The organism is Streptomyces sp. NPDC021020 (assembly GCF_044333285.1).
In the GTDB taxonomy this organism is placed as follows: domain Bacteria; phylum Actinomycetota; class Actinomycetes; order Streptomycetales; family Streptomycetaceae; genus Actinacidiphila.
This window is the reverse complement of sequence record NZ_JBIRQQ010000002.1, coordinates 341415-568400: the sequence shown is the minus strand read 5'-3', so window position 1 is coordinate 568400 and position 226986 is coordinate 341415. Positions and strand designations below refer to the sequence as shown.

The window sequence follows — 226986 nt, the reverse complement described above, 5'->3', positions numbered from 1 at the left end:
CGTGGGCACGGCGGTCGTCGTGAAGGGCCGCACCACCGCCGCGGACCTGCCCGTCGGCTGGCGGCTCGCGGTCACCGTGCTGATCGGCGGCGGCCTCGCGCTGGCCGTTGCCGGGCTCTGGCACGCCCTGGCCGCCCAGGCCGGCTCCCGCTCGCTGTCGGTCACCCTGGCCGACATCCACCGCGACTACGGCTCGCTGGACGCCTTCCACCTCGCCACGGCGATCCGGGCCGCCCGGCGGCTCACCCGCGCGCGGCAGACCGTGGCCCTCGCCCTGGCCTGCCTGTTCGCGGGCACCGCCCTCACCTGGTGGGCGCCCGGAGAGACGTCGGGGCAGGACCCGGGCGGCCTGCGCGTCACCTACGGCACCGGCACCGTCTGCGGCACCTTCGTCTCCACCGGTCACGGCGTGCTGAGTCTGGCCGTCGCGGGGCAGTCCGCACCGGCCGCCGTTCCGCTGGCCGCCGTCACGTCGATCACGCCCGTCGCCGCCTGCGGCTGACCCGGCGGACCGCGCGGCCGCGCTCCACCGGGGCGCCATGCCGCAACTCCCGCCCCGCCGCCGGCTGATCACCGAGGAGCCGGGCCGGTTCCCACCGGCAGGAAGGTTCGGGGCTGTCAGTCGGAATGGGTAGCTTGGCACCGCAGAGAACTCTTGGGGGGCGGGGCTGATGGGCTTCAACGGATATCTGGTGCTCGGGCGCACGCAGGAGGCGGTGACGGAGTTGTTCGACTTTCCGCCGTCGGCCGAGATGAACGTGTACGAGCCGGCCGACTACCCCGACGGCTGGCGGGTGATGGGACTGCGGCCGTATCCGAACGAGAACCTGATCGGCGACGACCAGGTGAGGCACGTCGCCGACATCACCGGCGCGCCGGCGCTGGTGTGCCATGTCTTCCTGAGCGACTACGCGATCGTCCGCGGCTGCGCACCGGGCGGCGAGGTGTGGAGCGCGGAGCTCAACGTCCGCCTGGCGGTCGAGGCCGGCGTGCTCGAGGAGTTCGGTGTCACGCAGGACGACGACGGGCTCACCGCCGCCGAGTGGCAGGAGTGCGTCGACGCTGTCACCGCCCGCTGGGAGGCGGACCGCGCCCGGATGCTGGACCACGCGCTGTCCTGGGCAGCAGCGGCAGGGCACGAGGTCGACCCGGCGGGCGTCATGGAGGTCGTCTCCGGCACCGACACGTATGCCGAGGTGGCCGTGCACAACCTCTTCCGCAGCCTCGGCGTCCGCATCCCTCCCGCCTGACGCGGTCCGGGGCGTACAGACGCGCTGTCGGGCGGCCGCAGTGGTTGCTCGGGCGGAGTCCGCAGCGCGCCTGGTGCAGGGGCGTGGCCGGCGCCGTCTCGGCGGAGAAGCAGGTGCGCGCGTCGGCGCGCTCGGCGGTCAGGGAGCGCCGCTCCACGGATCGACGCGTGGCGGCGGCTCCCCGGGCCGCGTGGCGCCGAGGCCGTCCTCCGAGACCCGGTGCACCAGGTCGATCTTCGTGTAGGCGGGTCTTCCTGCCAGCCGGTACTTGGACTTGACGCGGTTGAGGTAGTCCTTGGCCGTGTTCGGGGTGACACCGGCGCGGCGGGCCGCGGACTTGAGGGTCATTCCGGAGGCGTAGTCCAGCAGGATCTGCAGCTCCTTGGGGGCCAGCCGCGGTCTGGTGGGGGCGCCGCCCTCCGGAGCGCGCCCGTCGCCGGCGCCGGTGATCCGGCCGAGCCACCAGGGCAGTACGGCGGCGGAGAAGTCGTTGCTGTAGACGCTCGGACGGCGGCCGCAGTGGTAGACGTCGTCCCGGACGGCGCCGTGGACCCGGAAGCCGAGGCTGCGCACCAAACCCTGGTATTCGGCGTTCGCGGTGGAGATGACCAGTTGCCCGTCGGCGAGGGCGGCCTGCCGGAGGATGTGGCGCAGCAGCTGGGCGCGGACGGCCTGGTCGGGGCAGTGCGCGGCGCCGAGGAAGAGACCGCCGCCGGCCATGGCCGCGCTGTGCTGCTGGAGCAGCGGCTCGATGCCGTCCGCCGTCCGCTCGTCGATCGGCATGAGGTTGGCGAGGCCTATCGCCCGCTCGTGCCGGTCGTAGGCGATGTGGAAGGCGGAGATGTCGTCGCCGGCCCAGCGCTCGGTCAGATGGTCGCAGCGACGCGCGTCGAAACCGCCGTCCAGAGCCCACTGGCGCATCAACCGTCCGATGTCGCCGGCGTCCGCGTCAGCGGCGGTGCGGAAGCGCACCGTGCTGGGCGCGGCAGGGAAGAGGTTCCGCCGGACCAGCGGGGCGGCCCCGAGGAAGAGCCCCTGCTCGGTGAGGACGGCGCGTTCCGCGCGGTCAGCGGCGCGGGCCAGCAGGGTGAGGCGGTAGTCGCGGGCGCGGACCCGTACGCTCTCGTGCGCTTCCGGCCGCCGCCACTGGTAGGCCAGTTCGAACACGGTCCGGTAGGGCTCGGTGATCTGGAGTCCGAGCGCGCCCCGGCCGACGACGCTGAGCGAGGCGAGCGAGGCGAAGTGGTCGGGGCCGCCGGGCAGGAGCCGCTCGTCGCCGGACCCCACGGTGGCGAGCAGCCGCAGGGCGTGGCGCCACTGCCTGCCGGGCAGTTCCCGGCCGAGCCGCTCCAGGATCTCCTCGGCCACCTGGTCGGCGATCGCGCCGGCTGCGTCCGGCGGCACACCGGCGTCCAGGGCGCGGCAGGCCACGTCGGCGATCAGCGGGATGCCGCCGGCGAGCCGGAGCACCAGGGCGCGACCGTCCGGGTCCGCTACGGCGGCGGCCCGCGCGGCGATCCGCTCCTCCGGCGCGGGCGCCAAGGTCACGGTGGCGGCATGCGTCCACTGCGGATCGGACAGGAGCGGCTTGCGGCTGACCACGACCACGGTCGGCCGCCTGTCACCGCAGCGGTCGAGTTCGCGGCGCAGGGCGTCCCGCCGCTGCCGTCCGTCGGCGCTGTCCACCACCACCGGCCGCCCGGCGGGTGCGGCCAGCGCCTGGCGCAGTACGGCCGGCCCGTCGGACCGGTCGAGGTCCACCCGCACCGAACCTTCGAGACCGGCCACGAGCGTGGACTTTCCGACCCCGAGCGGACCGGCCAGATTGACCAGCGGATATTCGGCCGCCGCGACGCGTAACTCCTCCAGAGCCGCCGATCCGGATTCCTCCGAACTCCTCACGGACACCGCCCTCCAGGCTCTCCGACCGCCGTCGCAGGACGATACCCAGCTCGGCCCACGCTGCCCAGACCGGGAACGCCACCGCGTGCCGGCGGCGCCGTCCGACGGCCGGTGGAGGTGGCCGGACGGGGTCAGACGTGGGTGGTGCCGGGGGCCGCGCGGGTGGCGATCCAGGCGTCGACGCGGGTCCACTGGGTGAGCAGCCACTCGCTGCGGGCTTCCCGTGTACGGGGTACGTCACCGGACCTGACGCGCCACCAGTGGGCCCGCACCGGCTGACGCAGGGGAATGCCCGTCCAGGCCGAGCGGACGCAGTCGATGACGTCGAGGCCGGAGTGCGCCACGAAGATCGCGTCGGCGGTCGGCGCCGCCTCCAGAGCCGCGAGCACGCCCGCGTCACGTGGTGGCAGGACGTAGTGCAGCCGCGCGGCACGTGCGGCCTTCCGCAGGCGCCCGTGACGGCGGAGGGAGGCGACCGCTCTGCGGTGGCGGCGCGGGGTGAAGTTGCCGCCTTCCGGGAAGAGGACCAGCGCGTCTCCCGGGCCGAGACCCGCGGCCAGCGCGCCGACCGCCTCCTGGTCCCTGCCGTCCTGCGCGGGCAGGAAGCAGTGCGGGACCTCGCTGACCAGTACGTCCAGGCACGGGTCCGCGCGCAGCGAGCCCTTGAGCACCGTGCAGGGGCGCACACCCGCCTCGCTGAGAAGCACATGGAGGACGAGGAAGGAGTCGCCCGGGCCTGCGTGCCGGGCGAAGACCAGCAGCGGCGGGCCGGGCTGCTCCGCCGGGGCCGGTATCCGAGGGGTGACGCACAGGTCGAGGCCGAACAGGGGGCGTGCCGCGGCACGTAGGTGTGCCAGCAGCCGGTTGAGCACCGCGTACGCGCCCGCGACACGTGCCTCACGCGCACCACGGCGGCCCGGAGGGTGGCGTACGTAGAGCGCCGCCGCCATGACGAGACCCGCACAGTCCGCCAGCAGGTAGAGGAGCAGGAAGCCGAGGACGCGGGCGGGCCGGGCCGGTCTGCGGGCGGCGAGGGACACCGCGCCGGCGAGGGCGGCGACGGCGAACAGCGCGGCCACGACCGGGACGAGCGCGAGCAGCAGCGGCACGGTGGTGGCGCGTCGCGCCACCGCGAGGGCCGCGGCGCCCGCCCGCCGGCGCGGACCGGCCGCCGCGGCGGCGGTGGCCGGTGGCGTGCTGCCCGGGCCGGCCGCCGGGCGCCGGGCCGTGGAAGGCGCCCCCTGCGGGCACCCCGTTCCGGGAAGCGCACCCGCGTCGGCCACCGGCTGCCGAGCGCCCGGCACGGCTTGCGGATCGCCCACGACCGGAGTTCCCTCGGCGGCAGGCCTCGCCGGAGCGCCCTCCCACGGGGGCGTCACCGCGACGCCTTTCCGCCGCCGGGGCCCGCGAGCGCTGCGTCCAGGTAGCGGGAGGACGCCGCGTACGCCGCCTCGATGCGCTGAGCCGTGCGACCGAACGTACGGTGGCGCAACTGGCCGAGAGAGCTGGGGCTCTCCTGCGCGGAGCCGCTGGGCAGTACGTGGACGGTCACGCCGCCCGGCAGTTCCGCCATGTCACGGGCGAAACGGTGGCGGCGGGCGATCTCGAAGGCGACGAGGGCGACCTCCCACGGCAACCGCGGTGGCCGCAGGGCGCGTTCCACCCGGCCCACCTGGAGGACGTACACCTCCTGTGCTCCCAGGGACACCGCCCGCGCGACGGGGATGCTGTTGACGAGTCCGCCGTCCACGAAGTGCTCGCCGTTCAGTTCGACGGGCGGCAGCAGGCCCGGTACGGCGCACGAGGCGAGGACCGCCTCGATGAGCGGGCCGTCCTCGAACCAGTGCTCGGCGGCCTTCTCGATGCCGGCGGCCACGCACTGGAAGGGTACGGCCAGGTCCTCGACCCGGCTGACGGGCAGGTGCGAACGGAGCAGGTCGTCCAGCGGACCGGGTGCGTACAGGTGGGTGCCGCTGCGTACGGCGGTGGTGAGCCGGCCGAGGAGCGAGCCGGTGAACACCCCGGCCCGGCCGAGCCCGGTCCACAGGTCGGCGAGGCGGTCGATGGCGGCGGGCGACGGCTCGGCGGCCACGGCCGCGCCGTTGATCGCGCCCACGGAGGTGCCGACGACCGCGTCCGGCCGGATGCCGACGGCGAAGAGCGCCTTCAGCATGCCCACCTCGTGGGCGCCCAGCGCCCCGCCGCCCCCCAGTACGAAGGCCCTTCGCGCGCTGTCGGCCGCTGCATCGTCCATAGCCCTCCCCTTGCCCCGGCCGGCCGCGTTCACGCCCGGACGACCCCGCACCCCGCCCGCCGGCGACCTGCGCCCTCTTGACACCCGGCCTTCGGGGGACTGGTCCGTCCGGGACGTCCGGGACGTCAGGGTGCCGGGACGGGCGGGGCGGGGTGTCGGAGGGGGCGGGCGAGGGCGGCCGCGGCGCGCAGGGGGGCCGAGCGGCCGCGGTCCGGGACGGTGTGCAGGGTGTGGCAGCGCGCGCCCCAGCGGTGCAGGAGGGCGTTGGCCGCGAGGAAGCCGGTGGTGGCGGCCCGCTCCATGAGGGCCACGGGGAGGTCGGTGCGGACGAGGTCGCCCGCGAGGACGAGGCCCGGGTCGGGGGTGGTGACGGTGGGGCGGTCGTGGTGGGAGCCGACGGGGAAGAGGGGGCAGTCGGCCTGCCACTCGTGGCGGGCGTCCACGACGCGGGCGTCGCGGGTCTCGGGGTAGAGGCGGTGGAGCTGGCGCAGCAGGAGGTCCTGCTGCGCCTCCCGCGCGGTGTCGTCGCGCAGTGCGTAGGCGTGCAGTTCGACCACGGAGCCGCCGGTCCGCGCGGCCCAGTCCGCGGCCTGGCTCTCCCACCGTTCCAGGACGCTGGCGTTGTCGAGCGGGCCGTAGCCGCTGGTGCCGAGGAAGCCGGGGCGGTCGCGGGCCACCGGGCGGTCGAGCCACAGCCGGGAGACCAGGAAGGGCGGAGCGGTGCGCAGGCGGGCGACGCGTTCGCGCCAGGGCCGGTCGCCGAGTCGCGGTGAGGCGCCCACCAGGGTGCGCAGGCCGGCGGCGTCCAGTGCGAGGACGACCGTGTCGTGACGGTCCGCGGTGTCGTCGGTCTCGACGACGTACCCGCCGCCGGGGACGGGGGTGACGCCGTGGACGGCCGTCCCGGTGCGTACGTCCGCGCCCAGCCCGTCCAGGTGGCCCCGCAGCGGTTCCCAGAGGGCCTGCGGGTAGGGGGCGTCGGGGACGTCGAAGAGCAGGCCCTCGCTGGAACCGAGGAAGTAGATGTGGAACATCAGCGCCATCTCGGCCGCGGACAGCTCGGCGGGGTCGGCGAAGAAGCTGCGGGAGAAGACGGAGAAGGCCAGGCTGTTCGCGGCCTGGGGGAATCCGATGGCGTCCAGGTACTCCGCGGCGCTGAGGTGGTCCAGGCGGCGGTAGACGTCCGGCACCCGCACGTCCAGCAGCGGCAGGGCGGCCACCGGGTGCATGCGCATCAGGTCGCGGACGGTGAAGGCGGGGCTCAGGGCGACGAAGCCGAGGGCGCTCAGCGGCGGGGTGCGCGGAACGTGCCGGAAGCTGTCGCGCAGGCCGCTGCTGTGCTGGAGCGGGTAGTCGGGCAGGCCGGTCAGCCCGGCGAGTCGCGGGTCGGTACGGCGCAGCAGCGCGCGCAGGTTGTAGTACTGGCGGAAGAAGGCGTGGAAGCCGCGGCTCATGGTGGCGTCGCTGCCGTCCGCGAGCCGCACGGGCCAGCCCGCCACCCGCCCGCCGAGGAAGGGCCGGCGTTCGTACACCGTGACCTCGACGCCGCGTTCGGCCAGCGCGGTGGCCGCGGTGAGTCCGGCGATGCCGCCGCCGACGACGGCCGCGGAGCGCGTACGCCCGGCGGGCCGCGGTGCGCCGGGGTGGGCGGGCAGCACACGGATCCGCCTGTCGCGTCCGGCGCGGCCGCCGCCGGGCCGCAGGAGTGCGCCGGTCACCGCGCCTCCCCCGCACCGGCGAGGGGCCGCGCGGTGTCCTGGACGCCGCCGGGCCGGCGGGCGAGCACGGTGTGCACGATGCCGGCCTGCCACCCGGCGACGGGCAGGACCCGCGGCGCGCTGAAACCGGCCCGGGCAAGACGTGCGGCGAAGGCGGCGGCGGTGTCGAATCCGGTCACGCTGCGCCAGAGGTGTCCGTAGAGCGCGCGGTTGCCGGTCAGGGCGCCGGCCGGCTGGACGATGCCCTTGCACACCGCCGTCCACACCGCGCGGTCCACCGGACGTCCGCTCAGCGCGTACTCGTGGACGGCGAGCCTGCCGCCGGGGACGAGGAGCGCGTGCACGCGGGCCAGGACGGCGTCGGGGTCGGTGAGGTTGCGGAAGAGGTAGGCGGCGAACACCGCGTCGAACGGGCGGCCCGACACCTCGTCGGGCAGCGCCTCGGCGGTGGCGTGCACGAAGGTGACGCGGTCCGGCCACCGTTTGGCCGCGGCGCGGCGCAGCATTCCCGCGGACGCGTCGACGGCGACGACGTCGGCGGCGGAAGCGGCGTGCAGCAGCGCGGCGGTGGACGCGCCGGTGCCGCAGCCGAGGTCGAGCACCCGCAGGCCCGCGCCGCCGTTCGGCAGGTCCAGCCGGCGGGCCGAGCGGCGCAGTTGACGGTGGTATCCGGGGTTGGCGGCGACGAGCGTGTCGTAGCTGCGGGCGCCGCGGTCGAAGGCGGCGGCCAGGTCGGTGTCGCGCAGGAGCACCATCACATCTCTCCTCGGATCCCGGGCCGGCCGGGAGGGGCCCCGGCGGGCGGCGGGGGTGGCGGGGGCGCCGGGGGGTCCACGAAGTGGCGGCGCGGAAGGGCGGGCAGCGCCGCGGCCGACCGGAGCATGCGCAGGACGGGCGTGTGCAGGCCGATCGCGAGGTCCTCGTGCAGGCGCGTGGCCCCGTCGAGGAAGCGCAGCAGCCGTACGGCGGGCACCTCGCGGAAGAGCCGGGGGAAGAAGTCGGCGCCGTCGATGACACCGCTGTCCAGCCCGTGCAGCAGGACCGCGTCCATGGCCGCCGACCGGGAGCGGTGCGGGCGCGGCGGGACGGGGACGCGGCCCGCCCGGTAGGCCCGCGCGATGGCCCGGCTCTGCCGCTGGATGGTGGCGAAGGTGTAGCCGGTGGCGGGGCGGGTGGCGCCCCCGGCGGTGCCGATGCGGAAGACCGCGGGGCCGCTGCTGCGGGCGAAGCGGCCGTCGGTCATGGGGATCGCGCCGGTCTCGGTGCTCGTGACGTCGAACTCCCCCAGCCGCAGCACCCGCCCGGTGTAGTCGAGCAGCGCGGCCCGGTAGGCGTCGGGGGTCAGTGCCCGGGCGGAGAACTGCGTGTATTCCACCAGCGCCTCGTGGGGCCCGGTGGGGAGGACGTAGGCGAAGGCCATGCCGTGCCGTGGCTGCGGGACGCGGAAGTCCATCCAGTCGGCCACGCGCGGGTCGAAGACCGGCCGGCGGGTGCGGACGAACCAGCCGTGGAAGTGCTGGAGCAGCAGGGTGCGCGCGGCGGGCGGCAGGGGGCGGGGCCGGGAATCGAACAGCCAGCGGGCGCGTATCGTCAGCCGGTTCCCCCCGGCGGTGGTGAGCAGCGCCTCGGCGCCCCCGCCGACCGCCCGTACCCGCTCCACCGTGCCCTCCGCGCGCCGCACCCCCGGAAGGCCGTCGAGGTGCGCGCCGACCAGCGCCTCGAAGTCGGACGAGCGGATCATCTTGTAGCGCAGCGGGGAGATGTCGCGGACGACCGCGCGGCCACGCCGGTCGTACACGCGCAGCCACCGCCACGACGCGCCCACCGCCCGCTCGTACGGCCCGGCCCCCGACTCCCAGAAGCACCAGGTGCGCGGCGGCGGACGCAGCCCGGACGACGAGGGCTCGACCACGACGAGCGACGGGACCCGGCCCGCGCCGGGAGGCGAGGTGAGCGCGTGGGCCAGCGACAGCCCTGCCGCGCCGGCTCCGACGATCGCGACGTCCGCGTCCTGCACGCCGTGCGCTCCTTCCCTCCGCAGCGGTGTCCCGTTCCCGCGCCAGCATTCCGTGACGGGAGGCGTATCGGATGCAGGCGCGGCACCGACTCACCCCAGGGGCCTCTTCCGGACCCCCGCGGGAGTCTTCGGGGGCGCCCCGAGGAGCCCGCACCGTCAGTGCGTCGGTTCCGGACGGCGCAGGCCGCCGAGCGCGGCACCGGCGGGCGCGGTGCGCAGGTGCAGCAGGCCGCGCCGGACATGGCTCTTGACCGTCCCCAGCGGCCAGCCGGTCCGCTCGGCGATCTGCGGCTGCGTCAGGTCCTCCCAGAACGCGAGGCGCAGGACGGTGGCCTGCGGCCCGCTGAGTGCCGCCATCGCCTGCGCGACGACGATGACGTCCAGCATCCGCTCGGGCTGCGTCTGCGGCTGCTCCGCCACGGCCGGTCCCGAACCGGCGGCGTTGATCAGCTCGGTCCTGCGGGTGCGCGCCGCGAGGGCGTCCGCCACCTTGCGGCGGGTGATGCCGACGAGCCACCCGGCGAGCGGTCCGCGGTCCGGGCGGAAGCGGCCGCGGCCGTGCCAGGCGGCGAGGAAGACCTGCTGCTGCACGTCCTCGGCCTCCCTGGCGTCGCCGAGCGAACGGCTGGCGAGCGTGTGGACCAGCGTGCCGAAGCGGCGGTAGGCGGCCACCACGCAGGCCTCGTCGCCCGCGGCGAAACCCGCTCCGATCTGCTCGTCGCTCAGGCCGTCCGCCGGCCACGACGGATCCTCACAGGTCTGTGGCCCGACGGTCATGACGCGTCTCCTTCGACAGTGCCCGGACCTGGCCGTGCCGCTCGTGACTCCCGGCCGGTCGGAGCAGCGTCGGCGGAGTGCGCCCCGTGCGACAACTCGCATCGAAAGTGCGTCGTATCCTGACGGGGTGTCACGCACCGCACGCCGCACGCCTCCCGACCCCCCGTCCGGCGAGGCCGGCGCCGGTATCACGACCGGCGCGCTGGCCCGGCGGCTCGGGGTGTCGCCCACCACGCTGAGGTCGTGGGACCGGCGCTACGGACTGGGCCCGGCGGTACGGCCCGGCGGCCGCCACCGGCGGTGGACTCCGTACGACGTGGCCGTGGTGGAGGAGATGTGCCGGCTGACGGCGACGGGGCTGCCGCCCGCCGAGGCGGCACGGCTGGCCCTGCGCGCACCCGCCCTCCCGCAGCCCCGAGGGGACGGGGCCCCTCCGGCCGGCGAGGCCGCACGCCCGGCCCCGCCCGCGCCCGCACTCGCACCCGCACCCGCACCCGCACCGGCGGCGCCCGGCCTCCCGCGGACGGAGCCGTCCGACGAGGAGGCACGCCTGGCGTGCCGAGGGCTGGTGCGGGCCGCGGTGCGGCTCGACGCCGCCGCCGTACAGTCGGGGCTCGCCGCTGCCGTGCGCCGGTACGGGCTGGTCGGGGCGTGGCAGGAGGTGATGGTGCCGGCGCTGCGCGCTGCGGGCCGCCGGTGGGAGTCCTCCGGCGACCGGTACGTGGAGGTGGAGCACCTCCTGTCCTGGCACGTCTCCAGCGTTCTGCGAGCCGAGGCGCTCGCCGCCGCGCCGCCGGACGCGGCCCGGGACACCGCCGTCCTGGCGTGCGTCCCCGACGAGCAGCACTCACTGCCGCTGGAGGCGCTCAACGCCGCCGCGGTCCAGGCGTCGGTGGCCACCCGCATGCTCGGCGCCGCCGTCCCCGTGGAGGCGCTCGTCCCCGCGGTACGCAGGACCGGCCCGCGGGCCCTGGTGCTGTGGTCGCAATCCCGGTCGACGAGCAACGTGCCCCTGGCCCAGCACCTGGCGGCCGCGCGGTGGGGGCTCCGGGGTGCCCGCACCCGGCCGCTCGTCATCGCCGCGGGGCCGGGCTGGCCGCCGGAGGTGGCGGGAACCGCGCGTCCCCGCACGCTGCCCGAGGCGCTCGGCCTGCTGCTGGACGCGTGCGGCGGAAGCTCCCGCTCCCTTCCGGAGGACCCCCGCCGGTGACGCCCGCCCGGTCGTGAGCCGGGGCCCGATCCGCCCGCACCGCGCGCGGGGCCGGGCGGATCGGGCGACGCGCCCCCCCTGGGGGACGGCCCGTACCGGGCGCTTCGCGGTCACGGCACCCGCGCGCCGAGCCGCTCCGGGACGGGCCCTCCTCGTCGCGGCGCCGCGCACGGTGCGTACGCCGCCGGTCGGGCGGTACGCGGCCGGCCACGTGCGGCGGAAGCTCCCGCTCCCTTCCGGAGGACCCCCGCCGGTGACGCCCGCCCGCTCGCGGGCCGGGGCCCGATCCGCCCGCACCGCGCGCGGGGGCGGGCGGCTCAGGCGACGCGCCCCCCTGGGGGACGGCCCGTACCGGGCGGTCCGCGGTCACAGCGCCCGCGCACTGAGCGCGCTCCGGGACGGGCCCTCCCCGTCGCGGCGCCCCGCACCGTGCGTACGCCGCCGGTCGGGCGGGACGCGGCCGGCCGCCCTCCCTGCACGCGCATGGCCGCACGCACGGCGGCTGATCGGGCGACTGCCGGGGGTGGCGGACGCCCGCGCGGGCGCGTCAGGTGCTCCGCTGGCCAGGAAAGCCGACGGTCGCCCGCGGCCGCCGCCGGGGCGCGACCGCTTCCGCCGTGCCCTCTGCCGGGCGACGGCCGCGCGGGTGCATCCGCCGGGCCGCTCGGCGGGGAAGTACCGGTGCCACGCACGAGGCCCGTCCGTGAGAGAGGAAGCGTGATGCCCCGGACGCAGGTCACCCCGCCCGGCCACCGGCCCACCACGCCGACGGGGAGCGGCACCGCCGCAGCACCGGGCACGGGCGCGAGCGCGAACTCCGCCCTCGGCACGGGCGCGGGCACGAACTCGGGCCCCACCACGGGCAGGGGCGCGGGCGCGGGTCTGCCCGCGAACTCCGACGCCAGGACAGGCACGAGCGCGAGCGCAGGCACCGACCTGGGCACGAACAGGAACACCAGCACGAGCGCAAACACGCCCCCCGGCCCGAACACAGGCCCCAGCCCCGGCACAGGCCCGAGCAGGGGCACAGGCACTGGCGCGAGCGCGGACACCAGCGCCAGCGCAGACACAGACGCCAACCACCGCACGGCCACAGGCCCAAGCGCCAGTGCCCGCAGGGACACGAACGCGGACACCAGCACGAGCCCCGGCCCCGGCTCGCACCCTTCGGCGGATGCCGAAACGCGCCGGACCCGCAGCAACGGCACCCATGCCGGTCCCGGCGGAGCCGGAGCGGAGGGGGTCGGCGTCGACGCGATCGACGTCTCCGCCGTCGACGCGGACGTATCCGGCGCCGTCGGTGCGGCGGCGCGACTGCTGCTGCGGGCCCGCGTCGCGCAGGCCGCGGCCGTCGACGCGGCGTTCGGCAGGGACGTGGCCGGGCCGGTCGCCCGGTTCGTCCTCGACGGCGGCAGGCGGATGCGCCCGCAGCTCCTGTGGTGGGCGATGCGCGCCTGCGCGCCCGGCGTGGCGGCAGCCGGGGACGTGGCCGGGGCGGCGTTGCAGGTGGCGGTCGGCCTGGAGCTGCTGCAGACGTGCGCCCTCCTGCACGACGACGTCATGGACGGGGGCCGGGTGCGGCGCGGCCGTCCGGCCTTCCACGCGGCCTGGGACGCGGCGCACGGCGGGACCCGCCGCGGGCCGCTGCGGCCGACCGGCGGTGAGTCGGCGGCCGTGCTCGCCGGGGATCTCGCGCTGACGTGGGCGGACGACGCGGTCGCCGCCGCGCCTGTCCCGCCGGACCGGGCGGGCGCGCTGCGCACCCAGTGGCAGCTGCTGCGTACCGAACTGGCGGCCGGCCAGTACCTCGACGTCCACGGGCAGGCGACGGCCTGCCGGGTGCCGCGGACCGCGGTGCGTACCGCACTGCTCAAGAGCGGGATGTACTCCGTGCAGCGGCCCCTCGTGCTGGGCGCCGTCCTGGCGGGCGCCCCCGCGGCCACCGCACGGGCCCTGTCCGCCGCGGGGCACTGCGCCGGGCTGGCCTTCCAGTTGCGGGACGACCTCAACGACGCCTTCGGTGATCCGGCGCGGACGGGCAGGCCGCCGGGGGCGGACATCCGGGCGGGCAAGCCGACCTACCTGGTGGCGGTGGCGTTCCGGCGGGCCGGGCACGCGGGCGACCGGCAGGCCCTGCGGGTGCTGGACGCGTGCGTGGGCGACCCCGGGCTGTCCGACAGCGCACAGGACGAGGTGCGGCGGGTGCTGGAGGCCACCGGGGCCCGCCGGGTGGTCGAGTCGGACATCGCCGGACTGACCGTACGGGCCCTGCTCCACCTGCGCGGCCCGGGAGCCGGTCTCGGTGCGGATGCCCGGCGCCGTATCGAAGACCTGGTCACGACCGTCGCGGGGGTGCCGTCGCCGGAGGGGACGGCGGGCCGCGGGGCCGACGTGGACCCCGCGATCGCCGCGGAACTGGCCGCCGCCGAGGAGGCCGCGGACGAGGAGGGCACGTGGTGATGCGTACCGTGGCGGGCCGTACCGACCACGTCGTCGTGGTGGGCGCCGGGCTCGCGGGCCTGTCGGCCGCGCTGCACCTGCTCGGCGCGGGACGGCGGGTCACGGTCGTCGAACGGGACGCGCAGCCCGGCGGCCGGGCGGGGCGGCTGACGCTCGGCGGGTTCAGCCTCGATACCGGCCCCACCGTGCTGACCATGCCGGACATCGCCGACGAGGCCTTCGCTGCCGTCGGCGAGCGCCTGCACGACCGGGTCGGCCTGATCCCCCTTCACCCGGCCTACCGCGCGCGGTTCGCCGACGGCAGCGCGCTGGACGTCCACACCGACGCCGAGGCGATGGAGGCCGAGGTGCTCCGCTTCGCGGGGGCCCGCGAGGCGGCGGGCTACCGGAGTCTGCGCGGCTGGCTGGAGCGGCTGTACCGGGCGCAGATGCGTCGCTTCATCGACGCCAACATGGACTCCCCCTTCGGGTTGCTGAACGCGGACCTCGCGCGGCTGGCCGCGCTCGGCGGCTTCGGCCGCTGGCAGCCGCGTGTCGAGCGGCATCTGCGCGACGAGCGGCTGCGCCGGGTCTTCACCTTCCAGGCGCTGTACGCCGGGCTCCCTCCGTCCCGGGCACTCGCCGCCTACGCCGTCATCGCCTACATGGACACGGTGGGCGGGGTGTATTTCCCCCGCGGCGGCATGCACGCCCTTCCCCGGGCCATGGCGGACGCGGCGGGCGACGCCGGGGCCGACATCCGCTACGCCCACGAGGCCGTGGCGCTGGAACGGCGCGGCTCGCGCGTGACCGCCGTCGTCACCCCGCACGGCCGGATCCCCTGCGACGCGGTCGTCCTGACCCCCGATCTGCCGGTCGCCTACCGGCTGCTGGGACGCGAGCCCCGCCGCCCGCTGGCCCTGCGGCACTCCCCGTCGGCGGTCGTGCTGCACGCCGGGACCGATCGCACCTGGCCCGAACTGGCCCACCACACGCTGTCGTTCGGGGCCGCCTGGCGCACCGTCTTCGACGAGCTGACCCGCACCGGGCGGCTGATGAGCGACCCGTCGCTGCTCATCAGCCGGCCCACCACCCACGACCCGTCGCTCGCGCCGCCCGGCCGCCATCTGCACTACGTCCTCGCGCCGTGCCCCAACACGGTGACCGGCCCCGGCTCCGGCGACTGGGCCGCCCTGGCGCCCCGCTACCGCGACAGCATCCTGCGCGAGCTGGACCGCCGGGGGCTCACCGGGATCGCCGACTCCGTCGAGTGCGAGCACCTGGTGACACCCGCGGACTGGCAGGCGCTCGGCCACGGCGCCGGCACGCCGTTCTCCGTGGCGCACACCTTCGCCCAGACCGGGCCGTTCCGCCCGCGCAACCTGCCGCGCGGCACCGAGAACGCCGTACTCGCGGGCTGCGGCACCACCCCGGGGGTCGGCATCCCCACCGTCCTGATCTCCGGCAAGCTCGCCGCCGCGCGTGTCACGGGGCTGCCCTCCCTCGTCGCGGTGCGGCCGCGGGCGCCGCGGTCCCCGGCGACCGGCGGGGTGCCGCGGTGACCGCCCGCGCGGTGCGGCGCTCGCTGGACCGCGCCGGTGTCACCGATCCGCGCCTGCGCGCCGCCTACCTGCGCTGCCGCGACCTGCACGCCCGGCACGGCAGGACGTACTACCTGGCCACCGGCCTGCTGCCGCCCGCCAGAAGGCCGGCCGTCCACGCCCTGTACGGCTTCGCCCGCTGGGCCGACGACATCGTCGACAGCCTCTCCCCCGGGACGTCCCCGCAGCAGCGGGCCGACGCCCTCGACCGGTTCGAACAGCGCCTGCACGCGGGCCTGCTGGCCGGCGACAGCCCCGAACCCGTCGTCCACGCCCTGGCCGACACGGCGGCCCGCTACCGCATCGACCACCGGCACTTCACCGACTTCCTGGCCTCCATGCGCGCCGACCTCGTCGTCACCGACTACGCCGCCTACACGGACCTGCAGGCGTACATGCACGGCTCGGCCGCCGTGATCGGCCTGCAGATGCTGCCCGTCCTCGGCACCGTCGTGCCGCGCGAGCAGGCGGCCCCCTACGCCGCCGCGCTCGGGGTGGCCTTCCAGCTCACCAACTTCCTGCGGGACGTCGGCGAGGACCTCGACCGCGGCCGTGTCTACCTCCCGCAGGATCTGCTCGGCGCCCACGGCGTCGACCGCGAACTGCTGCTGTGGAGCCGCCGCACCGGCAGGTCCGATCCCCGCGTCACCGCCGCCCTCCAGGCCGCCGAGGACCTGACCCGCGGCGTCTACCGCGAGGCCGAACCCGGCATCGCGCTGCTCGACCCGGTCTCCGGACCCTGCATCCGCACGGCCTTCACCCTCTACCGCGGCATCCTGGACGCCATCGCCCGCGACGGCTACACCGTGCTGCACCGCCGCTCCGCGGTGGGCCGAAGGCGCCGCGCCGCCGTCGCCGGGGCGGGTCTGGCGCGTATCGCCGCCGCGCGGCTGCGGGCCCGGTACGCCGACCGGCCGCCGTCCTCCCCCGGCGGCGCCCGGCGGACGCTGCCCGCACCCGCCCCGGAGGACGCGCCGTGACGCGGCGGGCGGCCCGGAACCGCTACCCGCTGCGGCTGCGCCGCCACCCCGTCCCGTGGGCGCGGCAGCCCCCCACCTGGCGCGACGCCCGCCCCTCGCTCATCGCGGACGCGCTGCGCGCCGCGCAGGCACGCCCCACCGGCAACTGGTACGTCGTCGGGGCCTCCCGGGAGACCGCCGGGGACCGCCCGCTCGCCCGCACCGTCGCGGGCGAGGAGGTCGTCGTCTGGCGCGGCCGCGCCGGAGCGCCGGTCGCCGGGCCCGGCATCTGCCCGCACCTGGGGGCGCCGCTGCGCGACAGCCCGGTGTGCGGCGGCGTCCTGCGCTGCCACTGGCACGGACTGGCCCTGGACGGCTCCCCGTACGCGGGCTGGCAGCCGTACCCGGTGCACGACGACGGAGTCCTGGTCTGGGTCCGCCTGGACCACGTCGGCGGCGAACCGCCGCTGCCCGCCCCGCTCGTACCCGGCCGCCCCGTCCTGGCGCGGTCGGTGGACGCGGTCTACACCGGCGTCGGCCGCTGCGAGCCCGAGGACGTCGTCGCCAACCGCCTCGACCCCTGGCACGGGGCCTGGCTCCACCCCTACTCCTTCGCCGACCTCACCGTGCTGCCCGACGCGGACGGCGGGATCGCCGTCGACGTGTCCTTCACGCTCACCCCGCGTCTGGTGGTCCCCGTCCGCGCGGTCTTCACCGCCCCCGGTCCGCGCACCGTCGTCATGCGCATCACCGACGGCGAGGGCACCGGCTCGGTCGTCGAGACCCACGCCACGCCGCTGCGCCCGCCCGGCCACGCCCAGCCGCACACCGCCGTGGTCGAAGCGGTCCTCGCCACGAGCGACCGCCCCGGCTTCGCCGCCGCCCGAGCCGCCGCCGCCCTCCTGCGCCCACTGATGCGCGGTACCGCCCGCCGCCTCTGGCGCGACGACCTCGCCTACGCCGAACGGCGCTACCACCTCCGCAGCCTCACCCGCTTCCCGGGCTGACACCCCGGCAAGCGGCACTCCCCCGCCCCCGGCGGGCCACCCGGAGCCCGCGTTGACGCCGATCCGGCCGAGGCGGGCACCATCGCTCCCCCGGCTGTGTCCCGGCCGCAGCGAACCGCGCTCCGGCTACTCCACGACGAGGCTGTCGATGTTCGCGCCGATGGCCTTCGTGAGGGTCACACGGACGGTGACGCCCGTCCCCTGCGGGAGGGTGGCGGTGCAGGAGGCGGTCTTCCAGGCGTCCCAGCCGCCGGTCGGCGGCATGGCGAGGGAGGTGATCTTCGTGCCGTTGACGTCGATGTCCGCGGGCCGGTCCGTGTCACCGCCGTTGGCGTAGCGGACGAGGAGCTGCTTCTTCCCGGCGGACGGCACGTCGACGGTCCAGGAGATGGTCGATCCGGCCGACGTCCCGTTGAAGTCGGCGTAGCCCGTGCCGGTGTAGCCGGGGTGGAGGGTGTCCACGACGAAGGTGCTGTCGAGCCGTGCGTCCTCGGCCTCATGAACCGTGCCGCCGCCGACAGCGGGGAAGGCGGCGCCGCTGGGTTCCACGGTCGCGACGGTTCCGCCGTTCGTGCTGACGGGGATCTCCGCCGTGACAACGCCCGGGACCTTCGTCCGAGCGTTCCACACGCTGCCGGATCCGCCGCCGCTGAGGATCGCCGCCGCCTCGCTGGTGAAGGCCGGCAGGGTGGCGCGCCTGCGGTACCAGCCGACACCCCGGTAGTAGTCACCTCCGCCGTCCGCGCCGTCCTGGGCGTTCCAGGTGTGCGGGACGCTGAGGGCGGTCCATGCGCTGTCGTTGAAGGCGGGCGCCTGCGCGCCTGTGACGTCACCCTTGTGGAAGCGCCACCCGGAGCACGTGCGCAGGGCGGGCGGGGCGTAGGTCCGCGGGGTGACCGGCGCGGCGCCGGCCGTGCCCGCCGCTCCGAAGGTGACGAGCGCGCCGCCCGCCATTGCGCCGAGCAGCTGGCGGCGGCTGGTCGTTCGGGCCGGTGGTGGCCAGGGGCGAATCCCAGTTGCTTGACCTGCACGGATGCCATGTTCTGCAGGCGCACGGTCAGGGTGTGTGGCCCAGTTCCTCGGACATGGCCCGGGCAGAGCGCAGGAGTTCGGACGACAGCCCGGCGAGTGCCTCCTCGGACACTCCGCGCGCCGGCATCACCAGGGTGACGACGAGCGGAAGGGACTCGCCCGCGGTGAACACCGGCGCCGCCACCGAGGTGACGCCGGGGATGACCCCGCCGGCGGTGGCGGCCACACCGTCCGCGCCCAGCACCTCCGCGGTGATCCGCCGGACCTCCTCACGGGTGGCGGTGTCCAGCGTGTCGCACTCCAGTTGCGCGCACAGGACGGGGCCGGTGAGCTGTCGGGGCAGATGGGCGAGGAAGACGCGCCCCAGAGCCGAGTTCAGCAACGGCATGGTGGCGCCGACCCGGACGGTGACGGGCAGAGCGTGGGCGCCGTACTCCCAGCGGACGACGACGGGACCGTTGTCGCCCCACACCGCCAGGTTGACCGCGTGCGAGGTGCGGTTCCGCAGGTCCGGCAGGTGCTGGCTGACCAGGGCGACCTCGTCCATCCTGCGCAGCGACTCGACGCCCAGCCGTCGCAGGGCCGGGCCCATGTCGTACAGCCCGGTGGCGGGCGACCGCGCCACGAGTCCGACCCGGGACAGGCTCACCAGGTAGCGGTGGGCCTTGCTCGGCTGCATCCCGCTGGCGGCGGCGAGCTGCGTGAGACCCATCGGGCCGCGCCCCTCCTCCAGGGCGCGCAGCACCGTCATCGCCAGTTCGACGGACTGGATGCCCTGGCGTGCCGGCGCGGCGTCGTCGCTCTCGCCGCCGGGGGGAAGCTGCGCTGTCACAGGCGTGATCATAGTGACGTCAGCCCGCCGGTACGGGACCGGTCATCGCGCCCAGCAGCTCGCCGGCCAGCCGCGCGGTCGCCTCGGGGCCGCGGGCGGTGCCGAAGACGTAGAAGTCGGGCCGGACGGCGACGGCCGAGCAGCCGAGTTCGGCGAACCACCGGCGATAGGTGCCGTCGACGTCGTGGACGTGGCGCACGCCCGCGGCACGGCCGGACCGTTCGCCCGGGGCGACGACGGACGCGCCTGCCCGGGTCAGGGCGCCCAGCACGGGAAGGCGCTCCGGCTCCGGTCCGAGGCCGGGCGCCAGGAGCAGGTGGAAGCCGCCGCCCACGACCTGGTCGAGGAGGTCACGGCGCAGGCCGTCGTCCACCACGCCCTGCGTCGACAACTGCCCGCGCCCCGGCCCCGACGTGCGGGCGAACATCCCTTCGGCCAGATCCGGGAGGCGTACGGGTTCGTGTGCCGCGCCCACCGCGCGCCGGGCGAGCAGGGCGCGGTCGCGCTCCGCGGCGCGTTCGGGGTCGCGGAGGGTCTGGAGATGCCCGAGCTCGATACCCCGCTCGGTCACCGCCCGTACGTGCGGCTCGCGTTCTTGCTGGTAGGTGTCCAGGAGCTGGTCGTCGGCGGCGGCGCACAGGACGAGGTCCAGCTTGAAGGCGAGGTTCTGGGCGTCGCGGAATCCCGAGCACATGCCCTGCCCGAGGAAGGGCGGCATCTGGTGGGCCGAGTCGCCGGCGAGCAGGACGCGGCCGTGCCGCCACCGGTCGGCCACCAGGGAACGGAAGGTGTACGTCGCCACCCGGATCAGCTCGGCGTCACCCGGAGCGAGGAAGCCGCCGACACGTTCCCAGACGCGGGCGGGGGCACGCTCGGTGGTGAAGGCGTCCGCGGAGTCGAGCATGAAGCTGAACCTGTGGTGCGCGGGCCCGAGCGAGATGATCGAGGTCGGGCCCGCGGGGTCGCCGAGCTGGAGCGCGGGCGGGACCGCCGTCGGGCGGCGGAAGCGGAAGTCGCACACCATCCAGGGCTCGGCGAAGCCGTAGTCGTGCAGGCCGGTGCCCAGCGCGGAGCGGACGAAGCTGTTGCCCCCGTCGCAGCCGACCACGTAGCGCGCGGCCAGCCGGCGCCGCCCGCCGGGGCCGTCGACGGTGAGCCGGACGCCGGACGGGTCCTGCTCCAGGGCGACGACCCGGTGCGCGTGCCGTACGTCCACCCGGGGCGCCGAGCGGCAGACCCGGTCGAGGGCGTCCTCCAGGTCGGGCTGGTACATCATGTACCACTCCGCCCAGCCGCTGCGGCCCACCTCGGCGAAGCGCTGCTCGATGAGGAGGTCGCGGCGGGCGTTGCGCCATTCGTACGTGGGCTGGACGCGCAGCTTCGGCAGCAGTTCGCCGGCGACCCCGAGCCGGGCCAGGGTGCGCATGGTCTCGTCGTCGAAGCTGGCGGCGCGCGGCAGGTTGTACAGGCCCGGATAGCGTTCGAGCACCAGCACGCTGTGGCCCGCGCGGCCCAGCAGTCCCGCGAGCGCCATGCCCACCGGGCCGTAGCCGACGACCGCGACGTCCACGGTGTCCTCCGTGCCGTCGCGGGCCGGGACGGCCGGCCCGTCCGCGCCCGGGCCGCCCGCGGCCGGATCCGCCGATCCCATCAGGACACCTCCGTCTGACTGCGTGCTCCGGATGCGCGACCGCGTCCTGCCCGGGACGGTGCGCGAGGGTTGACACCGACGGAAGCTACGTTTCACTATCCAGGAAGTCAATGCATATAAGTGAAATCCGGAAGGCGGCGTCAGTGCGGACCATCGGCCTTGAGGAGCACTTCGTCACGCCCGACCTGGTGGATTACGGCGCCGGGTCGGCGTCCATCGCCCAGCCGGCGCGGTGGAAGGAGGCCTCGCAGCGGCTGCTCGACCTCACCGGCGAGCGGCTGGCGGAGATGGACGCGGCCGGTCTGGACATGCAGGTGCTGTCGCTGAACTCCCCCGGCATCCAGGCCGAACCGGACGCCCGGACCGCCGTCGCCCGCGCGGCCGCGGTCAACGACCTGCTCGCCGGGGTCGTCGCCGACCGTCCCACCCGCTTCGCGGGCTTCGCGGCCCTGCCGCTCCAGGACCCGGCGGCGGCCGCCGCGGAGCTGGAGCGCGCGGTGACCGGGCTCGGCCTGCGCGGCGCGCTGGTCAACGCGCACACGCAGGGCCGCTACCTCGACGACCCTGCGCTGCGCGTGGTCTGGGAGCGGGCCGAGGGCCTTGACGTGCCGCTCTACCTCCATCCCGCCAACGGTGTGGACACCCCGCACGTGCTGGGCGGCCACCCCGAGCTGATCGGCCCGATGTGGAGCTGGGGCACGGACACCGCCTCGCACGTCCTGCGGCTGGTCTTCGGCGGTGTCTTCGACGACTTCCCGGAGGCGAAGCTGCTGCTCGGGCACATGGGCGAGGGCCTGCCGTACGTGCTGTGGCGGCTGGACTCGCGCTGGGGCTTCCACCACCACCACGAGGTGGAGCTCGCCCGGGAGCGGCCCTCGGACTACCTGCGCCACAACCTGTACATCACCACCAGCGGCGTCTGCTCGGCGCCACCCCTGCTGTGCGCGCTGCTCGCCCTCGGCCCCGAGCACATCCTCTTCGGCACCGACCACCCGTTCGAGGACATGGCCGAGGCCACCGCCTTCCTCCGTACCGCCCCCGTCAGCGAGGCCGACCGGGCGAAGATCGCCCACGGCAACGCGGAGCGCCTGCTCCGCCTCTGAGAACGAGTCCCGCGCACCGTCACCGCCTTCCTGCCCGAGGAGCAGCCCGCCATGACCGAGGACACCCGCACACGCCACTGGATCGACGGCACATGGGCCGGCTCGCCCCGCAGCGGGACCAGTGTGAACCCCGCCACCGGCGAGGAGATCGGCACGTACGCCGACGCCGACGCCGCCACCGGGCAGGCCGCGATCGACGCCGCCGACCGGGCCTTCGCGCAGGGCACCTGGCGGCTGGACCCGATGCGGCGGGCCGCCGCCCTGAGCCACCTCGCCGACGCGTACGTCGCGCGCGCCGAGGAGGTCGTGGAGACCCTGACCTTGGAGAACGGCAAGCTCCGTCCCGAAGCCGGCTTCGAGGCGCACTTCGTCCCGCGCGCGCTGCGCTTCGCCGCCGGCCTGGCGGTGCACCCGCACGGCCGGGTCACCGACACCCGGCCGGGCCGCCAGGCGCTGTCGATCCGGCAGCCGGCCGGGGTCGCGGGCATCGTGGTGCCCTGGAACTCCCCGGCGTATCTGTGCGTCCGCGCGCTGGCCCCGGCCCTCGCGGCGGGTTGCACCGCGGTGGTGAAGATGCCGGCGCAGGCCGCCCGGACCGCGGCACTGATGAGCCAGATCCTCGCCTCCGTGCCCGAGATCCCGGCGGGGGCGGTCAACGTCGTCGTCGAGTCCGGCTCCGACGTCGCACGGCTGCTGGTCGACTCGCCGCAGGTGCCCGTGATCAGCTTCACCGGCAGTACGGCCACCGGCCGCGTCATCGCGGCGCAGGCGGCGGCCCGCTTCAAGCGGGTGGGGCTCGAACTGGGCGGCAAGACACCCCATCTGGTCTTCGCCGACGCAGATCTGGACGCGGCGCTCGCGACAGCGGTGCAGTCCTGCACGGTCTTCGCCGGGCAGTTCTGCATGACCGGCAGCAGGGTGCTGCTCCAGCGGGAGATCGCCGACGACTTCACCACCGCCCTGGCCCGGCGCCTGGAGGCCGTACGGCCCGGTCCCGCCTCGGACCCGGCGAGCGAGATCGGCCCGCTCATCGACACGGCGTCCGTCGCCCGGGTCGACGCGGCGGTGGAGGCGGCGATCGCGGCGGGCGCGAAGCCGCTCGTGCGGGGCGGCCCCAGTACCCGGCCCGAACTGGCGGGCGGCGCCTTCTACCACCCGACGCTGCTCGCGGTGTCCGACACCTCGCTGCCGATCGTGCAGGAGGAGACCTTCGGCCCTGTGCAGACCGTCCAGGTCTTCGACTCCGAGGACGAGGCGGTCGCGCTCGCCAACGCCACCGAGTACGGCCTGAGCGCCTGCGTGTGGACGCGGGACGCCGACCGGCCACTGCGCGTGGCGCGACGGCTCGACGCGGGACTGATCTCCGTCAACAGCTGGGCCAACCTCACCGTCGAGTTCGAGGAGGGCGGCTACAAGTCCAGCGGTGTGGGGCGGCTCGGCGGCCTGGCGTCCGTGGAGGACTTCCTGGAGCACAAGCAGATCACCCAGGATTTCGCGCCCTTCGGCGGCTGACAGCCGCCCGGCCGCGGGCCGTCTGCCCGGGCCCTGCCCGACTCTTGCCTGTTATCACATATAGCGCCTAGTCTCGCGCACACGCCGCACCTGCGCCGGCGCCCCTTCCCGCACCCCCTTCTGTCAGGAGGCCGCAGATGGCCGAGCAGCGCGACGCCGCGACGTTCCGGGTCGGCGAGCACACGATCACCGCACTCACCGCCCACCCCGCCGCGCCGGGCGGGAGGCCCCTCGTCGCGGCCCTGCCGGGCGGCACGTACAACGCGCGGTACTTCGACGTCGCCGGCTCGTCCGCGGGATCGTTCATGGACGTCGCGACGAGGAACGGCTACCGGGTGGTGGCCTTCGACCGCCCCGGCTACGGCGGCAGCACGCCGCTGGAGCCGCACGCCAACACCTTCGCCCGGCACGCGGAGCTGCTGTCCGAGGCCGTCGCCCAGGCGGCCGCGCGCTACGGGGCGGACCAGGTGGTGCTGGTCGGGCACTCCATCGGCGGGATGATCGCGCTGACGATCGCCGCCGGGGACCCCGGCTTCCCGCTGATCGGCGTGTCGGCGACCGGGATGGGCGCCGTCATCCCGCCCGGTGGGGCGGCCGAGGCGCTCGCCACGCTGCCCGCGGACGCGACGGTGGACCTGCCGTACGAGGAGCGGGACCGGGTGATGTTCGGGCCGCCGTCCACCTACCGCGCCGAGGGGCTGGCGCAGGCGCGCGGCTCGTACGCGCCCGTCCCCGTACAGGAGCTGATCCAGGCGCCGCGGTGGCCCGCGGAGCACCTGCCCGCGCTCGCCCCGAGGGTCCGCGTGCCCGTGCACAACGCCCTCGCCGAGTTCGACGCCCTGTGGGACAGCGCGCCGGGCAACGTGGCGCGCTTCGCGGCGATGTTCACCGCGGCGCCCTTCGTCGAGGCGGCCGTCGCGCGCGGTACGGGCCACTGCATCGATCACCACGCCCTCGGCTTCGCGCTGCACCTGCGGCAGCTGGCGTTCGCCGAGGAGTGCGCCGCCTGGGCGGCGGGCCGGCCGTGAGCGGGGAGCACGGCCCCGGGCGCCTTCCGCGCAGCGTCCCGGTGCTGATCGCCGGCGGCGGGCCGGTCGGTTTGGCCGCGGCGGTGGAGCTGGGGCGCCGCGGCGTGCGCTGCCTGGTCGTGGAGCCGCGTCCGGCGGTGTCCCGGGCCCGGCCCCGCTGCAAGACCCTCAACGTCCGCACCATGGAGCACCTGCGCCGCTGGGGCCTGGCCGGACGGCTGCGCGAGCGCGCACCGCTGCCCGCCTCCTGGTCGCAGGACGTGGTTTTCTGCACCTCGCTGGCCGGCCGCGAGCTGCACCGCTTCTCCGGCGTGCTGGGGCTGGTGCCGGAGGGCGAGCGCTTCGCGGAGACCGGGCAGCAGGCGCCGCAGTACGTCCTGGAGGAGGTGCTGCGGGAGGCCGTCGGCGAGCTGGCGGCGTGCGAGCTGGTGCTGGGGTCGCGGGTCGCCGCCCTCAGCCAGGACGGCGACGCGGTGACCGTCACGATCGAGGACGCCCACGGCGGGCGCGCCACCGTCACGGCTGACTACGTCATCGGCTGCGACGGCCCACGCAGCACCGTACGCGAGCAGATCGGCGCCTCCTACCGCGGCGGTTCGGCGCTGCGCCCCAACTTCGGCCTGGTCTTCCGCAGTCCCGGCCTGTGGGACCACGTACGGCACGGGCCCGCTGTGCAGTTCTGGCCCGTCAACCCCGCAGCGCCCGCGCTGCTCGGGCCGCTCGACCGGCGGGACACCTGGTGGGCGATCGCCTTCGGGGTCGACCGGGAGACCGGGGAGCGGGAGGCGCACCGCCTGATCGACGCCGCCGCCGGGCGCCCGGTCCAGGCCGAGGTGCTGTCGACCGACCCGTGGACGGCCCGGATGCAGATCGCCGACCGGATGCGCCTCGGCCGGGTCTTCCTCGCCGGCGACGCGGCGCACCTGAACCCGCCGTTCGGCGGCCACGGGCTCAACACCGGGATCGGGGACGCCGTCGACCTGGGCTGGAAGCTCGCGGCGGTGCTCGGCGGCTGGGGCGGCCCCGCGCTGCTGGCCAGCTACGAGGCCGAGCGGCGGCCGGTGCAGGAGCGGGTCGTCGCGGAGGCGACCGCGAACATGCGGGTGCTGTCCACCGAGCTGCTGGCCGGCAACCTGGACGATCCCGACGACGCCGGGGCTACCGCCCGCCGGGCGGCGGGGGAACGCATCCGGCAGACCAAGACCGCCGAATTCCACTCCCTGGACCTGGTCCTGGACCTGCAGATCGGCCCGTCCCCACTCCTCCCGGAGGGCGCGGGCGGGACGGTCGGGAGGCGGCTGCCGCATCTGTTCCTGGACGACGGCCGCTCGCTGTACGACCTGCTCGGTCCGGGCCTCACCCTGCTGACCGCCGGGCGCGGCGCGGTCGAGGACGCGATCGAGGAGGCCGCCCGGGCGCGCGGTGTGCCGCTGGCGGTCGTGGACCTCTCGGCCCTGACCGCCCGCGACGTCGCCGCGCACCTGGGCGCCCGCCGCGTGCTGGTGCGGCCCGACCAGGTGGTCGGCTGGCTGGGTGACGGTGCGCTCCCCGACGCCCGCGGCCTCGTTGACACGCTGAGCGGCGGCCCGCCCGCCCCTGCCCGCCCCCGCTCCGGCCCCGACAGAAGGTGAACCGATGTCCCACGACCGCATCGACGTCCACGCGCACTACCTGGGCGGCACCGTCGCCGAGCTGTTCGCGTCCGGATTCACGCTGCCCGGCGGCTACCGGATCCCCGCGGGCTGGACCCCGCAGGCCGCGCTCGACTTCATGGACCGCAACGGGATCCGCACCCAGATCCTCTCCGCCCCCTGGCCCTTCGCCGGCACACCGGAGGACCCCGGCTTCGCCACCCGCTTCTGCCGTGCCGTCAACAACGAGTGCGCCGAGCTGATCGCCGCGTACCCCGACCGCTTCGGCGGCTTCGCCGCGGTGCCGTACGACAGCCCGGACGCGATGCTGGCCGAGATCTCCTACGCGCTGGACGTCCTGGGCCTGGACGGCGTGCTGCTGACGTCCAACGGCCAGGGCCATTACCCCGGCCGGCCCTTCCACGAGCCGGTCCTGGCCGAACTCGGCCGGCGCGGGGTGCCGGTGCTGCTGCACCCGACCGACTGCCCGCACGTGGACGTGCTCGGCTTCGGCCGGCCCAGCTCGGTGTGCGAATACCCCTTCGACACCGCCCGCGCCGTCGTCAACGCCCTCTACACCGGGGTCTTCCGGCGGCATCCCGGCCTGCGGCTGATCCTCGCGCACTGCGGCGGCGCGCTGCCCACCCTGGGCTGGCGGATCGCCGAGCACACCACCATGGGGACCGGCCCCGACGACGCCGACATCGACCCCGACCATGTCGCGCAGGTGCTGCGCGGCCTCTACTACGACACCGCGCTCGCGGGCGCCGCCCACTCGCTGCTGCCCACGCTCCAGGTCACCACCGCCGGCCACGTCCTCTTCGGCTCCGACTGGCCCGCCGCCCCGGAGGCCACCGTACGGCGCAACACCGACAACCTGCTCGCCTTCCCGGGCCTGAGTGCCGCCGAGCTGGCCGGTGTGGAGCGCGGCAACGCCCTCGCGCTCTTCCCCCGCCTTGGCTCCGCCGGGCCCGGGGACAAGGAGGACCCTTCCGCATGAGCACCGCCCCGGCCGCCCCCGGCCGTACCGCCGTCGGCATCTCCCCCGGCGTGCTGCGCCAGATCGAGGACCGCGTGCTGTGGCTGTCCACCGCGATCGTCCATCACGCAAACCGGGTACGCCCCAACGCCTCCGGCCTGAAGGTCGGAGGCCACCAGGCCTCCAGCGCCTCCATGGTGTCGATCATGACCGCGCTGTGGTTCCGCCACCTACGGCCGCAGGACCGGGTCTCGGTCAAGCCGCACGCCTCGCCCGTCCTGCACGCCGTCAACTACCTCCAAGGCAGGCTCGACGCGGCCTATCTGCCGACGCTGCGCGCCTTCGGCGGCCTCCAGAGCTACCCGAGCCGGACCAAGGACCCCGACCCCGCGGACTACTCGACCGGCTCCGTAGGCATCGGCGCCACCGCGACCGTCTGGGGCGCCCTGGCCCGCCGTTACGTCCACCCGGAAGCGGGCGGCGCGGCCGGGCGGCAGTACGCGCTGCTCGGCGACGCCGAACTGGACGAGGGCGCGATCTGGGAGGCGGTGCTCGACCCGCAGGTCGCGGGCCTCGGGGAGATCGTGTGGATCGTCGACCTGAACCGGCAGTCCCTGGACCGCGTGGTGCCCGATCCCGGCGCGACACGCCTGGAGGGCATGTTCGCCGCAGCGGGCTGGCAGGTGGTCACCGTCAAGTACGGGACGCTGCTGCGGGAGCTGTTCACCCGCCCCGGCGGGGAGGAGCTGCGCGAGCGCCTCGACACGATGCCCAACCCGGAGTACCAGCGGCTGCTGCGCTGCCCCGCCGCCGAGCTGCGCGAACGGCTGCCCGGCAAGGGCCCCGGCGCCGGGCGGGTCGCCGCGCTGCTGGACGGGCTGGACGACGCGGAGCTGCTGCGGGCGCTGCGCAATCTCGGCGGACACGACCTGGCCGCGCTGGACGGCGCCCTGGAGTCGGTGGAGGACCACCGGCCCACCGTCATCCTCGCCTACACCGTCAAAGGCTACGGTCTGCCGGTCGAGGGCCACCCGCAGAACCACTCCTCGCTGCTGACGGACGCCCAGGTGCGCGAGCTCGCCACCCGTACCGGGGCCGACGCCGACCGGCCCTGGGAGCCCTTCCCCGCCGGCTCCGCGGCCGCCCGGGTGTGCGCGGAGGCGGGTGCGCGGCTGCGGCGGGAGCCCGTGGTGCCCACGGCCCCTCCCCCGGTGCCCGCGGACCTCGGGCGCACCCCCGCCGGCAGCGCGACGACGCAGGCGGCGCTGGGCCGCCTCCTGCTGGACCTGACGCGCGCGGCGCCGGAGGCCGCCCGCGGCGTCGTCACCGTCAGCCCGGACGTCAGCTCGTCGACCAACCTCGGCGGCTGGGTCAACAAGGTCGGCGTGTGGGCGCCCGCCGAGCGCGTCGACTGGTTCCACGACGACGGCGAGACGCTGCTGCACTGGCGCGAGCAGCCGGCCGGCCGGCACATCGAGCTGGGCATCGCCGAGACCAACCTCGTCGGGCTGCTCGGCGAGCTGGGGGCGACCTGGAGCCGCTGGGGCCGGCCACTGCTGCCGATCGGCGTGCTCTACGACCCCTTCGTGCAACGCGCCCTGGAGCCGTGGTCGTTCGGCATCTACGCGGGCGGCCAGTCGATCCTGGTGGGCACGCCTTCGGGAGTCACCCTCGCCCCCGAGGGCGGCGCACACCAGTCCGTGACGACGCCCTCCCTCGGTATCGAGCAGCCGGGCTGCACGACGTGGGAGCCGGCGTTCGCCCTCGACACCGAGTGGACGCTGCTGCACGCGCTGGGCCGTCTGGGCCGGCCGGACGGCGGCTCGGCCTACCTGCGGCTGTCCACCCGGCCGGTCGACCAGTCGCTGGCCGCCGTGCCCGCCGACCCCGCCGCCCGCGAGCGGCGCCGCCGCCAGGTGGTGGCGGGCGCGTACCCGCTGCGGCGGGTCGCGGACCCACGCGTCACCGTCGCCGCGATGGGCGCGGTGGTCACCGAGGCGCTGGAGGCGGCCGATCGGCTCCAGCACCTCGGCATCGCCGCAGACGTCGTGTGTGTCACCAGCCCCGGCCTGCTCTTCCGGGCCCTGGACGCCCGCTCCGGCCACGGCGACGGCGACAGCTGGGTGCTCGACCAGGCCTTCCCGGCCTCACGGGCCACTCCGCTGGTGACCGTCCTGGACGGCCATCCGCACACCCTGGCCTTCCTCGCGGGCGTCCACCGGGTGCCGCTGAGCACGCTGGGCGTGACGCGATTCGGCCAGTCCGGCTCGCTGGAGGAGGTCTACCGCGCCCACGGCATCGACGCCGACAGCGTCGTGGCCGCCGCGCTGGACCTGGTCGAATGACCGGGTGGGGCCGGGGTTCGTAGCACCGTCCACGGCCCCACCCGGTTGCGCACGGCGGTTCAGACCGCCGGGGCGCCCGCGAGCCGCTCGTAGGCCGTACGGACCGCGGGCAGCAGCCCGGCCGCGGCCGCCGGGTCGAGGCGCTCGGCGCGCAGCTTGAGGAGGTCACCGGCACGCCGCTCCACGGGAACGTCGGCGCCGCGGGCGGCGACCAGGGCGTGGAAGTGCCGGTAGTTCTCGCCGAACACCAGCAGATACGTGGCGGGGGCGCCCGTGGCCTCGGTGACGGCAGCGACCAGGTCCCGCGCGCGTCGGCCGAAAGCGGCCAGTTCGGCGTCGTCGAGGCCGGTGATCAGCTCCGCGTGGCGGCGGGCCCGCAGGAAGAACCAGCCGGGCACCTCGTAGCCGGGCGCGATCTCGGCGGCCCACAGGGAGTCGCGGAAGACCCGCGCGGACGCTTCGGCCTCCTCCATCGCGCACAAGAGGCAGCCGGTGCCGTTGGCGTCGTCGCTCACGCTTCGTCCTTTCGCCGTCGCCGGGTCCGGCGCCGTACACCTGCCCTGGTCGAGCGGGTGTTATCACATATAGCGTACCGCCGGACGCGGAGGCGTCGCTATAGTTGATATCGACACGTCAAGCGGCGAGGCGAGGACGACATCGTGGCGACACCCCGGGACGCCGTACAGCCCATCACGTCCCGGTCGGTGGTCGAGCAGGCCACCGACGAGCTGCGCAGGGCCATCCTCGCGGGGGTGCTGGCGCCGGGCGAGCAGTATTCGCTGCGGGAGCTCGCGGGCATGCTCGGCATCAGCTTCATCCCGATCCGCGAGGCGCTGCGGAGCCTGGAGAGCGAGGGCCTGGTCATCACCCGGCCGGGGCGCAGCGCCGTGGTCACCCCGCTCAACCTGGACGACCTGCACGGCATCTACCGGCTGCGGCGCAGCCTCGAGCCGGAGATCGCCGGCCGCTCCTGCGTCCTTCTCTCCGACGAGGAGCTGGACCGGCTGGACGCCGTCGCCACCGGGTTCGGCCACCGGGAGCGCGGCATGGCCGACATCTACGACGGCCACGACGCCTTCCACCTGGCCCTGCTGGCGCCCGCCGCCACCGCCTGGGACATCCGGGTCCTCACCACGCTGTGGCGGGCGGGCGAGCGCTACATCCGTATCGGTTTCGGCCGGCTGGACCCGGATCCCGGTGAGCACGAGCGGCGCCGGCAGGCCCACCGGGACATGGTCGCGGCCTTCCGCAGCCGCGACCCCGGCACGGCCGCGGCCGCCACGGAGGCGCACCTCGCCCGCAACGAGAGGATCGCGATCGCGGCCCTGTCCGGGCAGCCGTCCGGGCAGTGACCGGGAGGCCCGCCCGGGTCAGGCGGGCGGGTACTCGACGCCGCCGACCCAGATCCGCCGGATCGCGCGTGTCGCGGTGATGTCGGCGAGCGGGTCGCCGTCGACCAGCACCAGGTCCGCACGGTAGCGGGGGCGGATCACCCCGCGGTCGCTCAGGCCGAAGGACCGCGCGGGCCCGGACGTCGCGGCCGTCAGCGCCTCGGCGGTGGACAGCCCGGCCGCGACCAGCAGCTCCAGTTCGTGGTGCAGGCCGAGGCCGTAGGCGGGCTGCACGGGGATGCCGGGCGTGAGGTTGGCGTCCGTACCGGCGAGGATCCGCACACCGGCGCGGTGCAGCGCGGCGACGCTGCTCTCCGCAGCGGCGTAGCTCAGGCCGGGGATGCCCAGAACGCCGAAGCCCTCCATCATCGTCAGGGTCGGCACCGCGACCGTGCCCCTGGCGGCGTAGCGCGCGGCGGCGGCCTGGTCGAGGGCGGTGTCGAGCGGCACGTGGTGGACCATGTCCACGCCGGCGTCGAGCGCCTCGGCCACGGTGGCGGCGTAGGCCGCGTGGGCCATGACGGCCTTGCCGAACGCGTGCGCCGCCACCGTCAGCGCCTTCGCCGTGTCGGTGCTCAGCCCGGGCACATCGAGGATGATCTTGACGTAGTCCGATCCCTCGGCGACCCGCTGCCCGACGAACCGCAGCGCCTCGTCCGGGCCGTCCACGACACCGGAGGGCGGAAAGGCCGGCAACTGACTCTGCAGACTCCCCGGCGCGACGGCCGGAGTGCCCGCGCTGCGGATGTCGGTCAGGCCTCGGCGGTTCCGCAGCGAGCTGACGAGGGAGGGCGGGAAGCACGCCATGTCCAGGCCGGTGGTCACGCCGTGACCGGCCAGGGCGGCCAGCGTGTCCAGGTCGGTCAGGTGGACGTGCGCGTCGACGAAGCCGGGCAGCAGGGCCGCGCCCCGGCCGTCGATCGTTCGGGCCCCGAGCGCGCTGACGCCGATCACCCCGTTGTCGACGACGACGGTGCGCGGGGCGCTCAGCGTCCGGCCGTCCAAGACCCGGACGTTGGTCAGGGCCACCTTCCCGCCGGGGCCGGCGGCCACCGCCGCCGCCTCCCGGGCGTGGGCGGTGCCGGGCGCCACCAGCGCCTGCGCCCCGGCGAGGGCGGCCCCGGCCGCCGCGGCGGATCATAAGAAGTCGCGCCTGGTCCTGTCGCTGATGCACATGCGGTGAGCCCTTCTGCGGGGGTGGAGCCCGCCGGCCGGTCAGGAGGAGGCGGCCGGGGGCGGGGCCGTGAACGTCTGGCGCAGTTCCCCGATGCCCTCGACACGGCTGACGAGCACGTCGCCGGGGGCCAGCCAGCGCTGCGGGTCGCGGCCCATGCCGACACCGCCGGGGGTGCCGGTGAACAGCACGTCACCGGCCAGCAGCGGCAGCACGGCCGACAGCTCCGCGACCAGGCGGGGCACCGAGAAGATCAGCTGGGCCGTCCGGCTCTTCTGCACCTGCTCGCCGTTGACCGAGCAGCTGACTTCGACGTCGTCGGGGTCGGCGAACTCGTCCGGCGTCACCAGCCAGGGGCCCATCGGCGTGAAGCCGGGCAGCGACTTGCCGAGGCTGAACTGCGCGCTGACACCCTGCAACTGGGTGATCCGCTCGGACAGGTCCTGCCCCCCGGTGAGCCCGGCGACGTGGCTCCACGCCTCGCTCTCGGGCACGTTCCGGGCGTCGGCCCCGATGACGGCGACGAGTTCGACCTCCCAGTCGGTGTGGCCGCCCTCGGGGACCACCACCTCGCTGACCGGTCCGGTGATGCTGGAGGCGAACTTGGTGAAGACCGGCGGCAGGGTGTCGGGGACGCCGAACCCCGACTCGGCCGCGTGGTCACGGTAGTTGAGCCCGACCGCCAGCACCTGGCGCGGCTGCGGCACCGGGGAGCCGAGGTCCCGGGGGTCGAACGGCTCACCGGCGGGCAGCTCGGTGGCCGACGCCCAGGCACGGAAGTCCGCCCACCGCGTGAACACCGCCTGCGGCTCGGCGGCGAAGCGCCCGCCACTCGCCCCCTCCACGTCCACCGCGTGACCGCGGGCGTCGATCAGGACGAGCCGTCCGGCAAGGTTGGCAACACGCATCGAGCACTCCAGCACTAGGGGTTTTCGGGAAGGGCGCCTCCCCGGGTCCTCGGGACCTGGCCGTCAGGACGCGCCGAGCAACACGCCCATCGGATCGGGCAGTTCGGCCCGCAGCGACCAGGACCGCGCGGTCAGTTCCGCCACCGGCGCGCCGTCCCGCCGCTCGCGCAGCATCTGCTCGGGGTCGAAGGCGGGGCCGACCGAGTCACCGGCGTACTCCTGGCCGTTCATGTACGCGGTGGCCTGGTCCGGTTCGGGGAAGTTGTCGATCTGCATCTCGACGAAGTTGCCGTCCGGGTCCTGGTAGTACATCGATGTCGTGACGCCGTGGGCGATGCACACGGCCGGGGTGATGCCCTTGTCCCGCAGCAGCACGTACCGGTCGAGCAGCGCGTCGAGGCCGTCGAAGGTGTAGGCGACGTGGTGCATGGCGGCCGTCGTCGGCTTCTTGGGCTCCAGTTCACCGGGGCGGTTGATCAGGGCGATCCGGTGGTGCTCCTCGTCGAAGGTGACGAAGGTCAGCGCCGCGTCACCGTAGACGACATGGCCGTCGAGCACCGTGCAGTACCAGTCCCGCATCTCGGCCGGCCGGCCGGTCTGGAAGACGACGTGGGCGAACTTCGGAGTGGCCATCGGAGGGCTCCTTGGGTGACTGCGGTTGTCACTGCCGATCTTGTTCCGACCTTCTCCTCACGGTAGTAGATATATGTGATAACAGCAACACCCCGGGCGGCCCGGCACAGGGGCGTCACGGGTCCGGGCCGCGCCGGGCGGGGTCAGGACTGGACGAGGTTCGTGGGGAAGGGGTCGTGGTTCTTGTACGCGTTCACGTAGATCTTCATCCACTGGTAGTAGATGTCCGCGTGGGTGTTGGTCTGGTTCGGGTCCATGGGCTCGATGTCACGGCTGTACGGCTCGTCGTAGTTGTCGACGAAGCGGGTGTTGCCCGACTCGTCCTCGAACCGCTGGGCCATCCACTCGTTCCACCAGGTCAGCATCGCCACCTTCGGGCGCACGTCGAACGCCCGGCTCCACTGGTCGCGCCAGGTCCGGCCGCCCTGGCGGCCGACCGCGTCGGGGGCCGTCATGTAGCTGTGCTGCAGGGCCGTGCAGACGGCCACCTGCTCGGGCGCGCCGCCCGACACGCCGACGTTCTGCGGGTAGTCCTGGAGGAAGCTCCACTCCTGCTCGGCGAGGGCGCCCTGCAGGCCCCACATCTTGCGCAGGGTGAAGTGGGCCCGCAGCTCGTCGGGCAGCTGGTCGGTGGTGAGCAGCAGCGGTTTGCCCTGGTAGGTGACGAAGAGGTCGTCGTACGCACCGGAGGCGTAGAAGGCGTTCCACGTCTCGCGGCCGGGGCCCGCGGGGTCGGGGCCGGACGCGGCGGTGCCGACCCAGGGGACCACGTAGGGGGTGGTGCCGCCCGCGGCCCTGATGTCGCGCCAGGTGTCGAGGAGGACCTGCATCGGGCTGTAGTAGAGGTCGTCGCTGCCGGAGTCGCGGGCACCCTGGACGTTGGTGGCGTCCACCGCGATGAAGTCGACACGGGCGGCGCTGAGCTGACTCGCGTGGGCGCGCAGCACGGCGGTGTCGTCCGAGCGGTAGTAGCCGGTGGCCGGGCGGCCCCAGTAGTGGAAGGCGTTGAGCGGGCCCCAGGCGGGGGGATTGCCGGTCGCCTGCGCGGTGCTCAGGATGTCGGTGTTGTCGTACACCGTCCGGCCGGGGCCCGCGGCGAGGTTGTGCCAGATGCTGTAGCAGATGCCGACCGCGTCCGCGGTGCTGTCCAGCACCAGCGGGCCGGCGGCGAGGGCCGGGGACGCGGACGCGCGGCCCGCGCCGAGGGCCAGCGCCGCCGCGGCGCCCGCGGCGGCTCCGAGCACCGCCCTGCGGCCCGGGCGCGTCACGGAAGGGGCCGGGCCGGGCGCTGACGAGTGGTCGGGGAGGTCCGGTGTCGCCATGGATCGTCCTTTCACCTTGGGAAGGTCCTGCCGCATCGGCCGCCGGTCACCGGCGGGGCGGCTCGGGGGCTCCGCGCGCGGGTCACGGAGGCGGGGAACGTGGGGGCAGACAGCCGCAAGGAGGCATGAAAGGTTTCACCCCCCGCCTCCGGTACTGTGGCCCAGCCCGTCACCGGGGTCAACCCTCCGGACCGGAACCTCCTCGCGCACCACCGGTGACACGGCTCCCACCCAGGTACCGGGCACCCGGGCGCCGACCCGGAGGTTCTCCGCGCCGGGCTCGAATCCGGACCTTCCGGCCGCTAGGGTGGTTGAACCCATTCAACCTCCGCCCGCCACTCGGCCTCCCAGGAAGGGCAGCAACCCGTGCCACCCGAAGACAGCGTTTCCGCATGGCGCCTGCTCGACGAGCGCATCCGCACCTGGTGGGACGAGGACCTGGTCACCGCGCACGAGGAGGAGATCCGCGCCGACGCCAACGTGCTCTTCCTGCCCGAGTCCTACGCCTCGGGGGGCGGTCGCGTCGGCCCGCCCTGGTATCGCTCGATGTTCGCCTGGGACACCTGGTTCAGCAATCTCGCGCTGCTCGTCCACGGCCGCGACGACCTGGTGCGCGCCCATGTCGTCAACTACGTGGCGATGATCGAGCGCTACGGCTTCATGCCCAACGCCAACCAGGAGGCCCTGCGGACCCGCTCGCAGGTTCCCGTCTTCCCGGACAGCGTGCTGCGCCTGCTGCGGCGCACCGGGGAGCGGGCTCTGCTGGAGCGGGCGTACCCGGCGCTGGTCGCGGAGTACACCGGCTACTGGAACGCCGATCACCACCGCACCGCCTGCGGCCTGGCCACCAACGCCGACCTCGGGGACCCCGCCCTGGACCCACGGCTCGCGGCGGAGGCGGAGACCGGGCTGGACTGGACGCCGATCTACGACGGCGACGTGCGCCGGGTGGCCCCGTTGCTCACCAACTGCGCCCTGGTCCGCTACGCCGAGGTGCTGGCCGCGCTGGCCGACCTGCTGGACCTGCCCGCGCAGGCGCGGCGCTGGCGGGCCGAGGGGGCGGAGCGGGCCGAGCTGATCCGGACGCTGTGCTGGGACGACGAGCAGGGCTTCTTCTTCGACTACGACCATGTGCGGGGGCGGCGCCTGGCGCACTGGAGCCTTTGCGGCTACTGGCCGCTGTGGGCGGGGGTGGCGACGCCGGAGCAGGCCCGCCGCAGCGCGGAGGCGCTGGAGCGGTTCCGGCACCCGTACGGGCTGACCGTCACCGACCGGGCCCTGCCGAGCCCGCACGAGGGGATGGGCGAGGGGGACGTCCAGTGGATGTACCCGGCGGGCTGGGCGCCGCTGGTGATCGTGGCGTCCTGGGGGCTGGACCGGTACGGCCTGCACGACGCCGGACGGCAGGCCGCCGAGGGCTTCACCGGCTGCCTGGTCGGGCACTTCACGGCCACCGGCGAGCTGTACGAGAAGTACAACGTGGTCACCGGCGGACTCGACCTGCCCAACGAGCGGTACGGCACCATCAAGCTGCACGGCTGGACGTCCGCGGCCGCCGTACTGCTGGGGCGCCGGGTGTACGAGGCGACGCCGGTGGAGGAGCTCCTGGAACGGGCCGGCGCGCGCCCATGAGGCCCCGGCGGCGCGCCCGGCGCCCGGCGCCCGGCGTGATCTTCCTACCTGAGGGTGAATTGTTTCAACTTTCATCCCTCCACGGGCCGACAACCACCCTACGATGCTGATCCTCGTCATTGACAGGAGCCTTGCGACCTGCATATCGTGTCGATGAATCGATTCATAAAAGAAGGGTGACCCCCTTCGCTGTCCGGCCGCGGCCGGACAGCGCCGAGCGATTCCGCCCACCGCGCCCGTATACCGCTCCAGGAGTGCCCATGACTGACCTGCCGGCCGTGAAGGCGGCGCTCAAGTCCCAGCAGATCGAGACGCCGTCGTGGGGGTACGGGAACTCCGGCACCCGCTTCAAGGTCTTCGCCCAGCCCGGTGTCCCGCGCGACCCGTTCGAGAAGCTGGACGACGCAGCGCAGGTGCACGCCGCGACCGGCGTCACCCCGACCGTCTCACTGCACATCCCCTGGGACCGCGTGGACGACTACACGGCGCTCGCCGCGTACGCGAAGGAACGCGGCATCGGCCTCGGTGCGATCAACGCCAACGTCTTCCAGGACGACGACTTCAAGCTCGGCTCGGTCACCCATCCCGACCCGGCGGTGCGGCGCAAGGCACTGGCCCACCTCATGGAGTGCGTCGACATCATGGACGCCACCGGCTCGCGCGACCTGAAGCTGTGGTTCTCCGACGGCACCAACTACCCGGGTCAGGACGACGTCACCGCCCGGCAGGACCGGCTGGCCGAGGCGCTGGCGGCGGTGTACGAGCGGCTCGGCGAGGACCAGCGGATGCTGCTGGAGTACAAGCTGTTCGAGCCGGCCTTCTACACCACCGACGTCCCGGACTGGGGCACCGCCTACCTGCACTGCCTGAAGCTGGGCGCGAGGGCGCAGGTCGTGGTGGACACCGGGCACCACGCCCCGGGCACCAACATCGAGTTCATCGTGGCCCAGCTGCTGCGCGAGGGGAAGCTCGGCGGCTTCGACTTCAACTCCCGCTTCTACGCCGACGACGACCTGATGGTGGGCGCGGCCGACCCGTTCCAGCTGTTCCGCATCCTGCACGAGGTCGCCCAGAACGACGGCTTCGCGCCGGAGACGGGCGTGGCCTTCCTGCTGGACCAGTGCCACAACATCGAGGCGAAGATCCCCGCGGTCATCCGCTCGGTGATGAACGTGCAGGAGGCCACCGCCAAGGCGCTGCTGGTCGACCTCGACGCGCTGCGCGCGGCGCAGCGCAGCGGCGACGTGCTGGAGGCCAACGCGGTGCTGATGGACGCCTACAACACCGACGTCCGGCCGCTGCTGCGGGAGGTGCGCGAGGAGATGGGGCTGCACCCGGACCCGCTGGCCGCCTACCGCGCCTCCGGCTGGCAGGAGCGGATCGTCGCCGAGCGCGTCGGCGGCACCCAGGCCGGCTGGGGCGCCTGACCCCGCCGCGCCCCACGTCCTCCCGCCCGTTCCGGAACCCGTCCCGAGCATCCGAAGGAAATTCCCGTCATGAAGTCCTCCCCCGAGGTCAGCGCCCTGCTGGCGCGCTCCAACCGGCTGGGCGCCGACCCGCGCAACACCAACTACGCCGGCGGCAACACGTCCGCCAAGGGCACCGCGACCGACCCGGCGACCGGCGCCGAGACCGAGCTGCTGTGGGTCAAGGGCTCCGGCGGCGACCTCGGCACCCTCACCGAGGGCGGCCTCGCGGTGCTGCGGCTGGACAGGCTGCGCGCGCTCACCGAGATCTACCCGGGCGTCGGGCGCGAGGACGAGATGGTCGCCGCGTTCGACTACTGCCTGCACGGCAGGGGCGGCGCGGCCCCGTCCATCGACACCGCGATGCACGGCCTGGTCGACGCCGCGCACGTCGACCACCTGCACCCCGACTCCGGCATCGCGCTCGCCTGCGCCGCGGACGGCGAGGAGCTGACGAAGGAGTGCTTCGGCGACGCGGTGGTGTGGGTGCCGTGGCGGCGCCCGGGCTTCCAGCTCGGCCTTGACATCGCCGCCGTCAAACAGGCCAACCCCCGGGCGATCGGCTGCATCCTCGGTGGGCACGGCATCACGGCGTGGGGAGAGACCTCCGAGGAGTGCGAGGCCAACGCGCTGCACATCATCCGCACCGCCGAGGTGTTCCTCGCCGAGCGCGGCCGGCCCGAGCCCTTCGGCCCGGTGCTGCCCGGCCACGAGCCGCTGCCGGCGGAGGACCGCAGGGCCCGCGCCGCCGCGCTCGCGCCCGCGCTGCGGGCGCTGGCCTCGACCGACCGACCGCAGGTCGGCCACTTCACCGACTCCGACGTGGTCCTGGATTTCCTGGCCCGCGCCGAACACCCCCGGCTGGCGGCGCTGGGCACCTCGTGCCCGGACCACTTCCTGCGTACCAAGGTCCGCCCGCTGGTGCTGGACCTGCCGCCCACCGCCCCGCTGGACCAGGCGCTCGCCCGGCTGCGCGAGCTCCACGAGGACTACCGCGCCGACTACGCCGCCTACTACGAGCGGCACGCCACGCCCGACTCGCCCGCGATGCGCGGCGCGGACCCGGCGATCGTCCTCGTCCCGGGCGTCGGCATGTTCTCCTTCGGCAAGGACAAGCAGACCGCCCGGGTCGCGGGCGAGTTCTACGTCAACGCGATCAACGTCATGCGCGGCGCGGAGGCCGTCTCCTCCTACCGGCCGATCGAGGAGTCGGAGAAGTTCCGGATCGAGTACTGGGAGCTGGAGGAGGCCAAGCTCCGCCGGATGCCGGCGCCCAAGCCGCTGGCCACCCGGATCGCCCTGGTCACCGGGGCGGGGTCGGGCATCGGCAAGGCCATCGCGCACCGGCTCGCCGCCGAGGGCGCGTGTGTCGTCGTCGCGGATCTCAACGCCGAGGCCGCGGCGCAGGTGGCCGCCGACCTGGGCGGTCCCGACCGGGCGGTGCCGGTGACCGTGGACGTCACCGACGAGGAGCAGATCGCCGCGGCCTTCGACGCCGCGCTGCTGGCCTTCGGCGGGGTGGACCTGGTCGTCAACAACGCCGGGATCTCGATCTCCAAGCCGCTGCTGGAGACCACCGCCCGCGACTGGGACCTCCAGCACGACATCATGGCCCGCGGTTCCTTCCTCGTCTCCCGCGAGGCCGCCCGCGTCATGCTGGCGCAGGGCCTCGGCGGCGACATCGTCTACATCGCCTCCAAGAACGCCGTCTTCGCCGGGCCCAACAACATCGCCTACTCCGCCACCAAGGCCGACCAGGCCCACCAGGTGCGGCTGCTGGCCGCGGAGCTCGGCGAGCACGGCATCCGCGTCAACGGCGTCAACCCCGACGGCGTGGTCCGCGGCTCCGGCATCTTCGCCGCCGGCTGGGGCGCGAAGCGCGCCGCCGTCTACGGGGTGGAGGAGTCCGAGCTCGGCGCCTTCTACGCCCAGCGCACCCTCCTCAAGCGCGAGGTGCTGCCCGAACACGTCGCCAACGCCGTCTTCGCCCTCACCGGCGGGGAGCTGAGCCACACCACGGGCCTGCACATCCCCGTCGACGCCGGCGTCGCCGCCGCCTTCCTGCGATGAGCCCGCGCACCGGCGCCTTCGCCGCGGTCGACCTCGGGGCGTCCAGCGGGCGCGTGATGCTCGGCCGCGTCGGGCCGGAAACCCTGGACCTCACCGAGGCCCACCGCTTCCCCAACCGGCCGGTGCGCACCGGCGGCACCCTGCACTGGGACATCCTCGGGCTCTACCGCGGGGTGCTCGACGGGCTGCGGTCGGCGGGCGCGGCAGCCGGACGGCTGGACTCGGCCGGCGTGGACAGCTGGGCGGTGGACTACGGCCTGCTGGACGCCGCCGGGCAGCTGCTCGGCAACCCCGTGCACTACCGCGACGCCCGCACCGAGGGCGTCGCCGAGCGGGTGTGGGGCGCGCTGCCGCCGGAGCGGCTGTACGCGGCGACCGGCATCCAGTACGCGCCGTTCAACACCCTCTACCAGCTCGCCGCCGCGCGGCGGACACCGCAGTATGCCGCCGCGAGGGGGCTGCTGCTGATCCCCGACCTGATCACGTACTGGCTCACCGGTGAGCGGGGCACCGAGCTGACCAACGCCTCCACCACCCAGCTCCTCGATCCGCGCACCGGCCGGTGGGCGCCCGAGGTCGCCGCGGCCGCCGGTGTCGACCTGGTCCTGTTCGCCCCGCTGCGCCGACCCGGCGACCCGGCCGGCACGCTGCTGCCCGACGTCCTGGCGGAGACCGGCCTCGACGGGCCCGTGCCCGTCACGGCGGTCGGCTCGCACGACACCGCCTCCGCGGTCGCCGCCGTGCCCGCCGCGGGCGGCGAGCACTTCGCCTACATCTGCACCGGCACCTGGTCGCTCGCCGGGCTCGAACTCGACGCCCCCGTCCTGACCGACGCGAGCCGCGCCGCCAACTTCACCAACGAGCTGGGCCTCGACGGCACCGTCCGGTACCTGCGCAACGTCATGGGCCTGTGGCTGCTCCAGGAGTGCATGCGCGAATGGGAGGCGACCGATCCGGTGCCGCTGCTGCAGGAGGCCGCGCGAGTGCCGGGCCTGCGGTCGGTCGTGGACGCCGCCGACCCCGCGTTCCTGGCGCCGGGCCGGATGCCGGACCGTATCGCCGACGCCTGCCGGGCCACCGGCCAGCCCGTCCCGGCAACGCCCGCCGAGATCACCCGATGCGTCCTGGACTCGCTCGCCCTGGCCCACCGCACCGCGATCCTGGACGCCCAGCGGCTGTCCGGCCGGCCGGTGGACGTGGTGCACGTCGTCGGCGGCGGGGCCCGCAACGCGCTGCTGTGCCGACTGACCGCCGACGCCTGCGGACTCCCGGTCGTCGCCGGACCGCCGGAGGCCGCCGCGCTCGGCAACGTCCTGGTCCAGGCGCGCGCGCACGGGCTGCTGCCCGACCGCGCCGCGGCCCGCGCGCTGATCGCGCGGACGCAGCCGCTGACCCGCTACGAGCCGTCGGGCAACCCGGCCGACTGGGACGCGGCGGCCCGGCGGGTCGCCGCGTGACGGCCCTGACAACGGGGGACGATCCGCACACGAACGACCGAAGAAGGGGAGCCGGATGCGCGTCGCCCTGTTCCTGACCTGCGTCAACGACACGCTCTATCCGGACACCGGGCGCGCCGTCGTCCGGCTGCTGACCCGGCTGGGTGTGGACGTCGACTTCCCCGCTGCCCAGACGTGCTGCGGCCAGGCCCACTACAACACCGGCTACCGGCACGAGGCCGAGCCGCTGGCCTTCCGCTTCGCCGAGGTCTTCGCCGGATACGACGCCGTGGTCACGCCCTCGGGCTCGTGCGGCGCGATGGTCCGCGAGCTGTACCCCCGGATGGGGGCGCGGGCCCGTGCCGAGGGCCGCGGCGAAACCCTGACCCGGGCGGTGGCCGAGGTGGTGCCGCGGACGTACGAGCTGACGGAATTCCTGGTGGACGTCCTCGGCGTGACCGACGTCGGCGCGTACTACCCGCACACCGTGACGTACCACCCCACCTGCCACGGGCTGCGCTCGCTCGGACTGGGCGACCGCCCGCACCGGCTGCTGACGGCGGTGCGGGGCCTGGAGCTGGTCGAGCTGCCCGGGGCCGAGGAGTGCTGCGGCTTCGGCGGCACCTTCGCGGTGAAGAACGCGGACGTGTCCGCGGCGATGGGCGCCGACAAGGTACGCAACGCGGTCTCGACCGGCGCCGAGGTGCTGTGCGCCGCCGACAACTCCTGCCTGATGCACATCGGCGGCACCGCCGCCCGGCTCAAGGCGGGCACCCGCCCCGTCCACATCGCCGAGATCCTGGCGAGCACCGAAGAGGAGCCCCTGGCATGAGCGGCGGTACGTATCTGGGCATGCCGTCCTTCCCGCGCGCCGCGGCGAAGGGGGTGGCCGACCCGACGCTGCGGGCGAACCTGCGGCACGCCACGCACACCATCCGCGCCAAGCGCGCCCGCGCCGCCGGGGAGCTGGCGGACTGGGCGGAGCTGCGCGAGGCGGGGCGGCAGATCAAGGACCACACGCTGCGCCATCTCGACCGCTACCTGGAGCAGCTGGAGCAGGCGGTCACCGCCGCCGGCGGCACCGTGCACTGGGCGGCCGACGCGGCCGAGGCGAACCGGATCGTCGCGGACCTGGTCAGGGCGACCGGCGAGACCGAGGTCGTCAAGGTCAAGTCGATGGCCACGCAGGAGATCGGGTTGAACGAGGCGCTGGAGGCCGAGGGCATCCGCGCGTACGAGACGGACCTGGCCGAGCTGATCGTGCAGCTCGCCGACGACCGCCCGTCGCACATCCTGGTGCCGGCGATCCACCGCAACCGCGGGGAGATCCGCGACATCTTCACCTCGCGGATGTCCCGCTGGGGCCGTCCCGCCCCGGAAGGGCTGTCCGACGAGCCCGCCGAGCTGGCCGAGGCCTCCCGGCTGCACCTGCGGGAGAAGTTCCTGCGGGCGAAGGTCGGCGTGTGCGGCGCGAACTTCATGGTCGCCGAGACCGGCACCCTGGTCGTGGTGGAGTCCGAGGGCAACGGGCGGATGTGCCTGACGCTGCCGGAGACGCTGATCGCGGTCGCGGGCATCGAGAAGGTGATCCCCACCTGGCGGGACCTGGAGGTCTTCCTCCAGACGCTCCCCCGGTCCTCCACCGCCGAGCGCATGAACCCGTACACCTCGACGTGGACGGGCACCACCGACGGCGACGGGCCGCGGGACTTCCACCTGGTGCTGCTGGACAACGGCCGCACCGACACGCTCGCCGACACCGTCGGCCGCCAGGCGCTGCGCTGCATCCGCTGCTCGGCCTGCCTCAACGTCTGCCCGGTGTACGAGCGGGCGGGCGGCCACGCCTACGGCTCGGTCTACCCCGGTCCGATCGGCGCCATCCTCACCCCGCAACTGCGCGGCACCGGCACCGCACTGGACGCCTCACTCCCCTACGCCTCCTCGCTCTGCGGGGCCTGCTACGAGGTCTGCCCGGTCGCCATCGACATCCCCGAAGTGCTGGTCCACCTGCGCGAAAGGGTCGTGCAGGGCGGCGAGGCCACACGGGAGGGTGTGCGGACCACCGTCAAGCCCGCCAAGGGGCACGCCGCCGAACGCGCCGCCATGCGCGCCGGGCGCTGGGTGTTCGACCACCCGGGCGTGCTGCGGCAGGGGCAGCGGCTCGCGTCGCGCACCCGCCGCCTGCACCCCCGCACGCTGCCCGGCCCCGGCCGGGCGTGGACCGCGACCCGAGACCTGCCCCCGGTTCCGGCGGAGCCCTTCCGCGACTGGTGGCAGCGCACCCACGGCAGAAAGGACACCGGGACATGAGCAGCAGGGAGGCCGTCCTCGGCCGGGTACGGCGCGCGCTCGCCGACGTGCCCGCCGGGGACCCCGGCTACGGGCAGGCCGTGACCCGCGGCTACCTGCGGCGGCACGAGGACCTCGACGAGCACGGCACGGTGGATCTGCTGGCCGAGAACCTCGCGGACTACCGGGCGGTCGTGCACCGCACGGACACCGCCGGGCTGCCCGCCGTGATCGCCCGGCTGCTCGCCGAGCGCGGGTCGCGCAGCGTCATGGTGCCGAACGCGCTGCCGGTGGAGTGGCTGCCCGACGGCGGCCCGGCCCGGGTCGCGGACGACCCGGCGGCCACAGCGCGCGAGCTGGACGGGGTGGACACCGTGGTCACGGGCTGCGCCGTCGCGATCGCCGAGACCGGCACCATCGTCCTGGACGGCGGTGGCGACCAGGGGCGGCGCCGCGTCACCCTGATCCCCGACCACCACATCTGCGTGGTGCGGGTGCCCCAGCAGGTCGTGGTGTCGGTGCCGGAGGGGCTGGAACGGCTCGATCCGCGGCGCCCGCTGACGTGGATCTCCGGGCCCTCCGCCACGAGCGACATCGAGCTGGACCGGGTGGAGGGCGTCCACGGACCCCGCCGTCTCGACGTGGTCCTCGTGGCGGAAGCCGGTGCGGGCGACTCGCGCGACGAGAACTGAGCAGCAGGAACCAGGGGTTCGGGCCTCCCGGCGTCAGCGCGTCGGGAGGCTCGAACCCCTGACCACGAGTTCGGGCATGAGCACGCGTTGCTGGTGCCGGTGCTGTGCGGCGTCCGGGCCGGTCTCCTCCATGAGGAGCTCCGCGGCCAGCCGGCCCATCTCGGCGGCGGGCTGCCGTACCGAGGTCAGCGGGACCACCGCGGCGGCGGCGAACTCGATGTCGTCGTATCCCACGATGGCCAGGTCGCGCGGAACCGCGATACCGGCCGCGTAGACCACCTGAAGCACGCCCAGCGCGAGCAGGTCGTTGGCGCAGAAGACGGCGGTGGGCCGCTCGGCCACGCCCAGCAGTCGGGAGGCGGCGTCGCGGCCGGCGGCGACGTCCAGGCGGCTGGCCTGGATCTCCAGCAACGACTCGGGGCCGAGGCCCCCCTCGGCGAGCGCCTGGAGCAGACCGATCCGCCGGTCCCGCACCTGCTGCAGGTTGGGCGGGCCGCTGATGTAGGCGATCCGGCGGTGGCCGGCGCCGACGAGATGCCGGCCGGCCAGCGCGCCACCGGTGACGTCGTCCACCGACACCGAGCACTCCGCGGCGCCCGGGGCGACCCGGTCCACCAGCACGAAGGGCACCTTGTGCCGGCGCAGATGCTCCAGGCTGGCCCCGGTGGGGTCGGCCGGGGTGACCAGCACCCCGCGTACCCGCTGCTCGACGAACAGCGAGAGGTAGACGCCCTCCTCGCTGACGCTCTGCCCGCTGTTGGCGACGGTGACGACCAGGCCGGCGTCCCGGGCGGTGGACTCGGCGCCGCGGGCGACGTCGACGAAGAACGGGTTGCCCATGTCCAGCACGAGCAGCGAGACGATACGGCTCTGCCCGGCCCTCAGCTGGCGTGCCGACTCGCTGCGCACATAGCCGAGCTCCCTGATGACTGCCTGGACGCGGTCCCTGGTCTCCTGGGTGACGAGCTCGGGGCGGTTGATCACGTTGGACACCGTGCCGACCGAGACGCCCGCCGCCCGGGCGACGTCCTTGATTCCGACCATGGCTACACGCTCTCCTCGGTGGTCCCACGCCGTCCGCCGGTCCGCGCCACGGGCGGCGGACCGGCGGTTTCCCCGGCAAAATCCCCTTGCGACAACTGATCACACGGGTGCATCACCGTACCGGTCATTCCAGTCCGGTACCGACGACACCGTTGATGTACCAGCGCTGGAAGACGATGAAGATCACCAGGACCGGCAGCATGCTGATGACCGCCGCGGCCATGCCGACGCTCGGCGACATCAGGGTGTACTGGCCCTGCGCCAGCGGCGCGAGCGCCACCGTCATGACGGAGTGCTCGTGGTCGGGGGCGATCACCTGCGGCCAGATGTAGGTGTTCCACGCCGTCAGGAAGCTGATCGAGCAGTACGCGGCGAGCGCCGGGCGGGCCAGCGGCAGCGCGACGGACACCAGGGTGCGGGTCCAGCCCGCGCCGTCCAGCTGCGCGGCGTCGATCAGGCCGTTCGGCAGGCTGCTGAAGAACTGCCGGAAGAGCAGCATGGCGAAGGCCGTCTGGCCCGCGATGGGCAGGATCATGCCGGCGTAGCTGTCCACCAGGCCGAGCTGGTGGGTGATGACGTAGAGCGGGATCAGCGTCATGTTGGACGGCACGAACATCGGCACCACGATGACCGCGAGCAGCGCGCCCGACCACTTGAACGGGATCTTGGCGAGGGCGAAGCCCGCGGGGATGGTGATGACCAGCTGGACCAGCAGGATGCCGAAGCTGAAGACGAACGAGTTGACGATCACCCTGGCGGACAGGAAGTGGTAGGCCTCGACGTAGTTGTGCCACACGACCTTCGGCGGCACCAGGTGCGGCGGGTACGCGCGCACGTCGTGCGCGGACATCAACGAGGCCGACAGCAGGTAGAACAGGGGCAGCGCCATCAGCAGGCCGCACAGCAGGACCAGGATCCAGCGGCCGGCCGCCGGCCAGGCGCCGCGGCGCGCAGCGGGGCCCCACATGGTGTTCGTGGTCATGCGGTCCTCCGCATCCGGGTGATGAGCCTGATGAGGCCCACGACGAGGGCAATGAGCACCAGCTGGAACAGCGACAGCGCGCTGGCGTAGCCCATGTCCGTCTGGTGGAAAGCGGTCTGGTAGGCGTAGAGCGCCAGGGACTGGGTGTGCCCGAGCGGTCCGCCGTTGGTCATGATGAGCGAGACCTCGAAGGAGCCGCTCACGAAGTTGATCAGCTGGAGCGTGGCGACCAGGACGGTGGTGCTCCCGACGTTCGGCCAGGTGATGCTCCACAGCTGCCGCCACCGGCCGGCGCCGTCCAGCGACGCGGCGGCGTAGATGTCGGCGGGGATGCGCTGGAGGCCGGCCAGGTAGAGGATCATCACCAGCGGCAGGCCGAGCCAGATCATCATCACGGTGAGCGCGGGCAGTGCCCATGTGGTGCTGGACAGCCACGCGGGTCCGTCGATGCCCACCCAGCCGAGCACCCGGTTCACGACGCCGGCCCGGTCGTCGTACATGTACGACCACAGCACGGCGGCCACCGCGGACGAGGCGACCATGGGCGCGAAGTAGAGGATGCGCAGCGCGCCGATGCCGCGCATGCGGCTGTTGATCAGGACGGCGAGGACGAACCCGATCACGATCGTGGGGATCACGCCCAGGACCACGAACTCCACGGTGACGCGGAGCGAGTCCCACATCTCGCTGTCCTGGAAGAGCCGGGAGAAGTTGTCCAGACCGACCCACCGAGGCGTTCCGAACAGGTCCCAGTCGAAGAAGCTGAGCCCGAAGGCGCCCAGCGCGGGCAGGATCACGAAGAGCGTGAACGCCACCATGCTGGGTGTCAGGAACGCCACCGCCGCCAGCGTGTCGCGGCGCCTGCGCCGGTCGAGCAGCCGGGGACCGGGTCCCCCGCCCGGCGGAGCGACCCGCCCGCCGGTCTCGTTGTCCAAAACCGAAGCCATTACTGCACCATTCTCTCGTCACCGGCCGGACGCACCGGCCGCGGTCCGGGGCGGGGGACGTGCCCCGCCCCGGACCGCCCGCCGGCTACTTCTCCGACGCCAGGGCCTGGTTGACGGCCTTCTGCGCGTCGCCGAAGGCGTCGGCCACCGAACGGTGCTGGAGTTCCACTTCCTGCACCGCCTTGATCACGCTGTCGCTGAGCACCTTGGCGGACTTGCCGGGCAGCGCGGCCGGCAGATACGCGTCCTTGGCGTCCTGCGCGAACGCGGCCTCGTTCTGCGGCGGAGCAGGCAGCTGACGCCAGGAGCCGCTGTCCACGCCCTGCTGGGTCGGCGGCACGACCTGGCCGGTCGCCTGGGCGAGCTTCATACCGCCGTTGTCCTGGTAGAACCAGGCCAGGAAGGCCCAGGCGGCGTCCTGGTTGTGGCTGGACTTGCTGATCGACAGGCCGTACGAGCCACCGCCGACGGTGCTCTTGCCGTCGATCTTCGGCATCGGCTGGACGTCCCAGTCGTCCTTCAGGGTCTGCTTGACGGTCGGGACGGTGGCGCGCACCGAGAAGGCCATCGCCGACTGGCCCTGCTCGAACTTCGCCACGCTCCCGGCGTTGGCGGAGTACTTCGGCGAGGCGGTGCCGTACGCCGACAGCAGCTTGGTCCAGGCCTTGACCGCGGCGGGTTCGCCGATGCCGGACTTGTGCGTCTTGGGGTCATAGACGTAGCCGCCGTAGGCGTGGATCACCGGGTTGTAGACGGCGGGCTGGTCACCGGTGCCCAGCGTCGGGCTCATGCCGGCGTACTTGCCGCCGGTCTTCTGCTGGATCTCGGTCGCGACCCGGTAGAGGTCGTCCCACGTCCAGTCGGCCGTCGGGTACTCGGTGACGCCGGCCTTCTGGAAGATCGTCTTGTTGTAGAACAGCGTCGTCGAGTCCGCGCTCACCGGCAGGCCGGTGATCTCCTCGGGGTGCGAGACCGGCCGGTACTGGCCCATGAACTGGGGCAGGAAGTTGCTGCCCTTGAGCCCGAGGTCGCCCTTCTTCAGGCGATCGGAGATGTCCAGGGTGATGTTGCCGTCCGCGAGCTGGTTGGCCGCGTAGTCGACGTTCATCAGCACGTCGGGCAGCTTGTTGCCGAGTCGCTCGGTGACCAGCTGCTGGACGTACTGGGTGGCGTCGTCGGGCAGCGACTCCACGGTGATCTTGCGCTTGGGGTAGGCGGCCTCGTAGGCAGCCGCGTACTTCTTGAACTGCGGCACGAGGCCGGCCTGCACCGACAGGGTGATCTTGCTGCCCTCGACGCTGCCGTGCCCGCCGGAGGACGAGCCCCCGCCTCCGCAGGCGCTCACCAGTGCGAGCAGCCCGGCTGCGGCGACCGCCGCCATCGGGCGCATCGCGCGGCGCCCGGCCTTTCTGGTCATCTTTCCAGTTCCTCTCTGCCGCCACCTGAAGTCTGTGCCCCGCACCTGCCGCGCGTCGGGTGACGCTCCCCCTGCCCCGGCTCGGTACGGTCCGGACGGGCTCGGCCACGGGATGCGCTTGTCACGATGCGGGGGCCACGGACCCCTCCGACGGTCGGCACGCTCTGTGACGGCAGACCCGGCCGCGCGAGTCGTCGCGCGACTCACCCGGTCGCTGTGAAAGCTTTCATTGACCATGTCGCATCGTTTCGCCGCTGTCAATAGATGTCCCGCAGGTTACGGGGCGGTCTCGCCGAGAGGCGCCCCGTCCTGCGGAAATCCCACGGCGACCAGGGCGCTTCACGCCCCTGCGAACCGGTCGGCGGCAACACGCCGACCGGTTCACCCACGCCCCATGCGACACATAGGCCCGTGTGAGCTTGAATCATTTCAAGAATACGGGTGGTGAGCACCGTCGTCGGCCGCCCGCGCACCGGGCACGGGGACCGGCTCGACGCGGGCGGCGCCGGAGGGTATGCGCCAGGCCAGCAGGGCCGCCGCCAGCGCGAGAGCGGCACCCAGCGGCAGCGCCACCCCCACCTGCTCGACCAGCGCGGCCGAGCGCGCCGCGTGCGACGCGGCCGCGGCCGTGCCGGTGATCGCCCCGGCGGCCCCGGTGAGCACGGCGAGCCCCAGCGAAGCGCCGCTCTGGCCCGACGCGGTGATCAGGCCGCCCGCCAGACCCGCCTGGTGCGGCGGCAGCGAGCGGGTCGCGGACGACGTCAGGGTGACCACCGCGATGCTGCTGCCCGCCGCCAGCACCATGAGCAGCGGGACGAGCACCCCGAAGGGCGCACCCATCCGCCCGCAGACGGCCAGACCCGCCTGCGCGGCGGCCACCACCACCGGGCCGGCGGTGCGGGCCCCGCGCTCGCCCACGGCCTGGATGATCCGGGGGACGCTGCGCGAGGTGAGCACACCCGCTACCGTCCCCGGCAGCATGCACAGGGCGGTGGTCAGCGGTGGCAGGCCGCACACGTCCTGGGCGTAGAGCGTCATGTAGTAGCCCGTCGCCGAGTTGCCCGCGAGGAGCATCACCGCGGCCGAGTTGGTGAACGCCACCCTCGGCAGCCGCAGCAGGCCGAGCGGCAGCAGCGGATGGCGGGCCCGGCGCTCGGTGACCACCAGCGCCACCAGCGCCGCGACCGCGACGGCCGCGGCGCCGGCGGTCCGGGCGGTGTGCGAACCGCCGTCCACCGTGCACGCCAGGTCCAGCCCGGCGAAGGCGGCCATGAACAGCGCCGCCCCGGGGAGGTCCAGCGCGGCACCCCGGCGCTCGCCGGCCGGCCGCGGCGGCGCGGCGCCCCGGGAGGCGGCGAACAGCGCGGGCGCGATCGCGACGTTGATCAGCAGCACCCAGCGCCAGCCGAGCGTCTGGGTGAACAGGCCGCCGAACAGCGCCGACGCCGACGCCCCCACGGCCGCCGTCACGCTCCACAGCGCGATCGCCCGCTCCCGTTCGGTGCCCGACGCGGTGGCCCTGGTCAGCAGTACCAGCCCGGCCGGCGACAGCAGCGCCCCGCCGAGTCCCTGCACCGCGCGGCAGACCAGCAGGGCCCCGAAGTTCGGGGCGAGCCCCGCGCCCAGGCTCGCCGCGCCGAAGACGGCGAGGCCGATGCGCAGCGAGGCGACCGGGCCCAGCAGGTCGGCCACCCGCCCGCCGAGCAGCAGGCAGCCGGCGAAGGGCAGCGCGTAGGCGTTCATCACCCACGGCAGGGCGCCGGTGCCGACGTGCAGGTCGGAGGCCATCCGCGGCAGTGCGACGGAGAGCACCGCGGCGTCCAGCACGACCATCATCTGGGTGGCGGAGGCGACGGCCACCGCCCGGCGACCGCTCCGCCCGGGTTCCGGCGGGTCGGTCATGCCGGTGACCAGGTGGCTCGTACGCCCGTGAAGCGGGCGGCGGGCCGGTCCGTGGCGCCCACGGCGACGAGGGCGAAGTGGCAGCCGGTGAACGTCTCCGCGGTCTCGGCCGACAGCAGCCGGGCCGAGCCCTGGCCGACGGGCCGGAAGGGCCCGTCGCCCTCCGCGGCGGAGAACGCGTACCGCTCCACGGTCGCCTGCACGCGCAGCCGTACGGGGCCGCTGCCGGGCAGCGGGACGCGCTGCTCGGTGACCAGGTCGTCCACGCTGCGGCGCAGCAGCACCTCGCGCTCGCCCTGAGCGTCGTGACGAACCAGCAGGGCGTAGTGGTGGTGCGGGGTCGCGTGCACGGCGACGCCCGCCTCGGCGGGGGCCTGCGGCGCCTGCTCCAGGACGGCGGTGAACTCGGCGTCGTCCTCCTGCTGGGGCAGCAGCAGCACGCCGATGTCCGCCGAGAGGTCCGCGTCGTCCAGCGGGCGTCCGTAGGGCAGCTCGTAGGCACCGGCGGCCGGGTGCCCCGCCAGCCCGGCGGGCGGCAGCCCCTGGGTGGACCAGCCGGCCGCCCACAGCGTGTCCGGCTGCCGCACCCTGCTCCCCGGGTGGGAGGGCAGCGGGCGCGGGGTCTGCACGGTCAGCTCGATCGCGCCCTCGTCACCGATCACGGGCCAGCCGTCGCGCCACTCCACGGGGGCGAGGAAGGTCTCCCGGCCCAGGTTGTGGTGGTAGACGAAGCCGCCCTGGGCCAGGTGGCGGGTGCCGAGCATGACCGCCCACCACGAGCCGTCCGGCGCGTCCACGAGGTCGGCGTGCCCGAGGGTCTGGATGGGGTGGCCGACCCGGTTGCGGTGGGTGATCACCGGGTTGTCCGGGCACGGCTCGAAGGGGCCCCAGGGCGACGTGCTGCGGGCGACGGTCTGCATGTGGCCCTTCCAGGAGCCGCCCTCGGCGCTGAACAGGTAGTACAGGTCGCCGATCTTGTACAGGTGCGGGCCCTCGATGTCGTTGGAGCTGAAGCCCCCGTAGTCGGGGGTCAGCTCGCGTACCGGGCCCAGCGACGCGCCCGTGAACGGGTCGATCTCGAACTGCACGACCGGCCCCAGCCGCCCGTCCGGGCGCGGCGCGAGGGTGCGGCGGGTGTAGTAGCAGGTGCCGTCAGCGAACAGCAGCGACGGGTCGAAGGCGTGGGTGTCCACCCAGGCGGCGTCCGACCAGGGTTCCGCGGGGTCGTCGGTGTGCAGGACGAAGTTGCCCTGGTCGTCGGCCACGTTGGTGCAGGCGAGGTAGAAGCGGCCCTCGTGGTGGCGCAGTGTCGGCGCGAACAGCATCACGTCGCCGGGCCTGCCGTCCCTGCGGTACTGCGCGGGGCGGGTGACGGCGCCGCCGAGCGGCCTCCAGTGCACCAGGTCCGTGGAGTGGTGGATGCGCACTCCCGGCAGCAGGCCGAAGGTGGAGGTGGCGAGGTAGAAGTCGCCGCCGACGCGGCACACGGAGGGATCCGGGGCGACACCGCGCACCACGGGGTTGGTGATCGTGCTCAATGGGTTGTCCTCGGCTTGTGGTCTTGGGGGGCGCGGAGCCCTGGTCACCAGGTACGGGGGGCACTGGTCCAGCCGACGTGCCCGGCCCGGAAGGGCAGGGGGGCGGTGCCGCCGTCCAGCGGGGTGCGCGGGCCACGGCCGGGGTCGGGCTTGTCGAGCCAGTGGACGCCGACCGCGACCTCGACCACCTGGTCGCGGCCGGCCCAGCCGGAGACGTCCACGGTGACGCGGTTCCAGCAGGCGGGCAGCGGGCGCTCGGTGCCCTCGACGCTGGTGCCGTCCGCCGCGGTCAGCCGCAGCAGCGGCACCACGGTCCGCCCGGCAGGGCCGGGAAGGCAGAGGTCGAACTCGGCGAAGGCGAAGGCCGCGTCGCTCAGGTCCGCGGGGGTCTCCAGCGGCAGCCGCAGCCAGCGGGTTGCCGCCGGGGGCAGCTCGGGCCCGTCGACCTGGACGACCGGTCCCGGCACGGGCGCGTGGAAGACCGGGGTGCAGACGAAGGTGCCGGGGATGACGGTGCGCGTGTCGCCGGGGGCGGCGGTCCAGCCGTCCGCGGGGGCGTCGTCCGACAGCCAGCGGCCGCCGCGGGCGGCCCGTACGGTGCGGGTGGCGATCCGGGTGCCGTCCGCGGCGGCGACCTCCAGCAGGGCGGTGCTGCCCGGTGCGGCACCGGCGGGGGCGCCGACGTCCAGGCCGTCGCCGTCCAGCGACACCGTCCAGCCGTCGTCGATGCGCGCGGTGGGGGCGCCCAAGCCGGGGGGCAGCAGCAGGTCGACGCGGGCGGTGCCGCCCGGCGTGACGTCGGGGAGTGCGGCGAGGGCGGCCGTCACCGCGGTGGCCGGCACGTCCTGGGCGGACAGCAGGTAGCGGCCCGCGGGCAGCTCCAGGGTGCCGTCCACGACGGCGGCGTACGGGTGGCCGGCGGCGGAGGTGCCGTCCACGGCGATGCGCTCGGCGGCGACCCCGGGCAGCGTGACCTCGGCGGTGGACCCCACGGGCACCTCCACGGTCGCCGTCAGCCGCCCGGCGTCGTACCGCCAGTCGACGTGGACGCGGCCGCGGACGGTCTCCACCGTGGCGTGGGCGCGGCCCAGCGGTCCGAGGAGCCGCGGGGCGACGGCGAAGCGCCGGTAGCCGCCGGTGAGCGGGCGCAGGCCCACGGCGTGCGTCCAGGCCCAGGCGGCGAAGGGCGCGGCCAGGGCGATGTGGTCGAGGGAGGCGACGCCGACGTTCTCGTCGTCGATCCACCAGGTCTCCCAGAAGGTGCCCGGGCCGTCGACGAGCATCGCGCCCACGCCGGGCTGCTCGCCCTGGTGGACGGCGGCCAGCAGCGCGGTGCCGCCGTCCGCGTCGGCGAGCGCCCGTACCAGGGGCTGGGTCGCCGAGAAGCCGGTGGCGACGCGGTCGCCGGCGGCGGCGGTGGCGGCGCGCAGCCCGTCGCGGAGCGCGGCGGCCTCCTCGGGAGCGGCCAGACCGCAGACCAGGGCGAGGGCCGCCGAGCCCTGGCTGCCGTTGGCCCACCGGCCGGTCACCGGGTCGCGGAGCACCGCGCGGGCGCCGACGGCCAGCTCGTCGGCCTGCCGGGTGCGCAGCCGGGCCTGGCCGGCGTCGCCCGCGACGCCCTCCAGCTCGGCCAGTGCACGCAGCGACCGCAGCGCGGCGGCGGTCTGCAGCATGACCGGCGGGGTGCGCTCGGGTGCCAGCCAGTCGGCGCCGAAGCTGATGTCGGCACGGCGCACGACACCCTCGACGAGGGTGCCCAGCTGCCAGTCGCACCAGCGGCGCATGGCGGGCAGCAGGTGGGCGACGAAGCTCTCGTCGCCGGTGTGCCGCCAGTGCTGCAGCGGGATCTCGGTCATCGCCGAGCCCCACACCGGGTCGGCGGGCTGGATCTGGTCGCCGAGCAGGTGCGGGGAGACGCCGAGGACGCCGCCGTCGGGGCGCTGGTCGGCGGCGACGTCGTCCAGCCAGTGGCGGTAGACACCGGCCATGTCCAGGTGGGCGAAGGCGGCCTCGGCGGACACCGAGGCGTCGCCGGTCCAGCCGGCCGCCTCGCGGGTGGGGCAGTCCTCGGGGTGGGCGTGGGTGTTGTTCAGCTGGGTGCGCACCGCGGTACCGACCAGCAGGTCGAGCAGCGGGTCGTCGGTGCCCATCCGGCCGGTGACGGGCACGTCGGAGTGCAGGACGCGGCCGGTGGCCTCGACGGACGCGCCCTCGGGCAGGCCGTGCACCTCGACGTAGCGGAAGCCGTGCACGGCGAACCACGCCTCGACGGTGTCGGTGCCGCCCGCGCAGGTCCAGCCGATGACCTGGCGCTCGCGCTCCTTGTCGTGCGGCAGCCGGATGTTGAGGGTGTCGACGTGCCCGGCGGCGTCCAGCTTCTCGCCGTGCACGATCCGCAGCCGGGTGCCGCGGGCGGCGCCGCGTACCACCAGGCGGCTGCGGCCGGCGATGTTGCGGCCCAGGTCGAAGACGTCGGGGCCGCCCGGCAGGCGTACGGCGGGCAGCTCCTCGGCCACGGTCAGCGGCGGACCCGCGTCGGGCACCACGGTGGCGGGGGCGCCCGGGGCCGGCTGGACGGGCTGCCAGCCGGTGGCGTCGAAGCCGGTGTGCGCCCAGCCGTCGGGGGTGGTCGCGTCGTGCTCCTCCAGGTAGAAGGGGTCCTCGCGGACCACGGAGGTCGGGCCCTGCCGCCAGTGCGGCCCGGTGCCGACCGTCACCGTGCTGCCGTCGCGCAGCTCCAGGACGAGTTCGGCGAGCAGCCGGGGGCGGGCGAGGACGGCGCCGTAGTGGCCGGTCGCGGCGGCGAGGGCGAGGGTGTGCCGGGGCGCGTGCGCCAGCAGCGCGGTGACGTCGTAGCTGCGGGCGGCGGCGCGGCTCAGCGCCGTACGGGACGGGTCGCTCGCGTCGGGGTTGACCGGGCGGCCGTCGATGTGGGCGCGCAGCAGGCCGTGGCCGGTCAGGTGCAGCCGGGCCCGTGCGATGTCGGCGGGGTCGGCGGCGAACTCGGTGCGGGCGGCGTGGGTGGCCGGGACCTCGATCCACTCGGCGGTCCAGTCCTCCGCGCCGAGCGGGCCGGTGACCAGGGTCGCGGGGGGCGACCACGGGGACGCCTCGCCGCGCTCGTCCCAGACCCGGACCTGCCAGTGCACGGTGGCGTGGGCGGGCAGCGGGGGGCCGTCCCAGCGCAGGTGCGCGGAACGGTCGGAGGCGACCTGCCCGGAGTCCCACAACAGCGCGGGGGCGCCGGCCGGGCCCGTCCCCTCGGCGACCGCGGCGGGCTCGGCGGCGTCGCGGGCGTGGCAGGCGACGACGCGGTAGGCGGTCTGCCGCTGCCCCTGCCGGACCAGCGGGACGGTCCAGGACAGCCGCGGTCGCGCGGAGCCGGCGACGGGCAGCGCCCGGGCGGCGGACGCGGCGCCGGGCTCGCAGTCGGCCGCCCGGTGGTCCTCCACTCGCAGGGCGGCGGGCGCGGGCGAGCCGGCGGCGGTGAGCTGCTCGTTCAGGTCGAACACCGGCTCCAGCCGCGTCCATGCGGTGTCCGGGGCGCGACCGTCAAGGTCGACGAAGAGGCCGGACATCTCCTGCTGCCAGCGGGCGTTGACCTCGGTGGCGGCGACCGCTGCCTGCGCCGCGGCCAGGTCGTCGGCCTCGACGAAGCCGACGAGCAGCCCGTCCTCGCCGAGGAAGAGGCTGTAGTCCCGCCAGCCGGAGTCCGACAGCGCGCGCAGCAGTTCGGGCCACACGGCCCGGTGCCGGCTCCGGTAGAGGTCGATCCGGTCGGGGCGAATCCGACCTTGCAGGCAATAGCGCGGCATAGCGGGTTGACTCCCTCATCGTCTGAAAGCATTCACCATCATGCGAGGCACCCCAGACCGGCGTCAACCACCCTCGCCGGGCGCCCAGCAAAGGTTCCTCCACGGAAAAATCCCTCATCCGATGGGTCATGCCGCCCAATTCGCGGGCGCCGAGGGTCCAATCGCGGCAGAAGCCTTGACGCCCGTCACGACCTGCGCCAGGGTTCGGGGCGGCGCAAATGAATCGTTCTAGTACCACGAGGGCGCGGTAGCCGGCGGTCATCGGGCGGCCGGCACCCGTCCGCGCGCACCTTTCGGAGACACCCATGTCTGAAGACCCCACCCGCTCCTCCGGCGTACCCCGGCGCAACCTGCTGCGGGGTGGCACCGCGGCCGCGCTGGCCGCCGGCGCGGTCACCCTCGGCTCCGCCGGCACCGCCTCGGCCGCCGCCCCGGGGGTGCCGGCTCCACAGAACGGCACCCGGCTCACCGGCCCTGCGGCCCGGGGCCGCGCCTCGGCGCACGGACGGCGCGGGCGCACCCGTTTCGGCATCGGCTACGAGACCTGGTTCGGACCGGACAACATCGACCACTTCGGGACCGCCGAGGCCGAACCGCTGCTGGGCAAGTACGACTCCAGCGACCCCAAGGTCATCAAGCAGCACGCCGAGTGGATCCTGTGGGCCGGCTACGACTTCGTCATGCTCGACTGGTCCAACAACCTGGGCGGCAACTGGGGCAGCGGCACCGCCCAGAAGATCATGGCCGGGTCCGACGCCGTCCTCGACGTCTATGCCGGTCTCAAGAAGCGTCCACAGGTGACGCTGCTGCTGGGCCTGGACAACGGCACCGCCGGCGAGACGGCCAACTGGAAGGCGCAGATCGACCGGATCAAGAGCAAGTACCTCGCCGACCCCCGGCTGCGCCCGCTGTTCATGGAGTACGACGGCAAGCCGCTGCTCAGCGTCTACACCGGCGCCCGCTGGACCGAGCCGCCCGCCTGGGACGACCCGGACCTGACCGTGAGGTGGATGGGCGCCTTCCGGGAGATCGTCCTCAACCCCGGCGGCATGGTCTCCTGGATCGACCGGGCCCCGTACGCCAACGGCGCCTCCACCCCCCTCAGCGACTTCTCGAAGGGCCTCGCGGGCTGGACGGCCGACCCCGCGTGGAAGGTCGCGAAGATGTCGGTGAACGCCGCCTACCCCGGCGTGCCGGACATCGAGTACGTGTCGACCAAGCCCGCCGACGGCGCCGCCCAGCAGACCGGCACCCTCACCAGCGCCCCGTTCGTCATCACCGAGGACGTGGTGTCGTTCAACGCCATCGGCACCGATCCTGCCGCGCGCATCACCGCCTCCATCCCGGGCCCCGAGGGCCGCAACATCTATTACCTCAAGGACGCCGCCAGCGGCGAGGTGCTGCGGTACGCGACCCCGCCGGGCAGCGACACGTACTTCATGGTGCGCCAGTGGAACGTCGCCGACCTCAAGGGCCGCAAGGTGGTCTTCGATGTGGTCAGCAACCGCACCGAGGGCCCGCCGGTCGGCTGGATCGGATTCTTCGGCCTCCAGCAGCAGCGGGCCGAGATGGTCACCGCGGCCGCCTCCCTCGCCGGCAACGAGTACTACGGCGCCTACGGCAACTGGGACGCGCAGCTGCGGATGTCCGGCGCCACCCTGGTCCGCCAGGTGCAGGGCATCTACGACTACGAGCCGGAACTCGCCCTGGTGCAGCAGTGGAACGAGTTCGGCGCGCCCGACCAGTACAGCGTGGCGGGCAGCAACGACATCGAGCCGACCAAGGTGACGCACCTGGACGGCCCGTACTCCGACGGCTGGGGCTTCTACTACCTCAACCTGACGCGCGACCTCATCGACCAGTACCGTGCCGGCCGCAGCACCCCGCGGGTGCTGCTCGACACGCGCTACCCGTGATCCGTACCGCGCACGGCGGCCGGGGCCGGCGGGAGGACATCCTCCCGCCGGCCCCGGCCCGCGCCTTCCCCCGCCACCGCACCCGACCCCCAGGAGGCTCCCCGTGACCGCACCGCTCGACGGCCGGCTCACGCTGCACCCCGCACCGCCGTCCGCCGCGGGACCCGCGCCCGTGGTGCTCGTCCTGCCCGGCGGCGGCTACACGGCCCATGGGCCGCACGAGGCGGAGGCGGTGGCCGCGTGGCTGAACGGCCTCGGACTGCACGCCGCCGTGCTCCGCTACACCCTGCGCCCCCAGGGCGGCACCGCCCCGCTGGACGACGCCCGCGCCGCCGTACGGCTGCTGCGCGACGGCGCGGCCGGCCCGGCCGCCGACCCCGGTCGGGTGGGCGTGCTCGGCTTCTCCGCGGGCGGCCACCTGGCCGCGTGGCTGGCCGGCGGCCCGCACACCGGGGAGGAGGAGCGGCCCGACCTCGCGGTGCTGTGCTACCCGGTGGTCTCCTTCGCCCATCTGCCGCACCCGGGCTCACTGGACGCGCTGCTCGGCCCTGACCCGTCACCGGCCGAGCGCAGGGCGGTGTCCCTGGAGTACGCCGTGCACCCGCGGACGCCGCCGGTCTTCTGCTGGCACACCTCCGACGACGCCTCCGTGGACGTCGAGCACGCGCTGCGCTACACCGCGGCCCTGCGCCGCGCGGACGTCCCCGTGGAGCTGCACGTCCTGCCGCGCGGCGCGCACGGGCTCGGCCTCGCGCCGGACGACCCGTACGTCGGCCGGTGGACGCGCTGGTGCGCGGAGTGGTTCGCGCAGCACGGCTGGTGCTGACCGCTCACCGTCCTCAGGCCCCGAAGACCACCCGCGCCCGGTAGCCCGCCGCTTCCTGCTCCGTACCGTGGAAGACCTCCGCGACGGGGGCCAGGCGCACGCCGCCCGCGTACCGGTAGCGGGCACGTGACGGGTCGGTGAGCGCCAGGTCGGACGGCGCCCGCGGGGCGGGGCCGCCGTCCGCCGCGACCGCGCCGAGCAGCAGCACGCCGTGCCGCAGGGTCACGTGCCGGCCGTCGCCGCTCGCGGGCACGGTGCGCGGGCCCACGGGGAAGTCCACGGTGTAGCGGTCGCCCGGGGCGGGGGCCACCAGCAGCAGCCCCGGCCCTTCGACCCGGGCCTGCCCAGGCCCGGTCGCCGTGGTGACGGTCGCCGAGCGGTCGGCCCACGAGGGCAGCGGGAAGGCGATGCGGACGGGGCCGCGCAGCCCGGACCGTACGACCTCCAACGAGGTGGCGCCGGTGAACGGGTGGCCGGTGCGCTGCCGCAGCACCAGCTCGCCGCCGGGCAGCGCCAGGGGGGTGGTGCCGTCACGCGGCAGGTCGACGCTGACGGTGGCCGGTCCCGGACCGGCCACGTCCCGCACCTGGTAGGTGCGCTCGCGCAGCTCCGCCAGGGCCACGGCGCCACGCATCGTGCAGCACCAGGCGGCGTCGGGGTGGACGTTGGACAGCCAGGGTTGTCCCGGTCCGGTGACGGTGTCCAGCCCGAAGCCGCCGTGCGGTTTCTGCGCGTGGCCGAGGCCGTTGTGCTCGACGGCGTGCGCGTCCTCCAGGTAGCGGGACTCGCCGGTGACGCGCCACAGGCTCAGCGCCAGCAGCAGCGAGTCCGTGACGGCGCAGGGCTCGGTCCAGGAGTCGGGGCGGCCGAACCAGTTCCAGGTGGCGGCGTTGGCCGTACGGCCGTGCTCGGCGTACGTGTCGTAAAGGCGGCGGGCTACGGCGAGCGGGCGGGGTGAGCCGGTCAGCTCGTGGAAGTCGGCGAGGCAGCGGGCCGCGGTGAGGGTGGCGTGCAGCTGGGCGCGGGCGGCCACCAGGTCGTCGCGCTCGGCGAGCGCGGCCAGCGCCTCGACCGCGTCGGCGATCGCGGGGTCCGCGGTGTCGGCGTAGGCGGCCACCAGCCCTTCCAGGGCGATCAGGACGCAGTACGTGTCGGAGGACAGCAGCCAGCCGCCGCCGCGGGCCACCAGGGATCCCGAGGCGCCGCCCGCGGTGTCGTCCCCGGGGAGCCGGCGCGGGTAGCCGGGGAGCCGGGCGGCGACGGGCAGCAGCAGGGTCCTGGTGATCTCCAGCGCGATGTGCCGGGCCCGCTCGTCGCCGGCGAGCCGGTGGTAGGTGAGCAGACCGGACACCAGCCAGCCGTGCCCCGCGAGTTGCTGCTCGTCGGCGGCGTCGCGGTGCACCGGCCCGAGATGGCCGGCGGCGTTGAGGCGGCCCGGCAGTGCGTCGACCAGTTCCCGCAGCTGCCGTGGCTCCCGGCCGGCGACGGCGGCGAGCCGGCTGAGGCCCAGGACGAGCCGGCCGGGCAGGTCGGCCGGCCAGTCGCCGGTCACTCCGTCGTGCAGCACGCGCTCCACGTCGTAGTCAGGCGCCTGGAGCCGGCGCCAGGAGGCACCGAACCGGGCGTCGCCGGCCCTCTCGGGCGGCAGGGGAACGGTCACGGGAACGGTCACGGGAACGGTCTCTTCTCGGCATCGGGTGCACGCACGGGGACAGGCCGACCCGGTTCACGCCAGGGTGAGGCGGTAGCTGCCGGAGTCGGTCTCGACCGCGGCGGCGCTGCCGGGCGGGGTGGGCAGCACCCGTACGCCCTCGGCGGCCGCGGCGGGCCTGCCGGACTCGCTCAGCTCGCCCTTCACCCCGTGCAGCGGCGGGAAGCGGACTTCGGCGGTGGCACCGGGCGGGACGTCGACGTCCAGGCTCATGCCGTCCTCGCGGATCTGCCAGCGGACGGCGGCCGGACCGCGGACCGTGAGCAGGCGGACCCCCGCCGAGGTGACGGCGGCAGGTGGGCGGGGTGCCACCAGCAGTCGGCGGTAGCCGGGCGCGGCGGGCGCCAGGCCGCCGATCGTACGGTGGATCCAGTCGCCCACGGCGCCGTACGCGTAGTGGTTGAAGGACGTCATCGCGGCGTCGGCGAAGCCGGTGGAGTCCGACCAGGAGTTCCAGCGCTCCCATACGGTGGTGGCGCCGGCGGACACCGGGTAGAGCCAGGAGGGATAGCTGTCCTGGAGCAGCAGCCGGTGCGCGGTGTCGATCCGGCCCGCGTCGGTCAGGGCGTCGAGCAGCCACGGGGTGCCGAGGAAGCCGGTGGTCAGGTGGTGGCCGCGGGAGGCGATCTCGTCGGCGAGCCGGTTGGCCGCGGCGGGCACCTCTGCGGGGTCGAGCAGCCCGATGTGCAGGGCGAGCACGTACGCGGTCTGGGTCGGCGGGTGGAGCACTCCCCCACCGCCGACCCAGCGCTCCCGGAAGGCGGCGCGGACCCGCCGGAAGGTCTGCGACCAGCGCTCTTCGAGGTCGCCGCGGCCGGCTGCGGCGGCGAGCGCGGCGGCGGCGCGGGCCGTGTGCGCGTGGTAGGCGGTGGCCACCAGGTCGGTGGGCGTGTCGGCGAGGGCCAGCCAGTCGCCGAAGCCGCCCGCCGGACGCAGCCCGTCCGCGCTGTGCTCGTCGAGGTAGTCCAGCCAGGCGGCTGCGGACGGCACCGCCTCGGCCGCGGCGCGGCGGTCGCCGTAAGCGGCCAGCAGCGCGGCGGGCACGGTGACCGCCGCGTCGCCCCAGCCGGCCGCGCCGCCCGCGCTCGCCCGGTCCGCCTCCGGCACGGTGCGGCGGAACATGTCGGGCACCGTGTGCGGCACCGAGCCGTCAGGGTGCTGGGCGCCGCGCAGTTCACGCAGCCAGCCGCGCAGAAACCCGCGGATGTCGTGGTGGAAGGCGGCGGTCGGCGCGAACACCTGGATGTCGCCGGTCCAGCCCATGCGCTCGTCACGCTGCGGGCAGTCGGTCGGCACCGACAGGAAGTTGCCGCGCAGCGAGCGGCCGATGTTGCCGTGGAGGGCGTTGAGACCCTCGTGCGAGGAGCTGAACTCCCCCGTGGCGGGCATGTCCGCCCACAGGGCGACGGCGGTGGCCGCCCGTACCTCCGGGACCGGGCCGCCCTCGCGGGCGGGCAGCGCGGTGACCTCGCAGTAGCGGAAGCCGTGCGTGGTGAAGCGCGGTTCGTAGGTCTCGCCGGCCGGGTCGCCGCGCAGCACGTACTCGTCGGTGGCCCGGGCGGTCCGCAGGTTGTCGGTGTAGAGCTCGCCGTCGTGGCGCAGCGCCTCGGCGTGCCGCAGCAGCACCCGGGAGCCGGCGGGGCCGCGCACCTCGACCCGGACCCGTCCGGCCAGGTTCTCGCCGAAGTCCGCGAGCAGCCGGCCGTCCGCGGTGCGGCGCGAGCCGGTGACCGCGTACTCGCGCTGGGCCCGCACCGCAGGTGTGAGCGCGGCGAGGACCGTCAGGCCGGGCGGCGGCGCCGCCGCTACGGCAGGGGACCATTCCCGGTCGTCGTGGCCGGGACCGTCCCAGCCGGGCTGCTCCAGGCGGGCGTCGTACACCTCGCCGTTCTGCAGGTCGGCGTAGCGCACCGGGCCGGTGGCCGTACGCCAGTTGCCGTCCGCGGCGGTCGTCAGGGTGGTGGTGGAGCCGTCGGCGTGGTCGACGACCAGCGCAGCGGCCAGCGCCCGGACGCTGCCGTAGTGGCGGTTGCCGAAGATGCAGACGTTGCCGGTGTACCAGCCGTCCGCGAGGACCGCCGCCAGACCGTTGCGGCCGGGCCGGAGCAGCGCGGTGACGTCGTGGGCGCGGTAGGTGACGCGGTGGTCGTAGTCGGTCCAGCCCGGCGCGAGCTCCTCGTCGCCGACACGGGCACCGTTGAGACGCAGTTCGTGCAGGCCCAGGGAGGTGGCGTAGAGGCGGGCCCTGGTCACCGGGGCGGGGAGGTCGAACTCGCGGCGCAGCAGGGGGCTCGGGCGGTGGGAGGCGGGGGCGCGGCCGTGCGGCGGGTCGCCGTTGCGGCCGTCGGCGACCGCGCGCGGCCACACCGTGTCGTCGCGGTCGTCGAGGTCCGGGTCGCTCCAGCCGCGGAAGCCTTCCGCGCCGGCCTCGCCGGTGGGCAGAGCGCGGGCACGCCAGGCGTCGCCGGTGGCGCAGGCGTGCGGCACCGCGGGGCCCGGGCGCCGGCGGGCGGTGCCGTCGGTGAGGGCCGCCAGCAGGGAAGGCGGGGTGGCCCCGGCGGTGGTGACCTCGACTGCGAGCACATGGCCGGTGCTGCCCGGCCGGGCGAGCGCGGCCGCGAGTTCCGGTGCGGGGCGGCCATCGTGCGGCACGGTCACGCCGTTGAGTACCGCCCGGACGTCGCCGGGGGCGTCGATCAGCAGCCGGGCGGCTGCCGGGTCGGCGCCCGGGCGCACGGCGAAGCGGGTACGGAAGACGGCGCCGCGCGGCGCGCCCTCACCGCCGCGGTCGGCCGGGCGGATGCGGTGGACGTCGTGCTCGCCGTCGTGGGTGTCGAGGTCCGGCAGGGACGCGGTCTCCTCCTCGCCGGGGGCGGCGATCCACTCGGCGGCGGCGAAGGCCGCGGTGGCGTCCGGCAGTCCGGGGGCGAGACCGGTCTCGAAGGCGGCCGGATCGCTCCACGCCGAGGGTGTGCCGTGCTCGTCGGAGACCTGGACGCGCCACAGGTAGCGGGTACGCGCGGCCAGCGGCGGCCCGCCGTAGGGCACATCGGACGTCTCGTCACCCGTCCGCCACCCGCTGTCCCACAGCGGTGGGCGGTCGGCGTCCAGCGGGTCGGCCTCCGCCCTCAAAACAAGCCGGTATCCGCTCTGCCGCCGGCCGCGGCCCTCTCCGTCCAGCTGCCAGGCCAGCAGCGGGCTGCCCTCGTCGAGGCCGATCGGCTCGCGGTGCCGCTCCGTGGTCAGGTCGACCGGACGCAGGGGCCCCGGGAGGCGCGGGTCGTCGGGCGGCGAGGGGTTCACTTGGTGCTCCGTGAGGTTGTCACCGGCAGGGGCCGGTGCTGTGAAACATTTTGAAACTATTCAATTACCAGGCACAACTGTAGGTCGCGCCTTTGTCGAGGGTCAAGGTCCGCCACTCCCGCCACCCCTCCGTCGGCCGGTGAATTCCCTCGACACCGTGGACGGACCACAGGTCCGCAAAGTCATCTGGGGGCGTCGACCCGACCGCACCACACCCCGATGATAGATGAAACCTTTCAGCCCCTCACAATGGCTGACACCACGAGGGGGGCGGTACCCCGCCGGCCGTCGTCCTCACCAGCGGCAGCCGTGGGCGACATCACCCAGCTCCTGCCGCTGATCGACGCGGTCCCGGCAGTCCGCGGCCGCCGCGGGCATCCCCACCGCAAGCCGGACTCGTTGTTCGCCGACCGCGGCTACGACATCAACCGCGGCCAGGTCCGCGCCCGCCGTATCGGGCCGGCCATCGCACGCCGCGGCAACCGGCACGGAACAGGACCTGGCACCTACCGCTGGGGCGTCGAGCGCACCTTCACCTCGCTCCACGGGCTGGGCCGCATGCAAGGCCTATGCCATCCCGGCCTGCGACTTCCTCGAGGCCGTCACCTTGTCCGGGCGCGACCGCATGTCTGCGCGGCGATCGACAACCGCCCGCCGTCAGCCCTCAGCGGACGGCGGAATCCGGCGCCGACCAGATGTCGATCACGACCTGCTGACGGTCGGGACGCAGTGCCGCGGTGCCGCCCGCGTAGTTGCGGTCGACCTCCGCCGCCTCGGCGGCGTCCGGCCGGGCGTTGGTGCACGCCGTACCGGGGCCGTGCCCGGACATCAGCTCCGTACACGGTCCGCTGTAGTCGTCGAGCAGCCCGAGGATGTGGCCGGTCTCGTGCGCGGCGATCCGCGTCATGTCGTAGCCCTCGTCCACCGCCTCCTGACCCAGCTGCACCTGCCCGCGGCCGCGGCCCGGGAAGATCGGTCCCAGGGTCGTCTGCGGCCAGCCGGACGTGGCCTTGTAGACGAAGTTGGCAGAGGTGGACGAACTCACCTGCTGGAAGCGCACGTTGTGCAGCGCGGCGCTCCAGTTCTGGACACCTTGGGCGATCGCGCCGGTCCACTGGCCCGCCTGACTGACGGAATAGGTCAACGTGACCACCGACGTCGTCGCCCGCGGCGCGGCCTGCGCCGACCCGGTACCGGTGGTGACGGCCAGTACGGCCGTGATCAGCGCCGCCGCGGCGGCTGTTCGCTTGGCCATGAGCCTCGTACGCCTCCTCAGGTCTCGTCACCCCCGTGGACGACAAGCGCACCACATAAGTCGCGTCCATGACAAGAATGTCGGCGCGAACGGCGCCCGATCCCGACCGGGTTCGGCCGGATCCCGCCGCCGAACGCACCCCGGCACCGCCCGCCCGCGGCGCCAGGAGCGCTCGCCGATAGGCATCGGCCGGATCCTCCGTGCTGCCTGCGCGCTTACGGCGTGGTCGCGGCGGCCAGTTGCTGCGGAACCTGGGCGGCCAGCCGGCTGCGCGTGAAGCCCGCGCCGCCGACGGGTGGCCGGACGGGGTCAGACGTGGGTGGTGCCGGGGGCCGCGCGGGTGGCGATCCAGGCGTCGACGCGGGTCCACTGGGTGAGCAGCCACTCGCTGCGGGCTTCCCGTGTGCGGGGTACGTCACCGGACCTGACGCGCCACCAGTGGGCCTGCACCGGCTGGTGCAGGGGGATGCCCGTCCAGGCCGAGCGGACGGAGTCGATGACGTCGAGGCCGGAGTGCGCCACGAAGATCGCGTCGGCGGTCGGCGCCGCCTCCAGAGCTGCGAGCACGCCCGCGTCACGTGGTGGCAGGACGTAGTGCATCCGCGCGGCACGTGCGGCCTTCCGCAGGCGCCCGTGACGGCGGAGGGAGGAGTCGCCCGGGCCTGCGTGCCGGGCGAAGACCAGCAGCGGCGGGCCGGGCTGCTCCGCCGGGGCCGGTATCCGAGGGGTGACGCACAGCTCGAGGCCGAACAGGGGGCGTGCCGCGGCACGCAGGTGTGCCAGCAGCCGGCTGAGCACCGCGTACCCGCCCTACACGTGCCTCACGCACACCACGGCGGCCCGGAGGGTGGCGGCAGCCCACCCGTGGCGGCGCGTACCGCCGTACCGCCCGTCAGTGGGCCTTGCGGATCCGGGCGGCCTTGCGGGCCTCCGCCATCGCGCGCGCCTCCGCGGCCTTGCGGGATTCCTTCGGCGGACGTCCCCCGGGGGTGCCCAGGCCCCGGAAGGCCACGTTGCCGGTCTTGTCCCTGTCCTGCACCGGCGGGCGTTTCGCACCGGTGATGCTCGTCAGCCTCTCCTCGCCGGAGCGGACCTGCGTGACCGTGGGCCGGATCCCCGCGTCCGCCATCATCCGGTTCACCTCCCGGCGCTGGCCGGGCATGACCAGCGTGACCACACGGCCCGACTCCCCGGCCCGCGCGGTGCGCCCGCCGCGGTGGAGGTAGTCCTTGGGGTCGGAGGGCGGATCCACGTTGACGACAAGATCCAGATGTTCGATGTGGATGCCACGGGCGGCGACATTGGTCGCCACCAGTACGGTGATATCGCCGTCCTTGAACCGGGCCAGCGTGTGCGTGCGCTGCGGTTGCGACTTCCCGCTGTGCAGGGCACCCGCCTGTACGCCGCTGCTCCGCAGGTGGCGGGTGAACTGGTCCACAGCGTGCTTGGTGTCCAGGAACATCAGCACCCGCCCGTCCCGGGCCGCGATCTCGGTGGCTGTCGCGTACTTGTCGGCGGGGTGGACGTTCAGTACGTGGTGCTCCATCGTCGCGACCGAGCCCTCCGCCCGGTCGACCGCAACGAGCACCGGGTCACTCAGATGGTTCCTGACCAGCTGGTCGACGTTGCGGTCGAGTGTCGCCGAGAACAGCATCCGCTGCCCGCCGGGGGGCATCCGGTCCAGGGCCTCCGAGACCTGCGGCAGGAAACCCATGTCGCACATCTGGTCCGCCTCGTCCAGCACCGCGATCCGTACCCGGTCCAGGTGACAGTCGCGCCGGGCGACGAGGTCGGCCAGCCGTCCCGGCGTCGCGACCACGACCTCGGCACCCTCCCGGAGCGCCGCCGCCTGCCGGCCGATCGCCAGCCCGCCGACCACGCTCACCGAGCGCAGCCCGAGCGCCACCGCGTAAGGGGTCAGCGCCTCGCTCACCTGCTGCGCGATTTCCCTCGTCGGTACCAGGACCAGCGCGAGAGGGCGCTTCGACTCGGCGCGACGGCCCGCCGTACGCGCGAGGAGCGCAAGCCCGAAAGCCAGGGTCTTTCCCGAGCCGGTCCGCGCGCGGCCGAGGACGTCCCGGCCTGCCAGCGCGCTCGGCAGCGTGGCCGCTTGGATCGGGAACGGCTCCCGTACCTCGAGCCTGGTGAGCACTCCCCTCAGCTCGACCGGCAGGTCCAGCTCCGCGAAGGACTCGGCCGGCGGGAGGCCGGGCGCCGACGTCCCCGGCACGGAGAGCTCGCCCCGCGGGGCCCTCTCCCGGTCGGATCCGCCGGGGCGGGAGCGGTCGGAGGCCGGCTGCTTCGCCTTCATGGGTCCTTCCTCGTTTCGGCGCCCCGAACGAATCCGGGCCCGTACCTTGTCCGGCACGGGCCCAGGCTGTCTGCAAGCGTGTCCCCAGGCTACCAGCGCCGGCCCCGCCCCGGCCGTCTCATTCCCGACGATCACCGTCGGAGGGGCCAGGGCTTCGCCGGCCGCCTCGTCCAGTGACTCACCCGCGGACGAGGCGTCGATGAACCGGCCGGCGGCGCGGCGGGGGCAGGGCCGTGTCCCGGGTGGTGAGGAGGAGCGCGGCGGTGGGTGCTCAGCCCTCGGCCGAAGCGCGGCCCGCCCGGTTTCGCACGCACCGGCCGAGCAGGGGGAACCGCAGGTCATGGCCTGCCAGGTGGCAATATGAAAGGATTCACTCGGTGCGGCGCCGTGCGCGCGGCACGGCAGCTCCCGGGTCCGCCGGGGCCAGGGCGCCGATCCATCCGAATCCCGCCATCCTTCACGAGGGGCCGTATGAGCCACACCGCTGCCACCCCGGACGACCACCACGCCATCCGCAACCCCGTCCTGCCGGGCTTTCATCCCGACCCCTCGCTGCTCCGCGTCGGGGACGACTTCTTCCTGGCCACATCGACCTTCGAGTGGTACCCGGGCGTGTCGCTGCACCACTCCCGCGATCTGGTGCACTGGCGGTCACTCGGCGGGATCCTCACCGAGCGCCGGCTCGTGGACCTCGGCGGCACCCCGGACTCCGACGGTGTCTGGGCGCCCTGCCTGTCGTGGGCGCACGGGCTCTTCCACCTGGTCTTCACCCGGGTGGACAACCACCGCGGAGGCTGGTGGGACGCGCCCAACTACGTGACGACCGCGCCGGCCGCGGAGGGGCCGTGGTCCGACCCTGTGCCGGTGCACGGGCGCTGCTTCGACCCCTCGCTCTTCCACGACGAGGACGGCACCTGCTGGATGCTCTCCCCTGCCGGGGACTGGCGTCCCGGCCACTACCCCTTCGCGGGCATCCAGGCCCAGCGCTGGGACTGCGCCGCGGGCGTCCTGGTCGGCGAACCGGAGGTGATCTTCCGCGGCACCGCGGCCGGGGTGACGGAGGGCCCGCACCTCTACCGCCGCGAGGGCTGGTACTACCTGGTCACCGCGGAGGGCGGGACCTCCTACGAGCACCAGGTCACCGTCGCGCGCTCCCGTGCCGTGCTCGGCCCGTACGCCACCGACCCGGCGGGTCCGCTGCTCAGCTCCCGGGGCAGGCCGGAGCTGGCACTGCAGAAGGCCGGGCACGGAAGCCTGGTGGAGACGGGCACCGGCGAGTGGTATCTCGCCCACCTCGCGGCCCGGCCCCTCACCCCGCTCGGGCCCAGCACGCTGGGCCGTGAGACCGCACTTCAGCGCGTCGAGTGGACGGCCGACGGCTGGCCCCGGGTGGACGGCGGCGTCCCGGCCGAGGTCGTGCCCGCCCCGCGGCTGCCCGCCCACCCTTTCCCACCGGCCCGGGACCACGACGACTTCGCGCAGGACACCCTGGCGCCGCACTGGTCCACCCTGCGCCGCCCCGCGGGCCCCGACTGGGTGGACCTCGCCTCCCGCCCCTCCCATCTGCGGCTCTCCGGCGGGCAGTCGCCCCGCGGGCTGCGCGCCCCCAGCCTGGTCGCACGGCGGGCGGACTCCCTCGACTGCTCGCTGGAGACGAGCGTCGAGTTCCGGCCCGCGACGATCCGCCAGCTGGCCGGGATCACCGCGTACTACGACACGCGCAACTGGCACTACGCCTACCTCACCCGCGACGACGGCGGGCAGACCGTGCTCTCCCTGCTGACGTGCGCCGGCGGCGAGCGCGTCGTGCACGCCGGCCTCGACGTCCCGCTCCCCACCGGCGCGGCGGTCGGGCTGCGGGTGCGGATGACCGGCCCCGAGGTCCGCTTCTCCTACCGGACGGCCGACGCGGACTGGTCCGGCCTCGGCCCGGCGCTGGACGCCACCATCCTGTCGGACGAGCACGCCGGGGAGCCGGACAACCCCGCTTTCACCGGAACCTTCCTCGGGTTGTGGGTGCAGGACGTCGGCGCGGAGGGTATCCACGCCGACTTCGGCCACGCCGTCTACCGCCGCCACTGACCCCGGGAGCGTCCGGCTCCGGGAGGCGCAGTGCGTCCTACGCATGAAGGGTTTCACCCTCCATGTGCGCCCTCCCACGCCGGACGCCGCAGCTCAGCCCTCCGGCGCCGGCCCGGGACACATGGTGACGTGATCATGACCGAGAGGTGATCTCCGCACGCGACGCCGGCCAGTCGGCCGCAGGCGTCGTCGGCAGAGGCCGACGACTTGCCTGTCGCGTACCGATGACTCGATTCATATCGCGGAGGAGCGCGCGTCCACACCGTCAGCTGTCTGGGTCTTGAGGAGTTGCCGCCTGTCATCCGATGTCGGCATGCCGGTTCTACGCGGCCGGTGCCGCCAGGCGGAAGCCCACGCCGATCGCTTCGAGATCCGGTTCGTAGGCGCTGTGCCGGCGGGCGCATCGGGCCAGGTCCCGTTCGTGGCGGAACGCGCCGCCCCGGGTGATGTGCCGGTCGAAGGCCCAGTCCTCGGTACTCGGTACCTCGGCGGGCGCGCCGGGGTAGGGAGCGTAGAGGGTGGAGGTCCACTCGTCGGCGTTACCGGCCATGTCCAGCACGCCGTAGGGGCTGGCTCCGTCGGGGAACGAGCCGACCGGCACCGTGGTGCCGATGCCGAGGTCCGCCAGATTGGCCAGGCCGGTACGGTACTCCTCACCCCACGGGAACTCCCGGCCGTCGTCGCCCCGCGCGGCGCGCTCCCACTCGTCCTCCGTGGGCAGCCGCACGTCGAGGCCGAGCCGTTCCCCGAGCCACCGGCAGTAGGCCGTCGCCGCCTCCCAGGCGACCCCGATGACCGGGTGGTCCGCCGGCTTCTGCGGGACCGGCCGGCCGGTGGCCGCCGCGAAGCGTGTCCACTGGCCGACCGTGACAGGGGTGCGGGCGATCCGGAAAGCCGGGACGTGGATCTCCGCGCGCGGGGCTTCCTTCATGTACCACTCCACCGGCACCCCGGTGTCGGCATAGCGCCGGGCCACAGCCGCCACCTCGCCGACCGAGGTACCCCGACGCAGCAACCCCGCCGGGACGTCGACCCAGTTCACCTGCTCCACCCGCATGGACCCTCCTCGGCTCGGACGGACACCCTCATGATCACGTCGGTGGCCGGGGCCGGCATCGGCCGACGGACCCATCTCGACACAGACCTCGGGACCAGGGCAACGGGCCACGAACCTGCTGACTTTCGGCATACCGAGCGGTGCACGTTCGCGTGTACCAGGCCGAGCACCTTCATGCGTACGCCGACGCCCCGCCCCGCGTCGCAATCGACCGGACGCTCATCCTCGACGAACAAGGCAGTGGAATTATCCGATCATCGGGATGCAACCTGACGCCCGCTTCCGAAGTCCTTGGAAGCGAACGCCCCAGCCCTGTGGGGTGCCAAAACTGGCGTACGGTCCGTGAACAGGCTCTTTGCGGTTCCAGGTGATCATGGCATGCTCCGGCTCCATGGTGTTGCGTGTGCTGTACCTGTTCTTCGTCCGGCTGCTCGGACTGCTCCTGCTGCTATCGCGGTCGGAGAAGGCCAAGAACGTCGAGATCCTCGTACTGCGCCACGAGGTCGCAGTCCTTCGTCGGCAACTCAACACGCGGCCGCGCCTGACATGGCCGGATCGCGCCATACTCGCCGCCTCGCCCGCCACCTCCCGACCAGGCCGCGGCGCCACCATCTCGTCACCCCGGGCGCCGCGGTACTCCGACGTGGCGGGAGTTCCTGCGCGCTTAGGCCTCCGGACTGCTGGCCGCCGACTTCTTCCACGTCGACACCGTGACCCTGCGACGGCTCTACGTGTTCTACGTCCTGGAGGTCGACACCCGCACCATGCACATCCTCGGCATTACCGCCCACCCCACCGCAGCCTGGACAACGCAACTCGCCCGCAACCTACTGACCGACCTCGGCCAACGCGCAGCCGGCCTCCGCTACCTGCTGCGCGACCGCGACAGCAAGTACACCCAAGCCTTCGACGCCGTCTTCATCGCCGACGGCATCGAAATCTTGAAGACCCCCCCCCAAAAAAAACCCCGCGGATGAACACCCACGCCGAAAGAGCCATACGCACCACCCGGGCCGAATGCACCGACCGGCTCCTGATCTACAACGAACAACACCTACGACGTGTCCTCACCGAATACGCCGAGCACTACAACGCCGGCCGACCCCACCGCGCCCTGCGACTCCGCGCTCCCGGAGACGACCCCAAATATCATTCCTTTCCCCGCACAACGCATCCAGCGCCACAAGATCCTCAACGGACTCATCAACGAGTATTGCCAGGCCACTTGACGAGGATCAGCGCAACAGAAGAAAAACCAGCTCAGGGCACGTGCAGGACTTTTGGCACCCCACAGCGTGCAGGGATTCCGCAAGCTCCTGCATCGAATCCTTGCTGACGCGGTGGAAGCCGGCTACGCCGACAAGAACGTCGCCGAGCGCCGTCGCGGCCGAGGACGTCGGCATGGGAGAAGCCAACACCGTGGCCCTGAGAAGGCAATCACGACCATGTTCGGCTCCCTGCTGATCGCGGAGCGGGCGTCTCTCCTCTCAGGCCGCGACGATGAGTTCGTGGCGCACATCCAGAAGAGCTGTACCGGTATGCGGTGGGGTGAAATCGTCGGCCTGGAAACGCAGTACGCCCGACGCGAAGCGCGATCCTTCCGTGTCGAGTGGCAGCTCTACGAACTGGACTCCGGTGAGCTTGAGCGGTGCCCGCCCAAGAACGACAGCTACCGCAGCATCGACTCCCCAGCGTGGCTCTCCGACCTCGTCGGTGACCATGTTGCCCGCAGCGAGCCGAAGTCGTGCCCCTGCCACGGTCGCAAGTACGTGTACAGCGGCCGAGGCAACGGCGGGGCCGCGCACCAAGGACCCACGCTCCGCCAGGTAGCAGAGATTGCCAGCGTCTCGACCGGAACCGTATCCAACATCCTCAACCGGCCCGACCGAGTAGCCGAGGCGACTCGGGTGCGCGTCGAAGGCCCCTGCCGATCGGCACCCAGTGCCGGTGACAGGCGGCCCTTTCCCGGGCGTTCCCGTTGGAGGCCGCGGGGCAGCCGGCCGCGCGGAGGCCTGCTGGCTGCCGATCAAGGACCGGCTGACCCGGCACGGTCTGCGGCACGGCCACCGCACTCTCATGGAGGAGCTGGGCACGCCCAAGGTTCTGATGGACGAGCGGATGGGACACGAGGACGGGTCGATCAGCGCCCGCTATGCCCACGTCACCGACTCGATGCGCACAAGGCTCATGGACGACCTGACCGAGGTATGGCACGAGTCGCTGGACGCCCGACTTGCGCTGTGCCCGAGTTCGCCAGTGCCAGCGCTGAACCGGCTGTTGCATGAGCGTGCCAGATCTCGATAGCTGCGCCGACCAAGATCACACCCAGCTCACACCCAGAGTGCCCCTGACACGCAACAAGGGCCGGTCTCCGCATTGGGAAACCGGCCCTCACCTGCAAAAGCACCGTCGGGACGACAGGATTTGAACCTGCGACCCCCTGACCCCCAGTCAGGTGCGCTACCAAGCTGCGCCACGTCCCGGTGCTCGGCCGCCTTCGGGAAGGTTTCCCGGGTGGCCGTGCATGAGAACAATACCGCACCTCGCAGGGTGTTCGCTCGCACCCTCGGAGGGGGTGGGGGTCACGCAGGGTCGGTGGGGGGTGACGGGGGTGAAGTGGGGGTGGTGGGGGTGGTGGGGTGGGGTTTGCGGGGGGTGGGGGGATGGCGGCGGGCGTCCTCCGCGCTGTTCTGGGCGCCCAGGGTGCCGAAGTAGAAGCCGGCGACCGTGGCCAGCACCGTCATCAGGGCGGTCACGATGGTCTTGCGCAGGTCGCCGGCGTCCGCGCCGGACGAGAGCATGGCCACCGCCAGGGCGAAGCCCACCAGGGCCAGGATCAGGACGGCGATGATGCTGCGGGTCAGGCCGCGGACGCCGCGGGGCTCGCGCAGGTCGCGCAGGAAGTCGCGGACCTCCTCGTCGGTGGCCGCGCGGTCGATCAGGTGGTCGGTGAGCTGCTGGCGCCAGGCCGTGGCCCGGCGGACGTCCATGATCAGCGGCGCGACGGCGATCGCCGCGACGACCACGACGACCGCCGCTATCAGGAGCAGGGCCGGGCCGCCCTTGAGGCCGCTGATCGGCTCCCCGGTGCCGGACGCCGCGGTGACGGCGGTCACGACGGGCGAGTAGGTCATGGTGGGTCCCCCCAGTGGTTCCGGGCGGGCAGGATCCCAGTGCCCGGCAGGGCGGTCAAGACCGCGGCCGCTCCCGCGGGGGTCGGCAACTGCCGTACGGAATCGGGTGGTTGGACATCAGTGGCCGGTACATCTGGCCTTATGGCCGCTCTCTCAGCAGAATCGGTGCTGCGGATCTTCACGGCGGCCCCCCCGTAAGCGGGAGAGCGCCGTCCGCGGCAAGGCCGAGCGACGAAGGAGCAGCGACGATGCACGAGGCGGAACCGCCGGAGGGCCTTGCGTACTACGAGGACCCGGGACCGGGCTCGGGAGCGCTCCCGCCGCGGGCCTGGTGGGCCGTGTCCGACGCGCGCCGGGTGTCGCTCGGCGGCGACTGGCGCTTCCGGCTCTCCCCCACCGCGCGCTCCGCGGACGACTCCTTCGCCCGGCCCGGATTCGACGCCGCCGGCTGGGACGTGCTGCCGGTGCCGTCGCACTGGGTGCTGCACGGAGAGGGGCGGTACGGGCTGCCCGCGTACACCAATGTGCGCTACCCCTTCCCCCTCGACCCGCCGCACGTGCCGGACGAGAACCCGACCGGCGACCACCTGCGCACCTTCGACCTGCCCGACGACTGGCCGGGCGGCGCGGCCGTGCTGCGCTTCGAGGGCGTGGAGTCGTGCGCCCGGGTGTGGCTCAACGGGCAGGAGCTGGGCACCTTCAAGGGCAGCCGGCTGCCGGTGGAGTTCGAGGTCGGCGAGGTGCTCCGGCCGCGCGGCAACGTGCTGGCGGTACGCGTGCACCAGTGGTCGTCCGGCAGCTACCTGGAGGACCAGGACATGTGGTGGCTGCCCGGCATCTTCCGCGAGGTCACGCTGATCGAGCGGCCGGAGGGCGCGGTCGCCGACTTCTTCGTGCACTGCGGCTACGACCACACCACCGGCGAGGGCACCCTGCGGGTGGACTGCGAGCCGGCCGGCACCCTGACCGTGCCGGAGCTGGGCCTCGACATCCCGACCGGGGAGCCGGTGATCGTGCCCGTCGAGCCGTGGTCGGCGGAGCTGCCGCGGCTGTACGACGCCGAGCTGGCGACCGAGGGGGAGCGCATCCCGCTGCGTATCGGCTTCCGCACCGTCGCCGTCGAGAACGGCGTCCTCACGGTCAACGGGCGGCGGATCCTGCTGCGCGGGGTGAACCGGCACGAGTTCGACCCGGACCGCGGGCGGGCGCTGGACCAGGAGACGATGCGCGACGACCTGCTGCTGATGAAGCGGCACAACATCAACGCCGTGCGCACCAGCCACTACCCGCCGCACCCCGCCTTCCTCGACCTGTGCGACGAGCTGGGCATGTGGGTCGTCGACGAGTGCGACCTGGAGACGCACGGCTTCGAGGAGGTCGGCTGGCGCCGCAACCCGGTCGACGACGAGCGCTGGACCCCGGCGCTGCTGGACCGGGCCGCGCGGATGGTGGAGCGGGACAAGAACCACCCGTCGGTGGTCATGTGGTCGCTCGGCAACGAGTGCGGCACCGGCGCGGGGCTGTCGGCCATGGCCTCCTGGATCCGCGAGCGCGACCCGGCCCGGCCGATCCACTACGAGGGCGACCTCTCCTGCGCCGACACGGACGTCTACTCGCGGATGTACGCCGACCACGCCGAGTCCGACCTGATCGGCCGCCGCGCCGAGCCCCCGCTCGCGGACCCCGGCCTCGACGAGCGGCGGCGCGCGATGCCGTACGTGCTGTGCGAATACGCGCACGCGATGGGCAACGGGCCCGGCGGGCTGTCCGAATACCAGCGGATCTTCGAGACGTACGAGCGCTGCCAGGGCGGCTTCGTGTGGGAGTGGATCGACCACGGGCTGCGCCGCACCGCGGCCGACGGGACCGACTTCTTCGCCTACGGCGGGGACTTCGGGGAGGAGCTGCACGACGGGAACTTCGTGTGCGACGGGCTGCTCTTCCCCGACCGGACGCCCTCGCCGGGTCTGGTCGAGTACAAGAAGGTGATCGAGCCGGTCACGCTCACCGGTGACGCCGGGCGCGGCGAGCTGACCGTGGCCAACCGGCAGGACTTCGCGGACCTGTCGGGGCTGGCCTTCCGCTGGGCGTACGAGGTCGAGGGCGAGACGGTGGCGTCCGGGCGGCTGGAGGTGCCGCCCACCGGCCCCGGGGAAAGCGCTCTCCTCCAACTGCCGGAGCAACCCGCCGCGGGCCTCGGCCGCGAGGCGTACTGGACGGTGCGCGCGGTCCTCGCCGAGGACACCGCGTGGGCGCCGGCCGGGCACGAGGTGGCCTGGGGGCAATTCCCAGCGGCCGCCCCGCTGGGCACCGGCCAGCGCGTACGCCGGGGCCGGCCGCACTCCCCGCGGACGGGCCCGGACGGCCTGACAGTCCTCGGCCCCGGCTCCTTCGACCCCGCCACCGGCGCCCTGCGCGCCCTCGGCGGGGTGCCCGTCGACGCTCCCCGGCTGGACGTCTGGCGGGCGCCCACCGACAACGACCGGGGCATGCCCTGGTTCGCCGACTCCCGGCTCGCCGACCGGTGGCGGGAGGCGGGCCTGCACCGCCTGCGGCACCGGGTGGTACGGGTCGCGGTGGGCGGCGACGCGCTGACGGTCACCTCCCGCGTCGCGCCCGCGGCCGCCGACCGCGCCCTGCGCACCGTCCTGACCTGGAGCGCGACCGGCGACTGGCTGCGCCTGGACGTCGAGGTGACGCCCGAGGGCGACTGGAGCCTGCCGCTCCCCCGGCTCGGCGTGCGCCTCGGCCTGCCCGCGTGGCTCGACCGCGTCGAGTGGTACGGCGGCGGGCCCGGCGAGGCCTACCCCGACAGCCGCGCCGCCGCGCGCCTCGGCCGCTGGAAGGCCGCGGCGGAGGAGCTGGCGACGCCGTACGTCCGCCCGCAGGAGAACGGTGCCAGGGCCGGTGTGCGCTGGGCCGAGCTGCGCGGCGCCGACGGGACGGGCCTGCGGATCGAGGCCGCCGTCAACCGCGCCGTGCCCGCCGCCCCGGTGGACGGGAGCAGCCCCCAGCCCGGCGGGAGCAGCACCGCCCCCGGCGCGGGCAGCACCCCACCCCGCGGGAGCAGCACCGTGCTCGGCACGCCGGAGGACGGCGCGCCCGGCTTCTGGCTGACCGCGCGGCCCTGGACCACCGAGGCGCTGGACGCCGCCGAGCACACCACCGACCTGGTGCGGGACGGCCGGCTGTGGCTGCACCTGGACCACGCGCTGCACGGCCTGGGCAGCGCCTCCTGCGGGCCCGGCGTGCTGCCCGAGCACCGGCTGGACGCCGCGCCCGCCGCCTTCTCCTTCCTCTTCGCGCCGCTCGGCCCCAGCGCCGAGCCCGGCGTGCCGCCGACCGACCGGGAGCAGCAGTGACCGTCACGATCCGCCCGTACCGCCCCTCCGACCTGCCCGCGCTGTACGACATATGCCTGCGCACCGGCGCCGCGGGCGGCGACGCGTCCGCCGACTACCCGCCGGAGGACCGCGACCTGCTGGGCACGCTGTTCGCGGCGCCCTACGCGGTGCTGGAGCCGGAGTCGGCCTTCGTGGCCGACGACGGCACGGGGCAGCCGGTCGGCTACATCCTCGGCACGGCGGACACGCCGGGCTTCGTCGAGCGCTTCCGCGCGGAGTGGCTGCCGACGGTCGCGGACCGCTGGCCCGCGCCGCAGGGCGAGCCGGGGACGCCGAGCGAGGTGATGGCGTGGCTGCTGCACTGGCCGGAGCGGATGATCGTCCCCGCGGTGTCGGGCTACCCCGCGCACCTGCACATCGACCTGCTGCCCGACCACCAGGGGCAGGGCCACGGGCGGGCGCTGATGAACGCCTTCCTCGGCTCGCTCGCGGAGCGCGGGGTGCCCGCGGTGCACCTGGGCATGCTGACGGCGAACGTCTCGGCGCGGGCCTTCTACGACCGGCTGGGCTTCCATGTCATCGACGTGCCCGACGCGGGCGAGCTGACGTACCTCGGGCGCGCCACCTCGTAGAGCGCTCTCCCGGCCGCGTACCGAGCCCGTACCGTACGGGCTCCGTCAGTCGCTGTGTCCGGCCCGGTGCGTGGTGGGGGGAGGCCCGGCCGGCGGGTGGGGGTGCTTGCCGCGCCGTACGAGGCCGAGGACGTCCTGGGCGGTGACCATCCCGGCCACCCGCCCGTCGGAGAGGACCAGGATCGGGCGCCCGGCGGTCAGCACGCCGTGCTCCAGGACCTCGCCCACCTGCTCGTCCGGCGCGGCGAGGGTGCAGCCGGCCAGCGGCGCGGCGAGGTCCCGTACGCGCACCTGCGCCGTGCGTCCGGCCAGGCCCGCGCGCAGGGCGGCGGGCTCGACCACGCCGGTGGGGCGGCCGTCGAGGTCGGTCACCGGTACGACGGGCTGGCCGGCGGCGCCGGGGGCGGTGTCAGCGAGGAAGCGGTCCACGGTCTGCCAGTCCTGGCCGGTGACCGCGGGCCGCATCACGTCGCGGACCCGCACCCCGCGTACCGCCTCGGCGAGGGCCGAGCGGCGCACCTCCGCCCCGGCGGCCGCCACGACGAACAGCCCGAGCAGCGCGAGCCACAGCCCCGACCCGCTGCCCGCGAGGAATTCCAGCCAGCCGCCGACGACCATGAGCGCGCCCGCCACCTGCCCGCACCGCCCGGCGACGCGGGTCGCCCGGTCGCGGTCGCCGCGCAGCCGCCAGACCACCGCCTGGAGGATGCGGCCGCCGTCCAGCGGGCTGGCCGGCAGCAGGTTGAAGGCGGCGAGCAGGATGTTGGCCCAGCCGCTCCAGGCCAGTACGGCCGCGGGGAGCAGGCCGTGCGGGGCCGCGTCGACGCCGACCGCCGCGGCGAGGAACACCCCGCCCAGCAGCGCGCTGGTGAGCGGGCCGACCGCGGCGATCAGGCCCGCGGTGCGCGGCGTCGTGGCCGTTCCCATCCGGGTGACCCCGCCGAGCGCGAAGACCGTCACGTCCTTGACGTCCACCCCGGACCTGCGCGCCACCAGGGCGTGCGCGGCCTCGTGCGCGAGCAGGCTCAGCGTCAGCAGCAGCGCTCCGCCCACCGCCCACAGCCCGTAGGCCGTACCGGAGTGGCCGGGGGCCCAGTCGGGGAGCACCCCGGCGGCCAGCCCGTAGGCCAGGACGGCGACGAGCAGCGGCGCGGTCCAGTGCAGCCGCAGCGGCACTCCGGCGATCCGGCCCAGTGGCAGCGATCCGTTCATCGCACCTCCCACGCCCGTCCGACCCTGTGCGGCCCGGTCGCGGCGCACGCCCCCCGCCGCCGGGGCGGGGGCGCGCTCTCCCTTCCAGTCTGCTCCGCCGCAGGCCCGGGCGGAGGCCTCCCGCCGGGCGGGGGCCTCAGGTGCTGTCCGGGCCGGTCGCCGCCTCCGGGGTGCGGGTGATGGCGAGCAGGGCGGCGTCGTCGCCGAGGCGGCCGCCGGTGTACGCGAGCAGGTCCTCGCTGAGGAGCCGCAGCAGGGAGTCAGGGTCGAGGGCGGGCGGGAAGCCCGCGACGCGCTCGGCGAGCGGGTAGAAGACGCCCTGCCGTGAGCGCGCCTCGATCAGGCCGTCGGTGTAGAGCAGGAGCGTGTCGCCCTCGCCGTACGGGATCGGCTCGTCCGCGGCGCCGCCCGCGGCCAGCAGGCCGGAGCCCAGCGGTGGTGCGGGGTCGGCGCACTGCGTGGCGGCGACCCGGCCGTCGGCGCCGATCAGCAGCGGCGGCGGGTGGCCGCAGCAGGTCATCCGGACCTGGCCGCCGCGGTCGGGCACCTCCAGCAGCAGCGCGGTGACGAAGTGCTCGCCGGGGTCCTCGCGCTCGTCCGCGACCTCCTCGATGTCGCGGTTGATCCGCTCCTCCAGGGATTCGGCGAGCTGCGGGAGCGTCGGGCAGTACCGCGCGGTCTCCCGGAAGGCGCCGAGGACGGCCGCGGCCTCGGCGATGGCGGGCAGGCCCTTGCCGCGGACGTCCCCGATGATCAGTCGGCTGGTGTCGGGGCGCAGCCGGGTGACGGCGAAGAGGTCGCCGCCGATCTGGGCGTCGTCCTCGGCGGCGAGGTAGCGCCAGGCGACCCGCAGGGCGCCGACCCGGCTGGGAGGGGGCCGCAGCAGGACCCGCTGGGCGGTCTCGGCGACGAGTCTGGCGCGGGTGAGCTGCCGGGAGCGGCGCTCGCGGACGTAGCTGAAGAAGATCAGCAGCACCGAGATCAGGATCAGCGCGACGAACTGCCACACCCACGCCACCGCGCTGCCTCCCCCGCCCACCGAGGCGACGAACGCCTGCCCGCCCACCGCCACCAGCGCGATCAGTGCTGTACGCCACGGCCCGGCGAACGACGCCGTCAGCGCCGGGGCGACGACGAGCATGGGGCTGAGGAAGACGTCCTTGGGCGCCGTGGCGTCGGCGACGGAGATGACGACGACGAGCGCGACCGGGACCGCGAGCGCCAGGCCGCGCGTCCGCTCCGGCAGGTTTTCGAGCCGGCTGAGGTCCATACGCCCGATTTTAGGATGTCCGGCACATTACGGACACAAGCTCGGCCGCCGAGCCGCTCCGCGGACCGCGTACGCGCGGCGCGGCGGACCGGGCCACGCGGCCCCGTCACGCCTCCGCGGCGACTTCCGGCACCTCCGCGGCCTCGGGCGTGGCGGGGGACCAGGGGGCCCAGCCGCGGGCCGGGGGGACCGACACGGCGCGCCACCACGGGTCGGGAGCGGGGCAGGCGGCGGGTTCGAAGGGCTGGCCGACACGCGGGGTCGCGGACTGCTGGGCGGCGGCGCGGGCGGCGAGCATGGTGCGCTCGGCGGGCTCGGCCCAGGGGTGGAAGGCGAGGTTGAAGGTGCCCCAGTGGATGGGGAGCAGGACGCCGCCGGGGCGGCCGCCCTGGAGGTCGAGGTGGGCGCGCAGACCCTCGTCGGGGGTCATGTGGATGTCGGGCCACTGGCCCGGGTCGGGCGTGCAGTCGCAGGGCTCGCCGGGCGGGCAGCTCGCGTGGGCCTTCGGCCAGAACTCGCTGTAGGCCCCGATCTGGATCATCGTCGCGTCGAACGGGCCGTGCTCGGCGCCGATGTCCGCGAAGCCGGGGAAGTAGCCGGTGTCGCCGCTGTGGAAGAGGCGGTGGGTGCCGTCGGTGACGGCCCAGGACGCCCACAGGGTCTGCTGGCGGCCGCGCAGACCGCGGCCGCAGAAATGCCGGGCGGGGGTGGCGGTCAGGGTGAGCCCGTGGACCTCCGCCGACTCGTTCCAGTCCAGCTCGCGCAGCCGGGCGGCGGGCACGCCCCAGTGCTCCAGGTGCGCGCCGACGCCCAGCGGGACGGCGAACACGGCGTCGCTGCGCACGAGTTCGACGACGGTGGGCATGTCGAGGTGGTCGTAGTGGTCGTGCGAGATCACCACCACGTCCACGTCGAGCGCGGTGACGGCCGACAGCGGCAGCGGCGCGGGGTGGACGCGCTTGGGGCCCGCGAAGGGGAAGGGGGAGCAGCGCTCGCCCCACACCGGGTCGAACAGCACGCGCCGGCCGCCGATCTCGGCGAGCACGGTGGAGTGGCCCATCCACGTCAACCGCAGGCCGGACGCGGGCGGGGTCGCGATGTCGGCGAGCGTCGTGGGGTGGACGGGGATCGGCCGGGCGGGCTTGCGCGGGATCCGCGCCTCCTTGCGGAGGTTGGCGGGGAGGGAGGTGAAGAAGTCCGCGCCGGGGCCCGTGCCCGTCGCGGTGGGGTTGACGAAGGCGCCGTCCGCGTAGTTCGGCGAGTTCAGGATGCGTTCCAGGCGCGCTCCGGTCGGGTCGGCCCCGAACGGCGCGGGGCGCGCTCTCACGAGGCGGGACGGCGGACGGCCGGCGCTGGTCACGAGTCCTCCAGGCACACAATCGTATGGTCGGCGGAATATCCGCCTGCTCCATTATGCGGGGGCGTGCCGATCATGGTCGGGCGCACCCCGCCCCACGCCGGGCGCCCCCACTGCCTCGGCGGGCACCTCCCGTGTCCCGCCGGCCGCATCCCGCCCCACGCCGGACGCACCCCGTGTCCCGCCGGCCGCGTCCGGGACCCCGGCCGCCTCTCCGGCGCCGAGGGCGACACGCAGCCCGTCGCGCACGGGGCGATAGCCGAGCCGGTGGTAGAGGCCGTTGCTGACCGGGTTGGCCAGGTCGGTGACCAGCAGGACGCGGTGCACGCCCGCGTCGAGCGCGGCCTGCGTCACGGCGGTCACGGCGCCGCCCGCGTAACCGCGGCCGCGCTGCCCGGGCGGGGTGTAGACGGCCACGACCCGCACGGAGCCCGCCACTTCGAGGGTGCGGCCGGCCATCGCGACCGGCTCGCCGCCGGGGCCGATCCACAGTGTGCGCAGGCCGTGCAGGATCGCGTCGTCGGCGACGGTCGGGCGGCCCGGGGTCGGGTGGCCGATCTCGGCGTCCATCTCCTGCTGCCAGCGGATCAGCAGTTCGCGGTCGGCCGCGTCGGCGATCCGGGCGTGCCCGGGCGGTCCCGGCACCCGCGGGACCAGCGTGCCGAGCTCGTGGAAGCGGATGCGTTCCGTGACGCGGTACGGGGCGCGGGCCCGCGCGGACCAGGCGTCCGCGAACGCCGTGACGGCCTCGTGGTCGCCGCGCACCTCGGCGAGGGGCTCGGCCGCCCAGGCGGCGGCCAGCTCGGCGGCCGCGGCGGCGGGGGCGCGGGTCAGCAGCGGGGGGTGCGGGGGCGTCCGCAGGAAGGCGGCCTGCACAGTGGGGGCGCCGGGGTGCGGGGCGGGGTCGGGGCCGAGGTCGGCGTCGGCGTCGTGGCTCGGGCCCCGGTACGCCGCCGCGTCCGCCCCCGCCGGATCCGGGTCCTGCGCCGGGCGCCACCAGCCGAAGAGGGGCGGCTCGTCGCCGTACGCCGACAGGCCGCGGCGGCGCAGGGTGTCGGTCACCGTCAGCAGGACGGAATTCTCCACCGGGCGGGCGAGCAGGAAGGGCTCGGCCGCGCGGAGGAAGGCGGCGGGGCTGTGGCTGAAGGTCCATCCCATGGGGCCCATCCTCACGCGCCCGGCGCCCGCGACGCACCCCGCTTTTCCCGGCCGCGGGTGGCGGAAGTGCCCGGCACCTCGACGTATCACCTGGTCAGGGACGTGTGGACGGCACGTCAGATGGCGCAACACAGCGGCAACACCACCGGCCCGCGGCCGTCGGTATGGTCCGTGTGCGGCGGCACGAGGCCGCCGTCCACCGACCGCGCCGAGACGACGCAGGAGCCCCCACATGGCAGCCGACGGCACGCGGGAGCGCACCGCACCGGTCGCCGCCGCGCGGCGCCGCAGGCTGCGCGCCGACCAGGCCCGGCAGCTCGCGGACCTGCTGCGGCGGCAGGTGCTGGCGCAGGCGTTCGGGGACGGGGTGCTGCCGCACGAGGATGCGATCGGCGCGGAGTACGGCGTGTCCCGCAACACCGTGCGGCAGGCCCTGGACCTGCTGCGGGCCGAGCGGCTGGTGGAGCGGGTGCCGGGGCTCGGCACGGTCGTGGTGGGGCAGAAGTACCCGCACGGGCTCGACCGGCTGATGGGCCTGGCGGAGACGCTGCACGGGCACGGCAGGGTCAGCAACGAGGTGCGCGCGCTCGGCCCGGTGCGCGCCCCGGCCGCGGTGGCCTCGCGGCTGAAGATCAGGGAGCACGACGACGTGCTCTACGTGGAGCGGCTGCGGCGGCTGGACGGCCTGCCGCTGTCGCTCGACCTCACGTACGTGCCGATGGACCTCGGCGCCGGGCTGCTGACCGCGGACCTGGAGAACACCGATGTCTTCCGGCTGCTGGAGGAGCTGTCCGGGCAACCGCTGGGCACCGCGGAGATCACCCTGGAGGCGGTCAGCGCCGACCTGCACTCCGCGGCGGTCCTGGAGGCGCCGCGCGGCTCCGCCCTGCTGATGCTGGAGCGGCTGAGCCACCTGTCCGACGGCCGCCCGGTGGACCTGGAGTTCGTGCGCTTCCGCGGCGACCGGATCACCATGCGCGGCCTGCTGCACCGGAGCGCCTGACCCGGCGCTCCCGCGCCGTCCCGGTGCGAACTCCCCTCACCTTCACCCGACTTCCCGTCTGGAGACAGCCATGCCCGTGGTGCCGCAGCGCGCCGACGTGCCCGTGACCATCGACGAGTCCCTGTGCATCGACGGCTGCACGCTGTGCGTCGACGTCTGCCCGCTGGACTCGCTGGCGATCGACCAGGACACCGGCAAGGCGTACATGCACGTCGACGAGTGCTGGTACTGCGGCCCGTGCGCCGCGCGCTGCCCGACCGGGGCCGTGACCGTCAACATGCCCTACCTGCTGCGATGAGAGGTGCCCTGATGCGCAAGTTCCTCGCCGCGGCGGGCGCCGCCGCGGTCCTCCTGCCGCTCGCCGGATGCGGCTCGGACGCGGGCGGCGGCAGCGGCGGCCGTACGGTCACCGTCCACGTCGGCTACCAGTCCAAGACCATCAACACCGTGACGGCGGGCACCCTGCTGCGCTCGCTCGGCTACTTCGAGCAGCAGCTGGCCGCGCTCGGCAGGCGCGACGGGAACACGTACAAGGTCGACTGGCAGGACTACGCGACCGGTGCGCCGATCACCGCGCAGATGGTCGCCGGGAAGATCGACGTCGGCTCGATGGGCGACTACCCGCTGCTCATCAACGCCGCCCGCGGGCAGCAGCTGCGGCAGCCCACCGAGCTGGTGTCGGTGACCGGCTACAACCTGCGCGGCGGGCTCAACACCGTGGTGACCGCGCCGGATTCGAAGCTCACCGGCCTGGACGACCTGAAGGGCGCGAAGGTCTCCACCAGCATCGGCTCGGCCGCCGACGGCACTCTCGTACGGGCCCTGCAACAGCGCGGCATCGACCCGGACAAGGAGCTGCACAAGCTCAACCAGCAGCCCGCGGTGGGTGCTTCGGCGCTCCAGGCGGGCAGTGTGGACGCGCTGTCGCAGTTCGTCGCCTGGCCGGGGCAGTTGGTCTTCGAGGGCAAGGCGAAGGCGCTCTACGACGGGGCCGCGCTGGATCTGCCGACCTTCCACGGGGTCACCGTCCGCAAGGACTTCGCGAAGCAGCGGCCCGGGGTCGTCGACGCCTTCCTGGCGGCCCAGATCCAGGCCACCGACTACTTGCACGCCCACCCGCTGGCCGCGGCGCGGTCGGTCGCCGACGCCACGAAGCTGCCCGCCGAGGTGGTCTACCTCTACAACGGGCCCGGCGGCATCGCGACGTTCGACCCGACGCTCAAACCGCAGCTGCTCGACGCCTTCGCCGAGGACGTGCCGGTGCTGGCGTCCGAGAAGCTGGTCGGGAAGATCGACATCAGCCACTTCGCCGACGACTCGTTCGTCCGGCGCGCGGTCGGCGCCGGCTACGCCCGTCAGGTCGCCTCGCTCGCCAACCCCGCGCTGGTGCACGGCACCGACCCGGTGTGCGGGGGCGCCGTCACCGACCCGGCGACGGCGAGCGAGGCGTGGCCGGCGGGGCAGGACACGACGGTGCCGCTGCGCACCCCGACCTGCCTGCTGCGCTACCTGGCGGCGCACCCGGGCAAGGCCGCGGTACGCGCCTCGTACGTGCCGGACGCGCTGACCGGCACCCGCTGGTTCGCCGACCGCGCGGTGTGGGCGGTGGACCCGGCGGCCGCGCCCGACGCGCGCTACCAGCCCTTCACCACGCCGGACAACGCGGCCGACTGGCTCGCGAAGCACCCGGGGGCGCGGCTCGTGGACTTCGCACAGGCCGTGCGGGAGGTGGCATGAGCGCCCGCGCCGAGGCCGTCCGGAGCAGGCTGCTGCGGGCGCTCTCGCTGCTCGGCTTCCTCGGGCTGTGGCAGCTGCTGACCGCCGGGCGGGTGCGGCTGTGGGTGCACTTCGACCAGCTGCCGACCGTCGTGGACGTGGCCCGCGAATTCCGCCGCCGCCTCGGCACCGGCGTCTACTGGCAGGACCTCGGCGACAGTCTGGGCCGGATCCTGACCGGCTTCGGGATCGCCGCGGTGCTTGGGGTGGCCGCCGGGGTCGCGATCGGGCGCTCCCGGGTGGCGGCCGACCTGCTCGGGCCGGTCGTCGAACTCCTGCGCCCCATACCGGCGATCGCACTGGTGCCGGTGGCGATCCTGGTCTTCCCGGGCAACGAGCAGGGCATCGTCTTCATCACCTTCTGCGCCGCCTTCTTCCCGGTGCTGGTGAGCACCCGGCACGCGGTGCGGGCGCTGACGCCGGTGTGGGAGGAGGCCGTGCTGACCATGGGCGGCGGGCGGTGGCGGGTGCTGGCGCAGGTGGTGCTGCCGGGCGCGCTCCCGGGGATCTTCGGCGGGCTGTCGGTCGGCATCGGGGTGGCGTGGATCTGCGTGATCTCCGCCGAGATGATCTCCGGCGACTACGGGGTCGGCTACCGCACCTGGCAGGACTACACGGTGGTGGACTACCCGGGGGTGCTGGTCGGCATGGTCACCATCGGCCTGCTGGGCCATCTCACCTCCTCCGCCGTGGAGTTCGCGGGCCGCCGAGCCACCCGCTGGCTGCCGCGCGCCGAACGGGCCGCGGACCGGGGCGCCTTCGCCCGCGGCGCCGCCCGCCGGGTCCGTACCGAACCCGCCGCCGCACCCGCGGCCGGCGAACGGCCCCTGACCGCAACCGACTCCGTGACGCAGGCCAGGTGACCGCCATGACCGGTACATCCGCTCCCTCCCCCGCCACCGCGCTTCCCGGCAGCGCGGACCAGCCGCCCGCCGAGGGGGCCCGGCTCGCGCTGCGCGGGGCCGTGCTGGGGCGGCCCGGGGCACCGGTGCTCGCCGGGGTGGACCTCGACGTGGCGCCGGGCGAGGTGCTGGCCGTCGCCGGCGCCTCCGGGTGCGGCAAGTCGACGCTGCTGCGCACGCTGGCCGGGCTGCTGCCGCCGCTGGAGGGTGAAGTGACCGCGGACGGCGACCCGCTGCGGGGGCCCGGCGGCGGGCGGGCGCTGGTCTTCCAGGAGGACGGGCTGCTGCCGTGGCGCACCGCGCTGGGCAACGTCGAACTCCCGCTCTCCATCGCCCGGGTGGGCCGGACCGAGCGGCGGCGGCGCGCGGCGCGGTGGCTCGGCCGGGTCGGACTCGCGGGCTGCGAGGGCCGGTTGCCGCACCGGCTGTCCGGCGGGCAGCGGCAGCGCGTGCAGCTGGCCCGGGCGCTGGCGGGCCGGCCGCGGGCGCTGCTGATGGACGAGCCGTTCGGCGCGCTGGACGCGCAGACCCGGGCGGGCATGCAGCAGTTGCTCGTCGACGTCCTCCACGACACCCGCGCCACCGTCGTGTTCGTCACCCACGACGTGGACGAGGCGCTCTTCCTCGGCGACCGGGTCGCGCTGCTCGGCGCGGCGGACGGCGGGCCGGTGCGGCTGTTCACCGTGCCGCAGCCCCGCGACCGCGCCGCCCACGGCTCCCCCGCCACCGCCGCCGTACGCCGTGACCTCCTTGCCGCACTGGGCGGTTGACACCTCCCGGACCTCCCGAAGGGCCCCCTCTCGCATGGACATCCCCGAGCTGACCGACGCCGACGAGCTGAGCTGCGGCGTCCTGGTGATCGGCGGCGGCACCGCCGGAACCATGGCGGCGCTGACCGCCGCCGAGCACGGCGCCGACGTGCTGCTGCTGGAGAAGGCGCACGTACGGCACTCCGGGGCGCTGGCGATGGGCATGGACGGCGTCAACAACGCGGTCGTGCCCGGGCGCGCCACGCCGGAGGACTACGTCGCCGAGATCACCCGCGCCAACGACGGCGTCGTCAACCAGGCGACCGTGCGGCAGACCGCGACCCGCGGCTTCGCGATGGTGCGGCGGCTGGAGCGCTACGGCGTGAAGTTCGAGAAGGACGAGCACGGCGACTACGCGGTCCGCCAGGTGCACCGCTCCGGCAGCTACGTGCTGCCGATGCCGGAGGGCAAGGACGTCAAGAAGGTCCTCTACCGGGTGCTGCGGCGGCGCGAGATGCGCGAGCGGATCCGGATCGAGAACCGGGTCATGCCGGTGCGCGTCCTGACCGCGGACGGCCGGGCGGTGGGCGCGGCGGGCTTCGACACCCGCACCGGCCGCTTCGTGACCGTACGGGCCGGCGCGGTGATCCTCGCGACGGGCGCGGCCGGCCGGCTCGGCCTGCCCGCGAGCGGCTATCTGTACGGCACCTACGAGAACCCGACGAACGCCGGGGACGGCCACGCGATGGCCTACCACGCGGGCGCGGAGCTCAGCGGCATCGAGTGCTTCCAGGTCAACCCGCTGATCAAGGACTACAACGGGCCCGCGTGCGCGTACGTCGCCAACCCCTTCGGCGGCTACCAGGTCAACCGGCACGGCGAGCGGTTCGTCGACTCCGACTACTGGTCGGGGCAGATGATGAGCGAGTTCGCCGCCGAGGTCGCCTCCGAACGCGGCCCCGTCTACCTGAAGTTGAGCCATCTGCCGGAGGAGTCGGTGGCCGCGCTGGAGACCATCCTGCACTCCACCGAGCGGCCGACCCGCGGCACCTTCCACGCCGGGCGCGGCCACGACTACCGCACGCACGACGTGGAGATGCACATCTCCGAGATCGGCCTGTGCGGCGGCCACTCGGCGTCCGGGGTGTGGGTCGACGAGCACGCGCGGACCACCGTCCCCGGGCTCTACGCCGCCGGGGACCTGGCGTGCGTGCCGCACAACTACATGATCGGGGCCTTCGTCTACGGGGAGCTGGCCGGCGAGGACGCGGCCGGGCTCCCCCCGTACCCGGGGCCGCTGCCCGCCGGGCAGGTCGCGGCGGCGCACGAGCTGGTCTACCGGCCGCTGCGGCAGCCCGACGGGCCGCCGCAGCCGCAGGTCGAGTACAAGCTGCGGCGCTTCGTCAACGACTACGTCGCACCGCCCAAGAGCGGCGCCCGGCTGTCGCTCGCCGTCGAGACGTTCGAGCGGATGCGCGGCGAGGTCGCGGGGCTGGGCGCGCGCACCCCGCACGAGCTGATGCGGTGCGCGGAGGTGGGCTTCATCAGGGACTGCGCGGAGATGGCGGCGCGCGCGTCGCTGGCCCGCACCGAGAGCCGCTGGGGCCTCTACCACGAAAGGACCGACCGCCCCGGGCGGGACGACGCGCAGTGGCTCGTGCACCTCAACCTCCGCAAGACGGAGAGCGGTGCGATGGAATTCCTGACCCGGCCGGTCGCGCCGTACCTGGTGCCGGTGGAGGGGTACGCGCCCGGCGGCGGGGACGTACGGGTGATCGGCGAGGTGCTGCCCGAGCAGGTCGCGACGGCGGGGCCGCGCGAGGTGCCGCCCGTCGACCCCGGCGCGGTCGCCCGCGCCCCGGTGGCCGCTGCCGCGGCGACCGGCTCGCCGCGCATCCTGGAGGTCCTGGACATCGCCGAGGACGAACCGGAGATGGCCGAGCTGGCGCCCTACCTGGACGACGCCGACCCCGCGGTGCGGCGGGCCGCGGTCGGGGTGCTCACCGAGACCGTGCCGGACGGCACGGGACCCGCGCTCGCCGCCGCCCTCGGCGACCCCGACCCCCTGGTCCGCGCCGCCGCGGGGGCGGGGCTGCTGGAGCTGGTCGAGGTGCTGCCCGCCACCCCCGCGCTGGAGGCCGCGCTCACCACCGCGCTGGACTCCCCCGACCCCGCCGCCCGGGCCGCCGCCGCGGGCACCCTGCGGGCGCTGCGCCTGGCCGGGAGGGCGCTCTACGCGCGGGCGCTGGGCGATCCGGAGCCGCGCGTGCGGATCGAGGCGGTACGCGCGCTGGTCGCGCTCGCCGCGGTGGGCGACCTCGCCACCGCCGCCACCGACGCCTCCCGCGAGGTGCGGGTCGCCCTCGCGAAGGGGCTCGCGGCGCTCCCGCCGGACACCCCCGAAGGACCCGCCGCCCTCCTGCCGCCGCTCGCCCGGGACGCCGACCCCCTGGTACGGGCCGCCGCTCTGGAGGCCGCGGCCCCGGTGGGCTGCCCCGCGCCGCTGGACGCCCTGGCGGCCGAGGCGATCGGCGAGACCGCCTGGCGGGTACGCCGCGGGGCCGCGGTGGCCCTCGGCGCGGCCGCGCCCGGCCTCGCCGTCCCGGCCCTGCTGCGCGCCGCCGCCGACCCGCACGCCGATGTCCGCCGCGCCGCCGTCACCTCCCTCGCGGCCCACCCCGCCACCCCGGAGGTCACGACCGCGCTGCGGGCCGCCGCCTCCGACCCGGACCCGGACGTCCGCGCGTACGCCCGCCGGGCGCTCCCCGCGTAACGAGGAGTGGACGTGCGGACAGGGGCACCGCCGGATCGGCGGTGCCCCTGGCGGTGCGGGACGGTCACCGCAGCCAGCGGTTGTCGCGGACGACGGGGAGCTTCGCCCACAGGCGGCCCAGGCCCCAGGTGTCACCCGCGCGGGTGGCGGCGAAGACGATCATGGCCAGGGCGTAGACGACGTGGTAGTCGACCAGCGGGTTGGACGATCCGGTCGGGGCGCCGGTCGCGAGGTGCTGGGCGGGGGGCCATTCGGCGGCCCACATCAGGGCCATCATGGCGGTGCCGGCGACGGCGGTGACGCGCAGGGCGACGCCGCCGGCCAGGGCGGCGCCGATGCCGAGCAGGCCGAGCATGAACAGGGCGTCGGTCCAGCCCTTGCCGGCGATGTCGTGGAAGACGTCCTGCAACGGGCCCGCCTGGACGCCGGAGAGGAAGCCCCTGGTGGGCGAGTTGCCGTCCACCCAGCCCTTGCCGGAGCCGGTGGCGTAGTGCCAGCCGAAGGTCTTGTCGAGGAAGGCCCACAGGAAGACGAAGCCGGCCGCGATCCGCAGGATGGCGGTCGCGCGGGCGGCGGTCGGGCTCATGACGGCGTCCGGCGCGGTCCCGGCCGGCCCTTGCGTCGCGGGGGTGTTCCGGCGGGATTCGTGGTGAACGGCCATGACGGCCTCCTTCGTCCGAGGGGGGAGTGCGGCGGGCGCTTTCGTCTGCGGCTTCACTGTCCCGTCCGGGCGCGGGCCGCCGCTGGGGGCCGAGGGCCCCGCCGGGTGGGCCGAACGGCCCCTCTCCGCAGTGCCGTTGAGCTCCACGGGCATCCGCCGCGGAAGGGGCGGCGCCCACCGGGGAGGCCGTTCGGCCCTGGCGCGGCCTCCGGTCCCGGGACAACCATGGGTGTGCGCCCGCCGCGGGCGGACGCGGGTACGCGTGCCGCCGGCGGCGCGTCACGCGTACTCGGGCAAAGGCACCGCGCCGAACGGTGCACGACGGTGGAAGGCCGGTATGAGCCAGGCACAGGAGTTCTCCCCGCGGTCCCCGATCCGGGTGTTCCTGCTGGACGACCACGAGGTCGTACGGCGCGGTGTGCACGACCTGCTGGAGGGCGAACCGGACATCGAGGTCGTCGGCGAGGCGTCGTCCGCCGAACAGGCGCTCGCCCGCGGGCCGGCCCTGCGCCCCGACGTGGCGGTGCTGGACGTACGGCTGCCGGACGGCGACGGCATCACCGTGTGCCGCGAGCTGCGCTCGGCCATGCCGGACCTGGCGTGCCTGATGCTCACCTCGTTCGACGACGACGACGCGCTCCTGGACGCGATCATGGCCGGGGCCGCGGGCTACGTCCTGAAGCAGATCAGGGGGTCCGACCTGGTCTCCGCGGTCCGCACCGTCGCGTCGGGGCAGTCCATGCTCGACCCGGCCACCACGGCGCGGCTGATGAGCAGCCTGCGCGCGGACAAGGCCGGCGCCGGGCCGGAGCAGGAGGCGCTCGCCTCGCTGTCGCCGCGCGAACGGGAGATCCTCGCCCTGGTCGGGGAGGGCCTGACCAACCGCCAGATCGGCGCCCGCCTGTACCTGTCGGAGAAGACGGTCAAGAACAACGTCTCCCGCCTGCTGGCGAAACTCGGGGTGGAACGGCGCGTGCAGGCCGCGGTCATCGCCACCCAGGGGCCTGTGCCGCCCGGGCAGAGCCGCCGCTGACGTCCGCCCGGGGAGGTCAGCCGTCGGCGGGCAGCGGCACCGCCCACTCCAGCACGGTGCCGCTCCCGGACGGCCCGGGCGCGAGGGTGAGGGCGCCGTCCAGCTCCTCGGCGCGGGTCCGCGCGTTGGCCAGGCCGCTGCGGCGGGTCGCCTCCGGGGCGATGCCCCGGCCGTCGTCGGCCACCCGCAGCCGTACCGAGGCGTCGCTGACCTCCGCGGCGACGTCGACCGCGGTGGCCCCCGCGTGCCGGGCGGCGTTGGACAGCGCCTCGCGCAGGACCGCGAGGAGGTGCTCGGCCACACCGGCCGGCACAAGGGTGTCCAGCAGGCCGCTCATCCGCAGCGTGGGCGCGAAGCCGAGGGCCTCGGACGCGGTGTCGATCTCGCCGAGCAGCCTGGCCCGCAGCCCGGACTCCTCCCGCCGGCCGCGCCTGCCCAGGCCGAAGATCGTGGAGCGGATGATCCTGATGGTCTCGTCGAGGTCGTCCACGACACGCTCCACGCGCTCGGCGGCCGCCGGCCGGTCGGCGATCCGCCCCAGGGCCGCCTGCAGGGTCAGCCCCGAGGCGAACAGCCGCTGGATCGCCAGATCGTGCAGATCCCGGGCGATGCGGTCCCGTTCGTCGAGGACGAGCAGCTGCTCCGAGGTACGGCGGTGCTCCGCGATCCGCAGGGCGAGCGCGGCCTGCCCCGCGAAACCGGAGATCATCTCCAGAACGGCCTCGGAGAACGGCTGGCCGTCCACGGTACGCGCGACCTGGAGCACGCCGAGGGTCTCCGCGCCGCCGCCCAGCGGAACGAAGAACGCCGGCCCGAGTTCGACCACCGACGCGCTGCCGCCCTGCGCGCGCGGATCGGCCGACAGCGCGTCGCTCGCCAGGGGTTCACCGCTGCCGAAGACCTTCGCGGCCAGGGTCGTGGCCCCCAGCGCGAGCCCGCGTACCGCCTCGGCGGAGGGCCCGGCCGCGGCCTCGATCACCAGGTCGCCGGTGCCGCGCACCGGCAGCGCCAGGGTGACCAGGTCGGCGTCGGCCATCTCGCGTACGGTCTCGGCCAGGACCGGCAGCACGCGCGAGGTCTCCTCGCCCGACAGCAGGGAGCGGGTCAGCTCGCCGCTGGCCGACAACCACCGCTGGCGGCGCCGGGCGTCCTCGTACAGCCGGGCGTTGTCGATCGCGACCCCGGCCGCGGCGGCGAGGGTGAGCAGCACCGCCTCGTCGTCCGCGTCGAACTGCCTGCCGCCGTGCTTGTCCGTCAGGTAGAGGTTGCCGAAGACGCGGTCGCGCACCCGCACCGGTGCGCCGAGGAAGCTGCGCATCGGCGGGTGGCCGGGCGGGAAGCCGGACGACGCCGGGTGCTCCGACAGGTCCGGCAGCCGCAGCGGGAAAGGCTCGCGGATGAGCAGCCCGAGGATGCCCTCGCCCCTGGGGTAGTGGCCGATACGCGCCACGTCCTGCTCGTCCATGCCCACCGTGACGAACTGCCGGATCCCGCCCTCCTCCCCCAGGACGCCCAGCGCCCCGTAGCGGGCGTCGACCAGCTCGACCGCGGAGGCCACGATCCGGCGCAGCACCGTCTGGAGGTCGAGGTCCGAGCCGACGGCCAGCACGGCGTCCAGCAGCGCCTGCACCTGATCCCGCGTGCCGCGCACCTTGTCGACCTGCCGTTGCAGCTCGTCGAGCAGCTCGTCCAGGCGCAGTTGCGGCCTCGGGCCCCGCTCCTCGGGTTCGTCCGTGCCGTGACCGCCCATGACCGCCATCCCCTGTACGCCCGACACCGCTCGAAAGTATGCCCGAGGCGCAGGAAGCGTTCCAGGGAGGGCCGATCGGCACTACCTCGCGGAGAGGCCCCCGCCCACGATGGGCAGATGTGGGAAAACGACGGCTCTCGCGTCCTCGGCCGGCAGGAGTGCCTGCGCCTGCTGGCCCAAGCACCGGTCGGCCGCGTGGTCTACACCCGGCACGCGCTGCCCGCGGTCCTCCCCGTGGACTTCTCCCTGGAGGAGGACACATCGGTACTGCTGCGCACCTCGGCCCGGTCCGACCTGGCCGGCGCCGTCGACGGCGTCGTGGTCGCCTTCGAGGCCGACGACTTCGCCCCGGCGGCCGGCTCCGGCTGGACCGTCGTCGTCACCGGCCGCGCCACCGTGGTAACCGACCCCGCCGAGCACGCGCGCCTGGCGCGGACCGCCCCCTGGACGCCCGTACGGGACGGCGTCTTCGTCCGCATCACGTCCGAGATGGTCACCGGTCGCGAGCTGCGGACGGCGCCGGGCGACGACAGCTAACGCGATTCGTTCCGCCGGCGGACGGCGGCGTACAGGTCGTGGAGCGCGCCGGCCAGGACGGTGGCGGCGTCGCCGAGCACCTCGTGGTCGAACGGCGGTGTATCCCCGTTCCACGGCTGGGCGTTGACGAGAGCCCGGAGCGCGCCGGGACGGCAGCGGTCGACGAGCCCGGCGGCGGGGAACACCGCCCCGGACGTCCCGACGGCGATCCACACGTCGGCACGCCGGGCAGCATCGGTCGAGGCGCGCATCCTCGCGGCCGGAAGGCGCTCTCCGAACAGGATGACGTCGGGGCGGGCGATACGCCCGCAACGCGGGCAGGTGGGCAGCGACTCGTGGAGGCTCGCGTCGTCCCAGGCTCCGTGGCGGGCGTGGCAGGCCCTCCCGGAGCACCGCGTGCGGAACACGTTGCCGTGCAGCTCGGTGACGTCGGCGGATCCCGCCCTGCCGTGGAGCCCGTCGATGTTCTGGGTGGCGATGCGCACGTCGAAGTAGCTCTCGGCGGCCACCAGCGCCGCATGTGCCGGGTTGGGCCGGGCGAGGGCCGCGGCGTGACGCAGTTCGTTCCAGTGGTCCCACGCCTGCCGGGCCCTGCCGTGCCAGCGGGACGCGGTGGTGAGCTTCGCGATGTCCGGGTCCCGGTCCCACATGCCGTTGCCGCCCCGGTAGACGGGGAGCCCCGACGGGGCGGAGACCCCGGCCCCGGTGAGAACCGCGAGCCGAGGTTTGCGGTCAGCAGCCGCGACGTCGGTCATACGCCCATCCTCCCCCACCGGCAGGCAGCCGCCCACGCTCCCGGGGAGGGGGACGATCCGGGGGTGCCCCCGACCCCACCCCCGCGCCAGCCGCGCGATGCCCCACCCCGGGACGGCTCAAACCCCAGGCATCAACCGCTCTTGCGGCGGAATTCGCGGGCCCCACCCGCACGCCCGTGCGCACCGTGGATCTTCGAGGAGTCGGGCCCCGCCCCGTTCCCCTTGCCCGCGCGGCCCCCGCCGCGCTTGCGCTCAAGAGCCTCGCGGAACTTCCGCTTCACGTCGTCCTCGGCGCCCGCGCCCGCGTCCTCGGCGGCCGCGCCGTCGTCCTCCGCGGCCACCGCCGCACTCGCGGGGTCGGTCGTCTCTTCGGCCGCGGGGGCCTGCTGTTGGTCGGTCATGCCACCAGAGTGGCACGTCGGAGCCGCCCCGCCCACCCGATATCGCCGGCGTGGGCAGCGCGTGTACGGTTCCGGTCACGCCCTCGCGAGGAGGATCAGATCCATGACCTGGCTGTTGTACGGCGCCACCGGCTACACCGGCCGCCTGATCGCCCGCCGTGCCGTCGCCCTCGGCATGCGGCCGGTGCTGGCCGGCCGGAGCGCCGCGAAGGTGGTTCCGCTCGCGGCCGAACTCGGGCTGGAACACCGGGTGTTCGGGCTGGACGACGCCGCCGCGGTGCGCCGCGGACTGGCCGGGGTGGAGAGCGTGGCGCACTGCGCGGGCCCCTTCGTGCGGACCGCGCTGCCGATGGCGCGGGCGTGTGTGGAGACCGGCACGGGGTATCTGGACATCACCGGGGAGATCGACGTCTTCGAATCGTTGCACGCGATGGGCACGCGGGCCGCGGCGGCGGGCGTGACGCTGCTGCCGGGCGCGGGCTTCGACGTCGTGCCGACGGACTGCGTGGCCGCGCTGCTCGCGGCCCGGCTGCCGGACGCCACGCAGCTCGACCTGGCGTTCCTGACCGGCGGCGGGGCGAGCCCCGGCACGGTGCGCACGGTGGTGGAGAGCGCCGCGGAGGGCGGGCGGCTGCGGTCGGGCGGTGAGATCCGCACGGTGCCGTTCGGCTCGCGGCAGGTGCGGGCGGCCTTCCCGTCGGGCGCGCGGACGGTGGTGTCGGTGCCGTGGGGCGACGTCAGCACCGCCTACCACTCGACGGGGATCCCGGACGTCACGACGTACACAGCGGTGCCCTCGCCCGCGCTCGCGGCGACCCGGGTGCTGCGGTTCGGGCCGCTGCGCGGCGTGCTCGGCGGCGCGGCGGGGCGGCTGGTGCGGGGTCCGGGCGAGCGGGCGCTGAACGGCACGGGCTGCGAGGTGTGGGGCCGGGCGCGGGACGCGGCGGGCAACACCGTCTCGGCGACGCTCACCGGGCCCAACCCGTACCGCCTGACGGTTGATTCCGTGCTGCGGATCGTGCCCCGGATGCCGGAGCTGCCGGACGGCTTCCAGACCCCGTCGCGCGCGCTCGGCGCGGACTTCGCGAGCACGCTGGACGGCGTGGCGGTGACGGTCGCGACGCTGCACTGAGGCAGCGGGCGCACAAGGCCGGGGGTCGCGGTGAGCGGTGGCCGGGCGGTACGAGAAACCGCCCGGCCACCACCCTCCTTTTTTCTCTTCCCCGGTGATGGTTGGTCAGTGGGGCCGCGGGTCAGGCGGCCTTGCGGCCGACGCCGCCGTAGACGCCGACGGCGGCCAGCTCGTCGGGTTTGGGCACCGGCCCGTCGGGGCGCCACAGCGGCACCCGGACGAGGCCGGGGGCGAGGAGGTCGAAGCCGTCGAAGAGGTCCAGCACCCGGTCGTACGGGCGCAGGCTGAGCTCCGCGGTGGCGGAGCGGTAGACGGAGAGGGCCTCGCCGACCCGGTCGGCGTGGAAGTCGCCGGTGCCGTGCGAGAGGACCAGGTAGCTGCCGGCGGGCAGCGCGTCGCGCAGCGTGCCGACGATGCCCTCCGGGTCGTCGTCGTCCGCGACGAAGTGCAGGACGGACGCGAGCAGGACCGCGACGGGCCGGCGTAAGTCGATCATCCGGGTGACCTCGCGCATGGCCAGCAGGGCTTCCGGGTCGCGCAGGTCGGCGGGCGCGAAGGAGGTGTTGCCCGTGCCGAGCAGCCGGGCGGCGGCGTGCGCGGTCACGATCGGGTCGTTGTCGACGTACGCGACGCGCGCGCCGGGGGCCACGGCCTGCGCGATCTCATGGGTGTTGGGCGAGGTCGGGATGCCGGTGCCGATGTCGAGGAACTGCCGGACACCGCTCTCCGCCAGATACCCGACGGCCCGGCGCAGGAAGTCGCGGTTGGCGCGGGCGCTCTCCACCACGTCGGGCGCGGAGCTGATCACCTGCTGGGCCGCCTCCCGGTCGACGTGGTAGTTGTCCTTGCCCCCCAGGTAGAAGTCGTACATACGTGCCGGATGCGGCCTGCTGGTGTCGATGCCGCCGTACCACCCGACGGACTGCTGCTGTGCCACCACGGCTCCCCCTTGTCTCGTTTCCCTCGCTGCTGCGCGGTGCCGGTCCGTCCGCTGCCGGCAGACTCTTGGTGCTGCGTGTCAGAGCTTCGTGCCGACGCCGGCGTACCCCCCGATACGCGCCAGCTCCCCGGCGGTCGGCAGCGGGCCGTCCGCGCGCCACAGCGGCGGCTGGACGAGCCCGGGGTCCTCCAGCTCGAAGCCGTCGAAGAAGCCCAGGATCTGCTCGTAGGGCCGGGTCACGGTGGTGGCGGCGCGGTGGTCGCGGTGGACGGCGCGGGCCTCGTCGACACCGGACTGCGACGGGTGGTAGTCGGCGGTGGCGTGGCTGAGGACCAGCCGGCTCCCGGCCGGCAGCCGGTCCCGGTAGGCGGCCACGAGCGCGGCCGGGCGGGCCTCGTCCGGCACGAAGTGCAGGACGGCCGACATCATGAGCCCGATCGGCCGGTCGAAGTCGATGAGCTTGCCGATGGTCGGATGGCCCAGCACGGTCTGCGGGTCGCGCAGGTCGGCCAGGAAGAAGCCGGTGTTGGCCACGCCCAGCAGGTGCGATCCGGCGTGGGCGGCCACGATCGGGTCGTTGTCGATGTAGGCGACCCGCACCTCCGGCGCCACCGCGTGGGCGACCTGGTGGGTGCTGGGCATGGTGGGGATGCCGGTGCCGATGTCGACGATCTGCCGGATACCGCTCTCCACCATGTACCGCACCGCCCGGCGCATGAAGGCCCGGCTCGCCCGCGCGGTGGGCACGATGTCCGGGAAGACGTCGATCACCCGCCGGGCGGCCTCCCGGTCCACCGCGAAGTGGTCGCCGCCGCCGAGGTAGTAGTCGTAGATGCGGGCCGGGTGCGGCCGCGCGGAGTCCGGCTCCGCGACGGTGGACACCACGGTGGGTGCGACGGTGGAAACCTGGTACATCATCTGCCCTCCTCCGGTTGCTTCATGACAGGCGGTGCGGGCGGTACTGATGGAGCGGGTGCTACGAGCGGTACGGGTGGTGCAGAGGGTACGGGTGGAGCGGGTGGCGGGTCAGCGCTTGACGCCGACACCGCCGTAGAAGCCGATGTGGGCCAGCTCCTCGTCCGAGGGCACCGGCTCGTCCGGGTGCCACAGCGGTGGCTGGACGAGGCCGGGCTCGACGAGGGCGAAGCCGTCGAAGAAGTCCAGCACCTGCGCGTGCGAGCGCAGGGTGAGGGTCGCGGTGGCCTGCCGGTCCCGGTAGACGTCACGGGCCTCGCCCGCGTCGCCGTCGAGTTCGTGGAAGTCACCGGTGGTGTGGCTGAGGATCAGATGACTGCCCCGGGGCAGGGCGTCCCGGTAGGCGGCGACGAGCCCGGCGGGGTCCTCGTCGTCCCGGACGAAGTGCAGGACGGCGACGAGCATCAGGCCGACCGGCCGGTCGAAGTCGATGAGCTCGCCGAGGGTCGGGTGCCCCAGGATGCTCCCCGGGTCGCGTACGTCGCCGAGGAAGAAGCCGGTGCCGCCCGCGCCCAGCAGGTGCGCTCCCGCGTACGTCGCCACGATCGGGTCGTTGTCCACGTAGGCGACCCGCGCGTCCGGGGCCACTTCCTGCGCGATCTGGTGGGTGTTGGGCGCCGTGGGGATACCGGTGCCGATGTCGATGAACTGCCGCACACCGCGCTGCGCCAGGAACCGCACGGCGCGGTGCATGAACGCCCGGTTGCCCCGCGCCATGGGGACGATGTCCGGGAAGAGGTCGACGACGTGCTGCGCCGCCTCCCGGTCCACCTCGTAGTTGTCCCGGCCGCCGAGGTAGTAGTCGTACATCCGGGCAGGGTGCGGCCTGCCCGTGTCGATGTCCGCGGTGGAAAATCCCTGGTCGGTCAAGGCCGTCCTCCGGTCGGTGGCCTCGCTGGTGTGCGGGCCCTCACATGCTGCGGTGCGGGGCGGTGCGGCTGGTGCTGGTGGTACGTGTCGTGGCGCCGGACGGTTCAGCCGAGCAGGAAGTCCGCCTCGCCGGCTTTGGCGCCCATGATGAAGGTCGCGATCTCGTGGTTGGTGTAGATCAGCGCGGGACCGTCGGGGTCCGTGGACTGGCGGATGGCCACCCGGCCGTCGTTGAGCCGCTTCGCCTCGACGCAGGAGCCGCCGTTGCCGCCGCTCCATGGCTTGCGCCAGCCGTCGACCCCGAGTTCGTTGGCGGGCATCCCGTTGTAGATGCCGTCGACCACGTCCTCGTAGCCACAGATGCCGTCATTGCCGACGCGATCCATCGTTCAGATCTCCTTGCGCATGCCATCGAGGATGGCTTTGGTGCTGTGTGCTGGCGCGGCTTGCGCGCACATCCGGTCCAGCGCCTCCAGGAACGCGGACACGTCGTCGCGCTCGTCGAAGTAGACGCCGCTGACCAGGCTCTCCGAATAGGCGATGTCCGGAATCTCCTGCAACTGGAAGCGGAAGATATGGAAGGGGCCGTACATCGCCGGGTGCGGACCGGCGGCGAACGGCATGACCTGGAGCCGGACGTTGGGGAGTTCGGTGGCCTCGGTCAGCCGGCCGATCTGCTCGCGCATGACCTTGCGCCCACCGATCGGACGCCGCAGCACCGTCTCGTCCATGACCACCCACAGCAGCGGCGCCTTCTCCTTGCCCAGCAGCGACTGCCGCTCGGTCCGCAGCGTGACCAGCCGGTCGATCTCGGCGGCGGGCGTGTGCGGTTGGCCGGCGCGCAGCGTGGCACGCGCGTACTCCGGGGTCTGGAGCAGCCCCGGCACGTAGTGGGGCTCGTACGCGCGGATGACGGACGCCTCGCCCTCCAGGCTGACGAACGCGCTGAACCAGTCGGGCAGCACATCGCGGAAGCTGTGCCACCAGCCGGGGCGGTTGGCCTCACGGGCCAGGGCCAGGAAGCCGGAGACCTCTTCGGGCGAGGTGACGCCGTAGGTGTGGAGCAGCTTCTCGACATAGGGGAGCTTGAGGCCGACCTCGGCCTTCTCCATACGGCGGATCGTGGCGTGCGTGACGTCCAGTTCCCGACCGGCCTGCTCGAAGCTCATGCCGGCCTGCTCGCGCAGATCCTGCAGGCGCTTGCCCAGCACCATGCGCAGGACGGTGGGCGCGCCGCCCGGCCGGGGGTCCATCACGGTTCGCCTCCTCCAACTCCCGTGGCTGAATAGCAGTCTGTCATGTTGTCAGCGCACACAACAGCATGTAGCGCCGATTCTGCAAATTACAGATCGGACCTTGCCATGTGTCCCACGCGACCCTCATAGTTGCAGAGTGGTTCCTTCACCTGATGCCCTCCGGTGTGAGCACCGAGACGGTGTCGGCCTCCCAGGTCGCCGTGACGTGTTCCGGCTGCCCGCGCTGAGCGCGTCCGTCGCGGACGCCCGCGGGCGGATACGCGCTCGCCTGCACGAGTGGGGGCTGTGCGCGGAACTGCGGGACGACGCGAGCCTCGTCGTGACGGAACTGTTCACCAACGCCGTGCGGCACACCGACAGCGAGAAGATCACCTGCGCGCTGCACGACGCGGGAAGTGTCGTCAGGGTCGAGGTGACCGACCAGGGCCGGGGCAACGCGGTCCCGGCGCCGGGTGTCGCGGGCGCCGACGAAGAGGGCGGGCGGGGGCTGCTGCTGGTCAGCGTGCTCTCGCTGGCATGGGGGTCGGATCCGGCGGAGGACGGTACGGGGCGGGTGGTGTGGGCCGAACTGGCCTCGCACCGCCCGCCCCACTGACGTACCGCCTCCGCCGGGTCCGGCGGTCCGGGCCCCGGGCCTGCGAAAGGCCTCCTAGCGGGCCGTGCGGTCGAGCGGCAGCAGGTCGGGGCGCTTGGGCGTGACGTTGTCGCCCGAGGACTCCCCGCGCAGCCGGCGGCCGATCCACGGCACCAGGTACTCCCTGGCCCACTGGATGTTCTCGCGCCGCACCGCCGACTGCGGGCGGCGGTCCTGCGGCGGCCAGGGCGCGTCCGGATCGGCGGGCGTGTCGAGCCCCAGCACCTGCGCGGCGCGCAGCGCGACCCGGGTGTGCCCCTCGGGCGACAGGTGCAGCCGGTCGTCGCTCCAGGCCCGGCGGTCCTGCACCGAACGCAGTGACCACAGGTCGAGGACGGGGCAGCCGTGCCGGTCGGCGATGGCCCGCACATGGGCGGTGTACGTGGCGATCTTGCCGCGCAGATGGCGCAGCACCGGCACCCCGCGGGTGTCGAAGCCGGTGCAGACCAGGACCGTACCGACCGCTGCCGACAGTTCGGCGACGGCGGCCTCGAAGCGCTCGGCGATGGCGTCCGGGTCGCTGCCGGGGCGCAGGATGTCGTTGCCGCCGGCGCAGAAGCTGACCAGGTCGGGGCGTAGTTCGACGGCCCGGGGCACCTGCTCGGCGACGATCCGGTCCAGCAGCCGGCCGCGGACCGCGAGGTTGGCGTAGCGGAAGTCCTGCCCGGCCGTCACCGCGCCGGGCGCGGCCGCGGCCGCGCGTTCCAGGGCGTCCTCGTGGCGGTCGGCGAGCAGGACGGCCAGCCGGTCGGCCCAGCCGGTGAAGGTTCCGTCCGGGCCGGGATCGCCGACACCTTCGGTGAAGCTGTCCCCGACGGCGGCGTACGAGCCGATCGGCCCGGCACCGGCACCGCCGCCGCTGCCGTCGAGCCGGCCCTGCCGCCCGGGTCGTTCCCGCCGTCCCTGCTGTCCCTGTCGTCCCTGCACACCATCAGCCACGCCTGGCATTTTTCTCCTCCGGCTGTGACCTACGCGACCGTAAGGAGGGGTTGACGGGACGTGATTCATCCCACCAGGTCAAACCCGCCGCAGATGGAATACGGCGGCGTCCAGGTCGCCGGACAGCGTGGTGCGCAGGCCGCGCTCGGCCAGCACCGCCCCGCGCTGGACGACACCGGTGGTCACGTCGCGGTAGCAGGCGTCGCGGTCCAGGCCGCGCAGCCGCAGCGGCGGCACGGGGGCGCCGAAGCCCTGGGCGGGTAGCCAGGCGAGGACGGCCGTCTCGGGGCCGCGCACGTACTGCACGGCGGTCAGGCCGCCGCTGCCGGGCGGGCGCAGCCGGTACAGCTCGCCGAACTGCACGACCGGCCGCACCTGCCGGTGGAGCGCGATCCAGCTGGCGGCCTCGGCGCGCTCCTCGGGACCCAGTTCCAGCAGGTCGGCGCCGATGCCCAGCGCGCCGGCCATGGCGCTGACGAAGCGGAAGCGCAGCGAGCTGCGGCGGTGGTTGAGGCCGGGCGCGGGGCCGCCGGTGACCAGGGTGGCCATGACGCGGGCCGGGTGCAGCTGGCCGAAACCGTGCTGGACGGTGAGCCGGTCGAGCGGGTCGGTGTTGTCGGAGGTGCCCAGCCGGTCGGTGCGGGCGAGCATCCCGAGGTCCACCCGGGTGCCGGAGGCGCACGACTCGACGGTCAGCCCCGGGTGCTCGGCGCGGACGCGGTCGATGAGCGCGTAGAGGCCCGCGGTCCGGGCGCCCCGGCCGCCGCCGGCCGCGGGAGAGCGCTCTTCCTCCCGGTCCGCCTCGGCCGGGTGCCCGTCCAGGTCCCACACCAGGTGGTCGACGGGGGCGCTGTGCAGCAGGGCGCCGATCGCCGCGGCGAGGTGGTCGCGGACGTCGGCGCGTGCGAGGTCCAGCAGCAGCCGGCCGCCCTGCCCGGCGCCGCCGTCCGCGGGGCGCACGACCCACTCCGGGCGGATGCGGACGAGGTCGGAGTCGGGGCTGACGGTCTCGGGCGCGATCCGTACGCCGAAGCTCATGCCGAGGGCGTGCACCTCGTCCGAGAGCGGCTTCAGGCCGTCCGGGGAATCCCCCGCGGCCGGGTCGGCGTCGCCGGGCGCGGCGCGGTCGCCCAGCCGCGCGCCGGGCGGCCCGTCGTCGACGACGTACAGCTCGACGCCCATCCCGGCCGCCCGCCGGGCGAGTTCGGCCTGATCCAGCACTCCGCGGCGGGGGCTGTCGTACGGGTCGTACGCCCCCTCGCCGTCGGCGGTGTCGGTAGCGTCCACGGGGTCCACGGCGTCGTCCATCGCGTCCATGGCCTCCTGCGCCGGACCGGCGGGCGTACCGCCCTGCGCGCCGCCGCCCCGTGTGCCGCGCGCCCCGCCGTAGCAGGCGACCGGGCGCAGCCGCCAGGCGCCGGGGACGACGTGGTCGAGCTGGTGGGCGTGCCACGCGCGGCTGGCGGCGCCGAAGCCGCCGTCGGTCCACAGCCCGGCGAAGACCGGGCTGGTGCAGCTCGCGCCGGGCTCCAGTTCCACGGGTGCGGCGCCCTCGCCCCCGGCGCCGCCGGTGGCCCGGACCAGGCCGTCCGGCAGCCGGGAGAGCGCGATCCGCCAGGGCCCGGACCAGGCCAGCGCGGCCGTCCACACCTCGCCGTGCTCCTCCCCCGCGTCGCCCGCGTCGAGCGCGAACCACGGCAGGTGGCGCTGCCCGGCGGATCCGGCGCCGCCGCCGAGCAGCTGGTCGCCGGGCGGCAGCGGGGCCCGGACGAGCTGCGACTCGGCGCCCCAGCGGCCGTGCAGCCGGGACATCCGCCAGTCGTCGCGGAGGGGCAGCGTCCAGCAGGCCGCGTCGGCGCGCGGCAGCTCCAGCCGCCCGCCGGGACCGCCCGCGACGTACGTCGCGGTGGTCCAGCGCTCCACGACGTCGCTGCCGCGGCGCATCCGGTAGTGCAGGGTGAGGTCGAGATGGTGGTGCGAGTCGTGGAAGTGCAGCCGCAGCTCCTGCCCGGTGCCTTCCGCCGGGGCGGCGATCTCGTACTCCTCGAAGCACCACTCGGCGCCGCCCGGGTGCCGGGGCCGTACGGCCAGGGCGGCGGGCAGCGCCCCCGCGGCGCCCTCGACGGGGAATTCCGCGCGAGGGGTCTGGGCGGGCCCGAACTGCCGCTGCGCGCACGGCGGTTCGGCGGCCAGGGCCTCGGCGTCGCCCAGGCCGATCCGGCGTCCCCAGTGCAGGTGCAGCAGCTCGTCCCGCTCGGTCAGGTGCAGGGCATAGCTGCTGCCCGGTCCCGAGAGCAGCCACAGCCGGCCGGAGCCGCCCGTCTCGATCATTCGCACTCCCCCACTTTCCGGCCGCCGCACGGTCGGATCCGGACATCATCGGTCAGGCCCGGCGGGAGGGGCAATGGTTGCACTCGCGGGAGTCGCCGGGCATACACATACCGGTCGGTACGCCGTCACCCGCGCTGCCGTATCGTCGGGAGTGCCCCAGCATGACCAGGAGCGAGCGACGAGGAGCGCCGGTGACGCAGGAAGTGCGGCAGACCGTTCCGACAGGACCCGAGCCCGAGCCACAGCTGACCGGCGTGCGGAATTTCCGCGACGTCGGCGGCCTGCCGACCGAGGACGGCCGCCGGGTCCGGCGCGGGGTGCTCTTCCGCAGCGGCCACCTGGCGCACGCGACGGCCGAGGACTCCGCGTATCTGGCGGGCCTCGGCCTGCACACGGTCTTCGACTTCCGCAACGCCGACGACATCGCGCTGGAGGGCCCGGACACCGCTCTCCCGGGCACCCTCAACCTCAACATGCCGCTGAGCGACCCGGCCGAGGGCGCCGAATTCTGGAAGACGGTGCGCAACGGCGACCTCCCGGCGCTGCGGGCCGCGCTCGGCGAGGGCCGGGGCGCGGAGCGCATGACGCTCGCCTACCGCAAACTCGTCCTGGAGCGCACCGCCGAGCACGGCCGGATGCTGGAGCTGCTGTCCGAGCCGGCCCGCCCCGCGGTCCCGGCGCTGCTGCACTGCGCGGCGGGCAAGGACCGCGCGGGCACCTCGATCGCGGTCGTCCTGCTGGCGCTGGGCGTCGAGCGGTCCGCGATCGAGGCGGACTACCTGGAGAGCAACGCCAGGCACCGCCGCTACAAGGTGGTGCGCGGCGACGGCAGCACGGGCGCGGCGATCGACCCGGAGATCAGGGAGCTGCTCGACCCGCTGTTCGAGGCGCGGGTCGACTACCTGCGGGCGGCCTTCGCGACCGTCGAGGAGCAGTGGGGCTCGGTCGACCGCTACCTCGCCGCGGGCCTGGGCCTGACCCCGGAGCGCCGGGCCCGGCTGCGCGAGAACCTGCTCGACGCCTGACCCAGCGGCAACGGGGGCCGGGTCCGGACCCGGCCCCCGTCCGTACCGCTAGCGGTTGGCGACCGCCTGCTTGATCAGGGTCTTGCCGAAGTCCCACATCAGGCCGCCGCCTCCGTGCGCGTCGTCCATCACGGCGGTGAAGGCGGTCACGAAGCGGTCGACGTCCGCCTCGTCCACCACGAGCGGCGGGATCAGCTTGATGATCTCGACGTGGTCGCCGGAGACCTGGGTGAGGATGTGGTGCTTCTGCAGCAGCGGGACGACGACCATCTGGGCGAACAGCCCCTTGCGGGCGGTCTGGAGCATCGTCCAGCGGCTGCGCAGGCCCAGTGACTTCGGACGGCCGAACTCGACCGCGACCATCAGGCCGCGGCCGCGCACCTCCTTGAGCATCTCGTACTGCCCGGTGAGCGCGGCCAGCCGGTCGCGCAGCAGCTCGCCCATCGCCCGGGAGTTCTCGACCAGCCGCTCGTCCTCGACGACCGACAGCGTGGCCAGGCCCGCGGTCATCGCCTGTGCGTTGGAGCCGAAACTCGCGGAGTGCACGAGCACCCTGTCCATCGAGGAGTAGACCTTCTTGAAGATCCAGTCCTTCCCGAGCGTGGCGCCGACCGGCACATAGCCGCCGGACAGCGTCTTGGCGACGGTGACGAGGTCCGGCTCGACGCCCTCCTCGTGCTCGTACGCCCAGAACTTCCCCGTACGGCCGATGCCGGTCTGCACCTCGTCGCAGATCAGCAGCGCCTTGTGCTTGCGCAGCAGCTCCTGGGCCGCGCGCAGGTAGCCGGGCTCGGGGATGTAGACGCCGTGGCCCTGGATCGGCTCGACGATGAGCGCGGCGACGTCGCCCCGCTTCAGCTCCCTGGCCAGCGCGTCCAGATCGCCCATCGGGACGGCGGTGTCGGGCAGCAGCGGCGCGAAGCCGTCCTGGAAGCCCGCCTCGCCGTTGACGGACAGCGAGCCGGTGGTGAGGCCGTGGAAGGAGTGCGTGCAGTACAGGACGCGCGGCTTGCCGGTCGCGTAGCGGGCGAACTTCAGCGCGGTCTCGACGGCCTCGGTGCCGCTGTTGCCGAAGAACACCCGGTCCAGGTGCGGGGTGCTCGCGAGCAGCTTCTCGGCGAGCAGGCCGGGCAGCGGCTGGCAGTCGAAGCGGGTGAGGTCGGCGAGCCCGGCGTCCAGGACGTCGTGCAGCGCCTTGCGGACCACCGGGTGGTGCCGGCCGACGCCCATCACGCCGAAGCCGGCGAGCATGTCGAGGTAGTCGTTGCCCTCGGCGTCCCAGAAGTGGGCGCCCTCGGCCCGCTCGTAGACCCGGTCGAAGCCGATGGTGTGCAGCATGCGCGGCAGCTGGTGGTTGACGTACTTCGCCTGCAACTCGTAGCGCTCCGCGCCGCGTTCGGCCAGCAGCGTCGCGAGGTCGAAGCCCTTGGGGCGGGTGGCCGGGGCGTCCGGGGCTCCGTCCGGCTGCCCGGCGGCCGCCGCGGGCCCGCCCTGGGCCGGTTCGGTGTCGGTCGGCTCGGACGATGTCATCGCTCACCTGCTCCTTGCGTGCGTTGCTGCTCCCCGCTGCTCTGCGCAGTATGCGGGGCGGGGATCGTCGGGATGTCCCCGGGGTTCTTGGCGCGCAGGCGCAGCAGGGCCGCGCCGATGCCGCCGGCGATCTCCGCGGGTGTCAGGCCGAGGTCGGCCAGCACCTCGCCGCGCTTGGCGTGCGCGAGGAACTGCTGCGGGATGCCGAAGTCGCGTACGGGGACGTCCGTGCCCGCGTCGCGCAGCGCCTGGGCGACGGCGGAACCGACGCCGCCGGCCCGCCCGTTGTCCTCGACAACGGCCACCATGCGGTGCCGCGCGGCCAGTTCGGGCAGCGCCGGGTCGACGGGCTTGACCCACCGCGGGTCGACGACGGTGACGCCGATCCGGCGCCCGGCGAGCAGCTCGGCGGCCGCGACGCCGCAGCCGGCGAGCGCGCCGACCGCGACGAGCAGCACGTCCTCGGTGTGTCCCGCGGCGGGGCGGTGCAGGACGTCCATGCCGCCGACCCGCTCCAGGGCCGGCAGCGGCGCGCCCGCGGTCTCCTTGGGGAAGCGGACGACGGTGGGCGCGTCCTCGACGGCGACGGCCTCGCGCAGCTGGGCGCGCAGCTGGTCGGCGTCGCGCGGCGCGGCGATCCGCAGGCCGGGGACGACCTGGAGGATCGACATGTCCCACATGCCGTTGTGCGAGGCGCCGTCGACGCCGGTGACGCCGGCCCGGTCCAGGACGAAGGTGACGCCGCACTTGTGCAGGGCGACGTCCATCAGGACCTGGTCGAAGGCGCGGTTGAGGAAGGTCGCGTAGACGGCGACGACGGGGTGCAGCCCGCCGGTGGCGAGCCCGGCGGCGGACGTGGCCGCGTGCTGCTCGGCGATGCCGACGTCGAAGACCCGCTCGGGGTAGGCCTTGGCGAACTTGCCCAGGCCCACCGGCTGGAGCATGGCCGCGGTGATGGCGACGACGTCGGGCCGCTCGGCGCCCAGGGCGAGCATCTCGTCGCCGAAGACGGAGGTCCAGGAGGGTCCGGCGGAGGGCGACAGCGGCGTGAGGGTCGCGGGGTCCATGGCGTTGACGGCGTGGAAGTGGTCGGCCTCGTCCTGCTCGGCGGCGGGGTAGCCGCGGCCCTTCTCCGTCAGGCAGTGCACCACGACGGGCCCGTGGAAGCGCTTGGCGCGGCGCAGCGCGGACTCCACCGCGGCGATGTCGTGGCCGTCGATCGGGCCGAGGTACTTCAGCCCCAGGTCCTCGAACATGCCCTGCGGCGCGAAGGCGTCCTTGAAGCCCTTCTTGGCGCCGTGCAGCGACTCGTAGAGCTGCTGGCCGATCACCGGGGCCTGCTGGAGGACCTGCTTGCCCCAGGACAGGAAGCGCTCGTAGCCGTCGGTGGTGCGCAGCGTCGCGAGGTGGTTGGCGAGGCCGCCGATGGTGGGGGCGTAGGAGCGCTCGTTGTCGTTGACGACGATGACGAGCGGGCGGTCCTTGGCGGCGGCGATGTTGTTGAGGGCCTCCCAGGCCATACCGCCGGTGAGCGCCCCGTCGCCGATGACGGCCACCACGTGGTCGTCGCGGCGCAGCAGCTCGTTGGCCTTGGCCAGCCCGTCGGCCCAGCCCAGCACCGTGGAGGCGTGGCTGTTCTCGATCACGTCGTGCTCGGACTCGGCCCGCGAGGGGTAGCCCGACAGACCGCCCTTGGTGCGCAGCTTGGAGAAGTCCTGCCGGCCGGTCAGCAGCTTGTGCACGTAGGACTGGTGCCCGGTGTCGAAGAGGATGCGGTCGCGCGGGGAGTCGAAGACCCGGTGCAGAGCCACGGTCAGCTCCACGACGCCCAGGTTGGGGCCGAGATGGCCGCCGGTCCTGGCGACGGCCTGCACCAGGAAGTGGCGGATGTCGGCCGCCAGTTCGTCGAGCCTGCCGTCGGGCAGCGCCTTCAGGTCGTCAGGGCATGTGACGCTCTCCAGCAACGACATGTCTGCACCTCGTTCCTGCCGGTATTCGTGCCGGTATTTCCCGCCCGTCGCACACGTGGGCGAGCCACCGGCCGCGTACCCCGGCCGGTGGCTCGTACCCTCTCACCGTCGGGTCACTTCGCGCGGTTGGATGCGACGGTTTCCCGGGCGGCGCGGATGGACTCCTTCAGCGAACCCATGGTCGCGAGGACCGCGGTGGGCTCGTACCCGCAGTGGGCCATGCAGTTGTCGCAGCGGTCGTCCTTGCCGCGGCCGTACTTGTCCCAGTCGGTCTTCTCGATCAGCTCGCGGTACGTCGGCACGTAGCCGTCCGCCATCAGGTAGCAGGGGCGCTGCCAGCCGAAGAGCGAGTAGTTCGGGATCGCCCAGGCGGTGCACGGGAAGTCCGCCTTGCCCTCCAGGAAGTCCAGGAAGAGCGGGCTGTGGTTGAGCCGCCACTTGCGCCGGTTGCCGTGGTCGAAGGCCTTCTTGAACAGCTCGCGGGTCTGCGTCACGCCCAGGAAGTGGTCCTGGTCGGGGGCCTTCTCGTAGGCGTAGGCGGGCGACAGCATCATCTCGTCGACCTTGAGGTCGTCGTTGAGGAAGTTCATCACCTCGATGATGGTCTGCGGCGTGTCGGTGTTGAAGAAGGTCGAGTTCGTGGTGACCCGGAAACCGCGGCGCTGGGCTTCCTTGATCGCCTCGACGGCCTCGTCGAAGGTGCCTTCCTTGGCCACCGACTCGTCGTGCCGCTCGCGCATGCCGTCGATGTGCACGGTGAAGGCGAAGTAGGGCGACGGGGTGAATTTGTCGATCTTCTTGCGCAGCAGCAGCGCGTTGGTGCAGAGGAAGACATACCTCTTCTTCGCCACCAGCTGACGCACGATCTCGTCGATCTGCGGGTGCATCAGCGGCTCGCCGCCGGCGATCGACACCATGGGGGCACCGGACTCCAGCACCGCCCCCACGGCCTGCGCGACCGGCATGCGCTGCTTGAGCACTCCCGCGGGGTGCTGGATCTTGCCGCAGCCCTCGCATTTGAGGTTGCACGCGAAGAGGGGTTCCAGCTCGACGATGAGCGGGAACTTTTCGCGCCGCCGGACCATTTTCTGTTCGAAGAGGTACGACGCGACACGGATGGTCTGACGAAGCGGCATAGCCATCTAGCTCACCTCCGGGGGAGCAGCGGTAGTGCGGTGCCAATCGAGAAAGGCAGGAACAAGATCTCTGAGCACCCGGAATGCGATGATCCCGGTGCGCAGTGTGCCGACGCGCACAAGTTCGTATTCGGGCGTGTCGACGACGACGCGTGCTGCGGCAATGTGCCGCACCCCCTGGGCGAGCGCGGCGCGCCGCATGGCGGCCGACTCCATGTCCACGGCGATGGCACCCTTCGCCGCCAGCGCGGCGCGCTCGGCGCCCCGCACGACATGGTCGGACTCGGCCAGTGGGCCGGTGTGCACGGTGTGGCCCGCGGCCTTGAGCGCGGCGGCGAGCGCCTCGCTCTCGTGGCCCTCGTCGGAGACCACGACGTCGCCCGGCCGCATGCCCGGGGCGAGCCCCGCGCAGAAGCCGGTCGTGAGGACGGCCGCATCGCGCCGCGCGGGGTCGCGCAGCGCGTCGTGTACGGCCGCTTCCGCGGCTGTCGGCCCCATGCCGGTACGGAGCACGGTGACCGGGTGTGCGGTGGCGGCTCGCGCCGCGCCCCTGCGCAGCGCCAGGCGCTCGATGCGCAGGGCGCACACCACCAGCAGCGGAGGTCGGGGAGGGACCACGCTCTAGGCCCCCTTCCCGGCAACCGCGGTGGCCGGGGCGGTGTGCACCGCGGCCCCGAGCGGTTCGCGGCGGGCGTAGCGTCCCAGCGCGGTGAGCGGGAAGACCATCCGGTAGAGGTGGTAGTTGATGGAGAAATCCCGCGGGAAGCCGGTGCCGGTGAAGTACGGCTCGTCCCACGAACCGTCCGGCAGCTGGGTGTCGGCCAGCCAGCGCACCCCGCGCTCGACGGCCTCGGTGTCCCGCCGCCCGGCGGCCAGCAGCGCCATCAGCGCCCAGGCGGTCTGCGAGGCGGTGGAGGAACCGCGGCCGGCCCATTCCAGGTCGGAGTACGAGCGCAGGTCCTCGCCCCAGCCGCCGTCGGCGTTCTGCACCGACTCCAGCCATTCGGCGGCCCGCCGGATCGCCGGGTGATCGGGGCTCAGCCCGGCCGCGACGAGCGCGGGGACGGCCGAGCCCGTGCCGTAGATGTAGTTGACGCCCCAGCGGCCGAACCAGGCGCCGTTCTCCTCCTGCTCGGCGAGCAGCCACTCGATGCCGGTACGGGCGTGCCGGTCGTGCTGGATGCCGAGCGCGGCCATCATCTCCACGACGTGCGCGGTGACGTCGGCGGAGGGCGGGTCGATGACCTCGCCGAAGTCGCAGAAGGGCAGCCGGTTGGGGAAGGGGCTGGTGTTGTCGGCGTCGAAGGCGCCCCAGGCGCCGTTGCGGGACTGCATGCCGACCGTCCAGCGCACCGCCCGGTCCACGGCGGTGTCGATACGGGCCCGGTCCGGGTGGGCGACCCGGCGCAGCGCGAGCACCACCTCGGCGGTGTCGTCGATGTCCGGGTAGTTCTCGTTGTGGAACTCGAAGGCCCAGCCGCCCGGGGGAAGCTCCGGGCGCTGGACCGACCAGTCGCCGGGACGGGTGATCTGCTCGTCCAGCAGCCAGTCGGCGGACTTCACCAGCGAGGGGTGGTCGGCGGGGATCCCGGCGTCGGCGAGCGCGATGGTGGCGAGGCAGGTGTCCCACACCGGGGACTGGCAGGCCTCGATCATCCGCACGCCCTCCTCGGGCCATACGGCGAAACGATCCAGCGACTCCAGCCCGGCCTTGAGCACCGGGTGGTCGAGGTCGTACCCCAGCAGATGCAGCGCGATGACCGAGTAGACGGCCGGCGGCTGGATGCCGCCCCAGCAGCCGTCGGACTCCTGGCGCTCGATGATCCAGCGGGCGCACGCGTTCATGGCGCTGCGCCGCAGCGGGCGCGGGCTGAAGCGGCGGTAGGCGTGCAGCACCTGGTCCAGCCGCTGGAAGACGCCGTCCCAGCTGGTGATCGAGGCGCGGCGCTGCTTGGGGCTGGGCCGGCGCGGGTCCAGATGGAGCTCGTCGATGCCGAACGGCGCCGGGCGCACCGGGCGCAGCGCGCCCACGACGGTGAGCGGCACGATGGTCTGCCGGGCCCAGCAGCCGAACGAATAGATGTTCAGCGGCATCCACTTGGGCAGGTAGATGACCTCGGGCGGCATCTCCGGCAGGTCCTTCCAGTCCCACCAGCCGAAGAGGGCGAGCCAGATCCGGGTGAAGACCCGGCTGGCGGCCACCCCGCCCTCGCCGCGGGACCACTTCGCGGCCTGCGACATGTGCGCCTCTTCCGGCAGGTCGCCGGCGAGCCGGAGCGCGACATAGGCCTCGACGGTCGCCGACAGATCCCCGGGGCCGCCGTGGAAGGTCGGCCAGGACCCGTCCTCGCGCTGCTGGGAGCGGATCCAGCGGGCGGAGGCGGCGATCGTGCGCGCGTCCAGGATGCCGAGGAACTGCCGCAGCATCAGATCCTCGGCGTCCATGGTCACGTTGGTCTCGAGGTCGCCCTTCCACCATCCGTCGGGGTGCTGCCGCGCCAGAAGGTGGTCTGCGCCGCGCTGCACGGCACGCTGCACCGCCGCCTCGGTGCCGCCGGCTGGAAGAGACTCCGGGTCCGAGGTGCTGGCCGAAGGTGTCCGGTGGGTTGGCGAACCTGGACTGCCATCGGTCGTCGCTGTCATGGCTTCCCCTTTGCAGTTGAGACTTCTGCGGTGTTGGGGCGGCCGTCGGCCGTCACATGCGAGGGACCGGCGACGTCAGCGCTCCACGTTGGTACTTCTTTACTTCTCGCGGACCACCACAAAATCCGCAAGACCCACGAGCTTACGTTTGATTCCTTCCGGCATGTCCATTTTGTCCAGTGCGGCGATGGCAGTCGCATACTGCCTCCTGGCCTCTTCCGAGGTCCATTCCCGCCCACCGGCCTCTTCGATCAACGCCGCGCGCAGGGCAAACTCTTCCTCGCTGAAGGCACCGGTTTCAGGATTCTTCGCATCCGCCGCCAGCAGTTCACCCAGCCGCTCGGACGCCGGGCCGCCGGCGGCCAGCGCGGCGACCACGGGCAGCGACTTCTTGCGCTGCCTCAGGTCGCTCCAGGTCTGCTTGCCGGTGCTCGCGGGGTCGCCCCAGATGCCCAGCAGGTCGTCGATCGCCTGGAAGGCCAGGCCCAGGTGGTAGCCGTACTCCTCCAGCGCGTCGGCGTCCGCCTCCGAGGCGCCGCCGAGCACCGCGCCGATGGAGGAGGCGCAGGCCAGCAGCGCGCCGGTCTTCTTGCCCTCCATGTCGAGGCACTCCTGGACGCTCACGCGCTCGCGGTGCTCGAAGGAGATGTCCTCGGCCTGACCGTCGATCAGCCGGCGGGTGGCGACGGTCAGCCGGCGCGTGGCGCGGCCGGCCTCCACCGTGCCCTGCTCCAGCAGGATCTCGTTGGCGAGCGCGAAGAGCGCGTCGCCGACCAGGATCGCCTGGGCCGGGCCGTGCACCTTCCACACCGTGTCGCGGTGCCGGCGCTGCTCGTCCCCGTCCATCAGGTCGTCGTGCAGCAGGGAGAAGTTGTGCACCAGCTCCGTCGCGACCGCGCCGGGGATGCCGACCTCCGCGGGCGCGCCCGCGGCCTGCGCCGACAGCAGGGCGAGCGCGGGGCGTACGGCCTTGCCGCCGTCGCCTTCCGCGGGCTGCCCCGTCTGGTCGATCCAGCCGAAGTGGTAGGACGCGACCGTGTCCATCGGGGGTGCGAGGCGTGCGACTGCCGCGCGGAGCACTGGTGTGGTCAGGTTGCGGCCGTCTTCCAGTAGCGCGATGACGCCGGCAGCGGTCACGATTTCTCCTCGGGTTGCACCAATAGCACTCATGCCGCCTCCAGGACGCCGTTGTCAACGGGCAGGCCGAGGGCGGACAACGCTTCTGCGGAGGCGTGCAGCCCGCTGCGCACCGCGCCCTCCATGGTCGCGGGCCAGCCCGTCGCGGTCCACGCCCCGGCCAGGTAGAGGCCGGGGGCGCGGGTGGCGGGGCCGGGCCGCAGCGCGCCCACCCCGGGGGTGGGCGCGAAGGTCGCGGTGCGCTCGCGGGTCACGAAGACCTCCCGCACCGCGGCGCCGCGGGCGTCGGGCAGGACGCGTTCGAGCTCGGGCAGGTAGCGGTCGCGCAGGGCGGCGACCGGCAGGTCGATCTCGTCCTCGACGGCCGACTGGGAGACGGCCACGTACTGCCCGCCCCCCGTCAGACCCGAGCTCTCCGTGCGGTCGAAGACCCACTGGACGGGGCTGCCGAGAGCCGCGACGAACGGCTCGTGGAGCACCTTCCGGTCGTAGATCACATGGACATTCAGGATGGGCGCGGTACCGATCTGCAACAGCTTTTCCGGATGCTGGACGGCGCCCTCGGGCAGCAGGCCGTGCGCCTCGTGCTGCGGCACCGCCAGCACCACGGTGTCGGCCGCCAGTTCGGCGCTTCGTCCCGGGCCGGTCTCCAGCTCCACCTGCCAGCCGCCGGCGGCCGCGGGGCGCAGCGCGGTGGCGCGGGTGCGCAGCATCGTGGCGACGCCGGCCTTCTCCAGCGCGATACGGCCGCGGCCGTCGTGCAGGTCGCCGAGCGGGGCCTTGGCCCAGCCGATGTCGGACGCGCCCGGGTCGGTCAGCAGGCCGGTCTTGAACACCATCGCGGCCAGTGCCAGCGAGGAGTGCGCGGCCGTCGCGTTGAGCGTGGCGACGCCGACCAGATCCCACAGCGCCTCGATGGTGCGGGCGGACTGGCCGCGGGCGGCGAGCCAGCTGCCGAAGTCGATGTCGTCCAGCGCCGGGTCCGCCAGGTCGAGGCCGCGCAGCGCCAGGGCGGCGCGGCCGACCGAGGCGCGCTCGCGCAGCGACATGTGCGGGTAGCGGGCCAGGCTCGCCGCCAGGTGCAGCGGCACCGGCAGGCCGGCCCGGCTCAGCCGCCCGGTGCGGCCGGTGGCGGCGTCGTACACCGGTACGTCGAGCCGGTCCTGAAGGTGCACCAGGTCGCGGGCGTCGATCCGGTCCAGGAACCACTGGTAGGCGGTGCAGCAGCGCAGGAAGACGTGCTGGCCGTTGTCCACCGTCAGGTCGCCGCGCTTGAAGGAGAAGGCGAGGCCGCCCAGCCGGGGCCGGGCCTCGGTGAGGGTGACGGACACCCCCGCGTCGGCCAGCCGCAGCGCCGCGGTGACGCCCGCGAGGCCGCCGCCGACGACGACGGCCGTGCGGCCGGGCGCCTGCGTGTGCGGGCCTTGTGGCGCGGTCATTCACCCTCCCCTCGTGCCTGGTGTCCGACCCGGTCTCTGACCTGGTCTTCCGCTGTGTGCCGCGGGCTGCGGCACACCGTCGCGGGAGGGGACGCGAAGAAGCGGTGGGAGGTTGCCTGGCGCCCTGCGGGCGCGAGGTGGTGATGTTCCGTCTGCTGTGCCGCGTGCCGTGGACCCGCGCATCCGCGGGTGGGTCTCATCTGTCGCCCCGTGGGGCGCGGGAGGCGACCAGACGCGCGTCGAGGCCCGCGAGGCCGCGGACGGCGACGTAGGCCTTCTCCCGGCCGGGCAGCGACACCCGGCCGCGCAGCACGGCGTCGGGGTCGGCCGCGATCCGCTCCAGCAGCCGGCGGTAGATGCCCGCCATGGCCGACACGCAGGCGCCGCTGCGCCGGTCGAGCATGGGCAGCAGCCGGTAGCCGGTGGCGAAGAGGGCGCGGGCCCGGCGCACTTCGAATTCCACCAGACCGGCGAAATCGGATCCGGGCGGTGCGACGTCGCTGTGGAAACCGGCGGCGCAGCCGAATTTCGCCAGATCCTGGGCAGGCAGATACGTCCGTCCGTTGCCCGCGTCCTCGCGGACGTCGCGCAGGATGTTGGTGAGTTGCAGAGCGAGGCCGAGCGTGTCGGCGTATTCGGCGGCACGCACATGATCGTGCCCATTTACGGTGCCGAACACGCCCAGCGACAGCCGTCCGATGGCACCTGCCACACAGCGGCAGTAAACGGCCAGGTCGTCCCAGGTCTCGTAGGACTCGCCGCGGACATCCATCAGAACGCCGTCGATGAGTTCGTCCAGGCCTTCGAGCGGAAGGGGAAATACCCGCGCCGCGTCGGCGAGGGCGACCGCGACCGGGTCGGTGTCGTCCTCGCGGACCTCGCCGCCGCGCACCCGGGTGAGCAGGTTGCGGGTGGACTCCAGGCGTTCGATTTTCTCGGCCGGTGCGAGATCGCCGTCGCCGATGTCGTCGACCCGCCGGGAGAAGGCGTAGAGAGCCGACATGGCCTGCCGCTTTGCGGCGGGCAGCAGCCGGATCCCATAGGCGAAGTTACGGGCCTCGTGGCCGGTCACGGCCTCACAGTACCTGTATGCAGCAAGTACCTGACCGGACGTGTGGGCGGAACCGCTCACGGTCCTGCTCACCCCTCTCTTCGCAATGTCGACCCCACTTCGCGCAGCAGGCCGCTCTTGGTGGCTTTGGGCGAACCCGCAAGCACGTCGTATCCGGCCCGCTCGACCGATTTCAGCGCCGCGCGCCCGCCGCCGACGAATCCCGCGAGCAACAGCCGAAGCCTGCCACGGACGCTGCCCACGAGGGGAGCACCTTCGTACAACAGCTCGCGGGCGCGTTCGGCCTCGAACGCGACCAGTGCCTTGACCTGCGGACCGGCCTGCGGTTGTGCGAGGTCGGCCTCGTCCACCGCGTAGCGTTTCATGTCCTCCGCAGGCAGATACACCCGGTCCCGGGCGAGATCCTCCGCGACGTCCTGGATATGCTCGACGATTTGCAGGGCGGTGCACACGGCGTCGGAGCGCCGCACCCTTTCCGGCGTCGAGGTGCCGGTGATGGACAGCACGAGGCGGCCCACCGGATTGGCGGACAGCTCGCAGTAGGCGAGCAGGTCCGCGTAGGTCGGGTAGCGCGCGACGCTCTGGTCCTGGCGGTTGGCCGCGATCAGGCCCAGGAAGGGCTCGGGCGTCAGGGCGTGCTTGCGCACGGTGGGACGCAGCGCCCGCAGCAGCGGGTGCGACGGCTCGCCGGCGCCGGAGAAGACCCGCCCCAGGTCGGCCTCGAAGGCGTCCAGCATGGCGATCCGGTCCTCGGCTGCCTCCGGTTCGAGGCCCAGCAGGACGGCGTCCGGGCGGCCGCCGTCGGCGAGGTCGCCGTCGCCGATGTCGTCCACCAGCCGGGCGAACCCGTAGACCGCCGTGAGGTCCTGGCGCCAGGCGCGCGGCAGGAAGACCGGGGCCACGGGGAAGTTCTCGCGCGCGGCCTTGTCCAGCACGGCCCGCGACGTGTCGGTCGCGGTCACCGCGGGCTGCCCGGCAGACAGGCGGGACAGGTGCCCCGGAGCAGGATGGTCCCATTCGTCATGGCCGCCACATCCCCCGTTCTACACCGCCCGGACGAATCTTCCCATTTCGGACACGCCGCCGTGCCGGGCGTCCGGCACCCGGTTTCGATCTTGAAAGGGCTCCCCAGCACCGGTACAGCTTACGTCGGGCAACGCTCAGGCGTACGCCGGGGGCGCCCCCCGGCGGCGCGGAACCGCGGCACCCCCCGTGGCGGCACAGCACACGCCCCCCGCCGGAAGGTCCGGCGGGGGGCGGAAGCGGCGGCGCGTCGGCCGTACGCACACGGGGGCTACTTGCCGGTGTGCTCCTCGTAGGCCGCGAGGACATCCTCGGTCGGGCCGTCCATCAGCAGCTCGCCCTTCTCCAGCCACACCACGCGGTCGCAGGTGTCGCGGATGGCGCCGTTGCTGTGGCTGACCAGGAAGACCGTGCCGGCCTCCTTGCGCAGCTCGCGGATACGGGCCTCGGAGCGCTTCTGGAACTGCCGGTCACCGGTGGCCAGCGCCTCGTCGATGAGCAGCACGTCGTGGTTCTTGGCCGCCGCGATCGAGAAGCGCAGCCGGGCCTGCATGCCCGAGGAGTACGTGCGCATCGGCAGCGAGATGAAGTCGCCCTTCTCGTTGATGCCGGAGAAGTCCACGATGCCCTGGTAGCGGCTGCGGATCTGCTCCTGCGTCATGCCCATCGCGAGCCCGCCGAGCAGGACGTTGGTGGCACCGGTCAGGTCGTTCATCAGCGCGGCGTTGACGCCCAGCAGGGACGGCTGCCCGTCGGTGTAGATCCTGCCGCTCTCCGGCGGCAGCAGGCCCGCGATGGACCGGAGCAGGGTGGACTTGCCCGAGCCGTTGGAGCCGATGATGCCGATCGCCTCACCGCGGTAGGCGGTGAAGGTCACACCCTTCACCGCGTGCACCCTGCGCACGTTCGGGTTCCCGCCGCCGCGGCGCAGCACCAGCCGGGCGAGCGCGGTCGCCGCGCTGCCCTTGCCGGTGCCCGCGCCGTACACCTTGTAGACGATGTGGACGTCGTCCACGATCACCGTGGGCACGCGCGTGGGGGCCGTCTGGGGCTCCGCGCGCAGGGGCTGCGGTTCAGCCACGGCCATACTGCTCCTCCGCCTTCCAGAAGTAGACGTAGCCGCCGAAGCCGACCAGCACCGCCCAGCCCAGAGCGCTCGCCCAGACGTGGGGCGGGAGCTGCGAGCCGGTGAAGCTGTCGATCAGGGCGAACCGTGCGAGGTCGATGTAGACCGCGACCGGGTTGATGTCCAGCAGGATCCTGACGTAGTGCGGCGAGTGCGCCGTCAGGTTGTCGATGCTGTACATGACACCCGAGGTATACATCCAGGTACGCAGCAGGAACGGCATCAGCTGCGCCAGGTCGGTCATCTTACTGCCGAGCCTGGCCGTGATCATGGCCAGGCCGGTGTTGAAGACCCACTGGGTGAGCAGCGCGGGGATCAGGATCAGCCACTTGGCGTTCGGCGTCTCGCCGGTCATGAGGACGATGGAGATCAGGACGAACATCGACATCATCAACTGCTGCAGCTGCATCAGCGTGAACGCGATCGGCATCGAGGCGCGCGGGAAGTGCAGCGCCCGGATCAGGCCGAGGTTGCCCGACACCGACCGCACACCCGACATCACGGAGGACTGCGTGAAGGTGTAGATGAAGATGCCGGTGACCAGGAAGGCGATGAAGTTGTCGATGCCGTTCCGGGTACCGATCAGCACACCGAAGATCAGGTAGTAGACCGCGGCGTTCAGCAGCGGTGTCATGACCTGCCAGAGCTGGCCGAGGCGGGCCTGCGTGTACTGCGCGGCCGTGCGGGCCTTGGCGAACTCGTTGATGAAATGTCGGCGGCCCCACAGCTGCCGGGTGTACTCCAGCAGCCCGGGACGGGCGCCGCTGACGGTCAGCCCGTACTTGGCGGCGAGCTGGGAGGGACTGAGGCCGTCATCGGCCGTGGGCGCCGGTGGCGCTCCGACGGCGACCGCACCATTGTGCGTTGTCTCGCTCACAGTTGACACTTTCGTCCTCAATATGCGCGCCGGGTGCAGGGGTCCCCGGGCCGCGCCTGATGCTCTCAGGTCCGAGCTTGTCAGATGATCGGCGGTCGGCCCAGTCGGGTCAACCGCCAGACCGTCCGCCACTTCATCGGCCGCCGCTCGCCGGCGGGCATCGCCCAGCCCTCACGGAAGCCGCCGAGCCACGCGCGCAGCGCCGCGCCCGACGGCCGCCGCAGCAGCGTCAGGGCGAACCACACGCCGAGGTAGACCGGGACCAGCAACCACGGCAGGTTGCGCCGGGCCAGCCACACCCGGTTGCGGGCCACCATGCGGTGGTAGACCGCGTGCCGGGCCGGCGAGGTCGCCGGATGGTGCAGTACGAGGTCGGAACGGTAGTCGATCATCCAGCCGGCGTCGAGTGCGCGCCAGGCCAGGTCCGTCTCCTCGTGCGCGTAGAAGAACTCCGCCGGCAGCAGCCCGACCTCCCCCAGGACCGCGGTGCGGACCGCGTTCGCACCGCCCAGGAAGGTCGTCACCCGCGAGCTGCGCATCGGGTCGGAGGCGCGCAGCCGGGGGACGTGGCGGCGCTGGGTGACCCCGGTGTCCGGGTCGGCGATCCGGAAGCTGATGATGCCGAGCCGCGGGTCGGCCGTGAACGCCTCGCGTACCAGCTCGGCGGTGTCGTCGCCGGGCAGCAGCCCGTCGTCGTCCAGGAAGAGCAGCACGTCGACCTCGCCGCCACCGGGCCCGAACAGCTCGATGCCGACGTTGCGGCCGCCGGGGATGCCCAGGTTCTCGGGCAGCTCCACCGAGCGCACGCCCGGCGGCAGCGGCGGCAGCGGGGCACCGTTGCCGACCACCGCGACCTCGATCGCGGGCCCCTGCTGCTTGGCCACCGAGTCCAGCAGCGCCTGCAGCTCGACCGGCCGGTTGCCCATCGTCAGGACGACCGCGCCGACCGTGAGCGGCTCGTTCATGCCCGCCATGCCCGCCTCACTTCAGCCTGCTGGAGACGAGCACCGATACGAGATGCAGCAGGGTCTGCAAAAGAGCGATTCCGGCCAGAACCGCGACACCGAGCCGGGTGAAGAACAGGTCCCCGCGGAACTGGTCGACGACGGCCAGCACCAGGATCAGCAGCGAGGCCTCGATGCCCAGGATCAGCCGGTGGAACTGCAGCGCGGAGGCGGCCCGGCGGGCGAGCGCGATACCGGACGAGCGCGGCTCGGAGGCGGCCTCCTTGACCGGCGGCAGCCCGCCCTGGTGCCGGGCGACACCGACCAGGTCGGTCTCGGCCTTGATCAGGACGGCGCCGAGCGCGGCGAGGGTGCCGAGGAAGGCCCACAGCCAGTCGATCCGGCCGTCGCCGAACAGGTCCGCGGCCCGCAGCCCGAAGCCGACCAGCACGGCGGCGTCGGTGAGGTAGGCGCCGACCCGGTCGAGGTAGACACCGCTCAGCGAATACTGCTTCTTCCAGCGGGCGATCTCGCCGTCCACGCAGTCCAGCAGCAGGTACAGCTGCACCGCCAGCACGCCCAGGACGGCCCCGGTGATCCCGGGCACCAGCAGCGCCGGGGCGGCGAGCACGCCGCAGACGGTCATCAGGTACGTCAGCTGGTTGGGGGTGACGGAGGTCGGCACCAGGTGCCGGTCGATGCGCAGGGAGACCTCGCGCATGTAGAGCCGCCCGGCCCAGTGCTCGCCGCTGCGCCGGTCCTTCACACCCGGAGGGTGCACGACCGGTCGCAGTTCAGCTACTGATGGTTTTGGCATAGTCGGCGTACGCGTCCCTGATCTCTGTGGCGGGCAGGTCGAGGTGTTCCAGGATCGTGAAGCGGCCGGGGCGGGTCTGCGGCGCGAACTGCACCGCCTCAACGAACTCCGCCTCGGTGAATCCCATCTCCGCGGGCAGCACCGGCAGGCCGTGCCGGCGCAGCGTCTCCGCGATCAGCCCGGCGGTCTCGGGCTCGCCGCGCAGGTGCATCGCGAACGCGGCGCCGAGGCCGACCTGCTCGCCGTGCGCGGCGGCGCGCGCGGGGAAGAGCAGGTCGAAGGCGTGGCTGATCTCGTGGCAGGCGCCGGAGGAGGGCCGCGAGTCACCGCTGATCGACATGGCGATCCCGGACAGCACCAGACCCTCGGCGAGGACGCCGAGGAAGTCGTCGTCGCCGATTCCGCCGGGGTGCCGCAGGATGGCCTCGCCCGCGCTGCGGGCCATCGCCGCGGCCAGGCCGTCGACGTGCTCGCCGGTCTCGCGGTGGGACAGCTCCCAGTCGGCGATCGCGGACAGGTTGGACACCGTGTCGCCGATCCCGGCGCGTACGTAGCGGGCGGGCGCCTCGCGGATGATGTCCGGGTCGACGACCACCGCGATCGGCGTGGGGACGCCGTACGAGCCGCGGCCGTTGTCGTTGTCCAGGGTGGAGATCGGCGAGCAGATGCCGTCGTGCGACAGGTTGGTGGCGACGGCCACCATGGGCAGGCCGACCCGGGCCGCGGCGTATTTCGCGACGTCGATGATCTTGCCGCCGCCCAGGCCCACGACCGCGTCGTAGCGCCTGCCGCGCATGGCGTCCGCGAGCCTGACGGCCGCGTCGATGGTGCCGCCGGCGACCGGGAACCAGTCGGCGCCCGGCATGTCGGGGGCCAGCGTCTCGCGCAGCCGGGCCCCGGAGCCGCCGCTGACGGCGAAGGCCAGCTTGCCCGACGTGGAGATCCGCTGGTCGGCCAGCAGCCGCGACAGATGGGCCAGCGCGCCGGCCCGGATGTCGACGACGACCGGGGAAGGGATCAGCCGGGTCAGTACTGGCACGCGATCTCCCGGCCCTTGGCGAGGTCGGCGTGGTTGTCGATCTCGACCCACGCCACATCGCCGATCGGGGCCACGTCCAGGGTCAGGCCGCGGTCGACCATCTCCTGGTAGCCGTCCTCGTAGTAGAGGTCCGGGTCGCGCTCGAAGGTGGTCTTCAGGGCGTCGGCGAGGTCGGCGGCCGCCTCCGGCTCGATGAGGGTGACGCCGATGTACTCGCCGGTGGCCTCGGCCGGGTCCATGAGCTTGGTGATCCGGCGCACCCCGCTGCCCGGCTCGGCGACGACCTTCATCTCCTCGTCGGCGAGCTTCTTGACGGCGTCCAGCGCCAGGATCATCCGGCGGCCCTCGCCGCGGGCGGCGAGCAGCGTGCGCTCGACGGAGACGGGGTGGACGGTGTCGCCGTTGGCCAGAATCACACCCTGGGCGAGCAGGTCGCGCGCGCACCACAGGGAGTACGCGTTGTTCCATTCCTCGGCCTTGTCGTTGTCCACGAGCGTCAGCTTCAGCCCGTAGGCGGCCTCCAGCGCAGCTTGCCGCGCGTAGACGGCCTCCTTGCGGTAGCCCACGACGATCGCGGCCTCGGTGAGGCCCACCTCCGCGAAGTTGCGCAGCGTGAGGTCGAGCACGGTCAGGCTCTCCGGCGCGTCCTCGGGTCCGACCGGCACCAGGGCCTTGGGCAGGGTGTCGGTGTAGGGGCGCAGACGCCTGCCTGCGCCGGCTGCCAGTACGAGGCCGATCATGCGGGTTCTCCTGATTCGTCGTGTACGGCCGCGGCGGTGCCCGAGGTCACCCAGAAACGGATGCTCTCGGACACGACCAGCAGCGCGATGGCACCGGCGAGCACCGCCAGCGTGGCCGTGAAACCGGTGTGGTGTGCGGCGACGGCCGCCGCCGCGGCCACGACCAGAGTGCGGCCCTCGTGTCCGCCCGCGGCCAGCACCACGGCCCGCGGCGGCGCGCCGGCGCCTCCGCGTATGCGGTACACCGTGTCGTAGTGATGGTAGGCGACGGCGGCAACCAGGCAGAAAGCGGCGGGCAACGCTCCGTTCACCCCGAGGACAGCCGCGAGCGCCAGCGCGGTGCCGTACTCCCCCGCCCGCAGCAGCGGCGGCACCAGCCAGTCCAGCGCCCCCTTGAGCGGCAGCGCGACGGCCAGGCCCGAGGTCACGACGTAGAGCACGGCGGCGAGGACCGGATACCAGCTGCCCGCCGGGGCGAGCGCGGCGGTCGCCGTCACGGCGCCCGCGCCGACCAGCGCGGCGGCGGGGGCGGCGAAGCCGGGCAGCCGGCGGGCGAGCGGGCGCAGCGCGGCCGCCAGGACTAGCGCGAGCGGGCCGCTGTCGGCCAGGTCGGCGAGCGCCCGGGCGGCGCGGTCGGTGCGGGTCGCCCGCCGGGTGAGGGAGCGCAGGACACGGCCCGCGGTGGTGTAGCAGGCGGCGAGCGCGCAGCCGACGAGCAGCACCACAAGGGTGATCCGGGGGGTGCTGACCGCGGTCAGCACCGCTATCAGGGCCCAGCGCTCGCCGATCGGCAGGACTATCATCCGGCGCGCCCACACCGTCCAGCCGACGCTGTCCAGCTTGTCGGAGAGCGCCGCGGTGGGGCTGGTGTTGGCGGTGGCGTCGTGGTTGGCCTCGTTGAAGGCGAAGTCGACGACGTGCCGGCAGGTCTGCAGCACCATCGCGCCGAGCGCGAGCGCCCACACGTCGTCGCCGCCGCGGGCGGCGCCGAGCGCCAGGCCCGCGTAGTAGGCGTACTCCTTGGCGCGGTCGAAGGTCGCGTCGAGCCAGGCGCCGAGCGTGGAGTACTGGAGCGAGTAGCGGGCGAGCTGGCCGTCGGTGCAGTCCAGCACGAAGGAGGCGATCAGCAGCACGCCGGCGGCGACGAAACCGCCGCGGGTGCCGGTGGCCGCGCAGGACGCGGCGATCAGCGCGACCAGCAGCGAGGCGGTCGTCACCTGGTTCGGGGTGAGGCCGCGGCGGGCGCACCAGCGCGCGATGTAGCGCGAGTAGGGGCTGATGCAGTGGGTGGTGAAGAAGCCGTCGCGGGACTTCACGGCGCTGCGCAGCCGTACCGACTCCTCGTCGACGGCGGCGATCGCGACCGTCGCGGCCTCGGCGGCGGCGCCGTCGGCGGGCACCTCGGCGACCAGGACGCCCAGCTCGGGGCGGTGCACGGTCTCGCCCTGGGCCTCCAGCCGGGTGGCGAGCGCGTCGGGCAGCACGTCCGGCGCGTCGCCGCGCCGCGGGGCGGGCAGCGACACGGCGCCCGCCTGCGCCTCGACGGCGACGGCTCCCGCCGTCTCGGTCCGCGGCGCGGTGCCGGTGGCGCCCGGGGCGGGCACGGTGCCGCCCGGCTGCCCGGCGGGGCGCGGGGCGCTCCCGGCCGGGCCGCCCGCCGACGGGGCGCCGAGGGCGCGCAGCAGGGCGGGGCGGGCGGCGGGGCGTACGGTCAGGGCGCCGGTGACGGCGGCAGCGTCGAAGCGCGGGTCGGTCAGGGCCAGCCGCAGCGCGTGCCGGTGCCCGCGGAAGCGGCGGTCCACCACGGCCACCCGCTCGCCCGCGGGGATCCCGGCGATCCGGTCCGCCACGGCGTCGGACGTGCCCGCCTCGACGACCTGGAACCCCAGCGCGCGCAGGTCGTCGGCCAGCGGCGACGGCGCACCCGCGGCGGGCGGGCCGGTGAGAATTGCGGTCGGCAGAGGAACCCACTCCCTGAACGTGTGCGAAGGCCGTGCCCGCGGTCGGTTCGCGGCGGCGCGGGCGGACCGCCCGGCACGACGGCCGAGGCTATCGGATGGACGACAGGAGTCGTTCACCGAGTATTGGCCCAAACTTGGCACCTACGGCGTGATCATCATGCGGGATCCGCGGCGCCCCGACAACCGTGGCCGCGGTTCCTGCGTACGGGTGACCTCGACGTCCTTTCCCGAGGCCCTGCCGCGTGGCACATCACCGCAGGTCACCGCACATGACAACGGTCTCCAGTACCGGCTTGCCCACAAGGGGTGACCGGTGTTGACTGGCCGCCGCGGCCGGAGGTTCGCTGTACCCCGGGCACCTTCCGCGTCGGCCGATTCCAGAACGGCACACGGCAGCGCACAAGGGAAGGGGACGCGCCGATGGGGGCAGCACGCAGCGAGCCCGCCGAGGACACCCGGCACGGCACGCCCGGCCACGGCGAAGGGCAGGGCGGTCACGGGCACGGTCACGGCGGGCGCGGACACAGCCACGGGCACGGCGGGCACGGGCACGCGCACGGCCTCGGCACCGCGACCGCCGAGCACCGCGGGCGGCTGCTGGTCGCGCTCGGCATCACCCTGCTGGTGCTGGCCACCGAGGTCGCCGGCAGCCTGCTGACGGGGTCGCTCGCGCTGCTCGCCGACGCCGGGCACATGGCCACCGACGCCGCGGGCATCGCGATGGCGCTGCTGGCCGTGCACATCGCCGCCCGGCCGCCGAGCGAGCGCCGCACCTTCGGCTACGCGCGCGCCGAGATCCTGGCCGCGGTGCTCAACGCGGTGCTGCTCTTCGGTGTCGGGGCCTTCATCTTCGCGGAGGGCATCTCCCGGCTGGTGTCCCCGCAGCATTTCGCGGGCGGCGCCACGATCGTCTTCGGCCTGGTCGGCATGGCCGCGAACACCGTCTCCCTGCTGGTCCTGATGGGCGGCCAGCGCGAGAGCCTGAACGTGCGCGGCGCCTTCCTGGAGGTGATGGCCGACGCGCTGGGCTCCTTCGCGGTCGTGGTGGCGGCCGTGGTGTTCCTCACCACCGGCTGGCGCGAGGCGGACGCGGTGGCGTCGCTGCTGATCGGCGTGCTGATCGTGCCGCGCACCTGGCGGCTGCTGCGGGAGGCGCTGGACGTGCTGCTGGAGGCCGCGCCCAGGGACGTGGACATGGCGGCGGTGCGGCACCACATCGAGGGCCTCAAGGGCGTGGAGGGCCTGCACGACCTGCACGCCTGGACCATCACCTCGGGCCTTCCGGTGCTGTCGGCGCACGTGGTGGTCAGCCAGGACGTGCTGGAGGAGGTGGGGTACGAGAAGATGCTGCACGACCTCCAGGGCTGCCTCGGCACCCACTTCGACGTCGAGCACTGCACCTTCCAGCTGGAGCCGGCCGGCCACGCCGAGCACGAGGCGCGGCTGTGCCACTGAGCTGTACCACTGCGTTGTGCCGCTGAGCCGCTGACCGCCCCGCGCGCCCCCGCGAGCCGCCCCCCGTACCACCCCGCACCACCGTGCGCCGGTGCCGGCGGCATATCCCCGCGCACGCCCTGAGGTGCGGGTATAGCCGCGCCATGGACGGGTCCCGCGGAGTGCGCGATCAGCGGGTGCCCGGGTGAGGCAGACTGAGGACCCGTCGTCGAAACACGAAGGATGGTTATGCCTACCAGCCCTGCCGCCGGCACCCCTGCCACACCGCCGTCCACGGTCGAGGCCGCGGAGCCGATCATGCTGGAACTCGTCGACGAGGGCGGTGTGACGATCGGCACAGCCGAGAAGCTGTCGGCGCACCAGGCGCCCGGCCGCCTGCACCGGGCCTTCTCGGTCTTCCTGTTCGACGGCGAGGGCCGGATGCTGCTCCAGCGCAGGGCGCTGGGCAAATACCACTCCCCCGGTGTCTGGTCCAACACCTGCTGCGGGCACCCCTACCCGGGTGAGCCGCCGTTCGTCGCCGCTGCGCGGCGCACCGCGGAGGAGCTGGGGGCCGCGCCGGCCCTGATGCGCGAGGCGGGCACGGTGCGCTACAACCACCCGGACCCGGCGTCGGGCCTGGTGGAGCAGGAGTTCAACCACCTCTACGTGGGGCTGGTGGGCGGCGAGCTGCGGCCGGATCCGGAGGAGATCGACGACACCGCGTTCGTCACGCCCGAGGAACTGGCCAAGCGGCGGGCCGACGGCGTGTTCTCGGCGTGGTTCGGCACGGTGCTGGACGCGGCGCTGCCCGGGGTGCGCGAGGTGACCGGGGGCCGCGCGGGCTGGTAGCCGGGCGGTCAGGGGGCGGGCGGCCGCAGGGGCACGGCCGCCCAGATGACCTTGCCGCCGGAAGGGGTCTGCGTCACGTCGCAGCTGCCGCCGGCCTCGGTCGTGATCGTCTTGACCAGGAGCAGCCCGCGGCCGCCGGTCCTGGCGTGGTCGGTCTCCAGCGCCTTGGGCCGGTAGGGGTGCTGGTCCTCGACCGCGACCCTGATCCAGTCCGGGCCGACCGCGACCTCCACGCCCAGCTCCGGCGACAGCACGGCCGCGTGCTTGACGGCGTTGGTGACCAGCTCGGAGACGATCACCAGCAGCCCGTAGAGGATGTCGTCGTCGATCGGCACCCCGATGTCGGCCACGAGGGCGCGCACACCGTGCCGTACCTGGGGCACCGAGGCGTCCACGGCGGCGGCGGTGAAGCGCCACACTCCCTCGTACGGTCCAGGAGCCGGGACCTGGTCGTGCGCGATCCTCCCGCGGACGTCCATGACCGTACCCACCCTCGCCTTCGGTTGTGAGTCCCCGCAGGCACCGCCGGTCGTCCGGCGGCTTCCGCCCTCATGGCACGAGTGTCGTGAAAGCCCCGCCCCACCAGCGCGGGAAACCGTAAGGTCCGCATCTTTGGGCGTTTCGCGACCGCTTTCGACCGTTCATGTTCACGGCCTGATGCCTTCCGAGCATTTCGGCGCCGTATCTGACCGTACGGCGTGGACGGGGCTCTCAGCAGATACGGGCGGGGGGGCCGGGCGGTCAGCGCAGCCGGGTGGCGCCGACGGGTTCGCGCTCGGCGCTGCCGGCGGGCATCGCCGGGTGCCGGCCGAGCAGCACCACGCCCGCCACGATCGCCGCGAGCCCCGCGGCCTCCCAGGCCAGCGCGCCGGTGGTGAAGCGCAGCCGGTCGCCGAGGAAGCCCACCCCGCAGACGATGCCGGCGATCGGCTGGGCGGCGGTGAGCGACGGCAGCGACATCCGCAGCGGTGCCATCTCGAAGGCGCTCTGCACCAGCAGCATGCCGGTCAGCCCCAGCCCGCCCACCGCGTACGGCTGCCAGGACACCAGGAGCTGGCCGATCCCCTGGTCCTGGACGATCTGGCCGCACACCCGGGTGAGCGAGTCCTGCAGCCCGTAGAGCAGCCCGGCGGCCAGGCCGAGCAGGGCCGCCTCGCCGGACCTGGACAGCCGGCGGGCCCTGAGGGTGAGCAGCAGGGCGAGCCCGGCGACGATGCCGAAGACCAGCCAGTGCCGCAGCGCGCCGGCCTCCGCGCCGCCGCCTCTGGGGCGCCCGGCGACGATGAAGGCGGTCACGCCGAGGGCGAGCAGCGCGACGCCCAGCCAGCCGTTCCAGCCCAGCGGCTGGCCGGACAGCTTGCGGGACAGCGCCATGGCGAAGAGCAGGTTGGTGGCGGTGAGCGGCTCGACGAGCGAGATCTCGCCGTATCCGAGGGCGATCGCGCCGAGCACCTGGCCGCACACCATCAGCCCGACGCCCAGCAGCCAGTCGGGCATGTGAATCAGGTCGAGCAGCAGCCGGAAGGACAGGAAGTCCGCGAGCGGGGCACGGGCTGCCGCGCGCTGCTGCAGCACGAAACCGAAGCCGAGGCAGCAGGCGGCGCCCAAGCCGAGCAGGAACACGGCCACGGGCTCACTGTAGCCCCGAAGCCCGTGGTCACGGGCGTACGCCGCGTGTCAGGAACGAACGGCGTCCGCGTCGGGGGCCAGCGCGCCGGCTGCCGTGCGGGAGGTGTCCCACACGGTGAGGAAGGCCAGCCGCAGGCACGCGGCCAGGGCGGGGTGCTCGATGTAGAGCGCGGTGGTCGCGCCGGTGCCGGCGACCGGGTCGGGCATGTCGCACAGCACCAGCCGGGCGTCGGCGACGATGAGTTTGAGCGGCAGCTCGTCGGTGAAGCGGCACTCCTCGCCGGCCGCGCCGAAGCGCCGTACGTTCTCCAGCACCTCGCCGTCGTCGAGCGCGTCGCGGGTGTAGATGGCCCGCACCGTGCCGCCGGAGCGGTGCAGCCGCCGGGTGGCGCGGATGCCCGCGGTGTTGGCGGCGGGGGCGACGAAGGGCGGCTTGCAGAAGCTGAGCAGCTCCTCGCGGGCGTGCGCCTGGATGTCGGCGAAGGCCTCGGCGATGGCCTTGGGGTCGCGCAGGATCTCGACGTAGTCCAGCGGGACGGTCTGGTCCCGGCCGTCCGCCCAGACCGGCACGAGCGCGCTGGTCAGCGCGGTGGAGACCCGGTCGAGGCGCTCCAGCTGCTCGCGCTGAAGGGTCATCAGCCTGGCGACGGCCAGCTCCGGGTCGACGGCGGAGAAGGTCGCCACCCGCCCCGGGTGCGCGACGGCGAGCCGCCGCCGGACGAGGGTGTCCAGCACGTCGTAGACCCGCTGCCGCGGTACGTCGGCGGCGCGCGCGACCTCGGCGGCGGTGTAGGACTCGCGGCGCACCAGGGCGAGGTAGACCCGCGCCTCGTAGCGCGCGAGACCCAGCGCGACAAGGTCTCCCACGGACTCTTCCTCGGTGTTCATCGCGTCACAACGTATACGTCCCCGATCGATCACGGCAGCGGGCAGGGGACCTGTGACCACGGATTCGAGGGAAAGGCTTTGCCATTACCCGGTAGTCCCTTGGCGCGGGTTTCACTACTTTCAACCTGGCCACCACTGAACGGGGTGGCAGTGAACGGGCGTTGACAACTCTGGTCAACGTGATCACCGGTGAACGTGCGCCACACGAATGTCCCAGGCGGAACCGTTCGATGGTTACTTGTCATGACCCTGACAGATTTGACCGTCCGGCGGACCCTCGGGAGCCGATCCCCCACGGAGGGCAGTTCATTGCAGCTGACAAGTCCCGGCCCGATCAGACGAGCCGTCCGCCGCGCCGCGGTGGCGATCGTCGCCTCGGGCGCCCTGATCACCGGCGGCATGCTCGCCACCGCGGCCCCGTCGTCGGCGGCCGCCATCCCCACCACCGGGACCGCCGCCACCGGTGCGACCGGCAGCTCGGCGAGCTCCACCACCGCGCACCTGTGTGCCAGGGCGTCCGCGCCCGACGGGATGTCCTGCCTGGCGCTGGCGCGTACCGACGTCGTGCACCACCTCGGCATCAGCCCCGACGCCACGCCGTCCGGCTACGGGCCGACCGACCTGCAGAGCGCCTACGCCCTGCCGTCGTCGGCCGGCTCGGGCGCCACCGTTGCCATCGTCGACGCCCAGGACGACCCGAACGCCGAGGCGGACCTGGCGACGTACCGCAGCCAGTACGGCCTGCCGGCCTGCACCACGGCCAACGGCTGCTTCAAGAAGGTCAACCAGACCGGCGGCACCAGCTACCCGACCGCCGACTCCGGCTGGGCCGGCGAGATCTCGCTCGACCTCGACATGGTCAGCGCGGTCTGCCCGCAGTGCCACATCCTGCTGGTCGAGGCCACCAGCGCGAGCATGTCCAACCTGGGCACCGCGGTGAACGAGGCCGTCAGCCTCGGCGCGAAGTACGTCTCGAACAGCTACGGCGGCGGCGAGTCCTCCTCCGACACCAGCTACGACTCGTCGTACTTCAACCACCCGGGCGTCGCCATCACCGTCAGCTCCGGTGACGAGGGCTACGGCGCGGAGTACCCGGCCGCGTCGAAGTACGTCACCGCCGTCGGCGGCACCGCGCTCAAGCGCGCCAGCGGCACCAGCCGCGGCTGGACCGAGACGGTCTGGAACACCTCCAGCACCGAGGGCACCGGCTCCGGCTGCTCGTCCTACGACGCCAAGCCCACCTGGCAGACCGACACCGGCTGCTCCAAGCGCACCATCGCCGACGTCTCCGCCGTCGCCGACCCGGCCACCGGCCTGGCCGTCTACGACAGCTACCAGGCGAGCGGCTGGCAGGTCTACGGCGGCACCAGCGCCTCCTCGCCGATCATCGCCTCGGTCTACGCCCTGGCCGGCACCCCGGCCTCCGGCACCACCCCGGCGTCGTACCCGTACGCCCACACCGGCGCGCTCAACGACGTCACCAGCGGCAGCAACGGCTCGTGCAGCGGCAGCTACCTGTGCACCGCCAAAGCCGGCTACGACGGCCCGACCGGCCTCGGCACCCCGAACGGCACGTCCGCCTTCACCAACGGCACCTCCACCGGCGGCAACACCGTGACCGTGACCAGCCCCGGCAACCAGTCCACCGCCGTCGGCACCGCGGTCAGCCTGCAGATCCACGCCAGCGACTCCGCCTCCGGGCAGACCCTGACCTACTCCGCCTCCGGCCTGCCCGCGGGCCTGAGCATCAACTCCTCCACCGGCCTGATCTCCGGCACCCCGACGGCCGCCGGGACCTCCTCCGTCACCGTCAGCGCCTCGGACTCCACCGGCGCCTCCGGCTCGGCGTCCTTCAGCTGGACGGTCACCACGTCCGGCGGCGGCGGCACCTGCACCGCGGGCCAGCTGCTGGCCAACCCCGGCTTCGAGAGCGGCACCAGCGGCTGGACGTCCTCCTCCGGCGTCATCGACAGCAGCACCGGCGCCCCGGCCCACTCCGGCTCCTACAAGGCCTGGTTCGACGGCTACGGCAGCACGCACACCGACACGCTCTCCCAGTCGGTCACCATCCCCGCGAGCTGCTCCACCGCGACCCTGAGCTTCTACCTCTACATCTCCTCCGACGAGGGCACGGGCACGGCGTACGACAAGTTCACCGTCGCCGCCAACGGCACCACCGTGGCCAGCTACAGCAACGTCAACCAGGGCACCGGCTACGTCCAGCGGAGCGTCAGCCTCAGCTCCTACGTCGGCAAGACCGTCACCCTGAAGTTCACCGGCACCGAGGACTCCACCCTGGCGACCTCCTTCCTGCTCGACGACACCGCTCTCAACGCGAGCTGACCCCCGACTCCTGACGGGACACCGCACCGCGTGTGCGCGACGGGCCCGGACCGGCCCCCACTGCCGGTCCGGGCCCGTCGCCGTCCCCGGGTGCCACGGGGAGGTCTCAGCGGACGTCGACGGTCAGGTCCCAGTGCACGATCGACATACAGCTCATCCGGCCGGGCTCGTCCGGGCAGGCCCGCCGCGTGCCGCCCAGCTCGGCGCGGCCCGCGGACACCCCGAGGTAGACACCCGCGGTCACCTCCCGCAGCGCGTCACCGGTCACGGTGCCGGCCTGCGCGGCCTGGCCGTTGCGCACCCGCAGGGTGGATCCGACCTTCAGGCAGACGGTGCCGCGGGACGATTCCGGGAGGGCCAGGTCGACGAAGGCGTCCCCGCAGTCCCCCGCCGTGCTCCCGGCGGACGTGCCCCCCGTGGACGTGCTCCCCGCGGACGTGCTCGCGCCGCCCGGCGCCGGGAGCGTGCGGGCGCCGCCCGGGCCGGACGCGGAGCCGCAGCCCGCGGCCAGCAGCGCCGCCGCCACGAGCACGGCCGGAAGCACGGTCCCGTTCACCGGCAGCCGATGGCGCATCGCGATCCCCTCTCGCCCCGCTTCCGCACGCCGTGGCGTGTCCGTCGGCGATGGGACGCACGGCCGCCCGATCGGGTTCCCCCGGTCCTCGGGGCGTACGGTCAGCGCTCGGTGATCCGCCCGTCGGCGACCTCGATCCGCCGGGTGGTGTGCACCGCGTGCAGCATCCGCCGGTCGTGCGTGACCAGCAGCAGGGTGCCCTCGTACGCCGCCAGGGCCGCCTCCAGCTGCTCGATCGCGGGCAGGTCCAGATGGTTGGTCGGCTCGTCCAGGACCAGCAGGTTGACCCCGCGGGCCTGGAGCAGGGCCAGCGCCGCCCGGGTGCGCTCGCCGGGCGACAGGGTGGCCGCCGACCGCATCACGTGGTCGGCCTTCAGTCCGAACTTCGCCAGCAGGGTGCGGATCTCGGCGGGGTCCAGCTCGGGCGCGGGGGCGCGGAAGGCGTCCAGCAGCGGCTCGTCGCCGCGGAAGAGGCCGCGGGCCTGGTCGACCTCGCCGATGCGCACCCCGGGGCCGAGCGCGGCCGTGCCCTCGTCCAGCGGCAGCCGGCCGAGCAGCGCGGCGAGCAGGGTGGACTTGCCGGAGCCGTTCGCGCCGGTGATCGCGACCCGGTCGGCCCAGTCGATCCGCAGGTCCACCGGCCCGAGGCGGAAACCGCCGCGGGTGACGGCCGCGCGGCTGAGCGTGGCCACGACCGCGCCGGAGCGCGGGGCCGCGGCGATCGACATCCGCAGCTCCCACTCCTTGCGCGGCTCCTCGACCTTCTCCAGCCGCTCGATCATCCGGTCGGTCTGCCGCGCCTTGGCCGCCTGCTTCTCGCTGCCCTCGGCACGCGCCCGGCGGGCGTTCTTGTCGTTGTCCGGGGCCTTGCGCAGCGCGTTGCGGGTGCCCTTGTCCATCCAGCCGCGCTGCATCCGCGCGCGGGCCTCCAGACCGGCCCTGGTGTCGGCGTACTCCTCGTACTCCTCGCGGGCGTGCCGGCGCGCGGTGGCCCGCTCCTCCAGATACGCGTCGTAGCCGCCGCCGTAGACCGCGACCTGCTGCTGCGCGAGGTCCAGCTCGACGACGCGGGTGACGGTGCGGGCCAGGAACTCGCGGTCGTGGCTGACCAGGACCGTGCCGGCGCGCAGGCCGGAGACGAACTTCTCCAGCCGTTCCAGGCCGTCGAGGTCCAGGTCGTTGGTCGGCTCGTCGAGCAGGAAGATGTCGTAGCGGCTCAGCAGCAGCGAGGCGAGCCCGGCGCGGGCCGCCTGGCCGCCGGACAGCGCGGGCATCCGCCGGTCGAGCCCGACGCCCAGGCCCAGCGCCTCGGCAGCCTCGTCGGCGCGCTCGTCGAGATCGGCGCCGCCCAGCGCGAGCCAGCGCTCCAGGCTCTCGGCGTAGGCGTCGTCGGCCCCGGGCGCCTCCTCGACGAGGGCCTGCGTGGCGGCGTCCAGCGCCTGCTGGGCGGCGGTCACACCGGTCCTGCGGGCCAGGAAGTCGCGGACGGACTCGTCCCTGCGGTCCGGCTCCTGCGGGAGGTACCCGACGGTGGCGTTCACCGGGCTGAGCCGTACGTCCCCCCGCTCCGGGGCTTCCAGCCCGGCCAGCAGGCGCAGCAGCGTGGACTTGCCGGCGCCGTTGACGCCCACGAGCCCGACGACGTCACCGGGCGCGACGACGAGGTCCAGCCCGTCGAAGAGCCGGCGGGCGCCGTGACCGGCGGCGATGTCTTTTGCAAGGAGGGTGGCACTCACGACCCCCCAACCTACCGGCCGGCGCGGCAGGACACGTACGCCGATACCGCTGGGGCGCGGGGAGGGCTTCCGCCGGGCGCCGCGGCGAGGCAGCCTGGAAAGCGGGAGCCGATATGCCAAGGATGCGAAGGACCGGATACGAACCGACGCAGGCACGCAGTCCCCTGCGGCTGCGGTTCGGGCTGGCCGTGTGCGGCCTGGTCTGGGGGATCGGCGCCGCCGTCGGTTTCGCCCTGTTCGACCAGCCCGGATGGGCCGCCCTCTGCGCGGCGATCGCCGCACTGGCCGCGGTGGACTGCGTGGTCGTCGTCCGGCACATGCGGCAGGGCGCGCGCTACCAGCCGGGCCGGGACGTCCCTCCGTACGAGCCCGTCCACGAGCGGGAGCACGCGCGCCGGGGCGCCGACCGGGACGACGCGCACAGACGGGGCCGCTGACACGGCGCAGGCACGCGAAAGGGCCCGGTGCCGTGACGGCACCGGGCCCTTCCTTCAGTAGCGGGGACAGGATTTGAACCTGCGACCTCTGGGTTATGAGCCCAGCGAGCTACCGAGCTGCTCCACCCCGCGTCGGTGAACACCACCTTACGGGCTCGGCACGCCTACGCCAAATCGTTTGCCCGGAGCCGTCCCGTCCGGCCCGCCTGCGGAGCCCTTCGCGCGGCCTGCCGGGCGGGCCGCCTGCGGCGATATGCTGAGCGCACCGAGTGACGGGGGTCAGGGCATGCAGAATCTGTGGTGGATCATTCCGGTGGTGCTGTTCGGCGGCGGCACCATAGGCGAGCGGATCAAGGACGCGACGGACCGGCGGCACAAGCGCAAGCTCGACCTGATCAAGGCCGACGAGCGCAAGCAGAGCGCGCTGGCGTCGGCGAACCGCCCGCCGGAGCCGATCTGCGGCTGCACCCACCACCTCGCGATGCACGGCAGGGACGACGGCAAGTGCCACGCCGAGGTCGAGACGCCGTCGCTGTGGGACGCCGACCGCCAGCCGCTCCAGTTCGAGTCGCAGCAGTGCAACTGCCAGCAGTACGTGGGCCCCGAGCCGCTCGGCACCGTCTACGCCCCCGAGATCACCGACCTGCGCTGACCGCCCCGCGCCCTCTCCCCCTTGTAACCTGGCCGCATGGCCTCCTCCCCCGCCCCGGCACCCGGGCCCGCCCCGCGGACGCCGCCGCCGGCGGAGTTGGCCCGCCTCGAAGTGGCCCTCTCCGCGGTGGTCCGCTGGAGCGAGAGCAAGTACACCCGGGCCGAGGTCGCCCGGCGGTCCGGGTGCGACATCCCGCCGAGCGCGCTACGGCTGCTGGAGCACTTCGACGTCGCCGGGGCGATGCGGGTGTCGGACATCGCGGAATGCCTGCGGATCGACATATCGACGGTGTCGCTGCAGCTCCGCCGGCTGAAGGCCGACAGGCTCGTCAGCCGCCTCCCCGACCCGGCCGACGCGCGTTCCGGCGTCATCGCCATCACCGCGCACGGCCGCGACACCCTCGCGCGCGTCCGGGCGGCCCGCTGCGAGCTGCTGGCCGACGCGTTCACCGGGGCCGCGCCGGAGGATCTCGGCCGGGCGGCCGACACCCTGCTCGGGGTCCAGGACCACATGCTCGCCGCGGCGACCGAGGCCGGGTACGGCGGCCCGTCGGTCTGACCGGCCGCACTCCCCGCCCCCGTGGGCCGTTGCCGGATCGCGCCGCGAGATGCTTTGATTGATCAAACCAAACCACCTGCCGCGCGCCCCCACCGCGCGCCCCGGGAAGGACGACCATGCCTGTCGCAGTCATCACCGGAGGAACGGACGGCATCGGCCGCGCCCTCGCCGACACGTACCTGGAGCGCGGCCACGAGGTGCTGATCGTCGGCACGAGCGCGGTGAAGGGCGAGGCCTTCCTCGCCGCGGCCGCCCGCGGCGGGGCCGGCGACCGCGCGCGGTTCCTGCGGGCCGACCTGAGCCTGGTCGCGGAGAACCGCCGGGTGATCGACCACGTCGCAGCCGCCTACCCGGCGGTCGACCTGCTGGTTCTCGGCGCGCGCTACCACCGCTCCACTTTTGTGGAGACCCCGGACGGCTTCGAGAGCACCTTCGCCCTGTACTACCTCAGCCGCCATCTCCTCAGCCACGGCCTGATCGGCCCGCTCAGCCGCGCCGAACGCGCCGTCGTCCTGAACTTCGGCGCCGTGGGCCTGGCCGGACCCGTCCGGTGGGACGACCTCCAGCTGCGCCGCGGCTACCCCGGGGCCGGCGCCCTCGGCCACGGCGGCGCCCTGTGCGACCTGCTGGCCGCGCACTGCGCGGAGGCCTACGCCGACACCCCGGTCCACTACGTCGTCAACCACCCGGGCGTGGTGTCGACGAGCTTCGCCGGCGAGTACGACCCGGCGTCCGCCGCCCATGTCGCGGGCCTGCGGGCTACCGGCAAGCCCGTCTCCCGGGCCGTCGCCCAGGTCCTCCCCTACCTGACCGCGCCGCCCGCCCGGCTGACCGCCGTCCTGGAGGGCCGCCGCGTCCCCACCGACACCCCCGCCTTCTCCCCCACGGCCGCCGCCCGCCTCCACGAGACGACGACCGGCCTCCTCGCGGCCCTGCCGTCGTGAGGCAGGCCCGGGGAACAGTCCGCGAAGGGCGCCGGGGGAACGGCCCGGAAAAACAGAAAAACCCCAGATCAACTGGGGTTTTCGCTGGTGTCCGAGGGGGGACTTGAACCCCCACGCCCGATAAAGGGCACTAGCACCTCAAGCTAGCGCGTCTGCCATTCCGCCACCCGGACCGGGTCGACCGCCCCGACCTCCTGGGTCGGGGTGACTGGGTCAACCTTACCAAGGATCCGAGGTGCTTCTCACCTGGGATATCCGCCGGCCTGCTGGGGGCGGGCGGCGATGGCCCGGTGGTGGCGGACGACCTCGTCGATGATGAAGTTCAGGAACTTCTCGGCGAAGGCGGGGTCGAGGCGGGCGTCCTCGGCGAGGCGGCGCAGGCGGGCGATCTGGTCGGCCTCGCGGGCCGGGTCGGCGGGGGGCAGGTCGTGGGCCGCCTTGAGCTCGCCGACCTGCTGGGTGCACTTGAAGCGCTCGGCGAGCAGGTGGACGAGGGCGGCGTCCAGGTTGTCGATGCTGCCGCGCAGCTCCCGCAACCGCTGCAGGGCCCGCTCGTCGCCTTCCAGGGTGTGCTCGGCGGTCGGCTGGTCGCTCATCTCGGTTCTGCCATCCTGGGAGTCCGTGGTGCTCGCTGCGCGGTCCGGATCACCCTATGACACCCTCGCCTGGTGCCGGGCGGGGAGTGCGGGGCGCACGGAGCGGCCGGCGGGGCGCGGCGGGAGCGCGGGAGGAGTGAGGCCGGATGGGACGGGTCACGGAGCGGCGGCGGGTGCTGCGGATCCGCGGGGCGGCGGCCGCGCACCGGGCGGACACGCTGGTGGCGGAGGAGCCGCTGGAGATACGGCTGAACGGCCGCGCGCTGGCGATCACGATGCGCACGCCGGGCGACGACTTCGCCCTGGCCACCGGCTTCCTGGTGAGCGAGGGCGTGCTGGCCGCGGCGGACGAGGTCGCGAACGTCGTCTACTGCGCGGGTGCGACGGCCGACGGCGCGAACACGTACAACGTGGTGGACGTGCGGCTCGCGTCCGGGGTGCCGCTGCCGGACATCACGCTGGAGCGCAACGTCTACACGACGTCGTCGTGCGGGCTGTGCGGCAAGGCCAGCCTGGACGCGGTCCGCACCGCGACCCGGCTGCCGGTGGACCCCGCGGGCGGGCCGCGGCTGACGCCCGCGCTGCTCGCGGAGCTGCCCGGGCGGCTGCGGGACGCGCAGGCGGTCTTCGACCGCACCGGCGGGCTGCACGCGGCCGCGCTGTTCGACGCGGACGGCGGGCTGCTGGACGCGGCCGAGGACGTCGGGCGGCACAACGCCGTCGACAAGCTGGTCGGGCGGGCGCTGCGGGAGGGCCGGCTGCCGCTCGCGGAGCGGATCCTGATGGTGTCGGGCCGGGCGTCCTTCGAGCTGGTCCAGAAGGCGGTGATGGCGGGGGTGCCCGTACTGGCCGCGGTGTCGGCGCCGTCCTCGCTCGCGGTGGACCTGGCCCGGGAGAGCGGGCTGACCCTGGTCGGCTTCCTGCGCGGCGACTCCATGAACGTCTACGCGGGCGAGGACCGTATCGCACTGGCGTCCGGTCGGGCACACTGAGCGGCGGCCGCAGGAAACCGGCCGTCCGCCAGCCGCCCGTCCCCACCGGCCGGTTCCGCCCGCAAGGAGCCACCGCACGTGTTCGTCCTCAGCACCGTCCTGACGGCCTTGCTGCTGCTGGAGGTGGTCCCGTCGGCGCTCGCCGCGCTGACCCGGTTCGGGCCGGGGGTGGAGCGGCTGGACAGCCTGACGCGGCTGGGGCTGCGGCAGGGCCGGCACCGGTGGGTCCTCACCGCCGCCGGGATCCTGCACACCGCCGCCACCGCCGCTGTGCTCGCCGGGATCTGGCATCCGGTCCTCGGGCTGGCGGGCGCGGGCGCCGAGGCGCTGTTCTTCGGCTGGGTGCTGCTGCGGCAGGTGCGCGCCGGGGACCGGGGGCGGGAGCTGTTCGCGTACGGGCTCTTCACGTCGTGGTCGCTCGCGGTGGCGCTGGTGGCCGCGCTGCGGCTGTGACGGCGGCGTGAGCGGCGGGTGACGCCCGCACACCCGGGTCCGGTGCCAGGGATGGCCGATTACCGACGCGACCGCCATCACGTCCCGCGATAACGTGCCGCCATGTTCGAGCCCGCCCAGTTGCGGACCTTCCTCGCCGTCGCGCAGACGCTGAGCTTCACGCAGGCGGCGCACCGGCTCGGCCTGCGCCAGTCCACCGTCAGCCAGCATGTGCGGCGGCTGGAGGAGTCGGCGGGCTGCCGGCTCTTCCTGCGCGACACGCACGCGGTGGAGCTGACCGAGGACGGCGAGGCGATGGTGCGCTTCGCCCGGCCGATCCTGGAGGCCAACGAGCGGGCGGCGGCGTATTTCACCGGCACCAGGCTGCGCGGGCGGCTGCGGTTCGGGGTGTCGGAGGACTTCGTGCCGACCCGGCTGCCGGAGATCCTGGCCGCCTTCCGGCACGACCACCCCGAGGTGGACCTGGAGCTGACGGTGGAGCTGTCCGGCGCGCTGCACGAGCGGCTGGAGGCCGGCGGTCTCGACCTGTGCCTGGCCAAGCGGTCGGGCCCGGAGGGGCCGGGACGGCTGGTGTGGCGGGACAAGCTGGTGTGGATAGGCGGTGAGCGGCTGCGGCTGGACCCCCGCCGCCCGGTGCCGCTGATCGCCCATCCGCCGCCGGCCCTGACCCGGGTGCGGGTGCTGGACGTGCTGGAGCGGCACGGCCGGGCGTGGCAGCTGGCGGGGACGAGCGGCTCGCTGGGCGGCCTGGTCGCGGCGGCGCGGGCGGGCCTGGGGGTGATGGCGCATCCGCAGGGGCTGATTCCGGCCGGGCTGGTGCGGGTGCAGTCGCGGGCCGGCGGGCTGCCGGACCTGGGCGGCGTGGAGTTCGTCCTGCGGCACGGGCGGCGGACCTCGCGCGTCCAGGAGTCGGCGGACGCGCTGGCCGGTGCGATCCTCGCGGGCGGCGGTCTGCTGCACCGCCCGCTGCTCTGAGCCCCGCGCCGATCACGCCGGCCGTGCGCAAGGGAAGGGCGGGGCGGCGGCAGGCCGGTGGGATGGAGCGGGCGTGGCCGGAGCGGGCAGATTTGGTGGAGATCCGCGCCCGGCCCGCGGCGCGCCCGGGACGCGGGATTCCGCCACTTCCCTTGTGACCGCCGGAAACCCCCGCTTCACCAGCACAGACGTCCGATTCGGCGAGGCTTTCCGCCCCCTCCCGCCGGGGCCCGGGATCGGGTAACTTACGGCCGCACCAGGCGGCCCTAGGAGAGCACCCGTTGCGTCAGTTCACCGTCCCCCCGCTGGCCACAGCGCCCCAGGCCGGCGGTCTGGCGGATGCCGTGTTCGGGAACGCGCGGCAGGCCCCGGACCAGGTGGTGCTCGCGCGCGCCGACGAGCGGGGCGCGTGGCAGGACGTGACCGCCGCGGAATTCCGCGACCAGGTGCGGGCGGTCGCCAAGGGGCTGCTGGCGCAGGGCATCAGGTTCGGCGACCGGGTCGCGATCATGTCGCGCACCCGGTACGAGTGGACGCTCTTCGACTTCGCGCTGTGGTCGATCGGCGCGCAGCCGGTGCCGGTGTACCCGACGTCCTCCTCCGAGCAGGTCCGCTGGATGCTGCACGACTCGGAGGCGGTCGCGGCGGTCGTGGAGCACGAGGACCACGCGATGACCGTCGGCGCGGCCGTGGACGGGCTGCCGCGGCTGCACCGGCTGTGGCAGCTCGACGCGGGCTGCGTCGAGGAACTCACCGCGGCGGGGCAGCACATCGGGGACGAGGTCGTCGAGCGGCACCGGCTCGCCGTGACACCGGGCGCGACCGCGACGGTCATCTACACCTCGGGCACCACCGGCCGCCCCAAGGGCTGCGTCATCACGCACGGCAATTTCATGGCCGAGACGGACAACGTCGTCGCCCGCTGGGAGCCGGTCTTCTCCAGCAAGCCCGGCGAGGAGCCGTCCACCCTGCTCTTCCTGCCGCTCGCGCACGTCTTCGGGCGGATGGTGGAGGTGGCGTGCGTACGGCACCGGATCCGGCTCGGCCACCAGCCGGGGATGACGGCGGCCGAGCTGATCCCCTCGCTCGCGTCCTTCCGGCCGACCTTCGTGCTGGCCGTGCCGTACGTCTTCGAGAAGGTCTTCCAGGCGGCGCGGCGCAAGGCGGAGGCGGGCGGGAAGCTCGCACCGTTCGAGAAGGCCGTGGAGATCGCGGTGCGGCACGCCGAGGCGGTGGAGGCGCGCGCCTTCGGCCTCGGGCCCGGCCCGAGCCCCTCCTTGCGGATGCAGCACCAGCTGTACGAGAAGCTGGTCTACAGCAAGGTGCGCGGCGCGCTGGGCGGCCGTGTCCGGCACGCGATCTCCGGCGGCTCGGCGATGGAGCGGCGCCTCGGCCTGTTCTTCTGCGGCGCGGGCGTGACGATCTACGAGGGCTACGGCCTGACGGAGACCACCGCCGCGGCGACCGCGAACCCTCCCGAGCAGACCCGTTTCGGCACGGTCGGCCTGCCGGTGCCCGGCACCTCCGTGCTGATCGCCGAGGACGGCGAGATCTGGCTGCGCGGCGGGCAGGTCTTCTCCGGCTACCTCAACAACGTCAAGGCGACCGAGGAGGTCCTCAAGGACGGCTGGCTGGCCACCGGGGATCTCGGCATGCTCGACGAGGACGGCTATCTGACCATCACCGGGCGCAAGAAGGAGATCCTGGTGACCAGCGGCGGCAAGAGCGTCTCGCCGGTCGCGCTGGAGGACCGGGTGCGGGCGCATCCGCTGGTCGGGCAGTGCGTGGTGGTCGGCAACGACCGCCCCTACGTGGCCGCGCTGGTGACGCTGGACCCGGAGGCGGTCGCGCACTGGCTGGCGATCCGCGGCAAGCCGCGGCTGCCGACCAGGGAGCTGGTGCACGACACGGACCTGGAGAACGAGATACGGCGGGCCGTCGTCGCGGCGAACACGCTGGTGTCGCAGGCCGAGTCGATCCGCACCTTCCGGATCCTGGCCGCGCAGTTCACCGAGGAGCGCGGGCTGCTGACGCCGTCCCTGAAGCTGAAGCGGCGGGCGATCGAGTCCGCGTACAACCGGGAGATCGAGGCGCTGTACGGGGCGTGAGCGTGCCGGGCGTGAGCGTGCCGGGCGGCGGCGTCAGGCGTCCGCGCACAGCGCCGCGAGGTCGCGCTCCTCGGCGGCGCCGGGGCGGAAGGCGTGCGCCGGGCCGGGGGTCCACTGGCCGCCGTCGAGCCGGACGGTGCGCAGCGCGAGGGTGTGGGCGCCGCCCTCGCGGGCCACGAACAGCTCGTTGTAGCCGTTGCGCTCCTCCGTCTCGCGGCTGGCCAGCGCGGGGGCGCCGGCGATCCGCATCGTCCACGGCGGGCCCGCGTCCAGCAGCCGCTCGGCTGCCGCGAAGCCCAGGTGGGTGTGGCCGTGCAGCACCAGCGAGGTGCGGGCGGCGGCCAGCGCGCGCTTGGCCTGCCCCGCGTTGACGACCCCGGAGTAGGGCGCGACCTCGACCGCGGGCACGGGCGAGAGCGGGTGGTGCAGCGCGGCGACGGTGACGACGCCGGGCTGCGGCGCGAGCCGGTCGAGCACCCCGCGGGCCAGCACGCCGGGGTCGTGCCGCTCGAAGTCCCGTACGACGGCGGCGATGTCGGCGTCGGCGCCCGCGGCCGCGTACCGCTCCTGGAAGGCGCGCAGCCGCTCGCGGTCGGCGTCGTGGGCCGCCTCGCCGCCGGACTCGGCGCTGCCGAGCAGCGCGAAGCGCAGGCCGACGTCCGGGTAGCCGACGTAGAGGCGGCGCCGTGCCGGGTCGGCGAGGTGCAGGTCGGGGTGGGGCAGCCCGTCGAAGGCGGCCGCGAACCAGCGGTGCCTGGCCTGCGGGGAGTCGTCGAGGGCCAGATCCCAGGAGACGTCGTGGTTGCCGCCGACGAGCAGCACGCGCGGGTCGTCGTCCCGCAGGTCGCGGTGCGGGGCGAGGAGCGCCGCCAGTTCGGCGAGCCAGGCGCGGGCCCGCTCGCCGTGCGTGTCGAGCGGCCGGTCGACGAGGTCGCCGGTGACGACGAGCAGGTGCGGGGCGCGGCCCCGGTCGGCGAGCCGGCGTACATGGTCGAGATAGCTGTCGAGCGCGGTGCCCGCGCCGGCGAGGGCGGCGATGGCCTGCCCGGCGCCGGTGCGGTCCTTGGCGTCGACGGTGTCCGAGAGCCGCCCGCCGTGGTGCAGGTCGGAGATGTGGTGGACGCGCAGCACCTCGGGCAGGTGGCGGCCGAGCACCGGGTCGTCGGCGAGCGACCCGCCGGTCCGCGGGTGCCCGGGTACGGGTCCGGCGGTGCCCGGCGCGGCCCCGTACACGTGGAGGGCGCTGTCCTGCGCGGGGCCCGCCGCGGTGGGCAGGCCCGCGGTGCGCCAGCGGGCGGCGCGCAGGGCGGCGCGGTGCGTCGGGGCGAGGCCGCCGCCGAACCACTGGCGGATGTACTCGTGCCGGTCGTCGGCCTCCTCGGCGGCGGCCCGCAGCAGCGCGCCGTAGCCGTCGTCCCCGGTGCGCAGCGCGGGGTGCTCCTCGGCGGTGTGCAGGAGGAGTTCGAGCAGGAAGGTGGTGTGCAGCCACCCGGGGTCGGCGGCGCGCAGCCGCTCGACGAGCGCGGGCGCCCACTGCGGTGCGCGGGCGGCCATCCGCGCGCACTCGTCCGCGTCGAGCACGGGCGGGCGCAGCAGGTCCCGGGGCACGTCGGGGCCCAGGTGCGGGACGAGCAGCGCGCTCTCGGCGGGGGTGGCGAGGACCAGGGCGGTGGCGCCGGTGTCGCGGATCCGGTGCAGGCCCGCGGCGAGGACGGCGGGGTCGACGCCGGGGCCGCCGGGCCGGGCGAGCGCGGGCTCGTCGACGACGACGAGCTGCCCGGGGCCGACGGGCGGCGCGGGCCTGCCCTCGGTCAGGCAGCCCAGCCGGGTCCCGCGGACGGACGCCGACGACCGCAGGTCGACCCGGACGGTGCTGCCGTCCGGGCGGGCCGCGGCGATGCCCTGGGCCAGCCAGGTCTTGCCCGCCCGGCGCGGCATGACGGCCAGCCAGGCCGCGCTGTTGGGCGCGGCGCCCTCGGCGGTGGGGCGGATCCAGCTGGGCATCCGCCCGTTGCCGAGCCTGACGTCCAGGTCGGCGCGGTAGGACTGGCTCGGCCGGAAGACGCTCATACGGCCCACTCCCCTGTTTCTCCGTCACGCAGTGAGATGTCGTTCCTGGCGATCCAGCCGAGCAGCGGCGGGTCGTGCAGCCACTGCTCGCCGGGCCGCAGCAGCCCCGCGTCGCGCAGGTCCTGGCGCTGGGCGGGGGTGGCGGCGGCCGGCAGCCGGCCGGGGTCGGCGAGCAGCGCGGCGCGCCCGGCGGGGCCGATCTCGGCCCAGCGGGACTGGAAGTGCAGCGACCACTCGTCGAGCAGCCGCCGCTCGACGAGCGAGCGGAGCGCGTCGTCGCCGGTCAGCGGGCTCAGGTCGTTGCTCTGGACGGCGCGGACGACGGCGTCGCCGACGACCTGGAGGTAGAACGGCCAGCTGCCGACCGTGCGGACGACGGCGGCGGCCGTGGTGTCGCGGTCGATGGCGACACCCAGGTTGGCGGCGGTGCCGGACAGGAAGTCCAGCGCGGCCTCCTCGTCGAGCGGGCCCAGCAGCCGGGCGTTGACGTCGTTGCCGAAGCTGGAGCCCGGCGCGGTGAGCGCCCGGCGCACGACGGTGCGCCAGTCCTTCTCCGTGCCGGTGTAGAGCAGCCAGGCACCGGCCTGCCCGAGGTCGCGCAGCCAGGAGACGGCGACCGGGTCGTAGCCGGCGAGCCGGCCCACCTCGTCGAGCAGGAAGACCAGCGGGGCGCCCCCGGACGCGGCCTTGTCGAGCAGCGCCTCGGCGGGGCCCGCGGCGTCGCGCACCGCGCGGTCGAGGATGCCGGCGAGCGCGTCCGGGCTGTCGACGGGGGCGCTGGGCGGCGGCACGGCAAGCCGGTGGACCTCCTCGCGGCCGCCGCCGGCGGCCAGCCGCCGGGACAGCTCCTCCAGCACCCAGGTCTTGCCCGCGCGGCGCGGCCCGAGCAGCGCGGCCGAGGCGCCGGTGGACTGCCGGTCGCGCAGCCACGCCAGGACGTCCTCGCGGCCGACCGGACGGCCCGTGCCGGGGCCGACGTGGAACTGCTCGGCGGCCCGCGGCGCGTCGTCGATGGTGAACGGCCGCCGGGTGTGCGGCACGTGCGTGTCGCGCTCGCGCAGCCGGGCGGCCAGCGCGTCCAGCGCGTCGCTCTGCCCGCGCGAGCTGGGGCCGCCGTCCAGCAGCCCGATCTGCACCTCGCACGCGCTGAACGCGCGCAGGGCGCGGCCCGGCTGGAGGTGGCCCAGCGGCGGGTCGACGCCGAGGCGCCGGTAGTCGTCCTTGTCCCTGCGGTCCAGCACCAGGTGGTCGGTCACCAGCGCGGCGGTCCGCGCGTCCAGGCCCTCCGCGTCCGCGGTGAGCACGACGCGGATGCCGACCGGGCCGCCGTCGCGCATCAGCAGCCGCAGATCCTCCGCGAGCCGCTCCCCGTCGACGCGGCCGGACAGCTCGCGCAGCCCCTCCCAGCGGTCGACCAGCAGCACCAGCCGGGGCAGCCTGCGGTCGGCGGGCACGGCCTGCCGCTGCGCGGCCAGGTCGGTGAAGCCGCCCTCGGCGAAGAGCTGGCGGCGGGTGTGCAGGGCCGCGGTGAGCCGGCCGACGAGCCGGGCCAGGTGGTCGGCGCGGCCCCGGGTGACCACGGCGCCGCAGTGCGGCAGCCGGCCGAGCACCTGGAGGGCGCCGCTGCCGCAGTCGATGCCGAAGAGGTGGACGTCGGCGGTGGAGTACCGCTCCGCCAGGGCGGCGGCGAGGGTGCGCAGGAACTGCGACTTGCCGGTGCGCGGGCCGCCTGTCGCCGCCAGCAGCCCCTCCCCGGCGACGTCGAAGCGCGCGAGCTGCCGGCCGACCTCGTCGGCCAGCTCCTCCAGCCCGTACGCGACACCCGCCGGGCCCTCGGCCGGTTCGGGCACCTCGCGCAGCTCCGGCAGGGTGACGACCGCGGGCAGCGGCTCGGGCAGCGGGCCGGGCGGCGGCCGCACCCCGGTGCGCCGGGCGGCCATCTGTACGGCGACCACCAGCAGATCCAGGTCGGTACCGCCGGGCGGCTCTGCGGGGCGTACGGGCGCGGCGCCGTCGTGTGCGGGTGCGGGGCGGACCGTGTCGAGGTCGCGGACGGTGATCGCGGGCGCCGGGGGCACCGGCGAGCCCGGGCCGACGGCGACGGAGGCCTGGAATTCCGTCAGCTCCTGCACCCCGGTACGGACGAAGGCCCGGCCGGGGCTGGAGCGGGGGATCCCGGCGGGGTCGGGCGCGTCGACAACGGCGGCGCTCTCGGCGGCGTCGCCGAGCCGCAGCGCGATCCGCAGGTTGGTGGTCGCCCTGACGCCGTCGGTCACGCTGCCCGCGGGGCGCTGGGTGGCCAGCACCAGGTGGATGCCGAGCGAGCGGCCGCGCTGGGCGACGTCCAGCATCCCGGCGCGCAGCTCCGGGCGGCCGCCCGCGAGGTCGGCGAGCTCGGCGACCACCAGCACCAGTCGGGGCATGGGCGGCAGCGACCGGTCGCGGGCGCGCAGCCGCTGGTAGTCGTCGATGTCCTTGACCGAATGGGTGCCGAGCCGTGCGTCGCGGGCGCGCAGTTCGGCGAAGAGCCGGCCGAGGACGCGCTCGGCCTCCCGGGCGTCGATGTCGGTCACGACCCGGGTGACGTGCGGTAGCTCCGCGGCGGGGCCGAAGGCGCTGCCGCCGCGGTCGTCGAACAGCACGAAGATCATCTCGTCCGGCCGGTTGGCCACGGCGAGCGAGACGATCCAGCTGCGCAGGAATTCGACCAGCCCCGACCCCGGCCGCCCCGCGACCAGGGCGTGCGGGCCGTCCGCGCGCAGGTCCAGCTCGAACGGCGCCGCGGCGGCCTGCCCCACGACCGCGGTCGTCGCGCGCGGCACCGCCGACCAGCGGGCCTCGACCGTACCGGCGCACTCCTGGACGTCGGCGACGTCCAGCCCGAGGAGTTCGGGCAGCGGCAGGGCCGCGAGGTCCATGGCCCGCCGTACGGCCTCGGCGTCGCGTAACGGCGCGAGCCCGCGGGCCGCCGGCTCGCACCAGCCGGGCGGCGGCAGGTCGGCCAGCACCGGCAGCGCGGGCCCGCCGGCCGGCCCGGCGGTCGAGCCGGTCCCGTCGCCGATGTCGACCAGATAGCCGCATTCGGCGGGCAGCTGACGCGCCTCGGAGCCCAGGCAGACCAGGTGCACACCGACCGCGGGGCCTTCCTGGAGCAGCCGGCCGACGCCCGGCAGCGTACGCAGCCGCCGTATCCCGTCCAGGACGAGCAGGACGGCGGGGCTGTGCCGGAGCCCGGCGCCTCCGGCCGCCGCGCCGTCCGGACCCGCGGCCGCAAGAGTGCCGCCCCGGCCGGGCGCCGGTGCAGCGGCGCCGGGGTCGCCGTCGAGCCGCGGCACGGCCCCGGCGGACCCGGCGGGCCGCGCAGCCGACGCGGCACCCCGGCCGGGCGCCGGCACGGCGGCGGGGGTCGCCGCAGGCCCTGTCGCGACGGCAGGCGCGTCGGCGAACGGCGCCGCGGACGCGGCGCCCCGGCCGGGCGCCGGCACGGCGCCGGCGGGCTGTTCCGCCGCCACCGCGCTCTGCCGGTCGGTCACCAGCCGCAGCAGCGTGTCGATCTGCCGCGCCACCGATGTGGGGTCGGCGTGCACGCGCGGGGCGCGGTCCTCGTCCAGCGCCGCGGACGAGCGCGGCAGCCAGCGCGTCCACCGCCAGGCGGGGGCGCCCGAGGCGTCGGTGAGCACGCGTACGACGACGTCCTCGGGGCTGTGGTGGGCGGCGGCCTGGAGCACGAGCCAGCCCGCGAGCCGCCGCGGCCGGTCGTCGGCACCCACGACGCCGACGACGCGGTGCCGGGGCAGCACAGCGACGGCGGGCAGCGCGCGGTGGCCCAGCGGGACGTGGCGGTCCTGCTCGCTCTGCCCCTCGGCGGACGCGGGCAGGGTGGTGCGCACTCCGCAGCGCAGCGCCAGGAAGTCGGCGTCCCGCGGGCCGCGCTGCCACAGCGTGGCGGGGCGGCGGCCGATGTCCCAGGCGAGCGCGGCCGGGTCGGGGTAGGACACCGCGAGCCGGTCGACAGCCGCGTCGACCAGCTCCTCCGGCGTCGACCGCTCCTGCCGCCCCGGCCAGAGCACCGGGACGTCGGCGGCCGCGGTCAGGATCAGCTCCAGCAGGCGTTCCCGGGCGCGCCGCCGTGCCAGGGCCTCGCGGGCCGTCCGGAAGTAGATATCGCGGAGGCGTGCCGGTGTGGGGCGCACTGTGGCAGGCGACTGCGGGACGCCGTCCAGGGCCGGGCGGGCCGAGGGCCGCGCCCGCGGGTCGAGCAGCAGCGTGCCGTGGTCGCCCGGCGGCAGCGCGCCGAACTCCGCCGCCTCCCCGCGGAACCACAGCAGGCGGCTGCGCCCCACGGTGAGCGGCACGCCCTCCTTCCAGGCCGACCCGCGCGCGAGGGGCTCCCAGCCCGGCACCGCCGGTACGCCGGTGACCTTGACGACGCGGCTCTCGCCGAGGCTCACCAGCGGGGTCGGACGGACGCCCTGCCGTTCGGGCTCGCCGGCGAAGTCGACGACGAGGCTGTCGCCCGCGGCCAGCAGACCGGGCAGGAGAGCGGCGGCCCGGGGGATGTCCTCGCGGACGACCACCTCCGCCCCGGCTCCCTCCCCCGCGACGATCCGCACCGTGGCCTCCACCTGCCCGCCGCCCGCCGCCCGCACGCTGTACAGCGGCGGGACCAGCGGTCTCCCCAGCCCGACGCGTGCACCGTCGCGCAGCGGCGAGTCCGCGAGCGTCAGCCCGGCGGGCAGCTCCTGGCTCCCGGCGTAGAGCCGCAGCGCCGTCACACCGTCGCGGCGCGGGTAGGCGGGCGGCGCGGGGGCGCTCTCGGGCAGGAGAGCGGCGGCGGCCCACTCCTGGCCGAACCGCACGGAGAGATCCCACATCCGCGCGGACTCGGGCGCGTACAGCTCGATGTCGTGCTCGGCGCCGTCCACGGTGACCACCGTGAGGATCCTGGTCATCGGCCCGCCGTCCCGCCCGCGCCCGTCCGGCCCGTGCCCGCGCGGCCTAAGTCCGGCCCGCTCAGCGCTCCACCCCCGGAAGCGTGCGCCCGCTCTGCAGCTCGCTGATGCCGGCGCTGAACTCCGCCTGCCAGTCGGCCGTCTCGCCGTCGATGCGGGCGCGGACCGAGTCGGAGAGGCGGGCGACGAGGGCGAGCTGCCGCTCCAGCTCGGCCGCTTCCAGCAGCCGCTCCGGGTCGGCCGCGGCGGGCCCCGCGCGCAGCACGTCGGTGGCCCACTCCAGGCGGACGGCGTTCAGCTCGGTGCGCAGCGCGTGGGCGACGGTGATGTCCCGCATCCAGGACGCGCTCAGCCCGAAGAAGTGGTCGAAGGCCTTGCAGCCCGCGGCAACCGCGAGCAGCACATAGCCCCAGCCCTGGCCGGAGCCGCCCGCGGCGGCCGTGCCGAGCGGCACCGCGGCGCCCGCCACGGCGCAGGCGATCGCGAGGCCCTGGAGCAGGCGGGAGCCGATCCGCTTGTGCCGCTTGTCGTCGAGATACCAGGTGATGGCGCTCTCGGCGTCCCGCTCGGCCCATTCGCGCAGCCGCGCGAGCGTCTCGCGCTGGACCACCGGATCGGTCGCGGCGGCCGCGGGAACAGCCGGGAAGGGCTGTGCCTGCAGATCCCGGCGGCGCCACCGCCCGCGCGGCGCCGCGGCTACGCCGCCCTCGCGCGCGCCCCGCTCCGGCATCGCTTCCCGCCCCGCCATCGGTCCCGCTCCCCTCACCTGCCGGGCCGGGCCCGGCCCCCCGCGCGTGAGGGTAGCGGCTGGGGTCACCGCGGGGCGGGGGAATGCGGTGATCGGGCGCCGGGTTGTACGTGCTCGGTCCGCTCCGGCCCCCCGGCCGCCGCGGACCGCGGCGTGCGGCCCGCCCGGCCGTACGCCTAACCGCCCCGACGCAAGGAAGGCCCGACCTCCTGTGAGCAAGGTCCCCGACGTAACCCTCAACAACGGCGTCACGATGCCGCAGCTCGGCTTCGGCGTCTGGCAGGTGCCGGACGACGAGGCGGAATCCGCGGTCGCGACCGCGCTGGAAGCCGGCTACCGCAGCATCGACACCGCCGCGCTGTACGCCAACGAGGAGGGCACGGGCCGTGCGCTGGCCGCCTCCGGGCTGCCGCGGGAGGAGCTGTTCGTCACCACGAAGCTGTGGAACAGCGACCAGGGGTACGACTCCGCGCTGCGCGCCTTCGACACCTCGCTGGCGAAGCTGAAGCTCGACCACGTCGACCTCTACCTGATCCACTGGCCGCAGCCGCGGCGCGACGCGTATACGGAGACGTGGCGCGCGCTGGAGCGGATCGCGGCCGAGGGCCGGGCCCGGGCGATCGGCGTGTCCAACTTCCAGCCCGCGCACCTGCGGCGGCTGGCCGACGGTTCGCCGACCGTGCCCGCGGTGAACCAGATCGAGCTGCACCCGCAGCTGGCGCAGTCCGAACTGCGTGCGGTGCACGCCGAGCTGGGCATCGCCACCGAGGCGTGGTCGCCGCTCGGCCAGGGCAAGGGCCTGCTCGAAAGCCAGGTCGTCGCCCGGGTCGCCGAGCGGCACGGCAGGACTCCCGCGCAGGTCGTGCTCCGCTGGCACCTCCAGCTGGGCAACGTGGTGATTCCCAAGTCGGTGACGCCGTCGCGGATCCGGGAGAACATCGACGTCTTCGACTTCGCGCTGGCGCCGGAGGACCTGGCCGAACTCGCGGCCCTCGACGACGGCACGCGCCTGGGCCCGGACCCGGACGCCTTCGGCTGAGCCTCACGCCGGGCCCGGGGCCGCGCGCGCCGGTACGTAACACAGGTGCAAGCCCCCGGGCAGCCGGGTGTTCACCTGCGGCCCCTACCATCGACCACATGCTGGACTACGAGGTGGAGGCGGCGCGCTACGACGCGACGCGCGGCGGGGAGCCGCGGGCGCGGGCGGCGGCACGGGCCGTGCTCGCGCTCGTGCCCGAGCGGGCCCGCACCCTGCTGGACGTGGGGTGCGGCACGGGGCTGCTGACCGAGCGGCTGGCGCGGCCGGGCCTGCGGGTCTTCGGCGTGGACGCGGCGCACGGGATGGCCCGCCTCGCGGCGCGCCGGACGGGCGGCGCGGTGGTGCTGGGCGACTGCCACCGGCTGCCCTTCGCCGACGAGTCACTGGACGCGGTGTGCGCGGTGTGGCTGCTGCACCTGCTGCCGGACGCGCCGCGGGTGATAGCCGAGTGCGCCCGGGTGCTGCGGCCCGGCGGGGTGTTCGTGACGACCGTCGACAAGGACGCGGGCCACGACGTGGACAGCGACGTCGACCACCTGATGGCGCCCTACCGGGTGCGCCGCACGGCGTACGACGCGGACGAGCGGGTGCGGGCGGTGGCCTGCGAGCACGGGCTCGGCCGGGCCGGCGAGGCCCGCTTCACCGGGCACGGCCAGGGCAAGTCCCCCGCGGTGGCCGCGGGCGACGTGGCCCGCGGCTACTTCGCGTCGGCGCTGTCCCTGGACGGGGCGGAGCAGGAGGAGCTGGCCGCGCGGATCGCCGGGCTGCCCGACGCCGACGTGCCGCGCGGCGACCCGGTCTACCGGCTGCTGGCGCTGCGCAAGAGCTGAGCCCTTGGCCGGGCAGGCGGGGCCGCCGCCCGCGCCGCCCGGCGCGGGAGGGAGCGGACGCGCCCTCAGGGCGCCTCGGTGCCGGCGGTCTTCGGCTGGTCGTCGCTCTTCCAGCTGATCCGCGCCAGCGTGGCCAGCACCCACTGCTCCACGGCCTGGTGCGTGACGCCGAGGCCGGTGAGCGCCCGGGCGGAGTGCTCCTGGTCGTCGCTGAGGACGCCGAGCAGGATGTGCTCGGTGCCGATGTAGTTGTGGCCGAGCCGCAGGGCCTCGCGCAGGATCAGTTGCAGGGTCTTCTTGGCGGCCGCGCTCACCGGCAGGTTGCCGGCCGGCGGCTCGTCCTCGGTGCCGGGCGTGGTGACGGCGGCGCGTACCGCGTCCGGGGTGGCGCCGAGGTCGGTGAAGGCCTGGGCGGCGAGGGTGTCGGGCTGGGCGAGCAGGCCCAGGACGAGGTGCTCGGGCTCGATGATGGCGTGCCGTCCGGCGCGGGCCTCCTCCTGGGCGGCGCCGACGGCGTTGCGGGCGCGCGGGGTGAAGCGGGTGAAACCGGATTCGGTGAGGTCGAAGTCCTCCGGCCCCTTGGGCACGAAGCGCTTCTGGGCGGCCTGCTTGGTGACGCCCATGTGCCGGCCGATCTCGGTCCAGGACGCGCCCGCGCGCCGGGCCTGGTCGACGAAGTGGCCGATGAGGTGGTCGGCGACGTCGTCGAGGTGCGCGGCGACGGTCACGGCGTGTTCGAGGTTCTGGAGCGGGTCGCTCCCGGGGTGCTGGTTCTTGACGAGGTCGATGAGGTCGTCGAGCCGTACGGGGTGCTTGTCCATGCGTCAACGGTAGGTTGACGGCAGGCTGATCGTCAACCATGAGTTGACGATCGGGTGATTCTTGACCGCTCGTTCTGCCATGACCTAGGGTCCCGAGCATGGCGAGGACCAAGGAGTTCGACCCGGACGCCGCGCTCCAGGCGGCACTCGAGCTGTTCTGGGAGCGGGGGTACGAGGCGACCACGATGTCCGTGCTCGTCGAACGCCTCGGCGTGGCGCGGGCCGGCATCTACGCGACCTTCGGCAGCAAGCACGACCTCTACCTGCTCGCGCTGCGCCGCTACGGCGAGCAGCGCGACGCGGTGCTGCTGGAGGAGCTGTCCCGGCCGGGCCCCGCCCTCCCCGCCGTCCGCGCGCTGGTCGAGCGCTTCGCGACGGAGTCCGTGTGCGACGAGCTGCGCCGCGGCTGCTTCATGACCAACACCGCCGTCGAGCTGGCCCCGCACGACAGCGCCGCGGCGGGCCGGGTGGAGGCCGGCTGGGCCGTCCTGGAGACCGCCCTGACCTCGGCGCTGCTGCGCGCCCGGGCCCAGGGCGAGCTGCCCGCCGGGCGCGACCCGCGGGGGCTGGCCCGGATGCTGCTCGTCCTGCTGCAGGGCATCCGGGTGGTCGGCAGGACCGGCGCGGACCCGGAGCGGGCGCGGGACGCGGCGGAGCAGGTGCTCGCGCTCATCGGCTGACGGCGCTCTCCCGTACGTACGGCACGCCCGTCGCCCGGGTCCGCGTGTGCCCGCGCATGCCCTCTTTCAAGAATGTTCGTTCTCATATCAGGAGACGCAATGTCCGACAGGTTCACCGGCCAGGCCGTGCTCGTCACCGGTGGCGGCAGCGGTATCGGGCGCGAGGTCGCGCTCGCCTTCGCCCGCGAGGGCGCCCGGGTCGCGGTCGCCGGACGCACCCGGGAGGCGCTCGACGCGACGGCCGCGCTCGTCGCCGCCGCCGGGGGCACGGCCGTCGCCGTCACCGCCGACATCACGGGCGCGGCGGACGCCGAGCGCATGGTCGCCGAGGCCGCCGACCGGCTCGGCGGCCTGGACGTCGCCGTCAACGGCGTCGGCATATTCCTCACGCCCGGCCCGGTCGGCGACATGGCCGAGGACGACTGGCGGCGCACCCTGGACACCAACCTCACCGGGCTGTGGCTGGCGATGAAGTACGAGATCGCGCGCATGCGCAAGGAGGGCGGCGGCGCCATCGTCAACATCGCCTCCAACATCGGCGCCCACCGCCGGGCCGCGGGCCTGGGTGCGTACGCCGCGAGCAAGGCCGCGGTGAGCGTGCTGACGCGCACCGCCGCGCTGGACCACATCGCGGAGGGCATCCGGATCAACGCGGTCAGCCCCGGTCCGGTCGACACCCCGATGTCCACCCGCCCCGGCGAGACCCCGGCGCAGAAGGCCGAGCGGCTGCGCACCGAATTGCCGCTCGGCCGCGCCGCGAGCACCGCGGAGGTCGCCTCCGCCGTCCTCCACCTCGCCTCCCGCGAGGCGGCCGCGACCGTCGGCACGGACCTGGTGCTGGACGGCGGCGCCACGGCGTAGGCCGACAGCGGCGCTCCGCCCGGCGGGAGGGCAACTCCGGCGGTGCGATGGCGCACGCCCCGCCGCTGAGCGCTCAGGCGGGGGCGCCATGGGGGACGCGGCCCCCAGCCGAGCCGTACGGCAGCGCGCGGGCCCCCGCCCCGTGCTCAGGGGCCAGTTGGGGGTCGCTCAGCGCCGGGCCGCGGCACCCGGTCTGCCCGGCGGGGGCGCGCCGTGGAGGACGCGGCCCCAGCCGGGCGGTACGGCAGCGCGCAGGTCCCCGCCCCGTGCTCAGGGGCGGGCGGCGGCGCCCGGGGCCGGGGTCACGCCGCGGGGGCGCGGCCCCGGGGCGGGCGGGCGGCGGGCTCGGGCACGGCGGGGGCGGGCTCGGGGGCGCCGAGGCGCAGCCAGGTGTGGAAGAGCGCGTGCAGCGCCTCCGCGCCGACGAGCGGGGTCTCCGGCAGCGGCAGGTCCGCGGGCGAGAGCAGGAAGGGGTGCGACTGCGGGCCGCCCAGCCCGCCGTGCGAGCCCGCCTGCTCCTCGAAGGCGTGCACGGCGCCGCCGCGCGGGTCGACCGCGGAGTTGACCATCAGGTCGGCGGTGTGCGGGAAGGCGTCCGCGCGCAGCACCGCCGCGGCGGCGCCCGGGCCGAAGGGGGCCAGCGGGTCGGGGCCCGTGACCCGGCCGGTGGCGAGTTCGTGCTCGCCGCCGTCCGCGCCGAGCGCCAGCGGCCCGCGCTCCGCGCCGCGTACCAGTACGAAGCCGACGCCCGGGTGCGCGGTCAGCGCGGGCAGCAGGCCCGGACTGCGGCGGCTGATCTCCTCCAGCGTCGCCCGGCCGGGGATGTCGGGGAAGGCCACCAGGCCGAGGTTGCCCGAGGCCAGTACGACCGGCTCGGACCGCGGCCCCTCGCACTCCGCCTCCTCCGCCGCCCGCCGCCCGCGCTCCGGCCGCCGCAGCGCGCTGCGGGCCGCCGCCCGCGCCTCCGTGCCCGTACGCCGGCTGCGCCCGCGGCTCACCGGCGGCAGCCCGCACCCGGCGCGCACCACCTCGCGCAGCCCCTCGCCGTACGCGTCCTCGAATGTCGCGCCGCCGCTCTGCCCGTGGTCGGACAGCAGCACGAAGCGGTACGGGCGCGGGGCGTAGCGTGCGGCGTCGGTGACCAGGCGGATCGAACGGTCCAGCCGCGCCAGCACCTTGCGGGCGTCGCGGCTGTGCGGGCCGGAGTGGTGCGCCACCTCGTCGTACGCGACCAGGTCCGCGTAGACGGCGGTGCGCCCGGCGAGCATGTCGCCGACCACCGCGGCCACCGCGACGTCCCGCTCCACGACCGTGGCGAAGGCCCGCAGCACCGGGTACAGCCCGCCGCGCCCGATCCGCGGCCGGTCCCTGCGCAGCCGCGACGCGGTCGACTCGCCGATCTCCCGGCCCACCTCGGCGACGAACGACCACGCGGTGCGCACCGCGTTCGCGGGGTCCGAGAAATACGCGAAGTAGCCGGAGCGGGAGCGGCTGAACTTGCCGCGCTGCGCCGCGACCGACATCACCAGCGCGGACTGCTCGGCGCCGCCGGTGAAGAGGTTGCCGCGGCTCGCGCCGTCCGTCGCGAGCAGCCCGGGGCAGCCGGTCCGCGCGACCGCCCGCCGCTCCAGCTCGGCCGCGCTGGAGGGGCGGTTGCACACCATGACCTGCCCGGTCTCCTTCTCGAACCAGCGGAAGGCGGGCACGTCGTGGTTGCTGCCGTGCAGGATCGCTAGCTGGCTCGCACCGGTCTGGCTGCTCCAGTCCGTGCGCCACGCGGTGAGCCGGTGGGTGCCGTCGGCGAGCCAGCCCGCGAGGGTCGGCATCGCCGGGGAGCCGCCGGTCAGGGCCGAGCGCAGCACGTCGTGGCCGACGCCGTCGAGTTGCAGGAAGACCGTGCCGGGCGACGTCGGCAGCGGCGGGTCGCCGGCCCGGCGCCGCCGCCGGCCCGCGAGCCGCGCCAGCCGCCGCCCGTACGCGGCGTCGTCCCGCACGGCGAGCGCGGTGCTCGTCGCGGAGGAGGCCGCGGACATCACCGCCGCGATCACCACGGCCGTCACCGGTGTGACCTCGCCGCGGCCGCCGGGCGTCAGATCCAGCGCGACCAGCAGCAGGGAGCCGTTGAGGAAGAACACGAGCGCGCCCAGCACCAGCGCGGGCACCAGCAGCAGGGCCCGGACCAGCAGCGGCCACACCAGCGCGCTCAGCACGCCGAAGGCGCCCGCGCCGTACCCGGCCGTCACGGCGATCTGCGTCGGGCTGTCGCCGCTCGGGGCCTCGATCCGGAAGTCCGGCAGCAGCCACGCCAGCACGGCGAGGGTGGCGGTGGCCACCATCCACACGACGACGACGCGCCCGACCGCCCGCAGAGCGGCGCGCCCGGCGGCCCGCTCCCGCTTCCCACCCGGCTGAGGCACGCCTCCACCCTGCCATACCCCTACCGGGACCTGCGCGGACGTCCCTCCCGGGCCGGGGGGCGCGACCGGCCGTCGCCGGACCATCTGCCGGTGGGGGCTTGTCGCGCAGTTCCCCGCGCCCCTGGTCCGTCCCCCGGCGCGCAGGCCCGGGCCCCCGGCCCGGAGGGGCACGACCGGCCGTCGCCGGACCATCTGCCGGTGGGGGCTTGTCGCGCAGTTCCCCGCGCCCCTGGTCCGTCCCCCGGCGCGCAGGCCCGGGCCCCCGGCCCGGAGGGGCACGACAGGCCGTCGCCGGACCACCCGTGGGCGGAGGGTTGCCCGCGCAGTTCCCCGCGCCCCTGGTTCGTCCCCCGGCGCGCCGGCTCGGGCCCCCGGCCCGGAGGGGCACGACAGGCCGTCGCCGGACCACCCGCCGGTGGGGGTTGCCCGCGCCCCTGGTCTGTCCCCGGCGCGGCATGCGCCGGGCGGGGCGGCGTACGGTGCGGGGAGGGGGGAGAGGAGTGCGGGTGGTGGAGATCACGTGGTGGGGGCACGCCATGGTGAGCGTGCGGGACTCCGGGGTGACGGTGCTCACCGATCCGGTGTTCGCGCGGCGGCTGGCGCATCTGCGGCGGCGCCGGGGGGAGGTGCCGCCGGCCGGGGCGGCGCGGGCCGATGTCGTCCTCGTCTCGCATCTGCACGCCGACCACCTGCATGTCGGGTCGCTGGCCCGGCTCGCGCCCGGCACACGGGTGCTGCTGCCGCGCGGCGCCGGCGCGGCGGTGCCCGCGCTGCGGCGGGTGCGGGACCGGCTGCGGCTGACCGAGGTGGGGCCCGGCGACGTCTTCGACGCGGGGCCGGTGACCGTACGGGCCGTGCCCGCCGCGCACGACGGGCGGCGGGTGCCGTTCGGGCCGCAGCGGGCGCCCGCGCTCGGGTACGTCGTCGAGGGCGCCGCCCGCACGTACTTCGCCGGTGACACCGGGCTCTTCGACGGCATGGCCGAGGCCGTCGGGCCCTGCGACGCCGCGCTGCTCCCGGTCGGCGGCTGGGGCCCCTTCCTCGGCCACGGCCACCTCGACCCCGCGCGCGCCGCCCGGGCCCTCGCGCGGCTGCGGCCGCGCGTCGCCGTGCCGGTGCACTACGGCACGTTCTGGCCGATCGGGATGGACGCCGTCCGCCCGCACGAATTCCACTCCCCGGGCGAGGAGTTCGTACGGCTCGCCGCCCGTACCGCGCCCCGCGTCGCCGTGCACTGCCTCGCGCACGGCGGGACCGTACGGGTCCCCGACGGCGCCGGGCGGGGGACCGCCGGGTGATCGGCCTCCTCGCCACCGCCGCGACGACCACCCGCCCGCCGTCCTCCGAGAGCACCCAGCAGGTCGTCGGCTACCCCTCGCTCTTCCTCCTGGTGGTGCTGGGCTCGCTCGTGCCCGTCGTGCCGACCGGGGCGATCGTGTCCGGCGCGGCGGTCGTCGCCTTCCACCAGACCGACCCCTTCGCGCTGCTCGGCGTCTTCTGCGTCGCCTCCTTCGCCGCGCTCGTCGGCGACGTCGGCCTCTATCTGCTGGGGCTGCGCGGCGCGCGGTCGCGTGGCGGGTCGCGGTGGCTGCGGCGGCTCCACGACCGGGCGGACGCGCGGACGCTCGCGACCGCGCAGCGGCGGCTGGAGGAACACGGAGCCGCCGTGCTCGTCCTCTCCCGGCTGGTGCCGGCAGGGCGGATCCCGGTCATGGTCGCGTGCCTGCTCGCGGAGATGCCGCTGCGGAAGTTCGTACGGGGGGACGTCTTCGCGTGCCTCGCGTGGGCGGCGACGTATCAGCTCATCGGGATCCTGGGCGGCTCCCTCTTCCCCGAGCCCTGGCAGGGGGTCGCCCTCGCGGTCGGCCTCACGTTCGCCATCGCCGCGGGCCCGGCGCTCTACCGCCGGGTGCGGTCCGGAGGCGCTCCGGACGGGGCGCTCAAGGGGTCACGGACCGGCCCGGGGCATCGGTGAGGCGGGAGCCGCCGATGGGGAGGTCCCAGAGGGACGCCCGGGGCAGGCCCGCGGCGTCCCAGGCCGCGCGGAGGCGGGTGAGGGGTTCGAGCGGGGGCTCGCTGGAGAGCAGGAACGTCGCCCAGTGCATGGGCGCCATGACCGCGGCCCCGAGGTCGAGGAAGGCCGTCACGGCCTCCTCCGGGTCGATGTGCACCCCCTTGAGCAGGCGGCGCGGCGCGTACGCCCCGATGGGCAGCAGCGCCACGTCGATCCCGGGAAAGGCGCGGCCGATCCGCGTGAAGCAGTCCCCGTATCCGGTGTCGCCGGCGAAGTAGAGCCGCGGTCCCGCGGGGTCGGTGAGGACCCAGCCGCCCCACAGCGAGCGGCAGGTGTCCGTGAGGGTGCGCCGACTCCAGTGGTGCGCGGGCACGAAGTCGAAGCGGACGCCGCCGATCTCGGTGGCCTCCCACCAGTCGAGCTCCGTGACCCGGGAGAAGCCGCGGCGGCGGCACCAGTTGCCGAGTCCGGCGGGCACGAGGAGCGGGGTGCTGCGGGGCAGCCGGCGCAGCGTCGGGACGTCGAGGTGGTCGTAGTGGTTGTGGCTGATGACGACCGCGTCGATGCGCGGCAGATCCTCCCAGGGCACGCCCACGGGCGTGACGCGCGCGGGTGTCGCGGGGATGCGGCGCGACCAGACCGGGTCGGTGAGCACGGTGAGTCCGCCGATCCGCAGCACCCAGCTGGCGTGCCCGGCCCATGTCACGGCGAGGGTGCCGGGCCCGGCGACGGGCAGCGGCCCGGGTTCGACGGGCAGCAGCGGCACCTGCCGCAGCGTGTGCGCGGGCGGGCGGATGACGCACTCGCGGACGGCGCGGACGACCGTGCGCAGGCCCGGCCGGGGTTCGGTGAGCCGGTCGGCGAAGGATTTCGGCCAGTTCCTGCGCTCGCCGGGCGGGCGCGGCGCGGTCGCGGTGGTGGCCGGCATCCGTTCGCTCTGATCGGTCATCGGGACTCCGTGCGGGGGTGCGGGTTCGTCCGGTGGGTGCTCCGGCGGGTCGGTCGGTCCGGGGGATCGCGGTGGCCCCTCGAACGTAAGTCAGCGCCGGTCGCCCCGCGATCCCACGCCCGCCGAACCGCTGACCTCGTCCGTGCCGGTCAGCGCGCCGACGGCGGCGCCGAGCGCCGCGAGGGCCTGGGCCACATGGGGGACGGCGAGCGGGTCGGCGGCGGCGAGCGCGGTGCGGCGCTCGCGGTCGGTGCGGCCGTGCAGCGCGCCGGTGCCGATCCTGACCCGGGGCTCGGCGGGGTCGTCGCCGAAGCGGTGGCCGCCGGGGACGGTACGGCCCAGCGCCGCGCCGAGCCGCGCTTCGAGGGCGGGCGCGTCGAGCCCGGCGGCGTCGAGCCTCGGGTAGAGCTGGAAACCGGCTCTGGGGGGCCGGCACACGCCGCCCGCGCCGGTGAGCGTCCGGTGGGCCGCGGCGGCGACGCGCGCGTGCAGCCGGTTCGCCGCGGCGGCGAACCCCGTGACCTCGGCGGGCTCGGCCAGGACGTACCCGGCCGCGGCGGCGACGGGCGCCGGGAGGACGGCGCGCAGCGCGGCGAGGGCGGCGGCGGTGCGCTGCCGCCAGGCGGTGCCGTGCGCGGTCGCGGGGAAGCGGGCGAGCGCCACGGGCACGGAGGCCGGGACGAGGGTGGCGCCCAGGTCGGTGAGCACCACCGTGTGGTCGGGCAGCATCTCGGCGGGGCTGAGCAGCACGGTGTCGCGGTGGTGCAGGGTGTCGGAGTAGGTCTCGTCGGAGACGAGCTGGAGCCCGGCCTCGGCGGCGGCCTCGCACGTCTGGTGCAGCAGCTCGGGCGCGGTGACGGTGCCCGTCGGGTCGTCGGCGGCCGAGAGCACCAGCAGCCGCGGGTCGGCGCCGGCCGCGCGGGCCCGGCGGACGGTCTCCAGCAGCGCGAACGGGTCAGGCACCCCGCCGCCCTCGGGCGCGCTGGGCACGGCGTGCACGGGGCGCCCGAGGAGCGCGGCGACGGGGGCCTGCCACGCGGGCGCGGGGCGGGCGAGGACGGGGTCGCCGCCCGCGGCGGCGAGCAGCGCGAGCAGCAGCGGTTCCGCGCCGGGTGCGGCGAGCACCTGCCCGGGGCCGCTGTACAGGCCCCGCCGGGTGAAGTAGCCGCAGGCCGCCTCCAGCAGCCGCGGCCCGCCGCCCGCGTCCTCGCTGCCGGACGTAGCGGCGGCCAGATGCGCGTCCCAGTACGCGGGCACGGGCAGGCCGGGGTCCGGCCGTCCCCCGTACGGCACGCTGATCGCCATGGCGCACCTCCACGTGGCGCTCCGCGGGGTCGCCCCCACGGTGGTGGACGCCCCACGTCCCACCTTCGCCCCTGCGAGGGCTCGGCGCATGCGGATGGGGTCGCTCCGGGGGTGCCACTTGCGGTGGGTACGGCGACCTTCCCGCCGTCGTGGCCGAGCGCGCAGTTCCCCGCGCCCCTGGCGCGACACGCGGTGCCACTTGCGGTGGCTACCGCGACCTTCCCGCCGTCGTGGCCGGCCGCGCAGTTCCCCGCGCCCCTGGCGCGACACGCGGTGCCACTTGCGGTGGCTACCGCGACCTTCCCGCCGTCGTGGCCGGCCGCGCAGTTCCCCGCGCCCCTGGCGCGACACGCGGTGCCACTTGCGGCGGGTGCCGCGGCCCTCCCGTCCGGCGGGTCAGAGGCCGAGGAGGGTCGGGAGGGTGCGCATGTCGGTGAAGACCGTGGTGGTGGGGCCGGCGAGGCGGTGGGCGGGGGTGAGGCCGCCGGCGTAGCCGAAGGAGGGCATGCCCGCGGCGCGGGCGGCGGTGACGCCGTAGGGGCTGTCCTCAACGACTGCGCAGCGCGCGGGCGGGACGCCGAGGGTGCGGGCGGCGAGCAGGAAGAGGTCGGGGGCGGGCTTGCCGCGGGGGACGTCGGCGGCGCTGAAGATGCGGCCGGCGAAGCGGTCGTACAGCCCTGTGTGGCCGAGCGTGCGGCGCAGCCCCTCGTGGCCGGTGCTGGAGGCCACGCACATGGGCACCCCGCGGGCGGCGAGCGCGTCGAGGGCTGTCTCGATACCGTCGACGGCGGTGAGGTGGGTGTCGAGGGCGACACGTACCCGGCGGCGCCATTCGGTGTCCCAGCCGTCGGGGAGCGGGTGCCCGAGGTGGGTGGCGATGTCGACGGCGATGTCGGCGAAGGAGCGGCCGACGAAGCGTTCGATCACCTCGTCGCGCGGCATGGGCCAGCCGAGGCGGGCGACCATCTCCACATCGATGTCGACGGCGAGCCGCTCGCTGTCGACGAGCACCCCGTCGCAGTCGAAGATGACCAGGTCGGGAAGCTGCGCGGGGCCTTCGTTCACCCGCGTGAGCGTAGCGTGCCGGGTGGCCGCCCCCGCGGGCGGCCGCCCGGCGGCGGTCAGTTGCTGCCGCCGACCAGTCCCGCGAGGGCGCGGACGCCCTGGCCGGAGATGCTGAGCGCGTCGGCGTTGCCGGTGTCGATGGAGAGGATCAGGTCGTCGGAGGGCCAGGCACCGCTGAGCGCGGCGAGCTGGACCAGCCGGTAGCGGCGGGTGGTGGGCAGCGCCTCGGCCATCCGGGACTCCGAGGTGAAGACGGGGACGAGCTGCCGCCCGTCGTTCTGCTCGTAGACGGGCAGCTGGATCTCCGGGGGCAGCTCGGCCTCGCCGCCGCCGGGCTGCTCCTCGCTGCCCGGGACCGGCAGCAGCACGTCGCTCACCGCGAGGGTGCTGAGCGCGACGACGTTCTCGCTGCCGTTCGCGATCTCGTGCAGCGCGCGCTGGGCGGGGGGCTGGGCGCCGTCGGGGCTGATGTCGTCGGTCATCGCTGGGTGTCCTCTCACCGCGGGGCGGGCGTGCGGTTGTCTCGCTGACCCCCAGCCGCGTACCCGTCCCTGGCCGGTCCATGCGGCGCCGGGCCGGAAATGGCGCGGGCCCGGCCTCCGAAGGCCGGGCCCGCGCGGACCTCACTCGTACTCGGTGCCGCCCTTGCGCGTCAGGTACGCGTCACCGACGACCTTGGCGATCGCCCGGCCGCCGAGGACGGGGCTGTAGGTGTCGTCGGCGGTGCGGATGACGACGCCCTCGCGGATGTGCACCTCACGCCCCGAGACCGTCTCGCGGCCCTGCGCCAGCTCCAGCACCCGGTCGAGGTCGAAGGGGCCGTGGTAGAGGCGCGGGACGAGCGGCAGGTCGCCGACCGGCAGCTCCGCCGGGTCCAGCCAGCGCAGCCGGCCGCCGATGTCGGCGCACACGTCGAAGGCGGCGTAGCCGGGCACCTCGCGGCGCGCGTCGACGCCGTAGCCGAGGTCCTGGACGCCGTCGCCGTAGACCTCGCCGTAGATGCCGACCCTGGCCGCGCCGAGGGTGCGGGCCAGCTCCGCGGCGAGCGCGGGCAGGCCGTGGCCGCGGACGGCGCGCCAGTACAGGTTGCCGGACGCCTCGGTGAGGGCGAGGCGCTGCGAGCCGAGGCCCTTGGACGTGATGTGGAGGGCGCCGCCGTCCGCGTAGTACGTGAGGCAGCAGGCCGTGCCGTGCAGCTTCTCGGTGACGGTGACGAGGTCGCCGGCGGCGAAGATGCCGGGGTGGCGTTTGAGGTTCTCGATGTCGGTCCAGGGCAGCAGGTCGGGCGCGGACTCGACGTCCCCGCTCATCGACACCGGCACCGGCGGCACCCACTTGGTGATGCCGAGCCGCTCCGCGAAGTCCTCGTCCTCGGCGGCGGCGCGCTCCAGGTCGGCGTCGCCGAGCGCGGCCGGGCGGCAGACGATGCCCTGGGACAGCTCGCCGCGCAGCCGTACCGCCTTGACGCGGTTGGCGGCGCCGCCCGCGAGCCGTCCGGTCAGGCCGAGTTCGCCGATCAGCGGGTCGGGCAGGACGGCCTGCTCGGGGATGTAGACGGCGAAATCCCCCGTCCGGTAGGCGCCCTTGGCGACGACCGCGCGGTACAGGCCGACCTGCGCCAGCTCCAGCGCGTCGGCGTTCGGGTGCTCCGTGATGGTGAGCCGCTCGGCGGTCACCCGCAGTGTGGACATGGCTGTCCCTCCCCCGGTGATGTGGTGGTGGTCGCCCCCGGACCGGCCGGGGGCGCGCACACCACTGTGGCCGCGCGGGTCACGCGCGGGCCAACGGTTTTCGCCGCGGGAGGGGCGGCCGGTGACGGGCGGTCAGCTCTCCTCGGGGCGCATCAGGAAATCGTAGTGCGCGGGCAGCGGGTGCGCGGCGCGGGCCTCGGCCCGTACCGCGTCGGTGATCTCGCCCTCCCCGGCGACCAGCCGCTCGGCCACTGCGGTCCAGGTGTCGCTCAGCTCCTCCGCGCCTTCCCGCAGGTCGGCGAGGACGATCCCGGCGTCCAGCAGCGCGCGGGCGGCGGGCGCGTCGCCGCGGGCGAGCGCGGTACGGGCGCGCAGCAGCCGGATCCGGCCGTCGTCGAGCGGGGCGCCCCCGTCGAGGGCGGGGGCGGCGAGCAGCCGTGCCGCCTCGGCGGGGCGGCCGGCGTCCAGCAGCACGGGCACGGCCTCGGCGAGCAGCGCGCGCTGCACGTCGCGTACCTGCGGCCCGTACTGCCCTGCGGTGTCGGCCAGTTCGTCCCAGGCCGCGGTGTAGCGGTCGGCGGCCCGGTCGGTGCGGCCCTCGACGGTGTCGGCGACGGCCAGCGCGCGGGCGGCCCACGGCGAGGGGTGGGCGGCGAGCGAGCGCTCCCAGCTGCGGACGGCCTGCGCCCGGTCGCCGGCGGCCCACTGGGCGATGCCGAGGTAGTAGTCGCGGAACCACTCGTTGCCGGGGTAGGTGTCGGCGGACTCCAGCAGCTCGCGCCACTGCGGCGCGACCAGGCCCGGGCCGGGTGCGGCGCCGACGGGCGGGCGCGGGAAGACGCCGGCCAGCAGCAGTTCGAGCCAGGGCTTCTGCGGCTCACCCATCGTCGTGGCGTCGAAGGGCGTGCCGGGCAGCCGCAGATGGCCGCGCTCGGCCTCCAGGGCGCCCCAGCCGGAGCCGGTGTGCAGGATCTCCTTGGGCTCGGCGTCGGCCTGCCCCAGCCAGTCGGCGTAGGCGGTGTCGACGGCGGCGCGCGGCAGCGCGGCCTCCAGCCGGGCCGCGGCCTCGGCGCGCGCGGCGCCCCAGTCGGCGCCGTGCACCCGCTCGGGGTCGGCGGCCAGCGGCCCGTACGCCTCCAGCCAGGACAGGTCGGTGTCGGCGGGCATCGGGATGTGCTCGAACTGGGTACGCGCCAGGCCCGCCTGGATCTCCAGGTAGCCGCCCGTGCCCGGTTCGGTGAGCCACTCCTGCCAGCGGCGGCCGCCGCGACCGCGGCCCCACCAGAAGATCTTGCGGCCGCGCAGCAGGTCGGTGGAGGTCTGGACGAGGCCGCGCCCGTCGCCGTCGAGCGCGGCGATCCAGCGGCGGTCGTCGCCGCGGATGTCGAGGAAGTAGTCCGCGGCGTGCTCGGAGCCGCCGGGGTAGCTCACGTCGGGGCCGCCGGGCTCGGGGGCGGGCATTGCGACCTGCCGCAGCCGGCGCTGGTGCCCGAAGTGCCAGGCGGCCTGCGCGGGCGCCAGGACGCGGGTGCGGTCGGTGTCCGGCACGGCGGTGTTGGACCACCAGTAGGCGGGCACGGTGCGGTCGTGCGGGTTGCGCACCCGGATGCCGACGTAGAGGAAGTCGGAGTCCTCGGGCAGCCAGAAGTCGATCTGGAAGGCCAGGTCGCGCAGCCGCTCCCACTCCCACAGCCGCAGCATCTCGCCGCCGTCCGGGGCGGGCACCTTGGCGGCGTGCAGCGGGGCGCAGGTGTGCGCGGCGTGGCCGGTGGCGCCGAGATTCCACTCGACCCCGCCGGAGAACCAGGCGCCGGCGAGCGCGAAGTCGGCGGGCTGGAGGACCGGGTTGCGGTAGAGGAGTTCGCGGCCGGTGGGCTTGTGGACGAGCGAGTGGAGCCGGCCGCCGAGGCCGGGCAGCACGGTGGCGCGCAGCCGGGCGTTCTCGACGACGAGGGCGTCGATGCCGGCCGGCGCGCGGTCCCGGCCGTATCCGTCGAGGACGCGCACCGGCAGCACGGTGCGCAGCGGCGCGTAGCCGATCTGCCGGGCCATGTCGGCGGGCAGCCCGGGGAGGTCGGCCGGGTCGATCCGGTGCAGCTCGCCGTTCGGGCGCAGCGCGGGCAGCGGATTCTCCGGGCCGAGCGGGGCGGCCGGTAGGCGCACCGTCGTGGCGGTCACGGTCGTAGCCAAGGACACCTCATCCGGTTCTCGCTGACGGGCCGCACCGCGGGTGCGGTGGGCCACCGCGGGGCGGGCGCGTCCCACGGGTCTGACGATCACCATGGAACAGCCTTCGCGGCGCCGTGAACAGGCCCCCCGTGGCCGGATTTGGTCAAAGCCCCGCAAGCCGCCCGCCGTTGCGGGGGCGGCCGGTGCCGCCGGGAGCCTCCCCTCGGGGGCCGGGGTGTCGTCCTTCGCTGCTACAACGGAGGGCATGCAGACGTCACCGCCGTCACCGCCGCCTCCCCCGTCCCCTTCCCCCCGTTCCCCCGCCTCCTCGCCGGACGCCTTCGACGGCTGGCTCGGGCTGATCGAGGAGCGGTCCGCCGCGCTGCGGTCGGCGGTGCGCGCGGCGCCGGGGGGCGCCGTGGTCCCGGCGTGCCCGGACTGGACGGTGGCCGACCTGGTGGCGCACGTGGGGGCGACGCAACGGCTGTGGGCCGCGGTCGTCGCGGCGGGCCCCGCGCGGCGGCCGCCCGCCGGGGCGGAGGCCCCGCACCGCCCGCCCGCGGGCGAGCTGCTGGAGTGGTCGGCGGCGGGTACGGCGGCGCTGGTCGGGGCGCTGCGCGCCGCGGGGGCCGGGGCGCCGTGCTGGACGTGGTGGGCGGAGTCGGGGGCCCGCGCCACGGCGGGGGCGGTCGCGCGGCAGCAGGTGCGGGAGGCGGCCGTGCACGTACGGGACGCGCAGGAGGCCGCGGGGGCGGCCGAGCCGGTGCCGCCGGGGGTGGCGCTGGACGCACTGGACGAGCTGCTGCACGTCACCTTCGGCGCGCTGGACGGCTGGCCGGACTCCCCTGCCCGGGTCGCGCTGGTGGCGGACGAGGGCCGCGCCTGGACGCTGATACTCGACGCGACGGGCGCCTCGGCGGTCCGCGGCTCCGCCGGGGCGGGCCGCCCGGAGGCGGACGCGACGGTGTCCGCGCCCGCGAGCGACCTGCTGCTCGCCCTGCACCGCCGGCTGCCCTGGGACGGCGCGGGGCCGCTGCGGGTGACCGGGGAGGTGGCCCTGGTGCGGCAACTGGCGGTCTGGTCGCCGCTGGGCTGAGCACGTACCGTCCTGAACGGGGGTGATGTCCATGTCAGGACGGCACCGGCACACGGCCCCGATGGGCCGGGCGATCCTCTTGTCGTTACCCGCGGCCTGCCTGCTGCTCGCGGCGGGCTGCTCGGCGGGCGGCCACGGCGCCGCGCACGCCCCTTCGCCACCGGCGGCCTCCCCCGGCCCACCGGTCGGCAGCATCGCCCACCCACGGCCCGTGACCTGTGCAGACGGCCGCGCCACCGGGACGGCCCGGGGTACGGGTACGGGGATGGGCGCGGGTACGGGGGCGGGTATGAGCACAGGCGCCGGTACGAGCGCGGCCGGCACCGCGGACCGCTCGGGGGCGCCCACCGCGCCCGCCGCGACGGACGTCAGGGTCGGCCCGCTGACCCTGCGCGGCCTGCGCGCGCTGGCGGACGGCGACCAGAGCGCGTACGGCCTCCACGACTCGGACGGCTGGCATTACATGATCGGCGCCGTCCTCGGCAGCGGCGGCCCGGTCACCGTCGTGATCGGGCCCGAGCAGCGGGCCCGCGCGGGCCTGGAGTTCGGCGGGGACCAGGGCCTCGCGCCGACCCCCGCGGTGAGCTTCCAGGGCTGCCCCGGCGCTGTGACCTCCTTTCTGGGGGCCTTCTTCGTCGCGGGTGACGGGCGGGCGTGCGTGCCACTGGACATCCGGGCGGGGGACGGCGCGCCGCAGCGCGTGGTGGTCTCCTTCTTCGCCGGCCGCTGCCTAGTCTGACCCCATGAACGAGCCGACCCCCGGCCAGGGCCCCGCGCCCGCGGCCGACCAGGAGCCCGCGCACGACCCGGAGGTCCTGCAGCTCGCCTCCCAGGTCTTCGACCTGGCCCGGCAGGGCGACACCGACCGGCTCGCCGCCTACGTCGACGCCGGGGTCCCGGCGAACCTGACCAACGACCGCGGCGACACGCTGCTCATGCTCGCCGCCTACCACGGCCACGCGCCCGCCGTCCGGGCGCTGCTGGAGCGCGGGGCGGAGCCCGACCGCGCCAACGACCGCGGCCAGACCCCGCTGGCCGGCGCGGTTTTCAAGGGCGAGGACGACGTGGTCGCCGCGCTCGTCGAGGCGGGCGCCGACCCGGACGCGGGCGCGCCCTCGGCCGTGGACACCGCCAGGATGTTCGGCAAGGACGGGCTGCTGGAGCTGTTCGGCGCACGCTGAGCCGGAGCGGGGGCCCGCACCGGCCCTCGTCCGAGCGCCGCCGTCCGTCGTACGTCCGCGCGGCGGTCACCCGTACGTCCGCCGCCGGCGGTTCGGCGCCCGCGGCCGTCAGGAGAGCGCGGTGTGGCGGGCCGCGAGCCGCCGGGCGCCCTGCCCGGTCAGCGAGCCGTGCAGCCGCAGCCGGGCGACACCGCCGTCCGGGAAGATGTCGAGCCGGGCGTGGGTGGCGAGCACCGGGGCCGTCAGGAAGCGGTGGACGGTGTCCGGTTGCAGCCGCACCCGGTCCAGAAGCCGCGTCCAGGAGCCGCCGGTGCCGCCGTTGTCCCCGTTGCCGCCGTCCGGGGCGTCCTTGACCCACAGCTCGGCCCAGCCCGCGGCGTTGCCCTTCAGGCAGCCGGTGTCGATCTCGACGGCGCGTATCTCGCCCTGCTCCACGAGCCGGTAGCTGATCCAGTCGTGGCCGGTGTCGCGGCGGCGCCTGGTCTCCCACGCGTCGTCCATCCGCTGCGGGCGGCCGGGGAGCAGGGTGTTCTCGGGCGGCGAGTAGAAGCGGTCGGAGGCGTCCAGCACCGTGCCCCCGTGCTCCAGCGCCGCCAGGTCGAAGGTCCCGAGCGCCGCGAGCCACGCCGGGTCGGGCACCACCTCGCCGGGCACCCGCAGCCGGGCGACGCCCCCGTCCGGGTGCTGGCGCAGCCTCAGGTGGGTGAAGCGGCGCTCGTGGTGGACGGCGAAGACGTTCTCGGCGTGGCCGCCCACCGGCGCCCGGCCGATCAGCTCCGTCCAGCGCAGGCCCGGGTCGAGCAGCTCCTCCGGCGCGGCCGCCGGATCGGCGGCGACCGCGTCCACGGACACCGCCTGCGGGTGGTTGCCGCGGAAGTGCGCGGTGTCGACGACGACGGCGCGGACGACGCCCGGCGCGCCGAGCCGGACCAGCGCCCAGTCGTGGTCGCCGGGCTGCGGGTGCGGGAGGCCGGCGGAGGGGCCGCGCCGCCGCCGGGTCTCCCAGCCGTCCATGACCTTGCCCTTGTGACCGAAGCGCTCCGGTTCGAAGGCGGCGGGGGCGCGCAGCAGCAGATTCTCGCGCTCGGCGAAGAATTCGTCGCCCGCGGCCATGACCCCGGCGCCGAGCCTGCGGTCGGCGAGGTCCACGAGTCCCGCGAGCTCCGCGCGTGCTCGGGTGGCCGCGCGGTAGTCGGCGTAGGGGTCGCCGCCCGCGTACGGGCGGGCGTTGCCGGTGAAGCCGGTCAGGGCGGTGGATCTGCCCGCGGCGGCGCCTTCCGTACCGGCGGGCGCGCCCGCGTCCGTCCCCGATCCCGTGCCCTCTTGCGTCATGCCGTCCGGCCCCTTCCGTCGTGTCCGCTCGCTGGTCCGTGCTCCGTTGCGTGTGCTCGCTCGCGTGCTTTTGCGTGGCGCCGCGGGCTACGAGGCCGCCGCGGTGCGTTCCCGGTACTGCTGGGGGCTGACGCCGCGGACCCGTTTGAAGGCCGCGCTGAGCGCGAAGGGGCTGCCGTAGCCGACCCGGCGGGCCACCGCGGCGATCGTGGCGTCCGGCTCGCGCAGCAGGTCGGCGGCCAGCGCGAGCCGCCAGCCGGTGAGGTAGGCCATGGGCGGCTCGCCGACCAGTTCGGTGAAGCGGCGGCCGAGCGCGGCCCGGGAGACTCCGGTGCGCGCGGCGAGGTCCGCGACCGTCCAGGGGTGCGCGGGGTCGTCGTGCAGCAGCCGCAGCGCGGGCCCGACGACCGGGTCGGCCTGTGCGGCGTACCACGCGGGGGCCGCGGCCTCGGGGCGCGCGAACCAGGCCCGCAGCACCGCGATGAGCAGCAGGTCCAGCAGCCGGTCGAGCACGACCTCCTGGCCGGGCTCGTCGCGTACGACCTCGTCGTTGAGCAGTGCGGGCAGCGGGCTGGACCACGCCGCGGCGGGCAGCACCAGCACGCGCGGCAGCGCGGACAGCAGCCGGCCGCCGATCTCGCCGCCCATTTCGTACGTGCCGGTGACCAGGACGCCGCAGCCGGGCGGCAGTTGGCCGGGCCGGGCGGGGTCGGCGGGGGTGTCGCCCCAGGTACGCACCCCGAGGTCCATCCGCTCGCACAGCCCGACGCCGTCGGCGGTGGTGGACACCTGCCCGGGGTGGATGACGATCCGCGGCTCGGTGTCCGGGTCGCCCGCGATCGTGTACGGCTCGGGCCCGCGGACCACGGCGGTGTCGCCGGGGTGCAGCGGGCGCGCGGGGACGCCCTCGGTGCGTATCCACGCGTCGTTCTGCACGACGTGCACGAGCGTCAGCGGCGCCCGGTCGGCGATCCGCAGCGACCAGGGCGGGGTGAGGACGGAACGCAGCAGGAAGGCGCCGTGCGCGCGGGGACCGTCCAGCAGGCTGGCCAGGGCATCCATGCGCACAGCCTAGGCGTGGACGCACGCGTATGCGGGTGAGCTTCTCGGCGATGGCCGGGGGCGGGGCGCGCCGATTGACTGAGGTCATGACGCAGACGCCGCAGATGTCCCCGGGCCGGCCCGGCCCGTACACACCGCAGACGCCCCCCGCCCAGGGCGCCCCGTACACGCCCCAGACGCCCCCCGCCCAGGGCGCCCGGTCAGCCCCGCACATACCCCCGGCCCGAGCCCTGTACGCCCCGCAGCCGTCCCTGCCGCCGGGCGCCGCCCCGCACGCGCAGGCCGCGCCCGGCCCCTACGGCCCCGCTCCGCAGGGCGCCGCGCCCTCGCCCCGGCCCGACCGCCGCCCGACCACCCGAGGAGCTGCCGTGAACGGCACCCTGAGCGGCCTCGTCCTGCTCGCCGCGACCCTGACCACCGGCCTGATGGCCGGCCTCTACTTCGCCTTCTCGGTCGCCGTGATGCCGGGCCTCGGAAGATCCGGCGACCGCACGCTCGTGGAGGCGATGCAGCGCATCAACGTCGCGATCCTCAACGGCTGGTTCACCCTCGCCTTCGGCGGCGCCCTGGTGCTCGGCATCGTCGCGGCGGTGCTGCACCGCGGGGGCGAGGGGCGCCCGGCCCTGCCGTGGATCATCGCCGGCGTGGCGCTCTACGCGCTGTCGCTGCTGATCACCATGGGCTTCAGCGTGCCGCTCAACAACACGCTCGCGGACGCGGGCGCGCCCGGGCGCATCCACGACATCGCGGCGGTCCGGGCGCACTTCGAATCCGCGTGGATCCACTGGAACATCGCGCGGACCCTGGCCTCCACCGCCGCGCTGGGCTGCCTGGCCTGGGCGATGCGGGCGGCGGCCGGCGCCGGCCGGGCATGAGCCCCGGGAGGCCGGGCCCCGCGGCCCTCCCCCCGCGACGCGCCCCCGATCGTGGGCGATGCCCGCGGGGGCGCGACGCGGCGCCGACAATGGTCGGCATGACGATTCCTGATGCGCAATCACCTCGCACGGACGGCCCCGTCACCGCGGCGGTGTCGCTGCTGCCGCTGGACGGCGGCGGCATCCACGTCTGCCAGGACGGACCCCGCGACGCCCCGGCCCTGCTGCTCGTCCACGGGTCCGGGGCGTCCTCGATGTCCTGGCAGGCGATGGTGCCGTTCCTGGCCGCCGCCCACCGCGTCATCCGGATCGACCTGCTGGGCCACGGGCGGTCCGAGCAGCCGGCCGACGGCGCGTACGGCATCCCGGAGCAGGCGGACCGGGCGGCGCGGGTGCTGGAGCTGCTGGACGCCGGACCGGCTGTCGTCGTGGGCCACTCCAGCGGCGGCTACACCGGGGTCGCCCTCGCCGAGCGGCACCCCGAGCTGGTGCGCGCGCTGGTCCTGGTCAACACCGGCCCGCGCCGCGACGCCCTCGCCGCCCAGGACGCCGGGGCCGCCGCCGCGGAGGTGCAGTGGCCGCCGACCGACGAGCAGATCCGCGCCTTCTCCGGCGGCAGCTTCCCCGAGGGCAGCGACGCGCCGCGGATACTGGCCGAGGAACTGCGCCTGATGAGCTTCCGCTCCTTCCTCACGACCATGCGCGCCTCCTACGACTACCTGGCGGAGCAGCCGGTGCCGGAGCGGCTGGCGGCCCTCGGCACACCGGTGCAGGCGGTCTACGGGGAGCAGGACCGCCGCTGGGTGCCCGCGTCGTACGGCGACTACCGGGCGGTGCCCGGGGCCCGCGTCGATCCGCTGCCGGGTGTGGGGCACACGTCGATCCTGGAGGCGCCGGAGCGCGTCGCCGAGCTGGTGCTGTCCTTCGCGGCCGGGCTCGGGAGCCGCTGAGCGCGGCGCGCGATTCACAGCCGCGCTCCCCTGCCGGGCGGCGCGGGGCTCGGCTACAGTCGGCCCTGGCCGCGACTGGCGAGGGTGGGCCAACCACCGGGGAGCGGCCGTCCGTTCGCGTGAGCGTCGACCGCCTGGGCGCCTTCCGCCAACGCGGCCCGGCCGTCCTCCGTGCACCGTGCGTCCGTTTCGCTTCGGGCCCGGCACCGGGACACACCGCCGGGCTCCGAGCGAGGAGGCCTGCACGTGCAGTTGCGCTACGGGACGAACCCCCAGCAGACCGCGGCGAGCGCCGCTCCGGTGCGGGCGGGGGCATGGCCGCTGAGGGTGCTGGGCGGCGAGCCGTCCTACATCAACCTGCTGGACGCGCTGAGCGGCTGGCAGCTGGTCAGGGAGGCGGCGGGCGCGCTGGGGCGGCCGGCCGCGGCGTCCTTCAAGCATGTCTCGCCCGCCGGGGCGGCGCTCGCCGGGCCGCTGGACGCCGCCACCGCGGCCCTCTACCGCACCGACCCCGGCGCGGGCGCGCTGACCAGCGCCTACGTCCGGGCCCGGGACGCCGACCCGAAGTCCTCGTACGGCGACTTCGCCGCGGTGTCGCACCCGGTCGACGCGGAGCTGGCCGACCTGCTGGGCCATGTGGTGAGCGACGGCGTCATCGCGCCGGGCTTCGAGCCGGGCACGGTGGCCGCGCTGCGCCGCAAGAAGAAGGGCGCCTTCCTGGTGGTCGAGGCGGATCCGGATTTCGTCGCGCCGCCGCAGGAGGAACGCGAGCTGCACGGGCTGCGGCTGACGCAGGCGCGGGACGACGTGCCGCTGCACGCCGGGCTGCTGGACGACGTGGTGTGCGGTGGGCCGCTGCCCGCATCCGCCGCCGAGGACCTGCTGCTCGGTCTTGCCGTGGTGCGCTACACCCAGTCCAACTCGGTCTGCTACGTGCGGGACGGGGCCACGCTGGGCATCGGGGCGGGGCAACAGTCCCGGGTGGACTGCACCCGGCTGGCGGGCGCGAAGGCGGCACTGTGGTGGCTGCGCCGCCACCCGGCGGTGCGCACGCTGGACTTCCTGCCGTCCGTACGCCGTCAGGAGCGCGTCAACTGGCAGGTGCGCTTCATCGAGGGCGACATGACCGCGGACGAGCGGGCGCGCTTCGGCCGCGCGCTGGCCGCCCCGGCGGACGGCCTCGGCGCCGACGAGCGGCGGGCGTGGGCGGCGGGCCTGACCTCGGTCGCCTTCGCCTCGGACGGTGCGCTGCCCTTCCGGGACAACGTCGACCACGCCGCCCGGCACGGGGTGCGCTGGATCGCCGAGCCGGGCGGCTCGATCCGCTCGGGCGACGTCGCCGACGCCTGCCGCGAGCACGGCATCACCCTGGTCCACACCCGGCTCCGGCTCTTCCGCCACTGACGCTGCCGCGGACGGGGCGGGGCGGCCCCCGGGACACGCGCGACTCCCTGCCCGGACAGAGGCAGCCCCTCGGGCCGGGCGGGGCCCCGGGCGTGGGCAGGGACGGTCCCGACCCGGACGGGGGGCGATCCCGACCTGGACGGGGGCACGGCCCCGGGCGCTGGGGCTGCCCCTGCGCAGGGCCCGGGGCCGGGCCGAGGCAGCTTCGAACACGGGTGGGGCGGCCGCGGCTCCGGGAGGGGTCCGGGCGTTCCCGGGACGGGTCAGCCGTCTCAGCCGACTCAGCCGTCGAACGCGCCGTGCCGCCCCTCGCCCGCGGTGAAGCGGGCCACGCCCCGCGACGCCTCGGCCAGCGAGATCCGCCCGTGCGCCAGTTCGACGGCCAGCGCCTCGGGCTCCGGCAGGCCCTCCTGCTCCAGCAGGGCCAGCCGGTCCTGGCGCAGGCACACCTGCGGGAAGGCGGCGATGTCGGCGGCCAGTCGCTCGGCCGCCTCGCGCGCGGTGCCGTCGGGCACGACGCGGTCGGCCAGGCCGATGGCCAGCGCCTCCGCCGCGTCCACCGGGCGGCCGGTGAGCACCAGGTCCATGGCCCGGCCCGCGCCGACGAGCCGGGGCAGCCGCACCGTACCGCCGTCGATCAGCGGGACGCCCCAGCGGCGGCAGAAGACGCCGAGGACGGCCGATTCCTCGACGACCCGCAGATCGCACCACAGGGCCAGCTCCAGCCCGCCCGCCACCGCATGGCCCGCGACGGCCGCGATCACCGGCTTGCCGAGCCGCATCCGGGTCGGCCCCATCGGCCCGTCGCCGTCGGGGTCCGGTGCGCCCGCCGGGTCGGTGACGCGGTTGCCGCGGGCGGTGCCGATCGCCGTGAGGTCGGCACCGGAGCAGAACGTGCCGCCCTCGCCCCAGAGCACGGCGACCGACGCGTCCTCGTCGGCGTCGAAGGCCCGGAAGGCGTCGGCCAGCGCGCGGGCGGTGGGGCCGTCCACCGCGTTGCGCACCGCGGGGCGGGACAGCACGACCGTGGTCACCGGACCGTCGCGCTCGCTGCGTACGGCGGGCTGCTCCCGCTCCTCGGACTGCTCGGGCACGGCGGCTCCCTGCGCTCGGCGGGTCAGCGGTGCTCCTGGACGAGCACCGCCGAGGTGCCCGGCTCCAGGGCCCGGAAGACATGGGCGAGGTCGCCCGGATAGGCGATGTAGTCGCCCGGCCCGATCTCCACCGGCTCCTCCGCGACGCCGACGAGCGCCCGTCCGGTGCTGAGCACCACGTGCTCCACGACCCCCGGCATGTGCGGGTCGGACTCCCGTGCGCTGCCGGGCTGGGCGGTCACCAGGTAGATGTCGCGCCGGATGCCGGGCGGCGACGAGGCGAGCAGCACCGCGACGTACTCGGCCCGCTCGGCGGCGAACGCCGGGCCCTCACCGGCCCTGATGACCTGCACCTGGGGCCGCGGCGGCTCCACGAGCTGGGCGAAGGGCACGTCGAGGGTGACGCTGAGCGCCCACAGCGTCTCCACGCTGGGGTTGCCCGTGCCCGACTCCAGCTGGGACAGCGTCGACTTGGCGATGCCGGCCCGCCGTGCGACCTCCGCCAGGGACAGCCCGGCCCGCCGCCGCTCGCGCTGCAGCCCGGCCGCGATCACGTCCAGCGGCGGTCCACCGCGCGGGGACCCGTCCTGCGCCACATCCGCTCCTTCGTTCGCCCTATCGGTCGATGTGTTCGCCTTGACGAACGCCACCCTGGTGTTCAGTATAGGCGGGGATGCGTTCGATACAACGAACAAGACGGCTCCCCTTCCCCCAAGTCCCCGGCCTGGCCCGGGACATCGCCCTCGTCTGCGCCGCCGACGCGGTGGTCGGCGTGTCCTTCGGCGCCCTCTCCGTCAGCCTCGGGCTGCCGCCCTGGCTTCCCGTACTGCTGTCCGTGGTCGTCTTCGCGGGCGCGGCGCAGTTCCTCTTCGTCGGCCTGGTGGCCTCCGGAGGCAACCCGATCGCCGCGGTGGCCGCCGGGCTCCTGGTCAACGCCCGCCACCTCCCCTTCGGCTTCGCCGTGGGCGACGCCCTCGGCGCGGGATGGCCGCGCCGGATCGCCGGCAGCCACCTCATGGTCGACGAGACCGTGGCCTTCACCCTGGCGCAGCACGACCCGCTGCACCGGCGAACCGCCTACTGGCTGTGCGGCACCGGCCTCTTCGCGAGCTGGAACGCCGGAGTGCTGCTGGGCGTCTACGGCGGCCACGCCCTGCACGACACCGATGCCCTCGGCCTCGACGCGGCCTTCCCCGCGGTGCTGGTCGCCCTGCTGCTCCCGTCCCTGCGCACCGCCGGCACCCGCCGGGCGGCGCTCACCGGCGCGCTGGTCGCCCTCGCGGCCGCACCCTTCCTGCCCGCCGGGCTGCCCGTCCTGCTCGCCCTCGCGGGTGTCGCCGCCGCCGAGCACCGTCGCCCCGCCACCCCGGAGGGCGCCCGGTGAGCGGCAGCGCCCCGCTGCTCGCAGCCACCGCCGTGCTCGGCGCGGGCACCTTCGCCTTCCGCTTCGCCGGACCCGCGCTGCGCTCCCGCGTCACCCTGCCGCCCGCGCTCGAACGCCTGCTGGCGACCGCCGTGGTCGTCCTGCTCGCCGCACTCGTCGCCACCTCGGCGCTCACCGACGGGCACGCCCTGGCGGGCCCGGCCCGGCCCGCGGGTGTCGCCGTCGGCGCGCTGTGCGCCTGGCGCAAGGCCCCCTTCCTCGTCGTCGTCCTCGCCGCCGCGGCAGCCACCGCCGCACTTCGCCTGCTCTCCGTCCCCTGACCGCGCTTCCACTCCTTCCGCCGTCGCCCACCGCGCCGTCGCCCACCGCGCCGCCGCCCGCCGCGCCTCCGTTCAGCGCACTTCGCCGGAGAGTTGGCCGAACTCGGAGGCGACAGCAGGAATGCAGGTCGTGTTACGTGTCATGTCTCCGTCGATTCACGCCCGGACGTCACCGTCCTGACGGAGAGCCATCCCCACAGGAGGACACGTGACCGGTCCGCTCACCCGCCGCCTTCCGCTCCGCCGCGCCACCGCGCGGGCAGGACGCGCCGCCCTGCTCGGCGCGCTCGCGGCGTGCCTCGCCCTCACCGCCACCGGCCCGGCCGCGTCGGCCGCCGACACCGGGGCGCTGCCGCTGTCCGGCGCCACCACGTCGGGCCTGCACAACAGTTACGATCCCGCCTCCTTCAGCTATCTCGCCCAGGCACTCGACACCGGCACCTCGATGATCGAGCTGGACGTCTGGGACGATTTCGTCACCCAGGAGTGGAAGGTCAGCCACTCCAACCCGCTGGGCAACAGCAACAACTGCGTCAACGCCACCTCCGCCTCCCAGCTCTACTCGGGCGGCGCCAACAAGGACCTGGAGAGCTGCCTCGACGACATCCGGGTGTGGCTGGGCGCCCACCCCGGCCACGGCCCGCTGTTCGTCAAGCTGGAGATGAAGGCCGGCTTCCAGGCGACCTTCGGCATGAGCCCGGCCAAGCTCGACCAGTCGATCAGCGCCCACCTCGGCAGCCTGGTCTTCAAGCCCGCCGACCTGCTCGCCAAGCCGGGCGGCGGCCAGTACGCCACCCTCGACGAGGCCGCGACCGCCGGCAACTGGCCCACTCGCGCCCAGCTCGCGGGCAAGGTGGTGCTGGAGGTCATTCCCGGCACGGTCGAGGAGGCCAACCCGACGGACTCGCTGTGGACGGACAGCGAGTACGCAGGCTACCTGCGCGACCTGCACGCCCAGGGCAAGACCTCGCAGGCCAACGTCTTCCCCTCGGTCCACACCGCCCAGGCCGGCGACCCCCGCACCCGATACTCCGACACCTCCCTGCGTCCGTGGTTCGTGGCCTTCGACGGTGACGCGGCCGCCTACCTCAACGGCAGCATCGACACCTCCTGGTACGACACCCACCACTACCTGCTCTTCATGACCGACGCGCAGAACGTGGCCCCCGCGCTGGACGACGTGAACCCCGCACCCGCCGACGCGCAGGCCAGGGTCGCCCAGCTGGCCAAGGCCCACGCCACGGTCGCCTCCAACGACTGGCGCGGCCTCACCCAGGTCCAGTCGACGGTGCTGCCGCGCGGCTGAGCCCGGCCGCCCCGCCCGGCGGTCAGTCGTCCTCCAGCCCGCTCCGGCAGCCGGTAGGGCTGAGGTGCACAGCGGCCAGCCTCCACTGTGCGCCGTCCGCGACGATCATCTGTGTGACGCGGAAATGGCCGTCCGCGTCACGCCCGTCGTAGATGCTCTGCTGCCCCTGCACGCCCACCGCGACCGCGGCCCGGCCGTGCCGGCGCACCGTCACCTCCTCCCAGGTGAAGGAGTCGTGTATGAGCGCGCCCGAGGCGTAGCGGTCTATCCACTGCTTCTTGTCGAGCACGAAGCCCTGCGGGCCGACCGCCGTGAAGTCGTCGGTGAGCAGCGCTTCGAGCGCCGCGATGTCTCCCCGCCGCTCCGCCTCGGCCCAGCGCCGCGCGAAGTCGGTCAGATCCCGGTCGTCGTCCATGCCGTTGCCTCCCTTGCACCCGGGGACGTCGGGCGATCCGTCCTCTGCCCTCAAGACTCCCCGACCGGCGCGGACGTGACATCGGCCCACGGCATGGTTTCCCGCTACTCCCCCGGTCAGCGCCGTCACCGGGACGGCGTACTCCCACCGGAGTAACCCAACGGCCGACGTCAGACCGGGAACTGACGCCGTGCCGGCTCCCGGGTCCGCGACCTGCGGGTCCGCCGGTGGAGGTACTACCCGGACAGCGAGTCGCGGTCGCCCATCACGATGACCGGATGATCTGCCGGGAGCAGGGTGTGCAGCAGGTCGACCATGTGGGCGGCCGAGATGCTGACGCAGCCGTGGGTGGGCCCGCCGTGGTCGACGTGCACCCAGATACCGCCGCCGCGGCTCGCGCCGAGCGGCTGGCTGCCGTCGAGCGGGGAGTTGCCGGGCACGCGGTTGTAGTCGATCGCGATGACGTAGTCGAAGGCCTCGTCGAGGGCCTCCCCGTCGAAGCCGACACCGCCCGCGCGGAAGCGGCTGTCGTGGTGGTACGGCAGCTTCGTGCCCGGGTCGGGCTCGAAGCCGCCCGCGTCGCTGAGGGTGAAGACGCCGATCGGGCTGTGCAGGTCGTTCGAGTGGTGGGTGGCGGTCCAGCCGTGCAGCGCGTTGTGCGCGGGCCAGGGGGCGCCGGGCAGCCAGCGGCCGTTGGCGGCCTCCGTCCACAGCGTGACGACCGCGTCGGAGGAGTCCTTCGCCGCGCCCGAGGCGACCAGCACCTGGCGGCTGGCGGCCGGGATCTCGGCGCGGGTCCTCGGGCCGAGGCCGGCGATGGCGGGCAGCGACCCGGGCGGCGACACCGCAGGCGCCGCGGCGCCGGGCGGCGGCCCTTCGGCGCGCGCGGGCACACCGGCGTGCGGGGCCGCGGCGCGGTCCTTCGCCGTCGTGGCGGAGTGCCGGGTGGCGGCCAGGTAGCCCGCCCCCGCGGCGGCGAGCACGACCATCCCGACGGCGACCACGGCCCCGGCGCGCCAGGCGCGGCGGCGCGGTCTGCGGTGTCTGTTGCGGCTCTGGTCCCCGCGGTTCCCGCTCGCGCCGTCCGGGCCGCCGGGGGCCTGAGGTGCGGGCCCGTGGTCGTGCCGTGGATCGGCGTACGCGTCGGAGGGAGTGGCAGTCATCGGTACGATCCTCGCAAACACCCGGCTCCCACCCGTCACCCAACCCCCACGGACGCCCGTTTTACCCAGCACGTCCACATTCGCACCCGGGGTGGGCGAAGGGCGGCAGCATCACGTCTCGTCGAGCAACTGTGCCGTCAGTTCACGCGGACGGCTGAGGGCGAGCAGGTGCCCGCCCGGCAGAACCTCGACCTCGATGCCGAGCCGGTCGCGCACCACCTCCCGCTGGAATTCCAGCGGGAAGAACCGGTCGTCGCGGCCCTGGACGAACCGGGTCGGCACGTCCGGCCACGCGGTCCGCGGCCAGGGCTGGACGAAGAGCGCGGGCGGCGGCCCGGACTGCGGCGCCGCGAGCGCCTCCTCGGTCACCTCGGGCGGCACGTCGTGGAAGAAGTCGGTCCGCGGGTCGAACTCGGCGTCCGGGTCCCTGCCGGTCGCCGTCGCGTACGCGGCCCTGGCCGCGGGCTGCCCGGTGTTGCCCCACCACGCCCCCGCGGTCTCACCCGGCCGGGGCACCATCGCGTTGACCAGGACGATGCGGTCGACCGGGATCTGCCGGTCGACGACCAGCGGCGCCGAGAAGCCGCCCAGGGACTGCGCGACCAGCACGACCGGCGCCGCGGGCCGCGGCGCCGCGTCGCGCACGGCCGCGGCGATCGCGTCCGCGAAGGCGTCGAGGTCGGCCGCCTCGTCGTCGGGCAGGTCGACGTCGACCACGGTGTGGCCCCGGTCGCGGAGTTCGCGCGCGACGAGGTGCCAATACCACGCCTTGCCGTCCGCGCCGGGAACGAGCACATATGTCGCCATGGCGCCACCGTACCGCCATCGGAGCGGCCGACCGGACGTCAGGCGTACGCGCGGGCCAGCCAGTCGGCGGCCTCGGCGGTGGCCTTCGCCGCGTCCGCGCCGGGGGCGAAGGCGTGCACGGCGACGCCGACGGTCGCGCCCCAGTGGTTGCGGCCGAAGAAGCGGTACATCGCGTCGGCCGTGCGCAGTCCGATGAAATACGGGCTGCGGTAGTCGAGGACGGCCGCCGTGGGACCTGCGCCCGGGAGGTCGGCCTCCACCTCGGTGTCCGGCGCCGCGCCGGGCGGCAGCCCGAGCGCCCGCGCGGCCCTTTCCAGCGCGTCGGGGGCGCCGGCCGCGGCCGGACCGTCTGCTGCGGAGAAGACGGCGGGGCGGCCGCGGAAGTACGTGAGGTACTGGCGCAGGGTGTGCAGGTAGAAGTCGGTGTGGCGGTTCGCCCCGTCGTACTGGTCGCCCCAGTCGTCGACGAAGATGCCGCTGTGCACGTAGCGCACCCAGGAGCCGCCCTGCCCGCGCGGCTCGACGAGGTGGTCGAGCTGGTTGCGGAGCTGGCCGTACTCGCCGCCGGGGGTCTCGCTGAGGGCGGTGACCCGGTGCGGCGGGTCCCAGACGGTGACGGTGGCGCCTCCGGACGCGGCCCCGCCCTCACGGGGCTCGTACTCCAGCGGGAAGAGCCAGCCCGCGGTGCCGGTGGTGACGGCGGCGAAGACGTCCTCGGGGGGCGCCTCGACCTCGAACTCGCGGGCGATCTCGAACGGCTCGGACATGGTGCTGCCTTTCTCTCTTGCAGGATCAGCCGCGCGCGGGCGCGTGGACGACGTGGTGCACTCCCGAGCCGAACACCTCTGACCGCGGGACGGTCGGCGGTGTGGCGGGCAGGCCGTCCTGGAAGAGCCGCTTGCCATGCCCGGCCACGGCCTTGCCGTCCGTTTCCTTCGGACGGGTGACGGCCTCGTACGGGTCTCCCCCGGTGTCGGTGGAGTTGTTCCACCCGGCCTTGTCGAGGCCGCGCGGGGCGACGTGTTCGGCCACGCCGTTCAGCGCGGTGCGGGCTCCTCGGTGCCTTCGATCTGTGCCAGGGTGCCGGGTTTGAGCGTGGGGTGCAGGGCGACGACGACACGGTGGCGGCGCCCTCCCTCGGCGTCCTCGTCGTGGTATTTCGCGATCAGCGCGCCGATCCCGCGGGTCAGTTCCTCGGCGAAGGCGGCGCGGTGGGCCGCGGAGGCGAAGCGCACCTCGCCGTCCAGCGCGTAGGTGGCGACCCCCTGCCGGGCACGGTCGGCGCCGGTGAGCAGCGCCCCGACGTCCCGGACCAGGCGTGCGGCGAGGGCCAGCAGCCAGCGCGCGGACAACTGGTCGCGGAAGCGGCCCGGGTCGGGCTGCACGGCGGGCAGCGCGGCCGGCGAGATGACGTACGAGGCGGCGGTGGCGCGCATCAGCCGCTCGGTGACGTTGCCCTTGCGGCGCTCGCCCGCCAGCTCGACCAGGCCGTGCTTCTCCAGGGCCTTGAGGTGGTAGTTCACCTTCTGCCGCGGCAGCCCCACCCGCGCGGCCAGCATCGTCGCCGAGGCGGGCCCGGCGGTCAGCTCGGAGAGCAGCCGCGCCCTCGTCGGGTCGAGGGAGACGGCTGCCGCCTCCGCGTCCTCGATCACGCTCACGTCCAGCATGGCTCCACCCTTGCACCGAAAACTTTTTTTGTCCAGGGCAATGGAATTTTCGGCGCAAGGGCCGGGCCGCACGGCCCGGCCCGGTCACCCCGCACGGTGCGCGCGGCGCTCCGCGTGCTCGCGCAGGGCCCGGTCGACGACGGCCGCGAGTTCGGCGTGGTGGGCGCCGCGCCAGTAGACCCGGCCGCAGGCGGTGCACTCGGCGAAGACGTCGTAGGTCCTGCGGGTGCCGTCCGCGACGCGGTCGCGCACCGAGTCCTTGTCGGCGTCCCGCAGTTCGCCGTTGCAGGCGACGCAGCGCGTCCAGGGGGCGAGGACCGGCTCGAAGCGGTCCAGCACGTCCTGCAGCTGCTCCTCGGGGCGGTCGCTGTAGACGTAGCCGCCCGCCCACAGCTCGCGGCGGCGCAGCAGGCCGCGGTCGCGGGAGAGCAGCACGCGGCGCTCGCGGGCCGAGAGCGCGGCGAGGGCCGGGTCGCCGATGTCCTCGCTCTCGTAAGCCGCGTCCACGCCCAGCAGCCGCAGCCGGCGGGCCAGCGTGCCCAGGTGGACGTCGAGCAGGAAGCGCAGCGGCGCGCCGGGCACCCGCTGCGGGCGGTCGACCGCCCGCACGTCGATCACCTCGCCCGCGGCCGGCACATGGCGGGCGGGCGCGTCGCGCCCGTCGACGGCGAGCCCGCCCACCTCGGTCAGCGGGATGCCGAGCGACTCGACGACGTGCCCGAGCGAGGACGTGCCGTCCGTGGTCAGGGAGAGCACCGCGGTACGGCGGTCGGACGGCAGGAAGAGGCGGAGGCCGGCGGGGATTCTGACGGTCACTTCTGGTCGGTTCACGGCGCCAGGATGCCACCGGCGCGGCGGACCGCCCCGGGCTTTTCCGGCCGCCCCCGCGCCACCGGACCGCGGCCCGTCCGGGCGCCGGCGTCAGCGGTCGGCGATGTCGCCGAGCAGCGGTTTGATGTCGACGACCGGGGTGCCGTCCAGCGCTTCGAGGTCGGTCACCCGCAGCCGCGGCCCGTCCGGGGCCGGCTCGATCGCGGTGACCCGGACGCGGTGCAGCCCGACGGGGTTGGGGCGGTCCGGGGAGCGCGTGGTGAAGACGCCCTGCGGCGCGCGGGCCAGATCGCCCCGCGGGTGCACCACGAGCCGGCCGCGGTCGGCGCGGTCCAGCCAGGTCAGCACGAGGACCTCGGTGCCGGGCAGCAGGCCGCGCAGCCCCTCCGCCATGTCCGGCCGCAGTACCAGCCACGCCTCCGGCGCGCCCTCGTCGCCCTGCCGCGGTGCGTCCTCCCGCGCGACCAGCGGGGATTCGACCCGCCCGATCGGTTCGACGGCGTACATCGCATCGCTCATGCCGCCGAGCCTATGCCGGGGCGGCCCGCCGGGTGACGGATCGTCATCAGCCCCTCAGGCGGTCGGCGTCGGCCACGGCCGCGGCGAACGCCTCGGGGGCCTCCTGCGGGGCGTTGTGCCCGACCCCGTCGAGAACGCGGTGCTCGTACGGGCCGGTGAAGAAGCGCCGGTAGGCCGCGCCGTCGGTCGAGGGCAGGAAGGGGTCGAGGGCGGGGTCCACGGCGATGGCCGGGACGCCGACGGGCGGCCGGGCCGCGAGCAGCCGCTCGTAGCGGTCGTAGCGCCGCTCGCCGTCGGCCAGGCCGAGCCGCCAGCGGTAGTTGTGGACGACGACGGCGGCGTAGTCAGGGTTGTCGAAGGCCGCGGCGGTACGGGCGAAGGTCGCGTCGTCGAACCGCCAGGTGGGCGACGCCTCCTCCCACACCAGCCGGCACAAGTCGTCGCGGTCCTGCGGATTGCGCAGGGCGGCGAGGCCGCGGTCGGTGGTGAAGTAGAACTGGTACCACCAGGTGCGCTCGGCCTTCGGCGGCAGCGGATCGCGCTGCGCCCGGGCGTCGGTGACGAGGTAGCCGCCCGCCGACACCAGGGCCTTGACCCGCTCCGGCCAGAGCGCGGCGACGACGCACGCGGTGCGCGCGCCCCAGTCGAACCCCGCGAGGACCGCCCGGGAGATGCCCAGGGCGTCCATCAGGGCGACGACGTCGACCGCCACCGCGGACTGCTGCGCGTTGCGCGCGGTGGCCGGTGAGCGGAAGGCGGTGCTGCCGTGCCCGCGCAGATACGGCACGATCACCCGGTAGCCCGCCTCGGCCAGCAGCGCGGCGGCGGCGGCGAAGCTGTGGATGTCGTAGGGCCAGCCGTGCAGGCAGATGACCACCGGCCCGTGCGGGGGCCCGGTCTCGGCGTAGCCGACGTCGAGGACGCCTGCCCGTACGCGCTTGAGCGGGCCGAACGCGGGAGGCGCGCCCGGACCGGCCGCCGTGCCCGGTCGGACGGTGGGGTCCGAACCGTCCGGCGCGCCCGGCGCGGCGGCCTGCGCGGTGCCCACGGGTACGGCGGCGGCGCCCAGGCCGAGGCCGACCGTCCTGGCGAAAGTCCGTCTGTCGATCACTGTCCGCACCCTCCGCTCGCGCCCGGCCCCCGCTCCCGCGCGGGGTCCGGGCACAGTCCAGCACGGGCGGCGGCCGCTGCCGCGCACGCGCGCCGGACGCGGCTCGGACGCAGCCGACGCGGGCAGGTGCGCGACGCGGCCGCGGACGGCCGTCAGGTGGTGTACGTGACCGTGACCGGGGCGTGGTCGGACCAGCGTTCCGCGTAGGTCGCCGCGCGCTCCACCACCGCGGTGGCGGCAGCCGCGGCGAGCTTCGGGGTGGCCAGGTGGTAGTCGATGCGCCAGCCGGTGTCGCGGTCGAAGGCCTGGCCGCGGTAGGACCACCAGCTGTACGGGCCCTCCACGCCGGGGTGCAGCTGCCGGACGACGTCCGTCCAGCCGCCCTCCGCGCCGACCAGGTCGGCGACCCAGGCGCGCTCCTCGGGGAGGAAGCCGGAGTTCTTGCGGTTGCCGCGCCAGTTGCGCAGGTCGGCCTCGGCGGGGGCGATGTTCCAGTCGCCGACGACCAGGGCGTGGCCGCCGGCCGCGTCCGCGCGGTCGCGCAGGGCGTCGAGGTAGCCGCGGAATTCGGCCATGAAGCGGTATTTCGCGTCCTGCCGCTCGGTCTCCGCCTCGCCGGTGGGCAGGTAGAGGCTGCCGACGGTGAGGCCGGGGCCGGAGCCGCCGGCCGTGCCGTCGCCCGGCAGGTCGACCTCCAGGTAGCGCCCCGCGGCGTCGAACTCCGCCGAGCCGAAGCCGACGCGCACGGCGGTCGGGGCCACCCGGGAGAGGATCGAGACCCCCGCCCGGCCCTTGGTGGCGGCGGGCGCGTGGTAGGCGTGCCAGCCGTCGGGGTCGCGCAGCTCGCCGGGGAGCTGGTCGGGCTCCGCGCGGACTTCCTGGAGGCAGACGACGTCGGCCGCCGTCCGTTCGAGCCAGGGCAGGAAGCCCTTGCGCGCGGCGGCCCGCAGTCCGTTCACGTTCACGGTGGTCACGATGGTCACCGCAGGGACGATACCTGGCGCCGCCGCCGGCCGGAAAGCGCGGGTCGTACACCTGTGCGGGGAATTGTCCGACCCACCCTCTACGATGGCGGACGTGGAGATCAGGAAGACGCGATACGACGAGCCGGCCGCCGTCCGGCTCAACGAGCTGGTGCAGCAGGAGTACGCCGAGCGCTACGGCGAGGGTGATCTGACGCTGATGGCGGCCGACCACTTCGACCCGCCGCGCGGGCTCTACCTGCTGGCGTACGACGCCGACGGCGAGCCGGTGGCCAGCGGCGGCTGGCGCGCGCAGGACGCCTCGCCGGAGGGGCACGAGGACGGCGACGCGGAGATCAAGCGGATGTTCGTGGTGAAGGAGGCCCGGGGGCGGGGGCTGGCCCGGGCGATCCTCGCCGAGCTGGAGGCGAGCGCCGCCGCGGCCGGGCGGACGCGGATGGTGCTGGAGACGGGGTCGCTGCAGCCGGAGGCGATATCCCTCTACACGTCCTGCGGCTATGTGCCGGTGAAGAAGTTCGGCTACTACCGCCACGAGGAGCTGAGCGTCTGCATGGGCAAGCCGCTCGCCGTCGGGCAGGCCGCTGCCGGCGCCTGAGGAGGCGGGGGCAGGCGGTCAGCGGCGCCGCGAGCCGCGCAGGAAGCGCCCGCACAGCCAGCCGATGACGAACGGGATGAGCAGCGCCAGCCACAGCGGCATGGTGACCTCGGGGATCAGCAGCCGGATCCGCACGTCCTTGGTGTTCTCGAAGATGAAGACGATCGCCAGGACACCCAGGACCAGGACGACGATCCTGCCGGGCGTCAGCCGGCCGCGCAGGCCACCGCGGGACGCCTGGTCGGACTTGTCGGGTGCCATCACGCCCACCTGCCCTCAGCCGGTCCGCTGCGGTCCGCCCGCACTCCCTGCGGCCCATACTCCCCGGCGGACGCGGCCGGCGCCCCCGGCGCGGGCGCGGAGTGCTCCGAACGGGTGAGTGCGGGCGGATCCCGCGGGGTACGGGGAGGCGCCCGCGGCCGTCAGGCGGGCAGCTCCTCGTAGACGGCGAGCACACTGCGCGCCTGCTGCTCGACCTGGTCGGCCACTGGCACCCACCGCGGGCGGTACGCCCGCTCGTACGCCTCGCACCAGGTGTCCACGAGCCGGGCGACCTGCGGGACGTCCGCGACGCGCCGGAGCATCGCGGCGGCCCGCAGCGGGATGCGCTGGGCGAAGACCTCGATGCTGGTCACCCGCGCGGTCGTCATGTCCGGCAGCGGGGCCGCGCCCGGCGGCCGCACCGCCGGGTCCCACTCCGCGGTGAGCGCGGGCCCGAGCCCGACCAGCTCGCGCACGGTGCGCAGCGGCGCGCAGTCCGCGTCCTGGAGGCCCAGCCGCGGGAGCACGGCGTCCAGCACCCGCGCCACGGCCGGCAGGTCGCGGCGCAGCGCGGCCCCCGCCCTGCGCAGGGCGCGGTCCGCGTCGGGGTGCGGGGTGGTGTCCGCGCTGCGGTCGCACGCCCACATCGGCACCTCGACGATCGCCGTCACCCCGCGGTAGCGCTGCGCGTGCACCCATGTGGAGTGCGCGCCGTCGCCGATCCCGGGGTCGCCGCACGGCGGCATGACGTAGACGCCCGGGCCCGGGCTCGGCCACTGGAAGGCGTCGGACGAACCGCTCTCCAGCGGGATGTCCAGCTCCGCCGCGGACTTGCCGATCCGCTCCGGCACCCCCGGCACATCACTGGTGAGCTGCACGAAGCTGCCGCCGACGTCGATCCCGTGCAGCGAGCACTGGAGCACCGGCCGCAGCTCGTCGAGGACGTCGACCAGCGCGCGCGTCTCCGGCAGTGCGGGGCCCGGGCCCGCGCCGCCCGCCGGCAGCCACTCGGGCTGCTCGGCGGTGCAGGGCCGGAAGAAGTGCTCGTAGTGGCCGCGCAGCGTGTACGGGCCGGAGAGCCAGGGCTCGTTGAGGGCGGCGCCGTCCGGGTCGATGCACAGCAGGAAGTGCCAGCTGCTGCCGTCGTCGTCGCCGTCGGCCCGCCGCCGGGCGATCGTGTGGGCGAGCCGCAGGACGGTCGCGCCGCCGACGGCCGCCTCGTTGGCGTGCGGGCCGGCGACGACCAGGACGTTGCGCTCGCCGTGGCCGACCGAGAGCATCAGCAGCGGGCGGCCGGCCCGCGAGGTGCCCACGCTGGCCAGCCGGCAGACCTCGGGATAGCTCAGCGCGATCGCACGCGCACCCGTGGTGATCTCCGTGGTGGTCGGATAGCGCATCCCCGTCATCCCCGTCACCGCAATCCCCCCATCCGGCCCGGGCGCGAAGGCGGGTGTCCCGGGACCGGCTTACGACATCGAGTGCGATCCCGTTAGTACGACACGGCGGTGCGGGGGTGTCAACGGTGCTACCTCGCTTCCAGCGCGGGTGGGGGTGGGGTGGGGCGGGGCGTTGCCCCCGCAGTCCCCGCTGCCGCAGGGGCCCCGCGGGGCACGCGGCGGGTGCGGTCGGCCCCTGCGCGGGGCCGGGGCGAATACGACGTTGCGCGTGCGCGCGGGCGGGTTCCGGGCGGGGGGCGCCCGGGCCCTGCCGCGCGGGTGCGCTTACAGCAATCGAGCGAGCTGCCCTTGCCGGGCGGGCTGGTGGGGGGCCTGCCCCTTGCGCGGGGCGGTACGCGGACGGTCCGGTGGGGGTTCCTCGCGCAGTTCCCCGCGCCCCTAGCGGAGCCGCCCTGCCACCTGAGCCGCACACCTAACCGCGCGTACGCGGGGGTTCCTCGCGCAGTTCCCCGCGCCCCTAGCGGGGCGCCCTGCCACCTGAGCCGCACACCTAACCGCGCGTACGCGGGGGTTCCTCGCGCAGTTCCCCGCGCCCCTGGTGGGGGGGTCAGCTCAGGGGTGGGGGGAAGGTCAGGGTGGAGGTGGAGGTGTCGAGGGTGGCGGGGGTGTTGAGGGGGAGGGTGAGGGTGGGGAGGCAGTGGCCGAAGGGGAGGGATTCGAGGACGGGGACGGACAGCGGGGCGAGGCGGTCGAGGAAGAGGCGGCGCAGGTCGAGGTAGGGGCCGCAGCCCTCCCAGGAGCCGAGGACGATCGCCGCGACGCCGTCGAGCCAGCCGCTGCGCAGCAGTTGGGTCAGGAAGCGGTCCAGGCGGTACGGCTCCTCGCCGGTGTCCTCCAGGAAGAGGATGCCGCCCGCGGCGGACGGGCGGCCGGTGGGCGTACCGAGGTCGGAGGCGAGCAGGCTGAGGCAGCCGCCCATCGTGACGCCCGTGGCCCGGCCGGGCACCAGCGCGGCGGCGTCCGGGGCGTGCAGCACCCGGGCCTCCTCGGGGGTGAAGAGGGTGCGGCGCAGGTGCTCGCGCCCGGCAGCGTCGGCGAGGAAGCCGGGGGTGCCGGGCATCGGGCCGTGCAGGGTCGCCACGTCCAGCCGGGTCGCGAAGGCCTCGTGCAGCACGGTGACGTCGCTGTAGCCCACGAAGACCTTCGGCTCGGCCGCCGCCATCGCGTCCCAGTCGACGAGGTCGGCCATGCGCTGGGTGCCGTAGCCGCCGCGGGCGCAGATCACGGCGGCCAGGTCCGGGTCGCACCAGGCGTCCCGCAGGTCGTCGGCGCGCGCCTGGTCGGACCCGGCGAGGTAGCCGGCGGGGTGGGTGTCGAGGACGTGCGGGGCGAGGACGGGCTCCAGGCCCCACGCGCGCAGCTCCGCGAGCCCCCGCGCGAGCATGTCCGCCGGTACGGGCCCCGCGGGCGCGACGATCCCGACCCGGTCCCCCGGGGCCAGCCTGCGGGGCCGCACGGTCACGGCGTGAGGTCCAGCACCGGCACGTCCGGCGGGCGGAAGCCGAAAACCTGGCCGTAGAGGGACAGTTCCGCCTCCAGGCAGGCCACCAGCGTGTCGAGGCGGCGGAAGCCGTGGCTCTCACCGGGGAAGGCGAGGTAGGCGTGCGGCAGGTCGCGCCCGGCGAGCGCTTCGAGGAAGCGGTCGCACTGCACGGGCGGGCAGATCGGGTCGTCGAGCCCCTGCATGAGCAGGAAGGGCACGGTGATCTGGTCGCTGTGGTGGACGGGCGAGCGGTCGTGGTAGCGCTCGGGCACCTCCAGATGCGGCCCGACGAGGGATTCGAGGTACCAGGCCTCGAAGTCGTGGGTCTCGCCGCCCGCCGGCGACCAGCCCGCGAGGTCGAGGATCGGGTAGCTGATCGCGCCGCACGCGAAGGTGGACACGGTGGTGAGGGCGGCCGCGCTGGTCCAGCCGCCCGCGCTGCCGCCGCGGATCGCCAGCCGCGCGGGGTCGGCGGCGCCCTCGGCGACCAGGCCCTCGGCGACGGCGACGCAGTCCTCGACCTCCACGACGCCCCACTGCTCGCGCAGCCGGTTACGGTAGGCGCGGCCGTAGCCGGTGGAGCCGCCGTAGTTGACCTCGACGACACCGATGCCGCGCGAGGTGAAGTAGGCGACCTCCAGGTCGTAGACCATCTGCGTGCGGCTGGTGGGCCCGCCGTGCACCCAGATCGCGTACGGGGCCGGGCCGTCGGCCGTGTGCTCCGGATTGCGCGGCGGGTAGACGTGGGCGTGCACGTCGCGGCCGCCGGGGCCGGTGAAGACGCGGGCCTCGGGCTCGGGCAGGTAGGCCGGGTCGACGGCGTCGTGGTGCAGTGCGGTGAGCGCGGTGACCTCGGCGGCGGGGGCGGCGGGGGTGTGCACGATCTCGTGGGCGCTGCGGGCGCTCGCCGCGATGCCGACGACCCGGCCGCCCGCGACGGCGAGGGTCGGGGTCCACTCCGTCCAGTGGCCCTGCGGCTGCGTCAGCTCCCCGCTGCCCGGGTCGAGGATGCCCAGCCGCTGGGCGCCGACGCCGTGCAGCACGGCGATCGGGCCGTCCGGAAGGGGCGCGAACCAGCGCAGCCCGATCCGCCACAGCGGCCCCGCCTGCTCCTCCTCGCACGGGCACAGGTTGACCGCCTCGCCGCTGTCCGGGTCGACGCGGTGCAGATTCCACCAGCCGGTGCGGTCGGTCGCGGCCAGCAGCGTGCCGTCCGCGGCCCATTCGACCTGGGCGACGGATTCCTCGGGCCCGCCGACGAGGGTGCGGGCGGGGCCCAGCGTGCCGTCGCCGCGGACGTCGGCGAGGCGCAGCTCGGTGCCGTCCCAGGGCATGCGCGGGTGGTCCCAGCCGATCCACGCGGCCCGCCCGCCGTCCGGCGACAGCCGCAGGCCCGTGACGAAGCGGTGCTCGACGGGGCCCATCTCGCGTACGGCGGCGCGGTCCTCGGCCGCCGAGCCGTCGAGCGGCACCGCGGCGTGCAGCCGGCGCAGGTCCGCGGGGCCCTCGCCGGTGAATTCCTCCAGCACCGCCCAGACCTCGCCGCGCTCGGCGTGCACGACGGGCTCGGCCCAGCGCAGCCCACCGCCGACGGCGGAGACCGGGCTGAGCGGGTACGGCTGCTCGCCGGGGCGGTCCGGGCGGAAGGCGTAGAGGCGCTGGTCGGCCTGGTGGGTGAAGACGACGAGCGGCTCGCCGCCGACGACCGCGCCGCCCCACGGGGTGCCGCCGTATTCCATGACGCGGTTGCGGACGTTCCAGGGCGCGGGCAGCGGGCTTTCCTCGGTGCCGTCAGGGCGCCGCCGGACGAGCGCGCGGCGGCCGCCCTCGGCGGGGCGCGGCGCCGTCCACCACAGCTCGGCGCCGACCGTGCCGAGGTCGTCGGGCCGGCCGTCGTGGGACGCGGCGGTCGCCGCGTCGATCGGCGAGGCCCACTCCCCGTAGCTGCCGCTCATACGGTCCCCTCCTCGGTCGTTCCGGTCCCGCGCAGGAACCGGTCCAGGACGCGCACCCCGAAGTGCAGCGCGTCCACGGGCACGCGCTCGTCCACCCCGTGGAAGAGCGCCTGGTAGTCGAAGCCGGGCGGCAGCCGCAGCGGCGAGAAGCCGTAGCCGGTGATGCCCAGCCGGGAGAACTGCTTGGCGTCGGTGCCGCCGGTCATGCAGTACGGCACCACGTGCGCGTCCGGGTCGAAGTGCAGCAGCGCCTCGCGCATGGCGGCGAAGGCGGGCGAGTCGACGGGCGCGGTGAGCGGCACCTCGTGGTGGTGGTAGGCCCACTCGACGTCGGGGCCGGTCAGCTCGTCCAGGGTGGCGCGGAATTCCTCCTCACCGCCGGGCACGACGCGGCCGTCGATGTGCGCGGTGGCGCTGCCGGGGATCACGTTGACCTTGTAGCCGGCGTCCAGCATCGTCGGGTTGGCGCTGTTGCGTACGGTCGCCCGGACGAAGTGGGCGGACGCGCCGAGCCGGTCGAGCAGCCCGTCGGGGTCGGCGAGGTCGGCGGGGCCCGCGGTGATGCCCTGGAGGGCGGCCAGTTCGACGAGCGCGGCCTCGACGGTGGGGGTGAGCCGGACCGGCCAGCGGTGCTCGCCGATGCGCGCGACGGCGGCGGCGAGCCGGGCCACCGCGTTGGCGTGGTTGATCCGGGAGCCGTGGCCCGCGGTGCCGCGCGCGGTGAGCTTCAGCCACGAGGTGCCGCGCTCCCCGGCCGCGACCGGGTAGATGCGCAGCGGCTCGCCGTCCGGGCCGTCCCCGGCGTGGAAGGTGTAGCCGCCGGATTCGCTGACGCCCTCGGTGCAGCCCTCGAAGAGCGCGGCGTGCTCGGCGGCGAGGAAGCCCGAGCCGTAGGCGGCGCTGTCCTCCTCGTCGGCGGTGAAGGCGAGCACGATGTCCCGTGCGGGGCGCTGCCCGGTCCTGGCCCAGGAGCGGACGACGGCGAGCGTCATGGCGACCGCGTTCTTCATGTCGATGGCGCCGCGGCCCCAGACCACCCCGTCGCGGATCTCGCCGGAGAAGGGGTGCACGGTCCAGTCGGCGGGCTCGGCGGGCACCACGTCGAGGTGGCCGTGCAGCAGCAGCGCGTCCGCGCCGGGGTCCGTCCCGGCCAGGCGCGCGACGACGTTGCTGCGGCCGGGCGCGCACTCCAGGATCCGCGGCTCGATCCCGGCGCCGGCCAGCTGCTCGGCGACGTATTCGGCGGCGGGGCGCTCGTTGCCGTCGCCACCGCCGCGGTTGGTGGTGTCCAGCCGGATCAGATCGCTGGTGAAGCGCTCGACCTCGGCGAGCGCGGTGTCGTCCACGCCGCCGGGTCCCGTCCGGACCGCCCCCCGTGCCTGCTCAGCCATGCCGCTCCCGCTCCTGTCTGACGGTACGCCGCCGTTGCCCCGCGGCCGGGTCAGCCGTACTGCTCCTCCACCGCCTGCGACACCAGTGTCGTGACGGCCTTGAACGCCCGCAGCGCGGCGTACATCGTCGGCAGGGTGTAGGCGACGCGCCGCTCGCCGGTGCGCTCGACGCCGGGGACCGCGGTCGCCGCCCCGACCAGGTGCCAGGCGTCGAACTCCAGCTCGACCGTGAACGGCCCGGCCTGCACGGGCTCGTGGCGTACGGCGAGGGCCGCGGCCTGCTCGGCGGCGGCGCGGATGTCGGCGGCGGTCCTGGCGGGCGGCCGGCAGACCGCGGCGTACCGCGAGACGTAGTCCTTGACGGCGACCGTGCGGGCCTGGGGGGCGTACGAGCGGGCGTCGAGGCCGGTGCGGTCGTCGCCGGTCACGAGGATCACGGGGACCCCGTACTCGGCGACGACCAGCGCGTTGAGCCGGCCCTCGCTCGCGGGCTCGCCGTCGACCCACACACCCGTGATCGAGTTGGCCAGGTAGGTGTGGGCGAGGACGCCCTCGGTGCCGGCGCCCGTGTGGTAGCCGACGAAGGCGATGCCGTCGACGTCACCGTGCTGGACGCCCTCGACCATGGACAGCTCCTTGTGCCGTCCGGTAAGCATCTGCGCGCGCTCGTCCAGCTGCTCCAGCAGCAGGTTGCGCATCGTCCAGTGGGCTTCGTTGACGAGCACCTGGTCCACGCCGGCGTCGAAGAAGCCCGCGACGGCGGCGTTGACGTCCGAGGTGAACATGTGGCGGCAGCGCTGCCACTGCTCGGTGCCGGGGAGCACGTCGGCCGGCCAGGTGACGCCGGTGGCGCCCTCCATGTCGGCCGAGACGAGGATCTTCCGCATGCGAGGTCACACTACGCGGCCATCCCCGCGACCAGCCACTGCGACGGCACCTCGATCCGTACGCCGTCGGGGCGGAACTCCGCGGTCGCCAGCGGCTCCTCGCCCGCGGCGAGCACCGTGAGGCCGGCGGCGGCGAAGTAGCCGGGCACCGCGGCGTCCTCGACCTCGCCCGGCGCGATGCCGTGCGCGAGGACGGCGCCGAGCCGCGGCGGCGGCCCGCCGGGGCCCTGCGCGAGGCCCATGAGCACGCCCTTGGCGGCCTCGGCCAGTTCCACCGCGAAGACCCGTCCGCGGCGGCCGGTGAGGGTGGCTATCCCGTCGACCAGCCGGCTGCGGTCGGCGGGCTCGCACTGGTGGAGGACGCCGCGCAGGTAGACGTTGGCGTCGCCCAGCTCGTCGTGCAGGGCCCGCACCGCGTCGGTGTCGACGCCGTCGAGCTGCTGGTAGGCGGCCAGCCCGCGCGGGTCGTCGCGAGCGGCGCGGGCGACGGCCGCGTGCGCGAGGTCGACGCCGACGACCCGGCGGTAGCGGCCGGCCAGGTAGCGGGTCAGGGTGCCGTTCCCGCAGCCGAGGTCGACAACGGGCAGGCCGGGGTCGAAGTGCGCGGCGAAGCGGTCCGCGTGCCCGGCCACCGTCAGTTCCGGCTCCGCGTCCCAGAAGACGCCGCCGGGCCCGTCGGGGGCCTGCTCCCAGAAGCTCTCCCACGCCTTCGCGTACCTGCCGGAGACGTTCACGCGACCACACTCCCCACGCCGTGATGCTGCCGGAATTGCCACGGGTGCGGGCGGGCGGGCCCTGCCGCCTGCGCAAGGACTACGGAAGGGCCTGCTCGAACCACACCGTCTTGCCCCGCGCGGAGCGGCTGGTGCCCCACTCGCGCGCGAGCCTGCTCACGATCCGCACCCCGCGCCCGCCTTCGTCCTCGGGACCCGCGCTGAGCAGCACCGGCACCCCGTGGTCGTCGTCGGACACCTCCACCAGCAGGGCGTCCGCCCGCACCATCCGCAGCCGTACGGGCCCGTCGTGCGCATGCCGTACGGCGTTGGTGACGACCTCGCCGACCAGCAGCTCCGCGGTCTCGGCGGCCTCGGCCAGCCCCCACTCGCGCAGCCGCCCGCGCACCAGCGAGCGGGCCCGGGCGACCTCGCGCGGCTCGGCGGCCAGTTCCCACTCGGCGACGTCGGAGCGCGGGATGCCGTTCAGCCGGGCCATCAGCAGGGCGACGTCGTCGGCCCGGCCGCCGCGCCGGTTCAGGGCGCGGATGACGGTGTCGCACGCGGTGTCCATGGACGCGGCCGGGTGCGCGGCGCTCTCGCACAGCGCGGCCAGGCCCGTCCCGATGTCCTGCCCGCGCACCTCGACGAGCCCGTCGGTGCACAGCACCAGCCGGTCGCCGGGCGCGACGGGGAGGCGCACCGTCTCGAAGGGCACCCCGCCGACGCCGAGCGGCGCACCGGTCGGCAGCTCCAGCAGCTCGCTGCGGCCGTCGGCGGCGCGCACCAGCACCGGGGGGATGTGCCCGGCGTTGGCGATCTCCACCTCGGACTCCACCGGGTCGTACACGGCGTACAGGCACGTCGCCAGGTACTGCTCGCCGAGCCGCTGCGCGAGGTCGTCGAGATTGCGCAGCAGTTGCGCGGGCGGCAGGCCGAGCTGCGCCATGGTCTGCACGGCGGTGCGGAACTGGCCCATCATCGCCGCGGAGTTCAGCCCGTGGCCCATGACGTCGCCGACGACCAGCGCGAGCCGCGAGCCGGGCAGCTTGACGGCGTCGAACCAGTCGCCGCCGACCCGGCCGAGCCGGGTGCCGGGCAGGTAGCGGGTGGCCACGTCGCAGCCGGGCATCCGCGGCGGGATGTGCGGCAGCATGCTGTCCTGGAGGGTGTCGGCGACGTTCTCCTGGTACGTGTACATGCGCGCGTTGTCGAGCACGAGCCCGGCGCGGGCGGCCAGCTCGGCGCCGGTGACGCGGTCCATGTCGTCGAACGGCGGCCGCTCGCGGTGCCGCAGCAGGATCATGAAGCCCAGCACCACGTCGCGCGCCTTGAGCGGCACCACCAGCATGGAGCGGTGGGTGATCAGCGGGCTGATGTCGCGCTTGGGGAACTGCTCGGCGATGGCGCGGCCCAGCTCCTCGCCGATCCGCGGGACGAGCACCGGCTCGCCGGTGGTCATGCACTGGAAGAAGGGGGTCTGCGCGGGGAAGGGCATCGACTCGCCGACCGGCACCACGTCGTCCCAGCGGCCCGGCTCGTCGGTGTGCTCGACCGCGACGCGATACCACATGGTGGTGACGTCCGGCGGCCCGTCCGGGAAGCCCTCGCCCGCGAGCACCTGCTCGCGCAGGTACGTGCCCGCGACGTCCGTGAAGCGCGGCACGACCGCCTTGCTGACCTCCTCGACGGTACGGGCCAGGTCCAGCGAGGTGCCGATCCGGCGACTCACCTCGTTGAGGAATTCCAGGTGCTCGCGCACCGCCACGTACTCCAGGTCCGGCGCCAGGTCGTCGGCCGGTACGGACCGCGGGTCGGCCGCGGCCGCCTGCTCCGCGGCCCGCCGCCGGGCCAGCCGCTCGGCGCGGCGCGGCACGCCCCAGTCCGGCGTGACGGGGACCCGGTCGTGGCGGCTGATCTCCAGCACCGGGTAGCCCAGCTCCAGCACCTGCGCCACGACCCGGGCGCCGTCCAGCGGGTTCATGCCGGGCAGGATCTCCGGCAGCTGCCTGGCCAGCTCGTCGGCCTCGGCGAATTCGGTGTGCAGGGCGAAGCCGGGCGCGACGCGCGGGGCCGCCCCCGCGCCCTCCTCGGGATCCGCGGCCCCGGCGTCCGGCAGCGCGCGCAGCAGCGGGGCGGCGTCCGCGGCCAGCACCAGCAGCCGTTCGGGCCCGGGGCCGGCCAGTGGGTAGGCCCACCACAGCACGTCGAGCGCCTCGCCCGCCGCGGGCTTCTCGCCGAAGAGCCGCGCCCGCCCCGCGGTGGGGTAGGGGCCCGCGCCGTCCAGCGGGTCGTCGAGGTCGCCCAGGCCGCCGAGGTCGCCGAAGCCCGCGCGGCCGCCGGTCGGGTACGCCGGGCCGCCCGGCGGCGGCTCGGGCGCCACGCCCTCCAGTGCGCCGGCCACGGGCAGCAGGTCGGCGGCGGGGCGTCCCACGGCCTCGACCCGGGAGGGGCCGAAGAGCCGGCACGCCCCCGTACTCCAGTGCGACACCCGGCCGGCGGCGTCCACGACGATCACCGCGAGCGGGATCCGGCCGGAGAAATCCGGCGGAATACGGGCGTCCATGGTCGGCTGGGCTCCTTCCCCCGGCAGCCGCGGATCCCGTCCCGGCAGGTGGGGCCACCCGTACGGCGCAAGAACTGCGATGCCGGTACCACGGTACGACCGGTACGGTGTGGCGCGGGCCGCAACTGCTGAATCCGGCGTACGCCCGCGCGCGGGCAACCGCGCGCGTCGTGCTAGCGTCCGAAGCCTGTGTTCGACTCCGATCCGGGCCTGCGAAGCGTCGGGGTCCGACCCCGCCGGAAAGCCGCCCGGCCGGGGCAACGCAACCGCCCGCTACCGGAAGAGGCCTTGTGACGACCTGGCAGCCTGCGCGGGTTTCCGCTTCGCGGAAACCCAGGGACCTGTCGCGCCGCGTGAACGTACGCCATCCGGTCGTCGTGGCCACCGCGGTGGCCGCCGTACTTCACCTGCTCTGGGCCTTCTACCTGGCCAAGGACTCCGGCGACATGGCCGCGCAGTATGCGTGGACCGACTTCATACGGGCCCACCCGTCGGCGTCGTACAACTTCTCCTGGTACGGCGGGATGCACCCCGCCTCCTACAGCATCCTCTCGCCGTACATCATGGCCGCGCTGGGGGTGCGGACGACGGCGGTGATCGCCGGCACGCTGTCGGCGACGGTGGGCGCGGCGCTCCTGGTCCGCAGCGGAATCCGGCGTCCGATGGTGCCGGTGCTGTGGACGACGTTCGCTCTTTGGTGTGACGTCGTCTCCGGCCGGGTCACCTTCGCGCTCGGCATGCTCTTCGCGATGGTCGCCACGCTGGTGCTCTTCCCCGCCGCGCAGAATCTGCGGGGCCGCTCCCCGCAGCTGGCCACCGCGGCGGCCATGACGGGGCTGGCCACGATGTGCAGCCCGGTGGCGGGGCTGTTCGTCCTGGTGCTGGCGGCCGCGCTGTTCCTGACCGGGCGCCGGGTCGACGCGTACGTGCTGACCGCGGTGCCGCCGCTGGTCGTCGGCGCGACCTCGCTGCTCTTCCCCTTCTACGGGGTGCAGCCCTTCGCCTGGTACTTCGCGATCATCCCGTTCGCCATCGCCGTCGTCACCGCGCTCGTGGTGCCGCGGCAGTGGCGGGAGGTCCACGCCGGCTCCTGGCTCTACGCCGCCGGCGTCGCGCTGACCTGGATCATCCCCTCCCCCATCGGCAGCAACGTCGAGCGCCTCGCGCTGCTCTTCGGCGGCACGGTGATGCTCCTCGTGGCCCGCGACAGCAAGTGGACCGGCTACCGGCTGGTGGCCCTGTGGCTGGCCTTCGCGGGCGTCGCGGCCTGGCAGATCACCAAGCCGATCATCGACCAGGTCAACACCACCGCCGTCACCTCCACGGTGCGGCACGCCCCGCCGCTCATCGCCGAGCTGCAGAAGGTCCAGGCCGACCGCGGCCGCGTCGAGGTCGTCCCGCTGCGCTCCCACTGGGAGGCGTCGGGCCTGTCCCCGTACGTCAACCTGGCCCGCGGCTGGAACCGGCAGGCCGACGTCGAGCGCAACCCGCTCTTCTACGACGGCACGCTCAACGCCGACTCGTACAAGGCGTGGCTGGAGCACTGGAGCGTCTACTACGTCGTGCTGCCCGCCGACGAGCCGGACGGCGCGGCCGTCGCCGAGGCGAAGATCGTCCGCTCCGCCCCGGAGTGGCTGCACCCGGTGTGGAGCGACCCGAACTGGCAGGTCTTCAAGGTCGCCGGCGAGGTCGAACCACTCGCCGACCCGCCGGCCACCGTCGAGGAGGCCGGGCCGGCCGAGCTGACCGTCTCCATGCCGAACGCCGGCAGCGTGCTGCTGAGGATCCCGTGGTCGCCGGTGCTCGGGATCGAGGGGGCGAAGGACAACCAGCACGGGTGCCTTGCCGCCGACGGCGAGTGGACCCGCCTCTACGTGCCAGCCGCCGGCACGTACCGTATCGGCGGCTCCTACACGGACATCCGGGGCACCCAGTGCCCCAAGCCCAGCTGATCTGCTGCGCAGGGCGGTAAGCCGGGGGCGCGGGGAACTGCGCGAGCAACCACCCACCGGCCGGTGGTCCGTTACGGACCGAACTGCCCCTTCGGGCCGGTGACGACGTGACGGCACGTCGTGGCTGGTCGCGCAGTTCCCCGCGCCCCTAAAAACGCTCACCCGGCGCGGCAAGCGCTAGCGCTGAGAGCTAATCCGGGTGGCCGAGCTGGAGGTCGCGTTCGGTGCGGCCGCCGCCCGCGACCTGGAGGACGGTCGCCACCGGCGGGTAACCCGCCGCGATGACGGTGTACTCCCCGGCCGCCAGGTCGACGAAGCGGAAATTGCCGTCGGGGCCGGTCGTGACGGAGTCGACGACGTTGCCCGCCGCGTCCAGCAGGGTCACGCGCGCGTCCTCGACCGTGCGGCCGCCGGGCGCGCGGACGGTGCCGCGCAGGACCGCGCCGCCCGCCAGCTCGACGTCCTGCCGGGTCTCGCGGGAGGCCTGGACGGTGACGGGGAGCGCGGCGGGCCGGAAGGCGGGGGCGCTCGCGGCCAGCGTGTACTCGCCGGCGACCAGTTCGGCCAGGACGTACTCGCCCTCCCGGCCGCTGCGGGCGGTGCCCACGACGTCGCCGCGGACATCGGTGAGGGTCACGACGGCCTCGCGCACCGGTGTCCCGTCGGCGGTGCGCACCGCGCCGGCCAGGCGCCCCGCGCCGCCGAGGACGACGTCGAGGTCGACCGGGTGCTCCCCGACGGTGACGCTGACCGCCTGCGGCTGGTGCCCGCCGGCCGCGGCGATGAGGACGTAGCTGCCCCCGCCGGGCGCACTGAGCGCGAAGCGGCCGTCCGTCGCGGTGGCGCCGCGGCCGACCTGCCGCCCGGTGCCGTCGATGAGGGTGAGCGCGGCGAGGCCGACCCCGCTGCCGTCGGAGTGCTGGACCGTGCCGCACACGGCGACCCCGCTGTGCGGCGGGGCGGCGAACGGGACCGACCGGGCGCCGGGCAGTGACGGGCCGCCCGCCGTACCGTCGAGATACTCGGCGGCGGGGCCGTCGTACGCGGGGGTGGCGGTCGCGGCCCCGGGGCCGTGCTGGGTGACCAAGGGTTTCTCCTTGAGCAGGAAGGCGAAGAGGAAGCCGAGTACGAGCACCGGCACCAGGTAGAGGAAGATCCGGGGCATGGCCTCGGCGTAGGCCCGGATGTAGCCGTCGCGCACCGCCGCGGGCAGGGTGCGGACGAGTTGCGGGGTGACCGACTGCGGGTCGGGCAGCCGGGCGCCGTGCGGCAGTTCGGCGGCGAGGCGCGTGCCGAGCCGGTTGGCCAGGAGCGTGCCGAAGATCGCGGCGCCGACGGAGCCGCCGATCTGCCGGAAGTAGTTGTTGGCGCTGGTGGCCGCGCCGATGTCGGAGGGCTGCACGGAATTCTGCACGGCGAGCACCAGCACCGGCAGCACCATGCCGATGCCGAGGCCGAGCACGGCCATGTAGACGCTGTACGTGACCTGCGGGGTGTTCGCGTCCATGAGCGACAGCAGCCACATGCCGGCCGCGGACAGCGCGCCGCCCAGGACGGGGAAGATCTTGTACCGCCCGGTGCGGCTGATGAGCTGGCCGCCGGCGATCGAGGCGACGACGACGCCGAGCATCATCGGCAGCATGAGCAGGCCCGAGCTGGTGGCGCTCGCGCCGTCGACCATCTGCAGGAAGGTCGGCAGGTAGCTGGCGGCGCCGAAGAGGGCGACGCCGACGACGCAGCCGATGAGGGCCGTGACGTTGAAGACGCCGTCCCGGAAGAGCCGCAGCGGGATGACGGGCTCGGCCGCGTACCGCTCGACGACCAGGAAGAGCAGCGCGCAGGCCGCGGCGCCCGCGCCCAGGCCCAGGATCTCCCGGGAGCGCCAGCCGTACGTGGAGCCGCCCCAGGTGGTGAGCAGCACCAGGCAGGTGGAGCCGGCGGCGAGCAGCAGCGCGCCCAGCACGTCCAGCTTGGGGCGCGCGGCCGGCTTGGGCAGCTTCAGTACCAGCGCGATGACGGCGAGGGTGACCAGGCCGAAGGGGATGTTGATCGCGAAGCACCAGCGCCAGGAGGCGTGGTCGGTGAAGAACCCGCCGAGCAGCGGCCCTGCGACCGAGGCGAGCCCGTAGGCGGCGCCGATGGCGCCCATGTAGCGCCCGCGCTCCCGGGGCGGCACGATGTCGGCCATGATCGCCTGGACGCCGATCATCAGCCCGCCGCCGCCGATGCCCTGGACGGCGCGGAAGGCGATCAGCTCGTTCATCGAGCGCGACCAGGCCGCCAGCGCGGAGCCGACGACGAAGGTCAGGATCGCGAACTGGAAGACGCCCTTGCGGCCGAAGAGGTCGCCGAGCTTGCCGTAGATCGGCAGGCCGATGGTGGACGCCAGCAGGTACGCGGTGACGACCCAGGACATCTTGTCGAGGCCGTGCAGCTCGCCGACGATCTTGGGCAGCGCGGTCGCCACGATCATCTGGTCGAGCGCGGCCAGCAGCAGGGCCAGCATCAGGCCCAGGAAGACCAGCCGGACCCGGCGCGGTGCCAGGTCGACCGGCGCGGCCCCTTGCGGTGCTTCAGCCTCGTCCCCGGTCTCCCGCACGGGTCCGCCGCCCGCGGGGGCCAGTACGACCGCGGTGTCCTCCGGCGTGTCCCCGGCGATCACCGCCGCCTGCCGCGGGACGGGGCTGCGGGCCCCGCCCGGCTGCCCGTCCTCCTCCGCCCTGCCGGCTGCGCCGTCCTTGGCCAGTGCCGCCGTCCGCGCCGTGAGCGCGCTGCCTGCCACCCGTCACTCCCCTCGTCACACCTGCTCCGCCACCGTCTCCGCCATGAGGCGACAACGAAGCAGGGGCGCGGCGATTCTCAGGAAGTAGGCAAAACCACCCGTATCAGTGAAAGATCGCGAAACCGGTCGAGTGACAGGCGGGACAGAACGCCCCGGCGGGCGTTCAGCTGCCGGTCTCGACCTCGGCGGCGAACTTCGCGAGGATCTCGTCGTAGATGCGGTTCAGCCCCTTGGGCGCGAAGGTGCGCTCGAAGAAGCCGCCGATACCGCCGGCGCCCTGCCAGCGGGTCGTGGCGACGACCTTGCTGCGCCCGGCGCCCGCCTCGGTCACCGTCCAGGCGGTCGTCATGCTGGAGTTGCGGTCGCTCTCCAGCAGCTGCCGCTCGGCGGGCGCGGTGACGTCCAGCAGGCAGTCGCGCACCCGCTTGCTCGTGGCCTGGAGCCGCCAGTGCACCAGCGTCCCGGCACCCTTGCCGCCCTCGCGCACCTCGTACTCGCTGAACTGCTCAGGCAGCACGCGGCCGCGGGTGCCCGCGTAGTCGGCGAGCGCGGCGTAGACGCGCTCCGGCTCCGCGGCGACGACCCGCTCGGTGGTGGCCTCGACCAGCGCCATTGATTCTCCTCGGTCCGTGTCCGTGCGCGCTCTTCGTGCGACGCGCCGCACAAGCCAACCACACCTGATTTTCGAATCTGTGTTCTATTGTGGAGGAGAACGGCACACCGGACGACCGCAGGGAGGGCGCCATGCGCTGGGAACAGCTGGGCCGGGAGGACGCGACGGCCGCGCTCTTCGGCACCGACGCGGTGACCCGCCGCTTCGACACGCCCGAATTCCGCGGCATCACCTTCCACGAGGTGCGCGCCCGCTCGATCCTGAACCGGGTGCCGGGCGCGTCGCGCATGCCCTTCGAGTGGACGGTGAACCCCTACCGCGGGTGCAGCCACGCGTGCGTCTACTGCTTCGCGCGCAAGAGCCACAGCTATCTGGACCTGGACACCGGGCTGGGCTTCGACACCCAGATCGTGGTGAAGACCAACGCGCCGGAGCTGCTGCGCCGCGAGCTGGCCGCGCCGCGCTGGCGCGGCGAGCATGTCGCGATGGGCACCAATGTCGACTGCTACCAGCGGGCCGAGGGCCGCTACCAGTTGATGCCCGGCATCCTCGCGGCGCTGCGGGACCGCGCCAACCCCTTCTCGATCCTCACCAAGGGTTCGCTGATACTGCGCGACCTGGAGCTGGTGCGGCAGGCCGCACGCGTCACCGAGGTGTCCATCGCGCTGTCGGTCGGCTTCCTGGACGGCGAGCTGTGGCGCAGCGTGGAACCGGGCACGCCTTCCCCCCAGACGCGCCTGGCGGTCTGCCGCACCCTCGCGGAGAACGGGATACCGGTGTCGGTGCTGATGGCGCCGGTGCTGCCCTTCCTCAGCGACTCGCCGGAGCAGTTGCGCGCGACGGTGCGGGCCGTCGCCGCGGCCGGGGCCGGGTCCGTGACCCCGCTGGTGCTGCACCTGCGGCCCGGCGCCCGCGAGTGGTACATGGCGTGGCTGGCCCGCGAGCACCCGCATCTCGTACGGCGCTACGAGGTGATGTACGCGGGCGGGGCCTACGCGCCGACGTGGTACCAGCGCCGGATCACCCGCCAGGTGCACGAGTTCGCCGCGGAGGTCGGCTGCGGCCCGGCCGGCGGCTTCCGCAGGCCGGCGGCGGACCGCGGGGCCGTACGGGAGCGGGAGCCGGCACGGGAGCCGGAGCCCGTGCGGGAGCGGGATCACGGCGAGCCCGGCGACACCCAGCTGACGCTGCTCTGATCCCGCCGGGCGGGCGCGGGTCCGGCCCGTACGCGCGCCACGGGGGCGTACGTACGGCGGCCCGCGCCCGTACGGGAACCGCGCTCATCTGTCGGCGGCCCAGATCACATGCGCGCGGGGGTGGCGCTTAAGTTACTCGCCGGTTACTCTCGAAAGCACCGTGCACGGCGGCCTGGTGACGCAGCCGCCGGGCACCGCACGACCACGTTCGGTCCGGCATCATCGCGGCCCGGCCCCGGGACAGGGCCGGCCAGGTCTCCCGCGGGCGCGCCCCCACCACACCGGCTGCCCCGCGACTCCACCCACCCTCATCCCGCCGTGCGCGCCGCGGCGCGCCCGCGCTTCCCAGCGTCTGGAGTCACGCGATGTCCCGTCCCTCCGCACCCGAATCACCCGAGTCACCTGCGTCACCCGCACTCACCGCCCCCGCCGCGCAGCCCGGCGCCGGCTCGCCCGCCGCTCCCCTCTCCGTCGTCGCCGTCGTGGGCCTGGGCACCATGGGCACCGGTATCGCCGAGGTCATGGCCCGGGCCGGCCACGAGGTCGTCGGCATCGACACCGACCCCGGCGCCGCCCGCCGCGCGGTCACCGCCCTGGAGCGCTCGACGGCCCGCGCGGTGGAGCGCGGGCGCTGCACCGCGGACGAGCGGGCCGACGCGCTCGCCCGCTTCCGCACCTTCCCCGACCTGCGGGCGTCCGCGGCCGCCGACCTGGTCGTCGAGGTGGTCGACGAGCGCTACGACATCAAGCGGGAGGTCATCACGGCACTGGACCGGCTGGCCAAGCCGGAGGCGATCCTCGCGACCGGCACCAACGCGCTGTCCGTGACCCGCCTCGCGGCCGAGACCGGCCGCCCCGACCGGGTGCTCGGCCTGCACTTCTTCGCGCCCGCGCCGGCCATGAAGCTGGTCGAGGTCGTCTCCACCGTGCTGACCTCGCCGCAGACCACGGAGGCGGTCACCGCGCTGGTGCGCAGCCTCGGCAAGGAGCCGGTCCCGGTCGGCGACCGGCCCGGTTTCATCGCCGACGGCCTGCTCTTCGGCTACCTCAACCAGGCAGCCGCGATGTTCGAGGCGCGCTACGCGACCCGGGAGGACATCGACGCGGCGATGCGGCTGGGCTGCGGCCTGCCGATGGGCCCGCTCGCACTGCTGGACCTGATCGGCATCGACACCGCCACGACCGTGCTGGACGCGATGTACGAGGCGACCCGGGACCGGCTGCACTCCCCCGCGCCCGTGCTGCGCCAGCTCGCCGCGGCGGGACTGCACGGCCGCAAGTCGGGCCGCGGCTTCTACCGCTACGAGGCGCCGGGCAGCTCCGCGGTCGTGCCCGAGCCCCGCGCCCCGGAGGGTGCGGCGGCGCCCGCCGTCCGCGGGCGCGAGGTCCGCACCGTGGGCGTGGCCGGGTCCGGAACGATGGCGACGGGCATCGCCGAGGTCTTCGCCAAGGCGGGCTTCCCGGTGCGGCTGGCGGCGCGCAGCCCGGAGAAGGCCGAGCGGGCGGTCGCCCGGGTCGCGGCGGCGCTGGACCGCGCGGTGACCAGGGGGCGGCTGGACGCCGGGCAGCGGGACGCCGCGGTCGCGCTGGTGACGCCCGCCGTGTCGTACGACGACCTGGCGGAGGCCGACCTCGTGGTGGAGGCGGTGGCCGAGGACCTCTTCGTCAAGCAGGAGCTCTTCCGGACGCTGGACAAGGTGTGCCGGCCCGGCGCGGTGCTGGCCACGACGACGTCCTCGCTGCCGGTGGTGGCGATCGCCCGGGCGACCGGGCGCCCGCAGGACGTCGCCGGGATGCACTTCTTCAACCCGGCGCCGGCCATGAAGCTGGTCGAGGTCGTCTCCACCGTCCTGACCGGCGACGACGTGCGCGCCACCCTGCACGAGGTGTGCGCGAAGGTCCGCAAGCACCCGGTGGACTGCGGCGACCGGGCGGGCTTCGTCGTCAACGCGCTGCTCTTCCCGTACCTGAACAACGCCGTGAAGATGCTCCAGGACCACTACGCGAGCGTGGAGGCGATCGACGCGGCGATGAAGCTCGGCGGCGGCTACCCGATGGGGCCCTTCGAGCTGCTGGACGTGGTGGGCCTGGACGTGTCGCTGGCGATCGAGCAGGTGCTGCACGACGAATTCCGCGACCCGGGCCTGGCGCCCGCGCCGCTGCTGGAGCATCTGGTGTCCGCGGGGTGCCTGGGCCGCAAGACCGGCCGCGGCTTCCGCGAGTATGCCCGCCGCTGAGCGCCCCGGACGCCCCCGCCCGACCCCCGCCCGGGACACCGGCCCTCCCGCCCGGAGCTGGGGCTCTTTTCCCCCGGGTGCCGGGCGGGGCGGTCCGCCGTGTTACGTTCCCCACATGCCCCAGTCCGCGAAGTCCGGCGTCCCCGAGGGCGGACACGTCCCCCGTGCCGCCGCCCAGCGGCAGCGCGTACGGCAGGATCTGGCGGCGGCCGCGATGCACCTGTTCGCCACGCAGGGCTACGAGGCCACGACGGTCGACGAGATCGCCGCCTCGGCGGGCGTGGCGCGGCGCACCTTCTTCCGGCACTTCCGCTCCAAGGAAGAGGCGATCTTCCCCGACCACGACGACACCCTGGTGCGCGTGCAGGCGGTGCTGGACTCCGCCGACCCGCACGAACACCCGCTGGACACGGTGTGCCGCGGCATCACCGAAGTGCTGCGGATGTACGCGCAGCTGCCCGAGGTGTCCGTCGAGCGCTACCGGCTGACGCGCGAGGTGCCGACGCTGCGCGAGCGCGAGATCGCGTCGGTGGCCCGTTACGAGCGCCTCTTCACCCGCTATCTGCTGGGCCATTTCGACGAGAGCGCGCAAGGCTACGGCGACGACGACCCGCTGCTCGCCGAGGTCGCGGCATCCGCGGTGGTGGCCGCGCACAACCATGTGCTGCGGCGCTGGCTGCGGGCGGACGGCAAGGGCGACGTGGAGGCGCAGCTGGAGCACGCCTTCGACGTCATCAAGGCGACCTTCGGCACGGGCATCGGGGCCGGCCGGATACCGTCCCGCGGCGCGGCCCACCGGCCCGCGACGGTGACCCGGCAGGACGAGGTCGTGGTCGCGGTGGCGCGTACGGACGCCTCGCCCGCGCAGATCCTGCGCAGCATCGAGGAAGCCCTCCGCCGGGCCTGAGCTCCACCTTTTCGGGAAACCCCTGTTCAGCGGCCGTCCGGATCACCCGGACGGCCGCTGTTGCCTGCCGTGCCGCGCGGGGTGACACTGAAAAGAAAAAATATGGCACGCAGTGTCTTTACGACTGGCACGCGGTGCCATACGGTAATCCCCAGTCCGGGCGGACGGCCCGCGGTGACCCCCCGCAGGCCGGCTGTCTCCCCTGGCCCGGACGCCTGCGTCACAGGCATCCCGCGCCACCGCGCGGTTCCTTCGCTCCACCTGTTCCGTCCCCGTCCACGCCGGACCGACGACGGCACCCTCACCCCACCCGACCCCAGCGTTCCCCGGCATCCCCTCCCCCGCCGGAACGCTTCGCCGGAGGCGAGTCACATGAAGGAAATCCTGGACGCCGTGATCGCGGCCGAAGGCCCCGGCAGCAGCGCCGACTTCGCGGCGCTACCGCTGCCCGGGTCCTACCGCGCGGTCACCGTGCACAAGGACGAGGCGGAGATGTTCTCCGGCCTGGCCACCCGCGACAAGGACCCGCGCACGTCGCTGCACCTGGACGAGGTGCCGGTGCCCGAGGTCGGCCCCGGCGAGGCCCTGGTCGCGGTGATGGCCAGCTCGGTCAACTACAACTCGGTCTGGACGTCGATCTTCGAGCCCGTGTCGACCTTCGCCTTCCTGGAGCGCTACGGCCGCACCTCCCCGCTCGCCAAGCGGCACGACCTGCCCTACCACGTCATCGGCTCCGACCTCGCGGGCGTCGTCCTGCGCACCGGCCCCGGCGTCAACAAGTGGCGGCCCGGCGACCGGGTCGTGGCGCACTGCCTGAGCGTCGAACTGGAGTCGGCCGACGGGCACGACGACACCATGCTCGACCCCGAGCAGCGCATCTGGGGCTTCGAGACGAACTTCGGCGGCCTGGCCGAGATCGCGCTGGTCAAGTCCAACCAGCTCATGCCCAAGCCGGAGCACCTGACCTGGGAGGAGGCCGCCGCCCCCGGACTGGTCAACTCCACCGCCTACCGGCAGCTGGTCTCCCGCAACGGCGCCGGGATGAAGCAGGGCGACAACGTCCTGATCTGGGGCGCGAGCGGCGGACTCGGCTCCTACGCCACGCAGTTCGCGCTGGCCGGCGGCGCGAATCCGATCTGCGTCGTCTCCAGCCCCGAGAAGGCGGCGATCTGCCGGGCGATGGGCGCCGAGGCCGTGATCGACCGCAGCGCCGAGGGCTACCGCTTCTGGCGCGACGAGCACACCCAGGACCCGAAGGAGTGGAAGCGCTTCGGCGGCCGCATCCGCGAACTGACCGGCGGTGAGGACGTCGACATCGTCTTCGAGCACCCCGGACGCGAGACCTTCGGCGCCAGCGTCTACGTCACCCGCAAGGGCGGCACCGTCGTCACCTGCGCCTCCACCTCCGGCTACACCCACGAGTACGACAACCGGTATCTGTGGATGTCCCTCAAGCGCATCGTGGGCTCGCACTTCGCCAACTACCGTGAGGCCTGGGAGGCCAACCGGCTGATCGCCAAGGGGAAGATCCATCCGACGCTGTCGCGCTCCTACCCGCTGGCGCAGACCGGCCAGGCCGCGTACGACGTGCACCGCAACCTGCACCACGGCAAGGTCGGCGTGCTCGCGCTGGCCCCTGAGGAAGGCATGGGAGTGACCGACCCCGAGATGCGCGAACGCCACCTGGCGTCCATCAACCTCTTCCGCGACGCCGCGTCCGCCGTCGCCGCGGGAGCGGCCGCGTGAGCGGGCCCGGGCAGCGCGACCGGCCGTGGCTGATGCGGACGTACGCGGGCCACTCGACCGCGGAGGAGTCCAACGCGCTCTACCGGCGCAACCTCGCCAAGGGCCAGACGGGCCTGTCCGTAGCCTTCGACCTGCCGACGCAGACCGGCTACGACGCCGACCACGTCCTCGCCCGCGGCGAGGTGGGCCGGGTCGGGGTGCCGGTCGGGCACCTCGGCGACATGCGGCGGCTCTTCGCGGACATCCCGCTCGACCGCATGAACACCTCGATGACCATCAACGCCACCGCCATGTGGCTGCTGGCGCTCTACCAGGTGGTCGCCGAGGAGCAGGGGGCCGAGCTGCCGGCCCTCCAGGGCACGACGCAGAACGACATCGTCAAGGAGTACCTGTCGCGCGGGACGCACGTCTTCCCGCCCGGCCCGTCGCTGCGGCTGACCACCGACATGATCACGTACGCGGTGCACCACGTCCCGCGCTGGAACCCCATCAACATCTGCAGCTACCACCTCCAGGAGGCGGGCGCGACGCCGGTGCAGGAGGTCGCGTACGCGATGTCGACCGCGGTCGCCGTGCTGGACGCGGTGTTCGCCTCCGGGCAGGTGCCCGAGGAGCGGCGCGGCGAGGTCGTGGGGCGGATCTCCTTCTTCGTCAACGCCGGGGTGCGCTTCGTCGAGGAGATGTGCAAGATGCGCGCCTTCGGCCGGATCTGGGACACCGTCACGCGGGAGCGCTACGGCGTCGAGGACCCGCGGCAGCGCCGCTTCCGCTACGGGGTGCAGGTCAACTCGCTCGGGCTGACCGAGGCGCAGCCGGAGAACAACGTGCAGCGCATCGTGCTGGAGATGCTGGCGGTGACGCTGTCCAAGGACGCCCGCGCCCGGGCCGTCCAGCTCCCGGCCTGGAACGAGGCGCTGGGCCTGCCCCGGCCCTGGGACCAGCAGTGGAGCCTGCGCATCCAGCAGGTGCTGGCCTACGAGAGCGATCTGCTGGAATACCCCGACCTCTTCGACGGCAGCCATGTCGTCGAGGCGAAGGTCGCCGAGCTGGTGGAGCAGGCGACCGCCGAGATGGCGCGCATCGAGGAGATGGGCGGCGCCATGGCCGCCGTGGAGTCCGGCTACCTGAAGTCGGAGCTGGTGGCCTCGCACGCGGCGCGCCGGGCGCGTATCGAGTCGGGCGAGGAGAAGATCGTCGGCGTCAACGTCCACCAGGCCACCGAGCCGAGCCCGCTGACCGCCGATCTGGACACCGCGATCCACACCGTGGACCCGGCCACCGAGGCCCGCGTGGTGGCCGCGCTGGAGGAGTGGCGGCGCGAGCGCGACGAGCCGCGCGCCAAGGCCGCGCTGGTGGCGCTGCGGGAGGCCGCCGAGGGCACGGACAACCTGATGGCGGCGACCCTGGAGTGCGCCAGGGCGGGCGTGACGACCGGCGAGTGGGCGGGCGCGCTGCGCGAGGTCTTCGGCGAGTTCCGCGCCCCGACCGGGGTCGGCGGCGCGCCGGTGGCGGTCGCGGCGGACGACGGCGGGGCGCTGGCGGAGGTACGCCGCCGGGTCGCGGCGACCGCGCGGGAGCTGGGCGGCGGGCGGCTGCGGCTGCTGGTCGGCAAGCCGGGCCTCGACGGGCATTCCAACGGCGCCGAGCAGATCGCCGTACGGGCCCGCGACGCCGGCTTCGAGGTCGTCTACCAGGGCATACGGCTGACCCCCGAGCAGATCGTGGCGGCCGCCGTGGCCGAGGACGTGCACTGCGTGGGCCTGTCGATCCTGTCCGGGTCGCACAGCGCGCTGGTGCCGGACGTGCTGGAGCGGCTGCGCACTGCGGGCGCGGACGACATGCCGGTGGTCGTCGGCGGGATCATCCCGGCCGCGGACGCGGCCACCTTGCGGGCGGCCGGTGTGGCGGCGGTGTTCACGCCCAAGGACTTCGGTATCACCGGGATCATCGGCCGGATCGTGGACGAGATCCGGCGCGCGCACGATCTCGACGGGTTCGCCGGACCCGTCGAGCAGGACAAGCTGGAGGTATGACCGTGCAGTTCGGCCGCACTTACGAGGAGTTCGAGGTCGGTGCCGTCTACCGGCACTGGCCGGGGAAGACCGTCACCGAATACGACGACCACCTCTTCTGCCTCCTCACCATGAACCACCACCCGCTGCACATGGATGCCAACTACGCGGAGAAGACCACCGATTTCGGCCGCAACGTGGTCGTCGGCAATTACGTCTACTCGCTGCTGCTGGGGATGTCCGTACCGGACGTGTCGGGCAAGGCGATCGCCAATCTGGAGGTCGAGTCGCTGCGGCACGTCGCGCCGACCTTCCACGGCGACACGATCTACGGCGAGACGACGGTGCTGGACAAGTGGCCGTCCAAGAGCCGGGACGACCGCGGCATCGTCCGCGTCGAGACGCGCGGCCACAACCAGGACGGCACCCTGGTGTGCGTCTTCCACCGCAAGGTGATGGTGCCGACCGCCCGCTACGTCGAGCAGCGCGGCGGCGAGCAGCCGGGCCGCCCGCAGCCGCAGCCCGTGAAGCAGCCCTCGACGCAGCCGGAAGGGAAGTGACATGGCCGACCGTCTCGCGCACACCGACGGCCTGACCGAGATCCAGCGGGAGATCATCGGCACCGTCCGGGAATTCGTCGACAAGGAGATCCTGCCGGTCGCCACCGAGCTGGAGCACCGCGACGAGTACCCCCTCGCCATCGTCGAGGGCCTCAAGGAACTCGGCGTCTTCGGGCTGATGATCCCCGAGGAGTACGGCGGTCTCGGTGAGTCGCTGCTCACCTACGCACTGGTCGTGGAGGAGATCGCGCGCGGCTGGATGAGCGTGTCGGGCATCATCAACACGCACTTCATCGTCGCGTACATGATCCGCCAGCACGGCACGCAGGAGCAGAAGGACCACTTCCTGCCGCGGATGGCGGCGGGCGAGGTGCGCGGCGCGTTCTCGATGTCGGAGCCGGGCCTGGGCTCGGACGTGTCCGCGATCCGGACCAGGGCGGTCCGCGACGGGGACGCGTACGTGATCAACGGCCAGAAGATGTGGCTGACCAACGGCGGCTCGTCGAACCTGGTCGCGGTGCTGTGCCGCACCGACGAGGGGCAGCCGGCGGACGCGCCGCCGCACCGCTCGATGACCACCTTCCTGATCGAGAAGGAGCCGGGCTTCGGCCCCAACGCCACGGTGCCGGGCCTGACCGTGCCGGGCAAGATCGAGAAGATGGGCTACAAGGGCGTCGACACCACCGAGCTGGTGCTCCAGGACGTGCGGATCCCCGCCGACCGGGTCCTCGGCGGCACGAGCGGGCGCGGTTTCTACCAGATGATGGACGGCGTCGAGGTGGGCCGGGTGAACGTCGCCGCGCGTGGCTGCGGTGTCGCCAAGCGTGCCTTCGAGCTGGGCATCGGTTACGCACAGCAGCGGCACACCTTCGGCAAGCAGATCGCCGAGCACCAGGCCGTGCAGTTCAAGCTCGCCGAAATGGCCACCAAAGTGGAGGCCGCCCACCAGATGATGGTCAATGCCGCACGCAAGAAGGATTCCGGCGAGCGGAACGATCTGGAGGCGGGTATGGCCAAATATCTCGCATCGGAGTTCTGCAAAGAAGTCGTCGAGGACGCCTTCCGCATCCACGGCGGCTACGGCTTCTCCAAGGAGTACGAGATCGAGCGGCTGTACCGGGAGGCCCCGATGCTGCTGATCGGCGAGGGGACCGCCGAGATCCAGAAAATGATCATCGGGCGGCGACTTCTGGAGGAGTATCGAATCCAGGGGTAAATGTCCAATTTTGGAAGGATTTACCCGAGGCAAACATCACACTGTGCCGTGGTTTCGGCCGCCGGAGAGCCACCAGAACCGGCCATCGACTCGCCCTCGCGCTTGCCCAGTTGCCGGTGTCAGCCGATACCATCGACCAAAGCCGCCGTCCCCAGAAGCAATTCGCGGCATCCTCCGCTACGAAGGTCTTCCATGCCCCACAGCCATTCCCCTGCACCGCGCGGCCGGGTCCGCCTCGCCCGTGGAGCATCACCGTGGCTCCTCCCGACCGTCGCCACCGCGGCGGTCTCCCTCGTCAAGGCGCGCCACTCCGGCCGCTGGGCGACCGTGGCAGTCCCCGCCACCGCCCTGGCGGCCGGGATGCTGTGGTTCTTCCGCGACCCGGAGAGGGAGATCGCCGAGGGACGGGTGATCAGCCCGGCCGACGGTGTGGTCCAGAGCATCATGCCGTGGAAGGACGGGCGCACCCGCGTCGCGATCTTCATGAGCCCGCTGAACGTGCACGTCAACCGCGCTCCGCTGGCCGGCACGATCTCCTCCGTCGAGCACATCCCCGGCGGGTTCGTTCCGGCGTTCAACAAGGAGAGCGAGAACAACGAGCGGGTCGTGTGGCATTTCGACACCGACCTCGGCGACATCGAGATGGTGCAGATCGCCGGCGCCGTCGCGCGCCGGATCGTGCCGTACGTGCCGCGCGGCTGCAAGGTCGAGCAGGGCGACCGCATCGGGCTCATCCGCTTCGGCTCGCGCGTCGACGTCTACCTCCCCGAGGGCATCGAGGCAGGCGTCGAGGTCGGGCAGACCACCACGGCTGGGGTGACACGCCTTGACCGTGACTGACGGCGATACGGCGCAGTCCGACTGGGTGACCGAACTCCAGGACGAGGTCGACGACCTCCCCCTGTCCACCCGGCTGTCCATCGCGGACGCGCTCACGCTCGGCAACGCGATCTGCGGCTTCCTGGCGGTCTACTTCACCACCACCGGGGTGCTGGTCCCGCATCTGATGGGCACGAGCGACGGCGGCATGTCCAAGCACAGCGCGGCCACCGCGGTCTCGCTCATGCTGCTGGCCTCCGTCTTCGACCTGTGCGACGGCCTGGTGGCGCGCAAGCTGCGCAGCTCGGCGATGGGCGCGGAGCTGGACAACCTCTCCGACCTGATCAGCTTCGGGCTCGCCCCGGCGTACTTCGTGGTCGTGTGGGGCCTGGTCGCCGACGACGCGTACGGCAAGGTGTCCGCTGCGGCGGCCGTCCTCGTGGTGCTCGCGGTCGTCCTGCGCCTCGCGCGCTTCTCCTGCACGACGCTGCGGGACGGCGTCTTCCAGGGCATGCCCAGCCCCTTCGGGGCGATGACGGTGGTCTCCCTGATCCTGCTGGAGCTGCCCTTCGCCCCGACGATCTGCGCGATCGTGGGTGTGGCGTGGCTCATGGTGAGCCGCGTCGAATACCCCAAGCCGCGCGGGCGGCTCGCCCTGATCACCTTCGCCTGGACGATGGTGAGCATGGGCTGCCTCACCGCCTGGACGCTGGACGTGCCCGGCGGGCACCAGCTCCTCCAGACCGGGGCCGCGCTCCAGTGCGTCGCCGCGGCGGTGATTCCGTGCTTCGCGACGACGCGCCGGGTGAACACGATCCGCGCGAACCGCCGCGAGGCGCGCGCCACCGCGCTTCGGTAACCCCGTAGTCCCTGCCCGGCCGCGCAGAGTGAGCTTTCACACTGCGTGGCCGGGTTCTGCGTTTCTGCTGCGCAGGGCGGTGACCGTTGTTAGGGGCGCGGGGAACTGCGCGCTCAGCCCCCACCGGGGCGCGGGCAGTCACCGGCCCGAAGGGGCAGTCGCTGTCTTTTCCGGACCACCGGCCGGTGGGTGGTTGCTCGCGCAGTTCCCCGCGCCCCTACGGGGCGCTGCCCCGCGCGGCAGGCGCAGACTCAGAGGAGCAGGTCCCGCGCCAGGTGCGCGGTTACGCGTTCGAGGAGGGGGCCGGCCGCGGCGATGGAGCGGGCCGGGTCGGGCTCCAGGGCGGAGAGGGGGTAGGCCGCGGTGATGCCCGCGGCGGCGAGCGCGGCGGGCGGGACGGCGAGGCGCCCGCAGACCGCGGCGACGGGCACGCCGCGGGCCGCGGCGGCGCGGGCGACGCCGACGGGCGCCTTCCCGTGCAGGGTCTGCTCGTCGAGCGAGCCCTCACCGGTGATGACGAGGGTCGCGCCCTCCAGCGCGTCCGCGAAGCCCAGGACGTCGAGCAGGACGTCGATACCGGGCCGGAAGGCCGCCCGCAGGGCGAGGAGCGCGCCGAAGCCGATGCCGCCCGCGGCCCCCGCGCCGGGCGCGGCGGCGAGGTCGGGCGCGCCCAGGACCTGCGCGTAGTGCGCGAGCGCCGCGTCGAGGGCGCGTACGTCGTCGGCGTCCGCACCCTTCTGCGGCCCGTAGACGGCGGCCGCGCCGGTGGGGCCGAGCAGCGGGTTGTCGACGTCGCTGGCCAGCACGACCGTGGTGGCGGCCAGCCGCGGGTCGAGCCCGCCGAGGTCGGCGGTGGCGAGGGAGGCGAGCGCGGCGCCGCCGGGTGCGACGGGCGCGCCGTCCGCGTCCAGCAGCCGGGCGCCGAGCGCGACGAGCATGCCCGCGCCGCCGTCCGTGGTCGCGCTGCCCCCGACGCCGAGCACGATGCTGCGCGCCCCCGCGTCCAGCGCGGCTCGCAGCAGCTCGCCGGTGCCGTACGTGGTGGCGGTGCGCGGGGCGAAGACGCCGGGCGGCAGGTGGCGCAGCCCGGAGGCCTCGGCCATCTCCACCACGGCGGTGCCCTCGCGGAGCGCGTACGACGCCTCGACGCTCTCGCCGAGCGGCCCGGTGACGGTCACGGTGCGCCGGGTGAAGCCCGCGGCCACGGCGGCGTCCACCGTGCCGTCACCGCCGTCGGCGACCGGCAGCGCGGCGACGTCGAGGCCGGGTACGGCCGCCCGCAGCCCCGCGGCCACGTGCTCGGCGACCTGCACGGCGGTGAGCGAGCCCTTGAACTTGTCGGCGGCGATCAGCACCCGCCCCGGCGACTTCTGTGCGGTGTCGGCCACCTTCGTCAACTCCCGTCCGATCATGGTTCAACGGCAGCTCGGACCCTATCCCGCTGCCCCGACCACCCGCCGCGGCGGGGCGGCGGGCCGTAGATTCGGGGCATGACGACCGACTTCGCGACGTACATCGCCGGGCTGCCCAGGATCCTCGCCGGGGCCAACATGCTCTTCCGCTCGGCGGACGGCCGGGTCCTGCTGGTCGAGCCCAACTACCGCGAGACCTGGACGCTCCCGGGCGGCACGATCGAGTCGGACGAGAACGAGACCCCGCGGCAGGCGGCACGGCGCGAGTCGGTGGAGGAGATCGGGCTGGACGTGGAGCCGGGCGCGCTGCTGGCGATGGGGTGGACGACCGCGGGGCCGGTGCGCCCGCCGTCGGTGACTTTCCTCTTCGACGGCGGGGTGCTGTCCGACGAGCAGATCGCGTCGATCCGGTTGCAGGAGAGCGAGCTGGACTCCTGGAATCTGGTGGGCCTCGCCGAGGTGGACCGCTACCTCACCCCGAACACCGCGGGCGCGGTCCGCGCGGCGGTCGAGGCGCTGGCCACCGGCGGCGCACCGGTGGAGCTGGTCGACGGCCGCCCGGGGGCCGACGCCCGCTAGAGGAGCAGGCCGCCGACCGCGGCGATGCCCTCGGCGATGGCCCGCTCGCCCACGTTGCCGTAGCCGAGCACGATCTGCGCGGGTCCTGCCGAGGGGTCCGCGCGGCAGGTGCCGACGCCGTAGAGGCCGACTCCGCGGGCCAGGGCCGCCGTGACGACGTCGTGCTCGGTGCGCCCGGCGGGCAGCAGGGCGACGGCGTGGAAGCCCGCGGCCAGGCCCGTCACCGGGAGGGCGGGCGCGTGCGCGGCGAGGGCGTCGAGCAGGGCGGTGCGGCGCGCGGCGTAGCGCACGCGCATCCGGCGCAGGTGGCGGTCGAAGCGGCCGGAGGCCATGAGCCGGGCCAGGGCGAGCTGGTCGAGGGTGGGCGTGCCGCGGTCGCTGAGGTCCTTGAGCTCGGTGAGCGGCCCGGTGAGGCCGGGCGGGCACAGCATCCAGCCGATCCGCAGCGCGGGCACGAGCGTCTTGCTGACCGTCCCGAGCGCGACGACCCGGTCGGGCGCCAGGCCCTGGAGCGCGCCGACCGGCTCCCGGTCGTACCGGAATTCGGCGTCGTAGTCGTCCTCGATGACGACCGCGTCGCGGCGCCGGGCCCAGGCGACCAGGGCGAGCCGCCGCTCGGGGGCCAGGACGACGCCCGTGGGCCACTGGTGGGCGGGGGTGACGACGACGGCGCGGGCGCCGGTGGCCTCCAGCGCCGCCACGTCGAGGCCGTGCTCGTCGACCGGCACGGCAAGGGCGTGCAGGCCCGCTGCCGCGGCGGCCGCGCGGACGGTGGCGGGCGAGCCCGGGTCCTCGAAGGCCACGGTGCGCACGCCCGCGCACGCGAGGACGCGCAGGGCGAGGCCCAGGCCCTGGGCGTAGCCGTTGCAGACGACCAGGTGCTCCGGCTCCGCCGCGGCGGCGCGCACCCGGCGCAGGTAGCCCGCCAGGACCTCGCGCAGCTCCGCGCTGCCGCGCGGGTCGCCGTAGTCGAGGCCGGCGGCCGGGAGGGCGCGGGCGGCCTCCCGGGTGGCCCAGAGCCAGTCCTGCACGGGGAAGGCCGCGAGGTCGGGCACGCCCGCGCGGAAGTCGGCCACCAGGCGCGGGGGCGCGGCCGCCGCCGGTGCGGCCGCGGGCGGGCCGGCCGTACCGGCGGCCACCCGGGTCGCGGAGCCGGGGCGGGTCACCAGGTAGCCCTCGGCCTGGAGTTGGGCGTAGCACTCCTGCACCAGGCCGCGCGAGAGGCGGAGGGTGCGGGCCAGCTCCCGGGAGGACGGCAGCCGTTCGCCGACCCGCAGCCGTCCGGTCCTGATCGCGTCCCGCAGCCCGTGTTCGAGCTGGGCGCGCAGCGGCACCGCGCCGGTCCGGTCGACGGCCAGCAGTAGTTCGGGGGACGAACCGGCCCACTCCAGCGGCATGGAACCGGAGCTTACCGGCAGTCCAGCGGGCGCCTAGCGTCGCCGTGTGACCGACATCCTCGACTCGACCCCGCGCGCTCCGGCGCCCCGCCCGCCCCTGGTGACGCGGCCGCTGCTGCTGCGCTTCGTGTCCATCCTGGGCGCCTCGACCAGCTTCTACCTGCTGCTGTCGGTCGTCCCCGGCTACGGCGAGGGCGGCGGCGGGACGGCGGGCCTGGTGACCGGGGCGCTGATGCTCGCGACGGTCGCGGGCGAGCTGGTCACCCCGGCGCTGGTCAACCGCTTCGGCTACCGGGTCGTGCTGGCCGCCGGGCTGTTCCTGCTGGGCGCTCCGGCGTTGGCGCTGATCCCGACCCGCGAGCCGCTGTGGATCGTCGTGGTCTGCCTGCTGCGCGGCCTGGGCTTCGCGTTCACCGTGGTCGCGGGCGGCGCCCTGACGGCCTCGCTCATCCCGGCGGAACGCCGGGGCGAGGGGCTGGCGCTGGTCGGGGTCGTCTCCGGGGCGCCCGGGCTGGTGGCGCTGCCGCTGGGCGTGTGGCTGGCCGCGCACGCGGGCTACCCGACCGTCTTCACGGCCGCGGCGGTGGTGGCGCTCGCCGCGGTCCTGTCCGTGCCGGGTCTGCCCGACCGGCTCCGGACGGCGGGGCGGCCGGTCGGTCTGGCGGAGGGGCTGCGCGCGCCCGGGCTGCGGCGGCCCGCGGTGGTCTTCGCGGCCACCACCGCGACCGCCGGCGTCATCGTCACCTTCCTGCCGCTGGCGGTGCCGTCGCGGCCGGGGCTGGTCGCCCTCGCGCTCTTCGCGCAGCCCGCGGCGTCCACCGCGGCCCGCTGGCTGGCGGGGCGGTACGGCGACCGCCACGGGCCCGCCTCCCTGGTCCTGCCCGGCCTGCTGCTGTCCGCCGCCGGGACGCTGCTCATGGCGGCGACCGGCAGCGCGGTGGCCGTCCTCGCCGGGGCGGCGCTGTTCGGCGCCGGGTTCGGCGTGACGCAGAACGCGACGCTGACGCTCATGTACGCGCGTGTCCCCGCCTCCGGCTACGGCACGGTCAGCGCGGTGTGGAACGTCGCCTACGACGCCGGCATGGGCGCGGGCGCGGCCGCCTTCGGGTGGCTCGCGGCGGGCACCGGCTTCCCCTGGGCCTTCGCCCTCACCGGCGCCGCCATGCTGGCCGCCGTCCTCCCGGCGTGCCGCGACCGCCGGGCCGGTCCTCAGGCCTTGGGGATGTCGAAGAAGTAGGTGAGCGAGCCGGCCAGCCGGATGTCGCCCTTGAGCTTGAGCTTGCGGGTGAAGAAGAGGGTGGGCCCCGAGGCGTTGCCGGAGACGAGCCTGAGGAATTCCGGTGCGGCCATGGCCAGGCTGAGCTGCGGCTCGCGGTCGGTGCGCTCGGGGGTGACGGTGCAGGTGCCGCCGCCGATGTGGGTCTCGTAGACGTCGTCGGGGCCGCCGTCGGCGGCGGTGATGCGCCAGCGGACGAGGGCGTCGCGGCCGGCCGCGGCGTCGGGCTTGAAGAGGGTGTGCATCCGCCCGAAGACCTCGTCGAGGACACGGCGGCGCTGCCGTCCGGCCATCAGCTCGGCGATCCGCGCGGTGGGCAGGCCCTTGACGATCCGCGCGAAGTCGCGGGGCTCGACCGTGCCGAAGTCCAGGGTCTCCAGGTCGAGGTCGTCGAGTGCGGCCATCGGTCCACCGTCCTTACTCCAGAGTAAACTTACCGACCGGTAATACTAGTTTCCGCGCCGGGCGCCCACAACCGGGAACCACCGCGACAGAGGGCAACATTTACCCCTAAGCTTCCGAGTCGGCGCGGGTGAACTGCGGTGTGCCGCAGGTGTTTTGCGGCCCGGGCCGCATTGTCCCCATCGCTCACTCGCGTACCGCGAAAGGCTCCACCATGTCCCAGCCCCAGACCCCGACCCAGCAGCTCGGCAGCGGCCAGACCACGTCCGCCGAAAGCTTCTGGTACGTCCTGCACTGCATCGCCTTCGGCGCCGGCTACTTCGCCAAGGTCCCGGTCAAGAAGGCCCTCAGCGACTACGGCCTGGTCCAGATGACCGGCGCCGAGAAGTTCTGGTACGTGGTGCAGAACATCTTCTTCGGGTCGGGCTACTTCGCCAAGGTCATCTACAAGAAGGCGCTGTCCGAAGTGCGGTTCGGCGTGCAGCCGGGCTACGGCGCGCAGCCCGGCTACCCCGCGCAGCAGGCCCCCGGCCAGTCGCCGTACGCGGGCTGACGGCCCCGCACACACCGCGGCCGCGGCGGGCGCTGCCCGCCGCGGCCTGCGCATGCCGGGCCGCGCCGCCTCAGCGCCGGGCCGTGCGGCGCAGGTGGCGCAGCACCGCGCGGGCGGCGTTGTGCCCGCTCATGCCGTGCACGCCGGGCCCCGGCGGGGTCGCGGACGAGCACAGGAAGACCCCGGGGCGCGAGGTCGCGTACGGGATCGCGGCGAGCCGCGGGCGCAGCACCGTCTGGAAGCCCGAGAAGGCGCCGCACCCGATGTCGCCGCCCACGTAGTTGGCGTTGCGGGCGGCGAGCCCGGCGGGGCCGGTGACGGCGCGGGCCAGCACCAGGTCGCGGAAGCCCGGGGCGAAGCGCTCGATCTGCCGCTCGACGGCGTCGGTCGCGTCGCCGTGCCAGCCGTTGGGCACGTGCCCGTAGGCCCAGAAGACGTGCTTGCCCGCGGGCGCGCGCGAGGCGTCGGCGACGCCCGGCTGGGCGGTGATCAGGAACGGGGTGTGCGGCGGGCGCCCGGTGACCGCGCGGCCCAAGGCGTCGCCGATCTCGGTGTACGTCGGCCCGACGTGCACCGTTCCGGCCCGCCGCGCCTCGGGGGCCGTCCACGGGACGGGCCCGTCGAGGGCGTAGTCGATCTTGAAGACGGAGGGGCCGTAGCGGTAGTGCCGGTAGGCGTCGCCGAGGGCGGCGATCCGGGCCAGCGCGGTCGGCGAGGTGTCGAAGACGTAGGCGCGGGCGGGCGGCAGCTCGTCGAGCTTGCGGACCGTCACACCGGTGCGGATCACACCGCCCAGCTCGGTCAGATACCCGGCGAGCGCGTCGGAGATCGCCTGCGAGCCGCCGCGCGCGACGGGCCAGCCGCGCTCGTGCCCGGCGAGCGCGAACATCATCGCCATCGCCCCGGTGAAGGGCTGGCTCAGCTTCGTGATCGCGTGCCCGGCGAGACCGGCGAGCATCCCGCGCGCCTTCGGGTCGTGGAAACGCAGCGCGAGCAGCGACAGCGGCGGGGTGCCGGTGAGCCCGAAGCGCACGAAGCGGTAGGGGTCGCGCGGTATCCCCGACCACTGCGGCCGGAAGAAGTCCGCGGCGATCGACTCCCAGTGGCCGGTGTAGGGCGCCATCAGCCTGCGGTACGTGCCCGCGTCGCGCGGGCCGAGCGAGGCGGCGGTCTCCCCGACGCTCCGCGCGAGGACGGCGGCGGTGCCGTCCGGGAAGGGGTGCGCCATGGGGATGTCCGGGTGCAGCCACTCCAGCCCGTGCCGGGCCAGCGGCAGCGCCTGGAAGGCGGGCGAGCCGATCCCGAAGGGGTGGACGGCCGAGCAGGGGTCGTGCCGGAAGCCGGGCAGCGTCAGCTCCTCGGTCCTGGCGCCGCCGCCCACGGTGTCCGCGGCCTCGTAGATCTGCACGCTCAGGCCCGCGCGGGCCAGCTCGACGGCGGCGGTCAGCCCGTTGGGGCCCGCCCCGACGACGACCGCGTCCGCGACCACGGCCCGCCTCACGGCCCGACCGCCGTCCGGCCGCGGGCACCCGTTCCGGCGTCACGGCACACGGCGGGCGGATTGCCCGCCGCCTCGGCCCCACCGGTCACCGCACCGACTCCGTTGCCCATGCGGCCCATCCAACCAGACTGCGCGGCCGCGTGGTTCGTTACCCCGATGCGTATGGCAGGGTCACGCCATCGCGGGGATGACGTGCTCGCCGTACGCGTCCACGGTGGCCTGTTTGGCGTCGTGCATCGCGTAGAGGGCGAAGTGGTCGACCCCGAGCCCGCGCAGCGCGCGCATCCGGGCCAGGTGCGCCTCCGGGGGGCCGATGACGCAGAAGCGGTCCACGATCGCGTCCGGCACGAACGCGGTGTCGGGGTTGCCGCTGCGGCCGTGGTGCGCGTAGTCGTAGCCCTGCCGCTGCCGGATGTACGCGGTCAGCTCCTCCGGCACCTCGGCGGAGTGCGCGCCGTACCGCGCGACCAGGTCGGCGACGTGGTTGCCGACCATGCCGCCGAACCAGCGGCACTGCTCGCGGGCGTGCGCGAGGTCGCCCGGCGCGGTCCCCCCGGTGACGTACGCGGGCGCGGCCACGCACACCGTGACCGACTCCGGGTCCCTCCCGGCGCGTTCGGCCGCGGTGCGCACCGCCTTGACCATCCACGCCGTCAGATGGACGTCGGCCAGTTGCAGGATGAAGCCGTCGGCCAGCTCCCCCGCCATCGCCAGCGCCTTCGGCCCGTAGGCCGCCATCCACACCGGCAGCCGCCCGTCGCGCACCCACGGCAGCCGCAGCGCGGTGCCGTCGACGACCGCCTCGCGGCCCTCGGCGAGGTCGCGGATCGCGGTGACCGCCCGGCCGAGCCGGGCCAGCGTGGCGGGCGGGCGGCCCGCCACGCGCACCGCCGAGTCGCCGCGGCCGATGCCGCACACGGTGCGGTTGCCGTACATCGAGTTGAGGGTCGCGAAGGTGGAGGCGGTCACCTCCCAGGCGCGGGTCGTGGGGTTGGTGACCATGGTGCCGACGGTCAGCCGCTCGGTGTGCTCCAGGATGCGGCTGTGGATGACGAACGGCTCCTGCCACAGCACGGCGGAGTCGAAGGTCCAGCCGTGGCTGAAACCCCGGCTCTCGGCGCGCCGCATGAGCGCGACGACGTCGGAGGCGGGCGGGTCGGTCTGCAGCACGAGGCCGAAGTGCATGGGCCGCGCTCCTTGCTGGTGCGTGACGGTCACGGACACGGGTCACAGGTACTGGCACAGGCCGCGCGGGGTGTACTGGCCGTGCCCGGCGCGGCCCACGTACCTGCCGCGGTCGACGACCGGGACGCCGCGCGACAGCACGGTCTCGACCCGGCCGGTGAGGGTGCGGCCCTCGTAGGCGCTGTAGTCGACGTTCATGTGGTGGGTGCGCGCCGAGAGGGTCTGCTCGGCGTGCGGGTCGTAGACCACGACGTCGGCGTCCGCACCGGGCGCGAGCGTGCCCTTGCGCGGGTGGAGGCCGAACATCCGGGCGGGCGCGGCGCACGCGACGTCGATCCAGCGGCGGCGGCTCAGCCTGCCCTCCACGACGGCCTGGTGCAGCAGGTCCATCCGGTGCTCCACGCCCGGCAGGCCGTTGGGGATGCGGGAGAAGTCGCCGCGGCCCAGCTCCTTCTGCCCCGCGAAGCAGAACGGGCAGTGGTCGGTGGACACCACCTGGAGGTCGTCGGTGCGCAGGCCCCGCCACAGCGCCGCCTGGTGCTCGCGCGGGCGCAGCGGGGTGCTGCACACGTACTTGGCGCCCTCGAAGTCCGGCTCGGCGAGGTTGTCCGCCGACAGGAAGAGATACTGCGGGCACGTCTCGCCGAAGACCGGGAGTCCCAGGTCGCGGGCGGCGGTCAGCTCGGCGAGCGCCTGCTCGGCGGAGACGTGCACGACGTAGAGCGGCGAGCCCGCGACCCGGGCGAGCTGGATCGCGCGGTGCGTCGCCTCGGCCTCCAGCAGCGCGTGCCGCACCTCGCCGTGCACACGCGGGTCGGTACGACCCGCCTCCAGCGCCTGCCGGACCAGGACGTCGATGGCGATGCCGTTCTCGGCGTGCACCATCGGCAGGCCGCCGTTGGCCGCGGCCCGCTGGAAGGCGCGCAGGATCCGGCCGTCGTCGCTGTAGAAGACGCCGGGGTAGGCCATGAAGAGCTTGAAGCTGGTGACGCCCTCCTCGACCAGGGCGTCCATCTCGCGCAGCGTCCGGTCGTGGACGTCGGCGACGATCATGTGGAAGCCGTAGTCGATCGCGCAGCGCCCGTCGGCCTTCTCGTGCCACGCGTCCAGGCCCGCGCGCAGCGAGCCGCCGACGCTCTGGATCGCGAAGTCGACGATCGTCGTGGTGCCGCCCCACGCGGCGGCCCTGGTGCCGGTCTCGAAGGTGTCGGACGCGGTGGTGCCGCCGAAGGGCATCTCCATGTGGGTGTGCGCGTCCACCCCGCCGGGCACGACGTAGCGGCCCGTCGCGTCGATCACGGTGTCGGCGGTGAAGGACGCGGCGGCGGCGCTGCCGTGCGCGGCGAGGGCGGCGATCCGGCCCGCCTCGATCAGCACGTCGGCGTGCACCTCCTCCGCGGCGGTGACGACGAGGCCGCCGCGGATCAGGGTCCGCGGCGTCACAGCGCGACCCGGGCCGCGTAGTCCTCCCGGGCCGCGGCGAGCGCCGCCTCCAGGATGTCCGCGCCCTCCTCGGCCTCGGCGACGGTCAGCGACAGCGGCGGCGCGATCCGCAGCACGTTGCCCGCCCTGCCGCCCTTGCCGACCAGCAGGCCGATCTCCCGCGCGGCCTCCAGGACCACTCCCGCGGCCTGCGCCGAGGGGCGGTCGGTGCCGGGCACGACCATCTCCACGCCGAGCATCAGGCCGCGCCCGCGCACCTCGCGCACCACGTCCAGCCGCGCGGCGGCGGCCTCGATCCTGGCCCGCAGCAGGCCGCCGACCCGGCGGGCGTTGCCCTGGAGGTCGTGGCCGACGAGGTGGTCGAGGTTGGCCAGCGCCGCGGCGGCGGTGACCGGGCTGCCGCCGAAGGTCGAGATGGAGTTGGCGGACAGGCAGTTCATGACCTCCGCGCGGGCCACGACGCCGCCCATCGACATGCCGTTGCCGACGCCCTTGGCGAAGGTGAGGATGTCCGGCGGCCCGGCCGCCGCGTGCGCCTGCCAGCCCCAGAAGTGGTCGCCGGTACGGCCCCAGCCGGTCTGGACCTCGTCGGTGATCCACAGGATGCCGTGCCGGTCCAGCACCTGCTTGAAGGCGGCCAGCAGCCCGTCCGGCGGCATCGTGAACCCGCCGACGCCCTGCACGGGTTCGGCGATGAGCGCGGCGACCCGGCCGCCCGCCTGCCCGAGCACGTCCTCCAGGTCCGCCACGCAGGCCATCACGAACTCGGGGTCCGCCAGGTGGGCGTACGGGCCGCGGCCGCGTACCCCGCCGTGCACGTACAGCGTCTGCAGCGGGGACAGGCTCGTCGGCGACCAGGCGGAATTGCCGGTCACGCCGACCGCGCTGAAGGAGCGGCCGTGGTAGCCGTTGCGCAGCGCCAGGACCTGGTTGGAGCCGCGGTAGGCGGTGGCCAGCAGCAGCGCGGTGTCGTTGGCCTCGGTGCCGGAGGTGGTGAAGAACACCCGGGCGTCGGGGATGCCGGACAGCCGCGCGATCCGCTCGGCGAGCTCCACGGCCTGGCTGCTCAGGTAGAGCGTCGAGGAGTGCAGCAGCCGCCCGGCCTGCGCCGCGACCGCCGCGGTGACCTCGGGCAGCGCGTGGGCGGTCATGGTGGTGAGGATGCCGCCGAAGAAGTCCAGGTAGCGGTTGCCCTCGGCGTCCCACACATGGCGGCCCTCGCCGTGCGTCAGCTCGATCGGCCGCTCGTAGTACGTCGCCAGCCAGTCGGGCAGCACCGCGCGGTGCCGGGCGTACAGGGCCTCGTGCGGGCTCGCGGTCCCGGTGATCACGCCGTCACGCCCCCGTCAGGGTGCCGTACGCGTCCGGGCGCCGGTCGCGGTAGAAGGCCCACTGGGTGCGGACCTCTTCCAGCACGCCGAAGTCCAGGTCCCGGACGAGGAGTTCCTCGTCCGTCGCGGACGCCGGGTCGCCCACGAGTTGGCCGCGCGGGTCGGCGAAGTAGCTGGTGCCGTAGAAGTCGTCGTCGCCGTACTCCTCGCGGCCCACCCGGTTGATCGCCGCGACGAAGTATTCGTTGGCCACCGCCGCGGCGGGCTGCTCCAGTTGCCACAGGTACGACGACAGGCCGCGGCTGGTGGCGCTCGGGTTGAACACCAGCCGCGCTCCCGCCAGGCCCAGCGCCCGCCAGCCCTCCGGGAAATGCCGGTCGTAGCAGATGTAGACGCCGATCCGGCCGACCGCGGTGTCGAAGACCGGCCAGCCGAGATTGCCCGGCCGGAAGTAGAACTTCTCCCAGAAGCCGGGGAGTTGCGGCAGGTGGTGCTTGCGGTACTTGCCGAGGTAGCTGCCGTCGGCGTCGATCACCGCGGCGGTGTTGTAGTACACGCCGGGCTGCTCGATCTCGAAGACCGGTACGACGATCACCATGCCCGTCTCGCGGGCGAGGTCCTGCATCCGCCGGACGGTGGGTCCGTCCGGCACGGGCTCCGCCCAGCGGTGGTGCGCCACGTCCTGCACCTGGCAGAAGTAGGGGGCGTTGAACAGCTCCTGGAAACCGATGACCCGCGCGCCTCGCGCGGCGGCGTCGCGGGCGTGCGCTTCGTGCTTGGCGACCATCGAGTCGGTGTCACCGGTCCAGGCCGCCTGGACCAGTGCGGCGCGTACGACGTTGCTCATGCGGCTGCTGCCCCTCTGACGTGGCGTCACGTCGCCCCACTGTGGCGCGGGCGGCACCCTTCCGCGCGGCCGCCGCCCCGGTGTCGCCGCGGGCCGACCCGTACGGCCCACTCGCCGTGGGGGCGTTGCACGTCCCACCTTGGCGCGGGGGGTGCGCTTCCGCTGTGCGGGCCGACGGTCGCGGTGACGACCGGGAGGTTGCGCCGGTGGGCAGGTGGCCGCCGGGCCGCCGGGCTTCCGGGGCTGAACCGCGGGAAGCCGCTGGCCGGAAAGGGGGCGGTCGTGTTCGAGGGCTGCGGCCCTCGGGGGCCGCGTCCGGCGGGTGGGGTGTTCGAACTGCCCTGACGCGCGGGTCGGTTCACGCCATACTCCCCCATTTCCCGGACCTGAAGGCATATCAGCTTTTACCGTGATGTTCGTGAAAGCCGTACACCGCCCGCGGTGGCCGCTCGCTGTGGGCGCCGCGTCCGTGCTCCTGCTGGCCGCGGGTCCTGCCTCGGCGTCCGCGCCCGCGCACGGGCCGCGCGGGGTGAGCGTGGTCGTGTGCGGCCGCGACGGGCGGACCGAGGTCCTGGTGCGGGTGGGCGGAGCGGTCCTGCTGCCGATCGGGCGGGTCACCGTCCGGGTGGGCGGTCCGTGCGAACCGCGGCCGGGGAGTCCTTCACCGACTACGGCGCCGCCGGGCTCGCCGCCCGCCACCCCGCCGCCCACGGAGCCGCCCACGACGTCCCCTCCGCCGCCGCCTCCTGCCACGTCGCCGCCCGCCACGACGCCCGCGCCCGCACCGCCCGTGCCCACCGGCCGGACGCCCCGGGCCGCCGGGTACGCGCCAGGGCCGGACCGGGGGCGGCCGCACGTACGCCCCAGTGCCGGTCCCGATCCCGGTCCCGGCAACGTGTCGCCGTCCGCCACGGACGCTTTCGCCCTCCCGCAGCCCGGCGGCGAGCCGTACCCGCACGGGACGGGGGGCGGCGCGGCGCGCTGGTGGCTGCTCACGGTGGCGGTCGTCCTGCTGCCCGCCGTGCTCGCGGCCGTCCCCTACCGCACGTCCCGGCGCAGGCGCTGACGCCCGCGCCGCCCGTCCTCCCGTCGCACCCCTGGGAACGCCATGCCGCACTACCTCCTCTTCGTCCTCTCCGCGCTCGGCGGCGCGGCCTTCGCCCTCACCACCGGATGGTTCCTCGGACGCCGCCGGGTGCCCGCGCCCGACGGCGACTCCGGCAACGGCCTGTCCCTGATCGGGGCGGTGCTGCTCAGCTCGTTCATCCTGCTGACGGGATTCCAGGTCGCGGGCAGCTGGTCCGCGCTGGGCAACGCGCGCTCCGGTACGTACGACGAGGCGCGGGCGCTCACCGACACGTACTGGGCGGCGGGCGGGCTGGACCCCGCCGACCGCGGCGCGGTGCGCGGGCTGCTGCGGGCGTACACGGAGGACGTCCGGGACGTCGAACTCCCGCAGCTCGCCCGCGGGCGGACCAGTCCCGCGACATGGCAGGCGCTCGACCAGGTGCGGGCGGCGGTGCGTGGCGCCTCGGCGGCGCGGCCGGACGAGCAGGCGGCGAAGGCCGCGGCGCAGTCGGCGCTGGCGACGGTGTACGAGACCAGGTCCGACCGCGCCGCCGCGGTCACCGCGGGGATCCCGCGGGTGGTGTGGGTGGCGATGGTCGTCTCCGGGGCCTTCCTGCTGACCTTTCCGGGGGTGCTCGGGCTCACGGCCGCGTCGCGCCACCTCGTGGCGGTGGGGTTCGCCGGGGCGGCGGTGGCCTTCGCGGTCGTGCTCGCCGCGCAGCTCAACCAGCCCTTCCGCCAGCCCTTCGGCGTAGGAGCCGGCGCATACCGCTCCGCGGAGGCCCGCTTCACCCAACTGGACGCCACGCCGCGTCCCTGAGGCCCGGCCTCCCGGGTGGAGGGCCCCCCGCCGTGCCCGCGGCGCGGGGGCCGGGCCCTGCCGCTTGCGCTTGACCGCGCCGCTTTCACCCCGGGGGGTGCTGCTGCGGTGGTCCGCGTGACCTACGCCGAGGGGGTGGCTGAGCGCGCAGTTCCCCGCGCCCCTTACACCCCGGGGTGCCACTTACGGCGATCCGCGCGACCAACGCCGAGTGGGCGGCTGAGCGCGCAGTTCCCCGCGCCCCTTACACCCCGGGGTGCCACTTACGGCGATCCGCGCGACCAACGCCGAGTGGGCGGCTGAGCGCGCAGTTC

Annotated in this window: 190 protein-coding genes, 3 tRNA genes, 2 pseudogenes and 1 riboswitch (1 of these 196 cut by a window edge); of the genes and pseudogenes, 83 read left to right on the top strand and 112 right to left on the bottom strand. The window is 74.6% G+C overall.

Going from position 1 to position 226986, the window contains the following annotated elements; translation table 11 throughout:
* Both ACH4SL_RS06855 and ACH4SL_RS06850 read left to right on the top strand, forming a co-directional pair.
* Positions 1 to 502, top strand: partial view of a hypothetical protein gene (locus ACH4SL_RS06855; protein ID WP_398442350.1) — the 3' portion only. The gene continues 152 nt to the left of window position 1, outside the view; 502 of the gene's 654 nt are visible here — the last part of the coding sequence; its start codon lies off the left edge, out of view; the stop codon is at positions 500 to 502.
* Between the two features lie 169 nt (positions 503 to 671).
* A complete protein-coding gene (locus ACH4SL_RS06850; RefSeq protein ID WP_398442349.1) occupies positions 672 to 1250 on the top strand; it encodes a hypothetical protein in 579 nt (192 codons plus the stop codon).
* A 138-nt stretch (positions 1251 to 1388) separates the two neighbouring features.
* On the opposite strand, the gene ACH4SL_RS06845 is transcribed toward ACH4SL_RS06850, so the two are convergent.
* From ACH4SL_RS06845 to ACH4SL_RS06815, 7 genes are all read right to left on the bottom strand, one after another.
* Positions 1389 to 3152 (bottom strand): hypothetical protein, encoded by a 1764-nt coding sequence (locus ACH4SL_RS06845; protein ID WP_398442348.1) that lies wholly within the window; start codon positions 3150 to 3152, stop codon positions 1389 to 1391.
* A 131-nt stretch (positions 3153 to 3283) separates the two neighbouring features.
* A complete protein-coding gene (locus ACH4SL_RS06840; RefSeq protein WP_398442347.1) occupies positions 3284 to 4474 on the bottom strand; it encodes a hypothetical protein in 1191 nt (396 codons plus the stop codon).
* 53 nt (positions 4475 to 4527) lie between these two features.
* Entirely contained in the window at positions 4528 to 5406 is an 879-nt protein-coding gene (locus tag ACH4SL_RS06835; protein ID WP_398442346.1) for a patatin-like phospholipase family protein, read from the bottom strand.
* Between the two features lie 125 nt (positions 5407 to 5531).
* Positions 5532 to 7124, bottom strand: coding sequence for an FAD-dependent oxidoreductase (locus ACH4SL_RS06830; RefSeq protein WP_398442345.1), 1593 nt, complete (start codon positions 7122 to 7124; stop codon positions 5532 to 5534).
* Complete coding sequence (locus ACH4SL_RS06825; protein WP_398442344.1) at positions 7121 to 7879, bottom strand: methyltransferase domain-containing protein; 759 nt, start codon at positions 7877 to 7879, stop codon at positions 7121 to 7123. Before ACH4SL_RS06825 ends, ACH4SL_RS06830 begins: the two co-directional genes overlap by 4 nt.
* The gene (locus tag ACH4SL_RS06820) at positions 7879 to 9141 is read right to left on the bottom strand and encodes a lycopene cyclase family protein (protein ID WP_398442343.1); all 1263 of its coding nucleotides are present in this window, start codon (positions 9139 to 9141) and stop codon (positions 7879 to 7881) included. The genes ACH4SL_RS06825 and ACH4SL_RS06820 overlap by 1 nt, the downstream gene beginning before the upstream one ends.
* A gap of 156 nt (positions 9142 to 9297) precedes the next feature.
* Complete coding sequence (locus ACH4SL_RS06815) at positions 9298 to 9918, bottom strand: RNA polymerase sigma factor (RefSeq protein ID WP_398442342.1); 621 nt, start codon at positions 9916 to 9918, stop codon at positions 9298 to 9300.
* 127 nt (positions 9919 to 10045) lie between these two features.
* On the opposite strand from ACH4SL_RS06815, the gene ACH4SL_RS06810 reads away from it, so the two are divergent.
* The 5 genes from ACH4SL_RS06810 (at position 10046) to ACH4SL_RS06790 (ending at position 17134) form a co-directional block, all read left to right on the top strand.
* Positions 10046 to 11128, top strand: a complete 1083-nt coding sequence (locus tag ACH4SL_RS06810) for a MerR family transcriptional regulator (RefSeq protein ID WP_398442341.1) — start codon at positions 10046 to 10048, stop codon at positions 11126 to 11128.
* 720 nt (positions 11129 to 11848) lie between these two features.
* Positions 11849 to 13588 carry a polyprenyl synthetase family protein gene (locus ACH4SL_RS06805; protein WP_398442340.1) on the top strand — a complete coding sequence of 580 codons (1740 nt, stop codon included), beginning with the start codon at positions 11849 to 11851 and terminating at the stop codon, positions 13586 to 13588.
* Complete coding sequence (gene crtI / locus ACH4SL_RS06800; protein ID WP_398442700.1) at positions 13588 to 15129, top strand: phytoene desaturase family protein; 1542 nt, start codon at positions 13588 to 13590, stop codon at positions 15127 to 15129. The genes ACH4SL_RS06805 and crtI overlap by 1 nt, the downstream gene beginning before the upstream one ends.
* Positions 15126 to 16148 carry a phytoene/squalene synthase family protein gene (locus ACH4SL_RS06795; RefSeq protein ID WP_398442339.1) on the top strand — a complete coding sequence of 341 codons (1023 nt, stop codon included), beginning with the start codon at positions 15126 to 15128 and terminating at the stop codon, positions 16146 to 16148. Before crtI ends, ACH4SL_RS06795 begins: the two co-directional genes overlap by 4 nt.
* Positions 16145 to 17134: a DUF5914 domain-containing protein gene (locus tag ACH4SL_RS06790; protein WP_398442338.1), complete on the top strand. Its 990-nt coding sequence runs from the start codon at positions 16145 to 16147 to the stop codon at positions 17132 to 17134. The genes ACH4SL_RS06795 and ACH4SL_RS06790 overlap by 4 nt, the downstream gene beginning before the upstream one ends.
* A gap of 126 nt (positions 17135 to 17260) precedes the next feature.
* Here the strand turns inward: ACH4SL_RS06790 and ACH4SL_RS06785 are convergent, their stop codons facing one another.
* From ACH4SL_RS06785 to ACH4SL_RS06775, 3 genes are all read right to left on the bottom strand, one after another.
* On the bottom strand, positions 17261 to 18088 hold the full coding sequence (locus ACH4SL_RS06785; protein ID WP_398442337.1) for a carbohydrate-binding protein: 828 nt from the start codon (positions 18086 to 18088) through the stop codon (positions 17261 to 17263).
* 103 nt (positions 18089 to 18191) lie between these two features.
* Complete coding sequence (locus ACH4SL_RS06780) at positions 18192 to 18998, bottom strand: IclR family transcriptional regulator (RefSeq protein WP_398442336.1); 807 nt, start codon at positions 18996 to 18998, stop codon at positions 18192 to 18194.
* 19 nt (positions 18999 to 19017) lie between these two features.
* Positions 19018 to 20649, bottom strand: coding sequence for a bifunctional 3-(3-hydroxy-phenyl)propionate/3-hydroxycinnamic acid hydroxylase (locus ACH4SL_RS06775; protein ID WP_398442335.1), 1632 nt, complete (start codon positions 20647 to 20649; stop codon positions 19018 to 19020).
* A gap of 143 nt (positions 20650 to 20792) precedes the next feature.
* On the opposite strand from ACH4SL_RS06775, the gene ACH4SL_RS06770 reads away from it, so the two are divergent.
* The 6 genes from ACH4SL_RS06770 (at position 20793) to ACH4SL_RS06745 (ending at position 29247) form a co-directional block, all read left to right on the top strand.
* On the top strand, positions 20793 to 21752 hold the full coding sequence (locus ACH4SL_RS06770; RefSeq protein ID WP_398442334.1) for an amidohydrolase family protein: 960 nt from the start codon (positions 20793 to 20795) through the stop codon (positions 21750 to 21752).
* Between the two features lie 51 nt (positions 21753 to 21803).
* Complete coding sequence (locus ACH4SL_RS06765; RefSeq protein WP_398442333.1) at positions 21804 to 23264, top strand: aldehyde dehydrogenase family protein; 1461 nt, start codon at positions 21804 to 21806, stop codon at positions 23262 to 23264.
* A 137-nt stretch (positions 23265 to 23401) separates the two neighbouring features.
* The gene (locus ACH4SL_RS06760) at positions 23402 to 24292 is read left to right on the top strand and encodes an alpha/beta hydrolase (protein WP_398442332.1); all 891 of its coding nucleotides are present in this window, start codon (positions 23402 to 23404) and stop codon (positions 24290 to 24292) included.
* Entirely contained in the window at positions 24289 to 25923 is a 1635-nt protein-coding gene (locus ACH4SL_RS06755; protein ID WP_398442331.1) for an FAD-dependent monooxygenase, read from the top strand. The genes ACH4SL_RS06760 and ACH4SL_RS06755 overlap by 4 nt, the downstream gene beginning before the upstream one ends.
* A gap of 4 nt (positions 25924 to 25927) precedes the next feature.
* Positions 25928 to 26923 carry an amidohydrolase family protein gene (locus ACH4SL_RS06750; RefSeq protein WP_398442330.1) on the top strand — a complete coding sequence of 332 codons (996 nt, stop codon included), beginning with the start codon at positions 25928 to 25930 and terminating at the stop codon, positions 26921 to 26923.
* The gene (locus ACH4SL_RS06745) at positions 26920 to 29247 is read left to right on the top strand and encodes a transketolase-like TK C-terminal-containing protein (RefSeq protein ID WP_398442329.1); all 2328 of its coding nucleotides are present in this window, start codon (positions 26920 to 26922) and stop codon (positions 29245 to 29247) included. The genes ACH4SL_RS06750 and ACH4SL_RS06745 overlap by 4 nt, the downstream gene beginning before the upstream one ends.
* Positions 29248 to 29306: 59 nt before the next feature.
* On the opposite strand, the gene ACH4SL_RS06740 is transcribed toward ACH4SL_RS06745, so the two are convergent.
* Positions 29307 to 29762, bottom strand: coding sequence for a hypothetical protein (locus tag ACH4SL_RS06740; protein WP_398442328.1), 456 nt, complete (start codon positions 29760 to 29762; stop codon positions 29307 to 29309).
* Positions 29763 to 29906: 144 nt separating this feature from the next.
* Here ACH4SL_RS06740 and ACH4SL_RS06735 point away from each other — a divergent pair, with 144 nt between their 5' ends.
* Positions 29907 to 30599: a GntR family transcriptional regulator gene (locus ACH4SL_RS06735; protein WP_398442327.1), complete on the top strand. Its 693-nt coding sequence runs from the start codon at positions 29907 to 29909 to the stop codon at positions 30597 to 30599.
* 18 nt (positions 30600 to 30617) lie between these two features.
* Here ACH4SL_RS06735 and ACH4SL_RS06730 read toward each other — a convergent pair whose 3' ends face one another.
* The 4 genes from ACH4SL_RS06730 to ACH4SL_RS06715 form a co-directional block, all read right to left on the bottom strand.
* Positions 30618 to 31691 carry an amidohydrolase family protein gene (locus ACH4SL_RS06730; RefSeq protein WP_398442699.1) on the bottom strand — a complete coding sequence of 358 codons (1074 nt, stop codon included), beginning with the start codon at positions 31689 to 31691 and terminating at the stop codon, positions 30618 to 30620.
* A 162-nt stretch (positions 31692 to 31853) separates the two neighbouring features.
* Positions 31854 to 32720, bottom strand: a complete 867-nt coding sequence (locus ACH4SL_RS06725) for a fumarylacetoacetate hydrolase family protein (protein WP_398442326.1) — start codon at positions 32718 to 32720, stop codon at positions 31854 to 31856.
* Positions 32721 to 32783: 63 nt separating this feature from the next.
* Positions 32784 to 33353, bottom strand: a complete 570-nt coding sequence (locus tag ACH4SL_RS06720; RefSeq protein ID WP_398442325.1) for a VOC family protein — start codon at positions 33351 to 33353, stop codon at positions 32784 to 32786.
* Between the two features lie 143 nt (positions 33354 to 33496).
* A complete protein-coding gene (locus ACH4SL_RS06715) occupies positions 33497 to 34675 on the bottom strand; it encodes a hypothetical protein (protein ID WP_398442324.1) in 1179 nt (392 codons plus the stop codon).
* Between the two features lie 366 nt (positions 34676 to 35041).
* On the opposite strand from ACH4SL_RS06715, the gene ACH4SL_RS06710 reads away from it, so the two are divergent.
* The 7 genes from ACH4SL_RS06710 to ACH4SL_RS06680 all read left to right on the top strand — a co-directional run bounded on the left by ACH4SL_RS06710 (position 35042) and on the right by ACH4SL_RS06680 (position 44260).
* Positions 35042 to 36307, top strand: a complete 1266-nt coding sequence (locus ACH4SL_RS06710) for a trehalase family glycosidase (protein ID WP_398442323.1) — start codon at positions 35042 to 35044, stop codon at positions 36305 to 36307.
* Positions 36308 to 36567: 260 nt separating this feature from the next.
* A complete protein-coding gene (gene rhaI / locus ACH4SL_RS06705) occupies positions 36568 to 37734 on the top strand; it encodes an L-rhamnose isomerase (RefSeq protein WP_398442322.1) in 1167 nt (388 codons plus the stop codon).
* Positions 37735 to 37803: 69 nt separating this feature from the next.
* Positions 37804 to 39843 (top strand): bifunctional aldolase/short-chain dehydrogenase, encoded by a 2040-nt coding sequence (locus ACH4SL_RS06700; protein WP_398442321.1) that lies wholly within the window; start codon positions 37804 to 37806, stop codon positions 39841 to 39843.
* Positions 39840 to 41300 (top strand): rhamnulokinase family protein, encoded by a 1461-nt coding sequence (locus tag ACH4SL_RS06695; RefSeq protein ID WP_398442320.1) that lies wholly within the window; start codon positions 39840 to 39842, stop codon positions 41298 to 41300. The genes ACH4SL_RS06700 and ACH4SL_RS06695 overlap by 4 nt, the downstream gene beginning before the upstream one ends.
* 55 nt (positions 41301 to 41355) lie before the next feature.
* Entirely contained in the window at positions 41356 to 42111 is a 756-nt protein-coding gene (locus tag ACH4SL_RS06690) for a (Fe-S)-binding protein (protein WP_398442319.1), read from the top strand.
* The gene (locus ACH4SL_RS06685; RefSeq protein WP_398442318.1) at positions 42108 to 43589 is read left to right on the top strand and encodes a lactate utilization protein B; all 1482 of its coding nucleotides are present in this window, start codon (positions 42108 to 42110) and stop codon (positions 43587 to 43589) included. Before ACH4SL_RS06690 ends, ACH4SL_RS06685 begins: the two co-directional genes overlap by 4 nt.
* Positions 43586 to 44260 carry a lactate utilization protein C gene (locus tag ACH4SL_RS06680; RefSeq protein ID WP_398442317.1) on the top strand — a complete coding sequence of 225 codons (675 nt, stop codon included), beginning with the start codon at positions 43586 to 43588 and terminating at the stop codon, positions 44258 to 44260. The genes ACH4SL_RS06685 and ACH4SL_RS06680 overlap by 4 nt, the downstream gene beginning before the upstream one ends.
* A gap of 33 nt (positions 44261 to 44293) precedes the next feature.
* On the opposite strand, the gene ACH4SL_RS06675 is transcribed toward ACH4SL_RS06680, so the two are convergent.
* The 7 genes from ACH4SL_RS06675 to ACH4SL_RS06645 all read right to left on the bottom strand — a co-directional run bounded on the left by ACH4SL_RS06675 (position 44294) and on the right by ACH4SL_RS06645 (position 55905).
* On the bottom strand, positions 44294 to 45304 hold the full coding sequence (locus ACH4SL_RS06675; RefSeq protein ID WP_398442316.1) for a LacI family DNA-binding transcriptional regulator: 1011 nt from the start codon (positions 45302 to 45304) through the stop codon (positions 44294 to 44296).
* A 124-nt stretch (positions 45305 to 45428) separates the two neighbouring features.
* A complete protein-coding gene (locus ACH4SL_RS06670; protein WP_398442315.1) occupies positions 45429 to 46286 on the bottom strand; it encodes a carbohydrate ABC transporter permease in 858 nt (285 codons plus the stop codon).
* Positions 46283 to 47233 (bottom strand): carbohydrate ABC transporter permease, encoded by a 951-nt coding sequence (locus tag ACH4SL_RS06665; RefSeq protein WP_398442314.1) that lies wholly within the window; start codon positions 47231 to 47233, stop codon positions 46283 to 46285. The genes ACH4SL_RS06670 and ACH4SL_RS06665 overlap by 4 nt, the downstream gene beginning before the upstream one ends.
* An 85-nt stretch (positions 47234 to 47318) precedes the next feature.
* On the bottom strand, positions 47319 to 48650 hold the full coding sequence (locus ACH4SL_RS06660) for an ABC transporter substrate-binding protein (RefSeq protein WP_398442313.1): 1332 nt from the start codon (positions 48648 to 48650) through the stop codon (positions 47319 to 47321).
* A gap of 429 nt (positions 48651 to 49079) precedes the next feature.
* Complete coding sequence (locus ACH4SL_RS06655; protein ID WP_398442312.1) at positions 49080 to 50552, bottom strand: MFS transporter; 1473 nt, start codon at positions 50550 to 50552, stop codon at positions 49080 to 49082.
* Positions 50549 to 52090, bottom strand: a complete 1542-nt coding sequence (locus ACH4SL_RS06650; protein WP_398442311.1) for a family 43 glycosylhydrolase — start codon at positions 52088 to 52090, stop codon at positions 50549 to 50551. The genes ACH4SL_RS06655 and ACH4SL_RS06650 overlap by 4 nt, the downstream gene beginning before the upstream one ends.
* Before the next feature lie 44 nt (positions 52091 to 52134).
* Positions 52135 to 55905, bottom strand: a complete 3771-nt coding sequence (locus ACH4SL_RS06645; RefSeq protein WP_398442310.1) for a family 78 glycoside hydrolase catalytic domain — start codon at positions 55903 to 55905, stop codon at positions 52135 to 52137.
* Between the two features lie 305 nt (positions 55906 to 56210).
* Between ACH4SL_RS06645 and ACH4SL_RS06640 the strand changes: the two genes are divergently transcribed.
* Both ACH4SL_RS06640 and ACH4SL_RS06635 read left to right on the top strand, forming a co-directional pair.
* On the top strand, positions 56211 to 57821 hold the full coding sequence (locus ACH4SL_RS06640) for a hypothetical protein (protein ID WP_398442309.1): 1611 nt from the start codon (positions 56211 to 56213) through the stop codon (positions 57819 to 57821).
* Positions 57822 to 57924: 103 nt separating this feature from the next.
* Positions 57925 to 58647 (top strand): alpha/beta hydrolase, encoded by a 723-nt coding sequence (locus ACH4SL_RS06635; protein WP_398442308.1) that lies wholly within the window; start codon positions 57925 to 57927, stop codon positions 58645 to 58647.
* A gap of 13 nt (positions 58648 to 58660) precedes the next feature.
* Here ACH4SL_RS06635 and ACH4SL_RS06630 read toward each other — a convergent pair whose 3' ends face one another.
* Together ACH4SL_RS06630 and ACH4SL_RS06625 are read right to left on the bottom strand one after the other, a co-directional pair.
* Positions 58661 to 60319 carry a hypothetical protein gene (locus tag ACH4SL_RS06630; RefSeq protein WP_398442307.1) on the bottom strand — a complete coding sequence of 553 codons (1659 nt, stop codon included), beginning with the start codon at positions 60317 to 60319 and terminating at the stop codon, positions 58661 to 58663.
* Positions 60320 to 60373: 54 nt separating this feature from the next.
* A complete protein-coding gene (locus ACH4SL_RS06625) occupies positions 60374 to 63661 on the bottom strand; it encodes a family 78 glycoside hydrolase catalytic domain (protein WP_398442306.1) in 3288 nt (1095 codons plus the stop codon).
* Positions 63662 to 63918: 257 nt separating this feature from the next.
* On the opposite strand from ACH4SL_RS06625, the pseudogene ACH4SL_RS06620 reads away from it, so the two are divergent.
* Positions 63919 to 64225: pseudogene (locus ACH4SL_RS06620) on the top strand (transposase); the annotation flags it as partial.
* A gap of 100 nt (positions 64226 to 64325) precedes the next feature.
* On the opposite strand, the gene ACH4SL_RS06615 reads toward ACH4SL_RS06620, so the two are convergent.
* The 3 genes from ACH4SL_RS06615 to ACH4SL_RS06605 form a co-directional block, all read right to left on the bottom strand.
* Positions 64326 to 64916, bottom strand: a complete 591-nt coding sequence (locus tag ACH4SL_RS06615) for a snapalysin family zinc-dependent metalloprotease (protein ID WP_398442305.1) — start codon at positions 64914 to 64916, stop codon at positions 64326 to 64328.
* Positions 64917 to 65225: 309 nt separating this feature from the next.
* Positions 65226 to 65714, bottom strand: a complete 489-nt coding sequence (locus ACH4SL_RS06610) for a hypothetical protein (protein ID WP_398442304.1) — start codon at positions 65712 to 65714, stop codon at positions 65226 to 65228.
* A 94-nt stretch (positions 65715 to 65808) separates the two neighbouring features.
* Positions 65809 to 67227, bottom strand: coding sequence for a DEAD/DEAH box helicase (locus ACH4SL_RS06605; protein WP_398442303.1), 1419 nt, complete (start codon positions 67225 to 67227; stop codon positions 65809 to 65811).
* A 471-nt stretch (positions 67228 to 67698) separates the two neighbouring features.
* Between ACH4SL_RS06605 and ACH4SL_RS06600 the strand changes: the two genes are divergently transcribed.
* The gene (locus ACH4SL_RS06600; RefSeq protein WP_398442302.1) at positions 67699 to 69309 is read left to right on the top strand and encodes a glycoside hydrolase family 43 protein; all 1611 of its coding nucleotides are present in this window, start codon (positions 67699 to 67701) and stop codon (positions 69307 to 69309) included.
* A gap of 322 nt (positions 69310 to 69631) precedes the next feature.
* Here ACH4SL_RS06600 and ACH4SL_RS06595 read toward each other — a convergent pair whose 3' ends face one another.
* On the bottom strand, positions 69632 to 70366 hold the full coding sequence (locus ACH4SL_RS06595; RefSeq protein WP_398442301.1) for a formylglycine-generating enzyme family protein: 735 nt from the start codon (positions 70364 to 70366) through the stop codon (positions 69632 to 69634).
* Between the two features lie 731 nt (positions 70367 to 71097).
* Here ACH4SL_RS06595 and ACH4SL_RS06590 point away from each other — a divergent pair.
* The 3 genes and pseudogenes from ACH4SL_RS06590 to ACH4SL_RS06580 all read left to right on the top strand — a co-directional run.
* The gene (locus tag ACH4SL_RS06590) at positions 71098 to 71343 is read left to right on the top strand and encodes a hypothetical protein (RefSeq protein WP_398442300.1); all 246 of its coding nucleotides are present in this window, start codon (positions 71098 to 71100) and stop codon (positions 71341 to 71343) included.
* On the top strand, positions 71340 to 71702 hold the full coding sequence (locus tag ACH4SL_RS06585) for an integrase core domain-containing protein (protein WP_398442299.1): 363 nt from the start codon (positions 71340 to 71342) through the stop codon (positions 71700 to 71702). Before ACH4SL_RS06590 ends, ACH4SL_RS06585 begins: the two co-directional genes overlap by 4 nt.
* A pseudogene (locus ACH4SL_RS06580) lies at positions 71644 to 72670 on the top strand (LacI family DNA-binding transcriptional regulator); the annotation flags it as partial. The gene ACH4SL_RS06585 and the pseudogene ACH4SL_RS06580, both read left to right, overlap by 59 nt.
* 105 nt (positions 72671 to 72775) lie before the next feature.
* Here ACH4SL_RS06580 and ACH4SL_RS06575 read toward each other — a convergent pair.
* Positions 72776 to 72849: transfer RNA gene (locus ACH4SL_RS06575), tRNA-Pro, on the bottom strand.
* Between the two features lie 99 nt (positions 72850 to 72948).
* Positions 72949 to 73500, bottom strand: a complete 552-nt coding sequence (locus ACH4SL_RS06570; protein ID WP_398442298.1) for a hypothetical protein — start codon at positions 73498 to 73500, stop codon at positions 72949 to 72951.
* A gap of 248 nt (positions 73501 to 73748) precedes the next feature.
* Between ACH4SL_RS06570 and ACH4SL_RS06565 the strand changes: the two genes are divergently transcribed.
* On the top strand, positions 73749 to 76862 hold the full coding sequence (locus ACH4SL_RS06565) for a glycoside hydrolase family 2 TIM barrel-domain containing protein (RefSeq protein WP_398442297.1): 3114 nt from the start codon (positions 73749 to 73751) through the stop codon (positions 76860 to 76862).
* Positions 76859 to 77476, top strand: a complete 618-nt coding sequence (locus tag ACH4SL_RS06560) for a GNAT family N-acetyltransferase (RefSeq protein WP_398442296.1) — start codon at positions 76859 to 76861, stop codon at positions 77474 to 77476. Before ACH4SL_RS06565 ends, ACH4SL_RS06560 begins: the two co-directional genes overlap by 4 nt.
* A gap of 45 nt (positions 77477 to 77521) precedes the next feature.
* On the opposite strand, the gene ACH4SL_RS06555 is transcribed toward ACH4SL_RS06560, so the two are convergent.
* From ACH4SL_RS06555 to ACH4SL_RS06540, 4 genes are all read right to left on the bottom strand, one after another.
* Entirely contained in the window at positions 77522 to 78688 is a 1167-nt protein-coding gene (locus ACH4SL_RS06555) for a site-2 protease family protein (protein ID WP_398442295.1), read from the bottom strand.
* A gap of 136 nt (positions 78689 to 78824) precedes the next feature.
* Entirely contained in the window at positions 78825 to 79958 is a 1134-nt protein-coding gene (locus ACH4SL_RS06550; RefSeq protein WP_398442294.1) for a PP2C family protein-serine/threonine phosphatase, read from the bottom strand.
* A 106-nt stretch (positions 79959 to 80064) separates the two neighbouring features.
* On the bottom strand, positions 80065 to 81318 hold the full coding sequence (locus ACH4SL_RS06545; RefSeq protein ID WP_398442293.1) for an MBL fold metallo-hydrolase: 1254 nt from the start codon (positions 81316 to 81318) through the stop codon (positions 80065 to 80067).
* Positions 81319 to 81369: 51 nt separating this feature from the next.
* On the bottom strand, positions 81370 to 82473 hold the full coding sequence (locus ACH4SL_RS06540) for a GNAT family N-acetyltransferase (protein WP_398442292.1): 1104 nt from the start codon (positions 82471 to 82473) through the stop codon (positions 81370 to 81372).
* Between the two features lie 232 nt (positions 82474 to 82705).
* On the opposite strand from ACH4SL_RS06540, the gene ACH4SL_RS06535 reads away from it, so the two are divergent.
* The 6 genes from ACH4SL_RS06535 (at position 82706) to ACH4SL_RS06510 (ending at position 89676) form a co-directional block, all read left to right on the top strand.
* Positions 82706 to 83476, top strand: a complete 771-nt coding sequence (locus ACH4SL_RS06535; RefSeq protein ID WP_398442291.1) for a GntR family transcriptional regulator — start codon at positions 82706 to 82708, stop codon at positions 83474 to 83476.
* 70 nt (positions 83477 to 83546) lie between these two features.
* A complete protein-coding gene (locus ACH4SL_RS06530; RefSeq protein ID WP_031525538.1) occupies positions 83547 to 83774 on the top strand; it encodes a ferredoxin family protein in 228 nt (75 codons plus the stop codon).
* 11 nt (positions 83775 to 83785) lie between these two features.
* Complete coding sequence (locus ACH4SL_RS06525) at positions 83786 to 85213, top strand: ABC transporter substrate-binding protein (protein ID WP_398442290.1); 1428 nt, start codon at positions 83786 to 83788, stop codon at positions 85211 to 85213.
* Positions 85210 to 86115 (top strand): ABC transporter permease, encoded by a 906-nt coding sequence (locus ACH4SL_RS06520; RefSeq protein WP_398442289.1) that lies wholly within the window; start codon positions 85210 to 85212, stop codon positions 86113 to 86115. Before ACH4SL_RS06525 ends, ACH4SL_RS06520 begins: the two co-directional genes overlap by 4 nt.
* Before the next feature lie 5 nt (positions 86116 to 86120).
* Entirely contained in the window at positions 86121 to 86924 is an 804-nt protein-coding gene (locus tag ACH4SL_RS06515) for an ABC transporter ATP-binding protein (RefSeq protein ID WP_398442288.1), read from the top strand.
* A 34-nt stretch (positions 86925 to 86958) separates the two neighbouring features.
* Positions 86959 to 89676, top strand: a complete 2718-nt coding sequence (locus ACH4SL_RS06510; RefSeq protein WP_398442287.1) for a fumarate reductase/succinate dehydrogenase flavoprotein subunit — start codon at positions 86959 to 86961, stop codon at positions 89674 to 89676.
* 64 nt (positions 89677 to 89740) lie between these two features.
* Here the strand turns inward: ACH4SL_RS06510 and ACH4SL_RS06505 are convergent, their stop codons facing one another.
* A complete protein-coding gene (locus ACH4SL_RS06505; RefSeq protein ID WP_398442286.1) occupies positions 89741 to 90337 on the bottom strand; it encodes a hypothetical protein in 597 nt (198 codons plus the stop codon).
* A 337-nt stretch (positions 90338 to 90674) separates the two neighbouring features.
* Between ACH4SL_RS06505 and ACH4SL_RS06500 the strand changes: the two genes are divergently transcribed.
* Positions 90675 to 91370, top strand: a complete 696-nt coding sequence (locus tag ACH4SL_RS06500; protein WP_398442285.1) for a response regulator — start codon at positions 90675 to 90677, stop codon at positions 91368 to 91370.
* Between the two features lie 16 nt (positions 91371 to 91386).
* On the opposite strand, the gene ACH4SL_RS06495 is transcribed toward ACH4SL_RS06500, so the two are convergent.
* Positions 91387 to 93120 (bottom strand): GAF domain-containing protein, encoded by a 1734-nt coding sequence (locus ACH4SL_RS06495; RefSeq protein ID WP_398442698.1) that lies wholly within the window; start codon positions 93118 to 93120, stop codon positions 91387 to 91389.
* A gap of 117 nt (positions 93121 to 93237) precedes the next feature.
* On the opposite strand from ACH4SL_RS06495, the gene ACH4SL_RS06490 reads away from it, so the two are divergent.
* Entirely contained in the window at positions 93238 to 93657 is a 420-nt protein-coding gene (locus tag ACH4SL_RS06490) for a pyridoxamine 5'-phosphate oxidase family protein (protein WP_398442284.1), read from the top strand.
* Here ACH4SL_RS06490 and ACH4SL_RS06485 read toward each other — a convergent pair.
* Both ACH4SL_RS06485 and ACH4SL_RS06480 read right to left on the bottom strand, forming a co-directional pair.
* Positions 93654 to 94412: an SIR2 family NAD-dependent protein deacylase gene (locus tag ACH4SL_RS06485; RefSeq protein WP_398442283.1), complete on the bottom strand. Its 759-nt coding sequence runs from the start codon at positions 94410 to 94412 to the stop codon at positions 93654 to 93656. The two genes, ACH4SL_RS06490 and ACH4SL_RS06485, sit on opposite strands and share 4 nt — an antisense overlap.
* A 131-nt stretch (positions 94413 to 94543) precedes the next feature.
* Complete coding sequence (locus ACH4SL_RS06480) at positions 94544 to 94813, bottom strand: DUF5302 domain-containing protein (RefSeq protein WP_398442282.1); 270 nt, start codon at positions 94811 to 94813, stop codon at positions 94544 to 94546.
* A gap of 103 nt (positions 94814 to 94916) precedes the next feature.
* Between ACH4SL_RS06480 and ACH4SL_RS06475 the strand changes: the two genes are divergently transcribed.
* A complete protein-coding gene (locus ACH4SL_RS06475; RefSeq protein WP_398442281.1) occupies positions 94917 to 95945 on the top strand; it encodes a saccharopine dehydrogenase family protein in 1029 nt (342 codons plus the stop codon).
* Between the two features lie 121 nt (positions 95946 to 96066).
* Here ACH4SL_RS06475 and ACH4SL_RS06470 read toward each other — a convergent pair whose 3' ends face one another.
* From ACH4SL_RS06470 to ACH4SL_RS06450, 5 genes are all read right to left on the bottom strand, one after another.
* Positions 96067 to 96882: an SAM-dependent methyltransferase gene (locus ACH4SL_RS06470; protein ID WP_398442280.1), complete on the bottom strand. Its 816-nt coding sequence runs from the start codon at positions 96880 to 96882 to the stop codon at positions 96067 to 96069.
* An 81-nt stretch (positions 96883 to 96963) separates the two neighbouring features.
* Positions 96964 to 97803 (bottom strand): SAM-dependent methyltransferase, encoded by an 840-nt coding sequence (locus ACH4SL_RS06465; RefSeq protein WP_398442279.1) that lies wholly within the window; start codon positions 97801 to 97803, stop codon positions 96964 to 96966.
* Positions 97804 to 97911: 108 nt separating this feature from the next.
* Entirely contained in the window at positions 97912 to 98730 is an 819-nt protein-coding gene (locus tag ACH4SL_RS06460; RefSeq protein WP_398442278.1) for an SAM-dependent methyltransferase, read from the bottom strand.
* A 104-nt stretch (positions 98731 to 98834) separates the two neighbouring features.
* Positions 98835 to 99116 (bottom strand): DUF397 domain-containing protein, encoded by a 282-nt coding sequence (locus tag ACH4SL_RS06455; protein ID WP_398442277.1) that lies wholly within the window; start codon positions 99114 to 99116, stop codon positions 98835 to 98837.
* A gap of 3 nt (positions 99117 to 99119) precedes the next feature.
* Positions 99120 to 99944, bottom strand: a complete 825-nt coding sequence (locus ACH4SL_RS06450; RefSeq protein WP_398442697.1) for a helix-turn-helix domain-containing protein — start codon at positions 99942 to 99944, stop codon at positions 99120 to 99122.
* Between the two features lie 247 nt (positions 99945 to 100191).
* On the opposite strand from ACH4SL_RS06450, the gene ACH4SL_RS06445 reads away from it, so the two are divergent.
* Complete coding sequence (locus ACH4SL_RS06445; protein WP_398442276.1) at positions 100192 to 100581, top strand: ATP-binding protein; 390 nt, start codon at positions 100192 to 100194, stop codon at positions 100579 to 100581.
* A 54-nt stretch (positions 100582 to 100635) separates the two neighbouring features.
* On the opposite strand, the gene ACH4SL_RS06440 is transcribed toward ACH4SL_RS06445, so the two are convergent.
* Positions 100636 to 101454: an SGNH/GDSL hydrolase family protein gene (locus ACH4SL_RS06440; RefSeq protein ID WP_398442696.1), complete on the bottom strand. Its 819-nt coding sequence runs from the start codon at positions 101452 to 101454 to the stop codon at positions 100636 to 100638.
* A 183-nt stretch (positions 101455 to 101637) separates the two neighbouring features.
* Positions 101638 to 103890 (bottom strand): alpha-galactosidase, encoded by a 2253-nt coding sequence (locus ACH4SL_RS06435; protein WP_398442275.1) that lies wholly within the window; start codon positions 103888 to 103890, stop codon positions 101638 to 101640.
* Between the two features lie 191 nt (positions 103891 to 104081).
* On the opposite strand from ACH4SL_RS06435, the gene ACH4SL_RS06430 reads away from it, so the two are divergent.
* A complete protein-coding gene (locus ACH4SL_RS06430; protein WP_398442274.1) occupies positions 104082 to 104915 on the top strand; it encodes a tyrosine-protein phosphatase in 834 nt (277 codons plus the stop codon).
* A 48-nt stretch (positions 104916 to 104963) separates the two neighbouring features.
* On the opposite strand, the gene ACH4SL_RS06425 is transcribed toward ACH4SL_RS06430, so the two are convergent.
* From ACH4SL_RS06425 to ACH4SL_RS06350, 16 genes are all read right to left on the bottom strand, one after another.
* Positions 104964 to 106445, bottom strand: coding sequence for an aspartate aminotransferase family protein (locus ACH4SL_RS06425; RefSeq protein ID WP_398442273.1), 1482 nt, complete (start codon positions 106443 to 106445; stop codon positions 104964 to 104966).
* Positions 106442 to 108415: a 1-deoxy-D-xylulose-5-phosphate synthase gene (gene dxs, locus ACH4SL_RS06420; RefSeq protein WP_398442272.1), complete on the bottom strand. Its 1974-nt coding sequence runs from the start codon at positions 108413 to 108415 to the stop codon at positions 106442 to 106444. The genes ACH4SL_RS06425 and dxs overlap by 4 nt, the downstream gene beginning before the upstream one ends.
* 113 nt (positions 108416 to 108528) lie before the next feature.
* Positions 108529 to 109557, bottom strand: a complete 1029-nt coding sequence (gene hpnH / locus ACH4SL_RS06415; protein WP_398442271.1) for an adenosyl-hopene transferase HpnH — start codon at positions 109555 to 109557, stop codon at positions 108529 to 108531.
* Positions 109558 to 110169 (bottom strand): 1-hydroxy-2-methyl-2-butenyl 4-diphosphate reductase, encoded by a 612-nt coding sequence (locus ACH4SL_RS06410; RefSeq protein ID WP_398442270.1) that lies wholly within the window; start codon positions 110167 to 110169, stop codon positions 109558 to 109560. It lies immediately after the preceding gene.
* 3 nt (positions 110170 to 110172) lie between these two features.
* Complete coding sequence (shc, locus tag ACH4SL_RS06405) at positions 110173 to 112194, bottom strand: squalene--hopene cyclase (RefSeq protein ID WP_398442269.1); 2022 nt, start codon at positions 112192 to 112194, stop codon at positions 110173 to 110175.
* Between the two features lie 99 nt (positions 112195 to 112293).
* Positions 112294 to 113364: a polyprenyl synthetase family protein gene (locus ACH4SL_RS06400; protein WP_398442268.1), complete on the bottom strand. Its 1071-nt coding sequence runs from the start codon at positions 113362 to 113364 to the stop codon at positions 112294 to 112296.
* Positions 113361 to 114770 (bottom strand): hydroxysqualene dehydroxylase HpnE, encoded by a 1410-nt coding sequence (gene hpnE, locus ACH4SL_RS06395; protein WP_398442267.1) that lies wholly within the window; start codon positions 114768 to 114770, stop codon positions 113361 to 113363. Before hpnE ends, ACH4SL_RS06400 begins: the two co-directional genes overlap by 4 nt.
* A 196-nt stretch (positions 114771 to 114966) precedes the next feature.
* The gene (gene hpnD, locus ACH4SL_RS06390) at positions 114967 to 115914 is read right to left on the bottom strand and encodes a presqualene diphosphate synthase HpnD (protein WP_398442266.1); all 948 of its coding nucleotides are present in this window, start codon (positions 115912 to 115914) and stop codon (positions 114967 to 114969) included.
* On the bottom strand, positions 115911 to 116804 hold the full coding sequence (hpnC, locus tag ACH4SL_RS06385; protein WP_398442265.1) for a squalene synthase HpnC: 894 nt from the start codon (positions 116802 to 116804) through the stop codon (positions 115911 to 115913). The genes hpnD and hpnC overlap by 4 nt, the downstream gene beginning before the upstream one ends.
* A 332-nt stretch (positions 116805 to 117136) precedes the next feature.
* Positions 117137 to 117952, bottom strand: coding sequence for an ABC transporter ATP-binding protein (locus tag ACH4SL_RS06380; protein WP_398442264.1), 816 nt, complete (start codon positions 117950 to 117952; stop codon positions 117137 to 117139).
* Positions 117939 to 118868: an ABC transporter permease gene (locus tag ACH4SL_RS06375; RefSeq protein ID WP_398442263.1), complete on the bottom strand. Its 930-nt coding sequence runs from the start codon at positions 118866 to 118868 to the stop codon at positions 117939 to 117941. The genes ACH4SL_RS06380 and ACH4SL_RS06375 overlap by 14 nt, the downstream gene beginning before the upstream one ends.
* A gap of 80 nt (positions 118869 to 118948) precedes the next feature.
* Positions 118949 to 119833, bottom strand: a complete 885-nt coding sequence (locus tag ACH4SL_RS06370; protein WP_398442695.1) for a glycosyltransferase family 2 protein — start codon at positions 119831 to 119833, stop codon at positions 118949 to 118951.
* A 16-nt stretch (positions 119834 to 119849) separates the two neighbouring features.
* On the bottom strand, positions 119850 to 120629 hold the full coding sequence (locus ACH4SL_RS06365) for a CDP-alcohol phosphatidyltransferase family protein (protein ID WP_398442262.1): 780 nt from the start codon (positions 120627 to 120629) through the stop codon (positions 119850 to 119852).
* Complete coding sequence (locus ACH4SL_RS06360; RefSeq protein ID WP_398442261.1) at positions 120607 to 121668, bottom strand: iron-containing alcohol dehydrogenase family protein; 1062 nt, start codon at positions 121666 to 121668, stop codon at positions 120607 to 120609. Before ACH4SL_RS06360 ends, ACH4SL_RS06365 begins: the two co-directional genes overlap by 23 nt.
* A complete protein-coding gene (locus ACH4SL_RS06355) occupies positions 121656 to 122408 on the bottom strand; it encodes a sugar phosphate nucleotidyltransferase (RefSeq protein ID WP_398442260.1) in 753 nt (250 codons plus the stop codon). Before ACH4SL_RS06355 ends, ACH4SL_RS06360 begins: the two co-directional genes overlap by 13 nt.
* Entirely contained in the window at positions 122405 to 124306 is a 1902-nt protein-coding gene (locus ACH4SL_RS06350; protein ID WP_398442694.1) for a DUF5941 domain-containing protein, read from the bottom strand. Before ACH4SL_RS06350 ends, ACH4SL_RS06355 begins: the two co-directional genes overlap by 4 nt.
* A 483-nt stretch (positions 124307 to 124789) precedes the next feature.
* Here ACH4SL_RS06350 and ACH4SL_RS06345 point away from each other — a divergent pair, with 483 nt between their 5' ends.
* Positions 124790 to 125824, top strand: a complete 1035-nt coding sequence (locus ACH4SL_RS06345; protein ID WP_398442259.1) for a cation diffusion facilitator family transporter — start codon at positions 124790 to 124792, stop codon at positions 125822 to 125824.
* Between the two features lie 228 nt (positions 125825 to 126052).
* Positions 126053 to 126655 (top strand): isopentenyl-diphosphate Delta-isomerase, encoded by a 603-nt coding sequence (idi, locus tag ACH4SL_RS06340; RefSeq protein WP_398442258.1) that lies wholly within the window; start codon positions 126053 to 126055, stop codon positions 126653 to 126655.
* Positions 126656 to 126663: 8 nt separating this feature from the next.
* Here idi and ACH4SL_RS06335 read toward each other — a convergent pair whose 3' ends face one another.
* The 3 genes from ACH4SL_RS06335 to ACH4SL_RS06325 all read right to left on the bottom strand — a co-directional run bounded on the left by ACH4SL_RS06335 (position 126664) and on the right by ACH4SL_RS06325 (position 129172).
* A complete protein-coding gene (locus ACH4SL_RS06335; protein ID WP_398442257.1) occupies positions 126664 to 127134 on the bottom strand; it encodes an ATP-binding protein in 471 nt (156 codons plus the stop codon).
* Between the two features lie 262 nt (positions 127135 to 127396).
* Positions 127397 to 128284: a DMT family transporter gene (locus ACH4SL_RS06330; protein WP_398442256.1), complete on the bottom strand. Its 888-nt coding sequence runs from the start codon at positions 128282 to 128284 to the stop codon at positions 127397 to 127399.
* Between the two features lie 48 nt (positions 128285 to 128332).
* On the bottom strand, positions 128333 to 129172 hold the full coding sequence (locus ACH4SL_RS06325) for a TrmB family transcriptional regulator (RefSeq protein ID WP_398442255.1): 840 nt from the start codon (positions 129170 to 129172) through the stop codon (positions 128333 to 128335).
* Between the two features lie 399 nt (positions 129173 to 129571).
* Here ACH4SL_RS06325 and ACH4SL_RS06320 point away from each other — a divergent pair, with 399 nt between their 5' ends.
* A complete protein-coding gene (locus ACH4SL_RS06320) occupies positions 129572 to 131515 on the top strand; it encodes a putative Ig domain-containing protein (protein WP_398442693.1) in 1944 nt (647 codons plus the stop codon).
* Positions 131516 to 131621: 106 nt separating this feature from the next.
* Here ACH4SL_RS06320 and ACH4SL_RS06315 read toward each other — a convergent pair whose 3' ends face one another.
* Complete coding sequence (locus tag ACH4SL_RS06315; RefSeq protein WP_398442254.1) at positions 131622 to 132089, bottom strand: hypothetical protein; 468 nt, start codon at positions 132087 to 132089, stop codon at positions 131622 to 131624.
* A 101-nt stretch (positions 132090 to 132190) separates the two neighbouring features.
* Positions 132191 to 133825 (bottom strand): ABC-F family ATP-binding cassette domain-containing protein, encoded by a 1635-nt coding sequence (locus ACH4SL_RS06310; RefSeq protein ID WP_398442253.1) that lies wholly within the window; start codon positions 133823 to 133825, stop codon positions 132191 to 132193.
* 122 nt (positions 133826 to 133947) lie between these two features.
* On the opposite strand from ACH4SL_RS06310, the gene ACH4SL_RS06305 reads away from it, so the two are divergent.
* Positions 133948 to 134262, top strand: coding sequence for a DUF6343 family protein (locus ACH4SL_RS06305; RefSeq protein ID WP_398442252.1), 315 nt, complete (start codon positions 133948 to 133950; stop codon positions 134260 to 134262).
* Between the two features lie 58 nt (positions 134263 to 134320).
* On the opposite strand, the gene ACH4SL_RS06300 is transcribed toward ACH4SL_RS06305, so the two are convergent.
* Positions 134321 to 134394 (bottom strand) — tRNA-Met (locus ACH4SL_RS06300).
* A gap of 154 nt (positions 134395 to 134548) precedes the next feature.
* Here ACH4SL_RS06300 and ACH4SL_RS06295 point away from each other — a divergent pair.
* The 3 genes from ACH4SL_RS06295 to ACH4SL_RS06285 all read left to right on the top strand — a co-directional run bounded on the left by ACH4SL_RS06295 (position 134549) and on the right by ACH4SL_RS06285 (position 136416).
* Positions 134549 to 134914 (top strand): hypothetical protein, encoded by a 366-nt coding sequence (locus ACH4SL_RS06295; RefSeq protein WP_398442251.1) that lies wholly within the window; start codon positions 134549 to 134551, stop codon positions 134912 to 134914.
* 36 nt (positions 134915 to 134950) lie between these two features.
* Entirely contained in the window at positions 134951 to 135472 is a 522-nt protein-coding gene (locus tag ACH4SL_RS06290) for a MarR family winged helix-turn-helix transcriptional regulator (RefSeq protein ID WP_398442250.1), read from the top strand.
* 116 nt (positions 135473 to 135588) lie between these two features.
* Positions 135589 to 136416, top strand: coding sequence for an SDR family NAD(P)-dependent oxidoreductase (locus tag ACH4SL_RS06285; protein WP_398442249.1), 828 nt, complete (start codon positions 135589 to 135591; stop codon positions 136414 to 136416).
* 85 nt (positions 136417 to 136501) lie between these two features.
* Here ACH4SL_RS06285 and ACH4SL_RS06280 read toward each other — a convergent pair.
* A tRNA-Leu gene (locus ACH4SL_RS06280) sits at positions 136502 to 136589 on the bottom strand.
* A 69-nt stretch (positions 136590 to 136658) separates the two neighbouring features.
* Positions 136659 to 137012, bottom strand: a complete 354-nt coding sequence (locus ACH4SL_RS06275) for a chorismate mutase (RefSeq protein ID WP_398442248.1) — start codon at positions 137010 to 137012, stop codon at positions 136659 to 136661.
* 146 nt (positions 137013 to 137158) lie between these two features.
* On the opposite strand from ACH4SL_RS06275, the gene fdhD reads away from it, so the two are divergent.
* The 4 genes from fdhD to ACH4SL_RS06255 all read left to right on the top strand — a co-directional run bounded on the left by fdhD (position 137159) and on the right by ACH4SL_RS06255 (position 141540).
* Positions 137159 to 138004 carry a formate dehydrogenase accessory sulfurtransferase FdhD gene (fdhD, locus tag ACH4SL_RS06270; RefSeq protein WP_398442247.1) on the top strand — a complete coding sequence of 282 codons (846 nt, stop codon included), beginning with the start codon at positions 137159 to 137161 and terminating at the stop codon, positions 138002 to 138004.
* Positions 138005 to 138082: 78 nt separating this feature from the next.
* A complete protein-coding gene (locus ACH4SL_RS06265) occupies positions 138083 to 138457 on the top strand; it encodes a hypothetical protein (protein WP_398442246.1) in 375 nt (124 codons plus the stop codon).
* Between the two features lie 102 nt (positions 138458 to 138559).
* Entirely contained in the window at positions 138560 to 139432 is an 873-nt protein-coding gene (locus ACH4SL_RS06260) for a LysR family transcriptional regulator (protein ID WP_398442245.1), read from the top strand.
* A gap of 281 nt (positions 139433 to 139713) precedes the next feature.
* Entirely contained in the window at positions 139714 to 141540 is a 1827-nt protein-coding gene (locus ACH4SL_RS06255) for an AMP-dependent synthetase/ligase (RefSeq protein WP_398442244.1), read from the top strand.
* Between the two features lie 33 nt (positions 141541 to 141573).
* On the opposite strand, the gene ACH4SL_RS06250 is transcribed toward ACH4SL_RS06255, so the two are convergent.
* From ACH4SL_RS06250 to ACH4SL_RS06240, 3 genes are all read right to left on the bottom strand, one after another.
* Positions 141574 to 143610, bottom strand: coding sequence for a metallophosphoesterase family protein (locus ACH4SL_RS06250; RefSeq protein ID WP_398442243.1), 2037 nt, complete (start codon positions 143608 to 143610; stop codon positions 141574 to 141576).
* Entirely contained in the window at positions 143607 to 148562 is a 4956-nt protein-coding gene (locus ACH4SL_RS06245) for an FtsK/SpoIIIE domain-containing protein (RefSeq protein WP_398442242.1), read from the bottom strand. Before ACH4SL_RS06245 ends, ACH4SL_RS06250 begins: the two co-directional genes overlap by 4 nt.
* Positions 148563 to 148623: 61 nt before the next feature.
* Entirely contained in the window at positions 148624 to 149310 is a 687-nt protein-coding gene (locus tag ACH4SL_RS06240; RefSeq protein WP_398442241.1) for an SLATT domain-containing protein, read from the bottom strand.
* Between the two features lie 211 nt (positions 149311 to 149521).
* Between ACH4SL_RS06240 and ACH4SL_RS06235 the strand changes: the two genes are divergently transcribed.
* Together ACH4SL_RS06235 and ACH4SL_RS06230 are read left to right on the top strand one after the other, a co-directional pair.
* Positions 149522 to 150349, top strand: coding sequence for an aldo/keto reductase (locus ACH4SL_RS06235; RefSeq protein ID WP_398442240.1), 828 nt, complete (start codon positions 149522 to 149524; stop codon positions 150347 to 150349).
* Positions 150350 to 150447: 98 nt separating this feature from the next.
* Positions 150448 to 151179 (top strand): class I SAM-dependent methyltransferase, encoded by a 732-nt coding sequence (locus ACH4SL_RS06230; protein WP_398442239.1) that lies wholly within the window; start codon positions 150448 to 150450, stop codon positions 151177 to 151179.
* A 65-nt stretch (positions 151180 to 151244) separates the two neighbouring features.
* Here ACH4SL_RS06230 and ACH4SL_RS06225 read toward each other — a convergent pair whose 3' ends face one another.
* A complete protein-coding gene (locus ACH4SL_RS06225; RefSeq protein WP_398442238.1) occupies positions 151245 to 152000 on the bottom strand; it encodes a Clp protease N-terminal domain-containing protein in 756 nt (251 codons plus the stop codon).
* A 98-nt stretch (positions 152001 to 152098) separates the two neighbouring features.
* Here ACH4SL_RS06225 and ACH4SL_RS06220 point away from each other — a divergent pair, with 98 nt between their 5' ends.
* Together ACH4SL_RS06220 and ACH4SL_RS06215 are read left to right on the top strand one after the other, a co-directional pair.
* Positions 152099 to 152680, top strand: a complete 582-nt coding sequence (locus tag ACH4SL_RS06220; protein WP_398442237.1) for a TetR/AcrR family transcriptional regulator — start codon at positions 152099 to 152101, stop codon at positions 152678 to 152680.
* A gap of 99 nt (positions 152681 to 152779) precedes the next feature.
* Entirely contained in the window at positions 152780 to 153541 is a 762-nt protein-coding gene (locus tag ACH4SL_RS06215; RefSeq protein ID WP_398442236.1) for an SDR family NAD(P)-dependent oxidoreductase, read from the top strand.
* A 302-nt stretch (positions 153542 to 153843) separates the two neighbouring features.
* Here the strand turns inward: ACH4SL_RS06215 and ACH4SL_RS06210 are convergent, their stop codons facing one another.
* Positions 153844 to 155877 (bottom strand): alkaline phosphatase family protein, encoded by a 2034-nt coding sequence (locus ACH4SL_RS06210; protein WP_398442692.1) that lies wholly within the window; start codon positions 155875 to 155877, stop codon positions 153844 to 153846.
* 536 nt (positions 155878 to 156413) lie between these two features.
* Between ACH4SL_RS06210 and ACH4SL_RS06205 the strand changes: the two genes are divergently transcribed.
* Both ACH4SL_RS06205 and ACH4SL_RS06200 read left to right on the top strand, forming a co-directional pair.
* Complete coding sequence (locus tag ACH4SL_RS06205; protein WP_398442235.1) at positions 156414 to 157256, top strand: MBL fold metallo-hydrolase; 843 nt, start codon at positions 156414 to 156416, stop codon at positions 157254 to 157256.
* Positions 157253 to 157933, top strand: a complete 681-nt coding sequence (locus ACH4SL_RS06200; protein WP_398442234.1) for a DedA family protein — start codon at positions 157253 to 157255, stop codon at positions 157931 to 157933. The genes ACH4SL_RS06205 and ACH4SL_RS06200 overlap by 4 nt, the downstream gene beginning before the upstream one ends.
* Here ACH4SL_RS06200 and ACH4SL_RS06195 read toward each other — a convergent pair.
* The 6 genes from ACH4SL_RS06195 to ACH4SL_RS06170 form a co-directional block, all read right to left on the bottom strand.
* Positions 157899 to 158921: an MBL fold metallo-hydrolase gene (locus ACH4SL_RS06195; RefSeq protein ID WP_398442233.1), complete on the bottom strand. Its 1023-nt coding sequence runs from the start codon at positions 158919 to 158921 to the stop codon at positions 157899 to 157901. The two genes, ACH4SL_RS06200 and ACH4SL_RS06195, sit on opposite strands and share 35 nt — an antisense overlap.
* Before the next feature lie 90 nt (positions 158922 to 159011).
* On the bottom strand, positions 159012 to 160226 hold the full coding sequence (locus tag ACH4SL_RS06190) for an aminotransferase class I/II-fold pyridoxal phosphate-dependent enzyme (protein WP_398442232.1): 1215 nt from the start codon (positions 160224 to 160226) through the stop codon (positions 159012 to 159014).
* Between the two features lie 396 nt (positions 160227 to 160622).
* Positions 160623 to 161291, bottom strand: a complete 669-nt coding sequence (locus ACH4SL_RS06185; protein ID WP_398442231.1) for an HAD family hydrolase — start codon at positions 161289 to 161291, stop codon at positions 160623 to 160625.
* A gap of 56 nt (positions 161292 to 161347) precedes the next feature.
* Positions 161348 to 161773 carry an SseB family protein gene (locus ACH4SL_RS06180; RefSeq protein ID WP_398442230.1) on the bottom strand — a complete coding sequence of 142 codons (426 nt, stop codon included), beginning with the start codon at positions 161771 to 161773 and terminating at the stop codon, positions 161348 to 161350.
* A gap of 141 nt (positions 161774 to 161914) precedes the next feature.
* A complete protein-coding gene (locus tag ACH4SL_RS06175) occupies positions 161915 to 162982 on the bottom strand; it encodes an RNA ligase (ATP) (protein WP_398442229.1) in 1068 nt (355 codons plus the stop codon).
* A 132-nt stretch (positions 162983 to 163114) separates the two neighbouring features.
* A complete protein-coding gene (locus ACH4SL_RS06170) occupies positions 163115 to 165172 on the bottom strand; it encodes a DUF5107 domain-containing protein (protein WP_398442228.1) in 2058 nt (685 codons plus the stop codon).
* 244 nt (positions 165173 to 165416) lie between these two features.
* Here ACH4SL_RS06170 and ACH4SL_RS06165 point away from each other — a divergent pair, with 244 nt between their 5' ends.
* From ACH4SL_RS06165 to ACH4SL_RS06155, 3 genes are all read left to right on the top strand, one after another.
* Positions 165417 to 166247 carry a maleylpyruvate isomerase N-terminal domain-containing protein gene (locus ACH4SL_RS06165; RefSeq protein ID WP_398442227.1) on the top strand — a complete coding sequence of 277 codons (831 nt, stop codon included), beginning with the start codon at positions 165417 to 165419 and terminating at the stop codon, positions 166245 to 166247.
* Positions 166248 to 166536: 289 nt separating this feature from the next.
* Positions 166537 to 166986, top strand: coding sequence for a hypothetical protein (locus ACH4SL_RS06160; protein ID WP_398442226.1), 450 nt, complete (start codon positions 166537 to 166539; stop codon positions 166984 to 166986).
* A gap of 4 nt (positions 166987 to 166990) precedes the next feature.
* A complete protein-coding gene (locus ACH4SL_RS06155; RefSeq protein WP_398442225.1) occupies positions 166991 to 167428 on the top strand; it encodes an ankyrin repeat domain-containing protein in 438 nt (145 codons plus the stop codon).
* A 108-nt stretch (positions 167429 to 167536) separates the two neighbouring features.
* Here ACH4SL_RS06155 and alc read toward each other — a convergent pair whose 3' ends face one another.
* Together alc and ACH4SL_RS06145 are read right to left on the bottom strand one after the other, a co-directional pair.
* The gene (alc, locus tag ACH4SL_RS06150; protein WP_398442224.1) at positions 167537 to 168760 is read right to left on the bottom strand and encodes an allantoicase; all 1224 of its coding nucleotides are present in this window, start codon (positions 168758 to 168760) and stop codon (positions 167537 to 167539) included.
* 87 nt (positions 168761 to 168847) lie between these two features.
* Entirely contained in the window at positions 168848 to 169822 is a 975-nt protein-coding gene (locus tag ACH4SL_RS06145; RefSeq protein WP_398442223.1) for an AraC family transcriptional regulator, read from the bottom strand.
* Positions 169823 to 169908: 86 nt separating this feature from the next.
* On the opposite strand from ACH4SL_RS06145, the gene ACH4SL_RS06140 reads away from it, so the two are divergent.
* The 3 genes from ACH4SL_RS06140 (at position 169909) to ACH4SL_RS06130 (ending at position 173051) form a co-directional block, all read left to right on the top strand.
* On the top strand, positions 169909 to 170697 hold the full coding sequence (locus ACH4SL_RS06140; protein WP_398442222.1) for an anthrone oxygenase family protein: 789 nt from the start codon (positions 169909 to 169911) through the stop codon (positions 170695 to 170697).
* A gap of 98 nt (positions 170698 to 170795) precedes the next feature.
* Positions 170796 to 171647, top strand: a complete 852-nt coding sequence (locus ACH4SL_RS06135) for an alpha/beta fold hydrolase (protein WP_398442221.1) — start codon at positions 170796 to 170798, stop codon at positions 171645 to 171647.
* A gap of 61 nt (positions 171648 to 171708) precedes the next feature.
* Positions 171709 to 171794: riboswitch (ZMP/ZTP riboswitch) on the top strand.
* Between the two features lie 99 nt (positions 171795 to 171893).
* Complete coding sequence (locus tag ACH4SL_RS06130; protein ID WP_398442220.1) at positions 171894 to 173051, top strand: phosphoribosylaminoimidazolecarboxamide formyltransferase; 1158 nt, start codon at positions 171894 to 171896, stop codon at positions 173049 to 173051.
* Positions 173052 to 173332: 281 nt separating this feature from the next.
* Here the strand turns inward: ACH4SL_RS06130 and ACH4SL_RS06125 are convergent, their stop codons facing one another.
* Both ACH4SL_RS06125 and ACH4SL_RS06120 read right to left on the bottom strand, forming a co-directional pair.
* Positions 173333 to 174145: a crotonase/enoyl-CoA hydratase family protein gene (locus ACH4SL_RS06125; RefSeq protein ID WP_398442219.1), complete on the bottom strand. Its 813-nt coding sequence runs from the start codon at positions 174143 to 174145 to the stop codon at positions 173333 to 173335.
* A 23-nt stretch (positions 174146 to 174168) separates the two neighbouring features.
* The gene (locus ACH4SL_RS06120; protein ID WP_398442218.1) at positions 174169 to 174741 is read right to left on the bottom strand and encodes a helix-turn-helix domain-containing protein; all 573 of its coding nucleotides are present in this window, start codon (positions 174739 to 174741) and stop codon (positions 174169 to 174171) included.
* Between the two features lie 77 nt (positions 174742 to 174818).
* Here ACH4SL_RS06120 and ACH4SL_RS06115 point away from each other — a divergent pair, with 77 nt between their 5' ends.
* The 3 genes from ACH4SL_RS06115 to ACH4SL_RS06105 all read left to right on the top strand — a co-directional run bounded on the left by ACH4SL_RS06115 (position 174819) and on the right by ACH4SL_RS06105 (position 177155).
* Positions 174819 to 175529, top strand: a complete 711-nt coding sequence (locus ACH4SL_RS06115; protein ID WP_398442217.1) for an AzlC family ABC transporter permease — start codon at positions 174819 to 174821, stop codon at positions 175527 to 175529.
* The gene (locus ACH4SL_RS06110; protein WP_398442216.1) at positions 175526 to 175849 is read left to right on the top strand and encodes an AzlD domain-containing protein; all 324 of its coding nucleotides are present in this window, start codon (positions 175526 to 175528) and stop codon (positions 175847 to 175849) included. The genes ACH4SL_RS06115 and ACH4SL_RS06110 overlap by 4 nt, the downstream gene beginning before the upstream one ends.
* Before the next feature lie 208 nt (positions 175850 to 176057).
* Entirely contained in the window at positions 176058 to 177155 is a 1098-nt protein-coding gene (locus tag ACH4SL_RS06105) for a phosphatidylinositol-specific phospholipase C domain-containing protein (protein WP_398442215.1), read from the top strand.
* Positions 177156 to 177177: 22 nt separating this feature from the next.
* On the opposite strand, the gene ACH4SL_RS06100 is transcribed toward ACH4SL_RS06105, so the two are convergent.
* The 10 genes from ACH4SL_RS06100 to ACH4SL_RS06055 form a co-directional block, all read right to left on the bottom strand.
* A complete protein-coding gene (locus ACH4SL_RS06100) occupies positions 177178 to 177570 on the bottom strand; it encodes a nuclear transport factor 2 family protein (RefSeq protein ID WP_398442214.1) in 393 nt (130 codons plus the stop codon).
* Between the two features lie 236 nt (positions 177571 to 177806).
* Positions 177807 to 178733, bottom strand: a complete 927-nt coding sequence (locus tag ACH4SL_RS06095) for a L,D-transpeptidase family protein (protein ID WP_398442213.1) — start codon at positions 178731 to 178733, stop codon at positions 177807 to 177809.
* 111 nt (positions 178734 to 178844) lie between these two features.
* On the bottom strand, positions 178845 to 179540 hold the full coding sequence (locus tag ACH4SL_RS06090) for an alpha/beta hydrolase (RefSeq protein WP_398442212.1): 696 nt from the start codon (positions 179538 to 179540) through the stop codon (positions 178845 to 178847).
* 38 nt (positions 179541 to 179578) lie between these two features.
* Positions 179579 to 180307: an SRPBCC domain-containing protein gene (locus tag ACH4SL_RS06085; RefSeq protein WP_398442211.1), complete on the bottom strand. Its 729-nt coding sequence runs from the start codon at positions 180305 to 180307 to the stop codon at positions 179579 to 179581.
* 25 nt (positions 180308 to 180332) lie between these two features.
* Positions 180333 to 180572: a hypothetical protein gene (locus tag ACH4SL_RS06080; protein ID WP_398442210.1), complete on the bottom strand. Its 240-nt coding sequence runs from the start codon at positions 180570 to 180572 to the stop codon at positions 180333 to 180335.
* Positions 180573 to 180577: 5 nt separating this feature from the next.
* A complete protein-coding gene (locus tag ACH4SL_RS06075) occupies positions 180578 to 181207 on the bottom strand; it encodes an ArsR/SmtB family transcription factor (RefSeq protein ID WP_398442209.1) in 630 nt (209 codons plus the stop codon).
* An 84-nt stretch (positions 181208 to 181291) separates the two neighbouring features.
* Positions 181292 to 182038, bottom strand: a complete 747-nt coding sequence (locus ACH4SL_RS06070; RefSeq protein WP_398442208.1) for a Mut7-C RNAse domain-containing protein — start codon at positions 182036 to 182038, stop codon at positions 181292 to 181294.
* A gap of 90 nt (positions 182039 to 182128) precedes the next feature.
* Complete coding sequence (tsaA, locus tag ACH4SL_RS06065) at positions 182129 to 182557, bottom strand: tRNA (N6-threonylcarbamoyladenosine(37)-N6)-methyltransferase TrmO (RefSeq protein ID WP_398442207.1); 429 nt, start codon at positions 182555 to 182557, stop codon at positions 182129 to 182131.
* Positions 182558 to 182603: 46 nt separating this feature from the next.
* Positions 182604 to 183668 carry an alpha/beta hydrolase gene (locus ACH4SL_RS06060; protein WP_398442206.1) on the bottom strand — a complete coding sequence of 355 codons (1065 nt, stop codon included), beginning with the start codon at positions 183666 to 183668 and terminating at the stop codon, positions 182604 to 182606.
* 152 nt (positions 183669 to 183820) lie between these two features.
* Complete coding sequence (locus tag ACH4SL_RS06055; protein ID WP_398442205.1) at positions 183821 to 184651, bottom strand: exodeoxyribonuclease III; 831 nt, start codon at positions 184649 to 184651, stop codon at positions 183821 to 183823.
* An 85-nt stretch (positions 184652 to 184736) separates the two neighbouring features.
* On the opposite strand from ACH4SL_RS06055, the gene ACH4SL_RS06050 reads away from it, so the two are divergent.
* Entirely contained in the window at positions 184737 to 185246 is a 510-nt protein-coding gene (locus tag ACH4SL_RS06050) for a GNAT family N-acetyltransferase (RefSeq protein ID WP_398442204.1), read from the top strand.
* A gap of 18 nt (positions 185247 to 185264) precedes the next feature.
* Here the strand turns inward: ACH4SL_RS06050 and ACH4SL_RS06045 are convergent, their stop codons facing one another.
* From ACH4SL_RS06045 to ACH4SL_RS06010, 8 genes are all read right to left on the bottom strand, one after another.
* Complete coding sequence (locus ACH4SL_RS06045; RefSeq protein WP_398442203.1) at positions 185265 to 185507, bottom strand: DUF1049 domain-containing protein; 243 nt, start codon at positions 185505 to 185507, stop codon at positions 185265 to 185267.
* A 161-nt stretch (positions 185508 to 185668) separates the two neighbouring features.
* Positions 185669 to 186904: a M14 family zinc carboxypeptidase gene (locus ACH4SL_RS06040; RefSeq protein ID WP_398442202.1), complete on the bottom strand. Its 1236-nt coding sequence runs from the start codon at positions 186902 to 186904 to the stop codon at positions 185669 to 185671.
* A gap of 607 nt (positions 186905 to 187511) precedes the next feature.
* Positions 187512 to 188426: an LD-carboxypeptidase gene (locus ACH4SL_RS06035; RefSeq protein ID WP_398442201.1), complete on the bottom strand. Its 915-nt coding sequence runs from the start codon at positions 188424 to 188426 to the stop codon at positions 187512 to 187514.
* Positions 188423 to 190402 (bottom strand): LpqB family beta-propeller domain-containing protein, encoded by a 1980-nt coding sequence (locus ACH4SL_RS06030; RefSeq protein WP_398442200.1) that lies wholly within the window; start codon positions 190400 to 190402, stop codon positions 188423 to 188425. The genes ACH4SL_RS06035 and ACH4SL_RS06030 overlap by 4 nt, the downstream gene beginning before the upstream one ends.
* The gene (locus ACH4SL_RS06025; protein WP_398442199.1) at positions 190399 to 191793 is read right to left on the bottom strand and encodes a M20/M25/M40 family metallo-hydrolase; all 1395 of its coding nucleotides are present in this window, start codon (positions 191791 to 191793) and stop codon (positions 190399 to 190401) included. Before ACH4SL_RS06025 ends, ACH4SL_RS06030 begins: the two co-directional genes overlap by 4 nt.
* Before the next feature lie 50 nt (positions 191794 to 191843).
* Positions 191844 to 192680, bottom strand: coding sequence for a M55 family metallopeptidase (locus ACH4SL_RS06020; RefSeq protein ID WP_398442198.1), 837 nt, complete (start codon positions 192678 to 192680; stop codon positions 191844 to 191846).
* Positions 192681 to 192691: 11 nt separating this feature from the next.
* Positions 192692 to 193414, bottom strand: coding sequence for a class I SAM-dependent methyltransferase (locus tag ACH4SL_RS06015; protein ID WP_398442197.1), 723 nt, complete (start codon positions 193412 to 193414; stop codon positions 192692 to 192694).
* Positions 193415 to 193493: 79 nt separating this feature from the next.
* Positions 193494 to 195959 carry a SpoIIE family protein phosphatase gene (locus ACH4SL_RS06010; protein ID WP_398442196.1) on the bottom strand — a complete coding sequence of 822 codons (2466 nt, stop codon included), beginning with the start codon at positions 195957 to 195959 and terminating at the stop codon, positions 193494 to 193496.
* A 353-nt stretch (positions 195960 to 196312) separates the two neighbouring features.
* Between ACH4SL_RS06010 and ACH4SL_RS06005 the strand changes: the two genes are divergently transcribed.
* Entirely contained in the window at positions 196313 to 197911 is a 1599-nt protein-coding gene (locus ACH4SL_RS06005; protein WP_398442195.1) for an MFS transporter, read from the top strand.
* A 190-nt stretch (positions 197912 to 198101) separates the two neighbouring features.
* Here ACH4SL_RS06005 and ACH4SL_RS06000 read toward each other — a convergent pair whose 3' ends face one another.
* Positions 198102 to 200510 carry an MFS transporter gene (locus ACH4SL_RS06000; RefSeq protein ID WP_398442691.1) on the bottom strand — a complete coding sequence of 803 codons (2409 nt, stop codon included), beginning with the start codon at positions 200508 to 200510 and terminating at the stop codon, positions 198102 to 198104.
* A 346-nt stretch (positions 200511 to 200856) separates the two neighbouring features.
* A complete protein-coding gene (locus tag ACH4SL_RS05995; RefSeq protein WP_398442194.1) occupies positions 200857 to 201306 on the bottom strand; it encodes an SRPBCC family protein in 450 nt (149 codons plus the stop codon).
* Between the two features lie 131 nt (positions 201307 to 201437).
* Here ACH4SL_RS05995 and ACH4SL_RS05990 point away from each other — a divergent pair, with 131 nt between their 5' ends.
* The 9 genes from ACH4SL_RS05990 to pssA all read left to right on the top strand — a co-directional run bounded on the left by ACH4SL_RS05990 (position 201438) and on the right by pssA (position 212858).
* Positions 201438 to 202502 (top strand): Rv2578c family radical SAM protein, encoded by a 1065-nt coding sequence (locus ACH4SL_RS05990; RefSeq protein WP_398442193.1) that lies wholly within the window; start codon positions 201438 to 201440, stop codon positions 202500 to 202502.
* A gap of 365 nt (positions 202503 to 202867) precedes the next feature.
* Positions 202868 to 204739, top strand: coding sequence for a 3-hydroxyacyl-CoA dehydrogenase family protein (locus ACH4SL_RS05985; RefSeq protein ID WP_398442192.1), 1872 nt, complete (start codon positions 202868 to 202870; stop codon positions 204737 to 204739).
* A gap of 115 nt (positions 204740 to 204854) precedes the next feature.
* Positions 204855 to 205646 (top strand): TetR family transcriptional regulator, encoded by a 792-nt coding sequence (locus tag ACH4SL_RS05980; RefSeq protein ID WP_398442191.1) that lies wholly within the window; start codon positions 204855 to 204857, stop codon positions 205644 to 205646.
* 372 nt (positions 205647 to 206018) lie between these two features.
* Positions 206019 to 207392: a crotonyl-CoA carboxylase/reductase gene (gene ccrA, locus ACH4SL_RS05975; protein ID WP_398442190.1), complete on the top strand. Its 1374-nt coding sequence runs from the start codon at positions 206019 to 206021 to the stop codon at positions 207390 to 207392.
* Positions 207389 to 209425, top strand: a complete 2037-nt coding sequence (locus tag ACH4SL_RS05970) for a protein meaA (protein ID WP_398442189.1) — start codon at positions 207389 to 207391, stop codon at positions 209423 to 209425. The genes ccrA and ACH4SL_RS05970 overlap by 4 nt, the downstream gene beginning before the upstream one ends.
* A 2-nt stretch (positions 209426 to 209427) precedes the next feature.
* Complete coding sequence (locus ACH4SL_RS05965) at positions 209428 to 209964, top strand: MaoC family dehydratase (protein ID WP_398442690.1); 537 nt, start codon at positions 209428 to 209430, stop codon at positions 209962 to 209964.
* A gap of 1 nt (position 209965) precedes the next feature.
* Positions 209966 to 211180 carry an acyl-CoA dehydrogenase family protein gene (locus tag ACH4SL_RS05960; RefSeq protein ID WP_398442188.1) on the top strand — a complete coding sequence of 405 codons (1215 nt, stop codon included), beginning with the start codon at positions 209966 to 209968 and terminating at the stop codon, positions 211178 to 211180.
* 192 nt (positions 211181 to 211372) lie between these two features.
* Positions 211373 to 212020 carry a phosphatidylserine decarboxylase gene (locus ACH4SL_RS05955; RefSeq protein ID WP_398442187.1) on the top strand — a complete coding sequence of 216 codons (648 nt, stop codon included), beginning with the start codon at positions 211373 to 211375 and terminating at the stop codon, positions 212018 to 212020.
* Positions 212007 to 212858, top strand: a complete 852-nt coding sequence (pssA, locus tag ACH4SL_RS05950; RefSeq protein WP_398442186.1) for a CDP-diacylglycerol--serine O-phosphatidyltransferase — start codon at positions 212007 to 212009, stop codon at positions 212856 to 212858. Before ACH4SL_RS05955 ends, pssA begins: the two co-directional genes overlap by 14 nt.
* A gap of 251 nt (positions 212859 to 213109) precedes the next feature.
* Here the strand turns inward: pssA and ACH4SL_RS05945 are convergent, their stop codons facing one another.
* On the bottom strand, positions 213110 to 214270 hold the full coding sequence (locus ACH4SL_RS05945) for a glycerate kinase (protein WP_398442185.1): 1161 nt from the start codon (positions 214268 to 214270) through the stop codon (positions 213110 to 213112).
* A 78-nt stretch (positions 214271 to 214348) separates the two neighbouring features.
* Here ACH4SL_RS05945 and ACH4SL_RS05940 point away from each other — a divergent pair, with 78 nt between their 5' ends.
* Complete coding sequence (locus tag ACH4SL_RS05940; protein ID WP_398442184.1) at positions 214349 to 214849, top strand: NUDIX domain-containing protein; 501 nt, start codon at positions 214349 to 214351, stop codon at positions 214847 to 214849.
* On the opposite strand, the gene ACH4SL_RS05935 is transcribed toward ACH4SL_RS05940, so the two are convergent.
* On the bottom strand, positions 214846 to 216246 hold the full coding sequence (locus ACH4SL_RS05935) for a PLP-dependent aminotransferase family protein (RefSeq protein ID WP_398442183.1): 1401 nt from the start codon (positions 216244 to 216246) through the stop codon (positions 214846 to 214848). The two genes, ACH4SL_RS05940 and ACH4SL_RS05935, sit on opposite strands and share 4 nt — an antisense overlap.
* A gap of 46 nt (positions 216247 to 216292) precedes the next feature.
* Here ACH4SL_RS05935 and ACH4SL_RS05930 point away from each other — a divergent pair, with 46 nt between their 5' ends.
* On the top strand, positions 216293 to 217483 hold the full coding sequence (locus ACH4SL_RS05930; RefSeq protein WP_398442182.1) for an MFS transporter: 1191 nt from the start codon (positions 216293 to 216295) through the stop codon (positions 217481 to 217483).
* Here ACH4SL_RS05930 and ACH4SL_RS05925 read toward each other — a convergent pair.
* Positions 217456 to 217926: an SCP2 sterol-binding domain-containing protein gene (locus ACH4SL_RS05925; protein ID WP_398442181.1), complete on the bottom strand. Its 471-nt coding sequence runs from the start codon at positions 217924 to 217926 to the stop codon at positions 217456 to 217458. The two genes, ACH4SL_RS05930 and ACH4SL_RS05925, sit on opposite strands and share 28 nt — an antisense overlap.
* A 212-nt stretch (positions 217927 to 218138) precedes the next feature.
* Between ACH4SL_RS05925 and ACH4SL_RS05920 the strand changes: the two genes are divergently transcribed.
* Positions 218139 to 218477 carry a hypothetical protein gene (locus tag ACH4SL_RS05920; RefSeq protein ID WP_398442180.1) on the top strand — a complete coding sequence of 113 codons (339 nt, stop codon included), beginning with the start codon at positions 218139 to 218141 and terminating at the stop codon, positions 218475 to 218477.
* Between the two features lie 70 nt (positions 218478 to 218547).
* On the opposite strand, the gene ACH4SL_RS05915 is transcribed toward ACH4SL_RS05920, so the two are convergent.
* The 5 genes from ACH4SL_RS05915 to ACH4SL_RS05895 all read right to left on the bottom strand — a co-directional run bounded on the left by ACH4SL_RS05915 (position 218548) and on the right by ACH4SL_RS05895 (position 224784).
* The gene (locus ACH4SL_RS05915) at positions 218548 to 219978 is read right to left on the bottom strand and encodes a phytoene desaturase family protein (protein WP_398442179.1); all 1431 of its coding nucleotides are present in this window, start codon (positions 219976 to 219978) and stop codon (positions 218548 to 218550) included.
* Positions 219979 to 220149: 171 nt separating this feature from the next.
* Positions 220150 to 221163 (bottom strand): TIGR03842 family LLM class F420-dependent oxidoreductase, encoded by a 1014-nt coding sequence (locus ACH4SL_RS05910; protein WP_398442178.1) that lies wholly within the window; start codon positions 221161 to 221163, stop codon positions 220150 to 220152.
* Between the two features lie 42 nt (positions 221164 to 221205).
* Positions 221206 to 222606 (bottom strand): dihydropyrimidinase, encoded by a 1401-nt coding sequence (gene hydA, locus ACH4SL_RS05905; protein WP_398442177.1) that lies wholly within the window; start codon positions 222604 to 222606, stop codon positions 221206 to 221208.
* The gene (locus ACH4SL_RS05900; RefSeq protein WP_398442176.1) at positions 222603 to 223937 is read right to left on the bottom strand and encodes an aspartate aminotransferase family protein; all 1335 of its coding nucleotides are present in this window, start codon (positions 223935 to 223937) and stop codon (positions 222603 to 222605) included. Before ACH4SL_RS05900 ends, hydA begins: the two co-directional genes overlap by 4 nt.
* Before the next feature lie 4 nt (positions 223938 to 223941).
* Positions 223942 to 224784, bottom strand: a complete 843-nt coding sequence (locus tag ACH4SL_RS05895) for a nitrilase-related carbon-nitrogen hydrolase (protein ID WP_398442175.1) — start codon at positions 224782 to 224784, stop codon at positions 223942 to 223944.
* Between the two features lie 418 nt (positions 224785 to 225202).
* On the opposite strand from ACH4SL_RS05895, the gene ACH4SL_RS05890 reads away from it, so the two are divergent.
* Positions 225203 to 225850 (top strand): hypothetical protein, encoded by a 648-nt coding sequence (locus ACH4SL_RS05890; RefSeq protein WP_398442174.1) that lies wholly within the window; start codon positions 225203 to 225205, stop codon positions 225848 to 225850.
* Positions 225851 to 225892: 42 nt separating this feature from the next.
* Positions 225893 to 226672: a hypothetical protein gene (locus ACH4SL_RS05885; RefSeq protein WP_398442173.1), complete on the top strand. Its 780-nt coding sequence runs from the start codon at positions 225893 to 225895 to the stop codon at positions 226670 to 226672.
* The last annotated feature ends 314 nt before the right edge of the window (positions 226673 to 226986 follow it).

What these genes read in the sequence shown, in the direction of transcription:
- ACH4SL_RS06850 (WP_398442349.1), top strand. Translation starts at nt 672, where the DNA reads ATGGGCTTCAACGGATATCTGGTGCTCGGGCGCACGCAGGAGGCGGTG.
- ACH4SL_RS06835 (WP_398442346.1), bottom strand. Translation starts at nt 5,406, where the DNA reads ATGGACGATGCAGCGGCCGACAGCGCGCGAAGGGCCTTCGTACTGGGG.
- ACH4SL_RS06825 (WP_398442344.1), bottom strand. Translation starts at nt 7,879, where the DNA reads ATGGTGCTCCTGCGCGACACCGACCTGGCCGCCGCCTTCGACCGCGGC.
- ACH4SL_RS06815 (WP_398442342.1), bottom strand. Translation starts at nt 9,918, where the DNA reads ATGACCGTCGGGCCACAGACCTGTGAGGATCCGTCGTGGCCGGCGGAC.
- ACH4SL_RS06805 (WP_398442340.1), top strand. Translation starts at nt 11,849, where the DNA reads ATGCCCCGGACGCAGGTCACCCCGCCCGGCCACCGGCCCACCACGCCG.
- crtI (WP_398442700.1), top strand. Translation starts at nt 13,588, where the DNA reads ATGCGTACCGTGGCGGGCCGTACCGACCACGTCGTCGTGGTGGGCGCC.
- ACH4SL_RS06785 (WP_398442337.1), bottom strand. Translation starts at nt 18,088, where the DNA reads ATGGCGGGCGGCGCGCTCGTCACCTTCGGAGCGGCGGGCACGGCCGGC.
- ACH4SL_RS06775 (WP_398442335.1), bottom strand. Translation starts at nt 20,649, where the DNA reads ATGGGATCGGCGGATCCGGCCGCGGGCGGCCCGGGCGCGGACGGGCCG.
- ACH4SL_RS06765 (WP_398442333.1), top strand. Translation starts at nt 21,804, where the DNA reads ATGACCGAGGACACCCGCACACGCCACTGGATCGACGGCACATGGGCC.
- ACH4SL_RS06760 (WP_398442332.1), top strand. Translation starts at nt 23,402, where the DNA reads ATGGCCGAGCAGCGCGACGCCGCGACGTTCCGGGTCGGCGAGCACACG.
- ACH4SL_RS06750 (WP_398442330.1), top strand. Translation starts at nt 25,928, where the DNA reads ATGTCCCACGACCGCATCGACGTCCACGCGCACTACCTGGGCGGCACC.
- ACH4SL_RS06745 (WP_398442329.1), top strand. Translation starts at nt 26,920, where the DNA reads ATGAGCACCGCCCCGGCCGCCCCCGGCCGTACCGCCGTCGGCATCTCC.
- ACH4SL_RS06725 (WP_398442326.1), bottom strand. Translation starts at nt 32,720, where the DNA reads ATGCGTGTTGCCAACCTTGCCGGACGGCTCGTCCTGATCGACGCCCGC.
- ACH4SL_RS06720 (WP_398442325.1), bottom strand. Translation starts at nt 33,353, where the DNA reads ATGGCCACTCCGAAGTTCGCCCACGTCGTCTTCCAGACCGGCCGGCCG.
- ACH4SL_RS06715 (WP_398442324.1), bottom strand. Translation starts at nt 34,675, where the DNA reads ATGGCGACACCGGACCTCCCCGACCACTCGTCAGCGCCCGGCCCGGCC.
- rhaI (WP_398442322.1), top strand. Translation starts at nt 36,568, where the DNA reads ATGACTGACCTGCCGGCCGTGAAGGCGGCGCTCAAGTCCCAGCAGATC.
- ACH4SL_RS06700 (WP_398442321.1), top strand. Translation starts at nt 37,804, where the DNA reads ATGAAGTCCTCCCCCGAGGTCAGCGCCCTGCTGGCGCGCTCCAACCGG.
- ACH4SL_RS06695 (WP_398442320.1), top strand. Translation starts at nt 39,840, where the DNA reads ATGAGCCCGCGCACCGGCGCCTTCGCCGCGGTCGACCTCGGGGCGTCC.
- ACH4SL_RS06690 (WP_398442319.1), top strand. Translation starts at nt 41,356, where the DNA reads ATGCGCGTCGCCCTGTTCCTGACCTGCGTCAACGACACGCTCTATCCG.
- ACH4SL_RS06685 (WP_398442318.1), top strand. Translation starts at nt 42,108, where the DNA reads ATGAGCGGCGGTACGTATCTGGGCATGCCGTCCTTCCCGCGCGCCGCG.
- ACH4SL_RS06680 (WP_398442317.1), top strand. Translation starts at nt 43,586, where the DNA reads ATGAGCAGCAGGGAGGCCGTCCTCGGCCGGGTACGGCGCGCGCTCGCC.
- ACH4SL_RS06675 (WP_398442316.1), bottom strand. Translation starts at nt 45,304, where the DNA reads ATGGTCGGAATCAAGGACGTCGCCCGGGCGGCGGGCGTCTCGGTCGGC.
- ACH4SL_RS06670 (WP_398442315.1), bottom strand. Translation starts at nt 46,286, where the DNA reads ATGACCACGAACACCATGTGGGGCCCCGCTGCGCGCCGCGGCGCCTGG.
- ACH4SL_RS06665 (WP_398442314.1), bottom strand. Translation starts at nt 47,233, where the DNA reads ATGGCTTCGGTTTTGGACAACGAGACCGGCGGGCGGGTCGCTCCGCCG.
- ACH4SL_RS06660 (WP_398442313.1), bottom strand. Translation starts at nt 48,650, where the DNA reads ATGACCAGAAAGGCCGGGCGCCGCGCGATGCGCCCGATGGCGGCGGTC.
- ACH4SL_RS06655 (WP_398442312.1), bottom strand. Translation starts at nt 50,552, where the DNA reads ATGACCGACCCGCCGGAACCCGGGCGGAGCGGTCGCCGGGCGGTGGCC.
- ACH4SL_RS06645 (WP_398442310.1), bottom strand. Translation starts at nt 55,905, where the DNA reads ATGCCGCGCTATTGCCTGCAAGGTCGGATTCGCCCCGACCGGATCGAC.
- ACH4SL_RS06640 (WP_398442309.1), top strand. Translation starts at nt 56,211, where the DNA reads ATGTCTGAAGACCCCACCCGCTCCTCCGGCGTACCCCGGCGCAACCTG.
- ACH4SL_RS06615 (WP_398442305.1), bottom strand. Translation starts at nt 64,916, where the DNA reads ATGGCCAAGCGAACAGCCGCCGCGGCGGCGCTGATCACGGCCGTACTG.
- ACH4SL_RS06605 (WP_398442303.1), bottom strand. Translation starts at nt 67,227, where the DNA reads ATGAAGGCGAAGCAGCCGGCCTCCGACCGCTCCCGCCCCGGCGGATCC.
- ACH4SL_RS06600 (WP_398442302.1), top strand. Translation starts at nt 67,699, where the DNA reads ATGAGCCACACCGCTGCCACCCCGGACGACCACCACGCCATCCGCAAC.
- ACH4SL_RS06595 (WP_398442301.1), bottom strand. Translation starts at nt 70,366, where the DNA reads ATGCGGGTGGAGCAGGTGAACTGGGTCGACGTCCCGGCGGGGTTGCTG.
- ACH4SL_RS06585 (WP_398442299.1), top strand. Translation starts at nt 71,340, where the DNA reads ATGAACACCCACGCCGAAAGAGCCATACGCACCACCCGGGCCGAATGC.
- ACH4SL_RS06570 (WP_398442298.1), bottom strand. Translation starts at nt 73,500, where the DNA reads ATGACCTACTCGCCCGTCGTGACCGCCGTCACCGCGGCGTCCGGCACC.
- ACH4SL_RS06565 (WP_398442297.1), top strand. Translation starts at nt 73,749, where the DNA reads ATGCACGAGGCGGAACCGCCGGAGGGCCTTGCGTACTACGAGGACCCG.
- ACH4SL_RS06555 (WP_398442295.1), bottom strand. Translation starts at nt 78,688, where the DNA reads ATGAACGGATCGCTGCCACTGGGCCGGATCGCCGGAGTGCCGCTGCGG.
- ACH4SL_RS06550 (WP_398442294.1), bottom strand. Translation starts at nt 79,958, where the DNA reads ATGGACCTCAGCCGGCTCGAAAACCTGCCGGAGCGGACGCGCGGCCTG.
- ACH4SL_RS06540 (WP_398442292.1), bottom strand. Translation starts at nt 82,473, where the DNA reads ATGGGATGGACCTTCAGCCACAGCCCCGCCGCCTTCCTCCGCGCGGCC.
- ACH4SL_RS06535 (WP_398442291.1), top strand. Translation starts at nt 82,706, where the DNA reads ATGGCAGCCGACGGCACGCGGGAGCGCACCGCACCGGTCGCCGCCGCG.
- ACH4SL_RS06530 (WP_031525538.1), top strand. Translation starts at nt 83,547, where the DNA reads ATGCCCGTGGTGCCGCAGCGCGCCGACGTGCCCGTGACCATCGACGAG.
- ACH4SL_RS06525 (WP_398442290.1), top strand. Translation starts at nt 83,786, where the DNA reads ATGCGCAAGTTCCTCGCCGCGGCGGGCGCCGCCGCGGTCCTCCTGCCG.
- ACH4SL_RS06520 (WP_398442289.1), top strand. Translation starts at nt 85,210, where the DNA reads ATGAGCGCCCGCGCCGAGGCCGTCCGGAGCAGGCTGCTGCGGGCGCTC.
- ACH4SL_RS06515 (WP_398442288.1), top strand. Translation starts at nt 86,121, where the DNA reads ATGACCGGTACATCCGCTCCCTCCCCCGCCACCGCGCTTCCCGGCAGC.
- ACH4SL_RS06510 (WP_398442287.1), top strand. Translation starts at nt 86,959, where the DNA reads ATGGACATCCCCGAGCTGACCGACGCCGACGAGCTGAGCTGCGGCGTC.
- ACH4SL_RS06505 (WP_398442286.1), bottom strand. Translation starts at nt 90,337, where the DNA reads ATGGCCGTTCACCACGAATCCCGCCGGAACACCCCCGCGACGCAAGGG.
- ACH4SL_RS06500 (WP_398442285.1), top strand. Translation starts at nt 90,675, where the DNA reads ATGAGCCAGGCACAGGAGTTCTCCCCGCGGTCCCCGATCCGGGTGTTC.
- ACH4SL_RS06495 (WP_398442698.1), bottom strand. Translation starts at nt 93,120, where the DNA reads ATGGGCGGTCACGGCACGGACGAACCCGAGGAGCGGGGCCCGAGGCCG.
- ACH4SL_RS06490 (WP_398442284.1), top strand. Translation starts at nt 93,238, where the DNA reads ATGTGGGAAAACGACGGCTCTCGCGTCCTCGGCCGGCAGGAGTGCCTG.
- ACH4SL_RS06485 (WP_398442283.1), bottom strand. Translation starts at nt 94,412, where the DNA reads ATGACCGACGTCGCGGCTGCTGACCGCAAACCTCGGCTCGCGGTTCTC.
- ACH4SL_RS06480 (WP_398442282.1), bottom strand. Translation starts at nt 94,813, where the DNA reads ATGACCGACCAACAGCAGGCCCCCGCGGCCGAAGAGACGACCGACCCC.
- ACH4SL_RS06475 (WP_398442281.1), top strand. Translation starts at nt 94,917, where the DNA reads ATGACCTGGCTGTTGTACGGCGCCACCGGCTACACCGGCCGCCTGATC.
- ACH4SL_RS06465 (WP_398442279.1), bottom strand. Translation starts at nt 97,803, where the DNA reads ATGATGTACCAGGTTTCCACCGTCGCACCCACCGTGGTGTCCACCGTC.
- ACH4SL_RS06455 (WP_398442277.1), bottom strand. Translation starts at nt 99,116, where the DNA reads ATGGATCGCGTCGGCAATGACGGCATCTGTGGCTACGAGGACGTGGTC.
- ACH4SL_RS06450 (WP_398442697.1), bottom strand. Translation starts at nt 99,944, where the DNA reads ATGGTGCTGGGCAAGCGCCTGCAGGATCTGCGCGAGCAGGCCGGCATG.
- ACH4SL_RS06435 (WP_398442275.1), bottom strand. Translation starts at nt 103,890, where the DNA reads ATGATCGAGACGGGCGGCTCCGGCCGGCTGTGGCTGCTCTCGGGACCG.
- ACH4SL_RS06425 (WP_398442273.1), bottom strand. Translation starts at nt 106,445, where the DNA reads ATGACATCGTCCGAGCCGACCGACACCGAACCGGCCCAGGGCGGGCCC.
- dxs (WP_398442272.1), bottom strand. Translation starts at nt 108,415, where the DNA reads ATGTCGTTGCTGGAGAGCGTCACATGCCCTGACGACCTGAAGGCGCTG.
- hpnH (WP_398442271.1), bottom strand. Translation starts at nt 109,557, where the DNA reads ATGGCTATGCCGCTTCGTCAGACCATCCGTGTCGCGTCGTACCTCTTC.
- shc (WP_398442269.1), bottom strand. Translation starts at nt 112,194, where the DNA reads ATGACAGCGACGACCGATGGCAGTCCAGGTTCGCCAACCCACCGGACA.
- ACH4SL_RS06400 (WP_398442268.1), bottom strand. Translation starts at nt 113,364, where the DNA reads ATGAGTGCTATTGGTGCAACCCGAGGAGAAATCGTGACCGCTGCCGGC.
- hpnE (WP_398442267.1), bottom strand. Translation starts at nt 114,770, where the DNA reads ATGACCGCGCCACAAGGCCCGCACACGCAGGCGCCCGGCCGCACGGCC.
- ACH4SL_RS06380 (WP_398442264.1), bottom strand. Translation starts at nt 117,952, where the DNA reads ATGGCCGTGGCTGAACCGCAGCCCCTGCGCGCGGAGCCCCAGACGGCC.
- ACH4SL_RS06370 (WP_398442695.1), bottom strand. Translation starts at nt 119,833, where the DNA reads ATGAACGAGCCGCTCACGGTCGGCGCGGTCGTCCTGACGATGGGCAAC.
- ACH4SL_RS06365 (WP_398442262.1), bottom strand. Translation starts at nt 120,629, where the DNA reads ATGCCAAAACCATCAGTAGCTGAACTGCGACCGGTCGTGCACCCTCCG.
- ACH4SL_RS06355 (WP_398442260.1), bottom strand. Translation starts at nt 122,408, where the DNA reads ATGATCGGCCTCGTACTGGCAGCCGGCGCAGGCAGGCGTCTGCGCCCC.
- ACH4SL_RS06345 (WP_398442259.1), top strand. Translation starts at nt 124,790, where the DNA reads ATGGGGGCAGCACGCAGCGAGCCCGCCGAGGACACCCGGCACGGCACG.
- idi (WP_398442258.1), top strand. Translation starts at nt 126,053, where the DNA reads ATGCCTACCAGCCCTGCCGCCGGCACCCCTGCCACACCGCCGTCCACG.
- ACH4SL_RS06335 (WP_398442257.1), bottom strand. Translation starts at nt 127,134, where the DNA reads ATGGACGTCCGCGGGAGGATCGCGCACGACCAGGTCCCGGCTCCTGGA.
- ACH4SL_RS06325 (WP_398442255.1), bottom strand. Translation starts at nt 129,172, where the DNA reads ATGAACACCGAGGAAGAGTCCGTGGGAGACCTTGTCGCGCTGGGTCTC.
- ACH4SL_RS06320 (WP_398442693.1), top strand. Translation starts at nt 129,572, where the DNA reads ATGCTCGCCACCGCGGCCCCGTCGTCGGCGGCCGCCATCCCCACCACC.
- ACH4SL_RS06315 (WP_398442254.1), bottom strand. Translation starts at nt 132,089, where the DNA reads ATGCGCCATCGGCTGCCGGTGAACGGGACCGTGCTTCCGGCCGTGCTC.
- ACH4SL_RS06305 (WP_398442252.1), top strand. Translation starts at nt 133,948, where the DNA reads ATGCGAAGGACCGGATACGAACCGACGCAGGCACGCAGTCCCCTGCGG.
- ACH4SL_RS06295 (WP_398442251.1), top strand. Translation starts at nt 134,549, where the DNA reads ATGCAGAATCTGTGGTGGATCATTCCGGTGGTGCTGTTCGGCGGCGGC.
- ACH4SL_RS06290 (WP_398442250.1), top strand. Translation starts at nt 134,951, where the DNA reads ATGGCCTCCTCCCCCGCCCCGGCACCCGGGCCCGCCCCGCGGACGCCG.
- ACH4SL_RS06285 (WP_398442249.1), top strand. Translation starts at nt 135,589, where the DNA reads ATGCCTGTCGCAGTCATCACCGGAGGAACGGACGGCATCGGCCGCGCC.
- ACH4SL_RS06275 (WP_398442248.1), bottom strand. Translation starts at nt 137,012, where the DNA reads ATGAGCGACCAGCCGACCGCCGAGCACACCCTGGAAGGCGACGAGCGG.
- fdhD (WP_398442247.1), top strand. Translation starts at nt 137,159, where the DNA reads ATGGGACGGGTCACGGAGCGGCGGCGGGTGCTGCGGATCCGCGGGGCG.
- ACH4SL_RS06260 (WP_398442245.1), top strand. Translation starts at nt 138,560, where the DNA reads ATGTTCGAGCCCGCCCAGTTGCGGACCTTCCTCGCCGTCGCGCAGACG.
- ACH4SL_RS06250 (WP_398442243.1), bottom strand. Translation starts at nt 143,610, where the DNA reads ATGAGCGTCTTCCGGCCGAGCCAGTCCTACCGCGCCGACCTGGACGTC.
- ACH4SL_RS06245 (WP_398442242.1), bottom strand. Translation starts at nt 148,562, where the DNA reads ATGACCAGGATCCTCACGGTGGTCACCGTGGACGGCGCCGAGCACGAC.
- ACH4SL_RS06240 (WP_398442241.1), bottom strand. Translation starts at nt 149,310, where the DNA reads ATGGCGGGGCGGGAAGCGATGCCGGAGCGGGGCGCGCGCGAGGGCGGC.
- ACH4SL_RS06230 (WP_398442239.1), top strand. Translation starts at nt 150,448, where the DNA reads ATGCTGGACTACGAGGTGGAGGCGGCGCGCTACGACGCGACGCGCGGC.
- ACH4SL_RS06225 (WP_398442238.1), bottom strand. Translation starts at nt 152,000, where the DNA reads ATGGACAAGCACCCCGTACGGCTCGACGACCTCATCGACCTCGTCAAG.
- ACH4SL_RS06220 (WP_398442237.1), top strand. Translation starts at nt 152,099, where the DNA reads ATGGCGAGGACCAAGGAGTTCGACCCGGACGCCGCGCTCCAGGCGGCA.
- ACH4SL_RS06215 (WP_398442236.1), top strand. Translation starts at nt 152,780, where the DNA reads ATGTCCGACAGGTTCACCGGCCAGGCCGTGCTCGTCACCGGTGGCGGC.
- ACH4SL_RS06210 (WP_398442692.1), bottom strand. Translation starts at nt 155,877, where the DNA reads ATGGTGGCCACCGCCACCCTCGCCGTGCTGGCGTGGCTGCTGCCGGAC.
- ACH4SL_RS06205 (WP_398442235.1), top strand. Translation starts at nt 156,414, where the DNA reads ATGCGCCGGGCGGGGCGGCGTACGGTGCGGGGAGGGGGGAGAGGAGTG.
- ACH4SL_RS06195 (WP_398442233.1), bottom strand. Translation starts at nt 158,921, where the DNA reads ATGACCGATCAGAGCGAACGGATGCCGGCCACCACCGCGACCGCGCCG.
- ACH4SL_RS06190 (WP_398442232.1), bottom strand. Translation starts at nt 160,226, where the DNA reads ATGGCGATCAGCGTGCCGTACGGGGGACGGCCGGACCCCGGCCTGCCC.
- ACH4SL_RS06180 (WP_398442230.1), bottom strand. Translation starts at nt 161,773, where the DNA reads ATGACCGACGACATCAGCCCCGACGGCGCCCAGCCCCCCGCCCAGCGC.
- ACH4SL_RS06175 (WP_398442229.1), bottom strand. Translation starts at nt 162,982, where the DNA reads ATGTCCACACTGCGGGTGACCGCCGAGCGGCTCACCATCACGGAGCAC.
- ACH4SL_RS06165 (WP_398442227.1), top strand. Translation starts at nt 165,417, where the DNA reads ATGCAGACGTCACCGCCGTCACCGCCGCCTCCCCCGTCCCCTTCCCCC.
- ACH4SL_RS06160 (WP_398442226.1), top strand. Translation starts at nt 166,537, where the DNA reads ATGAGCACAGGCGCCGGTACGAGCGCGGCCGGCACCGCGGACCGCTCG.
- ACH4SL_RS06155 (WP_398442225.1), top strand. Translation starts at nt 166,991, where the DNA reads ATGAACGAGCCGACCCCCGGCCAGGGCCCCGCGCCCGCGGCCGACCAG.
- alc (WP_398442224.1), bottom strand. Translation starts at nt 168,760, where the DNA reads ATGACGCAAGAGGGCACGGGATCGGGGACGGACGCGGGCGCGCCCGCC.
- ACH4SL_RS06145 (WP_398442223.1), bottom strand. Translation starts at nt 169,822, where the DNA reads ATGGATGCCCTGGCCAGCCTGCTGGACGGTCCCCGCGCGCACGGCGCC.
- ACH4SL_RS06140 (WP_398442222.1), top strand. Translation starts at nt 169,909, where the DNA reads ATGACGCAGACGCCGCAGATGTCCCCGGGCCGGCCCGGCCCGTACACA.
- ACH4SL_RS06135 (WP_398442221.1), top strand. Translation starts at nt 170,796, where the DNA reads ATGACGATTCCTGATGCGCAATCACCTCGCACGGACGGCCCCGTCACC.
- ACH4SL_RS06115 (WP_398442217.1), top strand. Translation starts at nt 174,819, where the DNA reads ATGCGTTCGATACAACGAACAAGACGGCTCCCCTTCCCCCAAGTCCCC.
- ACH4SL_RS06100 (WP_398442214.1), bottom strand. Translation starts at nt 177,570, where the DNA reads ATGGACGACGACCGGGATCTGACCGACTTCGCGCGGCGCTGGGCCGAG.
- ACH4SL_RS06095 (WP_398442213.1), bottom strand. Translation starts at nt 178,733, where the DNA reads ATGACTGCCACTCCCTCCGACGCGTACGCCGATCCACGGCACGACCAC.
- ACH4SL_RS06090 (WP_398442212.1), bottom strand. Translation starts at nt 179,540, where the DNA reads ATGGCGACATATGTGCTCGTTCCCGGCGCGGACGGCAAGGCGTGGTAT.
- ACH4SL_RS06085 (WP_398442211.1), bottom strand. Translation starts at nt 180,307, where the DNA reads ATGTCCGAGCCGTTCGAGATCGCCCGCGAGTTCGAGGTCGAGGCGCCC.
- ACH4SL_RS06075 (WP_398442209.1), bottom strand. Translation starts at nt 181,207, where the DNA reads ATGCTGGACGTGAGCGTGATCGAGGACGCGGAGGCGGCAGCCGTCTCC.
- tsaA (WP_398442207.1), bottom strand. Translation starts at nt 182,557, where the DNA reads ATGAGCGATGCGATGTACGCCGTCGAACCGATCGGGCGGGTCGAATCC.
- ACH4SL_RS06050 (WP_398442204.1), top strand. Translation starts at nt 184,737, where the DNA reads ATGGCGGACGTGGAGATCAGGAAGACGCGATACGACGAGCCGGCCGCC.
- ACH4SL_RS06045 (WP_398442203.1), bottom strand. Translation starts at nt 185,507, where the DNA reads ATGGCACCCGACAAGTCCGACCAGGCGTCCCGCGGTGGCCTGCGCGGC.
- ACH4SL_RS06040 (WP_398442202.1), bottom strand. Translation starts at nt 186,904, where the DNA reads ATGCGCTATCCGACCACCACGGAGATCACCACGGGTGCGCGTGCGATC.
- ACH4SL_RS06030 (WP_398442200.1), bottom strand. Translation starts at nt 190,402, where the DNA reads ATGAGCGGCAGCTACGGGGAGTGGGCCTCGCCGATCGACGCGGCGACC.
- ACH4SL_RS06025 (WP_398442199.1), bottom strand. Translation starts at nt 191,793, where the DNA reads ATGGCTGAGCAGGCACGGGGGGCGGTCCGGACGGGACCCGGCGGCGTG.
- ACH4SL_RS06020 (WP_398442198.1), bottom strand. Translation starts at nt 192,680, where the DNA reads ATGCGGAAGATCCTCGTCTCGGCCGACATGGAGGGCGCCACCGGCGTC.
- ACH4SL_RS06010 (WP_398442196.1), bottom strand. Translation starts at nt 195,959, where the DNA reads ATGGACGCCCGTATTCCGCCGGATTTCTCCGGCCGGATCCCGCTCGCG.
- ACH4SL_RS05995 (WP_398442194.1), bottom strand. Translation starts at nt 201,306, where the DNA reads ATGGCGCTGGTCGAGGCCACCACCGAGCGGGTCGTCGCCGCGGAGCCG.
- ACH4SL_RS05990 (WP_398442193.1), top strand. Translation starts at nt 201,438, where the DNA reads ATGCGCTGGGAACAGCTGGGCCGGGAGGACGCGACGGCCGCGCTCTTC.
- ACH4SL_RS05985 (WP_398442192.1), top strand. Translation starts at nt 202,868, where the DNA reads ATGTCCCGTCCCTCCGCACCCGAATCACCCGAGTCACCTGCGTCACCC.
- ACH4SL_RS05980 (WP_398442191.1), top strand. Translation starts at nt 204,855, where the DNA reads ATGCCCCAGTCCGCGAAGTCCGGCGTCCCCGAGGGCGGACACGTCCCC.
- ccrA (WP_398442190.1), top strand. Translation starts at nt 206,019, where the DNA reads ATGAAGGAAATCCTGGACGCCGTGATCGCGGCCGAAGGCCCCGGCAGC.
- ACH4SL_RS05960 (WP_398442188.1), top strand. Translation starts at nt 209,966, where the DNA reads ATGGCCGACCGTCTCGCGCACACCGACGGCCTGACCGAGATCCAGCGG.
- ACH4SL_RS05955 (WP_398442187.1), top strand. Translation starts at nt 211,373, where the DNA reads ATGCCCCACAGCCATTCCCCTGCACCGCGCGGCCGGGTCCGCCTCGCC.
- ACH4SL_RS05945 (WP_398442185.1), bottom strand. Translation starts at nt 214,270, where the DNA reads ATGATCGGACGGGAGTTGACGAAGGTGGCCGACACCGCACAGAAGTCG.
- ACH4SL_RS05940 (WP_398442184.1), top strand. Translation starts at nt 214,349, where the DNA reads ATGACGACCGACTTCGCGACGTACATCGCCGGGCTGCCCAGGATCCTC.
- ACH4SL_RS05935 (WP_398442183.1), bottom strand. Translation starts at nt 216,246, where the DNA reads ATGCCGCTGGAGTGGGCCGGTTCGTCCCCCGAACTACTGCTGGCCGTC.
- ACH4SL_RS05925 (WP_398442181.1), bottom strand. Translation starts at nt 217,926, where the DNA reads ATGGCCGCACTCGACGACCTCGACCTGGAGACCCTGGACTTCGGCACG.
- ACH4SL_RS05920 (WP_398442180.1), top strand. Translation starts at nt 218,139, where the DNA reads ATGTCCCAGCCCCAGACCCCGACCCAGCAGCTCGGCAGCGGCCAGACC.
- ACH4SL_RS05910 (WP_398442178.1), bottom strand. Translation starts at nt 221,163, where the DNA reads ATGCACTTCGGCCTCGTGCTGCAGACCGACCCGCCCGCCTCCGACGTC.
- ACH4SL_RS05895 (WP_398442175.1), bottom strand. Translation starts at nt 224,784, where the DNA reads ATGAGCAACGTCGTACGCGCCGCACTGGTCCAGGCGGCCTGGACCGGT.
- ACH4SL_RS05885 (WP_398442173.1), top strand. Translation starts at nt 225,893, where the DNA reads ATGCCGCACTACCTCCTCTTCGTCCTCTCCGCGCTCGGCGGCGCGGCC.